The organism is Saccharothrix syringae, assembly GCF_009498035.1.
Lineage (GTDB): Bacteria > Actinomycetota > Actinomycetes > Mycobacteriales > Pseudonocardiaceae > Actinosynnema > Actinosynnema syringae.
In genome coordinates, this window is record NZ_CP034550.1 from 3080384 (window position 1) to 3311069 (window position 230686).

At 70.2% G+C, this 230686-nt stretch carries 176 protein-coding genes, 4 tRNA genes and 8 pseudogenes (2 of these 188 cut by a window edge); 104 read left to right on the plus strand and 84 right to left on the minus strand.

Annotated elements, in window-relative coordinates; translation table 11 throughout:
• Together ispH and EKG83_RS14125 are read left to right on the plus strand one after the other, a co-directional pair.
• A protein-coding gene (ispH, locus tag EKG83_RS14120) for a 4-hydroxy-3-methylbut-2-enyl diphosphate reductase (protein ID WP_051767075.1) crosses the window boundary here: on the plus strand, positions 1–995 show its 3' portion. It extends 268 nt beyond the left edge of the window; 995 of the gene's 1263 nt are visible here — the last part of the coding sequence; its start codon lies off the left edge, out of view; its stop codon occupies positions 993–995.
• Entirely contained in the window at positions 992–2842 is a 1851-nt protein-coding gene (locus EKG83_RS14125; RefSeq protein ID WP_084717211.1) for a 1-deoxy-D-xylulose-5-phosphate synthase, read from the plus strand. The genes ispH and EKG83_RS14125 overlap by 4 nt, the downstream gene beginning before the upstream one ends.
• A gap of 183 nt (positions 2843–3025) precedes the next feature.
• Here the strand turns inward: EKG83_RS14125 and EKG83_RS14130 are convergent, their stop codons facing one another.
• Positions 3026–4312 (minus strand): ABC1 kinase family protein, encoded by a 1287-nt coding sequence (locus EKG83_RS14130; protein WP_228122863.1) that lies wholly within the window; start codon positions 4310–4312, stop codon positions 3026–3028.
• A gap of 491 nt (positions 4313–4803) precedes the next feature.
• Positions 4804–6019: pseudogene (locus tag EKG83_RS14135) on the minus strand (IS256 family transposase).
• A 330-nt stretch (positions 6020–6349) separates the two neighbouring features.
• On the opposite strand from EKG83_RS14135, the gene EKG83_RS14140 reads away from it, so the two are divergent.
• Complete coding sequence (locus EKG83_RS14140; protein WP_033435907.1) at positions 6350–7207, plus strand: phosphotransferase family protein; 858 nt, start codon at positions 6350–6352, stop codon at positions 7205–7207.
• Positions 7208–7287: 80 nt separating this feature from the next.
• Here EKG83_RS14140 and EKG83_RS14145 read toward each other — a convergent pair whose 3' ends face one another.
• Positions 7288–8136 (minus strand): SDR family NAD(P)-dependent oxidoreductase, encoded by an 849-nt coding sequence (locus tag EKG83_RS14145; RefSeq protein WP_033435906.1) that lies wholly within the window; start codon positions 8134–8136, stop codon positions 7288–7290.
• Positions 8137–8223: 87 nt separating this feature from the next.
• On the opposite strand from EKG83_RS14145, the gene EKG83_RS14150 reads away from it, so the two are divergent.
• Positions 8224–8871: a TetR/AcrR family transcriptional regulator gene (locus tag EKG83_RS14150; protein ID WP_228122610.1), complete on the plus strand. Its 648-nt coding sequence runs from the start codon at positions 8224–8226 to the stop codon at positions 8869–8871.
• Between the two features lie 205 nt (positions 8872–9076).
• On the opposite strand, the gene EKG83_RS14155 is transcribed toward EKG83_RS14150, so the two are convergent.
• The 5 genes from EKG83_RS14155 to EKG83_RS14175 all read right to left on the minus strand — a co-directional run bounded on the left by EKG83_RS14155 (position 9077) and on the right by EKG83_RS14175 (position 12717).
• Positions 9077–9310, minus strand: a complete 234-nt coding sequence (locus EKG83_RS14155; RefSeq protein WP_033435904.1) for a hypothetical protein — start codon at positions 9308–9310, stop codon at positions 9077–9079.
• 179 nt (positions 9311–9489) lie between these two features.
• Positions 9490–10053, minus strand: a complete 564-nt coding sequence (locus tag EKG83_RS14160; RefSeq protein WP_051767076.1) for a sigma-70 family RNA polymerase sigma factor — start codon at positions 10051–10053, stop codon at positions 9490–9492.
• Between the two features lie 194 nt (positions 10054–10247).
• Positions 10248–10733: a sigma factor-like helix-turn-helix DNA-binding protein gene (locus tag EKG83_RS14165; RefSeq protein ID WP_194283016.1), complete on the minus strand. Its 486-nt coding sequence runs from the start codon at positions 10731–10733 to the stop codon at positions 10248–10250.
• A 697-nt stretch (positions 10734–11430) separates the two neighbouring features.
• Positions 11431–11583, minus strand: coding sequence for a hypothetical protein (locus EKG83_RS14170; protein ID WP_153278077.1), 153 nt, complete (start codon positions 11581–11583; stop codon positions 11431–11433).
• A 528-nt stretch (positions 11584–12111) separates the two neighbouring features.
• Complete coding sequence (locus EKG83_RS14175; protein ID WP_194283017.1) at positions 12112–12717, minus strand: TetR/AcrR family transcriptional regulator; 606 nt, start codon at positions 12715–12717, stop codon at positions 12112–12114.
• Between the two features lie 186 nt (positions 12718–12903).
• Between EKG83_RS14175 and EKG83_RS14180 the strand changes: the two genes are divergently transcribed.
• From EKG83_RS14180 to EKG83_RS46860, 3 genes are all read left to right on the plus strand, one after another.
• The gene (locus EKG83_RS14180) at positions 12904–13872 is read left to right on the plus strand and encodes an alpha/beta hydrolase family protein (protein ID WP_033435901.1); all 969 of its coding nucleotides are present in this window, start codon (positions 12904–12906) and stop codon (positions 13870–13872) included.
• 132 nt (positions 13873–14004) lie between these two features.
• A complete protein-coding gene (locus EKG83_RS14185) occupies positions 14005–14604 on the plus strand; it encodes an NADPH-dependent F420 reductase (protein WP_033435900.1) in 600 nt (199 codons plus the stop codon).
• Between the two features lie 649 nt (positions 14605–15253).
• A complete protein-coding gene (locus EKG83_RS46860; RefSeq protein ID WP_051767072.1) occupies positions 15254–18010 on the plus strand; it encodes a phage tail protein in 2757 nt (918 codons plus the stop codon).
• 518 nt (positions 18011–18528) lie between these two features.
• Here EKG83_RS46860 and EKG83_RS14195 read toward each other — a convergent pair.
• The 3 genes from EKG83_RS14195 to EKG83_RS14205 all read right to left on the minus strand — a co-directional run bounded on the left by EKG83_RS14195 (position 18529) and on the right by EKG83_RS14205 (position 24300).
• Positions 18529–18945, minus strand: coding sequence for a barstar family protein (locus EKG83_RS14195; protein ID WP_033435899.1), 417 nt, complete (start codon positions 18943–18945; stop codon positions 18529–18531).
• A 188-nt stretch (positions 18946–19133) separates the two neighbouring features.
• Complete coding sequence (locus EKG83_RS14200; RefSeq protein ID WP_153278078.1) at positions 19134–23762, minus strand: WD40 domain-containing protein; 4629 nt, start codon at positions 23760–23762, stop codon at positions 19134–19136.
• 7 nt (positions 23763–23769) lie between these two features.
• On the minus strand, positions 23770–24300 hold the full coding sequence (locus tag EKG83_RS14205) for a toll/interleukin-1 receptor domain-containing protein (protein ID WP_153278079.1): 531 nt from the start codon (positions 24298–24300) through the stop codon (positions 23770–23772).
• A gap of 235 nt (positions 24301–24535) precedes the next feature.
• On the opposite strand from EKG83_RS14205, the pseudogene EKG83_RS46865 reads away from it, so the two are divergent.
• Positions 24536–25260, plus strand: a pseudogene (locus EKG83_RS46865) (IS5 family transposase); the annotation flags it as partial.
• A gap of 8 nt (positions 25261–25268) precedes the next feature.
• On the opposite strand, the gene EKG83_RS14210 reads toward EKG83_RS46865, so the two are convergent.
• A complete protein-coding gene (locus tag EKG83_RS14210) occupies positions 25269–25829 on the minus strand; it encodes a hypothetical protein (protein ID WP_228122611.1) in 561 nt (186 codons plus the stop codon).
• Between the two features lie 753 nt (positions 25830–26582).
• Between EKG83_RS14210 and EKG83_RS14215 the strand changes: the two genes are divergently transcribed.
• Together EKG83_RS14215 and EKG83_RS14220 are read left to right on the plus strand one after the other, a co-directional pair.
• On the plus strand, positions 26583–27338 hold the full coding sequence (locus EKG83_RS14215) for a hypothetical protein (RefSeq protein ID WP_033435895.1): 756 nt from the start codon (positions 26583–26585) through the stop codon (positions 27336–27338).
• Between the two features lie 196 nt (positions 27339–27534).
• Entirely contained in the window at positions 27535–29070 is a 1536-nt protein-coding gene (locus EKG83_RS14220) for a sugar transferase (protein WP_153278902.1), read from the plus strand.
• Positions 29071–29362: 292 nt separating this feature from the next.
• Here the strand turns inward: EKG83_RS14220 and EKG83_RS14225 are convergent, their stop codons facing one another.
• The 7 genes from EKG83_RS14225 to EKG83_RS14250 all read right to left on the minus strand — a co-directional run bounded on the left by EKG83_RS14225 (position 29363) and on the right by EKG83_RS14250 (position 33781).
• The gene (locus EKG83_RS14225) at positions 29363–29566 is read right to left on the minus strand and encodes a hypothetical protein (protein ID WP_033435894.1); all 204 of its coding nucleotides are present in this window, start codon (positions 29564–29566) and stop codon (positions 29363–29365) included.
• Positions 29567–30262: 696 nt separating this feature from the next.
• Entirely contained in the window at positions 30263–30535 is a 273-nt protein-coding gene (locus EKG83_RS14230; protein ID WP_033435893.1) for a helix-turn-helix domain-containing protein, read from the minus strand.
• A gap of 73 nt (positions 30536–30608) precedes the next feature.
• Positions 30609–30884: a zinc finger protein gene (locus tag EKG83_RS14235; RefSeq protein WP_153278081.1), complete on the minus strand. Its 276-nt coding sequence runs from the start codon at positions 30882–30884 to the stop codon at positions 30609–30611.
• Entirely contained in the window at positions 30884–31759 is an 876-nt protein-coding gene (locus EKG83_RS14240) for a helix-turn-helix domain-containing protein (RefSeq protein WP_033435437.1), read from the minus strand. The genes EKG83_RS14235 and EKG83_RS14240 overlap by 1 nt, the downstream gene beginning before the upstream one ends.
• Positions 31760–31805: 46 nt before the next feature.
• On the minus strand, positions 31806–32591 hold the full coding sequence (locus tag EKG83_RS14245; RefSeq protein WP_153278082.1) for a tetratricopeptide repeat protein: 786 nt from the start codon (positions 32589–32591) through the stop codon (positions 31806–31808).
• On the minus strand, positions 32588–32719 hold the full coding sequence (locus tag EKG83_RS49010; protein WP_265590333.1) for a hypothetical protein: 132 nt from the start codon (positions 32717–32719) through the stop codon (positions 32588–32590). The genes EKG83_RS14245 and EKG83_RS49010 overlap by 4 nt, the downstream gene beginning before the upstream one ends.
• Before the next feature lie 582 nt (positions 32720–33301).
• Positions 33302–33781 carry a hypothetical protein gene (locus EKG83_RS14250; protein WP_051766964.1) on the minus strand — a complete coding sequence of 160 codons (480 nt, stop codon included), beginning with the start codon at positions 33779–33781 and terminating at the stop codon, positions 33302–33304.
• A 1184-nt stretch (positions 33782–34965) separates the two neighbouring features.
• Between EKG83_RS14250 and EKG83_RS14255 the strand changes: the two genes are divergently transcribed.
• From EKG83_RS14255 to EKG83_RS14280, 6 genes are all read left to right on the plus strand, one after another.
• On the plus strand, positions 34966–36177 hold the full coding sequence (locus EKG83_RS14255; protein ID WP_051766965.1) for a helix-turn-helix domain-containing protein: 1212 nt from the start codon (positions 34966–34968) through the stop codon (positions 36175–36177).
• Complete coding sequence (locus EKG83_RS14260; RefSeq protein WP_033435462.1) at positions 36174–36656, plus strand: NUDIX domain-containing protein; 483 nt, start codon at positions 36174–36176, stop codon at positions 36654–36656. The genes EKG83_RS14255 and EKG83_RS14260 overlap by 4 nt, the downstream gene beginning before the upstream one ends.
• A 242-nt stretch (positions 36657–36898) precedes the next feature.
• Positions 36899–37930, plus strand: a complete 1032-nt coding sequence (locus tag EKG83_RS14265; protein WP_033435440.1) for a GAF domain-containing protein — start codon at positions 36899–36901, stop codon at positions 37928–37930.
• A gap of 74 nt (positions 37931–38004) precedes the next feature.
• A complete protein-coding gene (locus EKG83_RS14270; protein WP_033435463.1) occupies positions 38005–38856 on the plus strand; it encodes an SDR family NAD(P)-dependent oxidoreductase in 852 nt (283 codons plus the stop codon).
• Between the two features lie 205 nt (positions 38857–39061).
• Positions 39062–39733 (plus strand): GGDEF domain-containing protein, encoded by a 672-nt coding sequence (locus EKG83_RS14275; RefSeq protein ID WP_051766967.1) that lies wholly within the window; start codon positions 39062–39064, stop codon positions 39731–39733.
• A 48-nt stretch (positions 39734–39781) separates the two neighbouring features.
• Positions 39782–40186, plus strand: coding sequence for a winged helix-turn-helix transcriptional regulator (locus EKG83_RS14280; protein ID WP_084717143.1), 405 nt, complete (start codon positions 39782–39784; stop codon positions 40184–40186).
• Here EKG83_RS14280 and EKG83_RS14285 read toward each other — a convergent pair.
• Positions 40183–40818 (minus strand): prepilin peptidase, encoded by a 636-nt coding sequence (locus EKG83_RS14285; protein WP_033435441.1) that lies wholly within the window; start codon positions 40816–40818, stop codon positions 40183–40185. The two genes, EKG83_RS14280 and EKG83_RS14285, sit on opposite strands and share 4 nt — an antisense overlap.
• Before the next feature lie 399 nt (positions 40819–41217).
• On the opposite strand from EKG83_RS14285, the gene EKG83_RS14290 reads away from it, so the two are divergent.
• The 11 genes from EKG83_RS14290 (at position 41218) to EKG83_RS14340 (ending at position 49356) form a co-directional block, all read left to right on the plus strand.
• A complete protein-coding gene (locus EKG83_RS14290) occupies positions 41218–41664 on the plus strand; it encodes a hypothetical protein (protein ID WP_228122614.1) in 447 nt (148 codons plus the stop codon).
• Complete coding sequence (locus EKG83_RS14295; protein WP_033435442.1) at positions 41658–42662, plus strand: hypothetical protein; 1005 nt, start codon at positions 41658–41660, stop codon at positions 42660–42662. The genes EKG83_RS14290 and EKG83_RS14295 overlap by 7 nt, the downstream gene beginning before the upstream one ends.
• Positions 42663–42769: 107 nt before the next feature.
• Positions 42770–43480 carry an SAF domain-containing protein gene (locus EKG83_RS14300; RefSeq protein WP_033435443.1) on the plus strand — a complete coding sequence of 237 codons (711 nt, stop codon included), beginning with the start codon at positions 42770–42772 and terminating at the stop codon, positions 43478–43480.
• Positions 43480–44385, plus strand: coding sequence for a hypothetical protein (locus EKG83_RS14305; RefSeq protein WP_033435444.1), 906 nt, complete (start codon positions 43480–43482; stop codon positions 44383–44385). The genes EKG83_RS14300 and EKG83_RS14305 overlap by 1 nt, the downstream gene beginning before the upstream one ends.
• Positions 44382–45836 carry a CpaF family protein gene (locus tag EKG83_RS14310; protein ID WP_033435445.1) on the plus strand — a complete coding sequence of 485 codons (1455 nt, stop codon included), beginning with the start codon at positions 44382–44384 and terminating at the stop codon, positions 45834–45836. The genes EKG83_RS14305 and EKG83_RS14310 overlap by 4 nt, the downstream gene beginning before the upstream one ends.
• Complete coding sequence (locus EKG83_RS14315; RefSeq protein WP_194283019.1) at positions 45833–46750, plus strand: type II secretion system F family protein; 918 nt, start codon at positions 45833–45835, stop codon at positions 46748–46750. The genes EKG83_RS14310 and EKG83_RS14315 overlap by 4 nt, the downstream gene beginning before the upstream one ends.
• 4 nt (positions 46751–46754) lie before the next feature.
• Positions 46755–47648 (plus strand): type II secretion system F family protein, encoded by an 894-nt coding sequence (locus EKG83_RS14320; RefSeq protein WP_033435446.1) that lies wholly within the window; start codon positions 46755–46757, stop codon positions 47646–47648.
• Between the two features lie 47 nt (positions 47649–47695).
• Positions 47696–47884, plus strand: a complete 189-nt coding sequence (locus EKG83_RS14325; RefSeq protein WP_033435447.1) for a hypothetical protein — start codon at positions 47696–47698, stop codon at positions 47882–47884.
• Positions 47885–47889: 5 nt separating this feature from the next.
• Positions 47890–48345, plus strand: coding sequence for a TadE/TadG family type IV pilus assembly protein (locus EKG83_RS14330; RefSeq protein WP_051766968.1), 456 nt, complete (start codon positions 47890–47892; stop codon positions 48343–48345).
• A gap of 103 nt (positions 48346–48448) precedes the next feature.
• Positions 48449–48856, plus strand: coding sequence for a pilus assembly protein TadE (locus tag EKG83_RS14335; protein ID WP_265590334.1), 408 nt, complete (start codon positions 48449–48451; stop codon positions 48854–48856).
• Positions 48853–49356, plus strand: a complete 504-nt coding sequence (locus EKG83_RS14340) for a hypothetical protein (RefSeq protein WP_051766969.1) — start codon at positions 48853–48855, stop codon at positions 49354–49356. The genes EKG83_RS14335 and EKG83_RS14340 overlap by 4 nt, the downstream gene beginning before the upstream one ends.
• A gap of 117 nt (positions 49357–49473) precedes the next feature.
• Here the strand turns inward: EKG83_RS14340 and EKG83_RS14345 are convergent, their stop codons facing one another.
• Together EKG83_RS14345 and EKG83_RS14350 are read right to left on the minus strand one after the other, a co-directional pair.
• Complete coding sequence (locus EKG83_RS14345) at positions 49474–50103, minus strand: histidine phosphatase family protein (RefSeq protein WP_170191972.1); 630 nt, start codon at positions 50101–50103, stop codon at positions 49474–49476.
• 159 nt (positions 50104–50262) lie between these two features.
• Complete coding sequence (locus EKG83_RS14350; RefSeq protein WP_033435450.1) at positions 50263–50628, minus strand: hypothetical protein; 366 nt, start codon at positions 50626–50628, stop codon at positions 50263–50265.
• A gap of 190 nt (positions 50629–50818) precedes the next feature.
• Here EKG83_RS14350 and EKG83_RS14355 point away from each other — a divergent pair, with 190 nt between their 5' ends.
• The 9 genes from EKG83_RS14355 (at position 50819) to EKG83_RS14390 (ending at position 60828) form a co-directional block, all read left to right on the plus strand.
• Positions 50819–51241 (plus strand): hypothetical protein, encoded by a 423-nt coding sequence (locus tag EKG83_RS14355; RefSeq protein WP_033435451.1) that lies wholly within the window; start codon positions 50819–50821, stop codon positions 51239–51241.
• 67 nt (positions 51242–51308) lie between these two features.
• A complete protein-coding gene (locus EKG83_RS14360; RefSeq protein ID WP_051766970.1) occupies positions 51309–54308 on the plus strand; it encodes a helix-turn-helix domain-containing protein in 3000 nt (999 codons plus the stop codon).
• Between the two features lie 1157 nt (positions 54309–55465).
• The gene (locus tag EKG83_RS46870; protein WP_170191973.1) at positions 55466–55621 is read left to right on the plus strand and encodes a hypothetical protein; all 156 of its coding nucleotides are present in this window, start codon (positions 55466–55468) and stop codon (positions 55619–55621) included.
• 41 nt (positions 55622–55662) lie between these two features.
• The gene (locus EKG83_RS14365; protein ID WP_153278083.1) at positions 55663–55920 is read left to right on the plus strand and encodes a hypothetical protein; all 258 of its coding nucleotides are present in this window, start codon (positions 55663–55665) and stop codon (positions 55918–55920) included.
• Positions 55917–57113, plus strand: a complete 1197-nt coding sequence (locus EKG83_RS14370) for an AAA family ATPase (RefSeq protein WP_033435453.1) — start codon at positions 55917–55919, stop codon at positions 57111–57113. The genes EKG83_RS14365 and EKG83_RS14370 overlap by 4 nt, the downstream gene beginning before the upstream one ends.
• 47 nt (positions 57114–57160) lie before the next feature.
• Complete coding sequence (locus tag EKG83_RS14375) at positions 57161–58912, plus strand: VWA domain-containing protein (RefSeq protein WP_033435454.1); 1752 nt, start codon at positions 57161–57163, stop codon at positions 58910–58912.
• A 76-nt stretch (positions 58913–58988) separates the two neighbouring features.
• On the plus strand, positions 58989–59336 hold the full coding sequence (locus EKG83_RS14380) for a hypothetical protein (protein WP_033435455.1): 348 nt from the start codon (positions 58989–58991) through the stop codon (positions 59334–59336).
• 40 nt (positions 59337–59376) lie between these two features.
• A complete protein-coding gene (locus EKG83_RS14385; protein ID WP_033435469.1) occupies positions 59377–59865 on the plus strand; it encodes a hypothetical protein in 489 nt (162 codons plus the stop codon).
• 54 nt (positions 59866–59919) lie between these two features.
• Entirely contained in the window at positions 59920–60828 is a 909-nt protein-coding gene (locus EKG83_RS14390) for a DUF4192 domain-containing protein (RefSeq protein ID WP_051766971.1), read from the plus strand.
• A 736-nt stretch (positions 60829–61564) separates the two neighbouring features.
• Here the strand turns inward: EKG83_RS14390 and EKG83_RS14395 are convergent.
• Positions 61565–62236, minus strand: coding sequence for a DUF6338 family protein (locus EKG83_RS14395; RefSeq protein WP_033435456.1), 672 nt, complete (start codon positions 62234–62236; stop codon positions 61565–61567).
• Positions 62237–62547: 311 nt separating this feature from the next.
• Between EKG83_RS14395 and EKG83_RS14400 the strand changes: the two genes are divergently transcribed.
• The gene (locus EKG83_RS14400; protein WP_033435458.1) at positions 62548–66384 is read left to right on the plus strand and encodes a CHAT domain-containing protein; all 3837 of its coding nucleotides are present in this window, start codon (positions 62548–62550) and stop codon (positions 66382–66384) included.
• 438 nt (positions 66385–66822) lie between these two features.
• Here the strand turns inward: EKG83_RS14400 and EKG83_RS14405 are convergent.
• Together EKG83_RS14405 and EKG83_RS14410 are read right to left on the minus strand one after the other, a co-directional pair.
• Positions 66823–67263, minus strand: a pseudogene (locus EKG83_RS14405) (serine/threonine-protein kinase); the annotation flags it as partial.
• Between the two features lie 312 nt (positions 67264–67575).
• Complete coding sequence (locus EKG83_RS14410; protein ID WP_051767055.1) at positions 67576–68277, minus strand: MarR family transcriptional regulator; 702 nt, start codon at positions 68275–68277, stop codon at positions 67576–67578.
• A 302-nt stretch (positions 68278–68579) separates the two neighbouring features.
• Between EKG83_RS14410 and EKG83_RS14415 the strand changes: the two genes are divergently transcribed.
• Positions 68580–69383: a restriction system modified-DNA reader domain-containing protein gene (locus EKG83_RS14415; protein WP_153278084.1), complete on the plus strand. Its 804-nt coding sequence runs from the start codon at positions 68580–68582 to the stop codon at positions 69381–69383.
• A gap of 87 nt (positions 69384–69470) precedes the next feature.
• On the opposite strand, the gene EKG83_RS14420 is transcribed toward EKG83_RS14415, so the two are convergent.
• Positions 69471–70391: a C40 family peptidase gene (locus EKG83_RS14420; protein WP_084717195.1), complete on the minus strand. Its 921-nt coding sequence runs from the start codon at positions 70389–70391 to the stop codon at positions 69471–69473.
• A 73-nt stretch (positions 70392–70464) separates the two neighbouring features.
• Positions 70465–71526: a replication-relaxation family protein gene (locus tag EKG83_RS14425; RefSeq protein WP_033435788.1), complete on the minus strand. Its 1062-nt coding sequence runs from the start codon at positions 71524–71526 to the stop codon at positions 70465–70467.
• 216 nt (positions 71527–71742) lie between these two features.
• Here EKG83_RS14425 and EKG83_RS14430 point away from each other — a divergent pair, with 216 nt between their 5' ends.
• A complete protein-coding gene (locus EKG83_RS14430; protein WP_033435787.1) occupies positions 71743–72744 on the plus strand; it encodes an outer membrane protein assembly factor BamB family protein in 1002 nt (333 codons plus the stop codon).
• 84 nt (positions 72745–72828) lie between these two features.
• Here the strand turns inward: EKG83_RS14430 and EKG83_RS14435 are convergent, their stop codons facing one another.
• The 6 genes from EKG83_RS14435 to EKG83_RS14460 form a co-directional block, all read right to left on the minus strand.
• Positions 72829–75441 carry a helicase HerA domain-containing protein gene (locus EKG83_RS14435; protein WP_084717194.1) on the minus strand — a complete coding sequence of 871 codons (2613 nt, stop codon included), beginning with the start codon at positions 75439–75441 and terminating at the stop codon, positions 72829–72831.
• A gap of 32 nt (positions 75442–75473) precedes the next feature.
• Positions 75474–77339: a VirB4 family type IV secretion system protein gene (locus EKG83_RS14440; protein WP_033435796.1), complete on the minus strand. Its 1866-nt coding sequence runs from the start codon at positions 77337–77339 to the stop codon at positions 75474–75476.
• A complete protein-coding gene (locus tag EKG83_RS14445) occupies positions 77339–78442 on the minus strand; it encodes a PrgI family protein (protein ID WP_084717191.1) in 1104 nt (367 codons plus the stop codon). Before EKG83_RS14445 ends, EKG83_RS14440 begins: the two co-directional genes overlap by 1 nt.
• Entirely contained in the window at positions 78439–80088 is a 1650-nt protein-coding gene (locus EKG83_RS14450) for a hypothetical protein (protein WP_051767054.1), read from the minus strand. Before EKG83_RS14450 ends, EKG83_RS14445 begins: the two co-directional genes overlap by 4 nt.
• A gap of 395 nt (positions 80089–80483) precedes the next feature.
• Positions 80484–80792: a pilin gene (locus EKG83_RS14455; RefSeq protein ID WP_033435793.1), complete on the minus strand. Its 309-nt coding sequence runs from the start codon at positions 80790–80792 to the stop codon at positions 80484–80486.
• Between the two features lie 98 nt (positions 80793–80890).
• Positions 80891–81913, minus strand: a complete 1023-nt coding sequence (locus tag EKG83_RS14460) for a hypothetical protein (RefSeq protein WP_033435786.1) — start codon at positions 81911–81913, stop codon at positions 80891–80893.
• A 785-nt stretch (positions 81914–82698) separates the two neighbouring features.
• Between EKG83_RS14460 and EKG83_RS14465 the strand changes: the two genes are divergently transcribed.
• A complete protein-coding gene (locus EKG83_RS14465) occupies positions 82699–83529 on the plus strand; it encodes a hypothetical protein (RefSeq protein ID WP_228122615.1) in 831 nt (276 codons plus the stop codon).
• Positions 83526–84749, plus strand: a complete 1224-nt coding sequence (locus EKG83_RS14470; protein ID WP_194283020.1) for a TRM11 family SAM-dependent methyltransferase — start codon at positions 83526–83528, stop codon at positions 84747–84749. The genes EKG83_RS14465 and EKG83_RS14470 overlap by 4 nt, the downstream gene beginning before the upstream one ends.
• 807 nt (positions 84750–85556) lie before the next feature.
• Here EKG83_RS14470 and EKG83_RS14475 read toward each other — a convergent pair.
• Positions 85557–86900, minus strand: a complete 1344-nt coding sequence (locus EKG83_RS14475; protein WP_153278085.1) for a hypothetical protein — start codon at positions 86898–86900, stop codon at positions 85557–85559.
• Between the two features lie 50 nt (positions 86901–86950).
• Positions 86951–87367, minus strand: a complete 417-nt coding sequence (locus EKG83_RS14480; RefSeq protein WP_033435784.1) for a hypothetical protein — start codon at positions 87365–87367, stop codon at positions 86951–86953.
• A 193-nt stretch (positions 87368–87560) separates the two neighbouring features.
• On the opposite strand from EKG83_RS14480, the gene EKG83_RS14485 reads away from it, so the two are divergent.
• Complete coding sequence (locus tag EKG83_RS14485) at positions 87561–89426, plus strand: ATP-dependent nuclease (RefSeq protein ID WP_033435783.1); 1866 nt, start codon at positions 87561–87563, stop codon at positions 89424–89426.
• 193 nt (positions 89427–89619) lie between these two features.
• Here EKG83_RS14485 and EKG83_RS14490 read toward each other — a convergent pair whose 3' ends face one another.
• The 8 genes from EKG83_RS14490 to EKG83_RS14520 form a co-directional block, all read right to left on the minus strand.
• Complete coding sequence (locus EKG83_RS14490) at positions 89620–90267, minus strand: hypothetical protein (RefSeq protein WP_033435782.1); 648 nt, start codon at positions 90265–90267, stop codon at positions 89620–89622.
• Positions 90268–90363: 96 nt separating this feature from the next.
• Positions 90364–91191, minus strand: coding sequence for a sigma-70 RNA polymerase sigma factor region 4 domain-containing protein (locus EKG83_RS14495; protein ID WP_033435781.1), 828 nt, complete (start codon positions 91189–91191; stop codon positions 90364–90366).
• A gap of 1 nt (position 91192) precedes the next feature.
• Positions 91193–91474 carry a hypothetical protein gene (locus EKG83_RS14500; RefSeq protein ID WP_153278086.1) on the minus strand — a complete coding sequence of 94 codons (282 nt, stop codon included), beginning with the start codon at positions 91472–91474 and terminating at the stop codon, positions 91193–91195.
• A gap of 441 nt (positions 91475–91915) precedes the next feature.
• The gene (locus EKG83_RS14505) at positions 91916–92332 is read right to left on the minus strand and encodes a DUF6262 family protein (RefSeq protein WP_033435779.1); all 417 of its coding nucleotides are present in this window, start codon (positions 92330–92332) and stop codon (positions 91916–91918) included.
• Complete coding sequence (locus EKG83_RS14510; RefSeq protein ID WP_228122867.1) at positions 92329–92913, minus strand: tyrosine-type recombinase/integrase; 585 nt, start codon at positions 92911–92913, stop codon at positions 92329–92331. Before EKG83_RS14510 ends, EKG83_RS14505 begins: the two co-directional genes overlap by 4 nt.
• Entirely contained in the window at positions 92826–94586 is a 1761-nt protein-coding gene (locus tag EKG83_RS47705; protein ID WP_033436059.1) for a tyrosine-type recombinase/integrase, read from the minus strand. Before EKG83_RS47705 ends, EKG83_RS14510 begins: the two co-directional genes overlap by 88 nt.
• Entirely contained in the window at positions 94583–95707 is a 1125-nt protein-coding gene (locus EKG83_RS14515; RefSeq protein ID WP_228122616.1) for a tyrosine-type recombinase/integrase, read from the minus strand. Before EKG83_RS14515 ends, EKG83_RS47705 begins: the two co-directional genes overlap by 4 nt.
• 37 nt (positions 95708–95744) lie before the next feature.
• Positions 95745–96023 carry a hypothetical protein gene (locus EKG83_RS14520; RefSeq protein ID WP_153278088.1) on the minus strand — a complete coding sequence of 93 codons (279 nt, stop codon included), beginning with the start codon at positions 96021–96023 and terminating at the stop codon, positions 95745–95747.
• Between the two features lie 55 nt (positions 96024–96078).
• Here EKG83_RS14520 and EKG83_RS14525 point away from each other — a divergent pair, with 55 nt between their 5' ends.
• The 3 genes and pseudogenes from EKG83_RS14525 to EKG83_RS14535 form a co-directional block, all read left to right on the plus strand.
• Positions 96079–96309, plus strand: coding sequence for a hypothetical protein (locus EKG83_RS14525; protein ID WP_153278089.1), 231 nt, complete (start codon positions 96079–96081; stop codon positions 96307–96309).
• A gap of 307 nt (positions 96310–96616) precedes the next feature.
• Positions 96617–97300: a transposase gene (locus EKG83_RS49565; RefSeq protein ID WP_153278090.1), complete on the plus strand. Its 684-nt coding sequence runs from the start codon at positions 96617–96619 to the stop codon at positions 97298–97300.
• Positions 97301–98185: 885 nt separating this feature from the next.
• Positions 98186–98267: pseudogene (locus EKG83_RS14535) on the plus strand (IS5/IS1182 family transposase); the annotation flags it as partial.
• Positions 98268–98616: 349 nt separating this feature from the next.
• Here the strand turns inward: EKG83_RS14535 and EKG83_RS14540 are convergent.
• Entirely contained in the window at positions 98617–99471 is an 855-nt protein-coding gene (locus EKG83_RS14540; protein WP_033435356.1) for a hypothetical protein, read from the minus strand.
• A 183-nt stretch (positions 99472–99654) separates the two neighbouring features.
• Between EKG83_RS14540 and EKG83_RS14545 the strand changes: the two genes are divergently transcribed.
• Entirely contained in the window at positions 99655–100986 is a 1332-nt protein-coding gene (locus tag EKG83_RS14545; protein WP_153278091.1) for a hypothetical protein, read from the plus strand.
• Positions 100987–101117: 131 nt separating this feature from the next.
• Here the strand turns inward: EKG83_RS14545 and EKG83_RS14550 are convergent, their stop codons facing one another.
• Positions 101118–101384 (minus strand): GlsB/YeaQ/YmgE family stress response membrane protein, encoded by a 267-nt coding sequence (locus EKG83_RS14550; RefSeq protein ID WP_033435354.1) that lies wholly within the window; start codon positions 101382–101384, stop codon positions 101118–101120.
• Positions 101385–101396: 12 nt separating this feature from the next.
• On the opposite strand from EKG83_RS14550, the gene EKG83_RS14555 reads away from it, so the two are divergent.
• From EKG83_RS14555 to EKG83_RS14580, 6 genes are all read left to right on the plus strand, one after another.
• A complete protein-coding gene (locus EKG83_RS14555) occupies positions 101397–101645 on the plus strand; it encodes a hypothetical protein (protein ID WP_153278092.1) in 249 nt (82 codons plus the stop codon).
• Positions 101646–101697: 52 nt separating this feature from the next.
• A complete protein-coding gene (locus EKG83_RS14560; protein WP_153278093.1) occupies positions 101698–103971 on the plus strand; it encodes an argonaute/piwi family protein in 2274 nt (757 codons plus the stop codon).
• A complete protein-coding gene (locus EKG83_RS14565; protein WP_033435352.1) occupies positions 103968–105245 on the plus strand; it encodes a PD-(D/E)XK nuclease domain-containing protein in 1278 nt (425 codons plus the stop codon). The genes EKG83_RS14560 and EKG83_RS14565 overlap by 4 nt, the downstream gene beginning before the upstream one ends.
• Before the next feature lie 188 nt (positions 105246–105433).
• The gene (locus tag EKG83_RS14570) at positions 105434–106186 is read left to right on the plus strand and encodes a class I SAM-dependent methyltransferase (RefSeq protein ID WP_051766949.1); all 753 of its coding nucleotides are present in this window, start codon (positions 105434–105436) and stop codon (positions 106184–106186) included.
• A gap of 73 nt (positions 106187–106259) precedes the next feature.
• The gene (locus EKG83_RS14575; protein WP_211269299.1) at positions 106260–107489 is read left to right on the plus strand and encodes a sensor histidine kinase; all 1230 of its coding nucleotides are present in this window, start codon (positions 106260–106262) and stop codon (positions 107487–107489) included.
• Positions 107486–108163, plus strand: coding sequence for a response regulator (locus tag EKG83_RS14580; RefSeq protein WP_033435351.1), 678 nt, complete (start codon positions 107486–107488; stop codon positions 108161–108163). Before EKG83_RS14575 ends, EKG83_RS14580 begins: the two co-directional genes overlap by 4 nt.
• Before the next feature lie 91 nt (positions 108164–108254).
• Here the strand turns inward: EKG83_RS14580 and EKG83_RS14585 are convergent, their stop codons facing one another.
• The 3 genes from EKG83_RS14585 to EKG83_RS49395 all read right to left on the minus strand — a co-directional run bounded on the left by EKG83_RS14585 (position 108255) and on the right by EKG83_RS49395 (position 109556).
• The gene (locus EKG83_RS14585) at positions 108255–108419 is read right to left on the minus strand and encodes a hypothetical protein (protein ID WP_153278094.1); all 165 of its coding nucleotides are present in this window, start codon (positions 108417–108419) and stop codon (positions 108255–108257) included.
• A 219-nt stretch (positions 108420–108638) separates the two neighbouring features.
• Complete coding sequence (locus tag EKG83_RS49390) at positions 108639–109214, minus strand: cation diffusion facilitator family transporter (protein WP_322746667.1); 576 nt, start codon at positions 109212–109214, stop codon at positions 108639–108641.
• A gap of 42 nt (positions 109215–109256) precedes the next feature.
• Positions 109257–109556 (minus strand): cation diffusion facilitator family transporter, encoded by a 300-nt coding sequence (locus tag EKG83_RS49395; protein WP_322746668.1) that lies wholly within the window; start codon positions 109554–109556, stop codon positions 109257–109259.
• Between the two features lie 131 nt (positions 109557–109687).
• Between EKG83_RS49395 and EKG83_RS14600 the strand changes: the two genes are divergently transcribed.
• Positions 109688–110605, plus strand: a complete 918-nt coding sequence (locus EKG83_RS14600; RefSeq protein ID WP_153278096.1) for a hypothetical protein — start codon at positions 109688–109690, stop codon at positions 110603–110605.
• Positions 110606–111009: 404 nt separating this feature from the next.
• On the opposite strand, the gene EKG83_RS14605 is transcribed toward EKG83_RS14600, so the two are convergent.
• Both EKG83_RS14605 and EKG83_RS49570 read right to left on the minus strand, forming a co-directional pair.
• On the minus strand, positions 111010–112491 hold the full coding sequence (locus EKG83_RS14605; RefSeq protein ID WP_228122869.1) for a chromate transporter: 1482 nt from the start codon (positions 112489–112491) through the stop codon (positions 111010–111012).
• Between the two features lie 55 nt (positions 112492–112546).
• A pseudogene (locus EKG83_RS49570) lies at positions 112547–112651 on the minus strand (hypothetical protein); the annotation flags it as partial.
• A gap of 406 nt (positions 112652–113057) precedes the next feature.
• Between EKG83_RS49570 and EKG83_RS49575 the strand changes: the two are divergent.
• Positions 113058–113417 (plus strand): helix-turn-helix domain-containing protein, encoded by a 360-nt coding sequence (locus tag EKG83_RS49575; RefSeq protein WP_153278097.1) that lies wholly within the window; start codon positions 113058–113060, stop codon positions 113415–113417.
• 91 nt (positions 113418–113508) lie between these two features.
• A complete protein-coding gene (locus EKG83_RS14615; protein WP_033435349.1) occupies positions 113509–114612 on the plus strand; it encodes a site-specific integrase in 1104 nt (367 codons plus the stop codon).
• A 116-nt stretch (positions 114613–114728) separates the two neighbouring features.
• Here the strand turns inward: EKG83_RS14615 and EKG83_RS14620 are convergent.
• The 4 genes from EKG83_RS14620 to EKG83_RS14635 form a co-directional block, all read right to left on the minus strand.
• Positions 114729–114800, minus strand: a tRNA-Val gene (locus tag EKG83_RS14620).
• A gap of 51 nt (positions 114801–114851) precedes the next feature.
• Positions 114852–115280, minus strand: coding sequence for a TIGR02611 family protein (locus EKG83_RS14625; RefSeq protein WP_051766947.1), 429 nt, complete (start codon positions 115278–115280; stop codon positions 114852–114854).
• 25 nt (positions 115281–115305) lie between these two features.
• Positions 115306–116082: an anti-sigma factor gene (locus tag EKG83_RS14630; RefSeq protein ID WP_051766946.1), complete on the minus strand. Its 777-nt coding sequence runs from the start codon at positions 116080–116082 to the stop codon at positions 115306–115308.
• Positions 116079–116726 carry an RNA polymerase sigma factor gene (locus EKG83_RS14635; protein WP_033435347.1) on the minus strand — a complete coding sequence of 216 codons (648 nt, stop codon included), beginning with the start codon at positions 116724–116726 and terminating at the stop codon, positions 116079–116081. Before EKG83_RS14635 ends, EKG83_RS14630 begins: the two co-directional genes overlap by 4 nt.
• Positions 116727–116971: 245 nt before the next feature.
• Here EKG83_RS14635 and EKG83_RS14640 point away from each other — a divergent pair, with 245 nt between their 5' ends.
• The 4 genes from EKG83_RS14640 to EKG83_RS14655 all read left to right on the plus strand — a co-directional run bounded on the left by EKG83_RS14640 (position 116972) and on the right by EKG83_RS14655 (position 117822).
• Positions 116972–117397, plus strand: a complete 426-nt coding sequence (locus tag EKG83_RS14640; protein WP_033435346.1) for an SsgA family sporulation/cell division regulator — start codon at positions 116972–116974, stop codon at positions 117395–117397.
• A 145-nt stretch (positions 117398–117542) separates the two neighbouring features.
• A tRNA-Gly gene (locus EKG83_RS14645) sits at positions 117543–117615 on the plus strand.
• A 59-nt stretch (positions 117616–117674) separates the two neighbouring features.
• Positions 117675–117746, plus strand: a tRNA-Cys gene (locus EKG83_RS14650).
• A 1-nt stretch (position 117747) separates the two neighbouring features.
• Positions 117748–117822: transfer RNA gene (locus EKG83_RS14655), tRNA-Val, on the plus strand.
• Positions 117823–117836: 14 nt separating this feature from the next.
• Here EKG83_RS14655 and EKG83_RS47720 read toward each other — a convergent pair.
• From EKG83_RS47720 to EKG83_RS14680, 6 genes are all read right to left on the minus strand, one after another.
• Positions 117837–118559 (minus strand): site-specific integrase, encoded by a 723-nt coding sequence (locus EKG83_RS47720; protein WP_063741536.1) that lies wholly within the window; start codon positions 118557–118559, stop codon positions 117837–117839.
• 21 nt (positions 118560–118580) lie between these two features.
• Complete coding sequence (locus EKG83_RS47725) at positions 118581–119060, minus strand: N-terminal phage integrase SAM-like domain-containing protein (protein WP_211269297.1); 480 nt, start codon at positions 119058–119060, stop codon at positions 118581–118583.
• A gap of 143 nt (positions 119061–119203) precedes the next feature.
• On the minus strand, positions 119204–120523 hold the full coding sequence (locus EKG83_RS14665; protein WP_228122619.1) for an integrase core domain-containing protein: 1320 nt from the start codon (positions 120521–120523) through the stop codon (positions 119204–119206).
• Between the two features lie 602 nt (positions 120524–121125).
• On the minus strand, positions 121126–121488 hold the full coding sequence (locus EKG83_RS14670) for a trehalase-like domain-containing protein (protein ID WP_265590335.1): 363 nt from the start codon (positions 121486–121488) through the stop codon (positions 121126–121128).
• Positions 121489–121830: 342 nt separating this feature from the next.
• On the minus strand, positions 121831–123042 hold the full coding sequence (locus EKG83_RS14675) for a hypothetical protein (protein ID WP_033435343.1): 1212 nt from the start codon (positions 123040–123042) through the stop codon (positions 121831–121833).
• Complete coding sequence (locus EKG83_RS14680) at positions 123039–123923, minus strand: sigma-70 family RNA polymerase sigma factor (protein ID WP_170191968.1); 885 nt, start codon at positions 123921–123923, stop codon at positions 123039–123041. The genes EKG83_RS14675 and EKG83_RS14680 overlap by 4 nt, the downstream gene beginning before the upstream one ends.
• A gap of 292 nt (positions 123924–124215) precedes the next feature.
• Between EKG83_RS14680 and EKG83_RS14685 the strand changes: the two genes are divergently transcribed.
• Positions 124216–124479 (plus strand): hypothetical protein, encoded by a 264-nt coding sequence (locus EKG83_RS14685; RefSeq protein ID WP_033435342.1) that lies wholly within the window; start codon positions 124216–124218, stop codon positions 124477–124479.
• Between the two features lie 442 nt (positions 124480–124921).
• Here EKG83_RS14685 and EKG83_RS14690 read toward each other — a convergent pair whose 3' ends face one another.
• Positions 124922–126334, minus strand: a complete 1413-nt coding sequence (locus EKG83_RS14690; protein ID WP_157591564.1) for a transposase — start codon at positions 126332–126334, stop codon at positions 124922–124924.
• A 500-nt stretch (positions 126335–126834) separates the two neighbouring features.
• Between EKG83_RS14690 and EKG83_RS14695 the strand changes: the two genes are divergently transcribed.
• From EKG83_RS14695 to EKG83_RS14705, 3 genes are read left to right on the plus strand one after another with little or no spacing between them, the layout of a single operon-like run.
• Entirely contained in the window at positions 126835–130194 is a 3360-nt protein-coding gene (locus tag EKG83_RS14695) for a LamG-like jellyroll fold domain-containing protein (protein WP_153278099.1), read from the plus strand.
• A 32-nt stretch (positions 130195–130226) separates the two neighbouring features.
• Positions 130227–137072 carry an RHS repeat-associated core domain-containing protein gene (locus EKG83_RS14700; RefSeq protein ID WP_153278100.1) on the plus strand — a complete coding sequence of 2282 codons (6846 nt, stop codon included), beginning with the start codon at positions 130227–130229 and terminating at the stop codon, positions 137070–137072.
• Positions 137069–137425 carry a hypothetical protein gene (locus EKG83_RS14705; protein ID WP_033435340.1) on the plus strand — a complete coding sequence of 119 codons (357 nt, stop codon included), beginning with the start codon at positions 137069–137071 and terminating at the stop codon, positions 137423–137425. The genes EKG83_RS14700 and EKG83_RS14705 overlap by 4 nt, the downstream gene beginning before the upstream one ends.
• Positions 137426–137556: 131 nt before the next feature.
• Here EKG83_RS14705 and EKG83_RS47730 read toward each other — a convergent pair whose 3' ends face one another.
• Positions 137557–137895, minus strand: a complete 339-nt coding sequence (locus tag EKG83_RS47730) for an inositol monophosphatase family protein (protein WP_322746670.1) — start codon at positions 137893–137895, stop codon at positions 137557–137559.
• 47 nt (positions 137896–137942) lie between these two features.
• Entirely contained in the window at positions 137943–138236 is a 294-nt protein-coding gene (locus EKG83_RS14715) for an integrase core domain-containing protein (RefSeq protein ID WP_211269296.1), read from the minus strand.
• Between the two features lie 743 nt (positions 138237–138979).
• Here EKG83_RS14715 and EKG83_RS14720 point away from each other — a divergent pair.
• Positions 138980–142297: a CHAT domain-containing protein gene (locus EKG83_RS14720; RefSeq protein ID WP_051766938.1), complete on the plus strand. Its 3318-nt coding sequence runs from the start codon at positions 138980–138982 to the stop codon at positions 142295–142297.
• Between the two features lie 243 nt (positions 142298–142540).
• Here EKG83_RS14720 and EKG83_RS14725 read toward each other — a convergent pair whose 3' ends face one another.
• On the minus strand, positions 142541–143020 hold the full coding sequence (locus tag EKG83_RS14725) for a hypothetical protein (protein ID WP_051766937.1): 480 nt from the start codon (positions 143018–143020) through the stop codon (positions 142541–142543).
• A 392-nt stretch (positions 143021–143412) separates the two neighbouring features.
• Between EKG83_RS14725 and EKG83_RS14735 the strand changes: the two genes are divergently transcribed.
• Entirely contained in the window at positions 143413–143820 is a 408-nt protein-coding gene (locus tag EKG83_RS14735) for a hypothetical protein (protein ID WP_033435339.1), read from the plus strand.
• 17 nt (positions 143821–143837) lie between these two features.
• Positions 143838–144305: an ArsR/SmtB family transcription factor gene (locus EKG83_RS14740; protein WP_170191966.1), complete on the plus strand. Its 468-nt coding sequence runs from the start codon at positions 143838–143840 to the stop codon at positions 144303–144305.
• 448 nt (positions 144306–144753) lie between these two features.
• On the opposite strand, the gene EKG83_RS14745 is transcribed toward EKG83_RS14740, so the two are convergent.
• Positions 144754–145569, minus strand: a complete 816-nt coding sequence (locus EKG83_RS14745) for a hypothetical protein (RefSeq protein ID WP_033435337.1) — start codon at positions 145567–145569, stop codon at positions 144754–144756.
• A gap of 1456 nt (positions 145570–147025) precedes the next feature.
• A complete protein-coding gene (locus EKG83_RS14750; protein WP_063741534.1) occupies positions 147026–147841 on the minus strand; it encodes an NYN domain-containing protein in 816 nt (271 codons plus the stop codon).
• Positions 147842–148179: 338 nt separating this feature from the next.
• On the opposite strand from EKG83_RS14750, the gene EKG83_RS14755 reads away from it, so the two are divergent.
• The 3 genes from EKG83_RS14755 to EKG83_RS14765 all read left to right on the plus strand — a co-directional run bounded on the left by EKG83_RS14755 (position 148180) and on the right by EKG83_RS14765 (position 152581).
• Positions 148180–149889: an ATP-dependent nuclease gene (locus EKG83_RS14755; protein ID WP_033435361.1), complete on the plus strand. Its 1710-nt coding sequence runs from the start codon at positions 148180–148182 to the stop codon at positions 149887–149889.
• Positions 149889–151649 (plus strand): ATP-dependent helicase, encoded by a 1761-nt coding sequence (locus tag EKG83_RS14760; RefSeq protein ID WP_033435360.1) that lies wholly within the window; start codon positions 149889–149891, stop codon positions 151647–151649. Before EKG83_RS14755 ends, EKG83_RS14760 begins: the two co-directional genes overlap by 1 nt.
• A gap of 137 nt (positions 151650–151786) precedes the next feature.
• Complete coding sequence (locus tag EKG83_RS14765) at positions 151787–152581, plus strand: hypothetical protein (RefSeq protein WP_153278103.1); 795 nt, start codon at positions 151787–151789, stop codon at positions 152579–152581.
• A gap of 891 nt (positions 152582–153472) precedes the next feature.
• Here the strand turns inward: EKG83_RS14765 and EKG83_RS47735 are convergent.
• A pseudogene (locus tag EKG83_RS47735) lies at positions 153473–153652 on the minus strand (IS3 family transposase); the annotation flags it as partial.
• A 16-nt stretch (positions 153653–153668) separates the two neighbouring features.
• Complete coding sequence (locus EKG83_RS14780; protein WP_153278104.1) at positions 153669–154751, minus strand: IS110 family transposase; 1083 nt, start codon at positions 154749–154751, stop codon at positions 153669–153671.
• Between the two features lie 332 nt (positions 154752–155083).
• Here EKG83_RS14780 and EKG83_RS47740 point away from each other — a divergent pair, with 332 nt between their 5' ends.
• Both EKG83_RS47740 and EKG83_RS47745 read left to right on the plus strand, forming a co-directional pair.
• Positions 155084–155524: an IS110 family transposase gene (locus tag EKG83_RS47740; protein WP_211269311.1), complete on the plus strand. Its 441-nt coding sequence runs from the start codon at positions 155084–155086 to the stop codon at positions 155522–155524.
• Positions 155525–155755: 231 nt separating this feature from the next.
• Positions 155756–156118 carry an IS110 family transposase gene (locus tag EKG83_RS47745; RefSeq protein WP_228122871.1) on the plus strand — a complete coding sequence of 121 codons (363 nt, stop codon included), beginning with the start codon at positions 155756–155758 and terminating at the stop codon, positions 156116–156118.
• Here the strand turns inward: EKG83_RS47745 and EKG83_RS14790 are convergent.
• The 3 genes and pseudogenes from EKG83_RS14790 to EKG83_RS49580 form a co-directional block, all read right to left on the minus strand.
• Entirely contained in the window at positions 156081–156557 is a 477-nt protein-coding gene (locus tag EKG83_RS14790) for a DDE-type integrase/transposase/recombinase (RefSeq protein WP_153278105.1), read from the minus strand. The genes EKG83_RS47745 and EKG83_RS14790 overlap by 38 nt on opposite strands.
• Before the next feature lie 118 nt (positions 156558–156675).
• On the minus strand, positions 156676–156945 hold the full coding sequence (locus tag EKG83_RS47750) for an IS3 family transposase (protein WP_170191974.1): 270 nt from the start codon (positions 156943–156945) through the stop codon (positions 156676–156678).
• 101 nt (positions 156946–157046) lie between these two features.
• A pseudogene (locus EKG83_RS49580) lies at positions 157047–157262 on the minus strand (transposase); the annotation flags it as partial.
• 399 nt (positions 157263–157661) lie between these two features.
• On the opposite strand from EKG83_RS49580, the gene EKG83_RS14805 reads away from it, so the two are divergent.
• The 7 genes from EKG83_RS14805 to EKG83_RS14835 all read left to right on the plus strand — a co-directional run bounded on the left by EKG83_RS14805 (position 157662) and on the right by EKG83_RS14835 (position 163547).
• Positions 157662–158390 carry a hypothetical protein gene (locus tag EKG83_RS14805; protein WP_211269309.1) on the plus strand — a complete coding sequence of 243 codons (729 nt, stop codon included), beginning with the start codon at positions 157662–157664 and terminating at the stop codon, positions 158388–158390.
• On the plus strand, positions 158387–160525 hold the full coding sequence (locus EKG83_RS14810; RefSeq protein ID WP_084717150.1) for an SAM-dependent methyltransferase: 2139 nt from the start codon (positions 158387–158389) through the stop codon (positions 160523–160525). Before EKG83_RS14805 ends, EKG83_RS14810 begins: the two co-directional genes overlap by 4 nt.
• 87 nt (positions 160526–160612) lie before the next feature.
• Positions 160613–160777, plus strand: a complete 165-nt coding sequence (locus tag EKG83_RS47755) for a hypothetical protein (RefSeq protein WP_211269308.1) — start codon at positions 160613–160615, stop codon at positions 160775–160777.
• A gap of 21 nt (positions 160778–160798) precedes the next feature.
• Entirely contained in the window at positions 160799–161170 is a 372-nt protein-coding gene (locus tag EKG83_RS49585; RefSeq protein WP_211269307.1) for a helix-turn-helix domain-containing protein, read from the plus strand.
• Positions 161095–161466, plus strand: coding sequence for a transposase (locus EKG83_RS14820; protein WP_033435525.1), 372 nt, complete (start codon positions 161095–161097; stop codon positions 161464–161466). Before EKG83_RS49585 ends, EKG83_RS14820 begins: the two co-directional genes overlap by 76 nt.
• A 575-nt stretch (positions 161467–162041) precedes the next feature.
• Positions 162042–162773 carry a reverse transcriptase family protein gene (locus EKG83_RS47760; RefSeq protein WP_211269306.1) on the plus strand — a complete coding sequence of 244 codons (732 nt, stop codon included), beginning with the start codon at positions 162042–162044 and terminating at the stop codon, positions 162771–162773.
• A 234-nt stretch (positions 162774–163007) separates the two neighbouring features.
• Positions 163008–163547 (plus strand): pyridoxamine 5'-phosphate oxidase family protein, encoded by a 540-nt coding sequence (locus EKG83_RS14835; protein ID WP_033435524.1) that lies wholly within the window; start codon positions 163008–163010, stop codon positions 163545–163547.
• A gap of 167 nt (positions 163548–163714) precedes the next feature.
• Here EKG83_RS14835 and EKG83_RS14840 read toward each other — a convergent pair whose 3' ends face one another.
• Positions 163715–164470 carry an SDR family NAD(P)-dependent oxidoreductase gene (locus EKG83_RS14840; RefSeq protein ID WP_033435523.1) on the minus strand — a complete coding sequence of 252 codons (756 nt, stop codon included), beginning with the start codon at positions 164468–164470 and terminating at the stop codon, positions 163715–163717.
• Between EKG83_RS14840 and EKG83_RS14845 the strand changes: the two genes are divergently transcribed.
• Positions 164445–164924, plus strand: coding sequence for a MerR family transcriptional regulator (locus EKG83_RS14845; RefSeq protein WP_228122620.1), 480 nt, complete (start codon positions 164445–164447; stop codon positions 164922–164924). The two genes, EKG83_RS14840 and EKG83_RS14845, sit on opposite strands and share 26 nt — an antisense overlap.
• Positions 164925–165137: 213 nt before the next feature.
• On the opposite strand, the pseudogene EKG83_RS14850 reads toward EKG83_RS14845, so the two are convergent.
• A pseudogene (locus EKG83_RS14850) lies at positions 165138–165407 on the minus strand (transposase); the annotation flags it as partial.
• Between the two features lie 307 nt (positions 165408–165714).
• On the opposite strand from EKG83_RS14850, the gene EKG83_RS14855 reads away from it, so the two are divergent.
• Positions 165715–168363: a coiled-coil domain-containing protein gene (locus tag EKG83_RS14855; protein WP_153278107.1), complete on the plus strand. Its 2649-nt coding sequence runs from the start codon at positions 165715–165717 to the stop codon at positions 168361–168363.
• Entirely contained in the window at positions 168360–168797 is a 438-nt protein-coding gene (locus EKG83_RS14860) for a hypothetical protein (protein ID WP_033435520.1), read from the plus strand. Before EKG83_RS14855 ends, EKG83_RS14860 begins: the two co-directional genes overlap by 4 nt.
• 161 nt (positions 168798–168958) lie before the next feature.
• On the opposite strand, the gene EKG83_RS14865 is transcribed toward EKG83_RS14860, so the two are convergent.
• From EKG83_RS14865 to EKG83_RS14880, 4 genes are all read right to left on the minus strand, one after another.
• Positions 168959–170164: an IS110 family RNA-guided transposase gene (locus EKG83_RS14865; protein ID WP_033435519.1), complete on the minus strand. Its 1206-nt coding sequence runs from the start codon at positions 170162–170164 to the stop codon at positions 168959–168961.
• Positions 170165–170226: 62 nt separating this feature from the next.
• Positions 170227–170625 (minus strand): hypothetical protein, encoded by a 399-nt coding sequence (locus EKG83_RS14870; RefSeq protein WP_051766989.1) that lies wholly within the window; start codon positions 170623–170625, stop codon positions 170227–170229.
• Positions 170626–171021: 396 nt separating this feature from the next.
• Positions 171022–171450 carry a hypothetical protein gene (locus tag EKG83_RS14875; protein WP_153278108.1) on the minus strand — a complete coding sequence of 143 codons (429 nt, stop codon included), beginning with the start codon at positions 171448–171450 and terminating at the stop codon, positions 171022–171024.
• A 107-nt stretch (positions 171451–171557) separates the two neighbouring features.
• The gene (locus EKG83_RS14880; RefSeq protein ID WP_153278109.1) at positions 171558–172244 is read right to left on the minus strand and encodes a hypothetical protein; all 687 of its coding nucleotides are present in this window, start codon (positions 172242–172244) and stop codon (positions 171558–171560) included.
• 294 nt (positions 172245–172538) lie between these two features.
• On the opposite strand from EKG83_RS14880, the gene EKG83_RS14885 reads away from it, so the two are divergent.
• Positions 172539–172949: an NUDIX hydrolase gene (locus EKG83_RS14885; protein WP_033435516.1), complete on the plus strand. Its 411-nt coding sequence runs from the start codon at positions 172539–172541 to the stop codon at positions 172947–172949.
• A 15-nt stretch (positions 172950–172964) separates the two neighbouring features.
• A complete protein-coding gene (locus EKG83_RS14890) occupies positions 172965–174323 on the plus strand; it encodes a coproporphyrinogen-III oxidase family protein (RefSeq protein ID WP_033435515.1) in 1359 nt (452 codons plus the stop codon).
• On the opposite strand, the gene EKG83_RS14895 is transcribed toward EKG83_RS14890, so the two are convergent.
• A complete protein-coding gene (locus tag EKG83_RS14895) occupies positions 174307–174954 on the minus strand; it encodes a dTMP kinase (RefSeq protein ID WP_153278110.1) in 648 nt (215 codons plus the stop codon). The genes EKG83_RS14890 and EKG83_RS14895 overlap by 17 nt on opposite strands.
• Before the next feature lie 131 nt (positions 174955–175085).
• Between EKG83_RS14895 and EKG83_RS14900 the strand changes: the two genes are divergently transcribed.
• Complete coding sequence (locus EKG83_RS14900) at positions 175086–175742, plus strand: DUF4406 domain-containing protein (RefSeq protein ID WP_228122621.1); 657 nt, start codon at positions 175086–175088, stop codon at positions 175740–175742.
• A gap of 49 nt (positions 175743–175791) precedes the next feature.
• Here EKG83_RS14900 and EKG83_RS14905 read toward each other — a convergent pair whose 3' ends face one another.
• Entirely contained in the window at positions 175792–178269 is a 2478-nt protein-coding gene (locus EKG83_RS14905) for an NACHT domain-containing protein (protein WP_153278111.1), read from the minus strand.
• Positions 178270–179318: 1049 nt separating this feature from the next.
• On the opposite strand from EKG83_RS14905, the gene EKG83_RS14910 reads away from it, so the two are divergent.
• Entirely contained in the window at positions 179319–179477 is a 159-nt protein-coding gene (locus EKG83_RS14910) for a hypothetical protein (protein ID WP_153278113.1), read from the plus strand.
• A 203-nt stretch (positions 179478–179680) separates the two neighbouring features.
• Here the strand turns inward: EKG83_RS14910 and EKG83_RS14915 are convergent, their stop codons facing one another.
• Together EKG83_RS14915 and EKG83_RS14920 are read right to left on the minus strand one after the other, a co-directional pair.
• The gene (locus EKG83_RS14915) at positions 179681–179920 is read right to left on the minus strand and encodes a hypothetical protein (RefSeq protein WP_033435511.1); all 240 of its coding nucleotides are present in this window, start codon (positions 179918–179920) and stop codon (positions 179681–179683) included.
• Between the two features lie 545 nt (positions 179921–180465).
• Positions 180466–181503 carry a ferric reductase-like transmembrane domain-containing protein gene (locus tag EKG83_RS14920; RefSeq protein WP_084717149.1) on the minus strand — a complete coding sequence of 346 codons (1038 nt, stop codon included), beginning with the start codon at positions 181501–181503 and terminating at the stop codon, positions 180466–180468.
• 990 nt (positions 181504–182493) lie between these two features.
• Between EKG83_RS14920 and EKG83_RS14925 the strand changes: the two genes are divergently transcribed.
• Both EKG83_RS14925 and EKG83_RS14930 read left to right on the plus strand, forming a co-directional pair.
• Positions 182494–182922 (plus strand): hypothetical protein, encoded by a 429-nt coding sequence (locus EKG83_RS14925; protein WP_051766987.1) that lies wholly within the window; start codon positions 182494–182496, stop codon positions 182920–182922.
• 388 nt (positions 182923–183310) lie between these two features.
• On the plus strand, positions 183311–184009 hold the full coding sequence (locus EKG83_RS14930) for a transposase (RefSeq protein WP_051766986.1): 699 nt from the start codon (positions 183311–183313) through the stop codon (positions 184007–184009).
• A 629-nt stretch (positions 184010–184638) separates the two neighbouring features.
• On the opposite strand, the gene EKG83_RS14935 is transcribed toward EKG83_RS14930, so the two are convergent.
• The gene (locus tag EKG83_RS14935; RefSeq protein WP_033435509.1) at positions 184639–185190 is read right to left on the minus strand and encodes a CGNR zinc finger domain-containing protein; all 552 of its coding nucleotides are present in this window, start codon (positions 185188–185190) and stop codon (positions 184639–184641) included.
• 194 nt (positions 185191–185384) lie between these two features.
• Between EKG83_RS14935 and EKG83_RS14940 the strand changes: the two genes are divergently transcribed.
• Positions 185385–188861: a BTAD domain-containing putative transcriptional regulator gene (locus EKG83_RS14940; RefSeq protein ID WP_153278114.1), complete on the plus strand. Its 3477-nt coding sequence runs from the start codon at positions 185385–185387 to the stop codon at positions 188859–188861.
• Positions 188862–189007: 146 nt separating this feature from the next.
• Here EKG83_RS14940 and EKG83_RS14945 read toward each other — a convergent pair whose 3' ends face one another.
• Entirely contained in the window at positions 189008–189619 is a 612-nt protein-coding gene (locus EKG83_RS14945) for a helix-turn-helix transcriptional regulator (RefSeq protein WP_322746672.1), read from the minus strand.
• Between the two features lie 676 nt (positions 189620–190295).
• Here EKG83_RS14945 and EKG83_RS14950 point away from each other — a divergent pair.
• The 3 genes from EKG83_RS14950 to EKG83_RS14960 all read left to right on the plus strand — a co-directional run bounded on the left by EKG83_RS14950 (position 190296) and on the right by EKG83_RS14960 (position 193218).
• Positions 190296–191408, plus strand: a complete 1113-nt coding sequence (locus tag EKG83_RS14950; RefSeq protein ID WP_084717131.1) for an NAD-dependent epimerase/dehydratase family protein — start codon at positions 190296–190298, stop codon at positions 191406–191408.
• Between the two features lie 3 nt (positions 191409–191411).
• Entirely contained in the window at positions 191412–192257 is an 846-nt protein-coding gene (locus EKG83_RS14955) for a sugar phosphate isomerase/epimerase family protein (protein WP_033435332.1), read from the plus strand.
• A 220-nt stretch (positions 192258–192477) separates the two neighbouring features.
• A complete protein-coding gene (locus tag EKG83_RS14960) occupies positions 192478–193218 on the plus strand; it encodes an SDR family NAD(P)-dependent oxidoreductase (protein ID WP_033435331.1) in 741 nt (246 codons plus the stop codon).
• A 358-nt stretch (positions 193219–193576) separates the two neighbouring features.
• On the opposite strand, the gene EKG83_RS14965 is transcribed toward EKG83_RS14960, so the two are convergent.
• Positions 193577–196990: a BTAD domain-containing putative transcriptional regulator gene (locus EKG83_RS14965; RefSeq protein WP_033435330.1), complete on the minus strand. Its 3414-nt coding sequence runs from the start codon at positions 196988–196990 to the stop codon at positions 193577–193579.
• 263 nt (positions 196991–197253) lie between these two features.
• On the opposite strand from EKG83_RS14965, the gene EKG83_RS14970 reads away from it, so the two are divergent.
• From EKG83_RS14970 to EKG83_RS15030, 13 genes are all read left to right on the plus strand, one after another.
• On the plus strand, positions 197254–197574 hold the full coding sequence (locus EKG83_RS14970; RefSeq protein ID WP_153278116.1) for a WXG100 family type VII secretion target: 321 nt from the start codon (positions 197254–197256) through the stop codon (positions 197572–197574).
• Positions 197575–197609: 35 nt separating this feature from the next.
• Positions 197610–197912, plus strand: a complete 303-nt coding sequence (locus EKG83_RS14975) for a WXG100 family type VII secretion target (protein WP_033435328.1) — start codon at positions 197610–197612, stop codon at positions 197910–197912.
• Positions 197913–197993: 81 nt separating this feature from the next.
• A complete protein-coding gene (locus EKG83_RS14980; RefSeq protein WP_033435327.1) occupies positions 197994–198641 on the plus strand; it encodes a hypothetical protein in 648 nt (215 codons plus the stop codon).
• Positions 198642–198675: 34 nt separating this feature from the next.
• Positions 198676–201657: a WXG100 family type VII secretion target gene (locus tag EKG83_RS14985; protein WP_153278117.1), complete on the plus strand. Its 2982-nt coding sequence runs from the start codon at positions 198676–198678 to the stop codon at positions 201655–201657.
• A complete protein-coding gene (locus tag EKG83_RS14990) occupies positions 201654–205655 on the plus strand; it encodes a type VII secretion protein EccC (protein ID WP_033435324.1) in 4002 nt (1333 codons plus the stop codon). The genes EKG83_RS14985 and EKG83_RS14990 overlap by 4 nt, the downstream gene beginning before the upstream one ends.
• Complete coding sequence (gene eccD, locus EKG83_RS14995) at positions 205652–207046, plus strand: type VII secretion integral membrane protein EccD (protein WP_033435323.1); 1395 nt, start codon at positions 205652–205654, stop codon at positions 207044–207046. Before EKG83_RS14990 ends, eccD begins: the two co-directional genes overlap by 4 nt.
• A gap of 4 nt (positions 207047–207050) precedes the next feature.
• Positions 207051–208406, plus strand: coding sequence for a type VII secretion protein EccB (gene eccB, locus EKG83_RS15000; RefSeq protein ID WP_033435322.1), 1356 nt, complete (start codon positions 207051–207053; stop codon positions 208404–208406).
• A gap of 1 nt (position 208407) precedes the next feature.
• Positions 208408–211035: a hypothetical protein gene (locus EKG83_RS15005; protein WP_033435321.1), complete on the plus strand. Its 2628-nt coding sequence runs from the start codon at positions 208408–208410 to the stop codon at positions 211033–211035.
• Positions 211036–211043: 8 nt separating this feature from the next.
• Positions 211044–214346 carry a right-handed parallel beta-helix repeat-containing protein gene (locus EKG83_RS15010; protein ID WP_033435320.1) on the plus strand — a complete coding sequence of 1101 codons (3303 nt, stop codon included), beginning with the start codon at positions 211044–211046 and terminating at the stop codon, positions 214344–214346.
• Positions 214347–214520: 174 nt separating this feature from the next.
• Positions 214521–215297 carry a type VII secretion system-associated protein gene (locus tag EKG83_RS15015; protein ID WP_063741530.1) on the plus strand — a complete coding sequence of 259 codons (777 nt, stop codon included), beginning with the start codon at positions 214521–214523 and terminating at the stop codon, positions 215295–215297.
• Positions 215298–215659: 362 nt separating this feature from the next.
• Positions 215660–216076 carry a YbaB/EbfC family nucleoid-associated protein gene (locus EKG83_RS15020; protein ID WP_153278118.1) on the plus strand — a complete coding sequence of 139 codons (417 nt, stop codon included), beginning with the start codon at positions 215660–215662 and terminating at the stop codon, positions 216074–216076.
• 10 nt (positions 216077–216086) lie between these two features.
• Entirely contained in the window at positions 216087–217025 is a 939-nt protein-coding gene (locus EKG83_RS15025) for a hypothetical protein (RefSeq protein ID WP_033435318.1), read from the plus strand.
• Positions 217026–217106: 81 nt separating this feature from the next.
• On the plus strand, positions 217107–230686 hold the start of the coding sequence (locus tag EKG83_RS15030; RefSeq protein WP_153278119.1) for a hypothetical protein. 19582 nt of this gene lie beyond the right edge of the window; 13580 of the gene's 33162 nt are visible here — the first part of the coding sequence; the start codon lies at positions 217107–217109; the stop codon falls past the right edge of the window.

The following is a 230686-nucleotide window of genomic DNA, read 5'->3' on the forward strand; positions in this document are numbered from 1 at the left end:
CGCACGACGCGCACGCGCTGGCCGTGGCGCGCGCGGAGTTGCGCGCCGCGACCGCGGCGTTCGGAGCGCGGCGGGTGCTGCTGGCCTCGCCCCGCTCGTTCTGCGCCGGGGTGGAACGGGCCATCGAGGTCGTCGAGAGGCTCCTGGAGAAGAACGGGCCGCCGGTGTACGTGCGCAAGCAGATCGTGCACAACACGCACGTGGTGCGGCAGCTGGAGCAGCGGGGCGCGGTGTTCGTCGAGGACGTCGAGGACGTCCCGGAGGGCGTGACGGTGGTGTTCTCGGCCCACGGGGTGTCGCCGGCGGTGCGCGAGGCCGCGACAGCCAGGGGGCTGGACGTCGTCGACGCCACCTGCCCGTTGGTGACCAAGGTCCACGCCGAGGCGCGGCGGTTCGCCCAGCGCGGGGACACGGTGGTGTTCATCGGGCACGCCGGGCACGAGGAGACCGAGGGCACGCTGGGCGAGGCGCCGGACCGCATGGTGCTGGTGCAGGACGCCGCCGACGTCGCCACCCTGGAGGTCGCCGACCCCCGGAGGGTGTCCTACCTGACGCAGACCACGCTGGCCGTCGACGAGGCCGAGGCGGTGGTGGACGCGTTGCGCGCGAAGTTCCCCGCCCTGCGCGGGCCGCGTTCGGAGGACATCTGCTACGCCACCACCAACCGGCAGGACGCGTTGCGCGCGGTCGTGGAAGAGTCCGACGTGGTGCTCGTCGTCGGGTCGGACAACTCGTCCAACTCCCGGCGCCTGGCGGAGTTGGCCCGCCGCGGCGGCACACCGGCCCACCTGGTCGACGACGCGGCGCAGATCGCGTGGACGTGGTTGGCCGGCGCGTCGACGGTGGGGCTGACCGCGGGGGCCTCGGCACCCTCGGCCCTGGTGGAGGAGGTGGTGGCCGCCTTGTCGGGGCTCGGTCCGGTGGAGGTGGAGGAACGCCGGGTCACCAGTGAGGACATCCGGTTCGCCCCACCGCGCAAGGTGGTCGCCCCGTGACCGCCACGCCCGTCCCCCGCCTTCCCCCGATCCTGCCCGGCATCACCGGCCCGGCCGACCTGCGCGAACTACCGCGCGAGCAGCTGGCGGGCTTGGCCGAGGAGATCCGCGGGTTCCTCGTCGACCGGGTCAGCCGCACCGGCGGGCACCTGGGGCCGAACCTCGGCGTGGTGGAGTTGACCATCGCGCTGCACCGGGTGTTCCGCTCCCCGGTGGACCGGATCGTGTTCGACACCGGCCACCAAGCCTACGTGCACAAGATCCTCACCGGCCGCCAGGCCGGGTTCGACGAGCTGCGCCAGGCCCACGGCCTGTCCGGCTACCCCAGCAGGGCCGAGTCCGATCACGACACCGCGGAGAACTCGCACGCCTCGACCGCGCTGTCCTACGCCGACGGCCTGGCCCGGGGCTTCGCGCTGCGCGGCCAGTCGCACCGCCGGGTCGTCGCGGTGGTCGGCGACGGCGCGCTGACCGGCGGCATGTGCTGGGAAGCGTTGAACAACCTGGGCGCCGACACCGCGGCCCCGGTGATCGTCGTGCTCAACGACAACGGGCGCTCCTACGGACCGACCGGCGGCGGACTGGCGCACCACCTCACCGAACTGCGGCACGCCGCGGGCCACCGACGCGGAAGGCCCAACCTGTTCCACGACCTCGGCCTGGCCTACCTGGGACCGGTGGACGGCCACGACGTCCCGGCGGTCGAGCAGGCCCTGCGCCAGGCCATCCGGTTGAACTGCCCGGTGGTGGTGCACTGCGTCACCCGCAAGGGCAAGGGGTACGGCCCCGCGGAGACCGACGAGGCGGACTGCCTGCACGCCGTCGGCGTCGTCGACCCCCGCACCGGAAGGCCCGCCGCGCCGTCGCCACCGACGTGGACGTCCGTCTTCGCCGAGGAGATGGTCGACATCGGCCGCCGGCGACCCGACGTGGTCGCCGTCACCGCGGCGATGCTGCGCCCCACCGGGCTGTGGGGTTTCTCCCGGGCCTTCCCCGATCGGGTCTTCGACGTCGGCATCGCCGAACAGCACGCGGTCACCAGCGCCGCCGGGCTGGCGATGACCGGTCTGCACCCGGTCGTCGCGGTGTACGCGTCGTTCCTCAACCGGGCGTTCGACCAGTTGCTGATGGACGTGGCACTGCACCGGCTGCCGGTGACGTTCGTGCTCGACCGCGCGGGCATCACCGGCCCCGACGGCCCCAGCCACCACGGCACGTGGGACCTGTCGCTGCTGGCCGCGGTCCCCGGCCTGCGGCTGGCCGTGCCCCGCGATCCCACCCGGCTCAAGGACCTGTTGAACATCGCCATCGCCACCGAGGGCGGTCCCACGGCACTGCGCTTCCCCAAAGCCTCGGCGGGACCGGACATCCCCGCCCTGCACCACGTCGAGGGCGTCGACGTCCTGCGGACCGCCCCGGACGCCCGGGTGCTGCTGATCGGCCTGGGCCCCTTGGCCGGGGCCTGCCTGGAAGCCGCCGACCTGTTGGCGCGTCGAGGGATCGAGGCGACGGTGGTGGACCCCCTCTGGGCCGCTCCGATCAACCCCCACCTGTCGCTGCTGGCCGCACAGCACGACCTGACCGTCACCGTGGAGGACAACATCGAAACCGGCGGGTTCGGCACCCGCTTCGCCCACCAGTCGACGAGCCTGCCGTCACGGAGCAGGGTGCGGACGGTGTCGCTGCCGCACGCCTTCGTGCCCCACGGTCCCCGCAAGGCGCTGCTGGCCCAGGCGGGACTGGACGCGGGCTCGATCGTCCGCACGGTGCTCACGTGCCCGGAGTCCCAGGGCGCCGCGCAGCGCACGGCGCACGGCAACGGCCGATCGCTGCGGTCGGTTCGCTGAACGGCACGTCCACTGCCACGGCCGGTGTCGGCGGCACGTTTCCGCTGTGGTGTCCGATCCCAGGCAGGTTCCACCCGGTGACCGCGTACCTGGTGGCCGGCAGCGCACGGCGGGACGCGCGGCACAAGGCCGGCGCGCCGTGGCCGACTCTCACGTCCGACCTCGGATCGTCCGCCTGAGGCGTCAAACGCGTTTGCGGATGGTGTAGATCCACGCGATCAGCACACCGAGGCCCAGGTGCAGCAGGTTGGTCATGTGGCCGATCTTCTGGTACCCGGGTCCCTTGAGCAGACCGAGCTGAACGGTGAGGTCGCGGTTGCTCAGGTCCCGCAGGAGCTTGCGCAGGTAGTCCAGGGCGGACGTGCCCCCGATGACGGCGTCCAGCGCGAACCGGGCAGCCTGGTTCTTGGACATGAACTCGCTGAACAGGTCACCCATGATCTCCACCATGGCGTCTTCGAAGACGTCCACCATGGACAGCTCGGGCGCCAGGTTGCGCACCGAGCCCTCGACGTTGGCGAAGGACTTGCCCAACAGCGAGATGTGCGGACTGGTGTGGACCCCACGCCTGGTGGCGTACATCAGGATCGTGCTGAGGGTCACGCCGAAGTTGAGTTCCTCCAACGAAGCCGAGGAGATCTTCGGGATCAGCATGGACATGTCGCCGGCGAACCCGTGCAGATCGGCGCGCGCTGTCGCGTGGCCCATCTCGACCCATCCCCGGGCGGTGGCCGCGGCATCGTTCTGGGCAATGCTCAACAGCACCAGGATCAGAATCCTGCCCAAGTTCCTGTCGATCTTCCCGACCATCCCCCAGTCGATGATGTTCGCCTTCTCCCCCGGGTGCACGAAGATGTTCCCGGGATGCGGGTCGGCGTGGAAGACGTGTTCGGAGAAGTAGCCCTGATACATGAACTTGAGCAGGTCACGACCGATCTTCTTGCGCTCCTTCCTGGTGAACGCGGCAGGGTCGGCATCCCCGATGGAGACACCGGGCGCCAGTGTCTGCACCAGGACCCTCGGCGTCGCGTCGATCACCTTGGGAACGGTGATGTGCTTGAACTCCTTGGCCACCCTGCGCGCGTCGACCATGTTCTGCGCCTCCAGGGTGAAGTCCAGCTCGGGCTCCATCCCGTTGAAGATGACCTGCAGCATCGCGTCGACGTCGATCAGCTCGTTGAACCGCGGCGCGAGTCGGCCGACCAGTCGGGCGACCCGACGCATCTTCTTCATGTCCTGCAACACCTGGGCCCGGATCCCGGGGCGCTGGACCTTCACCACGGCCGGGGTGCCGTCGTGGAGGGTGACCCGGTAGACCTGGGCGAGGGAGGCCGACCCGAGCGGCGTCACCACGTCGATGGTGCGGAAGCGCTGCCGCCACGCGGGCATGTCCTGATCCATGACCGCGGCGAACTCCCCGAACGGGCTGACGGTGACGCGGTCGTGCAACTTCTCCAGTTCCGCGATCATGGCGTCGGAGACGAGGTCGGGACGGGTGGACAGTATCTGACCCAATTTGATGTAGAACGGCCCCAGCCGCTCCAGTGCGGCACGAACCGCCCGAGCCCGCCTCTGGTCCTTGCCCTCACCCTGTTCGGGTGGCGGCGAATCGACGCCCAGAGAGGGGCGGGAGAGGGTGCTCGAAGCGATGTTGCCCACCGCCGTGGCCAACAACCTGGAGCGACTCCGACCATCCGCCGGTGACCCCTCCGCGGAGGGGTCACCGTTCGCGGTGATCGGTTTCTCGCCGAGTGTCGTCAAGAAACACCACTCCTCGGAACGCCTTCGGACCGGAACGACGATCCTTTGACCGCCGCCCGAACACCAGTGCCTCTTCCCATCGGAGCAGCAACGGGCATCGCTCCGCAATGCGCTCGTGCGGCGGGGTGTTGAACCTGTTGAAGCAGGTGGCACGCCAACGGGGTCTGTCAAACGAGCGGTGTAAGTCGGGTTGAAGGGGGTTACTTGCGTCCGGCGGCCAGGCGGCCGTCGAAGGCGATCTCGAAGGCGTTGAGTGCGGGCTTCCAGCGCATGGTCCAGCGTTTGCGTCCGGTGCCGGTCGGGTCCAGGCTCGTGATCGCGCGGTAGACGCATGTGAGTGCGGCCTGGTCGTTGGGGAAGTGGCCGCGGGCCTTGACCGCGCGGCGGATGCGGGCGTTGACGCTTTCGGTGGCGTTGGTCGAGCAGATCACCCGGCGGATCTCGGTGTCGAAGGCGAGGAAGGGTACGAACTGAAGCCCAGGCGTTGTACCAGAGCCGGACGATGGCCGGGTAGCGGGCGCTCCACTCCTGGGTGAACTCGGTGAACCGCTCTTCCGCGGCGGCCTCGGTCGGGGCGGTGTAGACGGGTTTGAGGGCCTTGGCGATGGCGGCCCAGTGCTGGCGGGCGGCGTAGCGGAAGCTGGTGCGCGGCAGGTGCACGATGCAGGTCTGCACGATCGTGCGTGGCCAGACGGTGGTGACGGCGTCGGGCAGGCCGGTCGGTCCGTCGCAGACCAGCATGAGCACGTCGGCGACGCCGCGGTTGCGCAGTTCGTTCAGGACGTGCAGCCAGTATTTGGCGCCCTCGCCGCCGTCGCCGGCCCAGAGCCCGAGGATGTCGCGGTGCCCTTCGGCGGTCACGGCCATCGCCATGTAGATCGGCCGGTTGGCGACCTGGCCGTCGCGGATCTTGACGTGCACGGCGTCGATGAACACCACCGGATAGACGGTGTCGAGGGGCCGGTTCTGCCACTCGACCATGCCCTCGACCACCTTGTCGGTGATGGTCGAGATCGTCTGCCGGGACACCTCGGCGCCGTAGACCTCGGCCAGGTGCGCGCTGATCTCGCCGGTGGTCAGGCCCTTGGCCGACAGCGAGATGACCATCTCGTCCACGCCGGTCAGGCGCTTCTGCCGCTTGGCCACGATCCGCGGCTCGAAGCTGGAGTCACGGTCGCGAGGCACGTCGATCTCCACCGGGCCCACGTCGGTGAGCACGGTCTTGGAACGGGTGCCGTTGCGCGAGTTGCCCGTCCCGCGACCAGCGGGATCGTGCTTGTCGTAGCCCAGGTGGTCGGTGATCTCGCCCTCCAGGGCCGACTCCAGCAGCCGCTTGGTCAACTGCTGCAGCACCCCACCCTCACCGGTCAACTTCAGCCCACCGGCCCGGGCCCGGCTGACCAACTGGTCGACCAGCTACTCGTCCAAGCCGTCCAGAACGGTCTCGGGCTCGGCGTCCTCAGCGTGCTCCACGCCGGACATCATCTCCGTCATCGGATGCTCATCCTTGATCAGGACTTACACCGACATTTGTGCAGTCCCTGGTCAAGGCTTCTACCTGTGGGAACAGAACCGCTGCAGGTGGAACGCGACTATTGGAGGCCGTTGGACGCGGTTCGATGCGGTTGAAAGCGTCCGGCGGCTCCCGTGCCCACCGCAACGATTCGCCGGCCATCGAACATGCCCTGCTGCCCTGGCGCACCCCGTGCTCATGCCGATGGGCGGGCGCGTGTGATGATCCACGGTGTGGAGGCGGCGATCGTTGCGCGTGCGACGGCGGCGGCGACGGCACTGGCCGGTGAGCTGCACCTGCCGGTCGACGACGCGATCCTGATCCAGGATTCGAACATGCTCGCCCTGCGTCTGCTGCCGTGCGACGTCTTCGCCCGGGTGGCACTGGCGGGTCAGGAGGTGGCCGCGCTGGAGGTCGAGGTCGCCGGGCGGCTCGCCGCGACCGCGAGCCCCGTCGCGGCGCTGGAGCCCCGGGTCGAGCCGCGGGTCTACGAACGCGACGGCTTCGCCGTGACGTTGTGGACCTACTACGACGTCGTGACTCCCGCCCCGGACCTCCCCGGCGCCTACGCGGACGCGCTCCAACGCCTGCACGCCGGCATGCGACGCGTCGAGATCGCCACCCCGCACTTCCTCGACCGGGTCGCGGAGGCCGAACGACTGGTCACGCACCGGGACGACACCCCCGCGCTCACCGAGACCGACCGGCAACTGCTCCTCGGCACGCTGCGAAGTGCCCGTGAACGGATCCGCGGCCACGGCGCCGCCGAACAGCTGCTGCACGGCGAACCGCATCCCGGCAACCTCCTCGGCACCCGTGACGGCCTGCTGTTCATCGACTTCGAGACCTGCTGCCGCGGACCCGTCGAGTTCGACGTGGCCCACGCGCCGGAAGACGTCGGTGCGCGTTATCCGGGCCTCGACCACGTCCTGCTCGCGGAATGTCGACGGCTCGTGCTCGCACTGGTCGCCGCCTGGCGCTGGGACGTCCGCGATGGATTCCCGGACGGGCGTCGGCACGGCCGGAACATCCTGTCCCTGCTCCGCGAAGGTCCACCGTGGCCCGCACTCGGTGCTCTCGTCACCGGGTAGCGGAACGCACTCGCACGCCGCGAGCGGTTGCGCGGCCGACAACAACGGCGTAACGGGCAGGACGAACACCAGGTTGTTCGTCAGCCGCTGTAGGCGCGGGCGGTTCCCTTCGGGGAGTGGCGGCGCAGGTTGGCGGCGATGACGCGGTCGAGCGTGCGGTCGGACAGCATCCGGGTCAGGCCGGTGACCAGGGCGGCGTCCCGGCCGATGGTGTAGCGGGTGCGCGGTCTGCGGGTCGTCACGGCCTTGGCGACGACCCGGGCGGCGGCGTCGGCGGTCAGGCCCGACGCGGTGCCCGAGGCCATCAGCGCGTTGGTCGCCTGGACCAGGCTGCCGTAGCGCTCGTGCTGCTCCGGCGTCATCCGGGCGGCCAGGTCGTTCGCCGTCGCGATCCCGCGGGTGGCCATCTCCGTGCGGACGCCGCCGGGCTCGACCACGACCACCTGCACGCCCAGCGGCGCGACCTCGCGGCGGAGCGAGTCGCTGACCGCCTCCAGGGCGAACTTCGCGCCGGCGTACGCGCCGTACGTGGCCATGGCGACCTTGCCGCCGACCGAGCTGATGTTGATCACGCGTCCCCCGCTGCGCAGCAGCGCGGGCAGGAGCGCCTGGGTGACGGCGACGTGGCCGAACAGGTTGACTTCGAACACCCACCGCCACTGCGTCATCGGCAGGGCTTCGACCGGGGCGTTCACCTGGATGCCGGCGTTGTTGACGAGCGCGTGCAGCCCGCGCGGGTCGCCGGCGACCCGCGCGGCGAGTGCTTCCACCTGCTCGGGCTTGGTGATGTCGAGGATGATCGGCTCGACGCCGGTCGACCGGATCGCGTCGGCGTCGCGGTCGCGTCGCACGCCGGCCAGGACGTGGAATCCCCGGCGGGCCAGTTCGCGGGCGGCGGACGCGCCCATGCCCGTGGAGGCTCCGGTCACGACGACCAGCTCCCGATTTTCAGATGACGTTGTCACCTCAACGACGCTACCAGCTCAGATGACAACGTCAACTGTATGATGGGCGTCATGGCCACCCGCGCGGAATCCGCCGCCGCCACCCGCCGCGCCCTGCTCGACGCGGCCGCCGAGCTCCTCGACCTCGGCGGCCCCGAAGCGGTCACCTTGCGCGAGGTGGGCGCGCGGGCAGGCGTGACGCGGGGAGCGCCGTACCGGCACTTCGCGGGCAAGGACAGCCTGCTGACCGCCGTCGCGACCGAGAGCTGGGAACGGATCGGCGACCGCGTGCACGCCCTGCGGACCGACCCGGCCCTGTCGGCCTCGGAAAAGCTGCGCGGCGCTCTCCGCGCCCTCATCGACGTCGGTCGGGACCAGCCGCACCTCTACCAGATGTTGTTCAGGCAGCGCGGAGACCGTCCCGGGGAACGCGGTGAGGGCATGGAGCGCGTCCGGCTTCGGCTGTGCGGACCGGAGGGCGACCCGGCCGCGGCCGTCCGCGCGGCCGGACGCTTCCAGGACGAGTTCCTGGCCATCGTCGCCACCCTCGTGGGGGAGCGGAGCGCACCGCACTACGGCGCCCTGCTGCTCAGCAGCGCCCACGGCATCGCGGGCATGGAGCTCAGCGGCCACCTCGGCCCGGACAAGTGGCGCACCACCGCCGACGAGCTCGTCGACACCCTCGTCCGCATGGTCGCGGACGCCGGTGGAACGACATAGCAACGCCCGGCCGCTGCACGCGAGGCAGCGCCCCTCCTGACCGGCACCGTGACATCCGTTGCGCTGATTGCCCACTCAGCGAACGTCCGCCATGCCGCCGATCTCATGGGCGGCGAGCTTGCGAAGTCGTCCGGCGCCGGGCTCCGAGCTTGTGATCCGCATGTCGGTCATCGCCCCTCGCGCCGGCTCGTCCGTCCTGAGTCGATCAGCGACGGGCGATGACCCAGTTGAACAAGGCGGCCGCGGCGCCCGTGGCGGCACCGCCCACCAGGACGGCTTCGGCGAGGTGGTACCCGGCCAGGGCGGCCAGCACACCGGCTCCGATGCCGGTCAGGATCGACAACGTCAGCACCAGGGCGGCGCGCAGGCCCAGCAGCGAGGTGGCGTCGTGGGGAGCGGCGCCACCGGGAGCGGGCGGGGTCGTGTCGGGGCTGCTCATCCTGGTTCTCCTTGGTCATGGTGCTCGGCGGTGACCGGGGCGGCCCCGGTCGTGCCGAGGCCATGGGTTCGTCGGTTCCCGTCACTGCCGTGGGAACCCGGTGTGGATGTCGTCCTGGAGTTCAAGGGTCGCGGGCTGCCGCGGACCAGCCCGACGGGCTTCACCGTGATCGACACGGCTCAGCCTTCGCCCAGTGCCTTGCGGAGCCGGGTCAACGCCCGGTGCTGGGCCACCCGGACCGCTCCCGGGGTCGACCCGACGGCGTCCGCGGTCTCCTCGGCCGACAAGCCGACCACGACGCGCAGCACCAGGATCTCCCGCTGCCTCTCGGGCAGGACCTGCAGCAGCCTGCCCATCCGCTGGGAGAGCTCCTCCTGCATCACGTGCTGCTCGGGGCCGGCCTCGGCGTCGGGTCCGTCCGGGACCTCCGGCACCGGTTCGGCCCGGTCCCGCGCGGCGGCGCGGTGGGCGTCGGCGACCTTGTGCGCCGCGATGCCGTAGACGAACGCGAGGAACGGTCGGCCCTGGTCCCGGTAGGAGGGGAGGGCCTTCAGCACGGCCAGGCACACCTCCTGGGCGACGTCGTCGGCCGAGGCGAACGAGCGCTCCTGCCGGCCGACCCGGGCACGGCAGTACCGCACCACCAGCGGTCGGATCGACGCCAGCAGCCGCTCGACGGCACCGCGATCACCGGCGACGGCACCGCCGAGCTGGGCGCCCAGGGCGTCCTGGTCGGCGGACAGCACGGAGACCGGTGGCGGATCGACGGGACCGGGTCGCCGGACCTGAGCCGTGCGGTCGACCAGCGCGGCGACCGCGCTCGGCGACACCCTCCGCGCGATCCCCTCCGCGACCGGCTCGCCGAGGGACGACAGCGCCAAGGAGGCGGGCTCCGCCCTCCGGTGAAGACCGTTCGAGAGATCAGTCGTGGACGACATCAGCGGCCTCCTTCCTCGATCGACGTGCGGGCTGTCCGACGGGCTCGGCGTAGTCGCCCCTCCACGGCGCGGGGAGTCAGCCGCAGGAGTGCGGCGATCTCGGCGTGGGAGAAGTTCTGGTCGGCCAGGAACAGCACGGCGCTCGCGTCCTCCCCGAGGTGCTCGAACAGCGCGTCCACGGCCGCGCGGGCGACCACGGCGTCCTCCGGCGACCTGCTGGTCATGGACCGCTCGACCCCGGACCAGGCGTCGAGCAGCTGGACGTCCTTCCAGCCGCGCCTGCCGCGCTGCCACTTCCGGTACACGTTGGGGAAGCACAGGACGCAGGCGTTCTCGAAATACCGCCGCAGCGTCAAGCCGCTCCCGGCCGACCACTGCCCGTCCACGATCCCGCGCTCGGTGAACAGCTCGAAACCGTCCACCACCACGTCCATGGCCAGCTCCTCGGCGTCCGCCGGCAGCACCACCTGCTGGTGCAGCCGCAACCCGCGGCGCCTGCACTTGGCGAAGATGGCGCCGGACTCGATCAGGGGTGTAACGAACCCGAGGCCGTACCCGACAAGCTGGTTGCGGAGCGCCTCCCAGACCGGGCCGGTGGGACCACGTTCGCGGATGTGCCCGACGAGCTGCTCGTCCGAGAGCGCGGAGTTGCCGGCGCCGTCGAGGCACTGCGAGACGTCGCTGGGTAAGACAGAGCCGCCCGGATCGGAGTCCGGGGGCTTGACGACCAAACCCTCCATGCGGTGCGTCCCCACGTCGGCGGCGGATACTGCCCTTCGACCACTCCCATGTCATCCTGCTCCGCCCACCCCACGCGGCGCTCGGCACAAATCGTGCGAGCCGTTCGACCGGATCGTCGACCCGGCCATGATGTGATCATCTCTCGCAATTCTGGGGGGTGGCTTGAACTACGAAGGCCGAGTGCCCTGCTTCAGCGCTGTGGGCGCCACCCTCGTCGATAGCGAAGGACGATACGTTCGCGGCCGTTGACCTGCGGCTTGTTGTTCCCACCGCCTGCTCCCGTGCGCTCCTCGGGCCGTTGGAAATTCCGCCGCAACAACGTCGGCAGAGGGGACCGTGTGGCTGGCGCCATGCCGGTGTAGTGCATTTCCTGCACGATCATGAAGGCGTTCTCCCATGCCGATGAGCGGACGGCGCTGCGCGTCAACAAGGGCCGATCGGTCAGAGCGGTTCCCACGGCACGCCGTCCTCGGGCTCCTCGCCCTCGGGGCCGTGGTCGCGGATGATGTCGACCCCCCACCACGTGTAGTGGCACAGCAGCCGTGAGAACTCGCGGGCGAAGCCGTCCAAGTCGGTGAAGCGCGCTCCGCGCACGACCGGCGCCGGAAGCTCACCGGCCCTCATGTCGCCGATCGAGCATGAAGACGAACGTCCGCTTCTGCCGATGAGCGGACGGTGCCGGTACGTCGTGGTCATAGCCGCGATCGGCGTAGAGCCGCCTCGGCCGGCGGCATGGTTTGCCGACCACGCCGCGGATCGGTGGGGTGGCGTCGGTCGACCGGGCTCGGCTCCGGGTGAGTCCCCCTGTGGGCGCACGCAGGTGGGTGGAGTCGACCAGGGCCGCGGGCAGGTCCGGTAAACCCGGCGGCGCGCAGTTCGGCGAGCAGCGGTTCATGCGGTTGCCGCCGGACTCCGGTCTCGTACCACTCGGCCAACCGCCGCCGGCAGGTCGCACCCGAGGCGCCGAAGGCGGCGGTAGGCAGCCCATTGCAGTCGATCCCGGCGCGCATCGCGTGCAGGATGCCCCTCCGGCGCGGCCCGAGCGTCGGCACGTCTGCGACCCGGATGGCGGAAACGCCTCGGACGTACCGGGGTCGACGGTTCCGGCCGAGCCCCTGATCGCTAAGGGTCCAGCTTGAGCGAGCCGTGGCCGACGTTGGTGCTGTCGGCGATGGCGCGGATCAGGTGCAGCAGGTCGTTGTGGAGTTCGTCGGTCATGCGGCCCTCGGCGACGCCGCGGAGGAACACGTGGTTGACGCCCCTGATCGCGGCTCGACCTGCGGCTCCGAACAGGTCGTCGCGATCGGGCCCGTCGAAGGGGAAGCCGGTTCCGGGGGTTCGCTGTGAGACCTCGGCCTCCGCCATGGCGACCACGCCGGGGTTGGCCAGGGCCATGGCGCGGGTGAGTGCGGCTTCCTCCTGGTCGACGTTGTCGCGCAGGTCGTGCCACCACCTGTCCACCAGGTCGATGAACTCCAGGGTGGGATCCTCCTGGTGCAGCGCGATGATCCGCTGCTCGATGGACGCCGGCCACTCGGTGATGAAGTCGAGCTTCGACGGGAAGTAGCCCGTCACGGTCCGCGGCGCGACTTCGGCCACCTCGGCGATGTCGGCGATCGTGGTCCGCTCGTACCCGTGTTCGGCGAACAGGCGCAGGGCCGTGTGCAGGATCAGCCGCCGTCGTCGCGCTTTGGACCGTTCCCGAAGCCCCGGACCGTCACTGGTCACCAGCACTCTCCCGCACTCCGTCGACCACCGTCTGCGTGCGCCCCAGCATACATGCACCCCATGGCTAAATTGCCATCTTGTGCAAACTTGCCGTCCATGGCAAAGTTTGGCGGGTGGTCGAAGTCGATCACCCGCCAAGTCCGTCGAGCAACGGGTTCACGGACGAACGGCCTGAGAGGAACAACCATGAGCACGTCCTACGCGGACGCCGCCGGCTTCCCGGTCAGCGACCCCACCCCCATCGTCAGCTACAGTCCCGTCACGCTCGAGGTGCCGGACAGGCCCGTGCCGCTGGAGATCAAGGTCTCGGCGCCCGTGACCGGGACCGACCTGCCGGTGATGCTGCTCTCGCACGGGCACGGCATGGCCAACTTCATCTCCTCGCTGCGCGGCTACGGCCCCGTCGCGGATTTCTGGGCCGCTCACGGGTTCGTCGTCGTCCAGCCGACACACCTGGACTCCACCGTGCTCGGGCTGCGCGACCAGGACCTGCCCGACGCGCCGCTGTTCTGGCGTGACCGCGCCGTCGACATGCACGTCGTCCTCGATCACCTGGAGGAGGTCCTCGCCGCGGTTCCGGGGCTGCCGGGCCGTGTCGACACCGAGAAGGTGGCCGCGGTCGGGCACTCGGCCGGCGGCCACACGGTCTCGCTGCTGCTGGGCTCGCGGGTGACCGACCCGAACGACCCCCGGGAGAAGGACCTCTCCGATCCCCGGGTCAAGGCCGGCGTCGTGATCGGAGGACCGGGCGTCGCCGACGAGCACTTCTCGCCGTGGGCCGCCGAGCACTACCCGATGATGAAGCACATCGACTTCGGGCAGATGACCGGCGCCGCGCTCGTCATCGCCGGCGACGAGGACCTGAACCCCCACTTCTCCTCCCGGCTCAGCTACCGCTGGGACGCCTACACCCACAGCCCCGGCGGGAACAAGACGCTGCTGACCTTCCTGGGCGCACAGCACCTGTTCGGCGGGATCTCCGGCTACGACGCCGCGGAGACCTCCGACGAGAACCCCGAACGGGTCGCCGCGCTGCGGGCTCTGGTGTGGGCCTACCTGCGCTCCCGGTTGTTCCCCGGCGACACGTCCTGGGACATCGCCGTGAAAGCCCTGGAAAGCCGGAAGACGCCCCTGGCGAAGGTCGAAACCAAGTAGCCCGCGACGTGCGGCTCCTCGTCGCTCGACAAAACGACGTGTGAGCCGCGATCGCCACCGCAAGCGGCCTGGCAGCGTCGTCGACACCGCATGCCCACATGTCGATCGTCCGAACCACCTCGGGAAGAACCCATGAAAATCGCGATCCTCGGCACGGGCAAGGTCGGCTCGGCACTGGGGGCAGGACTGGCGTCCACCGGTCACCACGTCGTCTACGGATCACGGACGCGCGCAGGTGAAGTGGGAACGCTCAGCCCGCGCGAGGCCGTCGCGTCCAGCGACGTGGTCGTCACCGCCATCCCGGGCACGGCCGTGGTCGGTGCCTTGGAGGACATCGGGGACGACGTGCTGGCCGAGAGAATCGTGCTCGACCCCTCGGCCGCCTTCACCCCGCGGATGACGATGGCCTACCCCGGCGACAGCGTGGCCCAGCGGGTGCAGGCGCGTTTCCCGCGGGCCCGTGTCGTGAAGACGCTCAACACGATGAACTTCACCGTCATGGTCGACCCACTGGCGTCACTGCCCCAGGCGACCGTTTTCGTCAGCGGCGACGACAGCGCAGCCAAGACCGTGGTCACGGGCTTGCTCGATGACCTGGGATGGCCCGAAAGCAGCGTTCTGGACCTGGGCGGCATCCACACCGCCCTGGCCACCGAGCACGCTGCCCCGTTGTTCTTCGCGACCGCCAGGGCCCTGGGAACCGCGAAGTTCAACATCTCCATCTCCCGGTAAGCGGACTGCTCGCGGGTCCTCGGCCCCGACCACCCCCGACACACCTACCACCCGCCGCAACCTCGCCCACTGGAACCGGACGTGCTGCGACCCGTCCGACTGACGTTCCCGACTTCCGGGCCCAGGCCGTCCGGTACTACAGGTGGTCGTGCTGTCGCCGCAGACGGGCGAAGGACACGGCGCTCACCGGCACGGGTGTATCGCGGCCTGCCTGTCGTGCGGGGTGTCGTGGTGTTGTCCGGTCGGGGTGTGCTCGCGGATCGGACGGGCCTGCGGGCGGGGGACCGGACCGGCGGCGGCCCCGGCCCGCTGCCTCCAGGACGGTCAACCGGCCCACGTGCACAACGATCGCGGCGGGTTCGACGCCGTGGTGTCGGTCAGCGACACCGTTCGACAACCCGCATCTGGGCACGCGGACCTGCATCCGCCGGCGCGACCGGTGGTACGACGACAAGGGCCACCCGTCGGCGAGGCTTGCCCTGCCCGGTGGTGGGGGAGTCGGACGGTGGTGGCCTGGTGACCATCGGACGGTGAACCGCGAGGGCGTGCCGGTCGGTCCGCTCGACCGCCCCTGCGGCTGGTGACGGGTGCCGCGGCAGCCGCCGACACTGGCGGCGACGTGCCCGCCGTGTTGCGAAGGACGGCGCTGATGACCGAGCCGGACCGGGGTGTCGAACACCGGTCCGAGGGCACGCGGGTGGGACGTGCCGCCGACCCGGAGCCCGCACTACGGCCGGACGGGCCGCCCGCGACCGTCCGCGCCCAACCGCGTCGGCTCACCGCGGCCGAGGCGCTGGCCGTGCAACGCCTCGCCGGGAACCGCGCGCTGTCCGGGGCGCTGGCGCCCGCTCGGCCGAAGACCGAGCCGCCGACCGTCGAGACCGCCCCTGCGGAGACCGATGGGCCTGCGCCGTCGGACGCGCCCACCACGCCGGACATCGCACCGGGCGGACCACCGCCCGGCACCGGCGGCTCGGCAGGTGCGGGTGGCTCGCCGCGCGGTGCCGGCGACCGAGTCGGCGCGGGGGGACCGGGGTGCGGGCCGTCCGTCGCCGAGCCCGCGTTGCTGCCCGTGCAGCGGGGACTGCCAGACAGCGTCGCGGGCCTCGCCGGGAACGCCCGGAACCGGGTGTTGAGCACCATCGGGGAGTGGGCGCGGCGGATGCCCGGTTACGGCGTGCTCTGCCTCGCGCTCGGCCGCGACGTCATCACGCGGCAGCCCGTCGCCCGGGACGCCACGGCGGTCGTCGGCGCGCTGGTCGGTCTGGTCCCGGGCGGCGCGGCGCTGTGGCAGAACCTCCAGCGGTCCGGCGCGGTTGCGCGGGCGGCGGAGTGGCTGTCCGGTGAGGTGGCGCGGCTGGGACTGACGTGGGAGTGGGTGCGCGGGCTGTTCAGCCGGGCGTGGGACGCGTTGGGCGTGACGGACCTGCTCAACCCGGGCGCCGCCTGGGCGCGGCTGTCCGGGGTCCTCGCCGAGCCGATCCAGCGGCTCCGCACGTTCGCGGGAGGCGCCGCGAGCAAGCTGATGGAGTTCGTCTTCGAAGGCGTGCTCACGTCGGCGGGCGGTGTCGGCGCTCAGGTCATGGGCGTCGTGCGCCGTGCCGGCGACGTGATCGGCACGATCGTCCGCGACCCCGTCGCGTTCGCGGGCAACCTGGTCGCGGCCGTGCGCGGCGGGCTCGGGCAGTTCGCGGGCAACATCCTCGGCCACCTGCGCACCGGCCTGTTCGGCTGGCTCACGGGAGCGCTGCGCGGCGCCGTCGCGCTGCCCGCCCGGTTCGACTTCGCGGGCATCCTGTCGCTGGTGCTGAACCTGCTCGGCCTGACGTGGGACTGGCTGCGCGGACGCCTCGTGCGGACGCTCGGCGAGCCGACCGTCCGTGCGGTGGAGACGGCCGTCGACTGGGTGCGCACGATGGTCGTCGGCGGCATCGCGGCCGTGGCGCACCGGTTGACCGACATGGCCTCCGGCCTGGTGGACACCGTCATCGGCGGCATTCGGGACTGGGTGGCGAACTCGGTGGTGGGCGCGGCGATCACGCGGCTGGTCTCCCTGTTCAACCCGGCGGGCGCGGTGATCCAGGCGATCATCGCCGTCTACAACACGATCCGGTTCTTCATCGAACGCGCTCAGCAGCTCGGCGCGCTGGCGGAGTCCGTGTTCGGCTCCCTCGCGGTGATCGCGGCGGGCAGTCTCGACGCCGCCCGCAACGCCGTCGAACAGGCCCTGGGCCGTGCGGTGCCCGTGGTCCTCGGTTTCCTCGCCCGCCTGCTCGGTCTGGGCGACGTGGCGACGCCGGTCCGCACCGTGGTCAACCGCGTCCGCTCCCTGGTGGACCGCGCGGTGGACCGGGTGGTCGGCTGGGTCGTGGGGGCGGCACGCCGCGTCGGAGGCGGCCTGCGGCAGGCCGGGCAGGCGGCGGCGCGGCGCGTCGTGGACTGGTTCACCCTCCGCAAGAGCTTCACCGGGTCGGACGGCGCGTCGCACTCGCTGTTCTGGCGGGGACGCGGCCGGGGCGCCACCCTGACGGTCGCGTCCACCCCGACACCCGTGGACACCGTCCTGCGGAACGTGGCTCCGGTGATCCGGACCTCGCACCCCAACCTGCTCGGGGCGCTGCAGGCGGCGGAGGCGAAACAGCGCCAGGTCGCCGCGCTGAAGACGACCGTGGAGCAGGCCGGCGCGGCCGGGAGGCAGCCCGCGGACGTCGACCGCCTCAACACGGCGATGCGGGAGTTGGCAACCTTGATGGTTCCGCTGGTGCCGGTGGCGTTCCCGGCCACGGCGGCAACCACCCCGGGCTCGTTCCCGTCGTGGGTGCAGCCGAACAAGCTGGTGAAGCTGACCCGCGAGAACCGCGTCGCCCAGGTCACCGGCTTCGACACCACGACCCCGGCGCTGCCGAAGGTCGGGTACGTGGTCCTGCGGCCCAGGCTGCGGGAGGACAGCCCGTGGCAGCCCAGGCAGGGCGGACGAGTCGCCGGCAGCACCGAGTGGGTCACACCCGGCCCCGTCAAAGACTTCTGGCAGGAGTACACCCAGAACCCGCGCAACTACTTCATGGGCCCGACACCGTCGAAGAACGGCCCGATCGGCGAGCTGGTCAAGGCCCGCATGACGCGCGAGGGCAAGCTGGTCAACGGCGTCGTGCGCTACGGCCGCGACGCGAACGGCGATCCCCTGCCGGCCGGCCAGTACACCTCGTACCCGCTGTCGGCGTGCGTGATGGGGCACGTCATCGACGCGGTGACGTGGTGGAACAGCAACGGGCGGTTCGTCGGCGCCCAGGCGGACGCGGTGCGGCGGTTCATGACCGACCCGATCAACTACGAACTCGAACCCGGGTCGGTCAACTCGCTGCGCGGAGCACGGCTCGGCACCCGGTACCTGCCGCCGACGGTGTAGCTGCGGATGGCTCGCCTCGTCCCGCCGTGGTCCCGGCCTCCACGCGGCGGCGAACATTCGGTTTGTGGTCACAGCGACACTCGGGAACTCGATCACAGGAGCGAGTGCACGACCAGCAGTTCCACCACCGAAGACAACCGAACCGACCGCAAATGTGACGGTTCCCCAAGGAGTTCTGCTCCCACCGTGCTCCCGCGAACGACCACGGGCCTGCGGACGATGATCTGTCCGCAGGCCCGTGACCTGGTGAAACACACTGTGGGCGATACTGGGATCGAACCAGTGACCTCTTCGGTGTGAATGAAGCCTGGTCAAAACTTCTATCTGCGGAAATAGAATCGCCCCAGGTGAAACGGGACTGTTGGGAGCCGTTGGACGTGGTTCAGTGCCGTTGGACGCGTCCGACGGCTCCCTTTTTGCTCCCACTGCCTGCTCCCGCGCGCTCCTCGGGCCGTTGGGAATTTCATCGCAACGACGTCAGCAGAGGGTGTCGTGTGGCATCAGCGAGGGTCCATCGGTCAGAGTAGTTCCAACAGCACGCCGTCTTCGGACTCTTCGCCATCGGGGCCGTGGTCGCAGATGATGTCGACGATCTCGTCGAACAGCGTCGGTCCCTCGCCACGCCGAGCGACGGCGATCCGCGCTCGGATGTCGGAACGGTGCGACGGGTGACAGGAGGCGGGCAGCCCTTGCAGGCGGCGGAATGTCGCCTCGTGACCGAGCGCGGCCCTGGACGTCTCGGAGTTGAGCCACCTCAGCACCCACCCGTTCTCGGGCGTGCCGAAGCCTCCTCGGAGCAGGTCGTTGAAGGCGTCCAGGTTTCCCCGCCACGTGTAGTGGCACAGCAGTCGTGAGAACTCGTGGGCGAAACCGTCCAAGTCGGTGAAGCGCGCCCCGTCCACAATCAGCACCGGAAGCTCGCCGATCCCGCCCATCACACACGGAGCATGACGCAGCCGCGAACGTCGCTCATGTCCTTGGTCGAGCATGGAGACGACCGTCCGCCTCTGCCGATGCCAGCATATTTGGTTCGAGCTCTGCACAGACGCGGTGCGTGCAAATTTTTCCGATGCCGCCCGATCGTTGACGCTCCTACAACCCGAGTCGAATCGGCATGTGGTCCCTAGGAGTCCACGGCTGAAGCTGACTCGCTGTAATAGAGTTCGTATGGCTGAAGGTCCACTAGGCGGTTATGGCTGTCGAGGCATGCTGCACGCAGAAATAGCCAGGCATCACCGGTTGCGGACAGCAACGTGTTCCTGACCTGTGACCATGACGCCGTTGAGGTTTTGGTGAAGGCTGCCATCAGCAATTCTGGCTGTCTTGCGTCCACGTTCCAGATCCGTGTGGTGCCGTCATCGCTGGCGGTGGCGAGTTGGGTTCCGTCCGGGCTGAACGCGACATCCCGGACCCAGTCGGTGTGCCCGGTGAGGGTGTGCAGGGTCTCGCCGGTGGTCGCGTTCCAGATCCGTGCGGTGCCGTCGCTGCCGGCGGTGGCGAGTTGGGTTCCGTCCGGGCTGAACGCGACACCCCAGACCGAGCCGGTGTGCCCGGTGAGGGTGTGCAGGGTCTCGCCGGTGGTCGCGTTCCAGATCCGTGCGGTGCCGTCATCGCTGGCGGTGGCGAGTTGGGTTCCGTCCGGGCTGAACGCGACATCCCAGACCGAGTCGCTGTGTGTGGTGAGGGTGTGCAGGGTCTCGCCGGTGGTCGCGTTCCAGATCCGTGCGGTGCCGTCGCTGCCGGCGGTGGCGAGTTGGGTTCCGTCCGGGCTGAACGCGACACCCCTGACCCAGTCGGTGTGCCCGGTGAGGGTGTGCAGGGTCTCGCCGGTGGTCGCGTTCCAGATCCGTGCGGTGCCGTCATCGCTGGCGGTGGCGAGTTGGGTTCCGTCCGGGCTGAACGCGACATCCCAGACCGAGTCGCTGTGTGTGGTGAGGGTGTGCAGGGTCTCGCCGGTGGTCGCGTTCCAGATCCGTGCGGTGCCGTCGCTGCCGGCGGTGGCGAGTTGGGTTCCGTCCGGGCTGAACGCGACATCCCGGAGCGAGCCGCTGTGCCCGGTGAGGGTGTGCAGGGTCTCGCCGGTGGTCGCGTTCCAGATCCGTGCGCCGTCATCGCTGGCGGTGGCGAGTTGGGTTCCGTCCGGGCTGAACGCGACACCCCAGACCCAGCCGATGTGTGTGGTGAGGGTGTGCAGGGTCTCGCCGGTGGTCGCGTTCCAGATCCGTGCGGTGCCGTCGCTGCTGGCGGTGGCGAGTTGGGTTCCGTCCGGGCTGAACGCGACACCCCTGACCCAGTCGGTGTGCCCGGTGAGGGTGTGCAGGGTCTCGCCGGTGGTCGCGTTCCAGATCCGTGCGGTGCCGTCGCTGCTGGCGGTGGCGAGTTGGGTTCCGTCCGGGCTGAACGCGACATCCCGGAGCGAGCCGCTGTGCCCGGTGAGGGTGTGCAGGGTCTCGCCGGTGGTCGCGTTCCAGATCCGTGCGCCGTCATCGCTGGCGGTGGCGAGTTGGGTTCCGTCCGGGCTGAACGCGACACCCCAGACCGAGTCGGTGTGCCCGGTGAGGGTGTGCAGGGTCTCGCCGGTGGTCGCGTTCCAGATCCGTGCGCCGTCATCGCTGGCGGTGGCGAATTGGGTTCCGTCCGGGCTGAACGCGACACCCCAGACCGAGCCGCTGTGTGTGGTGAGGGTGTGCAGGGTCTCGCCGGTGGTCGCGTTCCAGATCCGTGCGGTGCCGTCGCTGCTGCCGGCGGTGGCGAGTTGGGTTCCGTCCGGGCTGAACGCGACACCCCAGACCGAGCCGCTGTGTGTGGTGAGGGTGTGCAGGGTCTCGCCGGTGGTCGCGTTCCAGATCCGTGCGGTGCCGTCGCTGCTGCCGGCGGTGGCGAGTTGGGTTCCGTCCGGGCTGAACGCGACACCCCAGACCGAGCCGCTGTGTGTGGTGAGGGTGTGCAGGGTCTCGCCGGTGGTCGCGTTCCAGATCCGTGCGGTGCCGTCGCTGCTGCCGGCGGTGGCGAGTTGGGTTCCGTCCGGGCTGAACGCGACACCCCAGACCGAGCCGCTGTGTCCGGTGAGTGCCTGGAGGCGGGTCCGGGCGGGCGGCAGCGGGGTCGGTAGGTAGTCGCCGCTGTGAACGTGACGGAGTTGGTTGGTGTTCGCGCCGGTCAGGTCTGTGTTGTCCAGGCGGCAGTGGCGGAGGAACGCACCGGCGAGGTCGGCGTCGCGCAGGCTTGCATCGACGATTGTGGTCTTGTGCAGTACGGCTCGTTCGAGGCGGGCGGCCTGAAGGCTTGTGTGGGTGAGGTTGACGTGGTCCCAGCGGGTTTCGCGCAGATCTGCTCCGGCCAGCGTGGCGGCAGTGAACACGAGCGGGTTGGCCCTCGTACCGATGAACTGCCAGCCCCGTAGCCGGGCACCGCTGAGATCGCTGCCGACCAGCGTGGGATGCGGGCGGTTGTGTGCGCGGGCGTGGAGCGCGTACCGGAGCCACAGCTCGCTGGCTCCTTCCAAGTACGACGTACGCCACCGGTTCAGGGTGGCCCGGAGCGCCTCTTGATCGTCGTCGTCGGCGATCAACTGGCCCAGGAAGTCCAACGTCTCCGCCGACGGGATGGGAAGGCACCAGTCCTCACGGCGGTCATCGCGTATCGCGTCGCACAGGTACTGGGCGAGGAAGTACTCGTGGATGGAGCTGTGCGCGAATTGAAAGTCGGGGCGGTCAGGCCCGTTGTGGTCGTTGCGGACCACGAACGTGGCGGTGCGTAGGTCCTCCTCGAGTTGGTCGCGTGAGATGCTTCCGTAGCGTCTGCCGAGCACGGGGTCTGTGGCGAGTTGTTCATCGAGCCAGTCGTCCAGGTCGGCGCTGTCGACCCGCCGGTCACCACGCTTCCACGACCATGCTGCCAGTCGAGCCATCAAGGTGAGCTTGTGCTCGGGGCGCAGACGGTGCTTGCCGAGGTCTCGTGTGAGCCAGTCGCGCAAGACCTGCCGGTAGATCGTGGCCGCGTACACCGGGCGTTGCTGCGAGAGGCGGTCTTCGATGAACGGGATCTGCGCGGCGACCTTGGCCAGCGTGTAGGGGCGCGTGGCCAGGTCGGACAGGTCGTGTACCGCTCCCAGCATGTCCATCACCTGCGTGACGTCCTGGTCCGGCAGCGCCTTGTCCAGGTACCCGCGGATCTGCTCGTCGGTCAACGGCAACAACATCAGCGCGACGTAGTCCTCGGCGGCTGCGAGATCACGGTCGTGCTCGAGGAAGTGCCTGGACTGTTCCCGCAGCGACCGGAAGTAGTGGGTCCGGCAGGACAGCAGAACCTTGGTGTGCACCCCGGCGAACGGGGCGTGAACCGTGCCCTTGCCTTTCCCGCGGATCGGCCGGAGCTTGAGCAACTCATGGGTGAAGGCGATACCTTGCGCGGCGTCGAGCCTGACCAGGACCTCGTCCAAACCGTCGATGACGAACAGGGTGGGCACCGTCCTGGCCCGTGCGATGACCTCTTCCCCCGACGGTAGCCGCGTGTCACCCGGCGCCCAACCACGGTTGATGCACTCGGTCAGGATTTCGGGCAGGGTCGGCACCACGTTGCTCAGGTTCCCGAGACGCCGGAGGTCGAAGTACAGCGGCTCGGGCCGCAACGGGGCTGGCGGGGTTTGCAGCCGTTCGGTCAACTCCTGGCAGGTGATCGTCTTACCGGTGCCGTACTCGCCCAGCAACGCGGCGAGCGGCGCACTGTCCGGATCACGTGCCCAATCCATGAGGTACGCCACGACGTCCTCGACCCGCCGCTCCTGGTCGTGCGCGCCGATGGCCGTGTCCGGATCCATGCCGCCGGGACGGCCGTGCAGGTCGAAGAACTGGTCCCCGCACGTCTCCTTGAGCATGCGCCGGTCTTTCGTGCCCATGTCGAGCGGCTTCGCGCTCACGCGGTCGAGCTGGCGGTGGATGTGCTCGACAAGGCCATTCACCCACTTGTCCCGGGCAGACTGGCTCTTGAGGTCATTGAACGGGACGCCCTGAGGCGTGCCAGGGTAGACAGCTTTGGGTTCGAACGCACCCGCGCGGGAGCTCGTCGGCCGCAGCAGCACCGGCATCACCGTCGGGCCGGAGGACCCGCTGTAGGCACGCAGCGTCTCGTTGAGCGCAGGTTGCGCGTACCAGGCGTTGCTCACCGCGGCGACCACCAGTTCGCTACCCGCCACCTCCATGCGCAGTTGCTTTTCCCGGTCGTCACCGGCCAGCACGTCCTTATCGGACCGCCACACGGCGATTCCGTGCTGCTCACCGCCCAATGCCTCGAACAGCAGGTCCCACAGGCGTCCAGCTGTAACGTCGTCCGCCGTGGCGTTGCACAACACGATCCGTCTCGGCCCGAGCACAGTCGCCTGCCGGTCCTCGATGAGTACGTCACGAACCGCCTCGTGCTCACGCAGAGGTGCGCCGACCACGTCGACGCGCTCGGCCCAGAAGCTCAGCGTGCGGCCACGCGCGCCCGATCTCTTCGCGCCGTGGACCTGGACCTCGAGGTCCACACTCTCGTCTACTGCGGCGGTGTTCACCAGCTTGACCAAGCGCTCCAACGCCTTCGTCGCGGCCGCCGGGGTCCGCTGGGCGAACAATAGACGCTGCACCTGTTCCACGGACAACTCGTCTGCCGTCCCCATCGCGTCCAGCAGCACGCCCATTGCCTCGCGGTCGATCGAGCTCAAGGACACCCCGAGCAACCGGGCGCGAGCCGTGGCGGGAGGTATCCGTCGCATGGGGGGATCACCGCTGCCTGTCGTCGCGCATCGCGTACCGGGCGAGAACCCGGTGCACCTCGACCACAAGGCGGTTTACCCATGCGTCCTGCGCCGACGTCCCGCGCGCCTCGCTGAACGGTCGTCCATAGCCGTAGATCTGCTTGCTCTTCAAGCCACGCCAGTCCGCCTGCTTGCTGACCTGCCGAAGCAGCAACGGAACCACATGCTTGCCGGGGACGTCGACGAGCGCGGGCAGTTCGACGCCGGTTATGTACTTGCTGCCCAGGAAGGCGTTGCTCAACGCGACAATCCCGACCTCAGCCGTCGACAACGCGCCGCGGATCCGGACGTCCCAGTCCTCGCCGACAAGGATCGCGTCGTCTGATCGCCAGAGTTGGAACTCGTACTCCTGGTCGATGACCATCGCCTCGGTCAACAGGTCCCACAAGCGCAAAACCAGCGCCTCGTCCCGACCGACAAAACTGAGGAATACTCGCACCAGGGGTTTGCCCGAGCTTCCCACCTCTAGGCGCATTCCGGCTTTGTCCGTGCTCACGCTGGCCTCCTGCCGTGCGCCTGTCGGGATGTGTCGCAATAAGGTCGGATTGGTCGAGGGTACTGCACGGGGTGGCGGAGAGTTCGAGGGTGAGTGCTACTTGGAACTCCTAGTCCAATAAGATTGGAATACAACTGGTCGTCGACGTGTTGATCTTGCTTTGGAAAGGGGGCGGCAGCTTCCCGGGATCGTCTCCGACGAGCTGTGGGCAAGCATCGAGCCGCTGCTGTCGGTGATGCAACGCCCCGGTGACCATCCCGGGCTGGCGGTGGCTGGACGACCGAAGGTGCTCCGGGCATCCTGCTTGTGCTCTACCCCGAGATCCCGTGGGGGGCCTGCCGTAGAAGCTGGGGACTCGGGCATGACCGCCTGGCGGCGGCCGCGGGACTGGCGCGAGACCCGGGGGTGTGGCAGCGGTTGCATGAGAACCTGCTCGCCGAACTGCACGTCGCGGACGCGCTGGACCGGTCGCGGGCGGTGATCGACGGTTCGCACGTGCGGCCCCGCAGGAGCTGCCCAAAACGCGGTCCGAGTCCGGTCAGCAGTGCCGGAAGCGCCACCTGGTCACCGAAGCGCACGGCATCCTGTTGGCGGTGTCGTTGACCGGCGGCAACCGCAACGACCTCGTCCAGCTGATGTCGTTGATCGAAAAGGTAACCCCGATGCGGGGCGCGCGGCCGTCCCCGCCGACGCCCCGACGCGCTCTACGTCGACCGGGGGTATGACCACGACAAGTACCGCAAGCCGTTACGCGACAAGGGCATCGGACTCGTGACCACCCGTCGCGGGGCCGGGCACGGCTCCGGACCGAGCATGTACCGATGGACGGTCGAGCAGTCCTTCACACTGCCGCACTGGTTCCGCCGCCTGCGGGTCCGGTGGGAGATCCGCGACGACATCCACAAGGCATTCCTCAGCCTGGCCCGCGGCATCATCTGCTGGCGCCGCCTGCACAACCTCTCATCGAGTTACGAGTTCTTGGCCCGGACTTCACGAGGGCGGTTCACCGCAGCCAACAGACGCTGCTGCTCCTGCTTGAGGTGGAGGAAGGCCTCGCGCACGTACGTCACGAAGGGAGCGCCAGGGTGGCCGATGAGGGCTCGCTCGTGCACGCCGTCGGCCTCCGCCGCCAACACGATCTCCAGAGAGGTCACGTGAGCGCAGAAGTCGCGCAGTGCCTGCGGAAGCTCAGGCTCGATCAGCAGGTCGGCATGCTCCACGATCAGGTCACGCATCTGAAGGTTGGCCGGCCGCAACGCCTGGTTCCTCCACCGCTGCCAGTCGCTGTCGACACTCGAGGGACTCCGATCCGCCTTGCCGGGCAGGCCCGAATCGCGCAGGGCCTCCCAGATGCGCTCGTTGACCTCCACAAGTGCGTTGAGAGGCCCGTACAACTCCCGAAGCTGGCTGTTCACCCTGGCCAGCAGAGCCTGACGCCGCTCTTGCCGGATCTGAGCACGCTGGTTGAGAACAAACACGAGAACCGCGACCAGCACGCTGGCGCTCGCGGTGATCACTGCTGCCGACACAAGCACAGCTTGCCGCACTCGCCGATCGAATCACCAACGGCGTATCAGAGACTGACGAGGTCGGATCGCTTGCGAACGTCCGATCGTGCCGCTGAGGGCGATGGTCGGTGCGGTTCGAATGGTCGACTGGCCGGTCGTCGGCGTCACCCGGTTCGACGCGTCGTGCTCGCAGGTCGGTGACTTGAGGTGGCGGTAGCTCGAGCGTCGGAGGAAGGGATGCGGGTTCGCTCTCGGCCGCCAGCTCGTGTCGGGCCTCGGCCCGTCCACGGTGAGAAGGGCTCTACGACCGTGTGCGGGCGCCAGCTGTTGGCTCCAAAGGGAGGCCTGGCCGACTCGCTGGAGCGCAGGTCGGCTCTTCGGAGTTGCAGAAGCGCTCACCTCGGAGCAGGCTCCGGCTGCTGTGTTCTTCATAACCTTTGACCTGCGATTACGTGCTGTTGAGCGGTCGCGGTGCGGAGGCGGGGGTGGGGTCATGCGGTTGACCAGTCGGAGGGTGGTGACCGTGGCTGCGGTGGCCACGAGCACGGCGAGGGCGGCGATCCAACGGCGTCGTCGGTCAGGCAGCGGCTGTGGGCGATGCGGTGACCGAATTCGAAGCAGCCGGTTCCGCGTCTGATCGTGCCGACGAACCGCTTGGTCAGAAGACCGGCGGTGAACAGTGTGATCGTAACGGTGATGCCGGGGACGGCGATGGAACAGCAACACTCGCCGGAAGGTTGATAGGTTGGCAATGAATCGAACAGGTATCTGCAGATGCTCGGCGCTCGACTGATTCGGGTTCTCGTCATCGCGCCGGCGGTGCCCGTTGTCACGTTGGCGCAGCTCAACCTTCCTTCGGCGCAGTTCTGGCACGGACTTCGCCCCGTGCTGTACGTGGCGGTCGGGTTGTGCTTGTTGGCGACCGTGCACGAACTCGGCAGCTTCGTGTCCTACTTCGGTCACCTCGGCGCGTTACGCAGTTACGACCAGGATGTGCGTGCCTTGCTCAGTGCAACCCTCTCGCGGGTCGAAGCGGGTACCGGTATCGACTGGCGAAGTGTCGGCGTGTCGGCCTACTGCTTGCGGGGCGTGCCCTGGCGTCGCAGGTTGATAATGATCGATGAACTGCGGCTGGGTAGCGGGCCGATGCCGGGGCAGCCGCCATTGCGGCCGGGCAAAGGGGTCGTCGGGGTGGCGTGTAAACGTTCCGAGGGTGTGTGCTCCAACTGGGAGGACTACGTCAAAGTGTCCATCGCCATGGGGCGGCAGCGTTGGGAGCGGCAGGACAAAGAAGCGCGTTTTGGACTGACCTGGGGAGAATTGCTCAGGACTGAATCACTAACCTGGGTTTCGGCGTTCCCCGTCTATTCGCGGACGGCGAAGCTGGTGGGGGTGGTCGCCGTTGACGCGCCCACCGACTTGTCCGGTGCGGATGTCTCGCGAGTGATCCGCGACTTGGCGGCATCCATGGGTGATGTCGGATCGCCGCCTCGTTCCTGGTGGAGTTATGTCGGGAGACGCAATGGCTGAGGAGTACGTCCGCGACCCAGGTGCACACCGGCTGTCGGAGTCGTTCGTTGACGACGTCGAACGTTTCGGCGGGTCAAGCGGTCTGGTCGGCCGGTTGAGGATGCGGGCAGCGGTCATGTCGTCGCCGATACCGGCCGGAACCTCGGACAGCGTCGAGCCGTCGGCTTCTGCGCGGCACGCGCGGGCCCGCGGGCGCATGACGGTCCATGAGGCCGGTGGTGAGCATGCGGGGAAAGCCGGCCGCGTGGCTACCGCACACCCAGAGGTACGCACCACCTCCGCACCGCGCCGTCCACCAGTGCCGCCCACGCGGTCGGTCACACGGCCTACCGTTAGTGGCTGGGAACCCGCCTACCGCTACGGCGTGATCGCTGCCGATGTGCTGTGCACTGTCCTGGTCGTGGTGCTGGCGGGTGCCGTGCTACAAGCCCGACACATCTCCTTCGAAGCGCTGCCTCTGCTTGCCCTGGAGGCGGTGACCGCGTCGGTGATCCTCGGTTCGCTGCGGCTCAACCGTGCATGGGACAGCAGGGTTTTGGGCCAGGGCGCGGAAGAGTTCCGCCGCCTGGGCCGCAGTCTGTTCGGCTCCGTCGTGGCATTGGGGTTGGGTGCACTCGCGGCAGGGCTGCCCGATGCCCGCGCGTGGGCCTTCCTGGTCGGACCGGCGGTCGCGCTGCTGGCGTTCCCGGTCCGCTACGCCCTGCGTCGCCCGCTTCACCGGGCCCGCAGCGAGGGGCGCTGCCTGTTCTCGGTGCTGGCCGCAGGCAACCTCGGCACCGTGTCCGACCTGATTCGCCGTACCGGAAGAGCTCCGCACCTGGGGTGGCGCGTGGACGCGGTCTGCACTGTCGACGGCCGCGCTGGTACGAACGCGACATTGCACGGTGTTCCGGTCGTGGGTCGGTTCGACGAGGTGGCCGAGCAGGTGCGCCGCGGCGGCTACCGGATCGTCGCGGTCACCCCCGACGCCTACTGGACGCCCCGCCGCCTCCAGCAGCTGGCCTGGGACCTGGAGGGCACCGGCACCGAGATGGTCGTCGCGCCCGCGCTGATGGACTTCGCGGGTCCGCGCCTGCACGTCACCGGCGTGCTCGGGATGCCGCTGCTATGGGTGTCGGAGCCGTCGTTCACCGGCTTCCGCCGCGTGGTCAAGGCGACTGTGGACAAGGTCGGTGCGGCTTTGTTGTTGATCACATTATCTCCGGTGCTATTGGCTATAACCGTGGCCGTTGTGGCCGATACCCGCGGATCGGTGCTCTACCGACAGCGAAGGATTGGCAAGAACGGTGTGCCGTTCACCATGCTGAAGTTCCGCACCATGGTCACCAACGCCGACGCACTGGGTCTCAAACTGAAGCAGGTCAATGAGGGCCCGGGTGTGCTGTTCAAGATGAGGCGGGACCCGCGGGTCACCGCGGTCGGCCGGGCGCTGCGCCGCTACTCCCTGGACGAGCTGCCGCAGCTGTTCAACGTGCTCGGCGGCGCCATGTCGCTGGTGGGCCCGCGCCCGCCGCTGCCCGAGGAGAGCGCTGGTTATAACCCGGTCATGCACCGCCTGCTGGCAGTCAAGCCGGGCCTGACCGGTATGTGGCACGTCTCCGGCCGCGATGACCTGTCGTGGGAGGAGGCCATGCAACTTGACCTGCGCTACGTCGAGGACTGGTCACCAGCCCTCGACGCGTTCATTCTTTGGAAAACCCTGGTCGCTGTGATGCGGGGTAGCGGCAGCTGAACATCGACAAGTTCGATGCGCCATCTACCACGACTGCAACCTGTTCGTCGGGATGACGTTCACCGGGGTTACCTGGTTCTAGGAGGCGACATTCGCTGCGGTCCCACTTGGAGCACTCCGGGTGGGCGAGGCCACGCCGGTGGAGTGAACGTCTTGATCCAATAGCCGCATCGGGCGAGCGCCATACGTTTCTCGCCTTGGACCGGCGGGGTCGCCGCCGGTGCCCGGTTCGAGTTGACACTGGCTCGAACGGGTCGTCGGTGTTAGGTGTGCTCAGTGCGAGGGGGAGGTGTCATCGCCGCTCCGTGGCTTGTTGGGCGGGGCCTTCCGGGTCGGTGAGCCAGGACACGATGACGCGGGTGTGGTGGCGGTCCATGACGAAGTCAGAGGGCAGTGCCCGGTCCGGAGTGTCAGTGGAGAAGAAGCCGATGTGGAAGGCGTACTTCGGCATGCGCTGAATTGCTCGACTCGGCTTCTCGCGCACCGTGTCACCCATACGAGTGGTCCCTTCCTTGTGAAAAGGAAGGTTCAGGCGGGGTTTCGCCCTTTGAATACCTCCTGAGCGCCTCGATCGCGCTCTAGCTGAGACCCTGGTGTTACCGGTCTTAATCATCGCCGCCAACCAAGTTCGTGAAGTTCGAGCAAAGCAGGCGAGTCACTGGCCTTTGCCTGCCAGAGCCGGTCGGCGTGCACAGCCTGTCACGCCGCCTGCGAGTCGCTGCAGCTACAACTGATACCGCGCTGTAAGCGATCCTCGCGATGGACCGACGGTCTACTGTCGCGATGGGAATCACCGGTCTGGGGAGATGTCTTCCGGGTCGGGTGTCGGCATGATCTGCACGCCGTCTCACACCTCGTGATGATGTGGCGAACAGGAAGGGCTGTGATGATCGTGCAGGGGTTGTGCCCGGAACGAGTTCCGATACCGAAGGAGTCGTCCCCGTCCCGGGTGCGTCGGGTGGTGGCCGATGTCGACGAGGCGTCGAGGTACGACTTGGCGCGGGCGTCGGTGTTCCTCGCCGCCTGCGTTGAGCGCCTGGGGCCGGATGGGATGTGGTCGTCGGTGTCGCCGCTGGTCGACGCTGCGGGACGCCGGTTCACTGCCCGTCTGCTCGACGCTTCGAACGGATCCCGGCACGACGGGCCGCCTCGGTCGATGAACGCCGGTCCTCCGGATGCCGTCGTGCGCCGACTACCGGTTCGTTCGGGCCTGGCCGGTGAGGTCGGGGGCCTTCCCGGTGGGTTGCGTGACGACCTCGAACAGGTCGTCGAAGGAGAGCGGGGCCAAGGCGACCAGTGCGCCGGCGATGAAGGCGGTGCCGGGTTGCAGTGAGCCGGTGACGACTCTGGCTACGGTGGAGCGGTTGAGGCCCATTGCCCGGGCCAGGGCGTAGTGGGACGTAAAGCCTGCCACTTCGGTGATCTTGACGAAGGTGGTGGTCTTGAGTTTGACGGTGTGGGCCATGGTGTTCCCGTTTCTCGGGCGGCGGTGTCCGGGCTTGTTCCGTTCGGGAGTGGGCACCCGTGTCGATGTCTTCTCAGGCGTGTGCTGGTTTTCCGGTGTTGCCGCGCGTGGCCGGGTGTGGTGTGGTCGTGCGTTGGCGTGGGAACAGCGGGATGCCTTCGTGCTGTCGCCACGCGGTGTCGCAGGTGGTGCAGGTGGGCCAGCACCACTGCGTTTTGGTGGGGTGTGCGGCGGGGATGGTCAGTTCCTCGCCGCACAGGGTGGCGGTGTCCTCGAAGGCGACCGTGCCCTCTTTCACGGCGTGGCGTTGGCCGTCGTGGGGCAGCCAGCGGAACGGGCGTAGCGGCATCAGTGGCTCCCCCGGTCGTAGTGGTCGGCCCAGCGGGCCAACCGCTCGTGGGACTCATCCGGGCCGAGCGCCAAGACGCCCAATCGCCACATCTTGAGGTGGTAGTCGGCCACGACCTGGGGGTCGTCGTGGAAGACGGTGGCGGTGTCGGTCTCGGCGCAGGCGATCGGGCGGATCGGGTCGGGGAAGGTCATCAGGGTCGCCGGGTGCCGCAGCCGGGCGCGCGTTCCCGCGGTCATGGGGACCAGGCGCACGGTGACGCCGGGCCAGCCGCACATCAGCGTCAGGTGCAATGCCTGGTCGCGCATGACCACCGGGTCGTCCAGGCCCATGTGCAGCGCGACCTCGTGCACGTAGAGCAGCACGCGGGGGCCGGTGGGCGCGTGCAGCACCCGCTGCCGCTTCATCCGGGCACCGACCTGGTCCTGGTCGCCGGTCAGGGCGCGGGCGTAGTCCTCGGTCTGACCCAACGCCGGGACGGCGAAGGGCTCGTAGGCGGTGACCGTGGCCGCGTTGGCCTCGTGGAGGGTCAGCACCGTCAGGGCATCCGGGCAGGGGGTGTGCAGCCGCAGGAAGTTGTGGATGTCGATCCGATGGTCGACCAGGGCCAGCACGCGGTCCCGGACGGCCTTGTCCACGCCGTAGCGGCCGATCAGGATCCCGATCTCCCACAGACTGGTGCCCCGGCTGCCCAGTTCCAACTTGCTCAGCTTCCCCGCCGACCAACCCAGGTCTTTGGCCACCCTGGGTAGGGCCAGTCCGATGTGGCGGCGGATCCGGCGCAGTTCCTCGCCCAGCTCCCTGCTGCGGGCGGTGGTCAACCGCTCCCAGGTGTTCCCGGTGGTCTTCTCGGCGGCGTTGTCGGTGGTGTCCATCTGCGTTCCTGATGTGCTCGGATGCCGCAGGTGCGGCGACGGGTGGTCAGACGGTTCCGGCGGGGACCAGGTCGGGTGACGGCCACGCGGGTAACCCGAACTCGGCCAAGACCAGGCCGTCGACCACCGGCAGCTCGCCCACTACGGGGGTGACATCGGACAGCACGCGCACGGCCGCGGCGACTTCCGGCGCGTTCACCAGCGATGTCGCCAGGGCGCGGTTGAAGCTCTTGTCCGCTCGGGCGTGTTGCCCGAGGCTGCGGTGGGCCAGGCCAGCCAGCACCAGACACACCGCGTGCCGGCGTGGGTCTGTGGTTGCTTTGTCCAGCTGCCTGTAGCAGGCGTCGGCACGCGACAGGTGGTCCAGCGCGGCGTCGGGACGGCCCGCTTCGAGCATCACCGCGCCCAACTCGCGCAGCGTCCACGCCGAATGCGCATCCACCGACCGCCCGTGCCGGATCAGCAACTCCAGCAGTTCGTCCAGGCAGTCGGCTACCTCGTGCAGACAGCCCACCGCGCGATCGATGCGTGCCAGCGAGTCCAGCGCGTCCCGATATCCCCGAAACGTCTCCTCCCGCAGGGGCGTCTCGCTGTCCGCCCGTGCCCGCCACACCGCCAACTCGTGCACGCCCATCCGGTAGGCAAGTCCGTAACGGCCCTGCCGGGCGTAGGACACCCCGGCCTGTCGCAACATCGCGGCGACGTCACCGTCCTGTGGCAGGAACCGCCGCCGTCCGACCGCCAGCTCCGCAGCCTGCTCTGCGCTGCGGGCTTCGACCTGTTCGCGCATCGACCGTCTTCCGGCCCGGTGATGCCCGGTGTCCACCGTCATGAGTGGTCACCGTCCTGGCCGGCGAGCCTGTCGAGGACGAAGCCGAGTGCGTCCTCCAGCGCTTGGTCGTGCCCGTCGGCGGGCAGCAGGCGGTGCGGCAGCCCCAGGTCGCACAGCACCTGCCCCACAGCGGTCGGCCAAACGCCGAAACGCCACACCCGCATCACGCGGCTTGTCTTCTCCCAGCAGGATCTCGGAGGCCGGCGTGGTGCGCAGCAGCGAGCCGCAGTAGACGCTGTGATCGCGCACCAGCCGCTCCAGGCGGGCCAGCACGGCCGGACCGGCATTCTCGCCCCGGTCGGCCAGGGCGGTGCGGTAGTAGCCCAGCGCGTCGGGCACGGCACCGCGATGGTCTCCACCATCGTGGCGTGGTCGAGGTGCTCATCGGTCCACAGCCGCTGCCCAGTCTTCAGCGCGTCGAACTCCACCACGGTCACCTCGCGCATTTGCACCGGTCCAAGCTCACTGTTCGCTCTGACAGGCAGTCGGAATCGAGTACGCGGTCTGCGGTGGCCGGTCGGGGTTGACCACCGCAGAACCAAAGCCAGTGAACGGCATCGCCTACTGCGGTCACCAGAGCGGCCGTGTGGCGGTGGCAGGGCGTTTTTGAGGCGACGCCATGCTTGAGCAGGGCATTTTCTGCCGCCGGAGGCGATGACGACCGCGTGGTCGGGGTGGCGGTGCTCGGGGTGCTCGATCGTCATGACCGGTCACCACGTCCGCGTGAAGGTGCGCCGGACCGCGCCGACCACAGTTCCCCAGTCGGGGAGTTCCACGGCGGGCTCGGGGCGTTGCAACCAGCGCAGGCCGCCGTCGATTGCGTCGAAGGCGGGTAGCGCGATCGTGCTGCCCGCCTTGTACCACCCGACTTGGGCGGCCACGAGGTCGTCGACGGTTGCCCGACGCATCGGTGTCCGCGGCAGGGTCAGGAAGACCCAGTCGACCGCCTTCTCACCGGGCATGATGATGATCGGCACGCGCATCATCGCCCGAACGAGCTCGTGGTTGACCTCGCCGCCGAACCCGGCGCGCATCACCAGTGCGTCGATCCGCTCGCCCAGGTGCAGCCGGACCTCACCGGCATCGGGGTCGATCACCGTCGGCCAGCTCAGCAGTTCGGTGTAGTAGCGCGACAGCGCACTCGGTGTGGTGTCACGCTGCCGGGCGTCGGTCGCTGTTGCCGTGGTCATGGGACTGCGCCTCCGTGCAGAGGGTTGGTGCGGCGGAGCCGAGGCGCCTCAAGGGACAACCCCGGCCCCACCGTGATCGAGGACGCGGCACTCATCGCCGCGCGGAACGCGCCGGTTAGCGGTCGGCGCGAGTTCGTGAATTAGAGGACCTCGGGCATCGCCGTGATGACAGGAGCCAAGGAGGTCACGCGGCTCCACCTTGCAGAGCGGGGATCGCGGCGGAACCAGGTATCGGGGTCGTGGTTCCGCCGCGACATGGCGATGAGGCAGGGCGCGCTGCGACGGCTGGGGGATCACCGTCGTCGGACTGCCTCATCGTGCTCACCGTGCCGGTTCCCCTGGAGGGGCCAGATCCGCCTGGCGCGGGCATGGCGGCCACCTCGGTGGCGGTGGCGAAGACGGAGCGGAACTGCTCGGCCTCAGCGGCGTCGAGCGCGGCTGCCTCACCTGCGGGCGCCACCACTACGACCTCCGAGCCGCGCACGAAGACCGTCAGGCTCCGAAGGCGGCCGGCGACATCGCGGCACGTCACCGCCCACGGTCCGCGGTCGTTCATCGTGCGCCACCGCCTCGTGCGGTGGTCCGACTCCGTACCCACACCGGCTGCACAGGGAAACGCGGCACAGCGAGCTTGGTTCGTGGGTGTCGCGGAACCAGGGGTTCCGCGAATCGCTGGAAGAGTGTCATCATCTACTCCGGTGCTCAGCGAGTCCCGATTTACTGTTGTTCCGAACTTCTGCTACTCCCATAGCGTCGAGCATTCAGTTTTTCGCCGGTCTAACCGGCGGGGCGGGCGTCGGCGCTGATGAAATCGCTGCGAACCCGCCGACGCAGCTAAACGTCCACCGCGCGGCACGAACCAGAGCGGGAACGCAGCGACGATGGGGCGTCCACAGGGCGACAGGCGCCGTGACCTGCGAATTTCGCGATCGGTCCAACTTGCACCGAATGGGTGAAGCCGCGTAATACTCCGAGTGTTGACCGCAAAAATGCAAGACACGTCAGGGGTGCTCGTGATAGCCGCCTCCGATGTCGAACCGCGCGACCAGGAGGTCCTGCGGGTACGGCCGCTCTAATCGGTGAAGATCGGCTGAGGTTTCGGCGTCCAGTCGGCGTGTGTCAGGCTTGACCTGCGCAAACGACAACGGGACGATGCTGGGACCACCGGGGGCGAAGGGAGCGGTATGGCCGTGCGACGGGAGGGCTTCGCGAAACGTCGCGAAGCGCTCGGGTACACGCAGGAGACGCTCGCCCAGCGGATGGGGATCGACCGATCCACGGTCGCCCGCTGGGAACGTGGCGTTCAAAAACCCCTGCCGTGGATGCGCTCCAGCCTGGCCAAGGCCTTGCAGGTGACGCCCGATGGCCTCGTCGCGTTGCTGGACGAAACCGCTCCGCAGCGCGCGTCCGCACCAACGGTCGTGCCCGGAAAAACGGCAGCGCTGAGCGATCTCGACGGCCCGCAAGTCGTCAACAGCATCTTCGCTACAGCTCAGGAATGGCAGATCGCGGACCGCAAGGTTGGTGGTGGCGCGCTGTACCCGTCGGTCGTTCATTACCTGACCTGCGAGGTGGCACCACAGCTGGTGTCGCCGACCTTCGGCGTCCCCGTGCCCCGCTTGTTCGCCGCCGCCGCGTCGATCACCGAGATCGCCGGATGGATGGCACATGACAGCGGAGAAGATCGAAACGCACGAAGGTACTTCGATCGTGCCTTCCGCCTGGCGGTAGCCGGCGACGATCGGGCGCTGGCCGCGAACGCCTGTGCCTCGATGGCGCATCTGGCCATCGAGCTGCGGCAACCACACGACGCCTTGCGCATCACCACCGAAGGACTCGGTCACGCCACAGCGACCCACGGCACCTTGCGGCTCATCGCCCGACTCCACACCATGCGCGCCCGCGGTCTCGCCCTCATCGGTGACCGCACCGGGTGCTGCAACGCGCTGGAGGACGCCGAACGCGTGCTGGCCCAGGCGGACGGAGAACAACCCGCACAGTGGATCGCGGGGTTCGACGAGGCGTCGCTGGCGAGCGAGGCCGCGCTGTGCTTCCTGCAACTGACGGAACTCGGCGAAGCCGAGCGCCGGGCTCGGGAGGTCATCCGCCTGCGGTCGGGAGATCGGGTTCGGAGCCGAACCTTCGCCCAGCTCACACTGGCCAGCATCCTGGTGCACGCGGGCCGGGTCGACGAGGCGGCGGCGATCGGCCACGAAGCCTGCGACACGACCGCCTCGTTGAGCTCGGCCAGGGTGGTCCACCAACTTCGCGCCCTCGGCGGCATGATGAGCCTGGCGCCCAAGTCGAAGCAGGTCTCCTCGTTCTTCACCGCACTGGCGAGCCTCTCGGTCGCCTCCGGGGAGCACAACGACGCGGTGGCATCGTGGCCGGTATGACCGACGACGAGGCGCGCTTCGCCTACCTCGCAGAGGGCAACGCCAAGCAGGCCCGCAAGCGCGTGGCCGTCGACCTGTTAATCCGGGACGAAGCCGGGCGCATCCTGCTGGTGAACCCCACCTACAAGGACAACTGGGACCTACCCGGCGGCATGGTGGAGAGCAACGAACCGCCGCGTGCCGCAGGTGTCCGAGAGTTGGCCGAAGAACTCGGCCTCACCGTGACCGCCGGCCGTGTCCTGGTCCTGGACTGGGTGGGACCTCACGGGCCGTGGGACGACCAACTCGTGTTCATCTTCGACGGCGGGACGTTGTCACCTGCTCGGGTGAAGAGCATCGAGGTCCGCGATCCGGAGATCAGCGAGTTCAGGTTCGTCGAACTCGGCGAGGCGAAGAACCTACTGCGGCCCGACATGGCACAGCGCCTGGTCCGCGCCTGCAACGCCCTCACAACCGGCATCACGGACTATTCGGAGTGACTCGACATGCCTCGGTCCCCTTGGTGCACTCGTAGTCCCACCACGATCTCGTAGGTGAGGCGGCCACCCTGGCCCGCGACCACGGGCATCAGGACCAAGCCGGTGAATGCGCCTTCTGCGATGACGCGTCTGTCGCGAAGGGACGATTGGCGTCGTGCTCGTGCCCTCGTCGGTGGTCCAGCGCGGATGCGGCCACAGCGGTAGTCTCCCGCAACAGAGCCTACTTCGACCGGGACGGAAAGATGGCAGCCGACTGGTTGTTGATTGAGACGTTCGGGGGACACCGTCGCGAACCGACGGTGATCGCCGTGGGGCGTAGCCCGAGAAGCATGGTGCCGCTGCGAAAAATCCTCGACCGCAGTCCGTTCCTCAAGGACTACCTGACGCTTATTGCCCGAGTGGTCGAAACCGGAACATCTACGGAGACAGTGACGAATGTCGGGCAACGCCGCTTGATCGGACGCCCCCTGAAGACCTATGGTGGTCATATTCACGGGGTTTACGCGTGGATGGGCCGTGTGCACGAGGAGCCGCCTCCGCAAGATCCGGCGGGTGCATGGCACGTCAATATCACCAGACATGTCAGCAGTAGGTCTGACGACCTCCTCCGCTTGTACGGAACAAAAGCGGAGAACTGGAGGAACGAACACGACCTGGCGGAGCTGTTCGCTTACGGCCGCCTGCAGACCAACTCTGACGAATCGAAGGCCCTCGCCCTGATCGTCAATGCGACTCCCGGGACAGAGCACCAGGCCACATGGACCGTTAAGCGGGACGACGGCGTACGGCGAGCAGTGAATTTCGCCTGCCGATGCGTCGAGGCACCGAACGACCAGGGGCACATCGAGCTGGTAGTGCGGGGCATTACGCACGACATAGGTCCGGCCGAGAGCGTGATGGCGGCACCGCCGGCGGCACCAGTGCTCCTGGCTCAGCAGGTCGTGGCCGCCGAGGCGGTGCCCGGCCGGTGGCGTGCGATCGTGGACCTGCGGACCATGCGGCTACTGCGCTGGCTCGACGATCCGCCTCCGAGGGTCGCTTGGAAGCTCGACACGCCTCACAAACCGGCGATCCACCGACGTGACCTTCGCACTGCTGTTCAGATGTCCGACACCCTGGCTACAAGTGGTCACGTACGCGCCTTGCTGCGGCTTCGCACCGAGGACGGCGAATGGGTTCAGATGATGGTCACGGCGGCCCTCATGCTGCTCGACCAGCACACCACAGCCGCTCTGGTGACTCTCACCATGCCGGATGACGATCGGGTTGTGTGAGTCTGCGGGTAGAGCCGGAGAAGTAGGGCGACCTCTTCATCAAGGCAGCGTTTCGCTGAAAGGTGTGGGTGGGGATGGGTTACTTCGACGGCAAAGTCGCTGTGGTTACCGGCGCGGGCGCGGGGATCGGCCGAGCGCTGGCCATTGAGCTGTCACGACGCGGTGCGCGGGTGGCCGTGTCGGACCGAGATGGCGTTGCCGTACTGGACACCGCCCGTCGATGCGAATCGGTCGACGGACACGTGCGGGCCGAGACGGTGGATGTGACCGATTCGGGCAGAGTGCTGCGCTATGCCGACGCGGTCAAGGATGAGTTCGGCAGGGTTGACATGGTGTTCACGGTCGCCGGGATCATCCATCGCGGATCTCTGCTCGACTCGGAGATGTCGGACATCGCACGGATCATGGCGGTCAACTGGGGCGGCACGGTGCACACGACGAAGGCGTTCCTTCCTCACGTCATCGCCTCGCCCAGTGGTCACATCGTCACTTTCTCCAGTGCATTCGGCCTCATGGCAACTCCCAGATACAGCGCGTACAACTCGTCGAAGTTCGCCGTGCGCGGCTTCAGCGAGTCCTTGCGCCAGGAGATGATCCGTGCAGGGCATGGAGTTTCGGTTACGTGCGTTTACCCCGGTGGAGTCCGCACTTCGATCGTGCGCAACGGGCTCTTCGCGGCCACTGAGAACCGGGAAGCGGCTACCAGGAACTTCGAGTCGAGAGTCGCGCGGACCGAGCCGGAGCGGGCAGCGGCGATCATCCTGCGTGGGGTTGAACGCCGCCGTGCTCGTGTACTGGTCGGCACGGATGCCCGCGTGGTGTCGACGGTCGTGCATGCCTTGGGCGGCAGCTACCAGAACGTGATGCCGGTGACCGACTGGCTGCTAGGGCTGCCCCAAAGGATGAAGCGGCGTCGCGCCGAGTAACTCCCGGCGATCATTACTTTCCGTAAGCGCTTGACCTGGTCTACGCGTCTGCTTACCCTGTGTCAACCTGCGTGTGCAGGTTGGGTTGGCTCTGGTGCTATCGGGTCGATCCCTGAATTGCAGTGATCGGGTTGCCTGCGGGTGACCCTTGATGCGATCGGGGATCGGCGTGTCTCGACGAGCGGTAGCTGCCAATGATCATCGTGTGAGAACTCGCGACGCGACGCTGCGCGGACTGTTGTCCCGCCTGCGGCATCAGCTCGCGTTGACGGTCGGCTGGTACGGCGAGGCCGTTCCGCCCCCTGTGCGGTGCCAGGCATGCGGCGCCTCGGTGAACGGTCGATGGGTGTTCGATGATCACACCGGGCTGTTGACCTGGCGCAGTTGGCAGGATGCCGCCGCCGACGCGCTCGCGCGGATGGGTAGCCGTGGGCGAGGCGCGCTGTTGTTCATCGATCTCGACCGGTTCAAGGCGATCAACGACCGGTACGGGCACCTGGCCGGCGACGTGGTGCTCAGAGCGGTAGCCGATCTGCTGGGTTCGGTGACGCGCCGCGGTGATCTGGTCGGCAGGTACGGCGGCGATGAGTTCGTAGTCCTGCTCACCTCGTGCGGCGCTGCGGACGCTCGTGGGATCGTGCGGCGCATCGCCCGGGAGATCCAGGAACTGGTCGTGCCGGTAACCGCTGTCGATGGCACAGCGGTTCGGGTGACGCGGTTGTCGGCGTCGATCGGCCTGGCGTTCGCCGATGCGACGACGGCCATCGAAGGGCTTGTCCAAGCCGCTGACGCCGCAATGCTGCTATCCAAACGGACCGGCCGTCGATCGGGATGCTCGTGTTGTGCATCGCGCCAGGTTGCGGCTGGCGAAGGTTGATGTCGTGATGTCGACTATTGGGATGAACCTTTGCATGCGGGGGCTCTCATGATCAGCGAAACGACTTCTTTTGTCGCTCTGGATGGATTGTTTCGACTGCTTGGCAGAAAGTGGGACATGGCGATCCTTGCGGCTCTGACGGCAAGGTCGTTGCACTGGACCGAACTCCGTGCAGAGGTTCACCGCTACCACAAGAAGACCTGCGGAGGGGGTGACTCGACACTGCATGACAGCATCCTGTCGCGCGCACTGCGACGCATGCAACGAGACGGGCTGATCCTCCGGGTCGAGGAGGCGGCGGTTTTCCCGCGATCGGTAACCTACGCCCTCACCCCGGCCGCAGAATGTTTGATCGAAAAACTGGCCCCAGTGGCGGAATGGGCGATGATCCACATCGGGTCGAGCGAGCGAAGGGCTGTAACCGTCACTTCTACCCCTGACGGGACGACTTAGGTCGGAACGCTCACGGCCACAAGTGAGCCCAGCAGAAGAAAGGTTCCCAGTGGTATATCCGAATCACATGTCCAACGGCCTGTTGTCCGCAACAGAAGGAAGGCGAAGGTTGCAGTGAGCCAGCCCAGCAGGGTGCCCATGATCAGCGGGGTCCAACCGAGCCAGCCAAGTGCAAGTCCAAGCAGGCCGCCGAGTTTGACGTCACCCGCCCCAAGCCCTCCACTCGTCAGTAGCGCGAGACCGAGGTAGAGCAGGGAGAGAGTCGCCATGCCCGCCAATGCGCGAAACAAGCTCGACATCTCGGTACTGATCAGGGTCGAGCCGAGCAGCAGAGAGGTGAAGCCAATGGCGCTCGGCAACAGGAAGCGGTGTGGCAAGCGCCGTTGCATGACGTCGATGACGCCAAGCGCGGCCCCGCCGGAAGCGAGCACGCTGTAGGGAACCAGTTCAGGTGATGCGCCGAACCGCCATGCCAGCAGGGCGAAGGCAAGGGCGGTCAGCGCAGGAATGGACCACCTCACGGAAGAGCTTCTTGCAGGAGGTGTAGTGAGTAGCCGCAAGGTTGGTGCGACAAGGAGCAGGCCGACCATGAGTCCGACGCAGGCCCAGAGCGGCATGAAGACGTGAATCATCTTCGACCACCTTGCTTGAGTCCTTGCCTTAGGAGCGGTTCGCCCGGACCTGTTCCGCTCCGGCAAGCCTAGCTGCACCCGTCGGACATCCTGCAACTTTAACCCGGGCGAGTGAACCTTGTCCCTGAGTTCGCTTCCTGACTTCAAAGTCAGTGCATTGCACACGTTGAAGCTAGTAGGGGTTCATGGTGTAGATCTGATGACACAAGGGTTAGATGATCCACACGCGAAGCGGGGTGCGATGTGCAGCCGAATAAAATCACCATTGCCGCAGGCCGTCGAGTCCGGCGAACGCTGACCGCAGGAGCCGCCGTACTCGTACTCGCCTCCTGCGGCTCCAACAACACGAACGGTTCCGCAACCGACGCGTCCGAACCGGCCGCGAGGAACTCGTTCCCGTTGACCGTTCCCACCGCCTCCTTGACTCCGACGGACCAGGCCAAAAACTCCGCGCTCGCCGCATACCAGGGCATGTGGCAGGATTTCGCCGTGGCCGGGGTCACCTCGGACTGGCAATCAGCGACCCTCGGCAGACACGCCACGGGCACCGCTCTGACCAACCTGACCCGGGGACTCTACGGCGATCACTACAACGGGCTGGTGACGAAAGGCGAGGCGACACACGACGCCGAGGTCGTCTCCGCCGAACCCGAGGACAACCCGACGAAGATCGTCGTGGCCGACTGCAGCGATTCCACCAAGGCACTGAAGTACCGCGCTGACGATGGCCAACTCGCCGACAGCACCCCCGGGGGACGGCGATTGATCAACGGCCAGGTGGAGCAACAAGGTGACAAGTCCTGGAAGGTCACCGACTTCGCAGTGCACGAGGTGGGGACATGCTGAACACCAAGCGGGCCCTCGTCGCGGTAGGTGCGACCGCCGTCGGCCTCGTCCTCGGTACGACACCTGCGTTCGCGGGTGACAACTACGGCAACGTCACCTGTAGCCAGACTCCCTCTCCGTTGTGCGATTTGGACGCCGGCACGACCGGCGACCCCGGCAGGCCAGGAGGGAACCCGGGCTCCGGCAAGCCGGGCCGCCCCGGAGGTGACACCAGTACCGGGAGGCCCAACAACCCGGGCGACACGATCATCGGCGGTGACTCGAACCTGGCAAGTTGCTCCTACGTCGAGAGCGCCTACCAACCGCCGTCCGGTGGCGTGATCACCGCCGCGTACAAGCCGCCGACGACCAGCGGTGGAGTGGCCCACGCTGCGGTGTTCCGCGCGCAGGTGGCGCAGCCCGGTCAGGGTCCCGGCGCCTGGTACGTGTGGAAGTGCACCGGCGAGGGCGTCGTGGACGCCTTGTACCGGCCGCCGGTATGGATTCCCGACGGCCAACAGCCCGACGCGGCGTTGCTGCCCTCACCGGCTGAGCTGGCGCAGATGGCCCGCAAGCAGCTCCGGCTGCCCACGCCGACGATCGCCGCGAATCCGGCTCGCGACCAGCTGGTGAACCTACCGACCTGGATGTGGCTGTCGGGCGGCTTCGGGCCGGTCTCGGCCACGGCCTCGGTGCCCGGTGTCTCGGTAACCGCGACCGCCACACCGACGTCGGTGACCTGGTCGATGGGCGACGGATCCACCGTGACCTGCACCGGTGCTGGAACGCCGTACACGTCGGCCACCGACCCGAAAGCACCCTCGCCCGACTGCGGCCACGTCTACCGCCGCTCCTCGGCCGGCCAGGCGGGGCAGGCGTTCCCGGTGACGGCCACGGTGCACTGGACGGTCACCTGGTCCGGCGCGGGCCAGGGCGGCACGTTCCCGGAGATGACCACCACGGGCAACGCCGACTTCCGCGTCGCGGAGTCGCAGGCGCTCAACACCGGCCGCGGCTGACCAGCACCCCGTCCCCACAGGTCCACATCTCCACAACCACACCTGTTCCGCTCGCTGATCACTTCGGCGACGCGGCGCACTACCCCCATGCCTTTGGAGGTCCCAACGTGAGCACCAATACCACTACCAGGCCGGACACCAACCGCCCCGCGGCTACGGCCGACGGCCCTTGGATCAGCGACGGCAAGAAGCAGTTCGCCTCGCGGCTGCGCGCCACCAACCGCCGCCGAAGCGTGCCCTACCTGCTGCTCGGTGTGCTGCTCGTGCTCGCCTGTGCAGGCGGGTTCGTGCTGGTCTCGCTGAACTCCGGCGACCGCCGGGCGGTACTCGCGCTGGCCCGCGACGTGTCGGTCGGCCAGGTGCTGACCGCGCAGGACCTGCGGCAGGTCAACGTCGCGGTCGACCCCGGTGTGGCGGTGGTGGGCGCGGACCGGGCGACCACCGTGGTCGGCAGGCCACTGGCGACCAGCCTGTCAACCGGAGCCCTGCTGACGCCGAACTCGGTCGGTGACGCCGCGATTCCGACCAGTGGCCAGGCCATCGCCGCGCTCGCGCTCAAACCCGGTCAGTTCCCACCCGAGGTCACCGCGGGTGCGCGGGTATCGGTGGTGTTCGTGCCAGACCAGGCGGGCACCGCGACCAGTCCGCCCGCCGACGGCGGCACCGTGTGGCCCGCCGTGGTCACCAGCGTGACCACCTCACCTAACGAGCAGAGCGCCGTGGTCTCGATCCAGTTGACCGAGGTCGCCGCTCGTCAGGTCGCCGCGGTGCCAGCCGGGCAGTTGTCGATCGTGATGCTTCCGATAGGGGGCCGCTGATGTTGGTCTCGGTCCTGTCCTTGAAGGGCTCGCCGGGCGTGACGACCTTCGCCGTGGCCCTGGCCGCACGGTGGCCCGCTCCGGCCCGCGCCCTGGTCGTGGAGGCCGACCCCTCGGGCGGTGACCTGGGCCTGAGGTTCTCCCTGCCCTCGACGCCCGGCCTGGTGAGTCTGGCCGCCGCCGCCCGCCGCGGTGGCGACGCCGACCTGGTGTGGCGACACGCCCAGCAGCTTCCCGGCGGTCTGCCGGTCATCGCCGCACCGCCGGACGCCGAGCAGGCCCGGGCGGCGTTGTCCGCGCTCGTCCCCAACCCGACCAGCGGATTCGGGGTCGTGCGCGCGGCGGCCGACCAGCCCGGCACCGTGGTCGTCGTCGACTGCGGGCGGGTCGATCCCGGTTCTCCCACCTTGCCGATCGTGCGGTCCTCCGACGTGGTGGTGCTGCTGTCGCGGACGCACGCCGACGACCTCGCGCACCTGCCCCGCCGACTGCCCACGGTCGGCCGCTGGAGCCCCAAGCCGGTGCTGCTGCTGGTCGGAGAGGGCTACAGCAGCGCCGAGGTCGCCTGGGAACTCGGCGTGTTGCCGCTGGCACGGGTGCCGCACGACCCGAACGGCGCGGCTGTGCTGTGCGGGCGACCGAACAAGCTGCGCTGGGGACGCAGTGGCTCTTCCTGCTCCGCACTGGGCCGCTTCGCCCACAAGGTCGCCACCCAACTCGCCGCTCGCGAACGACCCGCCCCACCGTCCCCGCAACCGGCGGAACCCGCCGTGCTGCGAGCACCGGCTACCGCGCTGCACGCAATCCCCAGAGTCCCCACCAGCCCGGTATCGCCCGGTGGTGTCCGCCCCGCGCCCAGTCCGGGCATCGACCCACATCAGCAGCAAGGAGGCCAGGCGTCATGACCTATCCGACCGATCGCTGCTCGGCGCCCATGCCACTGCGCCCGTACCAGCAGATCGACAAGGCCCCTTCGGTCGGCGGCCGGGTACCGGCCTGGAGTGCCGACGAGAACGAGGGCGACCCCACCGCCGCCACCACGCGGCTGCGCCAGTACCTGCGCGAGCGGTTGAACGCGGAACTGCCGCAGCGGGTGGCCGACCAGCAGGACCGCACAGGCACCACCTCCAGCCGCGAAGCCCGACGCGAGCTGGCGAGGGGCATCCTGGACGAGGCATTGCGGGCGCACACCGAGCACGAGCTGGCCGCAGGCCGGCCGCTGCTGCCTAGTGAGGTCGAGCAGCGGGTCGTGGCCGAGGTGGTCAACGAGTTGTTCGGCATGGCCGGGTTGCAGCCGTTGCTGGACGACCCGACCGTGGAGACGATCAACGCCAACCGCTACGACCGGGTCTTCGTCCAGTACGGCGACGGTCGCCGCGTTCAGGTAGGCCCGATCGCGAGCTCCAACGAGGAGCTCACCGACCTGGTGCGGCTGCTCGCTGCTCGCGCCGGCAGCCAGGAGCGCCGGTTCGACCAGGGCTCTCCGGCGGTCAACCTCCAGCTCCCCGGCGGTGAGCGGTTGTTCGCGGTGATGGGCTTGACGGCGGGCGGGGTGACGGCGTTGTCGATCCGTCGCCACGGCTATCTCACCGTTACCCTGCCCGAGTTGCGTCGCCGCGGCACGCTGGACGTCGGTCTGGAGGCGTTTCTGCGGGCGCTGGTCAAGGCCCGCAGGAATGTGCTGATCACCGGCGGTACGGGGGCGGGCAAGACCACGTTGTTGCGCGGGCTGGCCTCGGAGATGGACCCGCTGGAGCGGGTTGTCACCGTCGAGGACGCGTTCGAGCTCGGCCTGGACCACGATCCGGAGATCCACGCGGACGTCACCGCCTTTCAGGCTCGTGAGCCCAACGTTGAGGGCGAGGGTGCGATCAGCCAGGCCGAACTCGTCCGGTGGGGGCTGCGCATGTCCCCCGACCGGGTGATCGTCGGCGAGATTCGCGGGCCCGAGGTCATCCCGATGTGCAACGCCATGAGCCAGGGCAACGACGGCTCGATGGCCACCCTGCACGCCAGCAGCTCGCGGATCGCGTTCACCAGGTTGGCCTCCTACGCCGCCCAGGGCGTCGAGCGGTTGCCGTTGGAGGCGACGAACCTGCTGGTCGCTTCGGCGGTGCACTTCGTGGTGCACCTGGCCCGCGCCGAGGACCGTCGCACCCGCGTGGTGTCCTCGATCCGCGAAGTCGTGGGCGCCGACGGCCCACAGGTGATCTCCAACGAGGTCTACCGCCCCGGTGCCGACCGGCGTGCCCGTCCCGTGGCCGGGGCGCTGCGCACCGACACCCTCGACGACCTGGTCGAGGTCGGCTTCGACCCCTGCGTGCTGGAAGACCCCGAGGGCTGGTGGGCCCCATGATCGTCGCAGCGAACATTGCCCTCAGCCCCACCACGGCCGCAGCGGCGATGCTCGGCGTGGGCACCGGGATCGGCCTGTTGCTTGTCGTCCTCGGCTGGCGCGGCACCGGCCCGAACCGTCCCCACCGCGTTCGCACTGTCGTCGACCGGCACTGCACGCTGCGCCTGGCGTTGGCGGTCGCCGCCGGGATGGTGGTCGACCTGCTCACCGGGTGGGTCGTCGGTGCCGTGCTGGCCGGACTCGCGGCCTGGGCGTTGCCGCGGGTGCTGGGCCGCGACCCCGAGCACACCCGCCGGGTGGCGCGCATCGAGGCCATCGCCACCTGGACGGAGATGCTGCGCGACACCCTCTCGGCCGCCGCCGGGCTGGAGCAGGCCATCCTCGCCACCGCCCCGCTCGCACCGGCCGCGATCCGCGACGAGGTCGGCGGCCTCGCCGCCGGAATCGAGAACGGCGAGCGCCTGGCTCCCGCGCTGCGCATGCTCAGCGAGCGCCTGGACGATCCCGTCGGCGACCTGGTCGTCGCCGCCCTGCTGCTGGCCGCCGACCAGCAGACCCGCCGGCTGGCCGACCTGCTCGGCTCACTGGCCGACGCCGCCCGCGGCCAAGCCGCGATGCGAATGCGGGTGGAAGCCAGACGCGCCCGCACCCGCACCTCGGTACGGGTCATCGTCGGCACCACGCTGGCCTTCGCCGTCGCGGTCGTGCTGCTCAACCGCGACTACATGAGCGCCTACGACAGCGCGGCCGGACAAATCGTGCTGCTGGGCATCGGGGCGCTGTTCACCCTCGGCTTCGCCTGGCTGGCCCGCATCGCCCGCGTCGCCCAACCCGACCGCTTCCTCTCCACTACCGCCGAGCCCGACCCGAGCGGCGTGCAGCGGGTGCCCGTGGTTACCGGAAGGCAGGAGTGACGCCGTGATCACCTACCTCGTCCTGGGCGTCGGGTTCGGGATCGGCCTGTGGGCCTTGGCGGTCTACCTGTTCCCCCCGCGCCCTGCCCTCGGCGCGCTCCTGGCCCGCGCCACCGCGCCCCCGGCTCCCGCACCGATCCTGGCCACCGATGACACCGGCTGGGCCATGAGGCTGGGGCGTCCCGCCGTCGCCCCGCTGCGCGCACTCGGTCTCCCCGGTCCGCGGCTGGCTCGCGACCTCGCGGTCATCGGCCGGTCGACCTCGACCCACTTGGCGCAGAAAGCCACCCTCGCCATCGCCGGCCTGCTGCTGCCGGTCCTACCGACCGTGCTGCTCACCGTGGCCGGGCTCGGTCCGGGCTTCCAGCTCCCCGTCGTCGCCGGGCTCCTGCTGGCCCCCGTGGGGTTCATCCTGCCCGACCTGCGAGCCCGCGCGGAGGCCGCCAAGCTGCGCGTCGGGTTCCGCCACGCCCTGTCGGCCTACCTGGACCTGGTGTGGATCACGCTGGCCGGTGGCGCCGGGGTGGACAGCGCCTTGGGCGACTCGGTGAACATCGGCCGCGGATGGGCCTTCGAGCAGATCCGCCGAGCCCTGGACACCGCCCGCCTGACCCGCACGACCCCGTGGGCCACGCTGCGCCGGCTCGGCGAGGAACTCGACATCACCGAGCTGGCCGAGCTCGCCGCCTCGGTCAGCCTGGCCGGCACCGAGGGCGCCAAGGTCCGCACCTCACTGGCCGCCAAAGCACACGCCCTGCGCACCCACCAGATCACCGAAGCCGAGGGCGACGCCCAAGCCGCGACCGAGCGCATGTCGCTGCCGGTCATGGCGCTGTTCCTCGGCTTCCTGGCATTCATCGCCTACCCCGCGCTCATCCAGGTCCTCAATGGCCTGTGACATCGAGCGTGAACACGACCAGCCCGTGAACAAGGAAGGAGAACGCGATGCGCTCGCAGATGGAAGCGCTGTGGACCGTAGTGCAAGCCCGGTGGGAGGAGCTGCGCCGGCACCCGGAGGCCGGGTACTCCACTGAAACCGTCCTGGTGACCGCATTGCTTGTGGTGGCCGCGCTCGCGGTGATCGCGATCGTGGTCGCCAAGGTCACCGAGAAGGCCAACGGCATCATCTTGTGATTCCCATGAACAAGAAGGAGTTCCTCGCTGCCCGGCCGGCACGGCACGGCGTGTGGGCCCGACGGCTTCGCCGGGCGTTGCGCGGTGAGCGAGGTTCGGTCAGCGCGGAGCTGGTGGTCGCCACGCCGCTGCTGTTGCTGATGCTGCTGGCCATCGTGCAGTTCGCGCTGTGGTCGCACGCCACCCACATCGCCCAGGCCGCCGCCTCGCAAGGGCTGGCCGCAGCGAGGGCGCAGAACGGGACGTCAGCTGCCGGGACGGCCAGTGCGCGGCAGATCCTCGACCAGCTCGCCGCAGGACCGCTGCGCGGCGCCGCCGTCACCGTCGACCGCGGGGCGGTCTCGGCGTCGGTGCGCATCAGCGGGACCGCGACCCCGGTGGTGCCGTTGCTGAGCCTGCCCGTGCACGCCGAGGCGGTTGGACCGGTCGAGCGCTTCGTACCCGACCCGGCAGGCGGGTGAGAAACCGATGACCGCATCGACAACGACGCCTCGGTGCGGCCTCGGCCGCCGACCGCACGGTTCCCAGGGGTGGTGGGCCTGGTGGCGGGCCGACGACGGCTCGGTGGCCGCCGAAGTCACCCTCGCCGCCCCGTTCCTGGTCATGCTGCTCGTGTTCGTGGGCGTGGTGGTCCACCGGGGTGTCGACGCGCGCATCCGCATCGACGACGCCGCTCACCAGGCCGCCCGCGCCGCCAGCATCGAACGCATCCCGGCCGCCGCTATCGTCGCTGCCCGGTTCACCGCCGCCAACGCGCTTTCGCAGGCTGGCGTGACCTGCGCGTCCCTGTCGGTGAACACCGCCACCGGCGGCCTGCGGCCCGGTGGCACGGTCAGCGTGACCGTGTCCTGCGCCGTGGACTTCGGCGACGCGCTCATCCTCGGCGTGCCTGGCGGCAAGACCCTGTCGGCCACCTCGGTCGAACCGGTCGACCTCTGGCGCTCGGCTCTCGATACCGGGAGCTGGACATGACCCGTCACGCCCAGCGCAGCCGAGGGCCAGCGGCGAACAGGTGGGCCCGGTGGTGGCGCGCCGACGAAGGTCGGGCCAGCGCGTTCGTCGTCGTGCTCACCACGGGCATCCCCGCCCTGGCCGGCCTCACCCTCGACGGCGGCAGTGCGCTGGCCGCGAAGATTCGGGCAGGTGGCCAGGCCGAGGCCGCCGCCCGCGCTGGAGCCCAGGCCGTCGACCTCGCCGCCTACCGCGCCGACGGCACCCTGCGACTCGTGCCCGCCCAGGCGATCGCGGACGCCGGAGCCCACTTGGCCGCCCAGGGGGTCACCGGCACGGTGACCGTTTCCGGTGACACCGTCACGGTCACCGTGACCGCCACCCGGAACACCCAGCTGCTCGGTCTGCTCGGCATCGGATCACTCCAGGTCCACGGCCGGGGCAGCGCCCACCCGCAGCACGGCGTGACGGCGGTTGCCCGCGGGTTCGCGGATACCCAAGCCAACCCGAGTGGGAACTGAAGCATGGGAGGCCGTTCCGTGCGGAGACGTCGGCAGCCGGGCCGGAACACCGGGAGGTGCTGCCCCGGGTGGACAGCGGAGTCCTGGCGCTGCTTGTGTCGCCCGGTCGGCGAGACGTCACGTGGTCTCGTACCGGAGGTGAGCGGTGTCGTTGAAGCGGATCAGGCGCCAGTTGTCGGTCGTGTCGTCGTGCTCCCATTCGGTGACGGACGCGAAGTCGGGATCGATCCGTGTCCCGGTTCCGGGGCGGGGAATCGCGAACAGGGTCATGAACCCGACCACGATGACACCGGCGTGGGTGACCGCTGCCACCGTCTTGCCCCGGTAGGTCGTGGCCAGCGTGTTGAGCGTGGTGTGGACGCGGTTGCGGAAGTCGTTCCAGCTCTCGCCGTCGGGGCAGACCGGCCGGTCCGGTGCGGCGACGAGGTCGAACGAGCCGTACCTCGCTTCGAAGTCCGCTCGGGGCAACCCGTCGCCTCGACCGAGCCGCAACTCGCACAGGTCGCGGTCGGTCACGACGGTGTCCGTGCCGAGTGCCGGGCGCAGGATTTCTGCGGTCTGACGAGCCCGGTCCGCGGTGCTGGAGAGCAGCACGTCGACCCGTCGCCGTTCACTCGCGAACCGGGTTCGCAGGGCGTCGGCCTGCCCGCGCCCGCGGTCGGTCAAACCAAGGCACCCCTGCTCGCTCGACGCGATGTCGCGGACGGTGTGGTGTGACTCGCCGTGGCGGATCAGGATCAGCTGCACGGTGGAGGAGGCTATCGGGCCCGGGTCGGTGACCCGGGACGCCAACGGCACGGTGCCCCGGTTCGGAGGGTCCGCGGATTCCGAAGCGGTCGGTGGCGGAACCCCACCTGTGGGTCCGCCGTGACGTACCTATTTGCCAGCCTGGGCTCGCGCAGTCGGCTACACGGGCCAGTCGAGTTGTTCTTCGGGGATGCCGAGGGTGCGGCCGTACGCCTGGGCTTCGGCTCGCCCGGCGCTGTCGCCCCGTGGATAGCGGAAGACCCGGCCGGGGAAGACCACGAAGGTCTCCTCGGGTGTGCGGAAGTCGGCGTACCAACCGGGCTGGTCCAGTGCGTCGGAGAAGGCGCGGGCCAGCTCGTTCGCGTCCGCTTCGTCGGCTTCGAAGTCGAGCAGGGTCCATACGGGCGGCTGGTCCGCGGTCGGGTTCTGCACGGCGACGCGCCTGACCTCCCGGACGACAAGACGCATGCCACGCAGCGTCGCGCCGGTACGCAGGCTTTCGGCGATCAACACGCCTGTGATCATCGTCCGTCCTTCACGGGTGCGGGCCGTTCGCTGCTGCGACATCCGGCAGGGGCGATCCTCGTGGGAGGCACGGTATCGCGCCGCACCGTCAGACCACCCAGGACACGGAGCCCGCAGCGCGGCGTGACAGCCCTCGCAGCGTGACACGTCGCTGTTCACCCCGAACACGCGCCCGAGACAAGGAGAAAGCATGGCCACGCCCGAGCAGATCCGGCAGCGCGTCGAGGACGCCGACACCGCCCGCAGCGTCCGCAGGGCCGCCGCCGCGCAGCAGATCGGTGTGCTGGCCCAGCGCCGGGCCGGCATCGTCGCACAACTCGAAGACGTCGAGCGGGAGCTGGGCGACGTCTTGGCCGAGGCGCAGGACGTCATCGGCATCGACGAGTTGGCCGGGTTCACCGACCTCAAGCCCGCCGACCTGTCCGGCTGGCTCGCCGGCCGCCGACCCACCCGCGGCAGGCGCAGGAAGTCCTCCACCGGCACACCGCGCGAGCCGAACTCACGGCCGGTCACGTCCAGAAACTCCACTGTCACCCGGACCCCTACGCCTCGTGAGCCCGCCCCCGCCGAGGACTCCGACAGCACCGGGCAGGGCGTGACCGCAGCGCCGTGACCGGCGAACCCGGCGCCACGACACCAGCCGGGCAACAGTCCTGAACCGTCATGGAATCGAGCACGCCGTGACCACAGCATCGCGCACGTCCCACCGACAGCCGCGGCGACGGCAGCCGCGGGGGAGTGTGCGGCGCGGTACTGGCCGCCTCCTCGGGTTCGTGGCCGGTCTGGTGCGCGGCCTGGCTGCGGCCGTGGTCCTGTTCGGTCTGTTGGCGGGGTTGCCGTGGGCGATGGTGTGCTTCGTCGGCTGGCCGCTGCCCGACCACCTGCCTTCGTGGTCCGAGGTCCAGGGTGTGCTGCTGAGTCCGATGACCACCGTGTTTCTGCTCGATGTCCTCGCCTGCGCCGGGTGGGTGGCCTGGGCGCGTTTCGCCTTCGACATCGTTCGCTGCACGATTCAGGTGGTCCGCGGCCTGCGGCTGCCGGATCCGGCCGCGGCGGGACCGGTGCGCCGGATCGGCGCGGTGCTCGTCGGCGCGGTCCTGATCTCCCTGCTGGGCCACCGCACCGGCTTCGCCTCGACCGGCCTGCCCACCTCCGGGATCGGCTCCGAGGTGGTGCTGACCGTACCGGCCTGGCACCACCCGGCGACCCGGGAGATCAGGCCGGCCGCCCGGCCCGTATCCGCCGGTGCCGCTGTCGACGCGGTGAAGCAGCCTGTCCGGGCGAAGTCGGCGGTGGTGCTGCCCTACGACCCTGTGACCGGTTTGTACGACTCGCTGTGGCGCATGGCCGAGCGCACGCTGGGCGATGGTGAGCGGTGGCCGGAGATCTTCGAGCTCAACAAGGGCAAACCGCAGGCCGGAGGCGGCACGTTCACCCGCCCGAGCCTGATCCACCCCGGTGAGGAGATGGCCCTGCCCGACGACGCCACCGTTCCCACGGCACCGACCACCGTGGTGGCACCGGCTCCTGTCCCGCAGCAGACACCCCACAGCACACCGGCACCTCGACAGAGCACACTGCCGCCCACCCGACCTGCGCCTCCGGACCCGCCCACATCCGGTGAGGTAGGGGTGGCCTGGGGTGAGGAGTTGTTCGTCGGGCTCGGCCTGGTCTCGGCGGTCAGCGCGGCGTTGGTCCTGGCCCGTCGGCGCCACCGTCGCCGTTATCGCCCCGGCAGTGGTGACCGCACCGACCTGCCCGTTGCTCCGGTGGTCTACCAGCTGCGTCTGGCGCACCTGCACGCCGAGGAACCCGACCTCGACGAGGTGGCCTCTGGTCACGCGGCCGCGTGGTCGCGGCGCGCGTCAACGACGCCCGTCGTGCTCGGTGCCGGCGCAAGCGCGTCGGATGAGCAGCGGTCGGTGCTGTCGGTGGGCGTGCGGGACGGTCGGGAGATCGCCTTGGACCTGGCCGCCGTGCACGGCCTGGGCCTGATCGGCGCGGGCGCCGCCGCCGCGGCCCGCGCGCTGCTGCTCACCACCTTGACCACGACGGCCGCGTACGGCCCTGCCCAGGTGATCGTCCCGGCCGAAGACCTCGCGGTGCTGCTCGGCCGCCGGGCCGCCCAGGCGTCGCTGCTGGCCGGTGTGCATGTGGTGGCCGACCTCGACGCCGCCCTGGACGTCCTCGAAGCCGACACCCTGGTGCGCACCGGCCGGTCGAAGCAGGCAGGGCGCGACCCGTGGCCATCCCTGGTGTTGCTGGCCCGAACCCCCGAGCGCCAACGCCGCCGTCTGCAAGGGGTCCTGGACAACGGCTCCGACCTCGGAATCACCGGCCTGCTGCTGGGCCAGTGGGCCCCTGGTGTGACCGCCTACGTCCGTGCTGACGGCACCATTTCCACCACCAGCCCCGGTCTCGGTGAACCCCTGCGCGGTACGCGCGTGTTCTGGCTCGGCGACGACCACACCGCGGACCTGCTGACCCTGCTGCACCACGCCGCCCCCAACGACGAACCCGGGACCGGCGGCAAACCCGACACGCACGAGGGCAGCGAACACACAGTCGCCACTTCATCGGCACCGAAGAGCGACACAACCCCGGAGCCGGAGCTTCCCGCCGGCGGCGAGACACCCCCGCAAGCCAGCACCGCCCTGGAAATCACCGGCACAGCACCCACCATCCCACCCGGCCTTTTCCGGCGCCCGACCCATCCAGGGACCACCCAGTCACAACCGGCCGACGCGCCCGCACACGCCACCACCGCCGCTGCCGCGCGCACCGTCGCCGAGCCGGTCGACTTGGTGAACTCCACGAACCTGCCCACGCGCCTCCAGACCGGTGGCATGTCCGGCGCTGCCGGGATGCCGTTGCGGATCAGGGTGCTCGGGCCGCCGCGGGTGTGGTGGCGAGGAGGGACAACAGGCGGCGAACGCGAGATCACCGCGGCGTTCCAACCTCGTGTGCGCGAGCTGCTGGTGTTCCTGGCGCTGCACCACGACGGCGCCAGCCGCGAGGCGCTCATCGCCGCCCTGTGGGCGGCCAGTCCACCGGAGAAGACCACCAGCGCGATGAACAGCGGCCTGACCCGGCTCCGTCGCGCCGTGGCCGCCGCCACCGAGGGCGCCTTGTCGGACGTGGTGCTCACCAGCGAGGGCCGCTACCGTTTGGACCCCGACCTGGTGGAGGTCGACTACTGGTGCTTCGCCGCCGCCGTGGCCGCCCGCCGTGCCGCCACCACCGAGCAGCAGCGGGTCGAGGCGTACCGGCGCGTCGTCGCCGGCTACAGCGGTCCGCTGGCCGACGGGTTGAGCACCGAGTGGATCGAGACCGCCCGCGAGGCCATCCGCCGTGACGCCATCGACGCCGTGGCCGCCCTGGCCCGCGCCCTGGTCGACCACGACCCGCGGCAGACGCTGGACCTGCTGGAGGTCGCGCGGGCGTTCGACCCGCACAACGAGCTGATCTACCGCGACATCATGCGCCTGCAGGACCGCCTCGGGCAGCTTGACGCCATCCCGCGCACAGTGGCCCTGCTGACCACCCGCCTGGCCGAGATCGACGACCGCCCCACCCCGCAAACGATCGAGTTGGCCGAACGGCTGCGCCGCCGCCACGACACCACCGACGCCTCCGACCGCCCGCCGTGGACCGACTGCGGACACTACAGAGCCGGATGACCGACACCCCGAGCCAAGCCGCCACCGGCCCGCCGCTCCAGACGGCGGCACCACACGCGCGAGGACCGCCTCGTGCGTGTGGGGGACAACGGCATCGTGTCGACCGGCGTCACCGAATCCGGCCACTGCCACGGTCAAGGCGCCGTCTCCGCCATGTCGGCGGCCATACGCCGAAATCCGCTCGAGTGAGGCAGATTGCACGAGTCGACCCGATCGAGGTCCCGGCAACACCTCGTCGACTTCCGGCCGAAAAGGCTTGGTGGAGTGCGATTGAATGCCGGAAGCGGGTCCGCGTGCCGTGTGCGACCTGCGTGTCGGAATGCTATCGTGCGGAACGGTGCATCTGTCCGCATATTTCTTGTACTCGGAATGAGAGTCGGCTGTGGAGAGAGTTTCACGCGGGTCGTGTTGTCTCGAAGTCTGCGGACAAGGCGGTCGGCAGTTCGTCCGCAAGACGGCCTTCGGGGGACGCGCATCGACATGATCTCATCCCGCTTCGCCTCCGCGTCTCCAGGCGCATCGGCCATCTCGGGCAGCCGCATCGGACGATGGCCGTCCGTGGTCGAAGTGAAGATCGTCCGCACGTACGGTGACTTCCGTTGGGGGCTCGTATGGGGGCTCAGATGGGGGCTCGTATTGGGGCTCGTGTTAGAACGGTGCCCCCTGTGGAGGGTGAACATGCCGGTCAGGGGGCCGTGGAGGGCTCCTCTGGTATCCCAGACTCGCTTGTCCACAAGCCGGTGAACACATCGGGGCGGCCTGCGGTCGGCTCCCTGTGCTCCTGTCACCGCGGCCCCCGCTTCCCCGCGGTGTCGCCCATGTCCCGACCTGCCTTCGTTCTCCACAATGCGCTTCCTGGTTCATCGTGTCTTGCCATTAATTGTTGGTCGCTTTCTCCTTTTTGGTTCTCCGGATTCCAGTGGGGCGTTGACCTGCGGTTATGTCGGACGCGGCGGTCGGAAGTGTGCGCGGGTTGGTCCGGCATTTCTCGGTGAAACCGATCGGGTGACATTCAAAAGAGTCTTGAAAATGGGCTGTCAAACTATTGCGCGGCGCGCGGCGTCGAGTCATAATTAAATTGTCGCCGGGGGAACCGGAAAGCCCAACCAATGCCACGCCCGGCGCGAGCCATGTCAAAAACGAACCGGGAGCCGATCATGTGCTACGCCGACACCACCGCCAACGACGACGGCACCGCCACCGCGTTCTGCTGCTGCGGGTGGTCGGAAGACCACGCCATCCCGGACACGGCGGATACCGCCGCCGAACGCCACCAGAACGCCGGCGACGCCGTCGAGTCCGTCGCCGCCTGACATCACCACCCGCCACCCCGCACAGCCCGAAAGGATTCGTGATGACCACACCCGACCTGCCCACCCGGCCACCCGTCGACGTGTGCACCTGGCTCGGTAGGCACGGTTTCATCAGCAGTGCGAGCGGACGTGTGCACCGTCATCCGACAACCGGTGCTCGCGTCGTGATCCACAACACCGATCAGGTGGACCTCACCGTCCACGCGCACGGCGGGGCGTGGCGCGCACGGTTGACCCGGGTTCCGTTCCCCGTGATCGCCGCGACGGTCGCCGCCCTTGACCGGAAGGACGCGCGATGACTGCGCTCCCGCCACCCGTCGGCATCCCGCCCGCCGCGCCGACGCCCCCGACGGGCGGGTCGGCATCGCGGTTGCGCAACGGGGAACTACGCGCCATGGTCGCCCGGATTCTCGCCGACGACCCGGCGAGCGCGTTGACCCCGCGTGCCATCGCCGCCCGGCTCGGTGGTCGGTCGTCGGGTGCGGTGGGCAACGCGTTGACAGTGCTCGCCGACCGGGGCGAGGCTGACATCGCGGCGACCACGCCGCTGGCCTACCGCGCCACCGCGACCACCGCCGCCGTCGCCGCCCCCACCATCGCACCCGCGCCCGCCCCGTCCGGCGCGTCCCGCCCGCGTCGCACGAACACACTCGCCCCCGCCGCCGCGCCCACCGCGCCGGCACCGGCGGTGGTGGTGACCGGTCCGGTCGCGCGCCCGAACGGGATGACCTACCACCCCCGGGTGTTGTCGGGGATGCCGGATGTGACCGCGTTGCGGCGGTTGCGCGACGCAGGTGTCGCCGCGCTGCTGTACGGACCGCCGGGTACGGGCAAGACCAGTGTGGTGGAGGCGGCCTTTCCCGATTTGGTGACGGTGCAGGGTGACGGGGACACCACGGTGGCGGATTTCGTGGGGGAGTACACCCAGACCGACGATGGCCGGTACGTGTTCGTGCACGGTCCGCTGGTACGTGCGATGCGCGAGGGTGTGCCGCTGTTCATCGACGACGCCACCCTGATCCCGCCCACCGTGCTCGCCGTGGTCTACCCGGCGATGGACGGCCGCCGCCGGATCGTGGTGAAGGCCAACGGCGGCGAGGTCGTCGACGCCGCGCCGGGGTTCTACGTCATCGCCGGGCACAACCCGGGCGTGCACGGCGCGATCCTCACCGACGCCCTCTCCAGCCGGTTCTCCGCGCAGATCCAGGTGTCCACCGATTACGACCTCGCGACCCAACTGCGGATCGACAAGCGGGCGGTGAAGGTCGCCCGCAACCTCGCCACCCGACAAGCCAGGGGCGAGATCGGGTGGGCACCGCAACTGCGGGAGTTGATCGCGTTCCAGAAGATCGCGGGCGTGCTGGGCGCGGACGCCGCCGCCGGGAACCTGGTCGGCATCGCCCCGGAAGAGGACCGCGACGTCGTCGCCGCCGCCGTCAAAGCCGCCTTCGGCACCACCGTCGAGCCACTCGCCCTCGGCACCCGCATCTAACCCACACGCCACCGCCCCACGCCCACCGTCCTGAAAGGCCACACGTCATGAGCATCCATTTGGTAGCCGATCCCAACGCCGTTGGTGTCGCCGTGTTCCCCGCCCGCCCCGAGTGGCTGACCCTGTCCGCCGCACTGGCCGACGAGGTCGACGTGATCGCCGACCGGGACGACCTGCTGGTCACCATCGCGCCCGGCGCGGGCGGGGGAGCCCCGGCGTGTTTCTACCCCGCCCGGGCGCTGATCGAGGTCGACGGCGAGCACCTCGGCGTGGACCCCGCCACCGCCGACCCCGCCGACCTGTCCGACCGCGCCCGCTACGCCACCGCGTGGGGGCTGCTCACCCACGAGTGCGGGCACGCCAAACACACCGCCTGGCACCCACCCGAGAACACGCCGCCCGGTGTGGTCGCCGCCGCCCTGCTGCTCGAAGAGCCCCGCATGGAAGCCGCGCACATCCGCCGCCGCCCCGACGACCGGCACTGGCTGCGTGCCTCGGCGACCAACCTGATCCTCGCCGACACCGACGCCACCGACCCCGCCCGCGCACCGCGCATGACCACGGCGCACGCCGCGCAGACCGCCGCGCTGGTGTTGGCACGGGTCGACGGCGGCATCCTCACCGCCACCGAGACCGCCTCGGTCGCCGCCGTGGTCGAGGCCATCCTCGGCGCGGACCTGCTGGCCGAGTTGCGCGGGCTGTGGCGCGAAGCGCTGCGCACCGCCGACGACGACGCCGAGACGATGATCGACCTCGGGCTGCGGTGGTGCCAGGCCATCGGCACCGACCCCGACCACCCCGATCCCGACGCGTCCGGCGACCCCGACTCGTCGGACGCCTCGGGTGTGCCCTCACCGCTGACCCAGGCCATCGGACAGGCGTTGGCCAACGTCGCCCAAGCGGTCGCCGACGAACCCCCGCCGCAGGACCCCGCCGCCGTCGCGGCGGCACGGCGAGCCTCCCAGGACGCCACCCGCCAAGCCAACGAGGCCACCGCGCGCACGGTGTTCTCCGGCGCGCACCACAACCCGAAGGGCTACGGATCCACCGCCACGGCCGGCACCCGCCCGCCCACCGCCGCCGAACACACCGCCGCCCGCGTGCTCGCCCGCGCGCTGTCCACCGCCGGCGTCCGCGACCGGGCAGCGGTCAAGTCCACCTCGCCGGTCCCGCCCGGTCGGTTGCGGATGCGCGGCGCGCTGGCCGCCGACGCCCAACGCGCCGCCGGGGCGACCGTGACCGCCGAACCGTTCACCCGCACCACCCGGCGCACCGTGCCCGCCCCGCCGCTGCGGCTGGGCATCGCCTGCGACGTGTCCGCCTCGATGGGCGACCTGCGCCGGCCGGTCGCCTCGACCGCGTGGATCCTCGCCCACGCCGGACACCGCGCCACCGTGCCCGTCACCACCGCCACCGTCATCTACGGCGCGCACGTCCGCCCGATCACCCACCCCGGCACCGTCCCCGACCAGGTGACCGAATTCGAGGCCGACGACGGCTCCCACGACATCGCCACCGCCGCCGCAGCCCTCGACGGCGCACTCGGACTGTCCCACCCCGGCGCGGCACGCCTGCTGGTCATCGTCTCTGACGGCAAGTACGACCAAGGCGAACGCGCCGCCGGATGCCACGAGGTCGACCGGCTGCGTGCGTCCGGGTGCGCCGTGCTGTGGCTGACCACCGACGAGCGCGACATGCCCTTCGACGGCGTGACCGTGCACCGGTTGACCGACCCCGCCGCCACCGCCCGGGCCGTCGGACACGCCGCCACCACCGCCCTGCGCGCCACCGCCCGCTAACCCACCCCGGTCCAGGGGGCGGAACCCCGCCCCTCGGACCGCCACCCGTACCACCACCGCCACGAGGAGACCAACGATGACGCCGCACGACACCCCCGAGATCGAGATCGTCGTACGCCGCTTCACCGACAACGGCTGCCAGGTGACCGCAGTCGTCGCCGATCCGGCCGACGCACAGCAGACCCTCTACGGCACCGTCACCCGCAACGGCACGCTCGTGGGCAGCTACTACTGCGCCGATCGCGTCCGCCAATCCGACTGGCGCATCGTCACTGCCCTCGGCCTCCCCCTCGAACTCGACCGCCGCCCCGTAACCCCGGTTTCCGAGAGCGCTGCCGTCCAGGTGCTGACCACCGTCCTCACGGCCCGCGACAGCGACGAGGTCGAACAACGCCTCCGAGCCGCGATCCGCCCTCTCCGGTGACCGGACCACCGCCGCCGGCCGACCTCGGTTGGAGAGCACCATGACGACCGCGTCCGACCTCGCCGAACGCGCGGTGCGTGCCGCACGGGCCCACCGCGCCGCCGACCCCGACGGGTTCCACCACCGCCACGACACCCCGCAGACGTGGGACCGGTGGGCACGCCGCGCCCGCGTCGCCCGCACCCTCGCCGCCGCGCTCGACGTGCCCGTGGACGCGGTGCTGGTCACCGACGACCCGCACCGCACCTACCCCACCCGCGCCGGAGACGTCCCCGGCGACCTGATCACCGTTACCGACCCCGCCACCGGGCACGCGTGGCGGTTCGTCCCCGACCACACCACCCCCGGCCAGGCCTGGCTCCTGCTCGACCGCTGTCCCAGCTGCGCCGCCACCGTGCCCGCTGCCCGCATCGCAACCCTCGCCGACTTGGGCGACCACCTCAACCCCGGCAGGCCGCGCACTCCACCAGCCCACGACCCGGCACAACACCGCCCCGGCTGTACCGCTCCCGTCGAGGACCGGCGCTGAAGAGCGCCTCGACCGACGAGTCCACGCAACACCCGCACACCCAGGAGGACACCGATGCACACCTTGATCACCCCGTCCGACACCGCCGCTGACCCCAGGCCCGTCGTGCTCGCCGACTTCTTCGACACCCACGACACCGACCGGCGGTGGCTGGGCACCCTGCAAGGCGCCACCGACCCCAACTCCCTGCGCGCCACCGCCACCGGACGACAGCTCACCGAGGCCACCGACCCGGAAACCTTCACCTCCGCCGTCAACCACCTGATGCACGCCTCGGCCGACCAGGACGACGGCTTGCGCTGCCACCCGGCCGACGGCTGGCCCTGGCCGTGGAACGACTCCCGCCACGCCGACTGGATCTACCTCTTCGACGGCACCCGCGTCTGGGTCGCCGCGCCGTCGTCGAACCACGTCATGACCCCGACCGCCCTGCTGGCCGACCCCGACGACGCCCTCGCCCGGCGCACCACCCTGCTCAACAAGCTGGCCGACCGCGTCTTCGCCACCCCGCCCGATCAACCGGCCGGTCCCGGTCGGCCGAGCCGACGACGCAGCCGGTTCGACCTCGTCCACGAGCACGTGCTGGCCACCGCGGACCGCACCCGGGCCCTGACCGACGACGAGATCGCCGCCTTGGCCTTCGCCCTGGCCGACCCGCTGGTGCGCGACGCCAGCCTCTCCTTCGCCCTCGGCGAGCACGCCCAAGCAGCGGAGAACCTGTGGGGCCAGCTGGTCAAGGCCAGCCCCGCCCCCGAGCGAGCCGAACCGGCCGCACTCCTCGCCGCGTTCGCCTACCTGCGTAACGACGTCGACCTGGCCACCGCCGCCCTCGCCCACGCCCGCAACGCCTGCCCCGGCCACCGACTTGGCGAACTCCTCCGCGAGACCATCGCCACCGGAGTGCCCGCCGAGCACCTGCTCCGCATGGCGCACCACAGCCAAAGCCTGATCGACCAACTCTGACCCGACACACGCGATGGCCACCCGCACCACCGCAGATCCCGGCGAACCTCCGACGCGGCGGAGTCGATCAGCAGGTGGTGCACGCGACGGGCTCGCCCCTCCCCACCGACCCCCGCGCCCCGTCATGCCAAGTCGTACCCATGTGCTCACTGGAAACCATCCTGGCGGGCGTGCACCGCCCGGAGGGTTCGGCGCCGAACAGGTCGTCCCCCGCGCCACACCAAGCGCACGTTGACGCTCGCGGCGGTGAGCAGCGCGGTGCGCTCCAGGTACTCGTCGCGCTGGCACAGCAGCCGGGTCAGCGGACCTCGTCCGCCCAGCAGTGCGCCGGCAGACCCGCCAATGCCGCCGGGCTCACGCAGCGCACCAGGAGCAGCAGGCGCACGGAGCCGTAGCCGAGGTCGGCAGGGCGTCCAATGCCAGCGCCACCGCGATCGCCGCGCCGGTGGGGATCAACAGCCGCCCGGGCGGGCGGAGCCGGCGACCGGCGGACGCGGCGGTGACCACCAGCCCGACCACCGTGCCCAGCGGTGGCGCGGCGTGGACCGGGGATGGGGAACGCGAGCGCCGGCAACGGCAACGACCAGGCGTCCCGACGTGATCACCACGGCGTGCGAGCCGACCAGCCATGATGATGGCGCGGTGATGCCGTGACCGAGTTGCATCGCGGGATGGTCGAGCACCACGTGCTCGCTTTGTCGGGGACGGGAGCTGTCCATGGCGGAGTTGGCGCTGGTCAGGGCGCCGGCTGGTCGTCCTCGCCGTCGGTGACGAGGTAGGTGACCGTGAGGAATTGGATTCGTCGGGCGCTGATGGCCACGGCGTTGACGTCCGGCAGCACAGCGGCGGTGGTCGAGCTGGCCGGACGGTGGGTGATGTCGCCGCGTAGGGTCAGCTCGCGGTCCGGGTGCTCCTTCGCGGTGCGGCTGTAGGAGTGGAGGAAGCCGGCGAGGTAGGAGCCGTCCTCCAGGGTGCACCCGACGAAGACCTGGGCATCGGGGTGCTCGCGGAACAGCAGCCACCAGGCGGACTGCTGGGTGTCGCTGAGCCGGCGCGCCGAGGGGTGCCGTGCGGCCCGGCAGGCGAGGACGACCGCCGAGAGGTGGGCGAGGACGCACGCGGTGGCGACGAACCCGACCGACCACAACACCACCTCCGCGAGGTGGTCGATCGGGTTCCGGAGGAACGAGCCGACATCCGGCGCGGCTCTCGGGACCGCCAGTCCCGCCCCCACCAGGCCGACGAGCAGGACCAGGTCGGAGCACAGGCCCGCCGCCACCACGGCGACGGTTTCCCGGAATGCCGAGAGTTCGCGTTCGGGCGAGTCGCGTTCCGTTCGCCGCACGAACACCAGACCGGGCAGCAGGAGCGTGGCGAAGATCAGCAGGCTGGTCAGCGTTGTGGGCACGGTTCGTCCTTTCGGGGGGCGCTCGTTCGGCGAGGGTGTCAGAGGTCGTGGCGGTCTGCGATAGTTCGTCCGAAGGGCCGTTGACGGAATGGTCGCATTCCACGGGGGAGGGGCGATGCGGTCGGAGGAATCGCGTTTCGAGGGGATCGAGGACCTCCCTCCGATCGAGGCCATGGAAAAGCGCGGTGGCCAGACCTTGAGTTCGCCGGACGTGAAGCCGCCCACGTCGCCCCGGCTACCGGGACCGCCGCCCCCGCCGCAGACGGAGAGCCGGACCGACTGACCGGGCCGGTCGGTCGGTCGGGGGGACGATGCACGAGTACCAGTGGCTGGTCGCCCGGTCGATCACCCGGACCACCTCCTTCTACGGCGACGACGACGTCGGCGCGCTCCTGACCCCGGAGGCGGCGGTCGAGGTGGCCCGCCTCGAACAGCTCGCCTCGTCCCCTTCGCCCTATGACCCGGTTGTCGTCCTGCGAATGCGGCAGGTGCTCGCCATGGAGTACTGGGCGCGCTTCCTGGGCGATCCGCAAAAATCGTGGAAAGCGAACCTCGGGCCGGCCCTGCGGCATTTCCACCACGTGCACGCCGTGATGCCCGGCAACGCTCCCAGGGCAGTCCTGCCGATCGTGTCCGCGCCGTTGCCGGCGCTGGAGGAGGCCGTCACGCGGGAACCGCCGCTGTTCCTCAACATGGTCGGCCTGGCAGCGCAGTCGTGGCACGCTGAAACCGGCTCGGGAATCGCGCTCGACCGGGCGATCGACCTGTTCCGCGAGGTGTTCGGGAAGACCCCGCACCCGCACGTGGACCGGGAGGGCTTCGGGGCGAACCTCGCGGTGGCCCTGCTCAAGCGCCACGGGGACCGTCAGGTCCGCCGCGACCTGGACGAGGGCATCGACATCCTGTCCGCGGTGTCGGCCGAACCCGGGCGGGACGCGGACCTCCGCCGGGGTGTCCTGCTCAACCTCGGCAGCGCGCTGCGCGAGCGGTACCGGCTCACCGGCGACGTGGGGGACATCCGCGCCGCCGCGGCGGCAGTGGACAGGGCCGACGGGGATCCGGCCGACTGGGGCCGGGCCAGGGCCGAGTACCTGGACATCGCCTTCGCGGTGCTGGACGACCTGCTGGCGGTCGACCGGGATCTCGCGCTGGCCGACCGCCTGGTGGACCTGGGGCGGCGGATCGTGGCGGTCGGCGCCGCGACCGACCCGGAGTTCCCGCTGCGCCTGACGCGGCTGGCCGCGGTGTTGCGGGACCGGCACGAGTACCGCGGCGACCCGGCGGACCTGACCGCCTCCGTCGCGCTGTCCGGCAGGGCCCTCGCCCTGTGCCGGGAGCCGGGGTCGAAGCCGGTGCCGCACGAGCGCATGTGGGCGATGTGCATGGCGCACCTCAAGGCACTGGTGACGAGGGCACAGACGAACTCCGACGCCCGCGACGTCGACACCGCGCTCACCGTGCTGCACGAGGTGGCGTCGGCGCTGCCGCCCTCGTTCGAGCGGGAGTTCCAAGTGGAGCGGGCCCAGCTGCTCCGCGTCCGGTTCCCGTTGAGCGGCGACCGCGCCGACCTGGCGCGAGCCGTGCACGACTGCGAGAGCGCCGTCGCCGCCGAAGAGGACCACGACAAACGCGACGCGTACGCCCGCGCCCTGTCCAGGGTGCTCGACACGCGCTTCACCGCGTTCGGCGCCCGTGCGGACGTCGACCGCTCGATCAGGATCCTCCGCGACCTGCTCGCGCGGGTCGGCGACCGGCCACCGGACCTGCTGCTCCTGGCCAGGCGGCTGGGGATCCGCTACGAGGCGTTCGGCGACCCGGCCGACCTGGAGGAGTCGATCCGGTACTGCCGGGCCGCCGCGCGGGCGTGGAGCGACCAGGGGAAGCGGCCGGACTCGGACCTGAACGTCCTGGCCGTCTGCCTGCTGCTCCGGTTCCAGCGGTTCGGGCGGTTGTCCGACCTCGACGAGTGCACGGCCCTGGGGGAACGGCTCCTGGCGGACATGCCCGACCACGACCCGGACCGCGCCGAGGTCGTCCAGAACCTGGGCAGCGCGCACTGGGAGCGCTACAAGCGCTCCCGTCACGAAGCGGACCTGCGGGCCACCCTCGCGCACTGCCGCGCCGTCCTGGCCGCCACCACCCCCGCCGACTCGGCCAGATCCGCCCGGGAAGCACGACTCGCCGCCGTCCTGATGGACTCGTTCCACCACGGGCACGCCCGCCCCGAAGACCTGCACGAGGCGATCGGGCTGCTCCGCCACGTGGTCGCCCGCACCGCGCCGAACCACCCCCACCTGCCGATGTACCTCAACGACCTCGGCACCGCCCTGCGGCTGCGCTACACCGCGATGAGCGACGAGACGGACCTGGACGAGGCGATCGACGCCCACCGCAGGGCTGTCGACGCGGTGTCGCCGGACCACTTCGACTACTCGCTCTACGCGTTGAGCCTCGCGTCCGCGCTCGGCGCCCGGCGGTCGGCACCGGGCGCCGACCCGGAGGGGCTCGCCGAGCTGTGGAAGCTCGTGGAGACCGCGGTGGACCTCCCCGCGGCGCCCACCGACATGAGGATCAAGGGAGCGGAGTTCCTCGCTTCCGCAGCCTGGTACGAGGGGGACCTCGCCCGCGCGGTGGCGGCCTACCGCAAGGCGATGAGGCTCCTGCCCCGCCTGGTGTGGCGCGGGTTGGACCGCGACAGCCAGGAGGACCACCTGCACCGGTGGAGCGGCCTCGCGTCCACCGCGGCCGTCTGCGCGATCGAGGCGGACGACCCCGTGGCGGCGGTGGAGATCCTGGAACAGGGGCGGGGCATCCTGTGGAACCAGCAACTGGCCATCCGCGGCGAACTCGACGAGCTCGACCAGGCCGACCCCGGCACGGCGGCCAGGTTGCGCGAGATCCGACGACTCCTGGACGACGACCCGGCCACCCGACAGGGGACGGGTGCGGTAGCGCTGCCCGGCCAGGCGTCCGACGTGCGGATGCGGCTGGCCCGGGAGTGGGACGAGCTGGTCGACCGGATCCGGCACATCCCGGGGTTCGAGCACGTCGACGCGCCCCTCGCGTTCAACCGGCTCCGCGCCGCCGCCGGAGGCGGTGTCGTGGTCATGATCAACGTGCACCCGACCCGGTGCGACGCCATCGCGTTCACCGCCGACTCCGAACGCCCGCAGGTGATCCCCCTTGAGCGGTTGACGGCCCAGGAGGTCCACGAGCGCGCGAACGCCTTCCTCGTCGCCTTCACCGCCGCGGACGACGACGTCGGGCCCCGGCTCGACGCGCTGAGGTCCGTGCTCGACTGGCTGTGGCGCACCGTGGTGGAGGAGGTGCTCGACGCGCTCGGCTTCCGCGACGAGGTGCCCGACGACGCCGACGGCCCGAGACTGTGGTGGTGCCCCACCGGCGCCCTGGCGGTCCTCCCGCTCCACGCCGCCGGGGTCTACCAGGACGGTGCGGCGGGACCGACCGCCCTCGACCGGGTGGTCTCCTCCTACGCGTCCACGCTAGGCGCGCTCCTGCGCTCCAGGCGGCCGGGCAAGCCCGTACCGGTCGCCGACCTGCTCACGGTTTCCGTGGCCGCGCCCGCGGGCGCGGCCGGAGGGCGGCGGCTCGTCCACGCGGAGGCGGAGCGGCAGCGGCTGGTCGAGGTGTGCGGCCCGCACGACCAGCTCGTGGACGGCGAGGCGACCGCGGCCCGGGTGGTTCGGGCGATCGGGGACTGCGGTTGGCTGCACCTCGCCTGCCACGCGACCGTGGACGTGGTCGAACCGGTCAACAGCGCCGTGCAGCTCCACGACGGTCCGCTCACCGTGCTCGACATCGCCCGGAACGAGCACACGCGCGGCGGCGAGGTCGCCTTCCTGTCCGCCTGCGACACGGCGATGACCGGCCGCAACGTCAACGAGGTGGTGCACCTCGCCGCCGCGTTCCAGGCCATCGGCTACCGGCACGTGGTGGCCACCCAATGGCACGTGCTGGACCCGTACACGCCGATCATCGCGCGGGACGTGTACCGCCAGGTCGAGGACCTGCGCCGGCTCGACCCGACCAGGCTGGCCTCCGCCGTGCGCAGCACGGTCCAGGGGCTCCGGCGGGTCCGGGGTGAAGACCTGCTCGCCTGGGCGGCCTACATCCACCTCGGGCCGTGACCTGGGGTGGCCACCGCGGTCGTCGGGACGTTGGGCAGCTCGACGTTCCGCCGGGTGGTCGTCCGCGTGGTCTACGAGCCCGAGTTGGTGTCGGGCGACTCCTACATGCCCAACATGTGGATCACACCAGCGCCGTGGTCGCCACGACCAGTGCCACCCCGATGGGCGAGAGCACCACGGCACCGCCCCGCTCGCGCGCCCCGGGCGGCGGGGTCGGCTAGGGCTGCTGGTAGGGGTGGAGGCGCGGGCCGCTGACCGGTGTCGGTGTGGGGGGCGGGATCGGACAGCCAGTGGGCGCACTGCGGCTGAGGGCCGCTTGGCGGCCTGGGGCGGGGAACCCTGCCGGCGTGGCGGGTTGGCGAACATCTGGTCCAGCACCTCGCCGCTGGGCCGTTCGGTCGGGTCGTTGCGCAGGGCCGCGTTGAGCGCGGGCGCGAGGGCGCCCGCGCGGCGCGGCGGGGGGACCGGCTCGGTCATCACCGCGGCGAGGGTCGCCATCGTGCTGGCGCGGCGCATCGGGTGGTACCCCTCGACCGCCACGTACAGCAGCATCGCCAGCGACCACAGGTCCGACGCGGCGTGCGTCTCGTCGCCGCGCAGCCGCTCCGGCGCGATGTACTCCGGGGACCCGATGACGTCGCCGGTCGCGGTGAGCTGGGTCGCGCCCTGGAGGGCGGCGATGCCGAAGTCGGTGAGCACGGCGCTGCCGTCGGTCCGCAGCAGCACGTTGCCGGGCTTGACGTCGCGGTGCATCACGCCCGCGGAGTGGGCCGAGCGCAGCGCCGCGAGCACGTCCCGCCCGACCCGCGCCGCCTCGGCCGGGGTGAGCACGCCCTCGTCCAGCCGCGCGTCCAGCGACGTGCCGCGGACCAGCTCCATGACGATCCACGGATACGGCGACGACTCTTATGTACCGGTGATCGCGAGAGGACCTGAACCGATCTCGCCGCGATCACTCCAGTGAAACGCGGCCTGGCAGTCGCCTACCGCAGCGATGTACCGGAACGCGCCTGGAGAAGGCGACTGGCGACTCATCGCCCCATCGACTCGGGAGAAGCGCCATCGCGCCGTCATCCGTGCACACCGACCACCGACGAAACACGCGACCGAAGCCACCTCCACCGGAAGCGGCAGTGCCCTCCACGGTTCACCGTGGAGGGCACTGCACCGTGCAGCCGCTCGTGCGCGGTGTTACTCCGCCGCTGCGGCTGCCGGGTCGGTGGCCAGGGAGTACTTCTTCGGCTTGTTGCTGGTGCGCACGGCGTAGCCGGTCTCGACCAGCTTCTCCAGCGCGTTGTGCACAGCCCCTGCGGAACGGGTCAGCGCCCGGCCGACCGCGTTCGGGCTGAACTCCTCGCCGGAGTGCTCCCGCAGGTAGTCCTCGATCATGCCGCGCAACGCACCCGACGCCAACCGCCCAGGCTTCGCTGGCTGATGGGCATCTCCCCCCGGCTGGTCATCGGTCGACCGGTCGCCGGTCGGCTCGTCGCCGGTCGGCTGCTCGTCCGCGGGCTGGTTGTCGGGCTCGTCGTCGGGGGTGATCGACCAGCGGTCGGCGGAGCGTGATCCGCCGTCGGCGATGCCGGCGGTGCGGGTGACGAGGCCGTCGTTGGCCCAGCGGGCGAGGATCTTCGGGGCGGTGGACTTCCCGATCCCGGCGGCGGTGGACAGGGCGGCGGCGGTGCTGCCGGCGTTGGCCAGCAGTGCCTGCCACAGCTTGTCCTCGGCGTCGGTGCGCGGCCTGGCCGGGTCGGGGACGGCGCGCAGCGTGGGGGTGGTGTCGGTGGGCATGACTACCTCGCAGGACGTGATGTGCTGGATGGGTGGTCTGCCCCGGCCGGAGCGGGCGCGGCCCCCGGTGCGCATCCGGTGGTTGTCGGGCCACACGACCATGGACGCTTCCTTGCCCCCACGAAGTCAAGTCGAATGGCAAGAAACTCTGTCTGTCTCCTATGGACGGTTGACAACTCCAGAATTATTTGCACCACATATGGGTCTACTTCGGCCATACCCTCCTGCTGGGTGTTGACATCTCGGCCGTCACGAAGCGTCCATACACGGTGGCCGTTCGGCCCGAATGAACCGAACCCGAAGGGAAGGCGAGACTGATGACCGCCAACGCCGCTGCGTCGATACCGCCTGAACCAGCACCCGCCACCGCCGTGGCCGTGGTGAACGGTGATGCCCCGACTGCCGTGCCCGAACCGGTCCCCGTCGCGTCACACGGCGACGACGAGGCGGGGATGTTGTGGCGGGAGGGGCTGCCGTCCGATGCCGTGATCCTCGCCCCGTCGGTCGCCGTCACGCCGATGCGGCCCCCGGACAACGCCTGGGCGATGCTGGTGTTGGCCGCGGACGTCCTGGACGACACCGACCCGGACCGGGAAGGCGAAGTCGCCCTGTTCGCCGGGTGCTGGCTGCTCGAACAGCCGTCGGCGGCGCTGCGCGAAGGCGACCTCGTCCTCCTGCTGACCGCACCCGATGACGAGCTGTTCCCGGATGACCGGGTCGACGTGGAGATGTTGCTCGCCCACCACGGCCGGTGGCTGCGGGTCGGGGAGTGGGGGAGTTTGGACCGGCGCTGGCCATGGACCGTCGCGGTCACCGCCGCCGCGATCATGGGCCTGCACACCGAGACGACCGAACCGGTCCCGCCTTCGGCGGATGCGCCGGTGGGTCGGCCGTTGCAGGGCTGGGGCGGCAACGGCGGCATCGTCGACCTGCTCGCCGCCGGTCTGGTGCGGGTAGGTGAGGAGTTCACCTGGAACCGCCCGGGACGCGGCGCACGCCACACCGCCCGTATCCACTCCGACGGCACCCTGGTCCTCGCCGACGGCCGCGCCTACGCCAACCCCTCCGGCGCCGCGATCGCACTCGGCGGCAGGAACCAGAACGGCTGGAAGGCGTGGAAACGAACCTCGGACGGACATGCTCTCGGTGACCTGCGCGCCCGACTGCGAACCAGCCACGGCTTGACCCTCGAACCGCGACGACGATGACCTTTTTCCCGGCCCCGGGCCGTCCGCACCCGGCGTGCGGGCGGCTCGTGAAAGTGGTAACAGTGCAGACTTGTCGACCCGGGGCGGTCAAGTGTGGAATCGGCGTGCAAGTGCGGCTGGGCGGGTCGCCCCGGCGTAGTCGTCGCCGTCGTACCGGTAGTTGTCGATCTGGACAGGTTGCCCGAACGTCGGTGCGTTGATCATGAGTCCGCCGCCGATGTAGAGGCCGACGTGGTGGATGTTGCCGGGGGTGCCGTAGAAGACGAGGTCGCCGGGCAGCAGTGGTTGTCCGGCCGGGACGTGGGGGCCTGCGTCGAATTGGGTTTGGGCGGTGCGGGGCAGGGTGATTCCGGCGGCGGCGTAGGCGGCTTTGGTCAGGCCGGAGCAGTCGAAGCCGGTGTGGCCGGCGTCGGGGCCGTTGCCGCCCCAGACGTAGGGCAGTCCGCGCATGCCGCAGGCGTAGTTGATCGCCGTGAGGGTGGCGGCGTTGGGGGCTTGGATGGCGTTGCAGTCGCCGTTGCCGACGCTGCTCGCGGCGGCCTGGGCGTACTTCGTGGCCTGGTCGAGGACCAGGTCGACGTACCAGTCGGCGGGGTTGTAGGCGTGGATCGCCGCGCGCAGGTCGCCTCGTTCCACCCCTTCGTCGCACAGCAGGAAGGCGGCGGCGTGGATGGCGTCGTGGGGGTTGTACCGCGAGGGTGGTGTGGCGCCGCCTGGCGGGATGGGGTGTGCGGCGATGACGTTGTCGAAGGTGGGGGTGAGGAACTGCATGGGTCCGGCGGCTCCGGCGGGGTTCTCGCCTTCGTGGACGCCGGGGGCTTGGAGTCGGCCGTGGTCGGTTTCGATCTTGCTGATCGCGGCGAGCACGGTCCAGGCCAGGTCGGGGCAGTGGGGTGCGGCGGCGCGGTAGAGCAGGCAGTAGTCGGGTGGGATGTCGGCGATCGGTGTGGTGCAGTCCACCGAGATGCTTGACGGGTTGCCGAACAGCGAGTCGACCATGGCCTTCATGCCTTGGGCGAGCAGGACGGGGACGATCAGTAGCGCCGCGGCGGCACCGAGGGCGCTCTTGGCGAGCACAGGCTCATTCCTTCCCTGGTTGGCTGGCTCCGAGCGGCGTGACCGCGGGAGGCATCGGCGGGGGTGGCGGGATCCTGGGGTGAGGTGAGTCCGGCCGGTGGGTGTCGTCGCCGCCGCTGGTGACCGGTGGTGGGAGGTGCGGCCAGGCGTCGGGCAGCGCGGCCAGCGTCCGCCGTTGGGCTCCGCCGGCCGGGGCGTCGAGGGGGAGCCAGACCTCGTCGGCGGGGCTGGGGTGGGCGCTGTCGGGGTTGAGCAGTTCGGCCGCCGCGGTGGCGACCGGCACCGTGCGCGGGTCCTCCAGTTCGTGCCAGATTCGCTGGAGCAGTCGGCGGGCGGTGGCTTCGCGTCGTGCGGTGGGCAGCCACACCAGCAGCGGGGTGGTGATGCCGGTGGCCTGGGCGAGGGCGGCGTAGCCGGTCAGCTTGGCGGCGAGCTTGGTCAGGACCTCGGTGCCGAAGTCGTACTCCAGAAACCACTCGACCTGTCGGTCGCCGTCGTGCCAGCGGCCGTAGCCGTCGGGGCGGACCAGGTCGCCGAAGTGGCGGGCGCAGCGGGTCTCGGACCACCACGCCGTCAACGCGACCTGCTTGCCCGGTCGGGGGTGGCGGGCGCGGTCGACCAGGGCGGTGAACCACTCGTTAACGCCGACGGTGTGGGCCAGGCGCAGGCTGTGGGCGATGCCGAAGACCCGGTCGTGCCGGTAGCCGAGTTCCTTGGCGTCCAGGCCGTCCTCGGCGGCGAGCGCGGCCGCGCCGGCGGGTGCCAGGACGTAGTGCATGGGGGCGGTGCCGACGGTGACGAAGGGCTGGAAGCGGTCGACGACGCCCCAGGTGTAGAGCTCGCGCAGCCGCAGTTGTGCCGTTCGGGCACCGGTGAAGGCCAGGGCGGTGATCTGGTGGGCGGTGAGCACCCGGTGCTCCCACAGCATCCGGGCGATCCAACGGTCGCGCGGGGTCAACCGCCAGGCCAGCACGGCTTGGTGCTCGGCGGTGTTGGCCACGCGCGGGTGGGGACGGGTGGGCTTGTGGCCCCGCAGCGCGCGCTGCCGGGTCGGATTGGTGATCATGTGCGTACCTCCTGGTTGAAAGAGGCGGAATGGCATTTGGTGCAACATTGGACAGATGGTCAGGGCTGCCGTCTTTCGACGTTGCGCCGCCAGGCCGCCGAGCAGCACACCTGCCCGAACTGGGGAAAGGGTCTCCTGTGGGCGTTCTGTTGGGGGTGTGGGTGGGAGTTCGAAAGCGGATTGCCTTGAACGGCAGGAGTTTGGTGCACTGTCGAGGTGATCGATGTCGAATGGGTCAGGCAGTCGCATCAGGCCGGTTCGGACGCGGGCCTCGTGGTCGCCGGGGGCGCACTGGTGGTGCATGAGCGACACACCAGGCTGGTCAGTGTCGATCCGGCGGACGGGTCCACGCGGTGGGACGTCCACGTCGGCACCTGGCCTCGGGCGGTCGCCATCGCCGACCGGCGCTGCCTGGTGCTGCCGCAGACCCCCGACCAGTTGCTGTGCCTGGACCTTGACACGGGTGAACGCGTCTGGAGCAGCGATCTGCACGGGTTCACCGGACACCTCGTAGTGGCCGGCGACACGGTCCTCGTCGGTGGCTGGCGCGGATACACGCCCCTTCGACTGTTGGACACGGCTACGGGACAGTTGCGTTGGGAAACGGATGACTGCGTGCACACCGTGTGCCCTGTCGCCGTTGAGGGCGGCTTCCTGGTAGGTGAGCCCAGAAGCCCGATGGTGAGGTTGATCGACCGACGGGAACTCCGGGAGACCGGTTCGTGGTGTTTGCCTGAGCCGCTCGTCAGTTACGACGATTGGCCGGTGTTCACGACTGTCGACGGTCACCGCTTCCTGGTGCGGTGCGGTCCACGTTCCGTAGTAGAAGTCGTGCCCTCGGAGGGGACGGTGCGCGAGGTCGTTCGCGCCGAGAGTGATCTCGGGTTCTCGGCGCCGGCGTACATCGACGGTCTGCTCTGGATGCACGACCGCAGGGGTGGTTTCACCGTGGCGGATCCCGGTGATGGTCGTGTGTTGCGCAGGGTCGATGTCGGGCAACCTCTGGTTGATCGGGTTGTCCCGGTGAGCAACGGGTTCGTGATCGCCGGCACGGCCGGAACCTTGTTCCACCTGGACGCGGACGGACAGGTCGTCACGCGGGCCACGGTGTCCCGCAGGACCCGTGCGCTGCGCAGTCTCGACCCCGAACGGGTGCTGGCGATGACGAAGGGGACGCTGCTCGCCGCTCAAGTCGGGAACAGTGCGAGTCACGAATAGCACTCTTTCGCCGGTTGGCAGGGCGAAGTCGTCCCGGCGAGGGCGGCTGCCAGGGCGGCGGGATGGGCCGGGATGTGGTCGGGGTCAGCCGTTGCGGCGGGGGTCGGCGCTGCGTGGGTGCATGACGGGCTCGGTCGGGTTCACGCGTCGGGTCGGATCCGATGATCCGGCCGTGGTGGCGGCCGCTTGGCTCACGTGGGTTCGCGCCGTGTGGCGTGCGGCGGTGCGGATCTGTCGGGCGCGGCCGGGTACGGCGGGTGGCAGCGGTCGGGTGCGCATGGTGAACGGCTGCGCTTGCTCGCCGTGCAGGACCAGGCGGACGGCGGCGTGGTAGGCGCCGAGGTGGGCGAGGTCGTGGTCGGACAGCCGCGGGGCGGTGTGGCGGGACAGTTCGTGGGCGTCTTCGGGGGAGGCGTTGAAGAAGATCTTGGAGCGGGCGTTGGTGGACAGGCCCTCGCGCAGTTCGCGGGGGAGTTGGCCGAGGTGCTGGTGGGCCAGGGTCATGGCGAGGCGGAAGCCGCGGGCTTCGGCGAGCATGTCCTCGATGGGGTAGGGCAGGTTGAGGAAGTTGTGGCATTCGTCGATGACCAGGCTGGCGTCGCGGCGTTCCCGTTGTGGGGTGCGGGCGCGGGCGGTGGTGGCCTGCCAGGTGCGGGCGACCACCAGTGATCCGACCAGTCGGGTGGTCTCCTCGCCGAGGGAGCCTTTGGGGATGCGGACCAGGCAGATGCCGCCGTCGAGGACCTCGCCCATGTCGATGGTGGAGTGCCCTCCGGCGATGGCGTCGCGGACGAAGGGGCGTAGCAGGAACGCGCGGAGTTTGTTCATCAGCGGGCTGATGACCTGGGAGCGGCTGGAGTCGGTGAGTTCGGCGTACCAGGACCAGAAGCCGCGCAGCACCGGGTCGGTGACGCCTGAGGTGACGCGGCTGCGGAATGCCTGGTCGGAGAGGAGTTTGGGCAGGTCGGCGAGGGTGGCGATGCCTTGTTGGGTGCGTAGGGTGAGGCAGGCGGCGCGCATGACGTCGTCGGTGCGCGGTCCCCAGAACGCCGAGTAGACCCGCCGGAACACCGAGACGAGGTTGTCCACGGTCAGGTCGGTCTCACCGCCGTCGAGCGGGTTCAGGCACGGCGGCCGGGAGCGGGTGTCGGCGTCGAAGAGCACCACCCGGTCGGCGGCGGAGCGGGGTAGGCGGGAGAGGATGTCGGTGACCAGGTCGCCTTTGGGGTCGATGAGCACGATTCCGCGTCCGGCTTCGGCGTCGGCCAGGATCATGGTGCCCAGCAGGGTGGACTTGCCCGAGCCGGTCGCGCCGATGACGTGCAGGTGGTGCCGGGCGTCCGGGACGCGCAGCGCGACGGGGCGCTGGTGCCCGGTGTCGGTGACGCCGATCGGCTTGGCCTGTGGGCCGGGGGTGGCGATGCCGGGTGGGGGTGCGATGGCGCGGGCTCCGGCGCGTTGGATGCCGGGGATGGTCGCGTCGGTGGGCAGGTGGGCGAGCGCGGCCAGCTCGGGCACCGACAGCAGGTCACCGCGCCCCAGCCGGCGCGAGTCGATCACCCGGTCGGGGTGGCGCAGGCGTCGGCGGGTGTAGTGGTTGTGCTCGGTGTAGGAGGCGAAGCTCGCGGCGAGGGAGTGGGCCCGGCCGCGGGCCACGTCTCGTGCCCTGCGGAGCTCGTCCTCGCCGCTGTTGGTGGGCAGCAGGGTGGCCACGGCGTAGCGCACGACGGTCTCGAATTGCGACCCGCGCTGCTTGGTCACGATGGCGCGGTTCTGCGCCGCGTACTCCAAGGAGGTCTGCGGATCGCTGTGCAGGGCACCGGTCTTCGTCCGTGACATTGCCGGAGGCTTCGACAGGGGCGGGCCGAGGGTGATCGCGTCGAGCACGCGCCCTATCAGCCGGGTCGAGCCGCCGCTGTGGACGTGCCGTGCGGTGCGGCGCGCGCGTTGCACGCGGCGGCCGGTGACCGGGCGGGCCAGGATTTGCACGCAGGCGTACTCGTCGCGGGCGAGTCCGACCGGTGCCCCGAGCAGGGCGCGGAGGGGGTCGGCGTCGAAGTCGCCGCGCAGGGGCAGCGCCTCGGGGCGGGCCAGCCGTAGCTCTCCGCCGACCACCAGCCGCCGTTGCCCCTCGTCTGGTGCGGGCAGGGGTGGTTCGGCGGGGGCGACGCGGGTGTGGGCGCCGGGCCAGGCGGCCTCGACGGCGCGTTCCACCAGGCCGGGCGGGATGAGGCCGGGTACCCATAGCCGGATCGCCACACCGGCCTCGGAGAACAGGTACTCGCACGCCATGTGCGGTTGACCGGTGACCGCTCGCCGCCATCCCGGACGCAGCAGCCCGACCAGGTTGGACCACAGCGCGGCACCGCCCGCGGGATCGACCTGGGGTGGGGCGAGCACGGTGATCTGGCGGGCGTCGGCGAGCAGCAGCTCGTGGCAGTGCCGGGCCCACCACCGCCGACCGGCCACGGTCGCGAGGGCCAGCCCGGCGAGGACCAGGACGGCGATCGGCCCCCACTCCAGCGCAAGGTCACGCAGCCGATGCAACAATGCCAGCAGGGTGCCGCCGGGGTCGCGCAGGTAGTCCTGCAACCATCCCGCCGCCACCGCGATCGAGGACGGCACGGTGGCATCGGAGCGGGAATGCGTGATCGGTTCCGGAGGCTGCAACAGGACAGCCGGTGTCCGCACGAGCATGGCGAAGTCCTCCATAGGCCGGACGTGGTTGGTCAGGCGGCGAGGTCGTCTTGGTGAAGGCCCAGGTCGACGAATGCGGTGTCGGCCTCCTCGTCCGGGCCGGTGGCGTAGGCGGCGAGTTCGGCCGGGTCGCTGGTGACCAGGTGGTGCTCGGTCGGTGAGGCGATGCCGTGGAAGGCCACCCGCTGCGTGCCTGCTGAGAGCAGGCCCTGGCCGCGGTCGGCGGAGAGCAGGAACTGCCGTTCGCCGGCGGAGAGGTCGAAGGTCCGGGTGATCTCGTCGATCGTCTGGGACGCCTGGCGCAGCAACACCTGGGTCGCGGCGTTGGCCACGACGGCCTTGCCCAGGTCGCTGCCCAGCACATCGGCGGTGTCCTGGGTGGCCACGGTCAGTCCGGCCCAGTGTTTGCGGGAGGCTTTGGCCATGCGGAACAGGAACTCCGCTCCGGAGGGTTGGCGCATCAGCAGCCACGCTTCGTCGACCACGACCAGGCGCGGGCGGCGGATCGCCGGGTTGGACACCCGCCGCCACACCGCGTCGAGTACGAGCAGGGTGCCGATGCCCTTGAGCTCGTCGGGTAGGTCCCGGAGGCTGAACACCACGAGGTGGCCTTCGGGATTGACGCTGCTGGGGCCGTCGAACAGCTGCTTGAACGCACCGTCGACGAATGGGTGCAGCCTTGCCGCCAACTCGCCTGCGGCGTGGTCACCGGCCTGCCCGGCGTTGGCGAGCTGGTCGCGCAGGACGCCCAGCGTCGGCGCCGGGCGGGTCCAGGTGCGGACATCGGCCGTAATTCCTACCGACTGGTAGGTCGCGGCGATCGCCCGGTCCAGCGCCGCCCGCTCGGCCCCCTCCAGCTCACCGCCGAGGAGCACGGCGATGACGGTGTGCAGGAACAGCGACCGGCGCACCACCGCGTCCTTCGGCGCCGTGCGGCGGCCGTCGGGACGGGTGTGGACGGGCAGGTCGAACGGGTTGAGGCGGACATCGCGCGCGCCGAGGTGGACGTAGGTGCCGCCCACCGCGGCGGCCAGGCGGGCGTACTCGTCCTCGGGGTCGATCACGGCGATTTCGACGCCGCAGTAGAGGCTGCGCAGCAGTTCCAGTTTGACCAGGTAGGACTTGCCGGCGCCGGAGCGGCCGAGGATGACGCTGTTGTGGTTGTGCATGCCCTCGCCGAACCGGTCCCAGTGCACCAGCCCCTGGGAGCCGAGGTTGTAGCCGTAGAGCACCCCGGACGGCGCGGCCACGGAGGTGGGATCGGGGGCGGGCAGGTCGGGGCTGGTGAACGGGAACGCCGCGGCGAGCGCGGAGGTGTCGAAGGTGCGGCGCATGCCGATCAGGTCCAGGCCCATGGGCAGGGTGGACACCCAGCCCTGCAGCGACCGGTAGGTGGTGTGCTTGGCGTCGAGCAGCAGCGACGCGCACAGTCCCCGCAGGGCGGCCACCTCGTCCGCGAGGGCCTTCTCCGTGGCGGCGTGGACGGTCAGGTACAGCCCGACCCGGAACAGCTTGCCCTCGCCGCGTGCGACGCGGTTGGACAGCTCGTAGGCGTCCTCGGTGGCCGCCTCGACCTGCGGGTCGAACAACCGGCCGTGCTCGGCGGTGTGGCGCCGCCCGGCCTCCAACTTCGCCAACTGGCGGCGCAGCCGCGAGGCGGCGGTGACCGGGTCGATCGGCTCGACGTGCAGCGAGACGTCCAGGCGACCGGGGTAGGTCAGCAGCGGCGCCAGCCAGCCGGGATGGACCTCACGGGGGAACCCGACGACGGCAAAGCTGGACACCCACTCGCCACCGACCTCCAGATGGCGCGCGGCGACGGACAGGGCGTCAGGGGTGAACGCAGCGGCCGCCGGGGACGCGGCCGCGCGGCGGTGGCATCGTGTGCGGGAGCCCATCAGGACCGCCACCTCTCGTCGTCGAAGGCGTCCTCGGTCGGGTCCGGGCCCGCGGTGGTGATGACCTCCTTGGCGCCGGCCAGTCCCGCGGACGGGGGCAGCAGGCTGTCGGGGTTGCACGCCGCGGCCAGCACCGCCGTGGCCTGCCCGGCATCCAGCGGGGTGACCAGGATCCCGGCTGGGGCCAGCAGCTCGATCGCCTCACCGAGGTGGCGCACCAGACGCGACTCCGCCGCCCTCCGAGCGCCGGCATCGACGTGTGCCGGTCTGCGGCGTGCGTCCGCCATCGCGGTGAGCACCGCCAGCGCACCGGGTCCGCCCAGTCCGTCGGTCGGGACCGTTGTGTCGAGCGGTTCGCGTAGCACGAGTAGGACCTGGCGGCGTAGCAGGTTGGACTGCCGGGCGAGCTGGGCGAGGTAGTCGGCGTGTTCGAGCGCGGCGGCTTCCAGGGCGGGGTGTGGCAGTCCGCCCGCGTGGTCGCGCAGCTCGGCGATTGGGGTGGACAGGTCCAGGTGTTCGGTGCGCACGAGCACCTGGACCGGGGCGGTGAGGCTGTGCAGGTAGCGGCCGAACACCGCGACCAGCGCCTCCTGCTCGGTGAGGGTGCGCAGGGCGAAGTTCACCGTGCTCGCGACCGCGACGACCGCTAGGCCGTCGGCGCCCAGGTCGATCACCCCGGTGTCGGTGACGGCCTCGGCCGGCAGCCGCAACGCCGACGGCGAGACCCGCCCGGACCGCGCCGTCCCGTTGTCGCCCGCGGCGGACTGGTCGGCGGCGTCGGCGAGCCAGACCGGGACCGGGCGCACGCCCTCGGGCGCGGTGACCCGGTGGCGCGGGGACAGGCGCTGACGGATTGCGGCGAGCAGCAGTGTGTCCATCGGGACGCCGTCGCGTCGGCCCAGGGCCAGCACCGCCGAGGCCGCGCCGAGCGGAACCGCGACCACGGCGAACACCGGCATCGGCACCAGCGTGCGGGTGACCGCCCAGAGCAGGTAAAGCACCGCTCCGGCGACGGCGAGGATCGCCAGCTGACGCGCGGTCAACGGTCCGAGGACACGGTCGTGCATGTCGACATCGGCCGGGATGCGCACAGGGTTGCTCACCGGTGCTCACCTGCCGGTCGCGCGGGACGGACACGGGGGAGCGCAGCGCCGCCTCGGGCCGGTGACCCCTCGGGCGGTGGTGGCTGTGCCGTGCCGGGTGGGTTGGGTGGTCGGAACAGTACGGGTGCCGGTGTGTGACTCCTGGCGCGGCGGCCGTGCGCGCCGGGCTGCGGCGCTGCGGCGGAGCGGAACACCGCTGCCCGGGCAGGGGCGCTCGCGCGGACCGGGGAAGCCGCAGCCTCGCCGACGGGCGGTCGGAACCGCAGCTCCGGCGGCACGGGCGCGGTGCGCAGCGGCGTGGTGGAGCTTGACGGTGGCGTGGAGCGAGGACGGCCGTCCTGTCCCGCTGCACGGAACACGGGTGCTGCGGCGGTGCCGATCGGGTGTGGTGCGGGAGTCGACTCGTCCTCGGCAGGAGACGCGGAGTGGAACCGCGCCGTGGTGGTGCTGCCTGCGGGGTTCCAGCCGGCGAGGTCGTGCGTGGGTGTCTGGGGTGTGGGTTGGAGGAACCGCAGGTGCTGCTGTCCGGAGACGGTGTGTCGTCGTGCGGACTCCTGGGCGCGTTGGGAGGTGAGGCGGCGTCCGATCGCCTCGGGGCTGAACACCCCGCCGATACCACCCCACTCCCGCACCGGCGCGGGCCACAGCGGGTCCTGCCGACCAGGCGCTCGGGCACCGCGGTCCGCACCGCCCACCACGGACATCGCGTGGGCACTCCTGGTGCGGCCGCCGAGCAGGCCCATGGTCTTGCCGAGCACGAACGCGCGCGCCAAGCCGCCGACGAACGAGCGTTGCCCGCCGCCGATGCGGACTTGCCGCATCACCCAGCCGGGGATCTTGACCAGGATCCACACCAGGGCGATCAGGACGACGAGGTTGACCAGCCCGTCCGGGGTCGGCGCGCCGAAGAAGCGGAAACCGCCGGGGTGTAGGAACACCTTCACTGCGCAGATCAGCGCCAGGCTCTGGCCGACCTGGATGCCCAGTACCCTGGCCCCGGCGCGCCAGAACCAGTGCGCCAGGCCCTCGGTCTGCGGCAGGCCGTGCCACATCACCGCCAGCGGCGCCCCGGCCAGCAGGATCACCGTGAGCGCGACCCGCACGACGTAGCCGACCAACAGCGCGACCAGCAGCACGGTGAGCACCACCGACAACACCCCGGCGAACAACCCGCCCGACACCAGCGCACCCGACACCAGGCTCACGAACAGCTCGGTGACCGCCTGCCCGGAGCCCTGCGGGTCCGGCCCGTCGCCGAGCACCGCCAGCGTCGCGGCGTTGGCCAGACGGATGGCGTGGTCGCCGACGAGCAGGCTGAGGTTGGCGGCCAGGAACCCGACCACCACCCGCGGTGCGATCTCGCGGACCGAGTGGCGGGCCTGCACGCTCTCGTGCCCCATCAGCACGACGCCGGCCAGCACCACCAGCAGCGAGTAGAGCGCCACCGCGAACAGCCGCGACTGCTCCCAGATCTCACCGACCCGGGGCAGGTCGGCCGGCGTCGGCGTGGACAGCAGGGTGCCGCCCAACCACCCCAACAGCACGTTCAACGACTCGCCGACCAGCAGGTGCAGGAACCCGGCGATGCCCTCGCCGATGCACGCACCCGGATTGAGGATCCCGCACTTCGCTCCGGCCGGAGGCACCGGTGTGGTGCCCGTCGGGCTGGCGGGTTGGGACGAGGTCGGGGTTGGTCGTGGCAGACACCCGAGCGGGGGAGGCTGTCCGGGCTGCGGGGTCAGGCACGGGTTCGACGGCGCCGAAGGCGACGGCGCTGTCGTCGGCGAACCCGTCGGGCACGGCACGGGATACGGTCCCGGACCGGCACAGGGATCCGTCGGTGGGGCAGGACGTGGCGTACTCGGCTGCGCGGACGCGGACACCACCAGCACGCAGGCCAGCAACGTGACCACCCCGACGAGCACCACCCACACGATGCGGCGTCGCCGTGCCTGCCGCGGAGGCGACACGGCCCGCACGCTGATCGAAGCCTCGACCCGCAGTTGCTGCTGCGGGTGCACGGGGGATGCGGTGGCCATGGCTAGGCTCCGACGATCCCTTTGAGCACGGTGACGACCAGCGGTGCCAGCGCGGCCAGGCCGTAGCCGATACCGGCCGACTTGAACGCCTGCTTGGCCTTCTCCTGCTCGCCCGGGTCGCCGCCGCCAAACACCCGACGCACGCCCCCCACGGTCAGGGACACCGTCGCCAGCCCGGCGAGGATGCCCATCAACCAGTTGCGGATGTTGTTCAGCACCTCGTCCACACTCCCGGCGACCGCCAGCACCACCGTGTCCGCATGGGCCGCCACCCCGGACGCCAGCAGCACCGGCACGACCAGACCGACCACCGACACCACCCATCGACACGCCCTCCGGCGATGGTCGCGTTGCGGTGCGGAGGTTGTTGCAGGTGTGGTGGTCTTCGGGCGTGGACAGTTGGAGAGGGTCAGGCGCATCGTGGCACTCCCGGAGTAGAGCCCGACAGCCGTTGCGGCGACTCGGGCGAGGACGTGGTGTGCGCGGGGGAGACCGGTGTCCTCCCGCATCCCTGAACTCCGGAAAATCGGCCCCGCGGGGACATCCGCACTGCGGATTTCCGAGCGGCACGCCCGGACGAACCCGTGACCGTGGGTGACGGCGTGGCGTGTTCGGCGGCGTTGGTGATGGTCACCGTGTCGACCGCCCTGCTCGCCGGGTCGTCCTCGCCGGGGCCGGTGTGCGCGGTGTCGGGAGCGTCGTCTCGCAGGTAGGCGAGCAGGCGGTGCTCGGCACGCCGACGGGCCTTCTTCACCGCCTCGCGGGACAGGCCACGCGCTGCTGCGGCGGCGGCCAGCGACACGCTTTCCAGGCGGGTGGAGCCGATCAGTTCGGCCTCGGCGGCGGTGATGGCGCGCTCGGCCACGGCACGGGCGAGCACGAAGTCCGGGTGCCCCCATGGAGGCGGCGGCAGCATCGAGTGGAACCCGTGTCCCGAGGGCACCGGCGCGTCCAACGCCTCCCGCACGCACGCGTGCCCGGCCCGGTAGGCGGCCCACCGCAGACGCAACATGATGCGCGGCCGACGCAGGTCCACCGCGCCGAGTTCGGCGACGAACCCGGCCAACACCGCGGCGTGAATGTCGGTCGGATTGTCCGCGAAGCGCGCCGAGAGCGTGGCGGCGATGGAGGTCAGCGCGGGCAGGGCGACACCGACCGCGCCGACGGTCCAGGCACCGCCCTCGGTACGGGTGAGCAGTACCAGGTGCGCCCACACCGCGTCCCGCACCGCCTGCGGACAGCGCCGGCGCAGCAGCCGGTCGCGCACCTCGTCCAACGGCACCCGCCGCAGCGGGAAACCGGGGAAGAGCCGACCGTCGACCGACACCGGGCGCGGTCCGGTGACCAGCCACTCGAACGCCGACCGGGCGGCGTCCAGCGGCATGTCGTCACGCTCGAAACCCGAGCGCGGAACAGCCTTGCGTGAACTCATGGGACAACTCCTGCGAGCAGGTCGGAAACAACGACCAGCCCAGGACGCCACAAGGGGTAGCACCAACCACTGACCGAACTGGCACCGCGGAGGCACCGACGATCTTGGCGATGTGCTTCAAAGTCGCTGGAAGATCCATCACGAGCGTGAACATGATCGCCTGGTCGGTGTTGTCAAGATCCGGTCCGCCCAGATGGTAATACCAGGCCACCTGCGGTTACGAGGTCGCGGTGCTAGTTCGGTACCAGTTTGGTCATAGCTGTGTCCGTCCGATGACGGCGCGCGGCCACCATGCCCGGAGAGGTCGCGGTGTCGGACCGGAGAAACCGCGAACCTTTTCCGGCGAGCATGGGTTCTCACGCTCCGCGTGAACGCGCCTGGGCCTCTGTCGCCTTCGAGTCGACCGTGAAGTTATTCAAAAAATTGGCCGATCGCGTGTCCCCGAAGAGGTCGTATTCCGGAGTTCAGGGGTGTCATCAGCGCCTCGTACCGACGGGCGCACCCAACCCCGGCGAAAGGGGTCACCCATGACTCGGCCCGACCACTCCGCGCGCCGCCCCTCCCGAGTACGCGCCGACGCCATCCACCCCGGTCCCACCCGGCCCGGCGGGCGGCGGTCGGTGGAGCGCCGCCCGTGGCCAACCGCCCCGACCACCACCCGCGTCAGCCCCGCCAAACCCACCGCATCGCGGTCGCGCGATGCGTCCTCCACACCCACTCCGGCCACCGTCTGGACCGCCGGCTCACACCCGATCGCCCTCGACGCCACCTGGCCCGCAGCACTCGTGGAGCGGATCGTCACCGCGTTCAGCCAACCCGCCGCGCAGATCGTGCTACTGCCCTGGCCGACCCCGAACCAGGACCGGCCGAAGCCGGTGTCACCGCAAGTCGACAGCGTCATCAAGCACGCGCCGGGCACCGAACCGAACCCCGAGCTGGCCGACGCCGTACACACTGTCGAACGCCTCAGCCGCCACGCTCGCGTGGAGCACGTGCCGGCCGATCCGACCGCGACCAACCCGACCTCCCCGCCTCTTCGGACCGGCCATGTCGGCGGCTGCGATCCGGGTTTCGCGACCATCCCGGCGACACCGGCAGCGGCCGTCGAGAAGGGCGCGCACCACGACAAGCCGGTAACGTTCGGCGGCGCGGACCTGGTCATCACCAGCCTCCACCCACGCGACCGCGGCGACCGCGGCGCAGACCTCGTCGCCCTGTTCGCGGCCCGCCTGCTGCGGGTCGGCGGCATCCTCATCGTGCTCACGCACTGTGACTGGACATCAGGTGAGCTGACCGATCCGACCGGTGCCGTGGTGACCGCCGGACAGAACGCCGACCTGCTCTACCTCCAGCACATCGTCGCCGTCCACGCACCCCTCCGCGACGGCCGCTTCCACCTCACCGACACACACCCTGACCACCACTGCGAGGACACACCGGACGACGAAGACACCAGCGACGCGCGGGCCCGCGCCCGGCATCACGCGCCGGTGCGCGGCCTGCCCACGCCGCACCGGCGCATCCACTCCGACGTCCTGATCTTCGCCCAACCGCACGACCACCAGCCGCCGCCCCCGTCGACCGGCGCACCGTCCCACGACGGGGACCTCCGATGAGCGCCACGCGCATTCCCGACCCCGCCCGCTCCGGACCGCGCCACCAGGAAGGCCTGCCCGTGACACACCACCACGCCGTCCAGCCGGTTGTCGACATCACCGCGAACACCCCGGCCGACAGCACCAGCGCAACCGGTGACGGCCCGACCGTGCGCATTCCGCGCGCGCTCATCGCCGCACTCGACGCCTCACCCGACTCCGCGGACGGCCCTGTGGACGCCACACCGGGCAGCGACCCGTGCGACGACCGGTCCGAGCCGTCCGCGGTGTCGGTGTGGACCACCGCGCAGGCCTCCCCGGCCGCCCAGCGCAAGCACACCTACGTCCCGGAGTCGACCGCGCATCCGGCCAAGATGCTGCCCGAGATCGTGCGTCACGCGGTCACCCACTACACCCGGCCGGGCGAGTTGGTGCTCGACCCGATGTGCGGCATCGGCACCACCCTCGTCGAAGCCGTCCGCCTCGGCCGCCGCGCCGTCGGCGTGGAGCATGAACCCCACTGGGTCGACATCGCCCGAGCCAACCTCGACCTCGCCCGCGCACAGGGCGTCGACCACGACGCGCGGGTCTTCCGCGACGACGCCCGCCAACTCATCACCCTGCTGCGCGACGAATACGTCGGACAGGTCGCGCTGGTGGTGACCTCCCCGCCCTACGGCCCCTCCACCCACGGACAGGTCTCCGTCGCCCCCGGACAAGGGGTCCAGAAGTACCACCACCTCTACGGCAACACCCTCGACCGCGGCAACCTCGCCAACATCGGCCACCACCGCCTGCTCGCCGGCTTCACCCGCATCCTCGCCGCCCTGCGCACCTTCCTCAAACCCGGCGGACACGTCGTCATCACCCTCCGCCCCTGGCGCGAACACACCGAACTGATCGACCTGCCCTCCCAGATCGCGGCCTGCGGCCGCGCGGCCGGACTGGTCCCCGTGGAGCGCAACGTCGCGCTGCTCGCCCGCGTCACCGACACCGACCTGATCGCCCGCGGCAGCTTCTTCCAACGCGACTTCATCCGCAAACAACGCGAAGCCGGACTGCCACTGCACCTGATCGCGCACGAGGACGTGCTCGTCTTCCGCAGGGCGCTGCACAACACCGTCGGGCACCAAGCCGTGCACGTACCCGAAGCGCATGTGGTCGACCTCCGGCAGAGCCACCCGCGGCAGTCCACAGCCGACCGGCACGGCGACCCGGACTCGGGAAGCAGGGCGGCGTGACCGGTCATTCACTCCATTCAGCCCACGTGCGAATGGCACGCCGACCGTTCTCGCTTCGGCCCGGCTAGGTCGACACGCCGGACCGGTTCGACCTCGCCGGGCGCAGTTGTCGTCGACAGCGACAGCCCCGGACACGAGGAACTGCGCGCACCGTGAGCGGACTGGTGATCCGTCGATGCCGAAGCAGGTACCGCTACTGCCCATACCGTGCGCCTCGAATGTCGGGGATCGTCTGGCACGAAAGCCGAGCCGGATTCGCGAATCGCTGACAGCCGGTGCTCGTCTTCGTGGACGGCCCGGACGTGAATGCTGTAGGGCTGTCGTTGCCGATGCCGCGTGCCACGAAGGGCTGCCCGGTGCTGCGGGATCGCGAGAGCGAGTTGACAACTGACCTTCGCGTTCATCCGACTACGTCCCCAGGGCAGGGCGGCCGGCGCCATCCGTAGCGGTACCTCGCTCCAGGAGTCGTACCGGGGAATCGATCCTCAGGAGGCCGACCTCGGTGGTGAGCCGGGGCGTCTACGAGTTCCCAATCCACCGCCGGGAGGTGCTGTTCGGCGTCCGGTCATACCTCCGGCATAGCCTGGCAACTGTGGCCGCTCCCTGCTTCTCCTGCTTTCAACGAGCACCTTGGGCCTGCTATCCAGGGGTTCAGCACGCTGCTCGCCACCACGACGCTGCCGACCACGGCGAGCTTCGCTCGCCGTGGTCACCGCGACATCGCGTGGCCGCCTCCGTGGTCCGACAAGCCGGTGTGCAACGGGCAGGGCGAGCAATGTAATAACTTCAGTGTCAACCGAAATCTTCTCACTTGGACGCAACCACCCAGGGCACGGGACGGGTGTCGCCCGCCCAACCGCCCGGGGCGAGAACGGTTTGATAGGAGCCGCCGTAGTTCAACCACTTGAGGATCAGCATGTTGAGGTAGTGGCGGGTCAGCAGCCAGATGTCGGTGAGCAGTCCTTTGATGTCGTGCACCTCGTCCCTGGGCATTTTCGGGTGCACCAGGCGGTTGCGAATCCTGCTCACCGCAGTGGGGCCGTCGACACCGTCCGGTGCCTGGGCTCGGGCGAATCGCGCGAGAGCGGGTTGGAGGCTGCTGTCGACTTCCAGCGGTACGCGGGCGGTCGCCAGCAGCCTCCGCAGCCTGCCCTCGGCGCGGAGGTTGTCGTACCGGCTCTTGCTCATGCCTTCGTCCAGCACGAGGGTGACCCAGGTGAGCAGTTCGATCGCCGAGAACGCGGTCATGATCCGTTGCTCGACGCGGCCGGTGTGGTTGCTCTCGATGGCCATCGACAGCAGCAGCCTGGTGGTGTGCTCCCGGTCCGGATCGGCGAATGCCGCGTAGGCGCGCGTCAGCAGGTCGTGCAGGTCGTGTGAACGGGATTCGAACAGCCAGGCCAAGGCGCCCTTGCGGGCGGGATCGCAGAAGGCCGGTACCCAGCGCTGCCAGACGATGGCGTCCCCGGAGTCGAAACCGACGGGGATCGCGGGTGCCACCCAGCGGCCGAAGCCGAAGGACGCGCCGAAGTGGAGGGCCTGCAGGAGTGGCTCGACATCGCCCGGGGTGAAGTCGGCCCCGTCGACGCGGGTGATCTCCATGACGTGGGTCATGACGAAGTTGTTCTCCTCCCGTAGCACGGCCCACACGTCGGAGTGGTCGGGACGGCAGTCCATCGTCAGTTGCCACAGGTCCACGGTGACCTGCCAGCGGCCGGTCCAACGTCGCCGTCCGCCGGCCTCGGGCTGCTCGATGACCCCCGGGCTACGGATTGCCGGGAAGTTCATCCAGTGGAGCACGACGCGGCGCAGTCGGGCTTCGCCGTTGCCGAGAGTGGGTGCGTTGAACCGGCCGGTGTCGAGGGTGCGGCGTGGACCGTCGACCGGGTGCACACCGCTCGGCAGGTGGACCTGCAGGCGGAGGTCCGGCTCGTCGAAGCTGTTCAGCGCCCAGGGCATGGGCGGGATGTCGTCCAGTCGCCAGACGATGTCCAGTTCGGAGCCGCACCGCACCCGGACCGAGCCGTTGAACTCACCGCCGTCGACCTCCAGCAGCGGACCGTCGTACAGGACGATGTCCTGGCCGGGCCGGTTGAAGGGATAGACGGGAACCAGTGCGGTGGCGTCGCGAGGACTCTCCTGACCGGGCATCACACCTCGACCTCTTCTCCGGAGTGCATCGGGCCTCGAGGTGGCCCACATCAACAGCGGCGGACCTGGTCTTCGTCCAGGTGTCCAGCGAAGCGCTCCGCGAGCTCCGTCCAGTCGGCCGACGGGAGTCCGGTGTTCTCCTCCAGCATCTCTCCCGGGTCGTAGAGGTCGGCGTCGAAGCGCCACGTGGGGATCCACCACGGACCGTCGGGCTGCCATTCGGCCACGACCGCACCCCGTCGCCGCGGACTGGCGTGCATGATGCGGACCAACACCTTGTTCGTCATGTCGGGGCGCACAGCGGGGAACCGGACCGCCGGTGGCCATGACTGCCAGGCGCGCCGAAAGGCCGACTCGAGGTCACCGACGGCCGAGGTGACCGCTGAAATGCCCAGGTTGATGCACCCCGCGGCCAAACCGGCGGCCACGGCGGTCTCCTGGTCCGCTTTGCTCGGCTTCCCGTCCACTCGTTACTCCTCGTCACAGCTGGTCGACAGGCTCGAATGATGGCAGTCATCATTATTTCAGTGGACACCGAATAATGCACGGTGAAACACCGTGCGATCTCGAAACAGGACGAGGACTGTCGGACCCTCGACGTACTGTGGAGCCGCTGTCGGGGCAGCCGCCGTAACCGTCTTGACCGGGAAGAGAACGTCCATGCGTTTGCTGTCCGCCCACATCGCCAAGTTCAAGAGCATCAGCGACTCCACCGAGTTCACCCTGGCCGACGACGTCACGGCGTTGGTGGGCAAGAACGAGTCGGGCAAGACCGCGGCCCTGGAGGCCCTGTACCGGGTGAACCCGCTGCCCAGCGGGCACCCGACCGGCTTCGAGGACCTGCGGGACTACCCCCGGCGCTACCGGGCCCGGGACAGGGCTGCGATCTCCGAGGCCGTGCCGGTGAGGGTGGCCTTCCGGCTCGAACAGGCCGACGTCGATGCGGTGACCGGGCAGTTCGGGCCCGGCGCGCTCACGGGCGACACGCTTGTCGTCAGCCGCAGGTACAACAGCGACAAGACGTGGTACGAGGGACAGCGGACCATCGACGGCCTGGCTGCGGCACGTCATCTGGTGGCCAAAGCGGGTCTGGAGGTCGGGCGGTACGCCGATGCCAAGACCATTGAGGACTTGATCGCCGCTCTGCGCGCCGACGAGGACGCCGACGCGGCGGTCCGGCTGGCCGAGGAGCTCGCCGGACGGGATCTGGACGCCGAGATCGGAAGGGTCCTGCACCGGCGGCTGCCGAAGTTCCAGTACTTCGACGAGTACAACGTGCTGCCCGGCAGCGTGTCGATCCGCAGGCTCCAGGAGGTCGCCGAGGACGACCTCAAGCCGGAGGAGCGGACCGCGTTGTCGCTGCTGCGGCTGGCCGGGGTGGAGTCGGAGGAGTTCACCGAGGACTCCTACGAGAGCCGTAAGGCCGCGCTGGAGGCCGCGGCGAACGAGTTGACCGACCAACTGTTCGACTACTGGACGCAGAACCAGGACCTGTCGGTCGAACTCGACATCGAGTTCAAGGCCGTGCCCACCCCGCAGGCGCCGCACCGCACGGAGCCGTGGCTGCACATCCGTATCCGCAACCAGCGGCACCGGGTCACGCTGGACGTGTCGGGTCGTTCGAAGGGCTTCATCTGGTTCTTCTCGTTCCTGGCCGCGTTCTCGGAGTACACCGACGCCGAGCGGCGGATCGTCCTGCTCGACGAGCCGGGGCTGAACCTGCACGCCAAGGCCCAGGCCGACCTGCTGCGCTACGTCGAGGAACGCCTCGCCCCGCACCACCAGGTCGTCTACACCACCCACTCGCTGTTCATGATCCAACCGACCAGGCTGGAACGCTGCCGCACCGTCGAGGACGTCGACGACAAAGGCACCACGATCAGCCAGGACATCTGGAAGGCACGGGCGGACACGGTGTTCCCGCTGCTGGGCGCCCTCGGGGTCGACATGACCCAAACCCTGGTCATCGGCCCGCACCAGTTGCTGGTCGAAGGGCCCTCCGACGTCGTGTACCTGACCGTCATGAGCGAGGTGGTCCGCCAGGCCGGTGGCACCCCGCTCGACCCGCGCTGGACCATCACCCCCGTCGGCGGCCTGGACAAGGTGCCCTCGTTCGTCTCCCTGCTCGGCGGCAGCGACCTGAACATCGCCGTGCTGATGGACGTCGCCGCGGGCGGCAACCAGCGCATCGCCCAGCTGGCCACCCGCGGCCTGCTCGACAACGGTCGCCTGATCTACCTCACCGAGATCACCGGCACCACCGAAGCCGACATCGAGGACCTGTTCGACACCGACTGGTACCTCGAACTGCTCGCCGACTCCGAAGTGGGCAGGTTCGCCAAGTCCGAGCTCAACGGCGGTGGTCGCGTCGTCAAGCAGGTCGAAGCCCTCCACGGTGGCCGTTTCGACCACTACCAGCCCGCCAACCACCTCATGCGCTCTCCCGGCAGCCTGCTCGAACGGATCGACGCCGACACCCGAAACCGCTTCCAGAACCTGTTCACCAGGCTCAACGCACTGCTCTAGGTGTACTGCGCCCCACATGCTCGTGATCGACTTGGGTGTCGACCAGACAGAGGGACGCCCACCTTGTGAGCTCGTCAGTGGACAAACGTGTCGTGCTGAGCCGGCTCACACGAGGAACGACCAAGCACCCGTTCGACGGGCGCACCGATCGCAGCGCGACTTGTGCCGAACCCCCGCGCAGAGGGGTTCGGCCCTAGTGGCGCGCGTAGCCGTACCGCCTGATCACCTCCTTGCGTCGTCGTACGGCGTCGGCGCGGTTGTCGCACGGCCACGCCGTCCACACATGTCCTTGCCGGTGGAGGCGTTTCGCCTGGACTCGGAACTGGTTGGTCATGCCCACGTAGACCGGTCTGTCGTGCTCGTCGAACAAGGCGTAGACGACGTCCTTCCACCGCGGGGGTACCACCGTTCCGTCCAGCCCTTCCCACCCCGTGCTCCCCTTCCAGACGCCGTCCGCGCTCTTCGGCGACGCGTGGGCGAACCGGCGGATCGCCGGGCGGTCGAAGCCGACGCGTTCTTTCCAGCGGTCGAGGTAACCCTTGACCGCCCATGCTCTGACCTGGTCGTACGCGTCGAGCAGGCCCCACCAGTCGGGCTTGTCGCCGTCGAGGAGCAGTGCTGCCCGGCGAATGAACTCGCGCTCGGCGGACAGTTGTTCCTCGAGGAGCGCGGCCCGCTGCTCGTGCAGGCGCTGGGCCACCTCGACGGCCTCTTCGAGTCCGAGGCCGTCGAAGTGGGCCGGCTTCGTCTCGTCGGCCCGGGCCTTCTGCCAGAGGTCGTCGAAGCGGTCCAACCAGTGGTCGGAATTCCCGTCACGGGTGGAAGCGGCCATCACCTGCACGACCGCGATTATCTGCAGTTCGATGCAGGGGGACGATGCTGATCAGGGGCTTTGCGTCACAGACATGTCCGTGACGCAAAGCCCCTGAGGTGTGTGTCAGCTGGCGAGTTGTGCCTCGGTGCGCCAGGCGATCATGCGCACCTCGGCCAGGATCTCTTCGGTTTCGACCGCTCCGACGTGTGCCCGGATGGTCTTGAGGCTGATGGACTTGTTCACCCGGGCAGCGTTTTGGGTGATCCCGAGGAGCTCTGCGATCTCGCGGGGCTTGCGCCCTTCGGCCGACAGCCTGAGCACCTCGGCTTGACGCCTGCCGAGCGACTTGAAGACGCTGACGATCGTGTTGTCCTCGTCCTCCTCAGTGGTCCCCTGGGCAGGAGCGGTGGGGCGGGTGTTGCCGTCGAGCCGGAGCGCGACTTCCCGGAACACGTCGTAGATGCGCTCACGGGGGTGGCCGGTGATCTCCGCGATCTCGGTGATGGTGTAGCCCTCCAGGAAGTGAGCCATCGCCTCGATCATGTCCGGTGCGGTCTTCGCGACCACTTCCATCAGGTCGGTCCGCTGCTCGTGCGCCAAGGACGGCTGGTGGAAGAGGGGTGTTCGCCCGAGGCGGTTCAGTTCCGTCGACGATCCAATGGGAACCACTACGGAACGCGAGCGCGCCTCGTAGTGGTCGATCACCATGTGCTTGGCGACCTTCACCGCGTAGCCGACAGGCGACTCGACCACGTCGAGCATCTGGTTGCCGAAGCGCCTGACGACCCGGCTCGTCACGTCCTGGACGAGGTCGTCGACGCAGTCGGCCGGCACCCTCACGCTCAGAAAGGCGGCGACAGCGGCGCGAAGGCCCGTCCAGTCGAGCTGCCCGTAGCGTTCGTCGGGCAACGCGGCCTTGAAGGCCACTTCAGCGTGGTAGTTGGACGTCATGTCAGACGCCCCTCGGGGCGCGACCAGGCAGGTAGAGGATCGACGCGACGACGGCGGCCAGGGACTGGACGTCGCCCGGATTCCACTTGGCCAGCACGACGAGGCCGATGATCGCGACCAGCGGCAGGCTGCGGAGAAGGTCGTCGGTGACCCGGGTCGCGCCAGCAACCTGCCAGCGAGCTCCGAGGGTCGGCGTGTTCGCCGACGTCGGCGCCGACCTCTTCTGAGACGAGCGCGTGGACTTCTTGGCGGGGTCGTTCGACCCCGTGGCGGTATCCGCCATGGGCATCCCTCGTCTAACAGGGATCCGCCGCCCAGCCTCGGGCCAGGAGATCGAGGCGGCGGATCCGTGACGCGCTCGGCGGTCGCCGAGCGGTTGACAAAGCATGCCCGAGACCGGCATCGCGACGAAAGTCAAGAGAAGCACCCCAGAAGTGATCATCCTCTCACCGGGGGCGTTTAATGTTTTTGGACGACGGGCCCGTCTTCATTGACGAGCCGAGCTAACGCGGCTCACCAAGTGCGAAGCTGCGCTTCGTTCTTGCAGGAGGGTCCTCCGCCCAGCCTCGGGCCATGAGATCGGGGTGGCGGGTCCTCGACGCGCTCGACGGTCGCCGGGCCTCAGATAGAACAGGGGTGACCGGTGATGTCGAAGCGGATCAAGGCGGTGGTCGGGCTCCTGCAGGGAGCCCGACCACCGTCGCTTTGTCGTGCGCCGATCGGCTTAGTCGCCTTCCCGTCGCGGTGTCGTCGTCTGCAGGCGGCGCAGCTCGGCGTAGACCTGTTCGAGCTGCCGTTGCTGCGCGGCGTTCTGCTCGGTGAGGACCTGGACGCGGGCGCGGAGCTTCTCGTTCGCGCTCAGTGACGCCGCCAGGCGGACCTTGAGAGAGCGTTCAGTCGTGGCGGCGGATCGTGGTGCCGGTGGCCGTCGTCCTGTGAGCTCACGGAGCCCGGAGAGCAGGTCGGGCTGGGTGTAGAGCCATGACCTGGAGACCTCCGCGGCCGTGGCCAGCGCCGCGACCGTGACCGGTCGCCCTGATATGCGCAGCTCCAGCAGGGCCTTCTCGGCCCGTTGACGGGCGTCGGCGCTGCGTTTGGCGGTGGCGGCGGCGAGGTGGTGGGTGTTGTCAGCTCGGGTCATCGAGTTGGATGATCTTTCCGCCGAAGACGACTTCGCCGTCGTCGCAGCTCTCGCAGGTGGTTGTCGAGGTTGTCCAGGATCTTGGTGTTCTTCTCGGCGATGCGGATGTGTCCGGCGGCCTTGGCGGTTTCGATGATCTTCAGGGTGCGGCCTCGCTGTTCCCGGTGGTGTGGCAGGAACTCGGGGGCGGTGAGGAACATCGGGCAGGTCAGGCAAGGGTTGGCGTGCTCGCAGTTGCGGATCAGCGGCAGACCGCAGTAGCCGTTGGGCAGGGTCTGCTTGGCCCGGCCGAGGCTGATGCGGGTCCAGGCGGCGTTGCTGAGCGGGTCGCTCTCGGTGACCCGGACGATCTCGCCCTGGGAGTTGACGGTGACGGCCTTCTCCCACTTCTCCCGGACGGTCTTGTCGTGCAGGCGGGCGTAGACGGCGGTCATGGCCGGTGACATGTGGTCGAGCAGCTTCTGGACGACGTGTTGCGGGACGTCGTTGTTGATCAGGCGGGTGCCCAGGGTGTGCCTGAACTGGTGCGGGGTGATGTGGACGCGGTCGCCGAGTTCGTCGACCAGCTCGATGGTCGCCAGCCAGGTGTTGAGGTGCTCGACCCAGGTGCCGCGGGGCATCGGTTTGCGGCCGTGGGGGTTGTCGGTCCGGCGGGGAACAGCAGCTCGCAGCCTGCGGGGAAGCGTGCGCGGACCCGGTCCTGCTGGGCGTGGATCAGCGTGACGAGCTTGTCGACGATGGGGAAGAACGCGACGCGCCCCTGCCCTTTGTGGTTGACCCAGGCCAGGTAGGGGGCTCGCGCGTCGTCGCGGACGACGCAGTCGAACGGGAGCCGGATCGCGTCCTTGGACCGCAGCCCGCAGGCCATGACAATGCGCAGGACGAGCTCGTCCTGCGGGTCGGGGAACCTGGTCAGGTTGGCGTCGTCCTCGCACTGACTCATGATCACTTCGCTGAGGAAGCGGGGCTTGGACGGCGGCGCCGGCGGACCGTCGCCGGGGACGATGACCGCAGTGCGGGGCAGTCGTTCCTCCCAGCCCAGGCGGTGGACGGTGGAAAGGAACACGCTGACCGCGCTGATCCGGTGTTTGCGGGTGGCGACGTGGACCTGTTCCTCGTCCATCGAGGCGAACCACGCCTCCAGCAACTGTCGGGTCAACCGCTCGGGTTCGGTGCAGTCGTCGGGCCCGCCCGCGGCGAACTCGGCGAACTTGCCCAAGTAGCGCACTTGCGCGACCAGGCTGCCGGTGGCGCTCTTGGTGGTGATCATCCGCCGGGCCCAGCGCTTGGCCAGCGCCCGTAGCCAGGGCTGCGTAATCGAGGTGAATCGCAGGTAGCGGGGCGTGTTCTCCGGAAGGCGTCCCAGTCTGCGCAGGTCCCAGGTGTCGCGGTCGTATTCGCGTTCCCAGGCGCCGCCGGCGAGCAGGGCTTCGAGGTGGTAGCGGATGTCGGTGACGAAGGTCAGCGCGCTGTTGGTGCCCCGCTTGCCCGACGGGCCCTTGGCCTGCTTGCGCCAGGCGTCGTCGTCGAGGTCGAGCATGCTGGCGACCTGGCTTTCCCGGATCCAGGTCACAGCCTGCTGGATCGCCCGCAGGCAGGTGCGGCGGTCACCGGCATCGGCGCGGCGTTGCAGCCCCAGGCCCAGCTCCAGCCGGATCTGCTGGGACAGGCCGCGCATGTCCAGCATCGGCTCGCCGCGGCCGGTGGCGCAGGTGACGTAGGTCTGCAGGTCGTCGGGCTTGCCCGCCGTCTTCCAGCGGGCGTGGTGGCCCGCGCAGAACCCGGCCTTGAAGTCGGCGTTGCGCTCGCAGCCGACGAACCGGCAGGGCGCCTCCCCGCGAATCGACGGCGTGTAGGTGATCCCGGCCGCCCACGCGGCCGCGTCCGGTCGTCCCGCCTTGGCCCAGAAGCCGCGGTGCCGGGCGCAGAGGCCGATGTGCCCCCGTGCCCGGTTGCAGCCCTCGACCAGGCAAGCCGGGAAGCTCACGGTGTTGCGTTGCCCCGGCCCCTGCAGCGGCGCCCACTGCTCGATGTCGGGGCTGCCCGCCCTGGTCCAGGCCGTCTGGTGGATCGGGCAGAGCCCGACACGGCCGTAGTTCAGCGGGCGGCGGCAGGCCGGCACTCGGCATCGACCTGCGGTGAACACGGGGTCGTCGGGGTCCGGTCGGAACACCTCGACGCGGAACTCCATGCGGACGGTCTGCAGCAGCAGCGCCAGCAGACCGGACCGGTGCGCGGGAACGGGGACCGTCATGCCACCGGTCCTCCGTCCAGGACGCCGCTCTCGGTCAAAATCCGGCGGTAGTCGCCCAGGGTCAGGTGCGAGTAGATCGACTTCGTCGTCTCGGTCGACTCGTGCCCCAGCAGCTCGGCGACCACCTCGATCGGGGTGCCGGAGCGCAGCAGCCGGGTGGCGTAGGTGTGCCGCAGGGCGTGCCAGGTCAGGTCGTCGACGCCGGTGCGCTTGCGCAGCCGCAGCTCCAGGTCGGCGACCGCGCTGTAGGTCATCGCCGCCCCGCGGTGCCCGCGCCAGAGGTTGACGAACACGAAGTCGCTGTCCAGCTCGCCGAACTCGACGTCGAGGTAGTCGGCGTAGCGCTGGAACAGATAGCCACGGACCGGCACCGACCTGGCCTTCATCTCCTTCACCCGTGCCAGGTTCGGGTTGTCCTCCCGCGGCACGACGTGCACGGCCTCCTCGGCCGGGTCCAGGTCGGCGTGCCGCAACCCGAGCGCCTCGCCGATGCGCAGCCCGGACTCATAAAGCAGGGTCACCAGGAACCGGTCCCTCAACCGCAGGCAGGCGTCCTGCAGCAACGTGACCTCGTCGTCGGACAGCTCCCTCGGCCGTTTCCTCCCGCCCGCGGGCAGGCGCAGCGGACTGTGCTCGACCGGTCCGCGCATCGTGTGCGCGAGCACCGGCAGGTAATCACCCGTCGCATGCCGCACTCCCGGTGTCGCTCCTCCCAGCACCGCCTTGGCCGAACCACGCACGGCGTGGAACCGGTAGAACCCGGCCAACGTCGCCCGCTTGCGCAGCAACGTCGCCGCGTCCAACGCCGACGGGCTGCCGGGCAGCACGAACACGCCCGGCTGCCGCAACTCCACCGGCCGCCGCAACCACGCGACGAACTGCGCCAAGTCCTCCAACTCGACCTCGGCGAAGTCCTGCCCGCGCTGACCAAGCCAGACGAACAAGTCCTTCAGGTCCTGCGCATACGCCTTCACCGTCGCAGGCGCCTTGCCCGCAGCCACCAGATGCACCAAATACGCCTCGATCGGCGCCACCGGCAGAGCATCCTCACCGACCACCGTGTACGACACCGACATCTCGCCGGCCAACCGCTGTACCCGCACCGCCACCGCTCTCGTCAACGACAGACCGTCACAGCGTCCAAGACGAACTGTCTACCTAGGACTGGAACACGTGGACTACACCACAGACACCATCGAATGAACTGCAGATAACCGCCATGACATGGCTGAGCCTGGGCAAGCCCGGGTCGGTGAGCGTCTTGCGGACGGTCGTGTGCGATATCGGGCGGAGACCCGGTCTTTCGGCGATCCGCTCGGCGATGTTCCTGCTGCTCAGGTAGCCGGATCGGGCATGCAGGGCGTGCAGTTCCTCGTTGAGCGTCCGTAACGGTCCTTCGGGTAACAGCGGCTGTGCCCAGCCTCGCGCAACCGGCATGCCTTGAGTGTAATTTTCTGTAAAGATGCAGGTCAGCCGGGTGCAGACTGGCGCCATGACGACTCTGCTGGACCTGCTGCTGGGCAAGTACTTCTGGCGCCTCTACCTGACCGTCACGACGTTGCTGGTCGCAGTGATCGCCTTGGCGGTGGCGGCGGGTTCGCACGCCCCTCTGTGGATCGGTGCGGCCGCGGGGTGGACCGCCTTACCCTCGGCCCGGAGGCGCTGGAGCCGAATCGGGCGGAGCACGCGCTCCCAACGTCGTCCGTCTCCCGACCAGTCGTGAAGGTGATCGCCCGGAGCCGTTGGCACGGTCCGCATCGCGCCCTCAGCCGTTGGGCTCACCCATTCGGTCGGACGTGACGTGGAGGTCCGGGTGCAGACACGGCTGGTGCGGGCCGGCAAGGCGAAGGAGCGCGGGTAGTGGTCGCTGACCACCGGTCACACCGGTGGTGGTTCGGCGGTGTGACCGACATGGGTGACGCCACCACCCGTGACGCGGTGCTGGTCGCCGCGGCTACGACGCCGCCAAGAAGATCAACGGCCGCAAGCGCGGAGTGGTGGTCGACCTGGGCGACTGACCGCTGGCCGTGATGTTCGTGCCCGCCGAGGTGCCCGACCGGGAGCTGGCCCGCGACCTGCTGTGGCGGCTGCGGCTGACCAACCCGCAGGTCACCCCAGTCTGGGCGGACTCCGCCTACGCCGGAGCGCTGATGCAGTGGGCCAGGACGTTCCCGAACATCACGATCAAGGTCGTGACCCGGCCGCCCGGCGCACGCGGGTTCATCGTGTTGCCCCGCCATTGGGTGGTGGAGAGGTCGTTGACTTGGCTGTTGCGCGCCCGCCGCAATGTCAGGGACTGCGAAAGGCTCCCGGCCCACAGCGAGGCCGCTCTGACCTGGGCCGCGATCACCCTGCTCGCACGCCGCCTCACCCGCCCGACCCGCGCCCGCCGCACCACCACTGCCCGGCGGGCCGCCTGCCCCCGGCCAGGACACGACGTTCCCCGTACCTCCCGTTCGGTACCGTGCTGGCCCTTGCGTGCGCCGCAGGACCGGCGGTGCCGATGTGGGTCGATGTATCCAGGTGCTTCCTTGCGAAGACGTGGCAGGTCTGATCGCGGAGCGTGGTCGAGGCGGTCGGCTCCGCTCCGGAGCCTGCTCACGGCAGCTACGCATCGACACGCCCGGTACCACTCACCCGGTGGACAGCGGACGTCGGTGATCGCCACGTCGTCGAGCGAGCCGTGCCGTGGGGTTGACGGGAGCCGAGCCTGACCGCTGCGTTGCGAGACCTGGGCGCGAGATCGTCGAGCCCGCACCGGGCGTGATCACCGTCCTCGCCAGGTGGACCGGCGGGGCATCCGCTGGTAGCTGGGCCGGTAGTCTGTCCGGATGTGACAAAGTGTGCTGGTCACATCCGCTTGTCCACGGTCAGGTCGAGGCTTGGCGCGGTGTCGCGTGTGTCCGTCGCTCGGTCGGCGGTGACCTCGCAAAGGGTCGGACTCAGGGGTTCCTTGAGTGGGGAGCAGCCGTGACCGCACCGGATGGCGCCGACCTGACCGGCCTCGTCGCCGACATGGGGCTCGTGGCGTGGGAAGTCGACGTGGCGTCCCGGCGTTTCATGTTCGTCTCCGGGCATGCCGAGGTGTTGCTCGGGTACCCGCCTGACCCGTGTGCCGCGCAGCGGTGCTGGGCGGCTTCGTCGAAGCACAACAGGGTCGCGGTCAGGGCGGGCCGGCCGGGTTCGCCTCGTGCGGTCAGCTCGCCGATGAGCGGCAACAGTTCGGGGGCGGCTCTCATCGGCGGCTTGTCGGCAGGGGTGGTGCGGATGCCGAGCCGGTGGAGGTACAAGGCGTCGAGGGGGTCGGTGCGGCTGGTGAGCAGTTCCAGGTGTTGCTCGCGGTGGCGGCGTCGGTTCTCGGTGCGGGGCGTGCCGAGCTGGGGCAGGGCGGAGTGGACTTCGTCCAGGTCGGGCTCGACGTGGAGTCGGGCGTTGGAGAAGTGCAGGAAGAAGTCGAGTTCGTCGGCGGTGTGGGATCGACGGCGCATCGAGTGGGCATGGAGACGATGGGGATCACCGTGCGGATCGTCCGGCATTCCCGCGGTGACCGGGCCCGGGGTCGGATCGACAGGCCGCCGTCGTCGGTTCCTCGCTTCGAGCTCGTACCGCGCAGGTGGGTGGCTGAGCGGTTGTTCGCCTGGCTGGGTAAGTATCGCCGACTGTCCAAGGACTACGAGTATGACGTTGACGCCTTGAATAACACGATCCATTCGGTGATGATCATGGTTTTGCTCCACCGCCTCTGTGAACCCTTCGTATAAAATTTCTGGACACCTCTGACTGGAGCGACGGGAGTGATCGGCAAGGAGCGTTCGCTTATGGGGCGCACTCAACGGTGTTGCCACCGTTGACGGAGCTTCAAGGTGGCCCGTCGAGGCCGGTGGGGACAGAGTGCGCCTGGAAGGGTGCCGGCAGAGCTTCGCCGGTACACGGCGGGTGGCATGGTTGCGCATCCGCTGAAGACACCGGACGACATGGATGAGACGTTGCTTGAGTTCGCGGCACCCTGCTCTGTCCTCGGTGCCTCTGCTCATTCTGGCAGGCGTTTCTGCTGTTCCTTCGCGTTCAGTGCCGGGAACGAAAGGCGTTCCCAGTTGTCGGAGGCATTCCAGCGCAGGTAGGTTTTCCCGGAGGTCGGGGTCATCCACAGGTGCGTGACGGCTCCGAGTTGCGGCGCGGTCGTTGGTAGTTCCTCGTCGTCGGCGACCAGCCATGCCACGCCGAAGGTCGCGCCGGTGAAGTCGACCACGAGGAAGAGGTGCTGCTCGCCAAGGCCGGTTCGTGCAAGTTTGTCGATCTTGCTGCGGAGTTGCCCGTGTTCGGTTGCGGCTTCGGCGTTCAGCCACTCCGGGATGGCGTCGGCGTGCGGTACGGCCCCGCCTCGTCCGCGAGGTGTGACGGTGACGGCGCCGGCGTGTCGTCCTGGTCGATCGGGGTCGGTGGTGACATCGTTCGCGTGTCCCCAGATCTCAATGTCTTGGTCGCTCAGCCAGCGAAGTGCCGGAGAACTTTCCCGTACCGAATGGGGGAGCCACTGATCGGCTCTGGTGACGCCGTGGGCCTCGTGTACCTGGATGATTTCTTGGATGTGCTGGTCGAACTCCTTGATCCTGACTCGTTCGCCAACGCTCACGTGCCACCAGAGGCTTGAGCCGGAAACTTTCCACCGGTAATTGCGCTTTTTGAGCAGCTTCCACAACTGTTGCTCGTCTTTGTCGACCAGCATGGTGACTTCCATCGCTGCTTGCCGCCCGTCGGGGTAGTTCAGGATGGCGTCGACATGACCCGGCTCGATCTGCTCTCCTGTCGGGTCCACGTCGACCCCCAGTTCGGCCTTGACGAGCGCAAAGGCGAATTTCTCGTCGTCAGTCGGCTCTGCGCGCACGTCTCCTCCTTCTTGTTTCTGCTTGTTCCTGTCTAGATCATAGATGGAGAACCCGGCTTATCGGAGACTGAGGTGAACACCTCTCGAGTCGTTCCATGGTATGGGGCACCGTGGCTCATCTATCGGCGGGTCGGCTGTAACGGAACGCAGCCTCCTTGCGACAACGGCCGTGAGGAGGTCTTCATGCGCGGGAAGCCACGATTATCGACCCCGTACTCGGCACTGCTGTGGCCGGCGGTCGGTGCGCTCGGACTCGGTGGCCTCGGCGTCGTCTGTTACGGACTCGCGCAGGCCGACGTGTTGCAGGCCGTGGCGGTGGGGTTGTTGGTCAGCTTGGCGGCGGCGTCGGTGGGGGCGCTGGTGGGGTTCGTGTTCGGCATCCCGCGTCGAGTGGAGAACTCGCCGGTCGCGGCGCAGCGGGTGTACGCGGGCAACACCAACCTGGAGCAGGTCTCCGACTGGATCGTCAAGATCATCATCGCGCTGGGTCTGATCGAGTTGAACAGCCTGGCCACCTGGTTCGGTCGGCTGAGTCGAACGCTGGGCGCGGCGCTGGGACCGGCCCCCGGCAGTACGGCGGTCGCCGCGGGGGCGATGGCGTTCTTCGCCCCCGCGGGTTTCCTGGTCGGCTACCTGTGGACGCGGACGGCGTTCACCGAGGCGCTGGACGCCGGTGAGCGGGTGGTGCCGGTGGCCGCTTCGCTGACCAACGTGCAGGAGATCGTCACCCGCACGGTGCGGCAGGCCAGCTCCGACGTGGGGATGAGCGCGTTCGAGGACGGGTTGGACCACCGGGAGCCCGTGCACACCGCGCCACCGCACGAGGTGGCCAGCACCTCGGACCTGGTGGTGCTGTGGAGGGAGATCGAGGACGTCCTGGCCGGGCTGCTGTACCCGCTCGACGGTGCCGACCTGGCGCCGGAAGAGATCATGGAACTGCTTCAGCGACGAGGGGTGCTGGAGCCGCGGTTGGCCCAGGAGTTGTCCCACATCGCCGAGGCGGCGCGCCAAGCCGCGGCCGGGGGGCGGCCGGCCGAGGAGGACCGGACCGCCGTCCGCGTGCGGGGTGCGGCGGTCGTGGCCGAACTGGCCAAGCTGCGCCGGGTCGCCCCCCGGCTGTTCGAACGGCATGTCCTGCACACCTTGAGGGAGACCGCCAGAGCGGGCTGGCGAGTGCTCGCGGACCCGAGCTTCGACGGTGTGGGCGCGGACGCGATGGTCGCCGCGGGTGACAGGACCGTCGTGGTCGAGGTGAAGGTGCTGACGGGCCGGGTCGGTGGGCGGACGCGCGACCTGTTCGCCTGGTTGAACCGCCTTCCCCCGGACAAGCCCGTCCTGCTCGTACTGGCAGGCGACCGGTCGACCGCGCCCGACGTGCCGTCGAGGTACCGCCGGGGGGCGGTTCGCGTGCTCATGTGGGACGCGGAGGCGGACCACCTGGCCGACGCCGTCGCCGAACTGCTGGCAGACCAGGACCCGGCCACTCTCCCGGCGTCCGGTCCTGCCGCTCCATGAGACGTGGACTTCGGGTCGACGTCCTTGCGGCCATGTCCCGGATCTGCCCTCAACAGCAGTGGCACGAGTGCCAAGTGCAGAAGGCCCCGCCACCTGGAGGTGGCGGGGCCGTTGGACGTTGTGGTCGGTGGTTACCTCACGCTGGTGCGGTGACGGCCCCCGGCGATGGCCTCCGCCACGCCGATGAGCAGCACCGAGGCGATCACGGCGATGATGAAGCCCAGCACGTTCAGCTCGAAGATGTCGCCCGTGCCGAGCAGGTTCGCGATGGTGCCGCCGATCACGGACCCGACCAGCCCCAGCAGCAGCGTCGCCACGATACCGAGGTTCTGCTTGCCGGGCTTGATCAGTCGGGCGAGCGCGCCGATGATCAACCCCGCGACGATGAACCCGATCACGTCACCCTCCTGGTGGTCGATGACCTTGCGCTGCTCGGCTACCCCACCGGATCACCGCTCAACCGCTCCTTCGTGGACCTCGCCGGTCATCAGCGTCCGCTTCGAGCGAAAAGTACCTTTCATGATTATGTGGTCTCGGTCCATTCCGGAACCGGCGACGCCGACAGGATGTCTCTGTCGCCGATGACATCGCTGCTGGACACGGGGCGTGTAGCGCGTGCGGATTCGCCGAGCGTCGTCGTAACCTCGGTTGATGCGTAGCTCGGGTGATCGTCCACCCTCGGCGGCGAGTGCCGGCCGAGGGCCTGAGTTGGTGTTCAACTACCTCCCGATCCGCTTCGACGGCGAGGCGTTCGAGGCCGGTGTCCTCCCTTACGAGTCGTCCGAGCAGTTGTCCGGGCTCAGGGATCGGCTCAAGTCCACGCACGTGGTCGTGCGCGACGGCGGGCGGATCGTCTGCGTCCCGCTCCTGCCGGGAGCCGAGTCGGTCGGAGAACGTTCGGTGATCGGCACGGCGGGGCCCGACCTGCGGGTCGCGACCCGTCTGGTCCACGCCCGGCTGGTGCGGGTGCTGACCGAGAAGTGGGACTACTTGCTGCGCGGGGAGGACCCCGTGCAGCTCATCTCCCGTCTCCCCGGACGCGACCTCCTGGAAGGAGCGCCGGGCGGGGGTGGTGCCGACGGGCTGCACGTCTACCCCGTGTACGAATTGGACGTCCGTCGTTGTGGACCGAACAGGTCGCCGGGGATCGTGGTCGGGTTGAAGGCCCGGCGCGAAATCGACTGGTCGGTCCGCGACCTCGTCGGCCTCGGTGTCGAGGTGAAGGGGCGCTACGTCCTGGCCGAGTCGCCCACGTTCCGGTGCTGGCCGTCGCAGGACCCGACCGCGCGGCGGAAGCTGCTGGGGCAGGTGTCCGCGGTTTCCGGTGATCGCCTCGTGGTGCGCACGCGCGACGGCGTGGTGGAGGTCGACTCGGCGGAGACGTGGATCGAGCCGGACCAGGCGAACTTCGACCTGGTGCTGCGGACGCTCACCGGGCAGGCGTACCCGCGAGTCGCCACGGTCCTGGAAGAGAAGATGTCCACCCTGATCAGTGCCGAGAACCGCCTGACCGACACCGCGCGCGTCGCCGAAGCGTTGGTCAAGCTGGGACCGTTGGACATCGCCCAAGGGGTGCGAGCCGTGATCGGCAGGCCTCTTCGGATAACGAACGGCGGGGGGAGGAAGATCCTCCGGCTGTCCGAACCGACGTTCGCGTTCGACCAGGGCGGCGACAAGACGCACCAGTGGCCGGATCACGGTCTGACCAGGTTCGGCCCCCTGGACTCGGTGTCCTTCAAGCCCAAGTCGCCGCACATCGCCGTGGTCGTGCCCAGCCGGTTCCGCAAGGTCGTCGAAAGCTTCACGGACAGCTTCCGCGACGGTGTCCGCGGTTCCAGCGCCTACCCCCAGGGCTTCGTGCGGAAGTTCCGGCTCACCGGCTGCACCTTCAGCTTCACCACCTTCGACGGGGACGTGCGAGACGCCACCGCGTACCGCCGGGCCTGCCGCCAAGCCCTCGAAGAGAACCGGCGGATCGACCTGGCGATGGTGGTCACCAGTGCCACGCAGGAGCACTTGACCGGCAATCACAGTCCTTACCTGGTGTCGAAGTCGACGTTCATGGGGCAGGGAGTGCCGGTCCAGGAGTTCCAGGTGGAGAACATCACGAGCGGGAACATCGCCCACTTGCTCAGCACCATGGCGTTGGCCTGCTACGCGAAGTTGGGCGGAACACCGTTCGCCATCAACGTGCCGGGGCATTCCACGGTGCAGGAGCTGGTGTTCGGCATCGGCAGCGCACACCTCGTCGAGGACCGAATGGGAGACCGCGAACGCTTCGTCGGCATCACCACGGTCTTCAGCTCCGACGGGCGCTACCTGGTGTCCAACGCGTCCAGGGAGGCGACCTACGAGCAGTACCCGCGGGAACTGCTGGAGGCGTTGCGTGTCTGCATCACCGAGGTCGGGGAACGCAACGGCTGGCGCGCGGACGACGTCATCAGGCTGATCTTCCACGTCTTCAAGCCCTTGAAGAACAGGGAGGTGCAGTCGATCAAGGAGTCGGTCGAGCGACTGGTCGAGGGCATGGCCGCGGATTACGCGCGCGTCGAGTTCGCCTTCGTGACCGTGAGCGAGCAGCACTCCTGGCTCGTCCTCGACCGGAACTCGGCGGGCATCGGGGAGGGGCCGCGCGGCAAGGGCAAGTTCGTGCCGGCACGCGGGTACGCAGTGCCCATCAGCCGTTATGAGCTGCTGGTGACGGTCAAGGGGCCCAGGGAGATGAAGAGCAATCTCCAAGGAGCGCCGAGGCCGCTCCTGCTCAAGCTGCACCCGGAGTCGACTTTCGCCAACTTCGAGTACCTGGCCGAACAGGTCTTCCGGTTCACGGCCATGTCGTGGCGCCGCCCCTTCCCGAACACCAGCCCGGTCACCATCCTCTACTCCAGCCTCATCGCCGAACTGCTCGGCAGGCTGCGCCAGGTGACGAACTGGAACTCCGACATCATCTTCACCAAGCTGAAGTGGAGCAGGTGGTTCCTGTGAGCGCACCGGAACCCGACGCGGTGTCGGTGGCGATCGGCGGGCAGCTCGCCGCACTCCGCGCCCACGTGCAGCCTGCCAACCGCCCCGGGAACCTCGACGGGCTCTTCGCGCACCACGTCCTGCGCGGTGGAGCCGGGATCGAGTGGCGCGTCACCTCGGGAATCGACGAGTGGACGGGCGAAAACCCCCACCTGCTCGGCACGCCGGCTGGTCTGGCGGTGCTCGGCTACGCCGTGACGGACGACCCGTCCGCGGCCGGCCCGCACCGCACCACCATGGCGGAGGGGTTGCACAGGTTGACGGCCCGCAACCCGTTCCCCGGTGATCGCCTGAGCTTCATCTACGACGTCCGCGTCCTGCTCGGCGTCCGCCTGGCCGCGGAAGCAGTCCGGGAGGAAGCCCCCGACTTCCCGGCGTGGCTGAGGCGGATGTTGGAGGACCCCCGTCTCGACCCGGTCGACGCGAGCCAGGACCTGCTGCTGCGACACGTGCTCGCCGACCTGACGGACACCCCGGTGGTCCTCGGTGACCCGAGCGCCGCCGAGGACCACGAACTGGCCGTGCGGGTGTGGATGACCGACTCCGGCACCGCCGTGCTCGCGCACCCGGCCGAGCACGCCCACCTGCTGCGGGAACGCGCGGCGGGAGCACTGCTCCGAGCCGACCCCGGGGAACTCGACGCGCCGCGGGCGGCCTTGCTGCTGCACGTGGCGGAAACGGTGATCGGGGCCACCGCCTCGCGGTTGGTGCCCCGTCCGTCGCACGTCGGCGCGGTGCTCTCCCGCTTCGAAGCCGCGCTGCTCCGCTGGAGGTGGGACCGGGAGGGCGTGAAACACCCGATCCGGTGGAAGATCACCGCCGAACGAGAGGTCCAGGACATCCTCTGGATCATGCTGCGGCCCGTCTTCGACGACCTGGTCGACGAGGAAACCCTGCCCAAGATCGGTCACAGCAGCTACCGGGCGGACTTCGGGATCCCCGGCCTCGGGGTCCTGATCGAGGTGAAGTACGTCCGCCGCGCCGGTGAGTTCAAGGAAGTCGAGCAGCAGGTGATGGTCGACTCCGTGGCTTACCTCAAGGAGGTCGACCGGTACCGCGAACTCGTCGTGTTCATCTACGACGAATCGGCTTCCGTGGAGCACCACGACCGGACGCGACGCGCCCTCCTGGAACTCCCCGGTGTCTCCGAGGTGATCATCGTTTCGCGGCCAGGCATGCTTCCGCTCCCGGAACGGGGAACCCGTCGCGGACGAGCGCGGTCCGCCTCTGGGTGATCCGGCCAGGACAGTCGGTTCGCTCGTTGGACGTACCGGTCGCGACGAGCACGAGAACCTCGCGCTCCCGGTGCTGGGGAAGGGGTACGGGGGAGCTACGTCGAAGTGAGCACCGCGGTGGGACGCCGGTTACCCCGGAGGGCCCATAGCTTTCGCTCGTCCTGATCACCGAACGGGCGGAGGACCTGATGACCACGGCACGCAACCCGGGCTCACCGGTGACCGACATCGAAGGTGTCGTCCAGCTGTACACCCGGTACGAGCAGGCATTGCGGGTGGTGCGAGAGGAGCAGCGGGTCCTGCACGGACGCGGTGCGCGCGCCCAGCTCGACGACGTGGAGGCCGAGTTGACCTACCTGCTGATCCGGTCCAGGCGCCCGGCGTTCGTGGTGGAGATCGGTGCGCTGGACGGGTGGTCGACCAGTTGGATCCTCCGGGCCCTGCGGGACAACGGCACCGGTCGGCTGCTCACCCTGGACCGCGTCGCGAACGCCGCCTCCCTGGTGCCGCCGGACCTCGCAGGTGACCGCTGGGAGTTCCGGGCCGGGGACGCGCGGGCGCTGCCGGCGGACTGGGTGGCGGAAGCCGGGTACCTGTTCATCGACGCCGAGCACAGCGCCCGTTTCGCCCGCTGGTACCTGGCGGAGGTGCTGCCCCGGCTGGCGCCGGGTACGGCGGTGAGCGTGCACGACGTGTTCCGCCGCTCCGCGTTCGGCCGCCCGCGTCCGTCGCGGGAGGGGAAGGTGGTGCTCGACTGGCTCGCCGCACGGGGGCTCGGCTGCTTCACCGCGGCGCCGTCGGCCGCGCCGGACGTGCACCAGAGGATCATGCAGTTGCGGGGCCGGTTCGGGTTGACCGATCCGATCCACCGCGGTGACCGCAACCCGATGATCTTCTTCCGGCTACCGGGCGGTGAAGGGCGGTTGCCTGCGGCAGGATGACCTGGTCACGGCGAGCACGGGAGGGATCGGGGTGGGGGGCTCGGCGGAACACCTGCGCAGGGGTGTGGCACGGGTGACCAGGGCCCCGCTGGTGTTGGCGCGGGACCTGGGCCGGTGGCCCGTGGTCCGGTTGTCGCACCCGCCGGGTGCCTGGCCGTGGTGGTCACCGCACGTCGTGGTGTTTCTGGGGGCGGCGGTGTCCGGGGTCGCCGGCGGCGTGGCCGTGGGACAGGTGAGCTCGCTGGTCCTCGCGGTGTTCGTCGGTGTGCTGCAAGGTCTGCCGCTGGTGCTGTGCCTGTACCGACCGATGGCCGGGTTGTGGCTGTCGCTGGTGGTGTCCGTGCTGGTCAGCGAGCTGGTTCGGGATGGTGGGACGGCCCCGGTGTGGGCCGACTCGGCGGTACCGGCCCACTTGGGCGTACTCGGCCTGGCGGGGTGGCGCGCCGGTCCCCGGGTGCTGGTGGAGATGTGGGGGCTGACCCTCCTGGCCGGTGCGGTCCTGGCGCAGCGCACACCACCGGGCTACGACCAGCAGGACCTGGTCGAGATGGCCGTGCTGTCGGCCGCGGTGCTGATCGCGGTCGGCGCGTTGCGCGGTCTCGGGCAGGCCCGGCGGCGGCTGGTCGAGCAGGAGCGCCTGACCGCACGCGAGCAGGACCGGCGGGCCGTGCTGGAGGAACGCAGCCGCATCGCCCGTGAACTGCACGACGTGCTCGCCCACCACATGTCCGTGATCGCGATCCAGGCCGAGGCCGCACCGCACCGGGTCGCCGACCCGCCCGAACCGCTCACCGCCGGCTTCGCCCTCATCGGGGCCCACGCCCGGGACGCGCTGACCGAGTTGCGCCGCGTGCTTGGCGTGCTGCGGGCGGACGACGCCGAGGCGGAGCTGGCGCCGCAGCCGACCCTGCGTGACCTCCCGGGCCTCGCCGCGACCGCCCGCGACACCGGCTTGGACGTGACCACCGAGGTGACCGGCCGACCGCGGCCGCTGCCGCCGGGGGTGGAGGTGTCCGCGTACCGGATCGTCCAGGAGGCGCTCAACAACGCGATGCGGCACGCCCCCGGTTCACGGGTGCGGATCGAGGTGGACTACCGGCCCGGCGAACTGCGGCTGGCGGTGCGCAACGGACCGGCGTCGACGGGGACCACGGTCTCCTCGATCGGCCGCGGTGGCAGTGGTCACGGGCTCCGCGGGATGCGCGAGCGGGTCGAGGTGCTGGGCGGTGAGCTGGAGGTCGGCGCGACCGGGGACGGCGGTCACCGGGTGACCGCGGTGCTCCCGCTGGAGGAGGAACGATGACGACCATCCGGGTGCTGGTCGCCGACGACCAGGCACTGGTGCGCGAAGGACTGGTGGTCCTGCTGGCCATCGACCCCGACATCGAGGTCATCGGCGAGGCGGCCGACGGCCACGACGCCGTCCGCCTCGCGGCCGAACTGCGCCCGGACGTGGTGCTCATGGACGTGCGGATGCCCGTCCTCGACGGGCTCGAAGCCACCCGGCGGATCATGGAGGCCCCGGCGAACGAGGGCACCGTACCCGCGAAGGTGCTGGTGCTGACCACCTATGACCTGGACGAGTACGTCTACCGGGCGTTGCGAGCCGGCGCCAGCGGCTTCCTGCTCAAGGACTCCCCGGCCACGACCCTGCGCCACGCCGTACGCGTGATCGCGGCCGGTGACGCCCTGCTCGCGCCCTCGGTCACCAGGCGCCTCATCACCGAGTTCGCCCAGCTCGGCACCCATCGGGTCCCGATCGGTGCCGCGCCGAACGGGCTGACCGAACGCGAGACCGAGGTGCTGGTCCTGATCGCCACCGGCCGGTCCAACACCGAGATCGCCGAAACCCTGGTGCTCGCGGAACAGACCGTCAAGACGCACGTCAGCCGCATCCTGACCAAGCTCGGTCTCCGCGACCGCGCCCAGGCGGTCGTCTACGCCTACGAGACCGGGCTGGTCCGCCCGGCGCTGTGAGAAGCGGTCGGGTCCCGGTGGTGGGGAGCGCCTGCGGTGGAGACCGGTGTCCGGACGGGGCGTACGCGGACGGCGCTGGTTGGTCGGCTGCTCAGCGTCGTCGGTCGCGCCAGGCACGCGTCGCCACCGCGATGGGGAAGGCGGCGGTGACGAGGGCGCCGAGCACGATCAGGGTCACCGAGGAGGCGGTCACCCCGGCGATGAGCGCCAGCAGGCCCAGCACGTAGGTGGCGAGCAGGGCCAAGGCGAGCAGCACCGGGCGCGGGATGCGGAGCCACGAGCGCGCGCGGCCGAGTCGGGCGACGAAGCGGGATCGTCGTGGGCCAGCTGCCGCTCGATCCGTGCCAGTTCGCGTTCTTCGTGATCGCGCAGTCCCATCCCGAGCACCTCCGCGTCAGGTTCGGGTGGAGCTCTCGTCCCCGGTATTGCCCTCGGGACGACTGGTGCACCAATAGGGCGATCCCGCCGTGCCCGGTCACCCCGCGGGACGGCGCAGGTCCTGTTCGAGGTAGATGAGGTGGGCGATGGGGACGGCGGCGCGGACGCGCCGCTCGGCGGCGTCGATGGTCCGGGCGACGTCGGCGGCGCTGTCGGTGGCGCCAACGGCGATCTTGGCCGCAACGAGCAGTTCCTCGGGGCCCAGGTGCAAGGTGCGCAGGTGGATGACCGAGTCGACGCCCTCACCGGTCAGCGCCGCGATGATCGCGGCCTGCTGGTCGCGGCCGGCGCTCTCGCCGATGAGCAGGGACTTCGTCTCCACGGCCAGGACTGCGGCGATGACGACCAGAGCAGGCCGATCATGGCGGTGCTGGCGGCGTCCCAGCGGCCCTGCCCGGTGATCTGGGGTCATCACGACGCCCACCAGGGCGAAACTCAGCCCGAGCAGCGCGCCCAGATCCTCCAGCAGGATGACCGGCAGTTCGGGGGCCTTGGCGGTGCGGACGAACTTCGCCCACGAGCGGCTGCCGCGGATGCGGTTGGACTCGGCGACGGCGGTGCGCAGCGCGTAGCCCTCCATGGTCGTGGCCACGAGCAGGACCGCGATCGGCACCCACTGCCAGGAGGCGATCGGGTGCGGGTCGTGCCACTTGTGCTACGCCTCGTAGAGGGCGAACAGACCGCCGACGCTGAACAGCACGATGGACACGATGAAGGCGTGGACGTAGCGCTCGCGACCGTAGCCGAACTGGTGCTCCGGCGTGGGCGCCCGCTTCGCCCGCTTGCCGCCCAGCAGCAACAGGGCCTGGTTGCTGGTGTCGGCCAGGGAGTGGACCGATTCCGCCAGCATCGACGACGAGGCGGTGAGCAGGAACGCGACGAACTTCGTCGCCGTGATGCCGAGGTTGGCGAACATCGCGGTGACGACAGCCCTGGTGCTTCCTTCGGTGGCCACGCCGGGACTTTAACCGCCGAGGTCGGGACGTGTTGACGGGCCGTACCGAGGTGGTGACTGAGAGCAACGCGGATCACCCCGTCGGGTGAGCAGCACGGCCTCGGACGGGTTCAAGGGAGTAGGTTCCGCAGATGACCAGGTCTGCGCGCAAGCCCCGGACCGGGATCGACCGGCCTCGTGAGGCGGCCGGGGACGAAGTCGCGGTGGTCGTCGACTCACCGGAACGGCTGTGGAGCAGGAGTCGTTCCGGTCCCCGGGCGGTGCGGGGGTTCCACTTCCAGGATCTGGTCGGGGCGTGGCTGTGCGGTCGGGTGTTGACCGGGCAGTTGGCGGTGGACCGGATCGTGCCCGAGGAGTTCGAGGACCTCTCCTGCGAGGGCGCGCGGAAGTGGCAGGTGAAGTCCCGGCAGGAGAAGGTCGGCGACTTCACGGTCGCGAAGGTGGCCTCGTTCCTGCTGCACATGTTCCGGGCGCACGCGGCGCGGCGGGACGTGGCCGCCGAGGAGCACCGCCTGGCGCTCGTGCTGGAACGGCCGGTCGACGGCCACCGGTCCGCGGACTGGGGTATGACGTTGGGGGAGTGGCCCGACACCGACCCGTTGCGCCGGTCCCTGCTGGCCGAGCTGCACGTCCTCAAGGTGTCCGAGGCCGACATCGGGTCGATCTGCGACATCGTCTGCTTCTACGTGTTGCCGTGGCGGCAGGCGGCGGACGAGGTGCGCCGTGCTGTTGCCGACCGCTACCGGCTGCCGACGGCTGCGGCCGAATCGGTGGTGCTGGCGTTGCGCGATGTGATCGCCGGGTGCGTCGACACCAACGCCGCAGTCGACTGGTCGGACCGCGTCGGCGTGGACCGCACCGGAATCGAGTCGGTCGTCACCGATGCGGTTGCGCTGATCGATCTCGACGCGCTGGAGCAGGCGTTGACGTCGGGCGCCTGCGAGCCGGTCGACTTCGCCACTCCCTGTCCGGTCCGGGCTTCTACGAGGGGCTGGACGTGCAGCCCGGGCACATCGTCGCGGGCCTGCCCGCGCCCCGTCCCCTGCTGACAGGCGATGTGGTGGACGCGATCGACCGAGGCGAGGCCGTGTTGGTTACCGGGCCGTCTGGGGTGGGCAAGTCCACGGTGATGTGGGCGGCGGCGTACGCGACCCGACATGCCGTGTGGTACCGCGTCCGGCGCCTCGGTGAGGCCGATGTGGAGGCGTTGGCCAGGCTGATCCTGGCAGCCCGGCCGTCGACCAGGACGCCGGTGGGGCTGGTCGTGGATGCCGTGGGGCAAGGGGCGGCGCAGGCGTGGGATTCGCTGCAACGCCGGTTGGCGGGCAAGCCGGGGACGGTGTTGCTCGGGTCGGTGCGCAGTGAAGACCTCGTGTCGCTGGAGACGTTGCCCGGTTGCACCGCCGTGGCCGTCTCCCTGGACGAAGAGGTCGCCGCGGAGATCCACAAAGGACTATTGGACGCCGGTAAGACCACCGCGGTGCACTGGCGCGACGCCTACGAGCACGCGCACTGCCTCACGCTGGAGTTCACGCACCTGCTCACCCGCGGGCGCAGGCTGACCGACGTGGTGGCCGAGCAGGTCCGCGCCCGTGCTCGCCACGGTCGAGAGACCGAGCTGCGCGTCCTGGCCTTGGCCTCCACTGCGCACCGTTGGGGGGCCACGCCGGAGCTGCGCGACGTGCAGCGTGCGTTGGAGCTCGCCGACGGCGACTACCGGATAGCGTTGACGCGACTGACCGACGAACACCTCCTGCGCACCACCGCCGGGCGCCTGGACGGCCTGCACCAACTGCGTTCCCGGGAGCGGTCGCAGGCGGTGCACGATCAGCCGCCGCCCGCGCTCGCGGAAACCGTCGGCGCGGTCCTTCCCCTGCTGGCGACATCGGACGTCCTGCCGTTCGTCACGGGCGCGGCGACGGCGGTGCCGGAACTCGACGTAGAGGGCCAGGTTGGCGATCACGCCGACGACGGCGGCGGTGATGCCGGTCAGGGTGGTGGAGACGGCCAGGTTGTGCCGCAGGCGCTCGATGTAGGAGGCGCCGAGCAGGATGAACAGGAAGCAGGGCACGAAGGTCACCCAGGTGGTCAGCAGTGCCCCGAGTACGCCGGCGCCCCATGGGTCGAGGGTGCCGGGGTGGTGGTAGGCGCCCAGGAACGCGACGAACTGCACCACCATGATCAGCGGTCCGGGGGTGGACTCGGCCAGCGCGAGGCCGCGCACCATGTCCCGGGCGGAGAGCCAGCCGTAGACCTCGACCGCGCGTTGGGCGACGTAGGCGAGCACGGCGTAGGCGCCGCCGAAGGTGACCACGGCGGTGCCGGAGAAGAACAGGCCCTGCTGGGTGAGCGTGCTGCCCGCACCGGTGGACAACGCCACCACGACCACCGGGGCGGCCCGGACGAGCAGGCCGACGCCGAGCACGGCCAGGGCGCGTCGTGCGGAGGGCTGCTCATGGTGCAGGGTGTCGTCGGGGATCAGCGGTGCCCGCTCGTCGGTGCCGGCCCTGCCGTGGCCGCCACCGGAGCCGGTGGTGGCCGGGGCGAAGCGCCCCAGCGCCCACCCGATCAGGGCCGCGGCGGCGATGACGACGGGGAAGGGGATCGCGAACAGCGCCAGGGCGGCGAACGCGGCGGCGGCGATTGCGACGAGCGCGGGGTGGTGCAGGGCCCGCTTGCCGACCCGGACCACGGCCTGGGCGACGATGGCGACCACCGCCGGCGCGAGTCCGGCGAAGACCGCGAGCACGGCGGTGGTGTCGCCGAAGGCCACGTAGATCGCCGAGAGCGCGAGCAGCGCCAGCATGCCGGGCAGCACGAACAGGCTGCCCGCGATCAGCCCGCCGCGCCGGCCGTTGAGCAGCCAGCCGACGTAGATGGCCAGTTGCTGGGCCTCCGGGCCGGGTAGCAGCATGCAGTAGTTCAGGGCGTGCAGGAACCCGCTGCTGGCCGATCCAGCGCTTCTCCTCGACCAGGGTGCGCTGCATGACCGCGATCTGGCCGACCGGGCCGCCGAAGGTCTGCAACGAGATCAGGAACCACGTCCAGGTCGCGGTGCGCAACGGGATGACGTCCCGGTTCCTAATATCCGGCATCGACGAACCTCCCCGACCGATGAACACGGCACGACGTGGTGAACGTAACCGTGGTTTCAACGAAAGGGGAGGGCTTCCACATCCTGGACCGGTCGCGACGGCCGGAGAGGCGTCATCGAGGTGTGCCGGCAGTCCGGCGCGCCGGAGGTTCCAGACTTGTGGTGACGAGACTTCGGTGGAATTCGTTCGAGATGAAACAAATGTCGGCTTAAATGTTGACGGACGACTGATGCGCGACTTCGACGCCCGCTCCGTTCGTCAGTCGCCGCATTCACGGTGCAGTGACCCTGGATCGGTAAAGCTCAACGATCTTGCGGTCGTCTGTCCCCGGAGGGGCCTTTTCTCGGAGTTCAGAAGTGTAGACGGTGTCGCGCACCGGCGACGCCCGCCACCGGTGGAGGCGCGGATGCACCACGATCCCAACCCGCAGCGGAACGACCTGAACCTGCGACGGAAGACCGAGCTCACCGGCAGGATCGACGACTCGGCGGTGGTGTTGCCCGATGGCGCTGGCTCCGTCGAGGAGCAGGAGGATGATGTTGATCGTCTGCTCCACACCCCTGCTCAGGCGGCGCGGATCCTGGCCGTCCGGGAGTCGTGGTTGCGCCGAATGGCCAGCCGGCAGAACATCCCGTGCACTTTCGTCGGGAAGCATCTGCGCTTTTCGGGGGCCGACCTCCGTGCGATTGTGCAACGTGGCAGCCGTCCCGCACGGCAGCCTTCGGGGCATGCGCACGTGCGCTCGTTCAGGCGCCAGTGCCGCTGAACACATATCCGTTGCGCTCCTGCGGACATGGAGCGTCAATGTGTCCGTTCGCCCGCTTAGGGGCCGACATTCGAGAAAAGGAGCGGTTGCCATGGCATGGGTCGAGAAACGCGGGGACGGTTTCCGGGTGCGGTACCGGCTGCCGGACGGGTCGCTGTTCACCGAGACGGGCTTCGCCACGCGCGAGCAGGCGGTCAACCGGGCCGCGGACGTGGAGTCGGACAAGCGCCGGGGGCAGTTCGTCGACCCCCGGCTGGCGCAGACCACGCTGGGGGAGTGGGTGCGCCAGTGGCTCGACGCGCACCACGTCAGCAGCGTCACCTGGAACACCTACAACTCACACCTGCGCAACCACATCCTGCCGCGCTTCGCGGAAACCGAGCTGGGCGACCTGTCCAGAATGGTGATCAAGACCTGGGCGAAGACGCTGCGCCGGTCACTGGGTGAGCGCAGCGTGGCCGATGTGGTCGGGTTGCTGTCGATGATCCTGGGCGAGGCGGTCGACGAGGGTCTGATCGGGGCGAACCCGTGCCGGAAGCTCAGGCTCAACACCGGTGATCAACCCGAGCGGCCGCACGCCGACGCCGACGAAGTGGCCGCGCTGGCCGGCCGCGTCGCGGCCGACAACGCCGTCCTGATCGTCACAGCGGCGTACACGGGCCTGCGCTGGGGTGAACTGGCCGGGCTGCAGTGGGAACGGGTCGACACGGACAAGGGGGAGATCCGCGTCGACGCCAAGGACGGGGCCCTGCACGAGAACCGCGGCCGGCTGGAACTCGGGCCGCCCAAGACACCGGCCAGCGTCCGCACGGTGCACCTGCCCAAGTTCCTCGTCGAACTACTTACCGAGCTGCGCCGCCGCAAGCCGGGCGCCCGGTTCGTCTTCACCGGGATCGACGGCGGCCTGCACCGCCGCTCCAACTTCCGCCGCCGCGTCTGGGTACCGGCGCTGACAGGTGACGAGCAGCTGGATTGGCCGCCGATCAAGCCGGACATGCACTTCCATGACCTACGTCACACGCACAAGACGTGGTTGATCGAGGACGGCGTGCCCGAGGTGTTGCAGCACAAGCGCATCGGCCACAAGTTCCGCGGCGTCATGGGCGTCTACTCCCATGTCACGCAGCCGATGATCGACATCATGCTGTCCCGGCTCCAGGAGCGTTGGGAGCAGAACGGCCATGAGATCTGGTGACCTCTTCGGAGTCACGAAGGAGGTCAAGATCTTTTGCTCCCCAGTTGCTCCCCGGAACGGAAAACGGCCCGCAGACGATGATCGTCTACGAGCCGCTGACCTGGTAAAACATCCTGTGGGCGATACTGGGATCGAACCAGTGACCTCTTCGGTGTGAACGAAGCGCTCTCCCGCTGAGCTAATCGCCCGTATTCGGTTTTCCGTCCCCCGCTCTCGCGGTGTGGTCATACCCTACAACATCATCCGCGAGAACCAAAAATCGGGCTCCCCAACCAGGCCCAGTCGAGCCCGAACCAGCCGCCGACCAGCGAGAACGCGCCGAGCAGCCAGCAGGTCACCGCGACCACCAGGCCGGTGGCGACGAGCACCAGCGCCTTCACCGCGACGTGCTGCCGCTTCAGCCACGCCACCCACGCGTCGTAGTAGCGCTTGGCGAACCGCAGCAGCCGGCCGGCCCAGGCGAACTCGGTCGCCAGGATCGCCAGCCCCGCGAACACCACCAGCCACCCCGGACCGGGGTAGGGGATCATCACCACGCCCGCGACGAGCACCAGCCCGCCGACGACGCCGACCCCGACGCGGTAGGTCAGGTTCAGCGCGGGGTTGCGGCGGAACCGGTGCCGGAACCCGGTCGCCTCGACCTCGTCTTCGCGCTGCTGAGTGCTCATGCGCACATCATGAACCATCGCGCTCTCACGCGGAGGCGACTTGGCCGGCTGCGAGCACGTCGCTCGGCTTGGCGGGCATCGTGCGGCCGGGTTCGACGGACAGGGCGAACAGCGTGTGCTTGTGCGCGTCGGCCGTCCACCCCTCCAACGGCACGACCACGCCGTTGCCGGTCACGTCGAACGCGGCCAGCGGCACCGGTTCCGGCGTGCTGGCGCCCCACACCACGTAGGTCTGGCCGGCCCGGTCGTTGTTCTGCAGGTGCGTGGGCACCACCGTCGCGCCGTCCCGGGCCGACAGCAGCACGGCCACCGCCTCGCCGGAGGGGGTGCGCAGCACCACCCGGTCCGTCGCCGGGTCGACCGCCCGCCCCAGCGCGCCCTCCAGCCGGTTCGCCCGCTCGGTCTGGGCCGCGACCTCGTCACCGAGCCGGTTCAGCCGCACACCCACCGCGCCGACCGCCACCAACCCCACGACCACGGCCGCCGCCACGAGCGCGCGTCGCCACCGGCGGTCGGCGCGTCGTGGCGCCAGCGGCACCACCTCGGCGACCCTCTCCTGCGGCACGTCCTCGATGGCGGCCATCAACCGGGCCCGCAGCCGCGGCGGCGGGTCGTACTGGGGCACGGTGGCGCCCACGGCCGCGGTCACCTCTTCGGTCGCCCGAACCATCTCGCGGCACCGCTCGCACCCGGGCAGGTGGTCGCGCAGCCGCGCCTCCTCGTCCGGTTCGAGCGCGTGCACCGCGAACCCGACCGCGAGCTCTTCGTGGGGGCACCGGTCGTCCCTCCGTTCCCCGGTCACCGCTGTGCTCCCGTCGTCCGACCAGGCGCCTCGCCGCCGGTCTCCCCAACCCATGCCGACCGCAGCGCCGTGCGCAGCCTGCGGATCGCGGCGAACGTGCGCGACTTGACCGTGCCCAGGGGGATGCCGGTCAGCGCCGCGACCTCGGCCTGCGTGTAGCCGCCGAGGTAGGCCAGGGCGATCACCTGGCGCTGGTCCTCGGGCAGCCCGCGCAGCGCGGCGCGCACCTCCGCGCCCACCACCCCGGTCAACGCCTCCTCGTCCGCGCCCGAGGCGGGCGGCACGTCCCGCTCGGAGAACTCGTCGGTCAGCGGCACGTTCCTCTTGCGCTGCGTGTTCTCCCGCCGCACCGCGTCGACCGCGCGGTGGTGCACCACGGTCATCAGCCAGGTGCCGAAGGAGCCGCGCGCCCGGTCGTAGCCGCGGGGGTTGCGCCAGAGGGAGAGGAATGCCTCCTGGACCACGTCCTCGGCCAGGTCGGCGTCCACGCAGACACGCCGGGCCAGCGAGTACGCCGGTCGCGCGTACCGGTCGTAGAGTTCACCGAACGCGACCCGGTCGCCGGTCGAGACCCGTTCGACGAGGTCGCCGTCGGACGGCCGGTCGGGGGCGCCGGGTGGTGCCGGTGCGGGTGAGTCAGCCACCAGAGAGGTCCTCACGTCCAACATTCGCGCAACAGCCGGTACCGGGTTCAGGTTAAACCCAGCAAGATGTGGAGCGGACCCATCGACCCGGACACGCAGCGCAACAACTTGGTCGCCCACAGGAGCGAAAAGGCCCCGATCGGGTGATAAACCGGCTAGAGTCGAGCGTTCCTCGCCACATAGCCGTCACAACGGGACACCTCGGTCGTTCCATTGAACCGGGAAGGGAGAAGAGGTTAACGACGATGCGCAATGACCACGTGACACTCCGCTCAACAGCGGTCTTCGACCTGCTGGCACCGCGGACTCCGGCCGTTCCGGTCCAGGTGGAGCTTCGGTACGACACGAAAGACCCCTACGCGGTGGTGGCCGCGTTCCGCACCGGCCGCGCCGGCTGGGTCGAGTGGGTCTTCGCCCGCGACCTCCTCGCCGACGGCCTGATCGCCGACGCGGGCGACGGGGACGTCAGGATCCGCCCGGCCGCCGACGACCCCGAGGTCGTCGTGATCGAACTCAGCTCGCCCTCCGGCCACGCCATGTTCGAGGCGTCCGCCCAGGAGCTCGCCGACTTCCTCGACCGCACCTACGACGTGGTCGTGCCCGGCAACGAGCACCTGTGGGTCGACGTCGACGAGGCCCTGACCCACCTGATCTCCACCGACCTGACGTAAAAGTGCAGGTAGAAGCCCTGCGGAGGGTCAAGGGGACCCCCGATTTGATTCCGCGGCGGGGCATGTAATAAAGTTCCTCTCGCACCGGGGAAGACAGGAACGACAAGCCCCAAAAGGGAAAAGTTCCCTGAAATCCACGGAGCATGCGGATGTAGCGCAGTTGGTAGCGCATCACCTTGCCAAGGTGAGGGTCGCGAGTTCGAGTCTCGTCATCCGCTCGGCAGAGGCCCCTTGGGCTCAGGCCCAGGCTCCTGAGTGCTAGCCTTCAGGGGATCTTGGCGGAGTGGCCGAGTGGCTTAGGCAAGGGCCTGCAAAGCCCTGTACACGGGTTCGATTCCCGTCTCCGCCTCGGACGATTAGCTCAGCGGGAGAGCACTACCTTGACACGGTAGGGGTCACTGGTTCAATCCCAGTATCGTCCACCAGGAATACATGCAGGTCAGACGGCCCGCCGGTGATCTTCACCAGCGGGCCGTTCCGCTGTCGTGGGAGCAAATTGGGAGCAAACGATCTTGGTGTGATCAACACCACCGTATGTGGTCACCCCCTGCTCCGGGGTGGAGGTAACCACTGATTGCTCCCACCGGCGCTGGAGACCGTCCAGCATGGCATCGACCATGATGTGGGTCACATGGGAGTAGGTTCCCCGGATGCCCGGCATCCGGTGGCCCAGTCGCTTGTGCTGGAGAACCTCCGGAACGCCGTCTTCGATGAGCCAAGTTTTGTGAGTGTGACGTAGGTCATGGAAGTGCAGGCCCGGTAGGACCGGTGCCCAGCCACGGCGCGGGTCGCCGCCGACGGCGGGCAGCCAGACGCGGCGTCGGAAGTTGGTGCGGCGCAGCAGGCCGCCCTCAACACCGGTGAAGACGTGTTCGTGGAAGTGGTCGTTCTGGTCCGACCGGTGGGTGGTGAGGAGTTCGGTTAGGAACGGCGGCAGGTGGACGGTGCGGGCGCTGGCCTTGGTCTTGGGCGGGCCGAGCCGTAGGTGACCGCCGATCTCGTGCAAGGCCCCGTCGCCGGGGGCGATGGTGATGACGCCGCGGGTCAGGTCGACGCGGTTCCAGCGCAGCCCGGCCAGCTCGCCCCAACGCAGGCCGGTGTATGCCGCTGTGACGACCAACACGGCCATGGCGGGGTGGCAGCGCTGGACGATGGTGCGCACCTGCCACGGTGAAGCGTGAGGTTACTCCTCGTGGTCGCCGGTGTCCAGGCGTAGTCGTCGGCAGGGATTGGCGCCGATCAGGCCCTCGTCCACGGCGTCGCCGAGCAGCATCGACAACAACGTCACCACGTCGCCCACGGTCCGCTCGGCCAGCGACCGCCGCAGGGTCTTGACCCAGCCCTTGACGGTCATGCGGCTGATCTCCTTGAGCGGGGTGTCGCCGAACTTCGGGAGCACGTGGTTGCGCAGGTGCGAGTCGTACTTCGCGCGCGTGGTCGGGCTCACGTCGTGGGCTTCGTTCCAGGTCTCCACCCACTCCCGCAGCGCGATCCCGCCCAACGACGGGGCGACGAAAGTCCCGCGCCGTAGATCGGACTCGACGTCGCGGGCCCGGTCGTCGGCGGCGGTGCGGTCGGTGAAGCCGGTCTCGGAGGCCAATGCCCCGTCGGGTGTGCGGTAGCGGACGCGCCATCCGGGGCCGTGCTTTTCCACCCATGCCATGTCGAACTCCTCTGCCGGTCATCGTTGCTGTGTTTACTGCTTGGGACAGTGGATATGGACGCTCCACACAGGACGGATGTCAACCCGTATGTGGTCAGCCCCGGCGAGAGCTATCCGGAGACGACCGGCTCCCGCTGGGTACTTCAGGCGCCCGGTGTGTTCTCGGGCTTGGTCGGCCGGTCATCGAGCCGGGCGATGGCGCGGTGTGCGAACGGCACGGGCGCCTTGGGCGGCGATGACGCGCAGATCGGCTGCGGAGAACCGCAGGTGCTTGCCCAGGAACGTGCACGGCACCTGCCGCCTGCCCGCCCTGCGGCGCAGCCACGACTCCCGCACCGCCAACAGCTCCGCCGCCTGCGCCGGGGTGTACAACTGCAACTCCGACTCCACGTCACCTGTCGCGGTGACCGAGGGCTGAGGATGCCGCGGAGTCGTTGTCGTCGATGGATGTCGAGTCGGGTGACAGCTGCCCGGTCGGTGGCTGGCGGTGGCAGCGGTTGTAGTGGTCGGGCGTTGTCGATGCCTTGGTGGGGTCGGTGGGCGTTGTAGAACTGCTCGTACTCGCGCAGGGCGTACAGCAGGTGCTGTTGGTTCCAGATGAGGGTGCGGTCGAGTAGTTCGCGGCGGCACGCCTGGATCCAGCGTTCCATGATCGCGTTCATGCGCGGTATCTGGACGCCGCTGAGGACGACCTGGATGCCGATATCGGCGAGGATGTCGTCGAATAGGGTGGGGAACTTGCCGTCGCGGTCGCGGATCAGGAACCGCATGTGTCGGCCCTCGCCTTCGAGATCCATAGCGAGGTTCCTGGCGGCTTGAGTGACCCAGGCTGCGGTGGGGTGTGCGGTGGCGCCGAGGACGCGGATCCGGCGGTTGACGTGCTCGATGACCGCGAGCACGTAGAGGCGGGTGCCGTTTAGGGTGGTGGTCTCGAAGAAGTCGCAGGCCAGGAGTGTGTCGGCCTGGGAGCGGAGGAAGGCCGGCCATGTTGTCGTGGTGCGTTCGGGTGCCGGGTCGACCCCGGCTTCTTTGAGGATCTGCCAGACGGTGGATGCGGCGACCTTGACGCCGAGTACGAGCAGTTCGCCGTGGATGCGACGGTAGCCCCAGATGGGGTTCTCCCGTGCCAGGCGCAGCACCAGGAGGCGGATCGAGCGGATGGTCCGTGGTCGGCCGGGCCGCTTGGGGCGGGATCTGGCTGCGTGGCGGCGGGCGAGAAGGTCTCGGTGCCAGCGCAGCACCGTGTCCGGACGTACCGGCAGTCGGAGTCGACGAAGCGCTAGCATCGGGAGTCGGTGCAGCAGGGCGGCGAGGAATGCCCGGTCGGCGGGGGAGGACCGTGGACGGGCGTCTCCGAGTTGGCGTTGCAGGACCATGATCTGGTGGCGCAGCGCCAGGATTTCCGTGTCCTTGTCCCGGTCGCTCATGGGCAGCAGGCGCAGCGACACGAAGGCGTTGGTCACGCCGAGGTAGGCCAGTCGGAGCAGCGCAGCCGGTCATCATGCCGTGTTGGTCGATGCCGCAGCGGACGGGAGTCATGCCCAGTGAGCGCTTCGAGGACCGGGGCTTCATGGGCCCTCTGCCTGCGTGGATGAGGTTATCGGCAGGCACAGGGTTGCGCAGCGCGTACGCCGATGCCGTGGGCCCAGGAAAGTGTGGTCATGCCATCTGTGAGCGACGCGACGGGTATGGCAGTACCGCCGAAGTATTCAATCCCGGTGAAGTCTGATCATGTGACGAGCGCACATGTGTTCGACGGCTGTTGCGGTCGACATCGGCCTGCGGTGGGAGGAAGATGGGAGGCGATTAGGAGGATTCAAGGAGGATGAACTGGAGTGGACTGCGATGAAGTGCGTTCAACTGCATCGTCACCACCTGCCGATTTAGTGTTTCCGCAGCTCAGAGCATTATTTGGGCAATTCTGGGGGTTGAGTCTGCAACATATCGGTTGGTCAAGTGGTCGCATCTTCGGGCTTGACTGAAGGCGACTTGCGGTGTGCTGTATGACTCTACCGCTCTGCTTGGGAGTTGCCGTTCGAGGTGCTTCTTGGAGTCAGTCGAGGTTTCACGGCGCGGCGTCGCGCAGCCAGCAGTACCGGTAGTCCCCGTTGCAGATGCCGCCCACTTCCTCGGGCGGGGAGATGGTGGCGGCGGCCATGATCGCGCCGTTGTCGTGGTGGACCAGGCCCTTGAGGGTCAGGGCCGAGCGCGGCACCAGGTCGGGTTCGATGGTGGGCAGTTTGAGTGTGGCGGTCCAGTCCGACCGGTGCGAGCTGGCGCGGGTCCGCCGCTCGGGCCCGCCGAGGGCGGCCTCGGACAGGTTGTCGGTGCCGCAGTGCAGTTTCAGCAGAATCGGCGCGCCCTCATATGGCCGGACGACCGCAGTGGCGGTCTCCTGCTGACTGGCGGAGGTGATCTGCCAGTCCACGGCCAGCGAGCGCAGCACCATCGGCTCTGACGCGTCTACGACGCAGGCCCTCGCGCTCGCACAGCAACCGCACCAGTTCTCTGGTGGTCACCCGGAACGCTGCCATGGCCGAGTGACCTGCGACGATGATTTTTCGAGCGGCACACCTGCCCGTCGCCGTCTCGACCGCGCGCCTACGCCACCGTGTTTACCGCGGCTGCCCTGGTGGTCGACGTCGTAGCGGTTGGGGGTGTTCTCGGCGGCCATGGTGCTCGGTCGCACCCAGGTGTCGACCCGCGGCTGGCGGTCGAGGAGGTGCTGCTTGCCGCGGTGTCGGTGGGCGCGGTGTCGGTGCCGGAGTGGTCACCCTGTCGTGCCCGACCGCCGTGTTTCATTTGCTCGCCGTGGTGGGCGGGGCCTGGCGGCGGCCGGTTCGGTGTCCGGTTTGTCGGGCAGGGTGGTCTGCGGGTACGGGAGGAGTAGCTCGGCCGCGAGGCGGGCGGCCCTGTCCCAGCGGCGCAGGATGAGGCGTCGGTTGACGCCGGATAGCTTGGCGAGCAGGTCGATCCGCTGCGGCATGGTCTCGTGGCCCAGGTCGGTGCGCAGGTTCACGATGGTGGCGAATGTGGTGGCGAGGTTGTGGGGGAGGTGGTCGAGCACGCTGGTGAGCAGGTGGGCGAGCTTTCTGGTGTCGGAGGCTGTGTTGTCGCCGGGGCGTAGCCCGGCCAGCCTGGACAGCATCGGCCCGACCTGGCGGTGGGGGTCTTGTAGTCCGCGGCCTCTCGCGAGGTGCTTGAGCTCCGCCACGAGTGCGAGGTCGTCGGCGAGGCGGCTGGTGGGGCGGTCAGTGTCGGCTGTGTCGGTCTTGCCCTGGCTGCGAGCCAGGATCCGCCCGACGGTGGCGGGTGGGGTGCGTCGTCGGGCGGTGCGGGCAAGGGGGGTGCCCAGTGAGGACAGCTCGAAGTCCACGAGCAGGTCGACTAGGGCGGTCATGGCGGTGGTGTCCGTCTCAGTGGCGGGTGCCCAGTCGTCGGCGGCGTGCCGGGAGGGCTGCTTCAGCAGGGCCGCGGTCAGTTCCGCACGAGCCTGGTCCAGGGCTGCCTCGGCCTTCCGCCGGTATGCGTCGGCCGTGTCGTCGTCCTGCGGAACCAAAGCGGAAAGGAACCAGGTGGGGGGCACGTTGGACGTGCGGTCCGCTCCTTCGAGAATGGCCGCGCCCCGAGCCGCCGCGCTGGCCACCGGGTCGAAAACGGCAAGGGCCGCAGCAGCGGCCTCGCGGCCGCTGGGAGGCACGGCCGGGTCGGTGATGATCGTCGAGAGCAGGTCCACAATGAGGCGGTGCTCCGTGCGGTCGTGGTCCGTGGCGCGGACCGCGGCCAGGCGGTGGCGCGGGTCCGCAGCGCTGTCGGAGGCGATCTTTTCGAGCAGACTCGCAACACGGTCGGCGCTCTGCGTGGAGGTGAGGTGGGCGAACGCGTCGGCCAGCCAGGCGGCGTGTTCGAGGGTGCGACGGGCGTCGTTCTCCTCGAACAGCTTCTTGACGCGGCCGGTGTCGGGGGTCGGTGTGGTGCTCATCTGTCCCCGCTTCCGATTATGGCGCGGGAAGTCGGGAAGCTGCCCGCGGCGTCCTGTCCGAGTTTTCTGGCCAGTTGCCTGCGGTAGCGGCGCAGGCGCTGCTCGACGGCCCCGGGGCTGGTGCCCAGGTAGGCGGCGACCTCGGGGAGTTTCCAACCGTGCAGGATCAGCAGTTCGGCGACCTCGCGGACGGGGCCGGGCATGGCGTCCAGAGCGGTGCGGACGACGTCCCGGGAGGCGGCGATCTCGGCCGGGTCGGTATGGGTGTCCAGGTGCCGGTCGGTGGTGTCCATCAGTGTGCCCAGGTCGTCCATCAGCAGGTCGGCGCCCTGCTCCTCGGTCCAGCCCTGCTCCTTGATCCAGTGGCGCCACACGTTGGGGAAGACCTGCACACACGTGCCGACGAAGTAGGTGGTCAGCGCGGTGCCGCCATCGGCCGACCAGCCGCGGCCGGCCACCGCCAACTTGCGGAAGAGGTTCAGCGCCTTGGCGATCGTCTCGCCGGCCAGTTCCAGGCGGTCGTCGCGGGAGCGGGCCAGCCGTTCGCGCCCCCGGTCCCCGTACGGCAGGCCGCGCCCTTTGGCTGCGCACTCGGCGAAGATCCGGCCGCGGCGTAACCACGCCAGCATCACCGGCAGGGCGTAGGCGGTGAGGTTGAACGCGAGCGCGTCGTAGGCGAACCCGGTGAACCCCTGCGCGGCGATCCGCGCGTAGAGCCGGCCGTCGGCGAGGTGCCGGGCCGCCCGCTCCAGCGCCTCGACCAGTTCGGCCCGTTCGGAGCCGGTGAGGTGCGGGTCGTCGAGCAAGGCCCGCGACGGGTCGTGGACCTGCCAGCGGACAGCGGGCGTGACCGGGGCGTCGCCACGCGGCGGGCTACCCACTTCGGGTTGTAAGTGCGCAGGTCGAGGCGCCTCGCACGCTTCGCTCCGCTCGCCGCCCATCCTCGCCACCCGTCAGCTCTTCCGCGCCCCGTCACGACGACCCGTCTCCTTCAATGACCAGGACACGGCTTCTCGTATGTCGGCCCGGGGCGACGACCCTACGGGCGCGGCGGAACTTTTTTGCCGATCTTCGTCACGCGTGCCGCGGCGTAGGCGCGGCCGGGCCCGGCGACCTACACCCCCGGTGTCAGCCGGGGCGGCCCCGGACCACCACGACCGACGGGACGAGCGCATGGCCACCCCGACTCCCGATCCGACCTGGGACGACGAACCCCGCCGCGGCGACCGCGACGGGCGTCGGGAACCCGGCAACCACCATGGCGGCCCGCTGCTGTCCCAGCGCGCCGCGGTAATCCTGCTGCTGGCCGTGCTGTGCGGGGTCGGCGCGGTGTTGCTGCTGACCTGGGCGGGGCAGCACCCGGGCCTGGCGATCGTGACCGGCTCGGCCGGGACGGCCGGCGCTGCGGCGCTGTTTAATACCCTGATCGGCGGGTGACCGACCACGGCGTCCCGGTGGGCTCCTCGGCCACCGCGCCCCTGGCCCTGTCGGCGGCCTGGCCGTGGTAGCCGCTGACAGGGTTACCGCGCACCGTGTGCGTCTGAGGCGTGTCGGCTGCTGGTGCTCGAGGAGGTGCTTGAGGCTGGCGGTGTTCGGCATGGCCACCTCGGCGGACGGCGGGTGCGTGCGGGAGCGTGATCGGGCCGTTCGGTCCGGTCACCGCAGAGCTTCGTCGGCGTGGTGACCGGGCCGCCGCGAGCCTGCGTGCCGGTTACGTCCGTGCACGCGTGCCGGTCGGCCGGCTGGGTCGTGTCGTGGTGGGCGTCGTCGTGGGGGTGGTGGCGATTGTTACCGGCTCGGCCGATGTGGCCAGCGCCGCGTGGAGGGGGTCTATCCAGTTGTCGGCTCTGGCCCGTAGTCGGGATGCTGCTGGTGATCTTTAGGCCGCGGTTGCCGCCAGGGTCTGGCAGAGTTGCTGGAAGTGCTCCGGTGGTCGAGGTGGTCGATCGGTTGTCGACTGCTGGCTGAGTCGGATGATGTTGGTTCCGGCGGCGGTGAGGACGTGCTGCATGTGGGTCGTGGCCAGGCCGCGGTAGCGGCAGTGCCGTAGCCCGTGGGCGCGGACGGTCTCGGAGACGGTGGCCTCGCATCCGGCCCGCATCGCGTACTTCGCTTTCCACTCCGGGGTCTTCTGCTCTGCTCTGGCGCGGGTCTGGATCTCCTGCAGAGGTCGGGGCAGCAGGAGAAGGTGTCGTCCTCTGTCGTCGGCGTTGCCGGTGCAGCGCTTGCGCACAGCGCACTTCCGACAGGCCGATCGTCTGAACAGGACGGATATGGTGGGATGCCGATCGGCGAGAGTCGGCTTCCAGGGCGGACTCACGATCCCCTGTGGACACGTGGCCGTCATGGCCTCCCAGTCGATGCTGAAGTCGTCCTTGGCGAAGCCGGGCCGTTCACCGGCCCGGGAGTCCTCACGGACCGGACCGACCATCGTGACCCCGTGGACGGTCGTGGCCCGGTGGATGCCCCGTGGGGTCAGGTAACCGGTGTCGACCAGGTGCTCCGCGGGCAGCATGCCCTGTCCTTTCAGCGCGGTGTGCACGCGGTCCAGGGCGTCGACGTCCTGCTCTGGGGCGGGGGTGGTCAGCACGTGCACGATGACACGCGGCATGAGATCGTCGCAGGTTTCGGTCTGATGATCCTTGTAGCCGATCCACTTCGCCTTGCCCGGCTTGTGGCTGAAATGCGCCTCGGGATCATAGGGGGACACGATCTCCATTCCCGACCATGGTACCTGCGCCGACTCCGGGTCGGGGCTTCCCGAGGCCGAGGGTGTGGAGGTCGACCGGCGCGGCACACCGCATCTGCTGTTGCGGTCCTTGGTCTGTTTCGGCTCCCTCCACCGCAATTCGCCGGTGCTGTCGTACCAGTACTGCCGGACCCAGACCCGCCGCAGGATGTCGACCTGTCCACCCCGGCGTAACCGTTGCGGGGTGGCCGGGTCGGCCAGGGCCCGCAGCACGCTCATCCCGTCCGCGCCCACCGTCAGGGCGTAGGCCTGCCGGGCATCGGCGCCCTGGGGCAGCCGGTCGTAGCGGACCGGACGACCGTAGCGCCGGGCCCACTCCGGGGCCACGATGCCGCCCAGCCAGTCCGGGTCGACGGCCGCCAGTTCCTCCAGTGCCGCCCGCAGCGTCTCCCCGACCAGCTCCAACCGTGACAACGCCCGCACCGCGGCCAGCACGTGCGTGGAATCGGTACGCTGCCGCCCCCTGGCCTTGACCAGACCGGCCGCGGCCAGCCTGTCCACCATCACCGCCAACAAGCGGCCCGCCCGGTCCCCCTCGGCCATCCGCCCCCGGAACCCACAAAGCACCGGTATCGCTGTGCTCGTGTGGATGCCGTTCGGGCCTTGGGGGCTGCGTGGTGGTGGCCGTGATGGCGCCCTGTGTCGAGGTGGACGAGGCCCTTGAGCGTGAGCACGGAGCGTGGCACCGGGTCCGGGTCGGCGGTGGGCAGCTTGAGTTTGGTGGCCCAGTCCGACCGGGACGCGCCCGCTCGGGCTCGCCCAGGGTGGGTTTGGACAGGTCATCGGTGTCGCGATGTGACCTGTGATGATGATCGTCGAGCGATACAGGTTGTGAGGCTCTGATCACAGAGCCTCCCTAACGGTGTTAGGCCGTTTGGCTGCTGCGCCGGGGTGGTTGAACCATCATGCTTCCTCCTTGGGTCGGGGGACCAGGCACAAAGCCGCGCTGGGCGCGGTGACGGGGGGATTTCTCTTTCATGGGACGCGCGCGTGCGCGCGCGGGGTCACCCCTGCGCGCTTTCGCCCTGGGGCTGGTGGCCTCCGTGGCGCTTGGTGTGGTGGTGCCGCAGCAGGCGGTGGCCGAGACGCCGGGGGTGGAGGCGGACGAGGCGACGGCGTCGCGGTATGCACAGGCGCGTGGTGAGTCGGTGGTGGTGGAGTCGGCGACCACGGAGACCGATGAGCTGAGGGCCAATCCGGATGGTTCGTTCACCTTCACGCAGCACCTGCAGCCGGTGCGGGTGCGGCGTGATGGCGGGTGGGTGCCGGTGGATTTGGCGTTGGAGCGTCGGGCGGACGGGATGTTCGGGCCGAAGGCGGCTCCGGTGGACGTGGTGTTCTCGCCGGGTGGCGTGGGGTCGGCCGACGACGCGGTGGCGCGGGTGGCGCGTGATGGGCACGCGGTGGGTCTGGGCTGGGGCGAGGATCTGCCTCCGGCGGTGGTGGACGGGGCGTCGTTGACCTACCCGGAGGTGCTGCCGGGCGTGGACCTGAAGGTCGAGGCCACGCTCGGCGGGTTCAGCGAGGTGTTGGTGGTCAAGACGCCGCAGGCGGGGCAGAGCGAGGAGTTGGAGCGGATCGCGTTCCGCACGCACGCCGAGGGGGTGCGGGTGGAGGAGCGGTCGGACGAGAGCGGCGCTTTGGTGGTCAAGGACGCGGCGGGGACGCCGGTGCTGTCCGGTGACGCCTCGTCGATGTGGGACTCCTCCGGCGGCAGCCCGGACAACCACACCGAGGGCCCGGCCGAGGGGGACCGCCGGGCGGAGATGGACGTGGAGGTCGGCGCGGACACGGTGGCGGTGCTGCCGGACCGGGAGTTCCTGGCCGCGCGGGACACCACCTACCCGGTGCTGATCGACCCCGGGTACTACTGCCCCAACTGCGGCAAGGTGCACCACGTGGTGGTGCAGGAGCCGTGGCCCGACGCCCGCAACTTCGACCGCACCGATGGCGCGTTGGGTGACCTGAAGGCGGGTTTCCTCAACGCGGCGTCGCTGAACGCCGGCCGCAACGGCCGGTCCAGGACCTATCTGCAGATGCACACCGCGCCGATCGTGGGCAAGTACATCGATCAGGCGACGCTGCGCACCACGGTGGTCGGCACCTACTCGTGTTCGCCGTCGGCGACGCAGCTGTACCTGAGCCCGAACATCGACGGCAACACCACGTGGGCCAACCAGCCGGGCTGGTACTACCTGCTCTCGGAGAGCAACGTGGCCAACAACCCGACCTACTGCCCGGGGCCCAGTGGGGCGGACTTCGACGCGACCCGCGCGGTGCGGCAGGCGTCCAACGAGGGCTGGAACTGGACGACGTTTCTGTTGCAGGCCAAGAACGAGGGGGAGCTGGACACCTCGTGGCGGCGGTTCGACTTGAACCCGTACCTGGAGGTCGTCTACAACAGTTGGCCGTTCATGCCCACCGCATTGGGCATGGAGGGCTGGGGTCCGGGTGGGTCGGATGCGATCCCGTGTGTGACGGGTGTGGGGCGGTCGGCGGTGTTCACGCGGACGCCGCGGTTGCGGGCGCGGATGAACGATCCGGACGGCGGGATCATGGATGCGATGTTCCGGGTGTTCGACGGGGTGGCGCCGAACCTGTCGGCTGGCTACACCGACCACTACACCAACGGGATTCCGGCGGGGTCGTTCGCCGAGGTGACGGTGCCGTCGGGCCGGATCACCCATGACGGGTTGTTCACGTGGCGGGTGTGGGGCAGTGACCACGGGTTGTTCACCGGCACGGTGGACTGCGAGTTCGAGGTGGACAGCGTCGCCCCGAGTGCGCCGGTGGTGTCCTCGTCAGACTATCTGGCTGTTGATGGTCCGCACGGCAGTGTGGGGCGGACCGGCACGTTCACGTTCAACCCCGGCGTGCTGACCGGGTTGGGCGGGACGATGGACGTGCGTCGTTACGGGTGGTCGCTCAACGACGACACCGCCATCACCCACTCGGCGGCGGTGCAGTCGGCCGATGGCACGGTGACGGTGCCGATCACGCCGACGAAGGTCGGGACGAACGTGTTGTACGTGACGGCGTTCGACCGGGCGGGCAACCGGCCGGCGGCCAACGCGGTGTACGTGTTCGACGTCGCCGGGCCGGCCGATGTGAAGGCCGGGTGGACCTTTGACGAGACCGGGGGCTCGGTCGCGCAGGACAGCGCGGGCAACAAGCCCCTGACGGTGACGGGTGGCTCGTTCGCCGCGGGGTACTCGGGTAACGGTCTGTCGTTCTCCAGTGGCGCGGCGGTCTCGTCGGGTCCGGTGGTGGACACTTCTCGGGCGTTCTCGGTGTCGACGTGGGTGAAGTTGGATCGCGTGGACGGCTACTTCACTGCGGTGAGTCAGGATGGTGGCAGCGCCAGTTCGTTCTTCCTGGGGTACAGCCAGGACGTCAATCGCTGGACGATGGCCGCGCCGGGTGCGGATTCGAATACCGCCGGGACCGCGCGGGCGTCGTCGACGAGTGTGCCGCAGACGGGGGTGTGGACCAACCTGGTGGGGACTTACGACCCGGACAGCGACAGTCTGAAGCTCTATGTCGATGGCAGGTACCAGGGTGCTGCGACGGTGGCGACGTGGAATGCGACGGGTGCGTTCGTCGTGGGTGCGGCGAAGTGGGGCGGGGCGCGGGTCAACCGGTTTCCGGGCTCGGTCGACCACACCCTGGTCTGGGACCGGGTGCTGGCAGCCGAGGAGGTCGCGACGCAGGCCAACCTGGCGGTGCTGCGGGCCCGGTACACACTCGACGAGCGGACCGGCACGACGACCGTTGACCGGGTATCGGGCCAGAACGCCTCGTTGACCGGCGAACTGCTGTGGGGTGGGTACCCGAGCGCGGCGGCTCCGACCGAGGAGAAGTGGCTGAACTTCGGTTCGGCGGGCACCGGGGAGGTCGCCGCGCCGCAGCCAGTGTTGTTCTCCTCGGCCCGCTCGTACACGGTCAGCGCGTGGGTGCAGCTCAGTGGGGACACCGGTGTGCGGCGCGTGGCGGTCAGTGGCCAGGATGGCGCGTACTCCCCGTTCACGCTGGGCTACAACGGAACGCGGTGGGAGTTCTCGGTGTCCCAGTCGGCGTCCGGTCCGGTGGCGGCGGTCGCGTTGTCCGACTTCGAGGCGATGCCGGGCCAGTGGGTCCACCTGGTGGCGACCTTCGACGCGACCACCGGGCGCATCGCCCTCTTCGCGAACGGTTTCCGCCAGAGCACGTTCTCCGGCACGACGGCGGACGGCAGCGGTGTTACGAGCCGGTCGACGACGGGCGGTCTGCGGTTCGGGCGGGCCACGGTCGCCGGTGCTGCTACCGACCGGTGGACCGGTGACCTCGACGACGTCCACGTCTACTCGGGTCTGCTGGCGGACGACGACATCCTCGATCTCTGCAACACCACCTTCCACTTCTGACCGTCACCACGAGAATGTCGAGAGGTCGCGCTGTGAGCGTTTCCCCGCGTGAGTGGGCCAGGAAGGCCGTCGCGTTCGGTGTGGTGGTGGTGCTGACCACGTCGATCACGCAAGCCGTGGCCGTTGCCGCCGAGTCTGATTGGCGGGTGGGGCTGCAGGAGGAGGTGTCCTCCCCGGCCTATCCGGTGGAAGTCAGGCAGCTCCCGCGGGACCCGGCGGCTGGTGCGGTGGTCACGGCACCGGCGGCGGGTGTGGTGTGGCCTCGGGCGATGGTCGGCGAGGTGGACTTCGCGGCGGCCGGTGGTACGCCCGCGCAGGCGGCGGCGCGTGCGACGGGTCGTCCGGTGCGGGCTGCCGGGACGCCGGTCGCGGTGGGGTTGAGGGGCCAGGCGGGGGCGCGGCTGGCGAAGTCGGGCAAGGTGCGCGTCCGGGTGCACGAGCGGAAGTTCGACGCGGTGGTGTTCAGCGTGTCCGACGCCGGGGGCGTCAAGGACAAGCCGTTGGATGTGGTGTTCGATTACTCGTCGTTCGGGTCGGCGTTCGGTGGTGACTACGCGTCCCGACTGCGCCTGGTGCGGTTGCCGTCGTGTGCGACGACCGCGCCGGAGAAGGCTGAGTGCCAGGCCGCCACGTCGGTGGAGGGTGCGGCGAACGACACGACTGCGGGTGTGCTGTCGGCTTCGGTGACGGTGAGTTCGGAGCCGGTGGTGTTCGCGGCGACGGCTGCAGCGTCGGGTCCGGCTGGTTCCTATTCGGCGACGTCGCTGGCCCCGGCCGGCTCGTGGAACGCCGGCGGCTCGTCGGGTGACTTCACCTACAGCTACCCGATGCGGGTGCCGCCTGCTGTGGGTGGTGGGGCGCCGTCGGTGTCGTTGGGGTACTCGGCGCAGAGTTTGGACGGGCGGACGTCGTCGACGAACAACCAGGCGTCGTGGGCCGGTGACGGGTGGGACCTGTCGCCCGCAGGGTTTATCGAGCGGCAGTACAAGCCGTGCTCGTTGGACCTGGGCGGCAACAACGGTCAGACCAAGACCGGTGACCAGTGCTGGGCCATCGACAACGCCACGATCAGCCTGGTCGGGGTGTCGGGCAAGTTGGTGCGCGTCGGCACGAGCAACCAGTGGCGGACCGAGTCCGATGACGGTGCGCGGATCGAGCGGTTGTTCAACGCCGCCAACGGTGACAACAACGGTGAGCACTGGAAGGTCACCACGCCGGATGGCACGCAGTACTTCCTGGGGCTCAACCGGTTGCCGGGGTGGTCGGAGGGCAGGCCGGAGACGCAGTCGGCGTGGACCGTGCCGGTATACGGCAACCACGCCGGTGAGGAGTGCCACCAGGCCGCGTTCGACGCCTCGTGGTGCCAGCAGGCGTACCGGTGGAACCTGGACTACTCGGTCGATCCGCACGGCAACGTCACCACGTACTACTACCAGCGCGAGTTCAACCGCTACGGCCGCAACGCCGACCCGGCCAAGGGCACCGACTACGTGCGCGGCGGCTGGCTGGACCGGATCGACTACGGCCTGCGCAGTGACAACGTCTTCGGCCACCCCGGTGCCCGGGTCGGTTTCGAGACCGCCGAACGCTGCCTGCCCTCCGGCACGGTCACCTGCGACCCGTCGCAGCTCAACGCTTCGACGGCGGCGTCGTGGCCGGATGTGCCGTTCGACCAGATCTGCGGCGCGGGTGAGTCGTGCACCAACCGGCTGACCCCGTCGTTCTTCACCCGCAAGAAGCTGACCAAGGTGGTCACGCGGGTCTCGGACGGTGGCAGCGGGTTCCGGGACGTGGACTCCTGGGCATTGGAGCACCAGTTCCTGGGCACCGGTGACGGGTTGGCGCCGGCGCTGAACCTGCACAAGGTGACCCACACGGGTCTGGTGGGTGGCAGTGTGGCGTTGCCGGCGACGGTGTTCGCGCACAAGGCGTTGCCCAACCGGGTGGACACCGGCAGTGACAACCGGCCGCCGATCACTCGGTACCGGGTCGTGGGGATCACCGGTGAGGCGGGTTCTCACACGCAGGTCGAGTACAGCGGCGCGGACTGCGTGGCGGGTTCGCGGATGCCCGCGGCGGCGGAGTCGAACGCGCTGCGGTGCTATCCGTCGTGGTGGACTCCGGACGGTGGTCGGGAGCCCGAGCTGCACTGGTTCCACAAGTACGTGGTCACGACTGTGGTCGACGACGACCGCACCGGCGCGTCGAGCCTGGTCAAGACCAACTACACCTATCTGGGCGACCCGGCGTGGCATTTCGACGAGGCCGAGTTCGCCGAGCCCGACCGTCGTACCTGGTCCCAGTGGCGCGGCTACGGCACGGTGCGCATGACCAAGGGAGATCCGTCGGGTCCGCAGTCGGTCACCGAGACGGTCTTCGGCCGGGGCATGGACGGCGACCGGCTCCCGTCGGGCACGCGTGAGGCGTGGATCACCACGTCCGAGGGCGAGCCGGTCCGGGATGTGGAGCGGTTGCGCGGGTTCGTGCGCGAGACGCGGCAGTACAACGCCGGCCGGCTGGTGTCGGCGTCGGTCAACGACCCGTACCTGCCCGACACCCCGACCGCGACGGACGCGGCGGGTAACAAGGCGTACGTGACCGGGAACGCCTCGGTGCGCGGCCGGACCCTGCTGGAGAGCGGTGCGTGGCGGCGTACGCGGGTGGACAAGGGCGACTTCACGCCCGAGGGGGTGGCCCGGCGTACCGAGGATCACGGCGATCTCGCGGTGACCGGGGACGAGACCTGCACCCGTTCGACGTTCGCCCGCAACGAGACCGCCTGGCTGCTCACGTTGGCCTCACAGGTGGAGACGGTGGTGGGTACCTGTGCGGTGACGGCGTCGCCGACCACGATCCAGTCGTTGGCCCGCTCGTACTACGACGACCAGGCATTCGGTGTCGCACCGACGCGCGGTCTGATCACCAAGGCCGAGGTGCTCGACAAGTGGGACGCCTCCGGCCAGACCTGGGTGACCGCCTCGCGCGCCACCTACGACGCGATCGGCCGTCCCCTGGACGTGTGGGATGCGCGGGGTGAGAAGACCACCACCGACTACACCCCCGACACCGGCCCGCTGACCGAGATCTCCAGCACCAACCCGCTCGGGCACGTCACCCGCGAATACCTCGACCCGGCGTGGGGCCTGTCGACCGCGTCGGTGGACGCCAACAACCGCCGCGCCGACCTCACCTACGACCCACTCGGCCGGCTGACCGCCGCGTGGACGCCGGGGCGGAGCAAGGCCGAGGGACACACCGCCAACGCGGCATTCGAGTACCAGTACAACAACGACAAGCCCAGCGTCGTCGTCACCAAGCAGCTCCAAGACAACAACCGCTACCTGGCGGCGTACACGCTCTACGACGGCCTGCTGCGCGAACGCCAGACCCAGACCCCCTCACCGGGCGCCAGCGGCGGCCGACTGGTCACCGACACCTTCTACGACTCCCGCGGCCTGCCCTACAAGACCAACAGCCTGCGGTGGAACGCCGAGGCTCCCAACGGCACGCTGGCGGGCAGCCTGGACAACGAGGTGCACAGCCAGACCGTCACCGAGTACGACGGCATGGGGCGACCGACCGCGGCGATCTTCAAGAAGCTCGGGATCGAGCAGTGGCGCACCACCACCTCCTACGGCGGCGACCGCGTCAAGACCACCCCGCCCCAGGGCGCCGCGGCCACCACGATCATCAGCGACGCCCAGGGCCGCACGGTCGAGAAGCGCCAGCACACCGCCGGCGTGGACAGCCCGTTCGACGCGACCAGGTACGCCTACAACGCCGCCGGCCTGCTCACCACCCTGACCGACCCGGTGGGCAACCAGTGGCGCTACACCTACGACCTGCGCGGCCGCGTGATCGCCACCGACGACCCGGACACCGGCCACAGCAGCGTCACCTACAACGCCGCAGGTCAGGTTCTGTCCAGCACCGACGCCCAGGGCCGCACGGTCGCCAACGCCTACGACAAGCTCGGCCGCCTGACCGCCAAGCACCAGGACTCCCTCACCGGCACCACGCTCTCCTCCTGGGAGTACGACACCCTGCCCGGCGGCACCGGCCTGCTGACCTCCTCCACCCGCTTCACGGACGGGCAGGCATACAAGCGTCAGGTCCACGGCTACGACATCGCCGGACGCCCGACCGGCGAACTGGTCACAATCCCCTCCACCGAGGGCGTGCTCGGCACCACGTACCAGGTGCGGCAGACCTACCACCCGCTCACCGGCAAACCGGCCACCACTGGCTACATGTCCGTCTTCTCCGGAGATCGGGAGATCGTCTCCAAAGAAGCCGTCACCTCGGCGTACAACACGACGAACGGTGTGCTGGAGAAGACGGTCGGAAACCAGGTTTACGTCGACAGCACCATCTACTCCAGCTTCGGGGAAGTCCTGGAGCTCACCTACGACAACGCCGCCCCGAACGCGGCCAAGAACCTCCAAGTCACCAACTTCTACGAACTCGGCACCCGCCGGCTGGAACGCACCATCGCCAGCCGCGAGACCACGACCGACAACCGCCTGGCCGACCGCACCTACACCTACGACCCGGCCGGCAACATCACCAAGGTCGCCGACACCCCCGGGAGCCGGGTGCCAGACACCCAGTGCTTCGCCTACGACCACCTGCAGCGCATGACCGAGGCATGGACCCCGGGTTCCGGTGACTGCACCGCCACCCGGTCGGCCACCGCCCTGGGCGGCCCGGCCCCGTACTGGCACTCGTGGACCTTCGACAAGACCGGCAACCGCCTGACCGAGACCCAGCACGCGGCGGCCGGCGACACGGTGCGGACGACCACCTACCCGGCCGCCGGGGCGGCACAACCGCACACCGCCCGCTCGGTGACCACCACGAGCCCCAACGGGACGTCACTGGACACGTTCGACTACGACAGCACCGGCCGCACCAAGACGCGCAAGATCGGTGGCGACACCCAAACCTTGGAGTACGACGCCGAGGGCCGGGTGTCCCGGATCGTCAACGCGGACGGCAAGGAGTCGAAGTACCTCTACGACGCCGACGGCTCGCGGCTGATCAGTCGTGAGCCGTCCGCGACCACGTTGTACGTGTTCGGCCAGGAGATCCGCCTGGAAACCGGCACCAGCATCCCGTCGTGGACCCGCTGGTACTCCCACGGCGGCCAGACCGTGGCGGTGCGCAACAGCGTGACGGGCCTGAAGTGGCTGATCCCGGACCACCAGGGCACCAACCAGATCACCGTCGCCAAGGACGCCAACCTCACCGTCACCCAACGTCGTCAGACGCCCTATGGCGCCCAGCGCGGTCCGACGCCTGGTGCGTGGCCGGATCGCCTGGGCTTCGTGGGTGGTCGCAACGACGAGTCGGGTCTGACCAGTGTCGGTGCGCGGTTGTACGACAACGCCTCGGGCCGGTTCCTCTCCGCCGACCCGGTGATCGACAACAATGATCCGCAGCAGCTCAACGGTTACGCCTACGCCAACAACAGCCCGGTGACGTTCAGCGACCCGACCGGCCTGATCCGCGACTGCGGTCCCGACGGCGTGTTCTGCGGGATCGACAAGCGGCTGCACGCAACCGGCACTACCGACAAGTCGCCGCAGTTCAGGGCCGAGAGGCAGGCCGCCCAGAACTACAAGCGCGCGGTCCAGCAGTACACCAAGGCCGTTGCGGACGAGACCGCCAAGGCGATGGCCAGTCAGGGCATCAGCAAGGAGGACTACGAGCGGGCCCTGGCCGATGCCCACAAGACCAAGTGGGATGTGATCAAGGAAGTCGCCTGGGACGTCCTGAAGGAGATCTCGGGCTGGAACGACATTGTCGACTGCTTCACCAAGGGGGACATCTGGGGTTGCGCCGGCATGGTCGCGGGCCTGGTGCCGTGGGGCAAGGTCGGCAAGATCCTCGAAGCCGGCTGGAACGCCATCAAGGCCGTTGATCGCCTGGCCTCGATCGTCAGCAAGGCCCAGGGCGTGCTGCGCCGCGTGCAGGGTATCGCCGAGCAGGCGACCCGGGCCGTCACCGAGAAGTTCCAGAAGCTCATCTCCGGAGGCGGTGGGAGCTGCCCGGTTAAGCACAGCTTCGTCGGCACGACCTTGGTGCTGATGGCCGACGGCTCGACCAAGCCGATCTCCGAGGTTGGGATCGGCGACAGGGTCAAGGCCACCGACCCGGCCACGGGTGAGACCACCGACCGCGAGGTCGTCGCCACCATCGTCCACGACGACGAAGGCGACATGACCCGCCTAACCGTGGCCGGCCAGGACGGCACCACGGGCAGTGTGGAGGCGACCTCCTGGCACCCGGTCTGGGTGAACGCCGAAGGCCGCTTCGTCAAGATCAGTGATCTCAGGCCGGGGCAGGTCCTCACCTCCGCCGACGGCACCTCGCCCCAGGTCACCGATGTCGACCGGTACACGCACTACGAACCGGTCTACGACCTGACCGTCGAAGGTGTCCACACCTACTATGTGGTGGCAGGTGCGGACGATCTCCTGGTCCACAACAACAACGGGTGCGGAGTCACCCCGCACGATGGTGGAACGCATGACGAGCACGACAACTTCATCTCGGGCTCGGCTGAGGGGCAGAAGCTCGCGGACCAGTTGCGGGAGGAGTCGGCCAACTCCCTCTTCGCCGGCGACGGCACCCTGGTGCCCGAAGTCCTCGGGGATTCGCCTCAGGTCATGGCCGGGGAACAAATGGGGAACACGGCGCTGCAGGTGAGGTTCGCGCAAAGTGGGGGTGCGGCGGAGTGGGGCAAGTACTCCACGCCCACGCACCAGAGCCCGTACGGCCCGTTCCAGGTGCACTTCTACCACAATCCCGGGTCCGGGGAAGTGATGTACGATTTCGACTACAAGGTGGTCATGAACCGGAGGAAGTCGGGATGAAGGTCAGGTTCACGGGCTCCGACGGCTTCGAACGGCGGGTTTCGCAGGGGGCGGCCTCCCTTCGGGAGGGAGCGGAGTACGTGGTGCTTGAGATCTTCGCGCAGGCCGACGGTGCCAACAAGTTCCGCATCGAGTACTCGGATTCGGAACTTCCGGCCCTTTTCGACTCAAGGCTCTTCGAGGTGTCGTCGGATGAGATCCCGAAGGGGTGGACCATCACCCGTAACTGGAACGGGTCCCTGACCCTGGGGCCGAAGGAGTGGGCTCGGCCGGAATTCTGGGAGGCGTTCATCGATCATCAGAGCTGGGCTGTCGAGCTGTACGCGGTAGGTCGCTCGAAGGCTCTGGGGTGATTCCCGCGCGCTTCGTCGACCACTCCTGAAGGTTCCTGACTTGGAAACCCGATGAACGATCACGGCGGCCCCACCGGAAATCCATCCGGTGGGGCCGCCGTGGTATGTCGTGGGGAGGAATGTGCACGGCATCACGCCGGAACGCCGCGTGCCCGCAGCTCCGCCAGCGCCCCCAGCAGCCGGTCCCGCAACTCCGGTCGGCAGATCACCAGATCCGGGATCAGAGGATCGCGGTTGCCGTACACCATCGGCCCACCGTCCACTCGGGACGCCTGCGCCCCGGCCGCCAAAGCCACCGCAACCGGTGCCGCGCTGTCCCACTCGTACTGCCCACCGGCGTGCACGTAGGCATCAACCTCCCCGGCGTACACCGCCATCGCCTTGACCCCGGCCGACCCCATGGGCACCAGCTCCACGTCCGCCACCTCGGCCAACCCGTCCACCAACGCCGGCCGGTGGCTGCGGCTCACCGCCACCTGTGGGGTGCCAGAAGTCGGCCGTATGGTCTGACCTGCGGTTAAGCGGCTGTGGGTTCGTACTCGTTGATCAGGCCACCGAGAACCGGCTGGCGGCGTATCGAGGTACAGCCCGGCTCTGCGATCGGCTGGTCTGGTCGTGGTGGTGTGAGTTGTAGAGCTTGGTGTGGTCTGCGGTGGTTGTAGTGGGTCGCGTAGCGGTCCAGGACCGCACGTAGGTGGTGTTCGTTGAGGATGAGCAGTCGGTCGGTGGCTTCGCGTCGGACGGTGCTGACGAACCGCTCGACGTAGGCGTTGGCTCGCGGACACCGTGTGGGGTGCCAATAGTCGGCCACATGGTCTGACCTGCGGTTAGGCGGCAGTGGGTTCGTACTCGTTGATCAGGCCGCCAAGGACTGCCGGTGCCTCGGGCCCAGGGCGGCGTAGTTACGCGGTCTGCGAGCGGCGCGACGGGTATGGCCGTACCGCCGAAGTGCCCAGCTCCAGTGAAGGCCAACTACTTGACGAGTGCACATGTGTTCGACGGCCGTAGCGGTCGACATAAGACCGTGGTGGGAGGAAGATGGGAGGCGATTGGGAGGATTCAAGGAGAATGAACCGGAGTGAATCGTGATGAAGTGCATTCAACTGCACCGTCGCCACCTGCCAATTTAGTGTTTTCGCAGGTCAGGCCATGATTTGGGCAACTCTGGGGGTTGAGTCTGCAACATATGGGTTGGTCAAGGGGTCGTCTCTTCAAGCTGGACTGAAGGCGACTCGTGATGTGCGACAACACTGTATCGCGTTGCCTGTAGCCGCGTCGGGTGCGGTGCTTGCTTTCTTCAGTGATAGTCCTTGTCTATCCGTACTGACGGTGTCTTGAGCTGTACAGGTCCGGATCGGTCCTGTTCGGTTGCCTCGAGGTTGCGGGTTCTGTGCTCTGGACAAGGTTGGCGCCGTTCTGCCGGTTGACCGCGGGGCGCCCTCGTGCTGTCGCGTCACCTGGTGCTTCGACCTGCTCTCCGTCCTTCGCGACCGGTAGGCGCTTGCACTACCGTCGTCGGATGACGGACTGTGGCGCCGGGCTTCGGGAGGCTGCTTGACCGGGGAGGTCGCGGAGCACCGGAACGTGGTCACGGGCGACGGCGGTAAGTGCGTTGTGGTGCAGGGCCGCGACATCAGGGGCGGTGTCGCGGTCACGGTCGAGTCGCCCGGTTCCTCGTGGCGGGCGCCTCGGCAGTTGCCCCTGCCCGTAGCCGGATTCGTCGGACGCATCCAGGAACAGGAAGCCCTGGACGGGATGCTCGAGGACGGGAGCGGTGCCGCGGTCATCTCCGCCTTGGCAGGAACGGCGGGGGTCGGCAAGACGGCGCTCGCCGTCCGCTGGGCCCACGACGTGCGGGACCGGTTCCCCGATGGGCAGCTGTACGTGGACCTGCGGGGGTACGACGCGCAGCCGCCCGTGTCGGCTGGCGAGGCCCTTGCCGGGTTCCTCCGCGCGTTGGGCGTCACCGCGGTGCCGGCCGACCTCGACGAACGAGCCGCGCTGTACCGGTCGTCGTTGGCCGGACGTCGCGTGCTGGTGCTGCTGGACAACGCCCGCGACGCCGCCCAGGTGCTGCCGCTGCTGCCGGCGAGCCCAAGCTGCTTCGTCCTTGTGACCAGTCGGGACAGCCTGCCCGAACTGCGCGTCCGCTACCGCGCCCGCAAGGTCGACCTGGGGGTCCTGACCTTGGAGGAGTCGCTGACCATGCTGAGCGACTCGCTCGGGGACCGGGTGCGGCAGCACCCCGCGGACGCCGTCGAACTCGTCAACCGGTGCGCCAACCTGCCGCTCGCCCTGCGGGTGGTCGCGGAGACGGCCGTTGCCCGCCCGCGCAGCACGCTGCGCCAGTTGGCGGGGGAGCTGGGGGACGGGGGCGAGAGCGACGTGGCGGCGGTCATCTCCTGGTCCGTCCGCCAGTTGGACGAGCACCGCGCCGCCGCGTTCCGATTGCTGGGCCTGCACCCCGGGCGGGACTTCGACGCGACCGCGCTGGCCGCGCTCGCCGGGGTGACCGTCGGGGAAGCCGAGGACCTGGTGGACGGCTTGGCGCGGGTGCACCTGATCGAAGAGGTACACGACCAGCGCTTCCGCATGCACGACCTGCTGCGCAACCACGCGCGGCGACTGGCCGCCGACATGGACCCGAGCGCCGCGCACATCGCGTTCTCCCGGCTGTTCGACCACTACCTGCACCTCAGCGGCCTGGCGGTGGAGGCCATGGTCGGACCGGAGGTGACCTGGTCGTCGCTCGACTGGCTGCCGGCGACCGCCACGCGGCCGCATGAACCCGACGTGGCACGCGAGTGGATTGAGGACGAGATCGTCAACCTCGCCACCGTCGCGGCCGAGGGGATGAGGAGAGGTGAGTACGACCTCACCCTGGGGCGCATGCTGCGCAACCTCGGCACCGCGTATCGGCTCGTCGGCGACCTGCCCTCGGCGCTGCGCCAGTTCGGGCACGCCGCGGACCTTCTGGGACGGCGGCTGCCCGGCACCACCAACGGGATAGCGCTGGATCGCGCCGCGACCTTGCTCGCCGCAGGGCTGGCCTCCCAGGCGGAAGCCGTGCTCGCCCTCCACCGCCCCGACTTCACGCACCTGGAGGCCGCGGAGGCCGATCACCAGCTCGCGATCGCCGCCCTGGTCAAAAGCAATCACAACCAGGCCCTCCGGCTCGCCGGTCGGGCACGACACGTGTTCTCGACCCACGGCCGCGGCGAACCCGCCGCCGTCAGCGCACTGGTTCGGCTGACGGCTGCCGCGGCTGCCGCGGCTGCCGCGGCAGCCGCGGCAGGGCACCGGTGGATCCCGGGGAGCGAGGAGCTGTCGGTCGCCGCCGAACTGGACCGCTGCGGGTTCCACGACGCCGCGGTCGTGGCCCGCCTGCTCGTCGTGCGGTTGCGGATCGCGGGAGGCGATCTGCGCGCGGCGACCGAAGCCCTCGACGAGCACGAGCGCGAGGAGGGCGCGCCGATCGACATCGTGATACTCCGCGCGCTGTGTCGCATCGAACTCTTCGTAGCCCGGGGAGAGCCGTCACGGGCGCTGGCCGAGGCGCGGGCGGCTCTGGAGGGGATCGACCGGTCTGCGGGGCCGGTGCTCTGCCGTCCCCTGCTGGACGTGCACGACCGCCGCTTGACAGCTCTCACCTCGCGATTGGTGTCCAGCGCCCTCGATCCCTGGCAGGTCCTGGACGTCACCGAGCGGACCCGCGCCGGCGTGGCGCGCCAAGTGCCGACGCGTGCCGCGCTGCACCCCGCGCTCACCGACAGGCTCACCCAAATCCGTTTCCTGACCCGTGCCATCGGCACGACATCGCGCGCCGACCCGACATGGGACGCCCTGCATCGGCGATTGGCGCGGATGCGGCGCGAAGCCGCTCTCCTCGGCTGGGTGGAGCAGGCCCACGACCCGGTCGCACCGCAGCACCTCGCGACGCGTCTCGGCGCACGAGCGCTGGTCGCCTTCACCGAGGCGTGGGACGGTCTGCTCGCCGTCGTCCTTGTCGACCACACCGCGACCGTCATACGCCTCGGCGACGCCGCCCGGTCGTTCGAAGACGTCCGGGGGCTGCACGCCGACCTCGACGCCATCGCACCCGATGACCTGCCCGGATACCTGGTCGACGTCATCGCCGCCTCGGCCCGTCGCCGGGCGGCCCGGTTGGACGAGGTGCTGCTCGAACCCCTGGCGGACCGGATCGCCGACCGGGACCTCGTCGTTCTGCCCACCGGCGTGCTCCACGTCCTGCCCTGGTCGACGCTGCCTTCACTACAAGGGCGGGCGGTGGTGGTGGCGCCCTCCGCGACGGCCTGGGTGGAGCGGCACGACGACGGTCGACGCGGGGGCGGCCGGGTGGTCGTCGTCGCTGGCCCGAAGTCGACACCGGACGTGACACGACCACTGCGACACCACCACCGGGTCGACCTGCTCGCGAACGAACGCGCCATCGCGGACGACGTGCTCTCCGCGATGGACAACGCGGCGCTGGTCCACCTCGCCGCGTCCAGCGAGCACCAGCCCGAGAACACGGCCTTCTCCACCGTGCGGCTCCACGACCGCGCGGTCCACGCCCACGAGATCGGCGACCTCAAACAACCGCCGGACATCGTCCTGTTGGACGGTGCCGACCTCCAGGGCGGACAAGCCGGGACCGGCGCCGAGATGCTCGGCTTCGCCGGCGGCTTGATCAAGGCCGGCGTGCGCACCGTCGTGGTCGCGGCGGCACGCACCGGCATCGACACCGGCGCCGACGCGGTGCGCGAGTTCCACGTGGCCATCGCCAGGGGCGAGTCCCCGGCCCGAGCGGTCGCCACCATCAATGCTGGAAACCCGCTACGCCGGACCTTCCTCTGCATCGGGCACGGATGACACAGCGACTGCTCCCCGCCGAATCCGGCACCGTATGCAGGCTGCGAATCAAATCCACCTGTCGGGAGGTTCGAGCGATACGGGTCAGGTGATCAGGTGGCACGGCCAACTGCCGCACGAGGCATCGCCCGCGGCCTACATACGCGTCAAGAGCATTGGATGCCGCTCGTAGTGGCTGAACGACAGGTGTGGTTCCCGGTGCACAACCGGGAACCACACCTGGTTTCTCAGATCACCGTGGTGCTACGGGTACCACTGGGAGCAACGGATGAGAGTGCCCGCCGAGGCGTCGTAGACGCATGCGGACCAGCGCAGACCGCTGTCCTCGTAGTAGTTCTTGTTGCACACGCCCCACTTGCCGTTGCCGAGGCTGTTGCGGCAGACACCGGTGCGGTAGAGGGAACCACCGCGGTAGTTCTCCCAGAACGCTTCCGCCGACGCGCTGTCCGCCGCTGTGTCACGCACCCACCACTTGTCGCCGTTCGCTTCGAAGCAGGCCGTGGCGCCGGTCGTGGAGACGCACGGCAGGCCGGACGGGGGCGTGCCCGCCACCGCCTGGTTGAACTCGGCGTCGACTGCGGTGGTGGCCGGCCCGCCCGCATAGCGGTCGGCCGGCGCGTCCGACGCGGAACTGCTGGCGGACGCGGGTGCGGACAGCGTCATCGTCAACAGCGCCGCGACTGCAGCAGCCGATGCGAACAGCGCGAATTTCCTCTTCGCCATTTTTCCCCTTTATGTCGGCACAAGAACACGTTGTGGATACGGCTATCGTGCTCGCCAGGTGATCCTGACAGTCGGAACGGCTCACGGTGGCGTGATTCGAACATGGTCAAATATCGTCCTCCGGCTGCGCTGATCGGGTGATCCACAATCGTGTTGTGTATCTCCGGCGCAGGTTTTATGTCGATAGGAGAGGGGGCGTTGATCCGGGCGCCGCGAGGACGGGCGACGATCCGGGGGACGCTGTGCCTGTTTTACGCATCCACTTCACCGGCACCGACCTCGGGCGTACGAGGGTGGAGACGGAGACGAACCTGATGTGGGAGGTGGTGAGCAGCGTCCAGTTGCTCCGGCACGACGAGGGCGCAGTGCACTTCAGCTGGTAGCGCGGGTACGTGCGCGATTTGGTGGCGATGGACAGGAAGGTGTTCGAGGCTGTTCGGGCGTTGACGGCGATGGCCCCGTTCGCGGCCCGCTTGCCCGACTTGCTCACGCCGGGGCTCGACCTGCCGGATCCCGACACCGGCGCGGACGTCGTCCCGTTCACCTCGCCGGCACGACTGCTGGATGAGATCGACCGGTTGTGGGAGACGACCGGAGCGACGGCCTGGCTCGACGACCTGGCACGCGGGGATCGCCGGGCGCTGAGGTGGCTGCGGACGGCGCTGCACACCTACGTCACGGAGGTCGTCGAGCCGCATCGGCGGACCATCGAGCAGGCTCTCGGTGACGAACGCGCCGATCGCCTGCACACCTACTTGAGGTACGGAGCGGATGGCCTGCTGGCGGGTTCGAGCCACTGATGCGATGGCGTCCACCGGTGCTCACCGTCGACCGCGAAGTGCACCTGGACGGCCGCGGCCTGCTGGTCGTCCCCTGCTACTTCGGCTCCCACCACCCGGTCGCCTCGACGGACTCGGCGATGCGCCTGGTCCTCGTCTTCCCCGTCCGCCCCGAGTTCCGCTTCGCCGCCCACCACAACACCAGCGGCGACCTGGGTGCCCTGCTGGGCCCCACCAGGGCCGCCATCCTGCGCTCCACGCTGGCCGCCAACACCACGGCAGGGCTGGCGAAGCTCAACGACATCTCACCGGCTACGGTCAGCCACCACACCAGCGTGCTCCGCAACGCCGGCTTGACCACCACGCACCGCCGCGCCAATGCTGCGAGCCACCTCATCACTCCGTTGGGTCTGCGCCTGCTCGACAGGTGCCGCGCAGTACCCGCACGTCCTGCAGGGCGCAGAAGCGGATGGTCGCCGCAGTGCGGTTCGACGGGACGATCATGAGCATCGGATCACCGGTGCTCCGTTGTTGCGGCCCTGGGGACACCGAAAGTCGGCATTACGGCTCTGACCTGCGAATTCACCGTACAGTCCGGCCTTGGCGATCAAACTGTGCCGGTGCGGGAGTTGTCGCGACCACAGAACTCTTGCTGCCGGTGAGAACTCTGGTCACTTGACGCAGGTTCGAATCCTGATGTTCTGACGACCACAAGGGTTTTCGCAGGTCAGATACTGCGAAAACCCTTTGGTCTCGGGACGTTCTTCGAGGTCGACCACGCCGCTCAAAGACACCTTGACTCGTCGTTTCATGGATCCTCTGGCCGGTGTTCGGATCCATCCACCTGGCCAAACACGGGGTTGATCAACGTGAGGACGGTGGAGTGACCCCTGGACCGAGTGCTGGTTCGAGCAAAGCGGTCGGTTGGTCGAGCCGCAGCCGGAGCTGCAGCGCCTACTCACCCTTGGTGAACCGATCGTTGATCCGCGCGGCCAGGTCGCGGGTCAGGCCCGTTGCTGGCAGGGGGGCGCCGAGGGAGGTGGTGAGTACGTCAAGGTGAGTGTCGACGGTTGCTTCGATCAGTTCGGTGAGCGCGGCAGCTCCGGCACGGGACCGGCGCCAGCCGACCACGGCCACGGCGAAACCGATGACCGCCGCTGGGTACCAGCTCGGACCCAGCGCCCCGTAGAGCACCCCCCAGCCGGTGAGTGTTGTGGACGAGTGGAACCTGATCTCGGCGGTCTGCACCGGCAGTCGGGCCGATTCTGGCACCAGCAGCCACAGTCGCGGCCACAGCGGGCCCAGGCGCAGGCCCTGGTACTGCGCCGCAACGCGGGTGTCGAGCAGGCGGAACCGCTCGCCGATCCAGGTGGCTCGCTGCGGGCGGTATGCGGGTACCGGGTCCACTCCTGCCTTGGCGGCGGCTCGGTCGAACCGCCACCCGCGTACCGCGACCACCAGGCGGGCCAGCCAGGCCGCTGGTCCCCGCCACGGCTTCACCCACACCGCCTGCACGAGCGTACCCAGCGCCTGCGCTGTGAACGCCGCGGCCGCCGCGCCGAGCAGCATGCCGACGGCGGCGACCGCGAGAGGCAGTCGGGGGAACGCCGAGACGATGTCGTTGCCGACTCGTACGACGTCCAGTGCGTTGTGGTGGCCGAGCCGGATCGCACACACGACCGCGACGACGAACAGCGCGCCAGGCAGGACGAGTGCGGTGACCCACCGTTCGGCGAGCTTTCCGCCCAGTCCCTGCAGGAACGGGTTCACCGCGGTGAACCCGTGGGCAGCATCGGCGAGTTGTCGAACAGGGCGCAGACCGGTGGGTGGCCCTCGTCGTCACGGCGGTCGTGGCGACCGCAGACGCTGGCCCTCCGGGGCCAGCGAGGATCGCAACCCGGTCCCACACCGCGTCGCGGCCGGCGGCCAGCTCGCAGCGCTGGCCCTCCGGGGCCAGCGAGGATCGCAACGCTTCCAACTTGGCGTGGACGCTCGCCGCGGTACTGCAGCGCTGGCCCTCCGGGGCCAGCGAGGATCGCAACGATGCAGCTTGACAAGCAGTTACACGCAGTTGTATGCGCAGCGCTGGCCCTCCGGGGCCAGCGAGGATCGCAACTTCCTGCGTGTGCGATAGTAAATCGGGGCGGCGCCGCAGCGCTGGCCCTCCGGGGCCAGCGAGGATCGCAACCCGCGAGACCCGTGGCTTCGGGCCCTCGCCCGTGCAGCACCGGCCCTCCGGAACCGGTGAGGATCGCAATCCGCGAGACCCGTGGCTTCGGGCCCTCGCCCGTGCAGCACTGGCCCTCCGGGACCGGTGAGGATCGCAACTGGACCAGCGTCAGCGCCGTCTCGACCTGCGCCATGCAGCACCGGCCCTCCGGGACCGGTGAGGATCGCAACCACCGACCCGGCCGGGCACTGGGTGCCCCTGGGGCCGCAGCACCGGCCCTCCGGGACCGGGTGAGGATCGCAACGTGTTGACGCTGGCGACGCCGGAGCGGACACCGACGTGCAGCACCGGCCTTCCGGAACCGGTGAGGATCGCAACTACCGGGACGTCGCGCTGTCGGACGACATCGCCGAAGCAGCACCGGCCCTGCGGGACCGGTGAGGATCGCGCAACCCCGCCTTTCGACGACCGCCATGATGACGGCCAGCGTGGCACCGCCTCTCCTGGACCGGTGGGGATCGGAAGGTCAGGGGCGGTGTGGTGCTCGTCGAAGAACTTTTGAGGAGGACCTGTCTGTTGGTCACTTTGTGGTGCAGCACCGATATCGGGGCCGGTGCTGCTCGTGGTGGTCGGGTTGTGGGCGAGGTATTGCGTACCGGGTGTGGTGTACGTCGTGGGAGCACTGCTGTGGGAGCAGTTTGGGAGCCACTGGCGGCATCCAATGGCGCTGGACTGCTCCAAACTGCGTTCAACTGCACCCATGGCATGTGGTGGAGTCTTGTTTCCGCAGGTCAGAGTAGTTGTTGATCTACGTTGACGCAGTAGGGCTCTTCCGAACGTTCTCCAACTGCGCTCAATGGCACGAAACCGCAGGTAGCGGCGGTAAACGGCGCTGCTGACGGCTGGTGGAACGTGGTGACCGCATACGTAGCTTGGGTGCAGGCGAGGTGGTCACCACAGGCAGTGCTCGGTTGTCGAGGCTTCGCTAGCTGCGGAATAACTGAGGAAAAAGTCTTCGATCGCTTCTTTTCGCGGTAGGCATGCTGCTCAATTTTCCTAGCTTATGGTGCGGTGTTCGGCGTTTGTGGGTTCATCTGTATCGCTCGGGTTGGAGTTGGTGTGGGTGCTGAGTGATGGTGTGCGTCGGCGGATGTAGACGACGGGGGGTTTGGTTTGGTCTGGTTGGCGGCGGTCGACGTCGAAGTGGGTGGTGGCTTCGACGAGGTTGGCGAGTTTGGTGTGGCCGTGGGTGCGGGGGTCGAAGTCGGGGTGTTGGGTGGTGATGATGTGGCCGACGCGGGCCAGGGGTGCCCAGCCGTCCTCGTCGGAGATGGCGTCGACTGCTTGGTTGAGCAGTGTGTGCAGGGTGGTGTCGTGCTGGGGTGACGGCGCGGTCGGCGTTGCGGTGGGGAGAGCCGGCCCTTCGGGGGTGGTGTCGGTGGTGAGGTTGTCGAGGTGGATGAACTTGTCGCAGGCGGCGACGAAGGGGGCGGGTGTGCGGCGTTCGCCGAAGCCGTAGACGGTCAGTCCTGATTCTCGTAGGCGGGCGGCGAGGCGGGTGAAGTCGCTGTCGCTGGAGACCACGCAGAAGCCGTCGAGGCGGTCGGTGTAGAGCAGGTCCATGGCATCGATGATCATGGCGGCGTCGGTGGCGTTCTTGCCGGCGGTGTAGGCGAACTGCTGCACCGGCTGGATCGACCGGGCCAGCAGCTGCTCCTTCCATCCTTTGAGGTTGGGGCCGGTCCAGTCGCCGTAGGCGCGCTTGACGTGCGCGGTGCCGTACTTGGCGACCTCGGCCAGTAGCGCCTGTGCCACGCCGGGGCGGGTGTTGTCCGCGTCGATCAACACCGCCAGCTTCGCGTTAGCGGTCATGCTGGACGCGGTGAGAAAGTGTCGCCCTCGGCGACTGTGGTGTGGATGCTCATCGGTCCTTCCGCGGCCATGTCAGCTGTGAATCATGTGGAACAACCTGGCAATCATAACGCTGATGAGCGAGCGTTGTGTCAATGGTTGGAAAACTGACTGGTCAGCACCCGTGTCGCGGAAGGTAGTCGAGTGGTACTGATTGTTTGGTGAGTGGCTGCATCCGGCGGTGTGTCGTGCTTGGTGCCGCCGGGCGGGTCTGGTTTGATGACGCGTCAGACGGAGGGAGTCGATCCGCATAATTGCGGTTCGCCGTGACGTCCCCACTACATACGCGGAGCGAGTCGTTGCGCATTGATCATGTCCGGGTCAAGAACTTCCGGAATCTCGCTGATGTCGATCTTGTGATTCAGCCTGGTGCAGTCATCGTCGGCGAGAATCGCGCCGGCAAGAGCAACCTGCTTCATGCCGTGCGGTTGGTGCTGGACCCGACACTGTCGGGCTCGGATCGCCACCTCAGGCGCGAGGACTTCTGGGACGGGCTGTCCGACGGCGCGGACGACTGGGACCCGATGGCCGCTCGCGAGGTCATCGAGATCTCCGTGGACCTGGTCGACTTCGATCACGAGATCGCGGTGCTGACGGCGTTGAGCGACGCGCTGGTGCAGCAGCAACCCATGAGGGCCCGTCTGACCTACCGGTTCGCGCCCGTCGACACCGGGACGGACGAAGCGGACGGGAAGGTGAAGTACCGCGCGATCGTCTTCGGCGGCGACAACGACGACCTCCAGTTGGCCAGTGACCTACGCGGCTATCTCTACCTGGTGTTCCTGCACGCCCTGCGTGACGTCGAGACCGACCTCAACAGTTGGCGCCGGTCCCCACTGCGCGTACTACTGGAAGCAGCGGCCGACACTGTCAGCGAGGACGACCTCGGTGTCGTGCGTGAAGCCATGAAGGAGGCCAACGACAAGGTCAACCAGTTGGAGGAGGTCAAGCAGGTCGGCAGCAGCATCAGCGAGCGCATCACCGACATCGTCGGCGTCAACCAGGCACTCCAGACCGAACTCGCCGTCGCCCCGGACGACCCACTACGTCTGATCCGCAACATGCGGCTGTTCGTCGACGGCACGGCCCACCGACACCTGAGCACCACCAGCGTCGGAACCCTCAACGTGCTGTACTTCGCGCTGCTGGAACTCGGCATGGAACAGCGCCTGCGCGATTTGGACATCGCGCACGTGGTGATGGCCGTCGAAGAGCCCGAAGCACACTTACACCCCCACATGCAGCGCCTGCTCTTCCGACGGTTACTCACCGACGACCGCACCGCCCGATCGGTACTGGTCACCACCCAGTCCCCGCACATCGCCAGCGTCGCCTCACCACGTAGCCTGGTGGTGTTGCGCAACGTCGACGGACGTACCGAGGCAGCCGCCGCCCACACCGCCGAGCTCGGCGATGCCGAGTGGGACGACATCTCCCGCTACCTCGACGCCACACGCGCCGAACTGGTCTTCGCGCGCCGCGTCCTGCTCGTGGAGGGATACGCCGAACAGGTCCTGGTGCCACAGCTCGCCGAAGCCGCCGGGATGGACCTGGACAAGCTGGGCATCACGATCTGCGCCATCCACGGTACGCACTTCAAGACCTACGTGCGCTTCTGCCAGGCGCTGGGCATCCCATGGGCGGTCATCACCGACGGTGACGCCGAGGACGCCGGGATCACACGCGCCCAACGACTCGTCACCGCCCTGGGGGAGTCGGGTGCCCCAGAGACACACGGCATCTTCGTCGGCACCACGACGTTCGAGTACGACCTGCTCGCCGCTCATCCGACAAACCGTGAACCCTGCTTCGCTGTCCTGCGTGCACTGGGCACCCGCAACACCGGGGCCGCGATCGACGCCTGGGGGGCGACCCCGCCCACGCAGGACTCGTTCATCGACATGATCGACAAAGTGGGGGGTAAGGGACGCTACGCCCACCGCCTGTCACAGCACAGGCTGCACGCGCCGGATTACGTGCTGCGCGCGCTGTCCTACCTGGCACAGTGATGGGCACGCTGACGCGGTCGATCCGCGAACTGCGCGAGAATCCCCAACAGTGGCAGGCATTCCAGCAGCAGGGGCACTGCGTGGTGCTCGCGCCACCCGGCAGCGGCAAAACCAAGCTGCTCACCACACGCCTCGCCTACGACCTGTTCAACAAAATCCCACCACCACACGGCGCGGCCTGCATCACGCTGACCAACGCCGCCGCGGCCGAACTGCGACGACGCCTCGACGGGCTCGGCGTGCCCAACCGCTCCACGCTGGTCGTCGGCACGGTCCACAGCTTCGCCCTGCGTCGCGTCATCGCCCCCTTCGCCGCCCTCACCGACCGCCCCGAACTGGCCCACGCCTCCATCGCCGGCGACCGGCAACAGACCGCGGCCTACGCCCAGGCCATCGACACGGTCTTCGGCGGACGAGAAGACCAACGCAACATCCGGTCCACCATCGAATTCCACCGCCGCCGACTCTCCCCCGAAGAGGCGTGGCTCCGCAGCGGCGAAGGAATCCTAGAAGCAGGACGCCTCTACGGGTCCCTCCTGCGCGAGCAAGGTCTCATCGACTTCGACGACGTGGTACGCATCGCCGTGGAACTCGTCGAAGACCATGAGGTTGTACGCCGGGTGCTCGCCGCCCGCTACCCCTACCTCTACGTCGACGAGTACCAGGACCTCGCGCCGGGACTCGACCGGCTTGTCCGTGCTCTGTGCTTTGACGACACCCACGAGGCCCAGCTGTTCGCAGTGGGGGACCCCGAACAAGCGGTCTTCGGCTGGACCGGCAGCCGACCGGAACTCCTGACCGAACTGGCCGCCCTGCCAGGGGTGCACCCCGTCCACCTCGAACACAACTACCGTTGCGGCGCCGAGATCATCCGCATCGCCAACCTCATCCAACGCGGCGAGCGAGAGGTGATCCCCAGCCGCGAGGGCGGAGAAGTGTCAGCGACCCGCTGCCCAGGCGGATTCGCCGACCAATGCCGCCGCGCCGTCACAACGGTCAGGACAGCGATCGGCCGAGGTGTGCCACTGCACGAGATCGTGGTCATCTGCCCACACAACAGCCAGTGCCGTGACGTCACCGACGCCCTCCGCAACGCCGGGGTGCCCGCCTTCGTCCGCGGCAGCGAGTACCGGCTGACACAAGCCACGTCGTTCGTCGAGGCATGCGCGGCATGGGCGGCTCTCGGTCGCGAGCTGAGCAACTACCGCCTCGGCGCCATCCACCAGCGATGGCGTCAACTGCTCGGCCTGTCCTGGACCCGCGAGAAGGACGTCGCACTGACCGAACTGCTGCTCGACTACGAGTACAAGACGCACGATGGCGCCCATCAACTCCTGGCGGACCTGCTTGACTTGGGGCTCGCCCAAGGGCTGTCCCGACCGTCACAATCTGACGAGGCGGCCGAGGTCGGCAAGATGCGTCAGGAGCTCATATCCGGGGCTCTCAAAGACCTGACGATCACCGGACTGGCCGAACGAGCGAGGAAAGTCGACCGGGTCGAGGTCACCACCATGACCTCCAGCAAAGGGCTCGAGTTCGACGTGGTGCTCATCCTGGGAGCAGATGAAAAGCGGATGCCCGACTTCAGGTCGTTCAACGCCCCAACGCAACTCAATGAAGACCGACGCAAGTTCTACGTATCGGTCACACGAGCGAGAGACGAGGTGCGGATCTTCTACTCAGGATTTGTGGAATGGGCAAGTGGGCGTCCCGATCCCGCCGGGCCGAGTCGATTTCTCCGGGAAATCGGCCTTGTTTAGAGTCTATCTGGCCGCATGGCCAGGACATGCCCCTCAGACTGCGCTTCTCGATCCGAGAACAATCGTAGGCATCGAAGTGGCTGCTAGGGTATCCACGTGTTGCGTGCAGGTAGACGGTCTCCTTGGCGGAGGTGGCAATGAGCAGGACAGAGCCAGTATTCAACATAGTTCCTGCGGCGGGGTTGTACTCCCAGTTTGCTGGCGTCTTGGCTGGCTTCGCGTTTACTGCGTTGATCTTGTTGCTGACGGCCCGCCTCACCATCCCAGGGTCGGCCGGTCCAGCGGACTTTTCCTCTGCCGCGCGAGTCCTCGTCATGACACTGCTTGGTTTGATCCTCACGAGCTTCAATTACGCCGTTATCGCCGGCCTTGCCGCATCCCTGGCTAGGCTGGCAATACTAGAGAATTTCGCTGGCATAGTGTTCGCTATATCGGCAATGCTGCTGTTCTACTCGGTAGCGTTGACGATCGATGCGGTAAACAGCGCGTCTGTCACCCCAGATCCAGACATGGTGTCCGTGGCCAGGAATCTTCGATGGCTGATCGCAGTCATCATCGTTCCTGTCGTCGCGTTCTTCATCTCCAATGCCATTCACGACATCGTCAAGTCGGTACCAGAAGTGAAGCACGCAGAACTCTATGCATGGGGGACGGTTGTTGCCCAAATTGTCGCCGGATCGATCAGCTACTTGTACTTAACGCGGTTCAGGATGGCCGTCATGAGCAAGGTGGATCGCGAGCGAGCCGTCGAACGTCTTTCCAAATGGGCATTCGGGTTGATAATTGCATTCACTATGGCATTCGCTACCTACAATCAGTTTGGGGATATGAATGGTGTATTCGCCGCCGTTGTCACATACGTTTTGGCTACATTCGTGCTAGTTGTCGGCATGATATTTGTTGTCCATCTGGCACGCACGAGACCTCACTAACCCAGTCATCACGCCATGGCTCGCCGCACACTGCGTCGAGAGCCACTGCCAAGTTACCTACACGGGACACACTCACATCGGGACACGACCAGTGTCGCGACAACCGCCGCCACCACACCACCAAGGTCGAACAGATCGTCCGCTCACTGGCAGCACGCACCTACAAGCTGCACGCCTTCGGCACCAAAATCCTCGGCCTGGCCCGATACGCCGACACGATCACCTCCAGCGACTCGGCATCATGGAGCCTGCGCGGCCGCCATCTGCCCGGCTGCACTCCACCCACCGCAGCGAAGCCAACTGCCTACGCTTCGCCCTCGAGTGGCACAACCGACTACTGGCCACACTGGATCCGCACACGGTCACCCCGTGCCATGTCGACGCCGCGCGGCTCGGCGACCACACGGTCATCCGGGCTATGGAGGACGAACAGCCAATCTGTCACCCTCGCCGTACCGCCCTGCCGCTCCGTTCGCTGCTTGATTACCCTGAAGCAAGGCGACTGATTTCCTGGGCCTCCGCGAAGATCGCGACATTAGGGGCCGCGGAGTGGCGGTACCGACACCGTGCCAAAATGCCGATCGATAGCACGCCACCGCCGACCGGGAACGGACCGTTTCCTCGCGGACTGGCACTGCGGCGAACTCCGCGGTCATGTGAAGGCGTCATAACGTCATACAAGCCAGGACCGCCTTCGCGGTCACCTGACGACTGAACCCTGAACCAGAGGATCTTTGATCGTTACTTCGGAATCCGTAGCGTGTTACGACACCCCGGGAGGTTCCGAACCTGGCAGCCGCATGTCGTCTCAAGGCATGGGACCTGGAGTTGACCCGTTTTGACGAACAAGGTCGATGAGTGTGGTCAGGCTACCTGGTCCGCCGGGCGGTGTCAGGTGGCTTCGTAGGTGGTGGGGCTGAGGTAGCCGAGGCTGGAGTGCAGGCGGCGGGTGTTGTACCAGCCCTCGATGTATTCGAAGATCGCCTTGTGCGCACTGGTCCTGGTGGGCCAGGGCCGCCGGTCGAGCAGTTCGGTCTTGATGGTGGCGAAGAACGACTGGGCGACGGCGTTGACGCTCCTATAGTTGTCAAGCGGCCTGTGCCACGTTGGTGGCGGTGCTGCGCAGCGGTCGTAGTAATGCCCAGATTTCCCTGGCCAGTAGGTGTTTGAGGCAGCGGATGATCTCAGGCTTGGTCTTGCCCTCGGTGGTTCGTCGGGCGACGTAGGTGATGGTGGGTTGGTGGAGGCGCATGCGGACGATGACGGCGCGGTAGAGGGCTGCGTTGGCCTGGCGGTGTCCGCCGCGGTTGAGTCGGTGGCGGTGGGCCATGTCGGAGGACGCCGGGATCGGGGCGACGCCGCACAGCCGTGCCCGGGCCGGTTCGGAGCGGACGCGGTCGATGTTGTCGCCGGCGACGATGAGCATCTCGGAGGCGGTGTCGGCGCCGATGCCGAACGCGTCGACCGGCTGTGGCACCAGCCGGGTGGTGAGTTCGCCCGGCAACGCCTCGTGGGCCTTGATCTCCTCGTCGAGGTGCTGCCACCGGCGGGCGATGGCGCGCAGGGTGTGTTTGGTCGCTGAGGTGACGCTGTCGACCGTGCCGGGACGCAGGCCGGCGCGGCGGTGGATCAGCGCCGTCTTCGTCAGTGGTTGGAGTTGTTCGCGCAGTTCGGGGTCGGCGGTGACGAGCACGGCTTTGAGGGTGATCATGGCGGAGGTGCGGGCCTTGACCGCGACGTCCTTGGCGACCTTGATCTGACGCAGCATCTCGACCGTGCCGTCGTTGGTCTTGGGTACTGCGGTGGCGGTGTTGTTGAGCACGGCGCGGGCGGCGTTCTCGGCGTCGATGGTGTCGCTCTTGCCGCGCAATCTGCGGTCGCGGCGGTCGGTGCGCAGCACCTCGACCGCGCCCAGGCCGCGGCGCCGCACGGCGGAGGCCAGGCCGGCGCCGTAGGAGCCGGTGCCCTCGATGCCGAACACGAGCCGCTTCGCGCCGAAGCCGGCGGCCCTGTCCAACAGCTGCCGGTAGCCGTCCTGGTCGGCGGCGAAGGAACGGGCGTCCAGGCGTCCGCCGATGTCGTCCAGGGCGACGGCGACGTGGACGTGCTTGTGGGTGTCGACGCCGATGACGGCTCGACGCAACCGGGGATCGCGCTTCACACTGGGCATTGCGGGCTCCACCTCGAAGGCCGGGGACACGGGGTTCGTGACGCCGGCCGGTCGGGTGGACGGGACTGTGACGGGACCTGCTGCGATCAGGCTCCTGACTTGTTGAATCACCCACAGACGCGCGGGATTCGCGATCTCGTAGCGTCCAGGGCGTCGGCCGGCACAGGTTCGCAGGCTCCTCGCCACCCGATCGGGTTGGCTCACTCATAGCGTGCCGCGCCGGCCGACGCCCGTCGTGGTGTGGCTCGACAGAGGCGTGACGTGACTGCAAGTCAGGATGCCCACCACGACGCAACCCCCCTGCCGCACTGGACATCCGGAGCTTGCCCGTCGTGATCGTCATCGGAATCGACCCGCACAAATCCTCCCTGACCGCCGTCGCCGTCGACGCCGCCGGCACGTGCCTGGCCACGCGCCGGTTCGTGGTCAACGCCGGCACCTTCCGGCAACTCACCGCCTGGACGGCCACCTGGCCGCAGCGGCGCTTCGCCGTCGAGGGAGCCCACGGCCTGGGCCGCGGCATCGCCCAACAACTGGCCACCGCCGGCGAACACGTCGTGGACGTCCCGGCCACCCTGGCCATGCGCGCCCGGCTGCTGAACACCGGCGGAGGACGCAAGACCGACCCCGCCGACGCCGCATCGGTCGCCCACGCAGCCCTGCACCACCCCGCCCTGCGGCAGATCGTCCCCGAGGACCAGACCACGATCCCGCGGCTGCTGTCCGAACGCCGCGACGAGCTGGCCCACGAACGCACCCGCGTACTCAACTGACTGCACCAACTGCTGCGCGAGCTCGTCCCCGGCGGCGCTGACACCGACCTGTCCGCCGACAAGGCCGCGGCCCTGCTGCGCCGGGTCCGGCCCGCCACCGCCACCGACGCCTGCCGACGCGACCTGGCCCGCGAGCTGCTCGCCGACCTGCGTCGCCTCGACACACAGATCAAGACCAACGAGGCCCACACCCGCGACGCCCTGGCCTCCGCCGGCAGCACCCTGCCCACCCTGCACGGCATCGGCGTTGTGCTGGCCGCGAAACTGCTCGGCCACATCGGCGACGCCACCCGCTTCCCCACCGCCGGGCACTTCGCCAGCTACACCGGCACCGCACCCCTGGACGCCTCCAGCGGCAACCGCGTCCGCCACCGCCTCAACACCGGCGGCAACCGCCAACTCAACTCCGTCCTGCACACCATGGCCGTGGTCCAAGCCCGCGACCCCGGCCCCGGCCGCATCTACCACCAGCGGAAACTCAGCGAGGATAAGACACCCGCAGAAGCCCGCCGGGCACTCAAACGCCGCCTGGCCAACGTCGTCTGCCGACAGATCCTCAAAGATCAACAAGCCTCCATGGGCACCACCACTTGACATACAGAGGCGCTATGAGGTCACTGCCCGTCCGGCCAGCACCACTGGGTGGTGCACCACCAGGCGGACGACAGATCAACAGCAAGGACAGCCAACCTGCGGGGTCAGTCATAAGCAGAAGGCAGGCCGCCTGGTAGCGACTACCAGTCTCACAGTCGTACGAGTCGCCGCCCGAACCCATCGACGGCAGAATTCCGTTGTCCTGCAACCGTTCCGTAAACCGGAAGGCCGTGTAGGTCGACCCGCGGCCGCTGTGGTGGATCAACTGCCCGTCGCGCACGTCGCGAGACCAGATCGCGTATTCCAGGGCGCCGAGCACGAGGTCGGTGTCGCAGCGGTCGGAGGTCTTCCAGCCCACGATCCGGTTGGAGAAGGCGTCGCGCACGGCCGCGAGCCAGAAGGCGCCCTCGCCGGTGCGGATCCGGGTCGCATCGGTCATCCAACAACCGGTCCGGCGCCAGCGCGGTGAAGTCCTGGTTCACCCGATCAGGGGCCGGTGCGGACCGCGGATCCCGCCCGGTCGACGGCGTTCGCCACTGTTTGCGCAGGAAGGCGCCCTACAGGCCGGCCTGGCGCATCAGCCGCCCCACCCGCTTGCGCGACACGCGGACACCCCGACGCCGCAGGATCTGGTGGACCCGCGGGCTGCCGTAGGTCCTGCCGGAGGCGATGTGGATGTCGGCGATCTCCGCGGTGATCGCCCGGTCCTCGCGTTCGCGGCGGGACGGGGCGGCCTGGCGGGCCACCCAGCCGTGGTAGGTGGAGGAGGCGACACCGAGGACCCGGAGGACGAACTCGACCCCGAAGCGGCCGCGAAGCTGCTCCACCAGCTTCGCGACCGTCGCCGGGTCGGGTCGAGTTCCGCCGCGAAAAACGCGGACGCGGCCTTGAGGATCTCGTTGGCCCGCTTCAGTTCCGCGTTCTCCTTGCGCAGCCGGCGCAGCTCCTCCGACTCGGCCGCGGTGGGCCGGTCGTCCCGCTCGCCGCGGTCGGCCTCGTCCTGCCGGATCCAGTTCCACAACGCCTCCGGGTGCACGCCCAACTGCTCAGCCAGGCGCCGGATCACCGGCTTGGGGTCCGACTCCCGGTACAACCGGACAGCACGAGCCCTCAACTCGTCGGGGTACTTCTTCGGTGGTGCCACGGACGCTTCCTTCAGACCCTATCGGATCATGCCTGGAAAGCCACCGGGCTACCGGGGGAAGCTCAACCAGGAGTTCCCCCGTCTGCGCACCAAAGGGCCCTCACCAGCTCAAGCTCGGAAACGGCCACTCACGATGGCGTAGACGTCAACAACCCGGCGCGTGCGCGACGCGTAAGAGGGTGAGGTGGCCTGTGCGTCCAGCCGGTGGCGTCATCCATCTGACTCGACTGAGGCAGCCCAGTGCCTGGGTGTTGCCGTCGGCGAGCGAGAGCCGGCAGGTAACCTACTCGGGTTGACTGTCCAAGAGCGGCCTGCTGGGTGGGAATGACGAACTCGGAGATCTCGACACGTTCCGTAGACCTATTCGTTGCATGCTGTGACGCTCGGCAACGAGGGGTCTTGATCAAACGTGAAAGTCGAAGAGACAAGGAGTTCCATTTTCAGAACTGGGTTGGAGACCGTCTGAAGGACGCCGAAATCCCATGCGTGCCTTCGGGGCGCAACACCTACCCTGACTTCAACCTTGTCGATGCGACCGAAGGATTCGAGGTCAAGGGGCTTGAAACGCCGGGCCGTGTGAAGGACTTTGACAGTAATAGTCGTATGCCAAGTGGGTGGCACGACGGTAAAACCGTCTACTACGTCTTCGGTCGCTATCCGAAGAGCCCGTCGGAGTTGACGTTCCCTGTGCTCGATCTCGTTGTGTGCCACGGGGACCTTCTCAATGCTGATCATGAATACGAGCATCTGAACGACAGCTTCCGGGGAAATGGCGCATACGGTGACCTCCTCATACGGGATCGCAAGATGTATGTTGTTCCCACGCCCTATGCATTGGCTGATGGTCTGACTGGCCAGTTCACGCTGATCGTGCCCGCCAGTGTGCGAGTGGATGACGACAGACTTGTGCAGGTGGGAGAGCTGGAGCGCACTGAGGCTAGCCATGTCGTTGCGAGCTATACATTCGACCTCGAGCGCAACAAACTCACGACAACACTTCGCCCCAACCCGACGGCCGGTACTCGTCACACATTCTCCGCATATCGCATGCGCGGAGCGGATTCCGGGCGTGTTACCATGTCCGGAAAGTTTTTGAACGATCAACTGACGATCGGCGAGATCGAATGACCTTGTTTGACATCGCGCCCGAAATTGCGGATCAGGACGAGATCGTCGTCCGATCCGTTCCGGTGGTTACGGCGCTTGAAACGGACTTCCCCGCGGTGGAGTTCAGCAAGCTTGGTGAGCACGAGTCGTGGCGCAAAGAGGTCTTTCGTCCCGCCACCAGTACCCACAAATGGTGGGCCAAGCGTCTGGGCAGCGTCTTTCGCGGCATCCTGGCGTCTGCCGTTACGGAGACTTCCGAGGAAGCGCTGAATTTGTACGGCTCGGCAGCACGCCTTAAGCTGTCTGTCTTCGATCCCTTTTCGGGTTCTGGGACGACAATCGTCGAAGCTGTCAAGATGGGAGCCTCTGCGGTTGGCTCGGACATCAACCCTGTAGCAACATTGGTGCAGCGCCAAGCCGTGCTGCGCTGGGATAGCGGAAAACTCGAGCAGCTTTACAAAACCGTGGAGGAAGCTTGCCGGGAAGAGGTGGACAGGGTCCATCGCGCGGAATCAGGCGAGACGGTTCTGTACTATTTCTGGGTGGCGACGGCGCCGTGTGTGAATCCTGCGTGTGGTCGTAGTATCCGCCTGTTCTCGAGCCATGTCTTTTCGCAGAACGCGTACCCGAAGCGCGTCCCGGCTGCTCAGATCGTCTGTCCTGTCTGCCTCGACGTTATTCCGGGCAGGTACGACTTCAAGTCTGTTGAGTGTCGCAACGGTCACACGGTTGAACGGGCAGGAGCAGTGAGCCGTTCGACCGCCACCTGTCCTCATTGCCAAAGCGTCACAAAACCGCTGGCGGCGTTGCAAGGCCAACGTCCAGGCTACGAGATGTACGCCAAAATGGTATTGGACAAAGACGGAGGCAAGCGCTACGAGCCGGTCACCGATTGGGATCGAGCTTTGTACTCCGAGTGCACTGGTCTTCTCGACGCTCAAAGGGACACTTTGGTAGTGCCCGCTGGCGGTCTGGAGACTGGTGTCAACACTCGGCAGGCGATGTCTTGGGGCTTCACGAATTGGGTTGACTTCTTCAACGATCGCCAGCTCTATTCGCTTGGCCTTCTGGCCTCGGCCATACGGGATGTCGCCGAAGACGGATTCGAGAGAGAAGCGCTGGTCGCGTTGTTCTCTGGCGTACTCGAGTTCAACAACATGTTCTGTTCCTTCAAAGGAGAAGGGACGGGCGCTGTGCGGCATATGTTTAGCCATCACATCTTGAAGCCTGAGCGCACGCCTCTTGAGGCACATCCTTGGGGGACGCCGGCGTCATCTGGTTCGTTCTCGACCCTCTATAAGAGCCGGTTGCAACGCGCGCATGCGTACAAAACATCTCCGACTGATCAGGTTCTTCTAGGGGAAAAGATTCAGCGGCTGGGTGGACTGTCTCGCCCGTTCGCCGTGACGTCGACCGACCAGTTGCCGACTGGAGATCAATCGCCGACTGTCTTCTTGATGACCGGCGATGCGTCGGAGACCAAGTTGCGAGATGGCAGTATTGATCTAGTAATCACAGATCCTCCATATATGGACAACGTCCACTACTCTGAACTTGCTGACTTCTTCCACAGTTGGCTGCGGAAGATTCAACCATACGCAGGTTATCCGGTTGATCAGTCTTCTACTCGTAGTAAGAACGAGGTTCAGAGTCCGTCTCCGGAGGGCTTTGGCGCCGCCATCACCAGGGTGTGGCGTGAATGCTTTCGTGTTCTGCGGCCGACTGGCCTGATGGCGTTTACCTTTCATCAGGCGCGGATGAGTGGTTGGAAGGCTCTCGTCGAATCGCTGGCTGATGCCGGCTTTGTCGTGACTGCCGTGCAGCCGATACAGGGGGAGATGTCCACAAGCGTCACGAAGTATGGGGCCGAAGCTTCAAACCTCGATTCTGTGGTGGTCTGCCGTAAGAGTTCACAGGTAAGTCGTAAGAGAGATGCTGAGTCAGAAGCCGCCACTGGGTATGAACGTATTGTCCTGCTTCGTAAGGCGGGCATCAAAGTCGGGGCTGGTGACGTCCGCTCTGTCATCCGGGGTCGAGTGCTGTCCGTGTACACACATGACCCGAGTGCCTTTGACCTTGAGGAGCTTGCCCGGCAAGCGGATGCCCTGGCGCAGGTCTACGTTGATCGGCACTTGGCCGAGATCAAGAAGAAGTGAGAGCGGCAAGGCTTGCCCGGTAACCCACCGAGGTTCTCTGCTGATCTTCAATTCGTGTTGTCGCCGGCTGCTGACATGTCTTGATCGTTGCGGTGTACCGGTGGGACGCGGTACGCGCAGGGTGGTGGGCTGACCGCCGAGCGGCGGGAGTTCCGGGAACGGCTGCGCCTGCAGGCGGCCGAGCGGTTCGCCGACGGTGAGGAGAACGCGGTGATCGCCAAGGACTTGAGGGTCAGTGTGCGGTCGGTGTAGCGGTGGCGACGGTCCTGGAGCGTGGATGGTCTCCGGGCTTTGGCCTCGCAGGGGCCGGCCTCGACGCCCCGTCTGGACGAGGCGAAGTTCGCGCGGCTGGAACAGGAGCTGCGCAAAGGACCCACGGCGCACGGGTGGCCGGACCAGGTCTGGCCGCTGTCGCGGATCAAGACCTTGATCGGCCGTCGGTTCCACCTGTCCTACAGGGTGCAGGGTGTGCACCTGCTGCTGCGGCGGCACGGCTCGACGCGCCAGGCCCCGGCGCGGCGGGCGGTGGAACGCGACGACCGGGCGGTGGCCGGCTGGGTGAAGGACACGTGGCCGCGGGTGGAAGCACCGCGGCGGCGCTCGACGCCTGGATCGTCTTCGAGGACGAGGCAGGAATGTCGATGACGCCGCCGACCTCCCGCACCTGGGCATCTCGCGGTCACACCCCGGTGATCCGGGTGCGCGCCGGGGCACGGCGCCAACTGTCGGTCGCCGCCCCGACCTGCTACAAGCCCGGCGAGCGCTCACGCCTGATCCACCGGCCCCGACTGGACACCGGACGCGGCGGGCGCCGCGGCTTCGCCTGGACCGACTACCGCGACCTGCTCATCCCCGCCCACCACCGACTCGGCGGGCCAATCGTGCTGGCGTGGGACAACCTGCCGTGCGCCACGAGGCGCTGTGGAATCGAGTGGAGGTGAAAGGACTCCACCGCTGGCCGGTCGCAGCTGGCTGGTGAAGCTGAGGGCAGTCGTTGCGTGGGAACGCATGTGATGGCGGGAGCAGCCCTGACAAAGTACGGGACGGGTCGGCACTGGCAGACGGCCCGGGTCCGGCGAGCACTGAGGAGAAGGTGTACGCGAGGAACCGCTCTCTGACGCCCCGTATGTGTCCCGCTCGGCTCAAATTTGACGGATACGGGCCGGGTTGCAGCGTGTGATCGTCACTGGTTCGGGTGGCGTTCAACTCCGAAGCCGGTTGCGTAGGTCCGGTGGGGAGGCCATGCCGAATGTCTGCGGCGCAGGTGTGGCGAGGCTGTCGGGGTAGAGGCGGGCACCTTCCTCTTCGATCGATTCCGTGGTGAACGTGGGAACCGCCCGCGGTCGCCCTTTCCGCCGGGCAGCCGGTCCGGTGGCGGGCAGGTCCGTTGCCGACCGAAGGCCGTCGGGCGGGGCGGAGGTCTCGTAGTAGTCCGAGCGCGCGAGAGGCGCGTACACGGCGAAGGAGACCAGCAAGTCGGCAGTCGACGTACTGGAAGGTCAAGAGGCCGTCGCCGGTGAATACCGACGATCTTGACTCCGCCTTGCTCGGGGCGGAGCGCAGGGTACTGAGAATCCAGACCAGGCTGCACTGTCGAGCCCGTGATGATTGTCGTCGCCGGTTCGATGATCTGTTCAACCTCGTCGCCGATCCCGCGTTTCTGCTGGTCGCGTGGGATCGGTTGCGGGGCAACAAGGGGGCACGCACGGCCGGGGTGGACCGGCGCACGGTCCGGTCCATCGAGGCCGAGCAGCGTGTCGAGGACTTCCTCGACACGCTGCGGTCGCAGATCAAGGACCGTGGTTTCCGCCCGATGCCGGTGGGGGAACGGATGATCCCCAAGACTGGCGGAAGGCTGCGCCGTCTGGGGATCGCCACCATCACCGACCGCGTGGTCCAGGCTTGCTTGAAGCTGGTGCTGGAGCCGATCTTCGAGGCGGATTTCCTCCCGTTGGTGGCCGGTCTCGGAGGAAAGACCACTGTTCAACCCGGCAAAGGTAACCACCACGCGCTACCGCTACCGGGGAGCAGCGATCCCGACACCGTGGCCGACCGCGAGTTGAGGACCACACGCGGGTTCCGGACAGGGCTTGTGGAGCGCCCGGTGCCCGGAAGCGGGCACGCCGGGTGCGGGAAGCGGTCCGGGGAAACGAACCGGTCGACGAGACCGGAACCGCGCCCCGGATCGACTTCACCACCCACCGCTCCGACGACATGCTCGCCTTCATCGACAGCACACGGTGGCTGAGCGTTTACCGGCTTCCGGCCTATGCACCCGACCTCAGCCGATAACACGAATTGAAGATCAGTACATGTTTCCTCTCAAGGTGTCTGCGCTGGTCGCCCAGGGCAGCGCTGCCCCTCTGGGGACGGCGAGGATCGCAACGTCTGCACGACCGGCACACCCCAGATGCGCTCCGGGCGGCACCGACCCCCCTGGCACTGAGCCGACACTGTCGGTGGGAGCTGATTGACTGGCCGAATGTTCGAAACCCCCGACGAGCTCCACGGCCTCCAAGTCCTGCTCGACACGTCTCTGGCCGGCTCCGGCAGCCACCTCAAATCGATCATCCGGCCAGGTGAGAGCACCTTGGACGCCGAGCAGGTCGTCCGGGTCTGCCAAGGCATGTGCACCCTGGCCATCGCCACGGTCACCCGGCGCGGTGAGCCGCGCATCAGCGGCGCCGACGGGCACTTCCTGCACGGCCGCTGGATCTTCGGCACCCACCGCCAGGCCGCCAAAGCCCGTCATCTCGCGGCGCGGCCCGGCATCAGCGCGACCTTCATGCGCGGCGAGCAGCTCGGCATCTTCACGCACGGACACGCCGTTCCGCTCAACCCCGAGGGGACGAGCAGCGACCTGACCTGGCCGGCGATCCGCGACCACCTCGTCAACCACTACGACGGCGACAGCGACGACCCGTTCTGGGACGACAACGTCTGGTATCGCATCGACCCCAGCTGGATGGTCGCCTACAGCACCGACCCCGTCGGGCTGCTCGACCAACAACCACCGGTCTGAAGAGAGCTCGCGCGGGGTCCACCTCGGGCCGTCACCGTCTACGAGGAGCGATCACGTGGTTGAAGACCCTGACCTCAACCACGTGATCCGAACCCCGAACAGCTCCTAGCAGGCGACCGATTCCGTTCGACGTTGGTCGCGCCACGTCGGCGCGGACGCCGGTCCGTTCAGACATCACTTCTGGCCATTACCCGTCGCGCGACGGAGAGGGTGAGGCGCGTCGGCAGCAGCCTGCCGAACAGGAGAGCGGTCAGCGCGTTGGTTCTGCCGTCGATGAACGCCGGTCCGTTGCCTGACAGGGCACGCAACACGGTGGTGGCGACAGCCTCGGCGCTGCGCGTGCCGCGGGCGTTCATCGGCGTCTTCGTGGGTCCGGGACTGACCGTCACCACCCGGACCCCGGTGCCTCGGGTTTCGGCCCACAGCGCCTGGGTGAACGAGATGACGTACGCCTTCGTCGCCGCGTACACCGCCAGGTAAGGGGCCGGTATGTACCCCCCGGTGCTGGCGATGTTGACGACGGCCCCGTGGCCGCGGGCGACCATCGCGGGCACCAAAAGGGTGGTGAGCTCGGTCAACGCGCTGACGTTGACGTCGATCAGGGACCGGAACCGGGCCGGATCGCCGTCGAGCACCGGGCCTCGCGCGCTGACACCGGCGTTGTTGATCAGCACCTCCACCTCGATGCCCTCGTCGGCCAACGTCTTGGCCAGCCGCGTCGGCGCGTCGGCGGCAGCGAGATCGAGCGGAACGGTGCGCACGGTCACTCCGTGACGACGGCTCAGCAGTGCCGCCGACTCGTCGAGCTTGTCGGCGCTGCGGGCGACCAGGACGAGGTGCGCACCGGAGGCGGCCAGCCGCTCGGCGATGGCCGCCCCGATGCCGGTGGAGGCGCCGGTGACGACGGTGAACTTGTCGCGCATCCGCGCTGTTGTGGTCATGATCTCGACGCTAAACCTTGACGTCAGCGTCAAGGTCAAGCTGAACTGGGGCATGCGCATCGGCGAGTTGAGCAAGGCGACCGGCGTCAGCAGCCGGGCACTGCGCTACTACGAGCAGCAGGGCCTGCTGCGCAGCGAGCGCCGGCCCAACGGGTACCGCGAGTACGCCCCCGAGTCGGCCGAGGTCGTCGCGTTCGTCCAGGACATGTTCCACGCCGGTCTGTCGTCCGACGTCATCCGGGACATCCTGCCCTGCGCCGGAGATGAGCACCCGCGTGGCGACTGCGCCGAGCTCCTGACGCGCGTCCGGCAGATCCGTGACGAACTCGTGCGGCAGGAACACCGCATCGCCGAGCGTCGTCGGCGACTGGACGCCTATCTCGCCTACGGCTATGGGGCGCGTCAGCTGCCGGCCCACGCCGGAGCTGTTCGGTAGGCAGGTCCAAGCCGGCCGACGACGGGTGTCATCGTTCGGCGTGGCTCCCCGGTAGTCGTCGATCCGAACGGGACAGGTTGTGCTTGCGGGGCCGGCCGTGGTTGCTCGACGGGCTGGTTGATCCAGGCCGCCTCGGGCAGTCGGGGTGGCCGGGGTCGGTGTGCGAAGTGTTGCGGGTGTCGGGTGTGGGCGGGGGGTGTCCCTATGGAGTTGTCAAGCCGCAACCGGGGCGGGAGCTGTCTCGGGGCGCCGGTAGTGGGTCTTGGTGCGGAGCATGGCGAACAGGACGTCGCAGCGGCGCCGGGCCAGGCAGATCAGCGCGGCGTTGTGCTTCTTCCCCTGGTCGCGTTTGCGCTGGTGGTAAGCCCTGCTGGTCGGGTCGGAGAGGGCGGCGAACGCGGCGAGGAAGAACGCCCGTTTGAGTTTGCGGTTGCCGGTGCGGGCGGGGTGTTCGCCCTTGATGGAGGAGCCCGAGCTGCGGCTGGGCGGGCCGCTCTTCTGGTAGCCGTACTCGTCGATCAGCGCCTCGACCCGGGCGCGCGTGCCCGCCGACACCCCGGCCGTCTCCGCGATGTAGGAGATCGTGACCGGCCTGGACGAACTCTCCGACGCGTCCACGCAGCCACCTTCCCCCACCGCCCCCGCGGACCCGGGACCACTCCAGTCTGCTTTTCGGGGGACCGAGTCGAAGGTTTCCGACCGGCGCCGACCGTGCCCTCAGGCGACTGTGCCCTCAGGTCTGTCCTTTCGGTCTGGCGTCCGCGCCCGGGTGCGGGCACATACTCCGGCTGTGGCCGAGGAACGGGAGCAGGCGCGACGCGAGCAGGCGCAACGCGTGCCGCCGCGTGCCCCGGCGCGGCCCAAGCCCCAGGGCCGGACGGGTGAGCGGGGCGAGTCCGGCGCGGCGCGGGTGATCTCGTTGCAGCAGAGCGCGGGCAACCGGGCCGTGGCGGCCCGCCTCGCGCCGCACCCCGTGCCGATGCCCGAACCCCCGCGCGTGGACGTCGTGCCGCCGCCGGCCCGGGAGGAGTCGCCGGACCTCCTCGCGACCTACGGCGGCGGGGACGCCGGGGGTGGTGTTTCCGCGGCGGCCCACGGCGCGCTCGATCGCGGGTTGGTCGAGCTGTCGGCCACCGCGCGGGCCACCGCCGAGGAGATCCGGGCGCACGCCCGCGAGGAAGCGGAGGCGGTGGCGGCGAGCGCGTCCGAGGCGGTGCAGGGCGTGACGGCGGCCGTCGAGGCGGGCGGGGAGGCCATCGGCGCGCGGCGGGTGGCCGTGGCGGGTGAGATCGGGGCCGCCGCCGGGCAGGAGCGGGCGGCGGTCGAGTCCTGGCACGCGGGGGCCGCGGACGGCGCGCGGGAACGGCTGGGCGGTGCGGAGGAGCGGGCCCGCGGGTTGGGCGCGGAGTACGGCGCGCGGGCCGAGCAGGTCGGGCGGGAGACCGGCGAGCGGGTGCGGGGCGGGACCGAGAGCGCGGCCGAGCGCAGCGCGACGGCCGGTGGTGGCGGCGGCAACGCGGCCGTGGCCAACGCCAAGCACGAGGTGCGCGACAAGGTGGGTGGGCAGGCCGCCGGCCGGTTGCGTGGTGAGGGGCAGCAGGCGGCGGCGGCGGTCGAGGGCGAGATGGCGCAGGCCGCGGCGGCGTTCGAGGGTCGGGCGCAGGAGGCCGGTGGTGCGATCGCGGCGATGGGCGCGCCCGTCGCGTCGGCGTTGGGGCAGGCAGCGTCCGGCGCGGCCGGGGTGTTGGCGCGGGCCGAGGCCGAGAGCGCGGCCGGGCTCGGGGAGGGCGAGCGCAAGGCCCGGACCGCGTTGGCGCAACGGGGTGGTGAGCTGCGGGCCAAGCTGGCCGCGGACGCGCGGCGCAAGCAGGTGGAGCTCCTGGACGCGGCCGAGCGGGCGGCGGTGGCGGTCGAGCAGCAGGCCCGGTCGGTGGCCGAGGCGGCGGCGGCCGAGGTGGGTCGACTGGACGAGGAGGTCGGCCGGGCACCGGTCGACGACGAGGTGGCAGAGCAGGTCGATGCCCAGATCACCGGGGCGCTGACCGGGGCCGGGCAGGAGATCCGGGCGGCGGGGCCGCAGGCCGCGCAGGCCGTCGGCGCGGCGGCGCAGCGGACGCGGGAGGCGATCACCGGGGTCGTCGCCGGCGCGCGGGACGACGCCGGGCGGGCGGTCGAGCAGGTCGGTGGTGCGATGGGCGCGGCCGGTGGCCGGGCGCGGGCGGCGCTGGGCCAGGTGCCGGGCCGGGCGCGGGCGGCCGGTGACCGGGTGGTCGAGGAGGTCGCGGCCAAGGCCGGGGAGACCGCCGACCAGACCGCGGCGGCGTTCGGCGGCGGGCTGGGAGAGATGACCGGCCGGGCCGGGGAACGCGCGGACGAGGTGCAGCGGCGCGGGCAGGACGTCGCTGGTCAGGTGGACACCAACGTGGCGGCCGGTGAGCGGCGGGTCGACTCGCGGGCGCAGGAGCAGTCGAGCTGGCTCGGTGCGGTGGCCGACTGGTTCGCCCGGCAGTGGGACGACCTGGTCGAGATGGTGAGCAACCCCGGGTTCTGGGTGGGTCTGCTGATCACGGTGGTGCTGGGCGGCCTGGCGGTGTTCTTCCTCGGCCCGTACGCGTTGCTGCTGCTGCCGTTCATCGCCGCGTTGGCCGGTGCGGCGTCGCAGCTGACCAACAACGTGTGGCGTGGTGAGGCCGACCCGTGGAAGGGCGTGTGGGACGCCGCGGTGGAGGGGTTCGTCGTCGGCGCGGTGTTCTCGGCGGCGATTGCGGTCGGGCTGTGGGCCGGGCTGGGCGCGGCGGGCATCCTGGCGGTGGTCGAGGTCGTCACCGTGGTGGTGACGGTGGTGACGAACCTGGTCCACGGGGAGCGGCCGACCAAGAACCTGCTGGCCAACATGATGTTCGCCTGGTTGCTCGACCGGGTGTTCCGCAACATCCCGGTGCGCGGTGGCGGCCGTGGCGTGGGCGGCGGGCGGGGTTCCGGTCGGCAGCCACCGCCCCGCCAGGAACCACCGCGCCTGGAGCCGCGTCAGGAACCGCCGCGCCAGGAGCCGCCGGTCAAGGGCGGCGGGATGCGGACGCGCGGCGTCACCGAGCCGGTGCCGGGGCCCAAGACGCTCACCCCGGGCGAGGTCGCCGAGCTCCAGGCCATCGCGGACCGGTACCAGACCCAGGTCGACGTGGTGGGCAGCCGGGCGCGCGGCGAGGGGCGCAACATCGACAAGCCCCAGCTGCCGACCGAGGGCAAGGGCGAGGGCACTCGCAGCGATATCGACGTGCGGGTCGACGGCGACGTGGACATCAGGTCGCGCGGCGGGCTGTCCAACGACATCGCGAACGCCTCCAACGGCGCGGGTAAGGTCATCAGCTCCGGCCTGCCCGACTCGCCGTCCACCCCGCCGGTGATCGAGTTCCACCCGAACCCGGGAGGCCCCAGGTGATCACGGACGACGCGTTCTGGGCGCTGCCGGGTGAGGACCCGCTCACCGTCGCGCGGACGGCCGGTCCCACCGAGGCGCTGCTCACGGTGTCCACGACGATCCCCTCCCTGTCGGCGCTGCGGCTGACCGGGTCCGAGGAGGACGCCCTGCTGCGCCGCGCCTGGGACCTCGCCGCCGGAACCGGGGCGTTCACCAGCGGCAAGCGCCTGAGCTGGCGCGGCTTCCTGTTCACGCTCGCCGGCGACGGCCCCGCCACGGCCCGCGCGGTGCTGGCCGCGTTGCGCGGTGACGCGTCGCTGCGGCGCATGGTGTGGCGCGTGGTCGGCGCGGAGATCGGGTCCGACTGGCGGGTGGCGTTCGACGCGGTGCAGGCGCGACTGCCGGAGCGGACGGCCGCGATGTGGGTGCGCGACCAGCAGCTGGTCGAGCTGTGAGGCGCGTCGGGCCGGCCCACGGAGCTGTCCTGGTCTGAAGGCGGGGGGCGCGCTGGTCCTCTTGCGCCACTGTCGGGTGGTGTCGGGGCCGGTGGCGTCGTGGGTGGGCATTCCGGTGGTGACGGGGTGCATCGGGGTCGGGGGGTGTCCCTATGGGGTTGTCAAGCGGCTGTTTCTGTGGGGATGCGGTCGGGATGCCGGTAGTGGGTCTTGGTGCGGAGCATGGCGAACAGGACGTCGCAGCGGCGTCGGGCCAGGCAGATCAGGGCGGCGTTGTATTTCTTGCCCTGGTCGCGTTTGCGCTGGTAGTAGGCGCGGCTGGTCGGGTCGGCCAGGGCGGCGAACGCGGCGAGGAAGAACGCGCGTTTGAGTTTGCGGTTGCCGGTGCGGGCCGGGTGTTCGCCCTTGATGCTGCTGCCGGAGCTGCGGGTGACCGGGGCGATGCCGGCGTAGGCGGCCAGGTGCCCGGAGGTCTTGAAGCCCGTGGCGTCGCCGATTTCGAGCAGGATGCGGGCTGCGGTCCTGACGCCGATGCCGGGCATCGAGGTCAGGACCCCGGCGAGAGGGTGCGCATCGAGTATCCCCTCGACCTCGGCGGCGACCTGTTTGCGTTGCAGCAGAACGGTTTTCAGGCTATCGGCCAACCGGGGCAGCACCGTGTCCGCCGCGGTGGTGCCCGGGACGGTGACGGTCTGCTCCTCCAGCGCGGCCAGGATCGCGGCGACCAGCTTTTCGCCCATGCGGGGCGCGTGGGCGGCGGCGATCGCGCTGAGCTTGCGGCGTCCGGCGGCGCGGATGCCGGTGGGGCCGCCGCAGCGGGACAGGATCTCCAGCACCGCCGGATGGCTGATCCTGGACCCGATGGCGCGTTCGAGGGCGGGGTGGACGCCGGTGAGCAGGCCGCGGATGCGGTTGGCGATCCGGGTGGCCTCGCCGGCCAGGTCGTCGTCAAAGCCGACCAGCACGTCCAGCTCGGCCAGGGCGTCGTCGCCGACGTCGACCGACCGCAGCGTGTGCGGCAGCGAGCGGGCCGCGTCGGCGATGACGAAGGCGTCGCGGGCGTCGGTCTTGGCCCGGCCGGGGTAGAGGTCGGCGATGCGGCGCATGGCCAGACCGGGCAGGTAGGCCACCGTGTGGCCGGCCGCGCGGGCCACCGCGACCGGCAGCGCCCCGATCGTGGCCGGCTGGTCGACCACCACCAGCAGCGGCCCGTGCGCGGCGAGCTTGTCGAACAACGCCCGCAGCCGCGGCTCGCTGTTGGGCAACGGCCCGTCGTGCAGCCGCTTCCCGGCGGGGTCCAGGCCCACGGCGTGGTGCTCGCCCTTGCCCACGTCCAGGCCGAGGAACACCCCGAAACCACTGGTCATTCGTCGTGCCGTTCGTTCGTCGCGAGTGGCCGCCGGGTGGGCATCGCAGGCCGGCACCCACGTTACGACGAGACCTGCCCGGCGGGCGGCCGTGTCCCTATCAGCGGTCCGGCGATGCCACCGGGTCCGGTGACACCACCCCCCGGATCATGCCTTCGACTGGGGGCGCAAGTCATGCCGGACCCGGCGACCACAGCTCCTTGATCAGGAACCACGAAAAAGGTAACGGGGGAGTCGAACCGGTCGGGGAAGTCGGGCATGTGCTTCATCGTCTTGGACGGGGCTTCGGGGGAGGGGTTGTCGTTAAAGACGCAGGGACTGGAGTGCGAGCGGAGCACGCCGAGGTCGACCAGGAGCCCGGAGACCGGGTCGGAGACCATCGCGCCGCCGCGGTCGGCGTGGACCGTGTGCGGCGCGGCGCCGTTTCGGGCGACGGCGTCGGCGAGGAAGTCCCTGGCCACGACCGCGTCCTCCGCGGCGGCGACCAGCCACCCGGGTGACGCACCGGGAGAAGATGTCCAGCACGACGTAGCAGCGGTACCAGATGCCTTTCACCGGGCCTTTCAACGCGGTGCTGTCCCAGGACCACACCTGGTTCGGGCCGTGGGCGAGCCGGTACATCGTGGAGACCGAGCACCGGTAGCGGCCCTCGTCCAGCTCCCGCGCCCACACCTGCGGAATCGCCAGGTCCCGGTAGGCAGGGCTGGTCAACACCTCCGGCACCCCGGCGCGGTCGGGGGCCGTGCACCGGGCCCGTCGCCCCGAGGTGGCGGTAGTGCGTTGCCCGGGACCTACCGGTCAACGCGCACGACGTAGTCACCGGGACCAGGCGGCACGCAGCTCGCCGAAGGCGGTCGTCAAGACCTCGTCGGCGGCCTGTCCTCGTCCGTGCTCCCGGAGGGTTCCTCCACGAGCGCGTGTGCTTTTCCCGTGATGTCCAGTGCCATTCGGGTCTTGGCCAGGTCGGAGGTCGGTTTCGCGTTCTGCCGGCGCGATCTGTCCAACTCGATCTGCTCGGCCGGCTTCCTCGTCGGTTCCGTCGGCTCGGCCGGTCCGTCTCCCAGCCGGCTCGCGTCACGGGCCCGGGTCCACTCGATGACGTGCGAGGAGTACAGACCCTCGCGACGCAGGATCGCGCCCTTCTCCCCGTTCGGGGCGTTCTCGTACTCGGCGACCAGGGCGAGCTCGTACTCGGCGGTGGACCTCCGCCGGGACGGACGCGCGGCCGGATCGGCCGGCGTCCCGCCGGAGGAATGCCGAGGAGGCTTGTCGGATGGGGTGGACACGAGCACAAGGATCTCCGGTCTCGCCCTTGATCAGGAACCCCGCTCACACGAGGTGTCTCACAGCAGTCTGACCAAGAGTGGCTTTGTCCACACGCGTGACCCCGCCCTCACTGCAACCAGGTGACGACAACCGTCGGGTCCCGCGATTCGGTCGTTGTCGTCCGGTCGCCGGATGTGGGCAGGAGATCTGTGTCGTACCGGTCCGCCAGTGCCGTGATGACCGCTTGGTAGGTCCTTCTCGCTCCGATGTCGGCTTGCTCGATGGTCGCCACCGGGATCAGCGCGGAGCAGTCGACGACCATGTCGAACGGCTCCCGGTCGGTGAAGATGTCGAACCCCCAGTTCATCAGGAACACCGTTCTGCTCTTCGCGTCTTTGGCATCCATGATCGATGCGCACTCCGCGAAGGTCTTGGGTGTTCCCCGTTGGAGGTACGACACGTAGCACTTGCGCAGACGGCTCTCCCGGTTCGACTCCAGCCAGATGCGGATCGCGGTCTCGTTCGAGTACCACGGCAGTCCCCAGGAGTCGAACACTCCGGCATCGTGCTCGTGCAACGCACTTGTCATCGCGGCGTCGACGGCGTGTTCCAGTGACTGTTCCGTTCGTTGTCGATCGAGTTCCGGCGACCAGGCGTCGCCGGTGTCCAGGAGTAGCTTCCTGAGTGTTTCGGAGGCGCTGAAGCGCGGTATCAGCAATCCTTTCTCCAGTTTGAGGCAGAGTGTCGTCTTTCCTGCTGCGGTCAAGCCGGAAACGATTATCCTCATCGATCCGCAGCCTCTTTTCGTCGACATCGGAAAGAGTTTCGAAGGGGGTGGGGTGTGCTACCGGCTCGAGGCTCGACCATACCGGGCGCGACCTTCCGCGGAGCAGGTAAAACCTCGGTCCGGTGTCGGTCGGGGGAAGGGTGCCGTCCGGACGGTCATGTGCGTGCCACTGTACCCGCAATAATGCGGTTAATCCCGTCGTGACATTTCTGAACTGTGTGGTGGATTCACTCGAACTTGTGGTTCACTGGCCCTTCCGTCCTTGGTGACCTGCAGCTCCGCTAGCCTCTGCCGCCGAAGGGATGAACGGGAGAGTGTTCGATGCAAGAAGTGCGACTGGCCGGATGTGTGATCAAAGACGGCCGCGGCCGTGTGCTGTTGCTCCACCGCAACACTCCCGAGCTGCAACAATGGGAGATCCCCGGTGGCAAGCTGGACCCGGGGGAGGATCCCCGGAGCACCGCGCGGCGCGAACTGATGGAGGAGATGGGCGTCGAAGTCGCCGTCGGGCAGAATCTCGGCACGCGGTCGTTCGTCGAGAACGGGCGCACCATGGTCTACACGTGGTTTCTCGCGCGAATCACCGCGGGCGAACCGCAGGTGCTTGAGCGGCACATCCACGACTCGTGCCGGTACCACCACGTCGAAGAACTGTCCACCATGGTCGAGCAACTGTCGCCGAACACGCGGAACTTCCTGCACGAGATCATCGAGGGCAACATCCGGATCTGACTCGACGAGGAATCCATGCGAATAGTCGTGGACCGGTCCTCCGTTCGTTCCCGCCTGGCCGGGCTGGTCGCCGCGAACGCGCGAGCTGATTACGTCTACTCCTACCCGCCCCGGCAGTCGTACCGGGTGTTCGGCGAATCGACTGCCGCGGCCGTCCCCGAGCTGGTCGCCCGTTCGCTGCGGCGGTTCGAGGACCTGAACCTCTACGTCCACGTGCCGTTCTGCCGTCAGATCTGCCGGTTCTGCAACCTCTACGCGGTCGCGGGCGCGAACAACGACCTGGACGGCTACGTCGACACCGTGCTCGAAGAAGCCGCGGGACTGGCGCGGTTGACCGATCGCAAGACCGTCACGACCCTCTACATCGGTGGCGGCACGCCGTCCGTGCTGGCGGCCGGCCAGCTGGAACGGCTCATCCGGTTCCTGCTCGACCGGTTTTCCGACCGGCCGGACCGGTTGCCGCCCGAGACCGCTCTGGAGGTGGACCCCGCAACGGTCGACCTGGGCAAGCTCCGTGATCTGCGCGCGGTGGGGATCAACCGGATCAACCTCGGCTACCAGTCACTGGTCGACGGCGAAGTGCGGGGTTTGGGGCGGCGACGCCCCGACAGCGCTGGACTGGCCCTGTTGGAGCAGGCGCTGGGGGTCGGGTTCGGCAACGTGTGCGTCGACTTGATCTACGGCCTGGCCGGTCAGACGGACGAGGGGTGGGAGCAGTCACTGCTGCGGGTGATCGCACTGGCACCGCCGACGGTGTGCGCTTACGCGTTGACGCTCCGACCGTTCACCGGCTACAGCAGACTGGGGTACTCGGCCGTGGACGGCGCCACCCTGTACCGGCGCTACGAGATGGCCAACCGCTTGCTGCAGGACGCCGGGTATCGCCAGGAAACCCACGTCAGGTGGGTTCGCGACGGTGGTGGTTACCGGCAGAAGGCGAATCACTGGGGGCTGCGCAACGTCTTGGGGGTGGGTGCGGGCGCACGCAGCTACCTGTGGGAGGCGGACCTGCGCAACGGTTACTCGGTCCGCTCGCGGTCCGCGACGCTGCGTTCCTACGTGGATCGCGTGCGCTCTGGTGACATCGCGGTCACCGACGGTTTCCTCATGACCGACGACGAGAGGCGGCGCAAGGCCACGGCGCTCAACCTCATGGCACTCGACCGGACCTGGACGCGGGAAACGCTCGCCTTCGACCCCGTGGAGCGGTTCGCCGAGGAGTTCGCCGCGTTCACGGAGTCGGGGCTGTGCGAGACGGGTCCGCGACACGTCACCCTCACCGACAAAGGGGTGAAGTACAGGGACTTGTTGTCGCAGACGTTGTTCAGCCGCGAGGTGCGCACCAGGGTCGCGGAGTTCAACTACGACGAGTAGACCGGTCCAACCCGGTCGTGGCGTGCACGGCCTCGGCCGTCACGACATCGAGCGAACGGTCGGCGTCGATGGTCGTCACCCGCAGGTCGGGTGCTCGGACCAGGCGGCGCAACGCCGCCCGGTGGGCCTGTGCCATGAACGCCAGGCGCGCGTCGTCGCACTCGCCGTCACGGGCCACGAGCCGCTCGCGGAGCACGTTTCGGGAAGCGACCAGGTGCAAGGTCAGGTCCGGTGTCGGAAGGTGACCGAAGATCGCGTCCAGGAGTCCGCGGGCGGCGGTATCGCCCAGCGCCCCGGTCAGCACGACCTCCTGGTAGGCGTACTTGCTCAGGTACCCGCGATCGCTGATGACGGTGGTGCCCCCGGCGAGCAGGGGTGCCACTTCAGAGGCGTACACCTCGTAGAAGTCGCCGAGAAAAACCAGTGACTGCCCGACTTCGCTGGAGGCGATGAAATGGGGAGCTGTGCGTACGGCACCCTCAAGCGCCCGACCGAAGGGCGCCGAGGAGAACTCGGTCGCGAGGTGTGCGGCCGATCCGCTCGCCAACGCGCGGGCGACAGTGCTCTTGCCGACGCCTTCGACGCCGTCGACGCAAATCCACAGGCCGCGTGTGAGGTAATCATCGGCCATCAATGCACCAATCTCTCCTGGGTGGCTTCTGCGGGTCTGCCCCCCGACCGGGTCGCGTCATCCGGCATGGGTAACCTGCTGGGCATCCGCAAGGTTGCATCAAGAGTTCCGCCGCACGCAAGGTTACATTGGTGGGTCGCATCAGCGTGTCTCGCCACCTGGTGGGCGCGTCGTGCGATCATGACCGGCGCGCCGTCGACGAGGAGGGACAACGCATGCACAGGCCAGCGCTCTCGGCTGCACTACAGGCGTTTGCGTCCATAGAGCTGAAAAACGCGATCTATGTCGCCTGTCCTATCAGTTCCGGTCGCCGCGAACTCGATCTGATGCTTGCGGCATCGCAGTTCGACCGCTCGGTGCTGCGTGCGGACCTCGTCCACCGGTGGGAGCGGGAGGTGCTCGAGCCCAATCGCTCCGACGCCAGGGCCGCGGCGACGCGCACGAGAGCGCGATACCCCGGCCACAACGTCATCAACCCGTCGGAGTTCAACATCGACGGGTTGGACCAACCCGGGTACGACGTGCTGTGTGAGCGGATCATCCGAGGTCATGTCGCCAGGATCGTGCTGGCCGACGGCTGGGAGTTCAGCCGCGGTGCACGGGTCGAGGCCCTTCTCGGGGCGGAACTCGGGCTGGCCTTCGAAGACGGCGCCGGTCGCTCGATGGGCGAGCACGACATCTGGGCCGCGTGTGAGAAGTCCGAAGCCGCGCTCCTCGACGCCGGGTTCCCCGAGGATCGGATGCGCGATCTGTTGCCGCCCACCTCCGGAGTCGCCGCCGTGGGCTGACCCGATCCGCCGGGCGAGTCCACCGGACGGGGAATCGGGAGCGAGTCGATCAATGCTCGGGCGGAGTCACCTGTTCACGCATGACTTTCAGCTCCTGCACCAAGGCGGGGGCGATCTCATTGCTGCACAACAATGCTGCCTCCGTGGCGCGCAGGACGCGACTGTCCTGTTCCGACAACACCTCCTTGCGCCAGACCGCGTAATCGTAGAATGAGTACAAGTCGAGATAGCGCCGCTCAACGGCGATGCGCTCCAGGTAGTCCGGGGCGGTCATCAGGGCGATGGTGCGCTCACGCGTGCGACTCCATCCGCGAAGTTTGTCCGAGTCGACGTGCGGTGGTTCATCCCGGTGGTCGATGTCGCCGTAGTAGTACATCAGGTAGCCACGGTTCCACGCCCGCCACTCGGCCGACTCGCGGCCTTTGTCGATGAAAATTTGCAGCGCTGCCGGGTCTCCCAAGTGGCACAACCCCCACAACGCGGCCTGCTGCAGGAAGATGTCCCCCTCGTCGCGGAACAGGCGCCACAGCCACACCCGGCCGTCCGGCACCGCCCTGGACAGCAGGTACGCCACGAGGTTGCCGGTAACGCGGATCTCGGACACCTCGTCACTGGACGAACGGACGTGCCGGAAGGCCACCTCGAGCACATCGCCGAGGCCGGCCACGGGGGTGATGCGGAGTTCGTCGACGAGGAAGTGGCGGATCTCCGGGGTGGGATCCGTGCGCAGGCAGGTCGCGAGCCGGTCGATCGCGCCGGAGGTCAGCGCCGCTTCGATCTCGCACACGTAGTGCCGGCTCACCAGGTACTCGAAGAACGAGTAGTGCACGAAGCTTCCCCACACCCGCCCGGACGAACGCCACCGGTCGCACAGTTGGCTGAGCGCACGCTGCGCGCACCGCAACGCCTTGGCCGGACCGGATGCCAGCAACGAACTGACAGCGCCGAAGTCGAACCGGTCCTCGTGGATCGCGGCCCGCTGGAAGACCAACCAGGCGGCGTCGATCCACACCTGGACGGAGGACCCCGGTCGGGGGCAGTCGGCCCGGACCAACGCGGCGTCGCTGACCGCGGCGAGCCGGTCGATGTACTCCGCGTACAGGGCCGACACGTTGCCGACCCCCGACAAACCCCCGCTGCCGAGGAAAGTGATCATCCGCGCGTACAGCGGTCTGGCGACCATCCGGGACAGGTTCGCCGACCCGCGGACCTGTTCGATCAAGTCGTCGGATTCGAGCAGTTCCGCCACGACCAAGCGACGGACGAAGTCGGAGAAGTGACCCTCCAGGGTCCACCCGCCGATGGTGTAGATCGAGTCGAACGTATCGCCATCCATCGACGACGCCAGGTTGTCCTCGAACTCCCTGTGGCGGCACGTGACCACGATGGAGAACCGGTCGCCCGCTTGGCGCAGCAGTTCGGACAGGTCCGCCGGCGAGTCGAATTCCCCCAGGCTCTCGTCCAACCCGTCCAGCAGCAGGACAGGACGTGGTGACGGCGGCCTCTGCCCGGTGTCGACGGACGACCGCGCCGCGTCCCCGATCATCCTGCGCAGTTCGGCGACCCGGACCGCCAACGCCGGCGTGGAATCGCGAAGGCGCCGCAGGACCGCGTAAGCCGCGACGCTCTTCCCGCTGCCCGGTTCTCCCAGGATCAGCGCAGACCTGTGGCCGGCGACCTCGGCCGCGATGTCGTCCACCGAGAACCGCCGACCGCCGTGCCCTGTCTTGGTGAACGCGGTGGGAACGTACAGCCCGCGATCGTGCAGCTCGGCGATGCTCAGATCCAGCGGATACGCGGTGCGCCGACTGCCCAGGCGTCGCAGGCAGTCGTCAGACGCCTTCCACAGGTCCTCGACCAGGTGCCCACCGGGTCGAACCGGGTGCTCCACCGGTTCCGCGCGCCGCTGCTCCGGAACCTCCGGCCGGGTGTAGATCCACGCCGTCGTGTCGGTCTCCTTCATGACGACCTTGACGCTGTGGAACATGCGCGCGTCCAGCACCAGCGAGTGCCGCACTACCTCTTCGAAGAACCAGTCCGAGACCATCAGCACAACCGTGCCGGGGACGTCCGCGAGCGCTCGCCGAAGCGGGTCCGAATCGACCAGCCGACACACGTGGTTGACCGCGTGGCCCACGACTCCGTCACCGTCGGGGTAGACCTCGCCGGCGTGGACGGCGACGCGCAACCTGACGGCTTCGGATGGTTCGTGCGTGCTGTTGTGCTCGTCCAGGTAAGTGGCCAGCGCCACCGGCAGTCGCTCGACGAGGAGGCTCTTCGCCACCTCGGGCGGGACGAGCACCAGGATCCCGTCCCCGCGATCCTGGCGTTGCCAGGAGGTCCAGTCCGCGCCGACATCGATGAATGCGGCTTCCATCGCCTGATACAGCGCTTGGCGGACGACCAGCCGATTGGGATTCGTCCGTCGGAGATCACCGAATCGCTCGATGTCGACAACCACCATGGTCCGGTGCACCGCGACCCGTACCGGATCACCGGCCGAGCCGTGAACAGCCTCGCCGCCCATCCGCCCTCCCGTGCAGGCCCATTTGCCGTCAGCGTAGGGCAGTTCGCCGATCGAGTGGTGTTTTTGCCCGCTCCCGCTGCTCCGACGCCGGAGCACAAGGTCAGATGACGCAGTTCTGCCGACTGAGTCGGTTCTTCTCCGACATTGAGCCGCAGAATTGCGGAGGAAACGTGGCCCGGCTCGTCGGGAGGGGGAGCACCGCACCGGTCCGGACCTGTCGCGCGGAGGCGCTCCGCTCGTGCGGAGAAGGCGAGCGCCTCCGTCGCCCGTCCCCAGGCGGCCGGCACACCCCTGTGCGGGGAGGGCGCCGCAGCTCCGGATGATGTTGCAGTCGCGACGACTCGACCACTGGGATGCTTTCCAGACGTGGTCCGATGGGGCCTGAAGGGAATCTTCCGCGGCTCTATCGAAGAAGCACCCGGACGAGCTGAGGACATGTGCGTCCGGCTCTGTCGGAAGTCGGACCTGAAATCGGTGATCCGGCGCCTCGCCGAACAGTTGGGCGTGCATCCGGAGGCGCTGTGGGACTGGATCCGACGAGGCCAATTGTGGTGAGCAAGACGACCCGCTCGCCGCGGCCGAGCCCGACGAGCTGCGGCACCTCCGTGAAGGAAGCGCGGAGCTCAATCGGACCACCAAGATCCTCAAGGCCGCGTCCGCTTCGCTCACGGCGGAACTCGACTCGACCCGGGTGACGGTAGTGAAGTTCGGGCCGCTTCGGGGTTAAGCCCGTCCTCCGAGTCCCGGGCATCGCCTCCTCCACCCACCACAGCAGGCCGGCCCAGCCCGGCGTGAACGCGAGGACCGGTGATCACTGCTGCGCGCCCGTGATACCGGCTACGCCGAAGAGGCTGGGGACGCTGATGCGGACGAAGAGGGCCGTGGCTGCTTTCCGGCGACGGCGAGCGGACGACCCCGGTGCGACGCGTGGAGCCGGCGCTCTGGAGCCGCGCTGGACGCGTCGGTCCGGGCCTGCGGTGTGCGCGCTGGATTCGCAAGCTGCGCCAACCGATCGGGACGAGGTCGGCAACCTGCACCAGGCCCTGCGGATGGCGACCGCCGACCCCGACCGCACCACCACGTGCGAGCTGGCCGGGGGAGTACTGCTGCTGACCCTGCCAGATGAGGCCGACATCGCGGTGCCGGGCAGGCTGGTGCGCGGCCAGAGCACCGATCTGGCGCTGACCGCGGCACAGCAGGCCCGCTAGCGGTTGTGCGCGCGCTGGTCCCGCGTGTTCGCCGATCCCGACCCGGTGGCCTACTGCACCGCCTGGCCACGGGGTCGACCGGCAGACCCCTGCGACTGGTGGCGCTCAGCGGTGGTGTGTGCCGGTGTCGGGGGCGACGTCGGCGAAGCCGGGCAGGGCGGTGCTCCCGTGCTCGGCCCCGGCGGGACGGTGGCCGGCCTCGATCAGGTGCAGGGTGAGGAAGACGTGGTCGATCCAGGGGGCGCCACCAGCCCCGGGAGGGCGGCGAACCAGAACCGGGCTGAGGGCTCGTAGCGGACCGGGCCCGCGAGTTGCCGACGAAGGGTCGCGTTCTCGTGCCGCAACACGAGCAGTTCGGCGTCCTTCGTCGCCTCGCTGCGCAGCAGCACCGACGGGAGGACCAGCAGCGTCCGGATCACCTCATGCAGCAGCACCGCGATCATCTGGACGTGCTCACAACACGGTGACCACTCGCGCTCCCCCGGCGGCGATGGCTTTCCGGGCGGCACAAGCCAACACGCACCGCTGTGCTTGTGCCGACTGTTACCCATACGAGCAGGACGCGAGGTTGGCAGATCGGTCACTGCAGTTTCAGAGTAGGAAAAAAATGACTACTGCCGAGTGTTGGCTATGTCGGAGGTGAGGCGCCGCATGACTGCATGGATGAAAACCATGCCTCGGCGGAGAAGGTGTCGGGTCGAGCCCGGAGCATGTTATGACACGCTGGAAGATCCCGACCTGTCGGTAGTGCGTCGTCCCGGCCTTCGGGAATCTCGCTGTATTACGTGCTTCCTCTCAAGGCGTTTACGCCGGTTGCGCAGGGCAGCGCCGGCCCTTCAGGGCCGGTGAGAACCGTATCGGGCATGAACACGGTGCTAACGGTGACCTGGTGGGAGCGTGACATTCGCGGCATCGGCCCACGCGTCGTTCTCGCGCCGGCACAGGGGACTGCGCTTGTTCGCCGTGGTGTTGCACGCGGCGGTCGAGGTCAGGGGGTCGTCAGGCCCCGGTCGGCGCGTTCGGCGCGCCGGGCGAGGCCGACCGCCACGGGCACCGCCAGTGCGAGGACCGCTGCCCCGACCCACACCATCCAGGGCTGCACCGACATGGGCGCGCTGTAGTGCGCGCCGGGTGTGCGGCCGCCGTCGCGACCGCTGACCACGACGGCGATCAGCACCCCGATCGTGGTCAGGACCGCCAGCAGTGCCACCACTCGTCGGCCGGTCACCAGGGCACCCCGGGTGCGTCCGAGCCGCTCGTTGGGGCGTGCCGGGGCGAGCAGTCGCGTCAGGAGCAGCACGGCGACCGGTACCTGCAACAGCCACAGGGTGGTGCGGGGCCAGCCGTCGAACCAGACGTTGGTGCCGTAGAGCAGGGTGTGCCAGGCGCTGAGGACGTAGACGACGATCACGAACCGGTGCAGTGCCCGCCAGGCCCGGGCGCCGGTGCGGTTGCGCAGGTAGTAGGCCAGGCCCAGCGGGATGGCCAGGTAGAAGGCCAGCAGTCCGAGCAGGACCGCGACGCGGCCGGTGCCGGAGGGGTACCCGCCGGGCACGAACACCTCGACGAACGCGCTGCCGATCCGACCGGCCCAGTCCAGGCCGTACTCGTTGACCCGCACCAGCTCGGCGAAGAACCAGAACGCGTGGCCGAACATCAGCCCGATCGTGGTCAGGCTCGTGGCCCGGTGCCACCGCTCCACCGCGACCGGCGAGATGCGCGGCCCGCGGGGGCGGGCGCTGGAGCGGACGAGGCCGAGCATGGTGGTCAACCACGCCCACAGCAGTGCCGTCCAGCCGAACGCCTGGCACAGCCAGTACATCAGGTAGGCGTCGGCATCGGCGAGGAACGGCATCACCGCGACGGTCGCCGACGTCCCGGACCGCACCCGCGAGTACAGCCATGCGAAGATCGCGGCGGTGACCACCAACGCGACCGTGGCGTCGACCACGGCCGTTCTCAGGTCCGCCCGCAGCCCTGGCCAGCGCCGAGTACCGTCGACCGTCGACTCCGCAGAGACCACCACGCCCCCAACCTCCGTGAGCGGATGACGCACCGGTGCGCCTTCCTTACTTGATCCAGTCGGATGCGGGACGTCGGAAGTTCCCGTCGTCGGTCTGCCGGTCGCCCGGCGGTGTGAGCCGGATCGGCTCCGGTCGCCGCAGCGGACGTCCGGCCCACGTCGGCTGCCTCGGCGTGGGACAAGCCCGGCAGCCGGGGGAGAACCAGCGCTTCACGACGGTTCGAAGTCGGGTTCCGGGTGCGAAGTGTGTCCTGCCAGTCCACGGCCGGCGAGCGCAGCACCATCGGCTCTGACGCGCCCGCGACGAAGGTCCTCGCGCTCGCACGGCAACCGCACCAGTTCTCTGGTGGTCACCCGGAACGCTGCTATCGCCGAGTGGCCTTCGAGCGGCACGGGGTTTGTCGCGCTCGTCGCGGACCTCGACCGGGTGATCACCGAGAGCCGGTCCGGCAGCTTCTACGCGCGCCTCGTTCAGCAGGTGGACATGGCCGTGAAGATGCGTTGCGGTCCGTGTGGAAGCAGCGGGCACTCGGATGGCGGACATCCGGAAGAGTGGTTGCGTTCGCAGTTCGCGCCGATGGTTGTCGCTGAGCCGATCGGATCTGTCACGCACCGTCTTATCGGAGGCGCAAGGGGGACTTCCGGCTGGCTCTGTGGGCCTTTCGGCCTCTGTCGATGCGTCTGGTCCGGGGAAAGCATGGAGGGTCCGGTCGGCGCTGCGGCCCAGCGCCCGGCCGTACTGCAAGCAGGTGTACCCGGTGTCTGATCCGGTTCCACTTCGACTCGAGTTACCTCGTGCCCATCGACACAGACAGACCGCACACCAGGGACACACGACTGTGCAACACGGCCTTTCGTCCACTATTTCGCAGGGCCTTTCGCGTTGACAGTCGAGTTGTCAACCGCTTCGTCCGCCCGGGACGCCCTGGAGCGTCCCTGACCAATGGAGGAACACTCATGTTACCGACGAGATCTCGTGTCCGTAAGCTGCACGTGGCGATTGCGCTGGGGATCGGTGCGCTGGCGGCGACCGGCGCACCGTTGCTGACCGCTTCGGCCGCTCCGGCGCCGTCGTGCAGCAACGCCACCTTGCGCGGCACCTACACCTTCTCCGAGGACGGCTGGACGGTCTCCGGGACGGGCACCACCCCGTTCGCCTTCGCCGGGGTGCAGACCTACAACGGCAATGGCACGGGTGCGGGCATCGTCAGCAGCAGCTTCAACGGCGTCATCACGCCGGCCACCGCCAACACCGCGACCTATCAGGTCGACGCCGACTGCACGGGGACCGTGGCCTACACCAACTCCGGGGTCACCTCCCACTTCGACATCTACCTGGACCCCAAGGGCGACTCCTTCACCTTCATCGAGACCGACCCTGGAAGCGTCTCCGCCGGCGTCGAAACCCGCGTGTCCAAGTAGGCATCAGTCCCACACCCCGGGGAAGCGGCCGGGCCGAACACTGCGGGCCGAATGGACCTCCACTACTGCGCTGAAGTTTCTCCACGAAATGACGTGAGCCTCTGGTTGACGGAACGGACGGAGCTGCCAAGGTCACACTCGTCGTCCACCGCCACCTGATGGAGTTCCGGTCTGCCAGTGGGCCCTCGACCACCAGTAGCTCGGAAACGTCTACTAAACAGCGCACAGGGTTCGCTGAGTAATGGGCGACCGAGTTTGCGCCGAAGAGCGGATGCGGGGTTGTTGTGATTCCCGGCCATGGTTGGCGGTTCCCGGACCTGCCAGGCGGTGGTCGAGCTGATCCGGCTGGTCGTCGGAGTGGACATGACCGAGCAGGGCTTCGGCTTGTGTGCGCGGCCACGGCTTCACCCCGCAGCGCCCGGTTCGCCGGATCGACCAGTGCGGACTGCGCTCGGACGCCGCGCCGCCTGGTCGGTCCCGGGCGCCGAAGGGCAGGACCCCGATCGTGCGGGTGACCGGCCAGCGGCCGCGGGTCGACGTCATGTCCGCGGTCGCCTCGCGCGGCGCGCTGTGGTTCACCGTGTTCACCGAACGCTTCACGGCGCCGGTGCTCACCACGTTCCTCGACCGCGTCGCCGGTCAGGCGGGCAGGAAGGTGCATGTCGTCGCCCGGCACCCTGTGCACAACGGACTGCTCGCCTTGGCCGATGTCGGCTACACCGGAGCAGGCGCCAGTCCGTTACACGTCGACAGCCGCGCCCACAACAGGCTCCTGCGCGGTATCCGCGTCTGCGGCGAACCGCGCAACAACGCCTGGCACAGCATGGCCGGGGTGGTCGTCGACGCGGAACCGCGGGTCGGCGCCCAGCTCTCCCGGGAACGGTGGCGCCCCGCGCTGCCGGAGATCTGCGAGAGCACCGGCCGACTGCTCGACGTCCTCGGCGTCGCCGGGCAGTGGTCGCGGTTCGACCCCGAGCGGTACCCGTTCGTGCACAAGGTCGCGGCACGCCTGCGCGAGCACGATGACCGCGAGCAGTTCCTCGCCGGCGTCGACGTCTTCCGGGCCGGTATCGCGACCCTCCGGTAGCCGGCCGCCTCTGGTCCACAACGGACTGATCACTTCGCGCGGGTTGCCTGTACGGGCAGGGATGGTGTTCGAACGCGTACGGCCCTGCGGCACGGGCCGCCCCGTCGCCGAAGTGCGGTTTCCGTGGAGTGCGCCGGGGCTCGTCGACGTCCTGCGGGAAACACCGCGCTCGGCCGCCGCCGCGGGTGAGTTGCGCAGGCAGCCGTTCGCGGTCAAGCGGGTGCTGGACGTGCGGGACGACCGGCTGCTGGTCGTGGTGGGACCGGAATCGGGGCTCGGCGGGGTCTTCCGGGGCGTCGGGGCGGGACGCGGTCGCGGCCTGCCGGGCGCGCCTGCTGGACGTCGCCCGCGCGGGGCTGTTCCCGGCCGTCCGGTTCACCGGGCCGCGCCGGGTGCTCGACGCCTGGGCGGCCGGCCCGGGCTGCTGCTGCGCCGGGCCGGGCTGCCGGACTGGGTGGTGGTCGAGGCGGGCGGCGCGGACCGGGTCGACGGCGTGGCGCGGGTGGTCGCGGCCGGGGGAGAGGATGTCGTCGGGCGGTGTCGACGGGCTGCCGCGCACCCTGACGGACGCTGTGCGGCGCGGCCGCCTCCGGAGATGAGCCCACCCCGGGGTCGAGTCGACCCCGGTCCTACGGGGTGCCCGGTGCGCGCGAGGACGCCAGGCGCCGCCTGCGCCGGTACTCGGCGGCCTTCATCCGGTTGCCGCACTCGGTCATGCCGCACCACCGGCGGGGCTTGCCGCGCGTGTCGTCCACGAACAGGCGCGTGCACTCCGGCCGGCCGCACTCGCGCACCCGGGCCAGGTCCGGCGAGCCGATCAGCTCGATCGCGTCCCTGGCCACCGTCGACAGCACGGCCGTGACGTCGCCGTGCCGCTCCACGGCGCCGTCGGCGGTGAACACCGGCCGCACCGGTGGCGGATCGGCGAATGCCTGCAACGCGGCGTGCGCCACCTCCCGCGGCGGCTCCACGCGCAGCGCGGCGTACACCAGCTCGCGCAGCTCGCGAACGCGCAGCACGTCGTCCCCGGACACCTCGGGCCGACGGGTCAGCAGCTTGGCCTCGACCACCCAGTCCGCGACCGCCCCCTCGTCCGGCAGCAGCTCCTCCCGCTCGCCGCGCCGCCACTTCAGCGTCCCCGCCAGGTCCAACGACACCCGGCCGCTCACGAACACGTGCACATCACCATTCTGACGGTGACGTCAACCGGTCGATCGGCGGGCCGGTGCTCGGAGCACGGGACCGGTCACCCGTCGTGCTCATGCCCTTACCGCACTGCCGTCGCGGCCCCGCACGGCTCTCCGCCGATCTCGCCGGGCCGGTGCGCGGCTACCGTGGTGGCGCTCGTGTCGAGACGGGGGAAGGTCGGCTGCGGATGTCCGGTGCGGAGAACGGGTTGCGCGTCCAACTGCTCGGCCCGGTGCGGGCCTGGGCGGGGGAGCGGGTCGTCGACCTGGGGTCGGCCCGGCCGCGCACGGTGTTCGCCGTCCTCGCGTCGCGCGCCGACTCGGTGGTCCTGCGCGATGAGCTGGTCGCGGCCGTGTGGGGTGCGGACGCCCCGGCCCACGCGGTCGGCAACCTGCACACCCACGTGTCCGCGCTGCGCCGGGCCCTGGAGCCCGAGCACCGCCGTGGCGAGCCCTGGCGGCTGCTGACCTCCACCGGCTCCGGCTACCGCCTGCACCTCGCGCCCGCCGGGGTGGACGCCGCCGAGTTCGCGCGGCTGCACGAGGTGGCGCGACGGCGGTTCGCGGAGGCGGACCCGAGCGGTGCGCTGGAGGCCGCGGACGCGGCGCTGGGGCTGTGGCGCGGCGAGGCCATGGCCGACTCGTCCGGTCCGTTCGTCGAGGCGCAGCGGCTCCTGCTGGACGAACTGCGGATCGTGACCACCGAGCTGCGGGCGGAGGCGGCGCTCGCGGTGGGCCGCCACGCCGGGCTGGTGGACGAGCTGGCGGCCACGGTCGCAGCGCACCCGGCGCGCGAGCACCCGCGCGGGCTGCTGATGCGGGCCCTGCACGCCTGCGGGCGCGCGGCCGAGGCCCTGGAGACCTACGACGACCTGCGGCGCGTCCTGGTCGACGGCCTCGGGATCGAGCCGAGCGCCGAGCTGCGCCGGCTGCGGGACCGCATCGCCGACGGGCTGGCGCCCAGCCCGACCCCGCCCCGCACCGCCGTCCCGGTCCGGCCGCCTGCCCGCACCACCCCGGTCACGCCGCCGACCCGCACCGCACCTCCGCCGGCACTGCCCGTGCTCGCGGGCCGCGAGGCGGAGCTGGAGGCGGTCGAGGAGCTGGTGCGCGGCGTCGCCGGTGGGCGCGGCGGCCGGCTGTGGGTCGAGGGCGAGCTGGGCATCGGCAAGTCGAGCCTGGTCACCGCGGTCCTGGCACGGGCCGGGCGGCTCGGGGTCCGGTTCGCCCACGCCGTGGCCGAGGAGCTGGGGCGCCGGTTCCCGCTCGGGACGGCCCTGGAGTGCCTGGACGTCACCGCGCGCTCGGCCGACCCGCGCGGTGCCGAGATCTGGCGGGCGCTGCGGGGCGACCAGGCCGCCCGGGGCCTGCTGGGCGGCGGCGACCCGGTCGGCTCCGCCCTGGACGACCTGGTGGCGCTGATCGGCGCGTGGTGCGAGGAGGGGCCGGTGGTCCTGGCCGTGGACGACCTCCAGTGGGCCGACGAGGCGAGCGTCGTGTTCTGGCACCGCCTGCTGCGGCTGACCGAGCGCCTGCCGCTGCTGCTGGTGGGCGCGGCCCGGCCGCTGCCGCACCGCGCGGACGTGCGGCGGCTGCGCCGCGAGGTCGAGTCCTCGGCGGGGCGGCTGCTCGACCTCGCGCCCCTGGACGACCGCGCCGTGGCGGGCATGATCGGCGGGCTGGTCGGCGCCCCGGCCGGACCGGGCCTGCGCCGGATCGCCGAACGCGCCGCCGGCAACCCCCTCTACGTGCGGGAGATCGCCGACGCCCTGGTCCGCGACGGGGTGGTGCGGCTGGAGGCCGACACCGCGGACGTGTCGGCCGGTGCGTTCGACCGGGCGCCGCGGTCGCTGGTGTCGGCGGTCACCGGCCGCCTGCGCTACCTGGGCGAGGCGACCCGCGAGGTGCTGCGCTGGGCGGCCCTGCTCGGCGGTGAGTTCACCGCGGACGACCTGGCCGCCGTGCTGGGCAGACCGGTCACGGGCGTGGTCGGCGCGGTCGACGAGGCCGTCGCGGCGGGCGTGCTGCGCGACGCGGGGGTGCGGTTGGCCTTCCGCCACCCGGTGATCCGGCAGGCGCTCTACGAGGACACGCCCCTGGCGCTGCGGGTCGCGCTGCACCAGCAGGCCGCCCAGGCGCTGGCGCGGTCCGGCGCGCCGGTCGAGCACGTCGCCGGGCAGCTCCTCGCCGGCCGCGGCTCCGCGCCCTGGGTGGGGGACTGGCTGGTCGGCGCGGCGCCGCTGCTGACCTACCGCGCGCCGCTGGTCGCGGTGGAACTGCTGCGCCGCGAGGTCGACCCGGACGTGGACTTCGGCGACCGGGCCCGCAGCGCGGTGCTGATCGCGCACCTGGCCAACGCCCTGTTCCGCATCGGCCGCGACGCCGAGGCCGAGTCCTGCGCGCGGCGCGCCCTGCCGCTGCTGGCCGACCCGGACCTGGCCGCGCAGACCCGGTGGATCCTCGCCTACGTGCCCTACCGGGCCTCGCGCGCCGAGGAGGCGCTGGCGATCCTGGACGACGCGCTGGCGGACCCGGCCCTGCCGGAGGCGTGGCGGGCGCGGCTGGTGTCGCTGGTGGCGCTGGTGCAGCGGGCGGGCGTCGGCGAGGTCGAGCGCTCCGCCGAGACCGCCCGCGAGGCCGTCCGGCTGGGCGAGGCGGCCGGTGACCCGTTCGCGATCGGCCAGGGGCTGGAGGTGCTGTGGCAGGTCGACGCGGTGCGCCGCGACTACGCCGCGGCCGTCGTGCACCTGGACCGGGCGATGGAGGTCGTCGGCACCGAACCCGGCCTGTCCGACCTGCGGCTGGTGCTGCTGGACAACCGGGCGTTCACGCTCCAGTGCCTCGACCGGCTCGACGACGCGACCGCCGACCTGCGCCTGGCCGCCGAGATCGCGGGCCAGGGCGCGCCCGCGGCCGGGGTGCAGGTGGCCGGCGCGGTGCACGACTTCTGGTTGGGGCGCTGGGACGACGCCACCGCGCGGCTGTCCGCCGTGCTCGACGACGACCCCGCGTTCACCGGCTTCGGCCTGCGCGAGGGCGGCCCCGTCCTGCTGTTGCACGGCGTGGGCGCCCTCATCGCCGCGCACCGCGACGACCAGGCCGGGCTGGACCGGCACCTGGAGGCGGGCACGACCCTGCCGGTGGCCACGGCCGCCGACCGGGAGAACTGCGACTTCCTGGTGGCCGCGCGGGCGGTGGCCCACGCCCGGCGCGGTGAGGTCGCCGAGGCCATCGCGGTCCTGCGGGCCATCCTGGACGCGAGGTACGCGCAGATGATGCTGCGCCACCAGTGGCTGCCCGACCTGGTCCGGCTGGCCCTGGACCACGGCGACCGGACCACCGCCCGCGCGGCCGTCGAGGCGTGCGAGGAGGAGGCCGCGCGGGAGACCCGCCCGGCACGGGCGGCGACCGCGGCCCTGCGCTGCCGGGCCCTGCTCGACGGCGACCCGGACGGCATGGCCGAGGTCGTGCGCCGCTACCGCGCCGTCGGCCGGGCCTTTGAACTGGCGCAGGCCGCCGAGGACCACGCCGTCCTGCTGGCCCGCGCGGGGTGGGCCGACCAGGCGGCGACGGCGTTGCGCGAGGCGACGGACCTGCACCTGCGGTTGGGCGCCCACTGGGACGTCCGCCGCGCGGCGGCCCGCGCCGGGCGGGTGGCCGGCTGAGGTGGTGGTCCGGCGTGGCGACCGACCGGGCGTGGACGAGGCCGCGGGTGCCGGTCGCGGTGAGGTGTGCCGGCGCAGGCAGGGCCCGGACGCCGACGGCGCGCGGGTCTGCTCGTGCGCATGGTTGTCTCCTCGGGTGGTGGGGGTCAGATCAGGCCGGCGCGGACGGCGTAGGCCACCGCGTGCGGCCGGTTGCGCAGGTTGAACCGCGTGGTCACCCCGTAGATCACGTTCTTCACCGTCCGCTCCGAGTACGACAGCCTCACCGCGATCTCCGCCGTGTCCAACCCCTCGGCCATCATCCGCAGCACCTGCTCCTCACGCGGGGTCAACCGGTCCCGCGACCCCACACCGTCCAGGGCCAGCAACTGCCGCTGCAACCGCTCCACGTCCCTGATCAACGCCCCCACCAGATGCGGCGGCATCACCCCGTCACCCGCCGCGGCCGTCACCACACCGTGCACCAACCGCTCCGCGGTGGCCACCGCCCTGGGCAACACCGCCACCACCCGGCACTCCACCGCCGTGGGCAACTCCGACTCCTCCAACTCACCCACCACCAACACCACCGGCGTCCCCACCTCGGTCGCCGCCCGCCGCATCCCCGCCACCACCTCCGCCGACAACCGGTCCACCGCCACCACGGCCACCTCCGCCAGATGACGCTGCTCCGCCGGCAACACCACCAAACCCGGGTTCTGCCGGAGGTGCTCCAGCAAACCGGCCATGCTCAACGGGTCCCCTGCCTGGACCGTCACCTTCACCCTGTCCACTACCGCCTCCCGCCACCGTCGAACGATCCCGCGACAGACTGTGGTGCCGATGCGCCACAGTCGGTCTGAAGCCGTTCTTCCTGCGCTCAGAGGATCTCCGGAGAAGCGGCCCGACCTGGGGGAACGGGGGAATTCCAAGCTGCTTCCCCGCATTTTTTGATCTTTTCTTGAGCTTCCCGGACGAGGGTCTTGATCTTTCTTTGAGGTTACCGGCGGGTTGGCGGTCCCGGCCCGGGGTGCGGCGGTGCCCGGGGGGAGAACGGGCGCCGGGCCCGCTGGTGCCCGGTGCCCGCCGCGTACGGACCGGTGGTCGATCGGCCTGCTCGCGCAACTCCCGCCGGAATTCACGACAATGAACGAAATGTGAAGACGGGGTTTCGGAGTGGTTGACCGGTTTGTGGCCCCGGCGCGTTCGCCTCGCTCGTCGCCGGCGTTCGGGCGTTCGTCCGTCGAATTGTCGCCCGCACTCGGCGGGAAGGTCCGCAACCGTGGTCGCGAGACGATCTTGAAGCGGCTTCGGGCGGGTTGACGTGTGGGGATGCGACTTTGCCCGAACGGGCAGCGTAGGCGGGATGCCGGGCAAAACCGCCCCGTCCGGTCGTTGTCACCGGGGCGGTCGGAGCGCATCGTTTGGCCACCTCGGAAAGGGGATGACGAAGAGATGAAAATCGCTGTCGTGACGGGTGCCGCGGGTCTTGTCGGCACGGAAGCCGTGCGTTTCTTTCGCGAGCGTTTCGATCTCGTAATCGGCTTGGACAACGGGATGCGCGGGGCGTTGTTCGGCGAGGGTGGGGACGTCAGCGGGAACGTCGCCGAGATGTCCTTCATCCCCAACTACCGCCACCACGACGTGGACATCCGCGACTACTCGCTCGTGGCCCAGGTGCTGGCCACGTACGGGACCGACGTCGAGCTGATCGTGCACACCGCCGGCCAACCCAGCCACGACTGGGCCACCGAGCGGACCCTGGACGACTTCTGGATCAACGCCGTCGGCACGCTCAACATGCTGGAGGGCGCACGCCGGCACTGCCCCGACGCCACCTTCGTCGTGACCTCCACGAACAAGGTCTACGGCGACAAGCCCAACACCCTGCCCCTGGTCGAGTTGGACACCCGCTGGGACATCCACCCCGACCACCCGTACCACCACTCCGGCATCGACGAGTCGATGGAACTGGACAACACCGACCGGACGTTCTTCGGCGTCTCCAAGCTCTCCGCGGACCTCGCCGCGCAGGAGTACGGCCGGCACCTGGGCATGAAGGTCGGCGTGTTCCGGTGCAGCAACATCACCGGACCCCGGCACGCCGGCGTCCCGCTGCACGGCTTCCTGTCGCACCTGGTGCGCACCGCCGTCGCCGGCAACGAGTACACGATCCTCGGCCACGGCGGCAAGCAGGTCCGGGACAACATCGACGCCCGCGACCTGGTCCGCATGTTCTGGCACTACCACCTGGAGCCCAGGCCGGGCGCGGTCTACCACGCCGGCGGCGGGCGGGAGCGCAGTACCTCGATCCTGGAGGCCATCGCCAGGTGCGAGCAGCTCACCGGCCGCCCCATGGCGGTCCGCTACGAGCCGCACGCCCGCTTCACCGACGCGAAGTGCTGGATCACCGACACCCGCAAGTTCCGCCGCCACTACCCGGGCTGGGAGCCGCGGCACGGCCTGGACGACACGCTCGCGTCCATGCACGCCCACTGGTCCTCGTTCGCCGCCGCGCCCGCCTCCGCCGCGCCCACCTCCACCGAGATCGAGCAGGAAAGGGTTTGAGCCATGGCCCGCTACCGCGCCACCCTGAACATGGAGTACATCAAGGACGCCGCCCAGGGTTTCCGCTGGGGCGTCGAGAAGGCCGCCGAGTTGGGCTACCGGTACGTGGAGCCCATGGTCCACACCGGGTGGGACCTGCTCAGCGAGGTCGACTTCTTCCACTCCTTCTCCATGGAGGAGGACCCGCTGCTGATGAAGGAGATCTGCGACCGGGCGGGCGTGCGCGTCTCCGGCATCAGCGGCCACAGCCCGCTGATGAAGCCCGAGGCCGCCGTGCCCAGGCTCACCAGGGCCATCGTGTTCGCCGCCGCGTGCGGGGCGGAGTTCGTCAACACCGACGACATGATCAAGCCGGAGTGGATGGACGACGAGTTCGCCTGGCAGATGATGCGCTACACCTTGACCAAGGCCGCCATGGTCGCCGAGCGCCACCGGGTCAACGTGTGCATCGAGCCGCACGGCACGTTCAGCTGCACCTCCAAGGGCCTGTTGGCCATCGCCGACCTGGCGCCCTCGCCGTGGATCAACGTGAACTTCGACACCGGCAACTTCCACCTGGCCGCCCTGGAGGACCTCTACGAGGGCCTGGACCGGGTCAAGGACCGGGTGGTCCACATGCACGCCAAGGACATCAGCACCCAGCACAGCGCGCGGGAGCGCGGCCTGGTGACGGGCACGCCGGTGGGGTGCGCCCTCGGTGAGGGCGAGGTCGACTGGGAGCGGGTCTTCGAGGTGCTGGAACCGCTGGACCGGGAGATCTTCCTCAGCGTCGAGTGCGGCCGGGTGGACGAGGCGGAGCGGAGCCTGGCGTTCCTCCGCGAGGTCCTGGGGGACAGGTTGATCGAGTGAACCGGTACCCGGGCGTCGACCCGCCGCGGCGGTGTGATCGGGCCGGACGGGGTTCCCGGCGCCCGCCGCGGCGGTCGAGCGCGGGGGCCGGGATGAAGTGGTGGGCGGGGTGGAAGTGGTGGGCCGGTTCGCCGGGAGCCGTTGGCCGGGCGGCGCTTGCCCGGACGGCCCCGCACCGGTGAGCATCCGCTCCGAGGGAGCGCTGAGGAGGAAGACCCCGATGGGAAGCAACGAGTACCCGGGCAAGGTCGCGCTGGTCACGGGCGCGGCGAACGGCATCGGTGCGGCGATCGCGCGGCGGCTGGCCGACGGTGGCGCGCGGATCGTGGTGGCCGATGTCGTCGCGGAGCGCGGTGAGGCGGTCGCCGAGGAGGTCGACGGCGTGTTCATCCAGTGCGACGTGCGCGTGCCGGCCGACAGCCGGGCCGCCGCCGAGACCGCGGTGGCCCGGTTCGGCGGCCTCGACATCGCCGTCCTGAACGCGGGCGTGGTGACCGGTGGCGACGGGTTCGACGCCGAGCGGTACCGCAGGGTCGTGGCCACCAACCTCGACGGCGTGGTCTACGGCATCGAGGCGGTGCTGCCCGCGCTGAGGGCCCGCGGCGGCGGCAGCGTCGTCGCCATGGCCAGCTTGGCGGGTCTGGTGCCCGTGCCGTTCGACCCGGTCTACGGGGCGACCAAGGCGGCCGTCGTCAACTACGTGCGGTCCTACGCGCCGCTGGTCGCCCACGAGGGCATCCGGATCAACGTGATGTGCCCGGGCTTCGCGGAGACCCCGATCATCGACGGGTTCCGCGGTGTCATCCACGAGTTGGGCATGTCGATCCTGGAGGTGTCCGACGTGGTCGACGCCTTCGAGACGGTCCTCGCCTCGCCGGGCAGCGGCGAGTGCTGGCACCTGGAGGTCGGTGCGCCGACCAGGCCGATGGTCTTCGCCACGCCGCCGGGCCCGCAGGGCTGACGTGCGGTGGTGCGGCACGCCGTGCTCGCGTCGCACCCCGGCCCGGTGGTGCCGCGCGACGGCCCGGTCGCGGTGGTGCGGGCCGCCCCGACGCGGACCCGGTGGAGTCCACGCGGCCGGCGGGGCGGGCGCGCGGCACCACCGGGCCGGGCGAGGCCGATGTCGGCGCGCGTTCCCGGGTCGGGCGCGCGGCGGAGCCCGCGGTCGTCGGGGAACCGGTCCGCCACCCCGGGACGCGGCTGCGGGCCGCGGGCGGGGCCACCGCGCCCGTCCGCCGTGCCCGGCGCCGACCCGACCCCCACCCGCCTCGGCCCCGGGCGAGGGTGGTCGTGCCCGACCGGGGCCGCGCGCCCGGGGCTCAACGCGTGGGCCGGTCCACCGCGATGGCCTGGTCCAGCCGCTGCCGGGACCGCGCCAGGTCCCAGCGGGCGTCCAACCGCCGGTAGCCGGCCGCCGCCTCCGCGTACACCTCCTCGGCGGCCCGGTGGTCGCCGAGGACCGCGTGCGCGACCGCCGCGTCCTCCAACGCCTCGGCCAGCTCCACCACGCGCCCGACCGACCGGTGTTGCGCGGCCACCTCCAGCAGCGCCCGCGGGTCACCCGCCACCAGCGCCCGGCAGTGCGCCGCCGCCCGGACCGCCCGCGCCGGGACCACCTCGCGGGCCGCCTCGTCCTCGCACGCCTCGACCGCCTGCCGCGCCACGGGCCGGCGTCCCGCCTCCAGGGCCAGCCGCACCAGGTGGGGCAGCCACTGGTGGCGCAGCAGCATCGGCGCCTCCTCCGGTCGCAGCAGCGACGACAGCAGCCGCACCGCCTCGTCGAGCCTGCCCCGCCGCCGTGCCGCGAGCGCGGTCGCGAACAGCAGGAAGTCGCCGCTCTCCCGTTCCGCGCCGACCAGGCCGACGGGCGCGGGGGCCGCGTCCAGGTGCACCAGCGCGTTCGCCCACTGGTCCCGGCGCAGCGCGATGAGCGCGGACACCCCGTGCAGCAGGACCGTGCCCGGCCCGTCCTCCCGGATGCCGTAGAACGTCAGTCCGGGCGCGTCGCAGTTCACCCCGCCCAGCTCCACCAGCGCGCCGTCCCACGCACCGGTCCAGTAGCGCTGGACGGCCAGCGGCACCTCCACTCCGGACGGCAACCCGTACCGGCCGATCACCTGCCGCGCCTCCGCCAGCGCACCCTCGGCCTCGGCCAGGCGGTCCAGGTTCTGGAGCGTGAACGCCCGGTGGTCCAACAGGTCGCAGCGCGCTTCGGCGGTCCCGCGGTCGTGCCCGACCAGCGCCAGCGCGTCGTCCACGTGCCGCAGCGCCCGTTCGTGGTCCCGGCGGACCGACGCGACGAACCACCGGTTCCGCAGCGCGTACGCCGCGGCCCTGATCTCGCCCGCCGCGACGGCACGGGCGTGCGCCCGCTCCGACACCACGTCGGCCTCGTCCAGGTCGGCCAGGGCACCGCGCCGCACGTCCGCGATCAGCGCCTCGTGCCGGGTGCGCCACACGTCCGGCGTGCCCGGTGCCCGCACCGCGTCCTCCAGCACGGCGACGGCGCCCGGCACGTCGCCCCTCCGGTGCCGGTCCCGGGCCAGCACGTGCCGCGCCTCCGCGGCGTCCTCGGGACCGATGCCACCGCTCAGCGCCTCGGCGGCCGGTGCCTCCACGTCGAGGCCCAGCCGGAACGCGGTCCGCAGCAGCACCATCACCAGCGCCGTCCGCTCCGCGCCCTCGACCAGCCCGGTGTCCAGCACCCTGCGCAGCAGCACCGAGCCCTGGTGCGGCACCCGCTCCACCAACTGCTCGTGGTGCCCCGCCGCCCAGCGCACCACCCAGGCGTCCAGCGCCGAGTTCTCCAACTGCTCCACGACCCGCTCCACGGGGGCGTTCGCGGAGGCCAGCGCCTCCGCGGCCTGTCGGTGCAGCGCGACCTTCATGGGCTGCGGCACCTGTCCGTAGAGCACCCACCGCACGTACGGGTGGCGGAATGCCAGGTCATCGCCGGATTCGACGACGAGTTGCGCCACCGCCGCCTCGTCCAGGGCGCGCAGCAGCCGCACGGGCGACCGCCCGCTCACCGCGGCCAAGCCCGCGACGTCGAACCGCATGCCGAGCAGCGCCGCCGACCGCAGCACCTCCCGGGTGTCCTCCGCCAGGTCCGCCACCACGTCGTGCACCCCGCCGCGCATCGCGCCCAGGGAATCGGCCAGCGCGCCGTCGTCCACGTCGGCGGACCCGTTCACCACTCGCACGCGCCCGTCGCGCGCCATCAGCTCGGCGATCTCCACCGCGTAGGCGGGGTTGCCGGCCGCGACCGACGCCAGCGAGCGCAGCCCGGGGCCCCGCGAGGCGCCCACCACCGCGCCGACCACGCGTTCGACCTCCACCGCGGGCAGGGGCGCCAGCGGCAGCAGCAGGCCGTCGGCGTCGACCACCCCGCGCCGGGGCGTGACCAGCCGGTCGCGACCGCCGGGCGGTCGGGTCGCGCAGACCAGGAGCAGCGGCAGGGTGTCGGTCGCGGCGATCAGCCGGTCCCAGAACAGCAGGGTGGCGTCGTCGGCCCACTGGAAGTCGTCGACCACCAGGACCAGCGGTGCGGTGGCGCACAGCCCGGCCACGTGCGCCAGCAGCCGGTTCACCGGCGCGGTCCGGTTCCACTCGTTGCGCGCCGCCGGTTCCCGCAGCCGCGCGGCCAGCGCGGCCCGCTCCCGGTCGGCCGAGGTGGAGGTCACGTCCAGCGCGTCCAGCACCACCTGGAGCGGGAAGCGCCCGTTCATCTCGTCGGCCACCGCCCACGCCAGGTGGCAGGACCGGGCTTCCGCGCCCGCCAGCGCCGCGGTCAGCAGCGCGGTCTTGCCGATGCCCGCCTCGCCCTCGACCCACACCGCCCGCCCCTGCCCCGAGAGCACCCCCTCCAACGCGCCGGTCAGCACGGCGACCTCGGAGGCCCGGCCGAGCGGCACACCGGTCGGCGGTGGGGAGGCGCGTGGCGGCGGAACCCGCAGCAGCGGGTGCGACTGCCGCCGCTCGGCCGGACCCGCCAGCACCAGGTGGTGCAGGTCGGTCAGCGTTCGGCCGGGCTTCGCGCCCTCGCCCGCCAGCAGCCGGCGGGCCGCGTGGAACACCTCCAGGGCCTCCGCCCGCCGCCCGCCGCGGTGCAGCGCGAGCATCAGCAGCTCGTGGGCGGACTCGTCCAAGGGGTGCTGCCGCACCAGGTCGGTCAGCTCCGCGACCAGCTCGGCGTGCTCGCCCAGTTCGAGCCGGGCGCGGGCGCGCAACCGCACGGCGTCCAGGCGCAGCGCCTCCAGCCGGCGGCGGGTCCGGTCGGTGAACGGGCTGCGCAGCCCGGCGTACACCTCCCCGGACCACAGCGCCAGGCCCTCGTCCAGCAGCGTCACCGCGCCGCGCCGGTCGCCCGCCGCGTACCGCTGCTCGGCCTCCAGCCGGAGCTGGTCGAACAGGGCGCTGTCCAGCGCACCCTGGTCCAGGCGCAGCGAGTAGCCGGCCGATCCGGACACCAGCAGGTCCCGAGCCGGTCCGAACGCCCGTCGCAGCCCCGACAGGTAGGTGTGCAGGTTGCCCGACGCGCTCGCCGGCGCCTCGCCACCCCACACGCCCGTGATCAGCGCGCGCTGCGACACCAGCCGGTTGGGGTGCGCCGCCAGGACCGCGAGCACGGTCTGCTGCCGGTTCGACCCCAGCGCGAGTTCGCGTTCGCCCAGCCACGCGCGCAGCGGACCCAGGACCTTGACGCGCAGGGAGCAGGTCCTGGCCTCGGCCACGGTTCCCTCCGATCGGTGGTGTCCTGTCCATGGCCACCGCAAGTCCCGGGCCTGGTGTCCGGTTCAAACGGTGACGCAACCATCTTGTCATCCGCGTGCGGGGCGGTGCCCCGGCCCCCTCGCCTGTCCGGGCATTCCGCGCTCGACTTTGGGGCACCGCCGCGCCGCGTCCCCTGCCCCGGCGACGGTCCCCTGCTGAGACTGGGCCACGCGCCGGAGCGCCGCTCGGCGCCCATCAGTGGCACGCCGTCCAAGGGGAATTCGTGAACCAACCCATCTCCACCACAACGCCGGGCATGCTGCGCGCTGCCGGGTACTTCGAGAACACGATGTCCAAGGCCGAGCAGGGCGTGCAGCACGTCGAGGACACCCTCAACGTGCTGCGGACCGTGTGGAGCGGCGACGCGTTCAACGCCTACCGCACCTCCATGAACGCCTGGTTCGAGGACTGCAAGACCATCACCACCGCCCTCAACGAGATGATCAACCTGGTGCACGGGCACGCGGCGACGACCACCCGCGGTGAAGAGAGCAACACGGCGATCGCCAACTCCATCCCGACCGGCCCCGGCCTGGGCATCTGACCGGGACCGCGACAACCACCGGAGGTAGCACCACCATGACCACCTACACCTTCGACCAGCGGATCGCGGACCAGGCCCGTGACCAGATGGCCGACGTCACCAAGATGCTGAAGACCGAGCTGGAGAGCATGCACCAGCAGGTCCTCACCACGCTCCGCGACTGGGACGGCCCGTCCAAGGACCAGTACACGATCGCGAAGGCCAAGTGGGACGCCGCCGCGGACCGGATGCCCCACAGCCTGAACTCGGCCGAGGTCGCCTTGGCGAACATCACCAACGGCTACCTCAAGGTCGAGCACACCGGTGTGAACGCCTTCGGCGGCTACCACGTCAGGTGACCGCGCGACCGCGCCGGGTGGGCGGATCACCCGGCGCGGTCGCGGGTCCCGGACCTTCGATCGCGAGAGGACCACGGCCAGATGCCGAAGACCAGCCACATCGACTACGACCGGGTAGAGGACGCCAACCAGTTCGGGTCCGCGCAGGACCCGGACAACAGCGAGCACAACCTCACCACCGGACCGGACAAGGTGGACTACCTCACCTCGCCCGACGTGGAGAGCAGCATCCCCCCGCCGCCGCGCCACGGCGGCACGGGCGGCGGCAAGACCTCGGTCAGCACCGAGGCGCTGAAGACGGTTGCGACGAACCTGCGCACGCTCCAGGAGCTGTTGCGGGAAGCACGGCACAAGCTGGCCCACGTCACCATCGCGCCGGGGCTGTTCTACGACGCCGAACGGCTGATCGGCGACCTGCCGAAGCTCGTCAACCCCACATCGGACTTCCTGGGGCAGGCCGACGAAGCGCTCGAACTGGTCTCGCGGAACCTGGAGAGGCTGGCGCACAGCTACGAGACCACCGAGGAGCTGAACAAGATCGACGCGGGGAAGCTGGGGGAGGGCATCAAGGACACCATCGCCTCCATCAGGGAGGCGACCGGCGCGGACGGCTCCACCCTGTTCAACCCCGACAACCCGCTCGACATCAAGGTCGACGGGAAGGACGGCGGCGACACCGCGAGCGGGAAGGGCGACGAAGGCGGGGAGCCCGAGGACCAGAAGGACTGACGACGCGGTTCGGACGAGTTGAGGGCACGGGGCGATGGGCGACGAGGACAAGCAGGACAACCAGCCGGGCAAGCGGGAGGACTACGACCACTGGGATTGGAAGCGGGTCCACCAGGCGGTCACCGGGAACCACCCCGACGCCAACACCGCGGACGCGGACGCGAAGAGGCTGGCGGACCCCGAGTCGCTGTGGCGGAGCGCGCAGGACCTGCGCTGGGTGCAGGAGGTGCTGGCCCAGGTCGGCACCGGCATCGCCAGGCAGGTCGACGCGCTCACCGGCGACGACGGTCCCTGGCGCGGTGACGCGGCGACCGCGTTCCGCGACCTGATGAAGATCCTGGTGGACGGCTTCCACAACGTCGCCGAACAGATCGCCGGCGGTGCCACCGGCTTCCACGACGCGCCCGTCCAGCTGTGGAACGCCGGCACCTACCTCGACTGGGCCCGCCGGATGATCTGGGAGATCAACCACTACTACGCCTCGGAGATCGTCCGGATCGCCCGGGCCTACAACGGGGAGCAGTACACGGCCGACGGCAGCGAGGAGCTGTGGGACACCGGCGACATCGAGTACCGGACCAACGAGGGCAAGATCTGGGTCAGCTGGAACCAGCAGGTCGTGGACATGATGACCAACGACATGCGCCAGGTGCTCAAGTCGCTCGCCGGGCACTACGAGGTCATCGAGTTCGAGGCCAAGCCGCAGTCGGTGGACGTGCCCCAGCCGAAGTGGGACCTGGGCGGCGACTCGAAGCCCGACCTCGACCTCGACCTCGACGACGAGAACGGCAAGAAGGACGACAAGGACAAGTTCGACTTCGACCTCGACAAGGACGGGGACGGCAAGATCGACACCGGTGGTCGTGACGACGGCCCCGGCGGTGGGGAGGACAAGAACGGTCCGAAGATCCCGCCCTTCAACCTCGACGACAAGGGCGGGCCGAACCTCACCGGCGACGGGGACGAGAAGAGCGGCTCCGACATCCCGCGCTTCAACCTGGACGACAAGGGCGGACCGAACCTCACCGGAGACGGGGACGGGGACGGGGACGGCTCCAGAGTGCCGAACATCGACCTGGGCGGCGAGGACGGTCCCCGGCTCCCCGGCCCGACGGAGTTCAACGGCGGTCCGCGCGTCCCCGACCTGTCGACGCCCGACGCGTCCTCGCCCGACCGGCTCCCCCCGCTGCCCGAGGGCCTGGACCTGGAGATCCCGCCGGGCCAGGGCTCGTCCGGCTCCGGCGGTTCCACCCCGCCGAACCTCGGCACCGGTGACCCGCTCGCGCCGTCGCCGTGGCAACCCGGCACCGAATCGCCCGGCCCCACAACGTTGCCCAACCTCGTCGGCCTGCCGACGCCCACGCCATTCCGGCCCGTTGACCAGAAGGGCGGCCAGAACCCGCCGTCGCTGCCCGGCCCCGGCGACCTGACGCCGCCGAAGCCGGGCGCCCCGGACCTCGGCACCCCGGACCTCGGCACCCCGTCGATCCCGCCGACGCCGGAGTCACCGGACATCCCGACACCGCTGCCGCAGGATGTGAAGCCCCCCGCCAACTGGACCGTCGACGCGCCGCAGGGCCTCGAACTCCCGCAGCACGACCGCGGTGCCGCCGGCGCACCGCCGATGATGCCGCCGATGTCGCCGGTGTCGCCGTCGGGTGGTGGTGTTCCGGATCGTTCGGATGCGTCGGGTTTGCTCGGTGGTGAGGTCGAGCCGTGGGCTGGTGGGGAGTCGCCTGGGCTCAGTGCTCCGCAGTCGTTGGTGGAGATGCCGTCGGTGGAGCCGGAGGAGTGGGCGGCTGCGGAGGGTCGGCAGGTCGTGTCCGGTGCGGCGGGGGCACCGCCGATGATGCCGCCGATGATGCCTCCGGTGTCGCCGTCGGGTGGCGGTGTTCCGGATCGTTCGGATGCGTCGGGCCTGCTCGGTGGTGAAGTCGAGCCCTGGCAGGGGGTCGAGTCGTCGGACGTGGGTGAGCCGCAGTCGTTGGTGGAGATGCCGTCGGTGGAATCGGAGGAGTGGGCGGCTGCGGAGGGTCGGCAGGTCGTGTCCGGTGCGGCGGGGGCACCGCCGATGATGCCGCCGATGATGCCTCCGGTGTCGCCGTCGGGTGGTGGTGCTCCGGATCGTTCGGACGCGTCGGGCCTGCTCGGTGGTGAGGTCGAGCCCTGGCGGACCGGCGACAAGCCCGGGGTGGCCGAGCCGGAGAACCTGGTGCAGGCCCCGCCGGTCGCGCCCGAGCAGTGGGCGGCACCCGTGCCGCCGGCCCCGACCGCCAAGACCGGCCCGCAGGAGCGCCCCGAGGCGTTCGGGTCGGTCGACCACCGGTCCGAGCCGTGGCCGGAGACCGCTCCGGCCGCTGCCGGCGACCCCGGTGAGCCGGTCGAGCCGGTCACCGGCACCCCGGCGACCGGGCACGGCGGAGTGCTGCCGTCGGTGCCCGCCCCCGTTCCCGTGGTGGCACCGCCGACCGCGCCGGTGACGCCGCCGCACGGCCCGCGCGCCGCGGGTGGCGAGGGCGCACCCGGCAAGCCGCGCGAGGAACGCCCCCTGGTCGCCGCGGGACCGCCCCCGGTGCCCCGCGCGGACGACGACGTCGTGCCCGTGGTCACCGTCGACGACGAGGTGGACACCAGCGCGTGGGGCTCGGCCGGCGCCCTCGGCCTGCTGTGGCCGGGAGGTGGCCGCGACCGGGTCGCCGACGAGGACGACGAGGAGGAGATCGCGCCCGACTACGCCCTGCGCGAGAGCACGCCCTGGCAGCACACCTCCAGCACCGCCGTCCACCTCCTGCCCCAGCCCACCCGCACCGGGACCACCGGGTCCATCCCCCGCGCCTTCCGCCCCTCGGAGGACATGCTGACCCTGAGCGGCCAGGAGGTCTCCGAGGAGGCCGAGGACGAAGAGGTCGAGCCCGTGGCGGACGAGGAGCAGGAGCGCACCGCGCTCGACCTGCTCAAGCAGGACGAGCGGGCCTGGGGCGCGCCGGCGCCGCGCGCGACGGGGGTCATCGAATGAGCACCACCACCGTCAAGCGCCGCCCCCGCGCGGCGGGTCCGGACCTGCCCGAGGGCCAGGAGGAGCTCCAGGAGCCCCCGATCATGCCGGAACCCGCCGCGCGGGACTTCAGCCAGGTGCTGATGTTCATCCCCATGGCCATCGGGCCCATCGCGATGATCCTGGTGTTCTCCTCCGCCGGCACCGGTGCGGCCGCGTCGCCGCTGATCTACGTCATGGGCGGCGCGATGGGCATCGGCATGATCACCATGGGGTTGGGCCAGCTCGGCCGCGCCGGGTCCGAGCGCAAGCGCAAGCTCAACTCCGAGCGCCGCGACTACCTGCGCTACATCGGCCAGTTGCGCACCCGCGCGCGCAAGACCGCCGACGAGCAGCGCGCCGCCGTGGCGTGGAACAACCCCGACCCCTCCTGGCTGTGGGCCATCGCGAGCGGGCCGCGGCTGTGGGAGCGCCGCGGCAACCACGACGACTTCGCCCGCGTGCGGATCGGCCTGGGCGCCCAGCAGGCGGCGATGGAGTTCACGCCGCCCTCGACCAAGCCGATCGAGGACCTGGAGCCGCTGTCGGCGATCTCGCTGCGCCGGTTCGGCGAAACCTACCGCACGGTCGGCGGCATCCCGATCTCGTTGGGGCTGCGCAGCTTCACCAGCGTGGAGTTCGCGGGCGACCCGGACGTGGCCGTCGACCTCGTGCGGGCCCTGGTCGGGCAGCTCACCACGTTCCACGCGCCCGACGAGCTGCGGGTGGCCGTCCTCACCGGCGAGGCCACCCGCGCCACGTGGGACTGGGTGAAGTGGCTGCCGCACAACAACCACCCCACCGCGCGCGACGCCGCCGGACCGCTGCCCGTGCTCGCCTGCGACCACGACGACCTGATGACCGTCCTCGGCCCCGAGGTCACCGGGCGCGGTGAGCACGACAAGTCCGCGTTCCCCAGCGTCACCGAGCCGTTCGTGGTCGTAATCGCCCACCTCGCGCACATACCGCCGTCCTCGCCGCTGCTGGGCGGCGGGCTGCGCAACGTGGTGCTGCTCGACGTCACGGGCCTGCTGCCGGGCGGGGCGAAGGTGTTGCGCCTGACCTGCCGCGACGACCGCGTCGAGTACCCGGCCGGCGACGGCACCGGTTCGGCCGTGCCCGACCGGCTGAGCACCACCCGCGCCGAGGCCCTGGCCCGGCTGCTGGCGCCCAAGCGCACCAGCGGCACCGTCGACGTGGTCGAGCGGCCCTTCGAGTCCGACTTCGAGCTGACCGCGCTGCTGGGCATCCGCGACCCGCACACCTTCGACGTGGCCAACCAGTGGCGGCTCAAGACGCCGCAGCGCGCCCGGCTCCAGGTGCCGATCGGGGTCACCGAGGACGGCGAGGTGGTGGAGCTGGACCTGAAGGAGTCGGCGCAGGGCGGCATGGGCCCGCACGGGATGCTGATCGGCGCGACCGGCTCGGGCAAGTCGGAGCTGCTGCGCACCCTGGTGTGCGCGCTGGTGGCCACGCACTCCTCCGAAGTGCTCAACCTGGTGCTGGTGGACTTCAAGGGTGGCGCGACGTTCCTGGGCATGGACCGCCTGCCGCACACCTCGGCCATGATCACCAACCTGGCCGACGAGCTGCCGCTGGTCGACCGGATGCAGGACTCGCTCAACGGCGAGATGACGCGCCGCCAGGAACTGCTGCGCGAGAGCGGCCACTCCTCGCTGTTCGAGTACGAGAAGGCGCGCCTGGCGGGCAGCCCGCTGTCGCCGCTGCCCACGCTGCTGGTCGTGGTGGACGAGTTCAGCGAACTGCTGGGCAGCAAGCCGGAGTTCATGGAGCTGTTCGTCTCCATCGGGCGCCTGGGCCGCAGCCTCGGGGTGCACCTGCTGCTGGCCTCCCAGCGCCTGGACGAGGGCCGCATCCACCGCGTGGAGGGCCACCTGTCCTACCGCATCGCACTGCGCACGTTCTCCTCCATGGAGTCCCGCAGCGTCATCGGCGTGGGTGACGCCTACGAGCTGCCCTCCGCGCCGGGCAACGGCTACCTCAAGATCGACACCACGACGCTGGTGCGGTTCAAGGGCGCCTACGTCTCCGGGCCCACCGCCGTCGCGGCGCCGGTCGGCGCCGACCCGGAGCGACCCCGGGTCGAGCACGGCGCCGTCGTGCCGTTCCACACCCACGCCGACCCCGTGGCGCACCTGCCCGTCGAACCGGACCCGGTCGAGGCCGAGGCCGAGGCCGGGCAGCAGCGCGCCGAGCCCGCCGAGGACGCGCCGAGCCTGGCGGAGGTGCTGATCGGCAGGCTGGCGGGCGCGGGCCCGGCGGCCCGCCAGGTGTGGCTGCCGCCGCTGGCGCAGGCACCCAGCCTGGACACCCTGCTGCCCAGCGTGCTGCCCGACCCCGACCTGGGCATGACCGTGCTCGACCGGGCCGTGCGCGGGCGCCTGCGCATCCCGGTCGGCGTGGTGGACCGGCCCTACGAGCAGGTGCGCGAACTGCTCGGCGCCGACCTGTCCGGCTCCGACGGCCACGTCGGCGTGGTCGGCGCGCCGCAGACCGGCAAGTCCACGCTGCTGCGCACCCTCGTCCTGGCGCTCGCGGTCACCCACACACCGGACGAGGTGCAGTTCTACGGCCTGGACTTCGGCGGCGGCGGCCTGATGTCGATCGGTGGCCTGCCGCACGTCGGCTCCATCGCCACCCGCATGGAGCGCGACCGGGTCAACCGCACCGTGCAGGAGGTGATCCAGGTCATGGAGCGGCGCGAGGCGCTGTTCACCGAGCGCGGCTTCGAGTCGATGAACGCCTACCGCAAGGCCCGCGGGGAAGGTTCGGTCAACGACCCGCACGGCGACGTGTTCCTGGTCATCGACGGCTGGTTCACCCTGCGGCAGGACTACGGCGACCTGGAGAGCAGCCTGATCGAGATCGCCGCGCGCGGCCTGTCGTTCGGCATCCACCTGGTGGTGTCGTCCACCCGCTGGTCGGAGATCCGCCCGTGGCTGCGGGACGTCCTGGGCACGCGCTTCGAGCTGCGCCTGGGCGACGCCATGGAGTCGGAGGTGCAGGGGCGCAAGGCCGCCACCGTGCCCAACCAGCCCGGCCGCGGCCTGACCAGCTCCGGGTTCCACTTCCTGGCCGCCCTGCCCCGGTTGGACGGCAACTCCGCCACCGACGACCTCACCGAGGTCACCAAGGCCACCGCCGAGGAGATCCGCACGTTCTGGCCGGGACGCAGCGCACCGGGCGTGCGGCTGCTGCCCACGAAGCTGCCCGTGGTCGACCTGCCCGCGCCAGAGGGCGACCTGCGCATCTGCCTCGGGCAGGACGAGCAGCGCCTGGCCCCGGTGTGGCACGACTTCAACGCCGTGCCGCACCTGATCGCCATGGGCGACGCCGAGACCGGCAAGACCAACGCGCTGCGGCTCGTGCTCGACGCGGTCGTGCGGGGCTACACCCCGGACCAGGCCAAGGTCGTGCTCGGCGACTCGCGGCGCGACCTGGACGGCACCCTGCCCCCGGACTACCTGATCGGCCACGCCGTCGGCACCGACGCGCTGACCGACCTGGCCAACAAGGCCGCCGTTTCGCTGCACAAGCGCGTCCCGGGCGCGGACATCTCCTCCGAGCGGCTGCGCCGCCGCGACTGGTGGGAGGGACCGCAGCTGTTCGTCGTCGTGGACGACTACGAGCTGATGAGCGCCGGCGGCGGCCTCGGCACGCCGCTCGACGCCCTGCTGCCGGTGCTGGCCCAGGGCGTGCACATCGGCTTCCACCTGATCATCGCGCGCAGCAGCGCCAACGCCATGAGAGGGATGATGGACCCCGTCCTGCGCCGGCTCTGGGAGCTGGGCACCCCCGCCCTGCTGTTCTCCTACCCCAAGGAAGAGGGCAAGTTCCTCGGCGAGGCCGCGCCCCGCACCCTGCCGGCCGGCCGCGCCCAACTGGTCACCCGGCGCGGGGTCAAGCTCGTGCAGACCGGGTTCGTGCCCGCGCCGCAGCTCGCGGGGGACCGGTCGTGACCGCCGCCGCCGAGCTGTGCCGCATCACCGTCGTGGGCCCCGGCGGCAGGGCCGACCTGGCCGTGCCGGTGGCCACCACCCTGGCGGACCTCATCCCGACGCTCGTCGAGCACGTCGTGCCGGAGGAGCAGCGGACCGCCAACGCCGAGTACGGCGCCTGGGTGCTCCAGCGGCTGGGGGAGGCCCCGCTCGACCCCGACGGCACGCCCGAGACGCTGGACTGGCTGGACGGCGACCGGTTCCACCTGGTGCCCGCCCGCGACCCGCTGCCCGAGCTGGACTTCGACGACGTCGCCGAGGGCATGGCCACGGCGATCAGCCGGCAGGGCGACCGGTGGAGCGACACCGCGAACCGGCGGCTGTTCCTGGGCCTGGCCGCGGTCGCCCTCGCCACCATCGGGGCCGCCTTGGCCACCGCCCCGGACACCACGGCGCTCGCGGCCACCGCCGCCGCCCTCGCCCTCGTCCTGCTCACCGCGACGGTCGTGGTGGCGCGCACCAGCGGGGACCGGGCGCTGGCCGCCGTCGCCGGGACGTCCGGGTGCGGGTTCGCCTGGTTGAGCGGTGTGATCGGCCTGGCGGGCGCCGACCGCGCGTTCACCCCCCTCGGCGCGCTGGTCGGCGCGGTCGCGGCCCTGGCCTGCGGGGTGCTGCCGCTGGTGCTGCAACGGCTGGTGGTGCGCGACCTGCCGGTGGTGCCGTTCGGCGTGGTGGTCGTCGCCGCCGCGGGCGCGGTGCTGGCCGGCTGGCTGCACCTCGGCCTCGACCTGGACGGGGCGCGGACCGCGGCCGTCACCGGGACCGCGCTGTTCCTGCTGACCCTGTTCACGCCCAAGCTCGCCACCCGAGCCGCCCGGCTGCGCGGTCCCCAGCTGCCGCGCACCGCCGAAGAGCTCCAGATCGACGTGGAGCCCGAGCCGGCCGCCGACCTGGTCTCGCGCACCGGGCAGGCCGACCGGTACCTGACGATGCTGGCCGTCGGCGCGGCACTGGTGTTCGCCGCCGTCGTGCCCGGCCTGCTCGCCGACGCCGGGTGGGCCCAGCACGTCACCCTGGGCCTGCTGACCGCCCTGGTGCTGCTGCGGTCGCGCGAGTTCCGCAACGTCGTGCAGCGCACCGCGCTGGTGCTGACCGGCGCCTGGGGCGTGGTGGCCCAGGCGCTGGTGCTGGCCGCGGCGCTGGACCCGGTGTGGCGGATCACCGGCCTCGCCGGCCTGCTCGGCGTGGCCGCGCTCCTGGTCACGGCGGCACTGCGCCCGCTGCACCGCCGCCCCCTGCCGCTGTGGGGCCACCTGGCCAACGTGCTGGAGCTGTGCGCCGGTGTCGCGGTGCTGCCGGTGCTGCTCCAGATCCTGGGCGTCTACGCCTGGGCCCGCGGATTGGCCGGGTGAGGTCGTGCAGACCCAGCGGGACCACCTGCACGCCTACCAGACCATGGTCGGGCGGATGAGCTCCGCCCTGCTGCTCGGCGACACCAGCCACGGCGAGCCGCCCGCGCGGCGCGCGTTGTTCGGCCTGGTCATGGGCGTCGTCCTGGCACTGCTGATCGCCGTCGGCTTCGGCGTGTACGGGCTGATCAAGCCCGGTGGCTCGCAAGCGTGGAAGAAACCCGGCGCGATCCTGGTGGAGGAGGAGACCGGCGCGACCTACGTCCACCGCGGTGGCGTGCTGGTGCCCGTGCTCAACCAGGCGTCGGCGTTGCTGCTGGTCGGCGGTGGTGCGCACGTCGAGACGATCAAGCGCGCCTCGCTGGCGGGTCTGGACCGGGGGCCGGAGGTGGGCATCGTCGGCGCGCCCGAGGCCGTGCCCGACAGGGGCTCGCTGGTCACCGGGCCGTGGCTGCTGTGCCTGGCGGCCTCCGGCGGCGGCATGGGCGTGGACCTGGTGCCCGGTGCGGGGACGGTGCGCGCCGGCGCCGACCGGCACCTGTGGGTGGCCGCCGCGGACGGCACGCAGTACGTCGTGTGGGACGACCGCAAGCACCGGTTGGCCGACGAGACGGTCCCGGTCGCGCTCGGCCTGGGAGCCGGACCACCGGTCACCGCGCCGACCGCGTGGCTGGACGCCCTGCCCGACGGCCCGGAGGTCGGGGCCGCGCGGGTCGACGGCGACGGGAAGGCCGGGCCGCGGGTCGCGGACGCCCCCCACCGGGTCGGCGACCTGTTCGAGCACGACACGTCCAGCGGCCCCCAGCACTTCGTGCTCCGCGCCGACGGCCTGGCGCCGCTGTCGCGCACCGAGTCGGCGCTGGTCCAGGCGAAGCTCGGGCGCGCCGCGACCCGGCTGGACACCGCCGCGCTCGCCGCCGCGCCGCGGTCGGCGGACGACTCGCTGGTCTCGCGCCTGCCCGACCTGGCGACCACCAAGGCGCTCGTGGAGGCCGGGGGTCCCGACCGCGCGCTGTGCCTGGAGCAGCGGCCCAGCGGTGCGCGGGTGCTCAGCGAGTTGGTGACCGCGGACCCCGGGCACCGGCCGGCGGAGGCCACCGCGGACCGCGCCGCGACCCGGCTGGGTCCCGCGTCCGGGGTGCTGGCCGCCGCCGTGCCGGTGGCGGACGGGCGCAAACCCCTCCGCTACCTGATCACCGATCAGGGCGTGAAGTACCCGCTGGCCGACGACGAGTCGGTGGCCGCCCTCGGCTACGGCGGGGTGACGCCGGTACCGGTGGGCACCGCCGTGCTCGCCGCGGTGCCCACCGGACCGGTCCTCGCGCGCAGCGCCGTGGCCGTCGTGCAGAAGGGAGGCAGTTGACATGAGCCAGGTGACCGAACGCCGCGGCGGCGTGGAGATGACCAGCCGGATGATCGGGAACGCGCTGGTCGTCCACCCCCGGGACCAGTTGACCGCCGAAGCGCGCAACCTCGCCCTCGTGGTGGCCCTGGACCCCCACCACGACCTCGTCGTGGTGGACCTGCCCACCGGCAGCCCCTTTTCCGCGTGGGAGTCGGTCGCCGACCTGATGCCGCGGCCCCGGCGCGGCGTGCGGATCGTCATCGGCGGCCGGTCGCGGGAGACCACCGCACTGGCCGGGCAGTGGCTGGCCGAACGCCTCAACCGGCCGGTGATCGCGCCCGACGGCGCCGTGCTGCCGGGCGTGGGCGGGTCGCTGTTCGTGGACGCCGGGCGGCGCAGCGGCTGGATCAGGTTCCAGCCGGGCAAGCCGCCGCGCTGGGAGGCCAAGCGCTTCCCCAAGCCGGTGTGGGAGTCCGAGGCGCTGGCCGAGGCGGTGCCGACCAGCGCGACGGGCATCGCCGAACCGGTTGGCGGCGGTATCTGGATCCGCCCGGCGGTCGACGACGGTCGGCTGCGCGTGCACCGGGCCCGGTTGCAGGAGAACCTGCCGTGCCAGCCCGACGTGCTCACCGTGGTGCTGGGCTGCCCCGACGCGCCGCCGATCTCGTTCGACGACGTGGCCCGGTTCTGGGCCGGGCTGCCGGAGCCGCTGCGCGGCCGGGCCCGGCTGCTGCGCTACGGCCGGCTGTCCGGTTCGGACGGCGGTTCGCCGGAGCAGGCGCTGGCCGACTTCATGGGGCAGGAGCTGGTCTGGTACACCGGGTTGCCCGTCGGCTCCGTGGTCGACCCGGACGTCTACACCATCCGGCCGGGCGGTGTGCCGGGCTGGCGCAGCGCGGTTCGCGAGCTGGCGTACCGCCCGCAACCCGCCGGGGCGAACCCGCCGCCGCGCATCGTCAGCCACCGCCCGCCGGTGTCCGGGGTGTCCGAGGTCGGTCCCGCCACCTACTGGTACGCACCGGACGCGGTCGTGGAGGTCGTGCCCGCCGGGCTGTGGGTCCGGCCGCCCGCCGAGCCCGCGCACGCCGAGTCGGTGCGCGCGACGCCGCTGGACGCCGAGCGGCACCTGATGCTGTTCGAGGCGGGCACCGAGGCCGTCGCGGCGCGCATGAGGGGCTTGGCGGAGGACCTGGTGGCCCGGCTGGACCCGACCACCCGGTGGATGAGCGACCTGGTGGCCGCCGGGGCGCGGACCCCGGTGGCCGTCGCCGGTCAGGCGCTGGCCGAACTGGAGCACGAGCGGCCGCGGCGCGCGGTCGAGGCGTCCACGGAGGCGGCGACCGAGTTCGTGGCACGGCCGGTGCCGGTGGTGGACCTCGTGGGTGCGGGGGAGGAGCTGGACACCGGGACCCGCGGGCAGGTCGGCATCTCCCAGCGCCTGAGCCCGAACACCCCGCCGCACGGTACGCCGCCACACGGTACGCCGCCCGTGCCGCCGGTCGCGGTCGCGCCGCCCGTGCCGCGGCTCGCACCGCCGTCCGCGCCGCCGGTCGTGGACGAGCCCTCGGCCGCGCCGCCGCTCGTGGCCGAGCCGCCGATCGCACCGCCGTCCGCGCCGCCGGTCGCGACCGCACCGCCGTCCACACAACCGACCGCGCCGCCGCTCGTGGCCGAGCCGCCGGCCACGGCCGTGCCGCCCGCCGTCGCCCCGCCGGTGGTCGAGCCCGCCCTCCCGGCTCCCGCCGAGCCCGCGTCCGAGGCCCCCCTGGCCGCCGCGTCGCCCACCGCCCCGGGCGACGCGGCACCCGATCCCCGGCCCACCCCCGTCACCGCCTTCCAACCCGTGCCCGCCGCCTCGGCGGCCGCGGTGCTCCCCAAGCGCGGCCTGGAGGAGGAGCGGACCTGGCTGCGCAAGACGCTCAACCACCAGTTCGCCTCGGTGGCGAACTCGGTGGCCCGCGTGCTGTCCGAGCACCCCAGCTTCCAGGGCACGAGCGGTCGGTCCGCCGACCTGCTCACCGACGCGGTGGCCGTCCGCCTCTACCTCTCCGCCGAGGGCGACGGGCTCGACACCGCCCTGCGCGGCGCCACCGCGGGCCCGCACGTCCCGTTCGCCCGCTGCGCGGTCGCGGGGCTGAGCCGGCTGCCCTCGCACCGCGGCATCGCCGTCTACTCCACCTCCCTGTCCGACGAGGAGTGGGCGCTCTACCGGGACCGCAGGCTGGTCACCGAGTGGGGCTTCCTCAACGCCCTCACCGCACCCTGCGCCCGCCAGGAGGGCGACGTGGACGTGCTGCTGTGGTCCATGACCGGCCGCCGCACCAAGCTCCTCGAACCCGAGGCGGGCGGCCTGGCCGACCGCGTGCTGTTCGTGCCGGGCACCAGCTTCAAGGTGCTCGGCCTGACCGAGCCGACCGCCGGGGCGCGCGGCCGGGTCCTGCTGCGCGAGCTGGCGGCCGGGGAGATCGACGCCAACGGCCGGGTCGACCGCAACCGCGTCTCGCTGGACGAGCTGGCCACGACCGCGCTGCGCGCCGGCGCGGACAAGTGGGCGTCGGCCGAGCGGGTCGCGCGCACCCCCGAGGGCGCGACGGCCCGGTTCCAGACGTTGCCGGGCCTGGTCCGCCTCGCCCGAGCGGAGAGGTGACAGGCGAGATGAACCGACAGCTGCTCGTGGTGGACCGCAACCGCCCCGACGCCTACCCGACGATCACCGCGGCCCTGGGCAACGCCCGCGACGGCGCGATGATCAGCGTGTTCCCCGGCCGGTACGACGAGAACCTGGTGCTCACCCGCGTGGTGACGCTCACCGCGGAGCAGGGCCCCGGCACGGTCGAGGTGCGCGCCGCGTCCGGCAGCGCGGTCGTGGTCGACGCCGAGGCGGTGCGGCTGACCGGCCTGGTCATCACCGGCGCGGCCACCGACGTGGCGGCGCTGGACGCCCGGCGCGGCGAGGTCGCGCTGGACGCCTGCCACGTGGCCGGCGCGTCGTGGGCGGCCGTGCTGGCGCGGGGCCGCGGCCGGGTGTCGCTGCGCGGCTGCACGCTCACCGCGTCCGGCGGCGCGGGCCTGGTCGTCACCTCGCCCGACCAGAGCAGCGCCGAGGACACCGAGGTCGTGGACGCCTCGTCGTCCGGGGTGGTGGTGACCGAGCGCGGCGCGCTGGTGCTGCGCCGGGTGAAGGTGCGCCGCGCCGGCGGCAACGGCATCTGCGTCAACGGCAACGCCCGCGCGCTGGTCGAGGACTGCGAGGTCGTCGACACCAGCAAGCCCGCCGTCGTGGTGGAGGGCGACGCCGACGCCGACATCCGCGACCTGGTGGTGACCGGCAGCGACAGCCTGGACCTGTACCTGACCAGCCGGGGCGAGGTCACCGTCACCGGGTCCCGGTTCACCGGCGCGGGCGTGCAGGCCGCGCACCTGGCCGGCGAGACCAGGCCCGTGCTGCGCGGGTGCCGGTTCGCCGAGGCCGGCCGCAACGCCGTGCACGTCACCGGCACCGCCACACCCCACTTCGACGACTGCCGCGTCGAGGGCAGCCCGATCGGCGTGGTCGTGGACGGCGAGGCCAAGCCGCGCTTCACCAAGCTGTGGGTGGGCGGTTCCACGCACGGCGCGGTGCTGCTGCGCGGCGACGCCCGCGCCGAGGTGCGCGGTGCGCGGGCCGAGCCCTCCGCCGGGCCCGTGCTGGTCCTCAAGGGGCGGTCCACGCTGGTGCTCGCCGACGCCGAGGTCACCGCGGGCGACGCCCTGGGCCTCGACCTGGCCGAGGCGGTCAGCGCCGAGGTCACCGACCTGCGGCTGGCGGGCCGCGCGGAACAGCTCGTCGCGCTCAGCGGCGGTGCCCGCGCCACCTTCGCCTCGACGCTGCTGCGCGGCGGCGGCCTGCGCGTCGGCGCGGACAGCCAGGCCGTGCTGCGGGACTGCGAGGTCGTCGCCGCCGCCGGGGACGGCCTGGAGGCGGCCGGCGGCGCGCTGAGCGCCACCCGGTGCCGCGTCCGCGACGCGCGTCGCCACGGCGTCCACGTGCACGGCGGCGGGCGCGTCGAGCTGCACGACAGCGAGGTCGCCGGCAGCGCGGGCGACGGCGTGCTGCTCGACACCGAGGAGGAGTCCTCGGTCGTCGGCTGCACCGTCACCGGCAGCGGCGGCACGCCCGTGCACCGGCGCGTCGACCACGAACGCCTCACCGTCACCGGCCTGGTCACCGACGAGCAGCAGGTCTCCATCGGCATCGGGCCCGCGCGGACCGGGCGGTCCGACCAGGACGGCGCGCCGTCCCCGGGCGGGGGCGGCGACCGGCTCGGCGCGGTCGCGCTGGACGGGCCACTGGCCGACCTCGACGCGCTGATCGGCCTGCACGGCGTCAAGCAGGAGGTGCTGGGCCTGATCAACCTGATCAGGATGAGCCAGCGCCGCAAGGAGCTGGGCCTGCCCATGCCGCCGATGAGCCGCCACCTGGTGTTCGCGGGCCCGCCCGGCACCGGCAAGACCACCGTCGCGCGCCTCTACGGCTCGGTGCTGGCGGAGCTGGGCATCCTGGCCAAGGGACACATGGTGGAGGTCGCGCGGGCCGACCTGGTCGCCCAGTACATCGGCGCCACCGCCATCAAGACCGCCGAGGTGGTCAACAACGCGATGGGCGGCGTGCTGTTCATCGACGAGGCGTACACGCTGTCGAGCCAGTCCGGCGGCAACGGCCCCGACTTCGGGCAGGAGGCCATCGACACGCTGATGAAGATGATGGAGGACCACCGCGACGAGATCGTGGTCATCGTGGCCGGGTACTCGGAGCTGATGGAGAAGTTCCTGGCCTCCAACCCCGGCATGGCCTCCCGCTTCACCCGCACCATCGAGTTCCCGAACTACAGCGTCGACGAACTGGTCACCATCACCGCCAACCTGTGCCGCAAGCACTACTACGAGCTGTCCGACGACGCGGTCACCGCGCTGGGCGAGTACTTCGACCGCGTGCCGAAGAACGACACCTTCGGCAACGGCCGCGTGGCGCGCAAGCTGTTCGAGGCCATGGTGAACAACCAGGCGTCGCGCCTGGCGAACGAGCCGCCCGCCAAGGACGCCGACCTCAACCGCCTCACCGCCGCCGACCTCGCGCCCGAGATCGCCGCGCTCGGCCAGGCGCCCCCTTCCTCGGGCGGGCCCGACGCCGGCACCGATCCCGCCGCCGCGCTGGCCGCGAGCCGGGCCTGGCGCCGCCTCGCCGACCTGCACGGCCTGGACGAGGTGCGGGAGGCGCTGGGGCGCAACACCCTGCGGCTGTGCGGCCTCAAGCAGCGCCGCAGGCCCCTGGCGAGGCAGGCGGGCGCGGTCCTGGCCGGCCCGCGCGGCACCGGCCGCAGCGAGGTTGCCCGGCTCTACGCCCAGGTCCTGTCCGAACTGGACCTGGTCGGCACCGGGCACGTGGTCCGCGCCCGCGTCGGCCTGGACCTGTGCCCCCGCTGGCCCGGTCAGGCGACCAGCCTGGTCACCAGGGTCTTCGAGGACGCCGCGGGCGGCGTGCTCGTGCTCGACGCCGACGCGGGGTGGCTGACCGACTCCGCCGAGCGCCGCGCCGAGACCGCCGAGGCCCTGGCCGCGGCCATCCGCCGCGACGCGGACTCCGTGGTCGTGCTGCTGCTGGGCGAGCGGTACGCCGTCCGCGAGCTGATCGGCCTGGACCGGACCCTGGCCGAGTGCTTCGCCGAGGCGTGGGAGTTCGCCGAGCACGACGTGGACGACCTGGTCGGCATGGCGGTGCGCCACCTGGTCCGGCGCGGCCACGAGGTGCCCGACGACGCCGTGGCGGCCCTGCGCGCCCGCGTGGAGGTCTCCGCGGACCGCACGGCGCACGGCGCCCACCAGCTCGCCGACCGACTGGCCGCCACTGCGGCGTCCCGCACCCTCACCGCGGCGGATTTGCGCTCGCCGATGTCCGGCGGCCTGGCGGCCGTGGGCTGATCCGACCGGCGCGCGGCGGGCCGCGGCGGCCGGGCGCTGGGGAAGACCTCGGTGCCCGATCGGGTGGGAGAGGGGATGCCCCCATCCCGCAACGACGTCCGATTCGCTGGACTGGCGACCGGAAGTCATCGGAGCGCACGGCCGGTCGCCGGTTCGTGGTGGAGGAGGAGTGCGATGGTCGCCGCGGACGCGGACACCGAGAACTGGTTCCTGTTGATGGACCCGTCCTGGCAACCGGAGAGCGAGGACGACCCGCCGCCCCTGGAGGCGGTCGTGGGGCTGTGGCCGGTCGAGCCGGAGGGCGGGGTGGGGCGCTTCCGGGCCAACCCGTCGTACGTGCCGTCCGACCCGCAGTCGCCGACCGACCCGCTGGACGCGGTGATCCGGCTGTTGATGAAGGGGGAGGCGGAGGCGGACCAGCTCCAACTGCTGCTCCGCGACTCGCTGTTCGACATCGCCATGAACGGTGACGGCCGCCCGCTGGTGATGCGGTCCCCGGACGACGTGCCGTGCGTGGCGGTCACCACCTCGGAGGTGCACCGCAGGCGGGTCGCGTCGCCGGAGTGGCAGCGGATCGACCTGGACGACCTGGTGGTGTTCCTGGGCGACGAGGTGGACGTGCTGTTCAACCCGGGTGGTCCGGCTTCGGTGCGGCTGCTCGGCGACTTCATGCGGCGCACGCACGCCATGTCGGAGGAAGAAGTGGCTGCCGCCTACGAGCGGTTCCGGGACGGTCGGACCCTGGAGGTCGTGCCCTGGGACGTTCCGCCGGTCAGCGGCGGGGGAACCGCGGACGAGGAAGCTCCGGGCGCACTCGCGGAGGTCGTGGTCGACGGGCCTGCCGGCGCGGTTCCGGTTGACGTCCCCACCGGCGCGGTTCCGGTCGAGGGGCCCACCGGTGCGGTTCCGGTCGAGGGTGCCGACGAGCAGGACCGCACCGCGCGGTCCTGAGCACCGCGCGGTCCTGAGCACCGCGCGGTCCTGAGCACCGCGCACGACACGCCCCGGGGCGAGGTGGTGAGGCCCCGGCGGCATTACGGCGACCTGATCCCGCGGCCACGCGGGATCCTCGCCACCTCGCACAGCGGGGACCCGCCCTTGACGGCGGTCGTTCCCCTCGGGACACCCGGCGCCGTGAAGGGTGGGCCTCGCGGCCGGGGGCCCGCGAACCCGACCGGTGCGGCCCCCGCGAGCCGCGGGGCACACGTCCCGCGAGCTGATCGGGCAGAGCCCCCTGCGCCATCGGGACGTCCCGGCCCCCAAGCGTGGTGGCGCGGGTTCCCGCACCGCACCGTTGGATCAAGGAGGTCTTCGTGTCCAACCCGTACAGCGAGCAGCTCAGCCGCCTGATGGCCGAGTACCGGGAAACGCAACGCGCGATGGTGGAGGCGCAGCAGCGGCTGCGGAGCCTGAGCGTCACCGAGACCGCGCCGCGCCGCGTCGTGTCGGTGACCGTTGGCCACGGCGGTCGCGTCGAGGACATCAAGTTCCCCACCGCGGCCTACAAGCGGATGCCGCCGACGGAGCTGGCGAGCGCACTGCTCGACGCCATCGCCGCGGCCCAGCGCCGGGCGGTGGACGAGGCCGCCGAGGTGATGGCGCCGCACATGCCGGCGGGGGTCGACGCGAGGGCGCTGCTCTCCGGTGACGTCGAGGCGTCGTCGTTCGAGGTGCCGCAGTCGGGCGTGTCCGACATCCTGCGCGACCTGATGTCCGACCCCGGAAAGTGAGAAGAGGACCATGGCGATCAAATCCCCTCCGGGCAGCGGTGAGGATTCCGACTCCGACCTGCCGAGCACCGGAACCGGCGGCGACAAGCCGTCGACCGGTGTCGGGTGGCGGCTCGGGGCCGACACGCAGGCGTTGCGCAGGCGAGCGTTCGACCTGGACCGCGCGGGCGAGCGCATTCGCAAGTTCACCGACGCCTGGTGCCCGGTCCTCTCCGCGAAGCCGCTCAAGGACGGCGGTCAGGGAGGACTGGAGGACGAGGGCTGGCAGCAGGCGGAACCGGTCCTGGACGGGATGGTCACGGGTTTCTTCACCGCGCTCTACACGGCCGGTAGCGCACTGGCCACGGTCGGGACCGGGCTGAACATGCTCGCGGACGCACACGAGAAGACCGAGGAGAACAACACCGAGGTCGGCAGGGCCGCGCTCCACCAGCTCCCGCCGCCGAAGCGGAAGCAGCCGCAGGAGTTCCCCTCGTCGGGGGGTTCGTCGGGCGGTTCGTCGGGTGGTGATCGGTGGTTGGTGGCGTTGGAGTCGGATGATTCGGTGGAGCCGGAATACCTGGCCGAGCCGGTGACGCCGAGGTCCGGTGGCGCCGGGTCGTCCAGCGAGCCGCGGTCGTTCGAGGCCCAGCTGGACGCGCCGGTCAGCCGGAGGCCCGACCACGAGGCGTATCACCGGGTGGAACCCTTGGTGCCGGAAGCGGATTCGGGTTCCGATGCGACCGGGCAGGTCCTGGTCGATTCGCGCGTGGAGGAGCCCGTCGCCAGGATGCCCCGTGTCGACGTGGCACCGGAGGACACCGGTGCGGACGCGGATCGGCGCGACGGGACGGACCCGACCTCCGAGCCGCGGACCTCCGAGCCGCGGTTGCGGCTCGCCATCGGGAAGACCGGCGTCGTCGCCGAACCCCAGTGGTTGGCCGAACCGCTGAAACCGATGGTCGAGTAGCCGTCCGGCGTCACGCCGCCTCACCGCAAGCCACTTCCCGTCGATCGTCAACAGGTCCGCACGCCGGACAGGAGCGACACCGTGCCCGCTGAATTCGAGTCCTCCCTCGCCGGCAGCATCTTCACGATCCTGTTCGCGGGACAGCCCATCCCCCGGGTGAGCGTCAACAAGGCGCTCGCCCAGGCGGAGGCGTGGCGGCAAGCGGGTGGGCAGGTCGACCAGCTGTGGACGGGCGTCGAGAGCCTGACGGTGTCGCTGGGTGACGCGGTGAGCGACGAGATCGCCACCGGGTTCGCGAACATGATGAGGCCCTTCAACGGGATCGGCTCGCGGTTGGCGGGCTCGGTCGAACAGCCGGCGGCCCTGCTGCGGCAGATCGCCGAGGGGGCGAACTCCGCCGAGTACGGGATGATGGTCGAGTTCGCGCACACCGCGACGCTGATCTTCACCGTGCTGCCGACGCCGTGGGCGGCGGCGCTGGTGCCGCAGATCATCATGGCCGGCCGCATGGCGATCGCCAGGCTGCTGGAGCGCTTCGCCCTGTGGTCGAGGACTGCGGCGGTGGCGGCCTCGGAGGCGATGGAGGAGGTTCTCCAGGACGCCTTCGTGCAGTTGATCCAGTTCGCCGAGGGCGTGCGGCAGGCGTGGGACACGCTGAGCACGGGCTTGTCCGCCCTCGGTGGTGCCGCCGCGGGCGGCCTGATCAGCGGCATGAAGACGCTGGGGGACAAGTACTTCCCCGACTTCGCCGACACGCCGTTGTTCGGCGGCGTGGCCGAGGGCGTGGCCGAGGTGGTGGTGGACACCAACATCTCGCTGATGATGAACCAGGGGCTCGGCGACGTCTGGATGAGCGGCGTCAACGGGGTCTTCAGCGGCACTCTCGAAGGCAGCGTGGAGAAGTACTTCGGCGAGGACGGGCAGGACCTGCCGGAGATCGACCTGGACGACTTCGACGACCTCGCCGACGTCGTCGGGGACGAGGGGACACCCCACGGTGGCGGGGACGAAGGCGGGGACGAAGGCGGCGACCCGGGTCAGGAGGCGGAGCCCGAGGAGCAGGGGCCCGCGCCCGAGGAGCAGCCGAACGCCGGGACCGACCAACCGCAGACCCTCCTCGTCGGTGATCCCGAGCAGCCTCCTGCGGACGACCGGACGTGGCACGAACTCGGACCGCGGCCGGAGCAGGAGCCCGGTGGCGTCGAGGACGGACAGGAACCCGACGGGCAGCCGGGCGGGACGGCGCAGGAAGAACCGGCGGCGCAGGGGGAGAGCGGTCACGAGGAGGCCGGCGTCGGTGGTCCGGGCCGGGGATCGGGCTCCGGGCTGGGGGCGTTGAACGGCGCGGTGATCGGCGGGGCGGCCGCGATCGCCGCCGGCGCGTTGGTCGGCAGCGGCATGGCGCTGTCCGGATCGGGCAGCAGCGGCACGACCACCCCACCCGGTGGCAACCGGCAGGGTGGAGCCGACCAGGCCGTGGACAACCCGTCCGGTGGCGCGGACCAGCCGGGCGCGGGCCGGTCGGACGACGTCCAGCCGCGGCGGCCCGGACCGGGCGACACCCCGACGGACGGTCCGACGACCGGGACCGGTCCGCGGTCGTCGGCCGGCGAGGCGCTGCTCCTGTCGGACCCGAGCCCGGTCCAGCCCTCGACGCGGATCGACGTGCCCGGCCTGCTCGACAGGTGGGAGCAGATCGTCGCCTCGCAGGACACCGCCGTCCCGCACGACACCACCACCTCGCAGGACACCGCCACCGGTGAGCACGACCCGGGTGCCCGGGAGGGCGCGGCCGAGCGGAACGGGCTGCCTTCGGGGCAGCCGGGCGCCACGCCCCCGGAACACGGGCTGCCGCTGCCCGTCGACGCGGCGTCCGACGACCCGCTGGAGCTGTCGTCCCGGCCGCCGTCGCCGGTGCCGGGTTCGCCGGACGCGGCGGTGCCGGTCCCCCAGGAGGGGGCGGTTCAGCCGCCGGTCGTTTCGTCTCCGCAGTCCGGTGGTGGGCGATCGGAGGTGTCGGGTGAGCGGGTGCCGTTGTTGCCGGTGCCGTCGCCGCGCCCGTTGTCGTCTTTGCCTCCGTTGGCGGTGCCGGATTCGCCGAACGTGGCGTTGCCGTTGCCGGTCAACCGGGAGGGGCAGGCCCAGCCGCCGGTCGTTTCGTCTCCGCAGCAGGGTGGCGGGCGATCGGAGGTGTCGGGTGAGCGGGTGCCGTTGTTGCCGGTGCCGTCGCCACGCCTGTTGTCGTCTTTGCCTCCGTTGGCGGTGCCGGATTCGCCGAATGTGGCGTTGCCGTTGCCGGTCAACCGGGAGGGGCAGGCCCAGCCGCAGGTCGCTCCGGGGCAGCAGTCCGGTGGTGGGCGGCCGGGGGGACCGGCCACCGCGGGACCCGAGCCGGAACGCGGTGGCGCGACGGTCGAGGCGACGCCCGGTGTTCCGGTGGGGGATGCCGGCACCCGGTTCGAACGGGAGTCCCCCGTGGACCCCTCCGACCCGGTGCTCACCGCGACGACGGCCCCGGGCACCGAACCGGTGGACCTGGCGGGCGGGACGCCCTGGACGCGCGAGCTCCTGCGCGGCGAGGCCCGGGAGGCGCGGAAGGGGCTGCCGAACCCCGACCACGAGGTGGTCGAGCGGGCACGCGGGATCGTCGACGCCCACGCGGTGACCGACCCCGAAGTGCGCGAGGACCTGGTCGCCGTCGTGGCCGAGGACCTCCTCGACGTCGAGCCCGACCCCGACCGCATCGGGCGGATCCTGCGCGACCTCGCGGCGGAGGCGCGGCCCGGCGCCGACCGCGCGCACCCGCACCCGCGGGCAGGTGACGTCGTCACCTCGGGGCCGCACCCGGTGCTGGACGACGAGAGCTGGCGGCACCGCACCGACCGCACCGCGCCGTGGTTCGACCCCGACAGCGACCCCGACAACGACCTCGACGAGCGGGACATCACCGAGGTCCGGGCCTCCACCGCGGTCACCGGCTGGGTGCGCGGCGAGGACTCCGGGGTCGGCAAGGGCTCGACGGTCGCACCCGGTCGCGTCCACCTCGAACCGCGACGCGGCCGGATCGCCTACGACATCCGCCGGTTCGAGGTCGGGGGCACCCCCGTGGTCGACTTGACGGTGCGCCTGCACCTGCCGGGCGACCGGGAACTCCGCGACCGCGTGCGCCAGGGTGTGTCGGACCTCTACAACCGCGGCAACCGCCTGCCCGGGGGCGAGCGGTTCCACGTCACCGTCGAGTTCACCGACCGGGTCGACCAGGCCCACGCGTCGATCGACGTGCTCCCGGCAGGGGAGTGGAGCGACCAGACCCGCTGGGCGGCCGACGCCACCTCGCGGGAGCTGGCGCACGAGGTGGGCCACTTCCTGGGCCTGGTCGACCGGTACTTCGACAAGTCCGCGAACGCACCGGTCTTCCAGGACGCGGACGGGCGCGGGCGGGTGGTCGAACGCGACCACCACGCCCTGCTGCCGCAGGACCTGTGGCTGGTGCAGACGCGGATGCGGGCGCTGGAGAGCCGGGTACGGCCACAGGCCGAGCCGTTCGTGCGCGACGCGCCCATGCCCCACGCACCGCCCCGTCATGGCGGCTCTGTTCACCTCGTGGACTTTTCCCCGTATGGCAATGCCGTGGGGGGTCTGGTGGTCCGCAGCGCCCCGGACGACGCCACCGATTGGTGGGGCGTCTACGGCAACATCGCGTTGCCCAGGGAGAGCGAGGCTTATTACGTCTTCGCCCGGACCGCACCCGAGGGGCGGTTCCTGGTGAACGGCGCTGCCGTTGCCGGTTCCCGGCTCGCCGAGGAGGTTCGCTGGGCCGCGTCGTTCCGGAGTACGGGCGAGGACGTGACGGTGCTGCTGGTCACCGACGCGACCGGGGACGCGCACGTCCCCGAGGCCAGGGCGTTCGCCGCCGCGCTGCGGGGGCCGGGCGGTTCGCGCCGCGCGGTCGTCACCAACAACGCGGCCGACCTGTCGAAGACCGGGTCGTTCGAACTGGTCTCCGAGGTGACCCCGGACGAGGTCGTGGCCCAGCAACTGGTCGACGCGCAGGGCAGCCACTACGCCGTGGCCTTCCCCTCGAGCGACAACTGGGCGAGCACCTGGCGTCGCACGGCCCTGACCGCGAACGACCAGTCGCACCGGATCACCGTGACGCGCGACTCGGGCAGACCGGCCGAGCGGGGCCCCTTCCGGCAGGACCCGGCACCGTGGGCGCGCAGCCTCCAACCGGGGCGCGTGCCCCCGGTGCAGTTGTTCCTGGTCGCCTCGGACGGCCGGGTCGCCACGATGACGCGGGCCGGCTGGCTCGCGCGCCACAGCCCCGAGAGCTTCGCCGGGATCCTCTTCGCGCACGAGGTCTTCCAGCGGTTGGCAGGCGGGCCGGTCCGGGCGCCGCTCGCGGTCATGAGCAGCACGCCGGTGAACGACGACACCACCAACCAGCGGCTGCTGGCCGAGCTGAACCGCCTGACCGGCCCGCGTCCGACCTTCGAGTACGCCGGACCGTTCGCCTACAACCGCGACCGCAACATGATGGTCCTCCCCGAGGGGGCGCGCTTCCGCGAGGGACCGCCCCTGGCCCCGGGTGACCTGCGGCAGTTCGTCCACGGCGACGTGTTCGGCTTCCCGATCAGCGAGTTCGCCGCCGACGCCCAGCGCTCCTTCGCCGAGGCGCTGGACCGCGGCGAGGTGCCCGACGGCCCCTGGCGGGGTGGACCGCGCCCCGTGTTCGTGGTCGTCACCGGCAACGCCGTCGGTGCCACCGTGGTCGCCCGGGACGGCGGCCTGCTGAACCTCGGCGGCCAGGAGTTGATGGACTACCTGCTGCGCGACGAGCGGTTCACCGCGGCGCTCCGGGCGGAGGGGCCGCGCCCGGCCGGGGGTGGGTCGCACCCGCGGCGACCGGTCGTGCTGATCGGCGACCACGGCGCGCAGCGGGTGGGCATCGGCGGGTTCGGCTTCGACTTCGCCGGACCGCTCCAGGCCGCGAACGACTTCCGCGACGTCTACGCGTCCACGGAGCTGTCCGCGATCGGGCTGACCGGGTTGACCGCCTCGCCCGACTCGCGGTTCGTCCCGGTGTCGGTCCCCCGTGCGGGACGCCTGCTCAAGACCGCGCTGACCACGGCCGACGGCCGGGTGGTCGCGTTCCTGATGCGCACACCGGGAGACGAGCAGGTCCTCGAGCGGTTGCGCGTGTGGGCGCTCAACACCGGTCCCGCGGCCCTGCACCAGGTGCTCCGGACCGATGGCGGCAGCTTCCCCCCGATGTGGTCCGAGAAGGTCATGCCGGTCGTGCTCGTGCTGTCCCGCAGCAGGGACGGCTACCGCGGCCTGCGCGGCGACGGGCTCGTCGGTGCCGCCGACTCGGCTCGGCTCGCGCAGATCCTCCGGGACGACCTCGAACTGCGCGCCGCGGCGGACGTCGAGATCGCCGTGCCGATCGTGCTCGCGACCCTCGACGGACCGGTCGTCGACCTGCGGCGATTCGCCGAGGGCATGGTGCCCGGCGGCTACTCGCGCAACTTCTTCGGCTTCAACGGCGCGACGGACTTCCTGCCCGATGGCCGGATCATCACCGAGGCCACGGAGATGCAGCAGGTCAGGCCGATTCCGCCCCGGCCGGACACCGTGGTCGGCCTCCCGCACGTGCACCCCTCCACGGGAGAGGTGTACGGCCAGATGTTCCCCAGCGAGGACCTCGACACCGCGATGCTCACCGCGGTGGGCATCAACGAGGCCCGCGCAGGCCGGGACCACTACTACCGGAAGTTCCGGGAGCCCGGTGGTCGGGGGTTCCTCAAGGCGGCTCGCAACCCGTGGCACGGCACGCTGCCCTGGTACGTCGACGGTCACGGCTACGAAGGGGGGCTGGGCTTCCGGTTGCGGACCGGGGACCCGGACCGCTGGGGTGATCGCGTCCCGACCAGGGGGCCCCGGGCGGCGAGGCTGATCCACGGCAGCGCGATCTTCAGGTCCGCCGGTGTGGACCCGAGCAGGCCGATCGTCTTCGGGCACTGCGACATCAACCACGTGGACCCCGAGCGGGGAATCCTCGTCGCCGAGGTCTACGGCCTGCGCGCCCAGTGGGAGCAGGACCTCGGCCCGGTGACGATGTACGCGGTCGACGAAGGGCTGATGCGCCCGGTCGTGAGCGGCCGGAGGATCGTGCAGGGTGGCGGCACCTACGGGCCGGCACTGCCCGCCGGGGCCTCGCGGCCACCGGTCGAGTACCTGCCCGAGCACGACACGTACGACGTGGACGACGTGGACGACGTGGCGATCACCATGGCGCTCCCCGAAGGGGCGCCAACCCGCGACGCGACGCGACCGCCGGTCGAGCAGCCACCCCTGCACGACGACCGCGCCCCGCACGACGCGGCCACCACCGCGCCCCGGGACGGGGAGCCGGCTTCCGAGCGGGACTCCGCGCCGGTGGTCCTGTCCTCCCGGTCCATGCCCGACTACTTCCAGCGCAACGAGGCCCTGGGACCGATCACGGCCACCGACCCGACCGGGGTCGAGCAGGTCACCGACACCCTGCGCAGGCTGGTCTCCGAGGTCCCGGCCCCCCAGCCGCGGGGCATCGGGCGGATCAAGGCGGCCGCGGCCGGGCTGTGGTCGCGGGGACCCGCCCCGGTGCGCGGCCTCGACCGGGTCGAGCGCGCCATCCGCACCGAGTTCGGGTCGCTGATGGGCGACGGTCGCGCGTTCCAGCTGGAACTCGGCGGCAGGTGGTTCGACGCGCACGTCACGGCCACCCTACTGGCGCCGCTCGACGAACTCGGGGCGCTGGTCACCCCGCCGGCACCGCTGCACGCGGACAGCCGGTTCGAGAACGCGGTGACCTCGACGACCGTCACCGCCGAGCACCACTCCGCCGACATCGGGGTCGCCGCGCTGGTGAGCCAGGGCGTGGGCGCGTACGGCATCGTCGCGCTCCGGGCGCCCCACGCCGCCCCGCACACCTCCTCCGTCGTCACCGCCGGCGTCCTCCACCAGCACATCCTGCGCTCCGGTCCCACCACCACCGCCGTCCTGCCGGTGCGCTACGAGATCGTGCTCACCGACGCCGCGGGCGAGGTCGTCGGTCGCGGCGTGCTGCCCGCGGAGGACACCGCCGAGGAGAGGGCGGAGCACGCCACGCCGCAGGCGAAGGCACCCGACGTCGTCCTCCAGCTGCCCGACGAACTCACGAGTGCCCTCGACTCCGGCACGCGGTCGGACCCGGTGAGGCCCGACGACCCGAACTGGGCCGACAAGCTCGAACACCCCTTCCCCGAAGCCGTCGTCGGCTACCGGGTCGACGAGGTGTTCAAGGCCGCCGCGGGCGGGATGCACCCGTCGATCACCAAACCGGGCGCCGACGGCCGCACCGCGCTGCGCGACTTCCTCAACCGGGACAGCGTCCGGAACCGGCTGGTCGACATGCTCGGCGCCGGCGTCGTCTCGCCGCTGCTGAGCAGCCCCCACGGTGCTCACGCCGACGTGGTGGAGGCGAGGCTGGAGCCGGGGGAGGTCCAGCTCCTCGGAACGGACGCCGCCGGGAAGCTGCGCAGCCGCGAACAGGTGCTCGGCGGCACCGGCACCAGCGCGGCGATCGAGGCGGGCTTCGACGTCCGGGTGTCCGCGGGTGGCGGCGTGGGGCTGCCCCACCCGGCGGCCTTCGGCGGTGGTGGCCTCACCGGTGGCTTTTCGGCGCGCACCCAGGACGGCTCGTCGGCGGGCAGCACGACCACCACCCGCACCGGTGTCGAGATGAGCGGGGGTATCGGCCTGTACCGGGTCTCCGCCGACCTCAGGGTGTCCCCGCCCGCAGCCGCCGACGTGGTGGTCCCGGTGTCGGTCTACCTGCGACTCGGGCTCGGCGAAGCGGCCCGGCTCGGCCTGCCCGTGCCACCCGGCACGGCCCCCCTGTTCAGCGATCCCGGCACGCGCCACCAGCTACCCCACGTCGCGGCCAACCTCGCTGCGGGCAGCGGCAAGGCCGGTCGGTTCGAGGCGGCGAAGCAGGTGCTCCCGCAGGTCAAGGAGGCCCTGCGAGCACTGCCCGGCTTCGAGGACTTCCTGCCCGTCCCGAACCGGTCGGACGTGCGGCCCGAGCTGAGCGGCCGGAAGTCCGTCGACGCGGTCGAGCAGCTGAACAACCTGCGCAAGCTGACCGCGAAGCTGTCGCCGACCGCGCTGCGGACGAGCCTGGAGGACCTCCAGAACGGCGGGGTGTCGGTCCGGCTCAAGCGGCGGGGCCGGTTCTCGAACGACTACCTCGACGTCGTCGTCAAGGCCCGCCTCGGCAGCGGTGAGCACCTGGGCTCGGTCTCCGACCGGATGGTCCGCCACTACACCGCGGTCAGCCCGAAGCTGGGCAGTTCGACCACCACGAAGAAGCTGTGGAGCATCGGTGGCGAGGGGCGGGTCGGGCGCAGGCAGCGCTCCGAGACCAGCGCCGGCGCCGCCCTCGTCCAGACCGCGCTCAGGTTCTTCAGGGTCAGGACGACGCGGACCGGGGCCGGTTCGGTCGTGGAGAGCTCGTCGCTGAACATCGGCCACCCCACCGCACAGGTGTTCCGGCACGACATCGAGTTCGACATCGAGATCACCTCCTTCCGGCGCCGCCCCCACTGGTTCCACGGTGCGCCCAGGCCGGCGGTCGTGGCGCGCACGGCGTCCACCGCGCCGGTCGCGCCCGTCGGCCCGGTCGCGCCCGTCGACCCGGTCGCCCCCGCCGGCCCGGTCGCGCCCGCCGACGTGACCGCACAGGCCGGCCCGGACGCCGGAACGGGGGTGTCGGCCCCCGCCGGTCCGGGCGCGCCCGTCGAACTGACCCCGATCCGGGGCGTGGTGCACCTGTGGATGGAGGACGGCGCGACGACCGCGGCCGACCCGGCGGAGTTCACGCCGGGCGAGCCGCGGGTCGAACGCCTCCCGGCGGGCGCGACCATCGCCTCGCTCCTCAATCCCCGCACGCGGCGCGCGGCGCCCTTCCCGTGGCTGCACGTGGAGGCCGTGGCGCACACCGCCACCCTCCAGGCCGAAGCCCGTCGGGTGCTCGACGAGGCCGCGGGCGGCGACACCTCGCTGACGGCGCGCGGCACGACCGCGCGCGAACAGCTCGACCGGATGCTCAGCCCGTCGAACATCAAGGCGAACCTGCACCGCATGGCCGAACGCGCCGTGCTGGAGAACCACCTCCACTACAACCGGGGTCCGGTCAAGCGCGTCGGTGCGCTCGGCATGTCGGTGGACCTGTCCAACCCGCGCCTGGTGTCCGTCTCGGACGGCACCGCCTCGGAGAACTCGCTGACCGGCGGCTCCTACGCCGCCTCCCTCCGGGGCATCACCAAGGCGGTCGACTGGATCTTCAGCATCGGCGGCTCCGGTCGTCGCAACGCCCTGGCGCCCCGCGGGGTGGGCGGTGTCGGCGTGATCACCAGGTGGGTGCCCTGGCTGCGCTCGAAGGCGAGGGCCAAGCAGAACGTCGGCCTGGTGGAGCGCAACCGGCTGACCCCGAAGGGTGCTCGCACGGTCCTGGCCCAGGTGGACGCGCGGTTCACGGTGGTGGGGGAGAGCCGTGACACGAGGTCCTTCCGGGACGGCGCCGGCGCCGGCGCGACCGTCGACCTGCCCGGCGGCGTGTTCCTGCGGATCAGCGAGCAGACCGCCGTCGAACTCGGACTGCTGCCCGACGTCGAGGCGGGGCTCGCCGACGCCGGGGGGACCGGACCCGGTGCCGCGACGGGCACCGCGACGGGCACCGCGCCGGCACCGGGGACCGCGGGCGAACCCGCCGCCGACCACGTGCTCCAGCCGCCGGCGCTGCTGAACCCCGGCGGGCCGAGCACGTTGGCGCTCGCCCTGCTGGAACCCGACGGGACCCCCGACCTGGCCGGTGTGGTCTGGGACCTCGTCGAGAAGACCAACCAGCGGCTCGACGGCTTCATGCTGCCCACCGTCATCCCGGACTCGATGCTGGACGACCTCATGGGCAACCTCCAGCGCCTGGTCGACTTCTCCTCACCCACCAGCGTCAAGGCCCTCGTGAACGCGGCGCTGGACGGCGGTGTGCCACTGCTGCTGCACCGGCCCGGACGCCTCGTGGGCAAGGACGTCTACCAGGTCACCCTGAAAGCGGAGGTGACCGACAAGACCCGCTTCGTCGACGTGGTCAACGACGGGGTGGGCCTGGAGCACCTGGTCATGGGTGTGCGCGACTCCGTCGAGCGCTTCACCCGGGGCAACGGGTGGAACGTGCTGCTGCGCGGCCTGGGCGGCCACGCCCTCGCCACCGACGACACCCACCAGCCGATCAACTCGGTCGGCGCCGTGCCGTCGGCGGGGGTCGGGGCCACCGAGTTCGAGACCACCGTGCACACCACCACCGACACCTTCGCGCACCTGCGCGGTACCGGTGGGCCGATGGCGCGCTACCAGTTGCCGCTCCGCTTCACGCTGGTCGTGGAGAAGGGCGCCCGCACCCTCGCGGAGACCGGCGGCGACCGGCAGGACTTCCTGCTGCGCAGGCAGGCCGACGCGGTCAGCACCGCGGGCCGCGGCCGCGCCCCCTACCGGGCCGAGGTCCACCCCAGGTCGACGCTCGTCGGCCTGGCCGGCCTGGAGCTGTGGCGCTCGGAGGGCGTCACCCCGCCGCTCAAGGCGTCGACGGAGGGCCTGGTCGGCGTGACGGACCTGCGGCAGGTGGCGATCACGGCGTTGCGCGCCGCGGTGTCCCGGGACCTGCCCGAGCAGGCGACCGAGGGCCTGCCGGAACTGACGGGCAAGGGCACCGGACCGCTCAACGCCCTGTTGTCGGCACTGAGCCAGGAGCAGTTGGAGGCCGCCCTGCCGGGCATGGCCCGGGGTGCGGTGCTGGAGCTCCCGGACCTGCACGAGTCGTCCGCCGGCCGATCGGCCAGGGCGGGCCTCGAAGTGCACGCCAGGCTGCGCGCGCCGCGGTTGAACAGCCTGAGCGACCAGGTGTACGACTTCGACATCACCACCGGCGGGGTCACCACCGCCAACACCGCCGGCCGGGTGACGACGGGACAGGTCTCGCTCGCCCTCGGCCGCGGCAACTACTACCACGTCGACCAGGACGCCGCCGGTGACACCGACCTGGAGAACTCGTTCCACCTGCTCAGCGGTGGGGTCGACGCCCAGCGGATCGCCGCGGGCATCGGCCTGGCCGCGGGCGAGGCGTTCGACCGCAGGCAACCGGACCTGATCGACTTCAGCCGCAGCGCCGTGGTCGACTTCGACGTGGACTACCGGGTCGTCGCCGACCTCGGCGACGGCCGGATCGCCGTCTACGACCTGGTCACCACCCGCTCGGCCGACCTGAGGATGCCCGCTCGGGAAGCCGAGGCCCTGCTGGGCAAGCCGATCGACGGCGCCCTGGCCGAGGCGCAGGACGCCGTGCGCGACGCGGACCACGCGTGGCGGGAGGCGGAACTGGCCGTCGACGCGGCGCGCCACCGGACCCAGGACCTCGTCCTCGAACTGGAGCGGGCCGAGCAGGACCTGCGGGCGGTCGAGCGCGCGTCCGGCACGGCCGACGCGCACCACGCCGCGCGCGAAGGCGAGCTGTCGTCGTTGCGCGCGTCGCTGGCCGAGTGGCGGGAGAAGCACCGGGCCGCGGAGGCGGACGCCGACGGCAGTCGTGACTCCCTCGACGACGCCTGGGCGGCTGAACGCCGCGCCTGGGACGTCTTCGGCGACGCCGAGGTGGACCTGTCCGCGGCCCGGAGTTCCCTCACCGCGGCCGAACGGCTGGTCGAGCAGCGGCGACGCCTGGTCGACGCGGTGGACCGGGAGGTGGCCGAGACCGGTCGGGCGCTGGCGGAGCAGCGGGAGGAAGCCTTCCGCAACGTGCTGCTCGTGGAGCTGAGCCACCTGGAGCGGAACGCCGACGAGGCGAGGGCTGGGCTGCGTGCCTCGCAGGACGGGCTGAACGCCGCCCGGGAAGCCGTCCAGGAGGCCGAGCACGCCCTCGACGCGGCCCGCGGGGGCATCACGGCCGCGGAGGAGCGCGTCACCGCCGCGGAGGAGGCCGTGGACGCGGCCGAGCGGCTGGTCGCGGAAGTCGCGCGGACGGCCGGGAGCGTCGAGCGGGTCGTGCGCCGGTCGAGCGACGCGGCGGAGCGGACGCGCGCCGACCGGGATGCCGCCCGCGAGGCGCACGAGGCGGTCGTGCGGCGCGTGGCCGACCTGCGCGACCGGGCCGACGCGGCCAAGGCGGAGCTCAAGCGCGCCCGTGCGGTGGCGGAGGACCGCAAGGGCGCCTGGTGGCGGGCGAAGGCGGCGGTGGACCGCGAGATCGCCGCGTACAACGACCGGCCCGCGCCGGTGCCCGCACCGGCCACCGCGCCGGCCGGGGTCGCCGACGACCGGCCGGTCGAGCTGCCCGGCGTGGGCGGCGGACCCGCCGGGGTGGGCTTCCCGCCCGCCGCCCCGGAGCCGCGGGTGGACGACACCCCCGTCGATCCCCGGGACGTGGTGTCGGTCGACCTGGTGGATGGGACGGGGAACCGGGTCGGTGTCGGTTTCCTGCGCGACGGCGAGGCCGACGTCGTGCGGTCCTCGTTCACCCGGGGCGTCGCCGACCGGCTCCCGGGGTCGACCGGGGCCGGCGCGTCGCGCTTCCACGTCGCGGTGCACCACGACGAGCGCGGTTTCCACGTCCCGTTGAAGTCGGGGCGCGCGGTGGAGCTGGACGATGCCGCCTTCCTCGGCCTGCTGCCCGCGATGGGCCTGCACCGGGACGCGTCGCTGACCGTGCTCAGCTGCTCGGTGCGCGACGGCGAGGCGCTGCGCGCCCTGGCCGCGGACCGGGGGCACCGGGGTGGGGTCGAGTCGTTCCCGACGAGGGTGGAGCTGACCGCCGCCGGCGGGTTCCGCGAACTGGGCGAGGGCGACGTGCCGTCGGGGGCACCCGGCACCGTGCTCCTCGGCGGTCCCGAGCCGACCGCCGACGGCGCGGCGCGGCGGTGGACCCGGGACTCGGTACCGCCGGCCGCGGACCGGGCGCGCGAGTTCGTCGCCGCCTTCCCGCGCACCGAGCGGACCGGGGTGTCCAGGCAGGCCGACCTGGTCGTGGCGGACAGCTTCGACCCGACCGCCCTGGCCGACGAGGCCCTGCGCGGCGACCTCGTCGCCATCGTCACCGGCTCGTTGCTCGGCCGCTCCGGGGTCACCGCGACCCGTGCCCTGGCCCGGGACATCGCGGCGGGGCTGGGCATCGCGCCACCGGCCGGCCACGTGGCGGACCCCGCGCCGCCCCCCGCCGCGGCGCGCCTGCGGACCAGGACGGCGCCCGCCGTCCCGGCGTCCGCCCAGTGGACCGGCGAAGCCCTCCGCGAGGCCCGCGAAGAGGCCGCGGCGCTGTTCGCCGACCTGCCCGCCACCCTGCGCGACCGCGCGTACCGCCAGGCCAGGGGCATCGTGGCCATCGCGGTCGACGTGGACCGGCTCACCGGCCCGCTGCACGACGACATCGTCCACACCGCCGCCATCGCGATCGCGCTCGCCGACCGGGGACCGGCCGCCCGGCAGGGCACCGGCACGCCGGGGGACCGGGCGACCGGCGGCCGGCTGGAGGCCCTGAGGGTCGTCCGGCGGATCGCCCGCGACCTGGGCGTGCCGGACCTGCCGACCGGCGGGGA

Coding starts and splice junctions, on each gene's coding strand:
- EKG83_RS14910 (WP_153278113.1), top strand. CDS start 179,319: ATGGCGACCGCCGACCCCGACCGCACCACCACGTGCGAGCTGGCCGGG.
- EKG83_RS14390 (WP_051766971.1), top strand. CDS start 59,920: ATGCACACCTTGATCACCCCGTCCGACACCGCCGCTGACCCCAGGCCC.
- EKG83_RS14495 (WP_033435781.1), bottom strand. CDS start 91,191: ATGACGTCCAACTACCACGCTGAAGTGGCCTTCAAGGCCGCGTTGCCC.
- EKG83_RS14310 (WP_033435445.1), top strand. CDS start 44,382: ATGACCTATCCGACCGATCGCTGCTCGGCGCCCATGCCACTGCGCCCG.
- EKG83_RS47725 (WP_211269297.1), bottom strand. CDS start 119,060: ATGGCATGGGTGGAAAAGCACGGCCCCGGATGGCGCGTCCGCTACCGC.
- EKG83_RS14625 (WP_051766947.1), bottom strand. CDS start 115,280: ATGAGCACTCAGCAGCGCGAAGACGAGGTCGAGGCGACCGGGTTCCGG.
- EKG83_RS14130 (WP_228122863.1), bottom strand. CDS start 4,312: ATGATCGCGGAACTGGAGAAGTTGCACGACCGCGTCACCGTCAGCCCG.
- EKG83_RS14940 (WP_153278114.1), top strand. CDS start 185,385: ATGTCCGGTGCGGAGAACGGGTTGCGCGTCCAACTGCTCGGCCCGGTG.
- EKG83_RS14885 (WP_033435516.1), top strand. CDS start 172,539: ATGCAAGAAGTGCGACTGGCCGGATGTGTGATCAAAGACGGCCGCGGC.
- EKG83_RS14185 (WP_033435900.1), top strand. CDS start 14,005: ATGAAAATCGCGATCCTCGGCACGGGCAAGGTCGGCTCGGCACTGGGG.
- EKG83_RS14460 (WP_033435786.1), bottom strand. CDS start 81,913: ATGAGTTCACGCAAGGCTGTTCCGCGCTCGGGTTTCGAGCGTGACGAC.
- EKG83_RS14260 (WP_033435462.1), top strand. CDS start 36,174: ATGACCGACGACGAGGCGCGCTTCGCCTACCTCGCAGAGGGCAACGCC.
- EKG83_RS15015 (WP_063741530.1), top strand. CDS start 214,521: ATGGTCGCCGCGGACGCGGACACCGAGAACTGGTTCCTGTTGATGGAC.
- EKG83_RS14880 (WP_153278109.1), bottom strand. CDS start 172,244: ATGTCGACGAAAAGAGGCTGCGGATCGATGAGGATAATCGTTTCCGGC.
- EKG83_RS14615 (WP_033435349.1), top strand. CDS start 113,509: ATGGCATGGGTCGAGAAACGCGGGGACGGTTTCCGGGTGCGGTACCGG.
- EKG83_RS14765 (WP_153278103.1), top strand. CDS start 151,787: ATGAGCAGGACAGAGCCAGTATTCAACATAGTTCCTGCGGCGGGGTTG.
- EKG83_RS14235 (WP_153278081.1), bottom strand. CDS start 30,884: ATGCCGCTACGCCCGTTCCGCTGGCTGCCCCACGACGGCCAACGCCAC.
- EKG83_RS14985 (WP_153278117.1), top strand. CDS start 198,676: ATGGGCGACGAGGACAAGCAGGACAACCAGCCGGGCAAGCGGGAGGAC.
- EKG83_RS14790 (WP_153278105.1), bottom strand. CDS start 156,557: ATGACCGATGCGACCCGGATCCGCACCGGCGAGGGCGCCTTCTGGCTC.
- EKG83_RS14725 (WP_051766937.1), bottom strand. CDS start 143,020: ATGGCGAAGAGGAAATTCGCGCTGTTCGCATCGGCTGCTGCAGTCGCG.
- EKG83_RS14410 (WP_051767055.1), bottom strand. CDS start 68,277: ATGGTCGTGTGGCCCGACAACCACCGGATGCGCACCGGGGGCCGCGCC.
- EKG83_RS14780 (WP_153278104.1), bottom strand. CDS start 154,751: ATGCCCAGTGTGAAGCGCGATCCCCGGTTGCGTCGAGCCGTCATCGGC.
- EKG83_RS14330 (WP_051766968.1), top strand. CDS start 47,890: ATGAACAAGAAGGAGTTCCTCGCTGCCCGGCCGGCACGGCACGGCGTG.
- EKG83_RS14370 (WP_033435453.1), top strand. CDS start 55,917: ATGACTGCGCTCCCGCCACCCGTCGGCATCCCGCCCGCCGCGCCGACG.
- EKG83_RS14305 (WP_033435444.1), top strand. CDS start 43,480: ATGTTGGTCTCGGTCCTGTCCTTGAAGGGCTCGCCGGGCGTGACGACC.
- EKG83_RS14150 (WP_228122610.1), top strand. CDS start 8,224: ATGGCCACCCGCGCGGAATCCGCCGCCGCCACCCGCCGCGCCCTGCTC.
- EKG83_RS14245 (WP_153278082.1), bottom strand. CDS start 32,591: ATGACGGTGGACACCGGGCATCACCGGGCCGGAAGACGGTCGATGCGC.
- EKG83_RS14435 (WP_084717194.1), bottom strand. CDS start 75,441: ATGCTCGTGCGGACACCGGCTGTCCTGTTGCAGCCTCCGGAACCGATC.
- EKG83_RS14350 (WP_033435450.1), bottom strand. CDS start 50,628: ATGATCACAGGCGTGTTGATCGCCGAAAGCCTGCGTACCGGCGCGACG.
- EKG83_RS14505 (WP_033435779.1), bottom strand. CDS start 92,332: ATGACCCGAGCTGACAACACCCACCACCTCGCCGCCGCCACCGCCAAA.
- EKG83_RS14865 (WP_033435519.1), bottom strand. CDS start 170,164: ATGACCAGTGGTTTCGGGGTGTTCCTCGGCCTGGACGTGGGCAAGGGC.
- EKG83_RS14760 (WP_033435360.1), top strand. CDS start 149,889: ATGGGCACGCTGACGCGGTCGATCCGCGAACTGCGCGAGAATCCCCAA.
- EKG83_RS14155 (WP_033435904.1), bottom strand. CDS start 9,310: ATGAGCAGCCCCGACACGACCCCGCCCGCTCCCGGTGGCGCCGCTCCC.
- EKG83_RS15005 (WP_033435321.1), top strand. CDS start 208,408: ATGAGCCAGGTGACCGAACGCCGCGGCGGCGTGGAGATGACCAGCCGG.
- EKG83_RS14955 (WP_033435332.1), top strand. CDS start 191,412: ATGGCCCGCTACCGCGCCACCCTGAACATGGAGTACATCAAGGACGCC.
- EKG83_RS14180 (WP_033435901.1), top strand. CDS start 12,904: ATGAGCACGTCCTACGCGGACGCCGCCGGCTTCCCGGTCAGCGACCCC.
- EKG83_RS14255 (WP_051766965.1), top strand. CDS start 34,966: ATGGCCGTGCGACGGGAGGGCTTCGCGAAACGTCGCGAAGCGCTCGGG.
- EKG83_RS14240 (WP_033435437.1), bottom strand. CDS start 31,759: ATGGACACCACCGACAACGCCGCCGAGAAGACCACCGGGAACACCTGG.
- EKG83_RS14285 (WP_033435441.1), bottom strand. CDS start 40,818: ATGATTCACGTCTTCATGCCGCTCTGGGCCTGCGTCGGACTCATGGTC.
- EKG83_RS14895 (WP_153278110.1), bottom strand. CDS start 174,954: ATGGCCGATGATTACCTCACACGCGGCCTGTGGATTTGCGTCGACGGC.
- EKG83_RS14365 (WP_153278083.1), top strand. CDS start 55,663: ATGACCACACCCGACCTGCCCACCCGGCCACCCGTCGACGTGTGCACC.
- EKG83_RS14685 (WP_033435342.1), top strand. CDS start 124,216: ATGGCCACCCCGACTCCCGATCCGACCTGGGACGACGAACCCCGCCGC.
- EKG83_RS14675 (WP_033435343.1), bottom strand. CDS start 123,042: ATGAGCACCACACCGACCCCCGACACCGGCCGCGTCAAGAAGCTGTTC.
- EKG83_RS14915 (WP_033435511.1), bottom strand. CDS start 179,920: ATGATCGCGGTGCTGCTGCATGAGGTGATCCGGACGCTGCTGGTCCTC.
- EKG83_RS14270 (WP_033435463.1), top strand. CDS start 38,005: ATGGGTTACTTCGACGGCAAAGTCGCTGTGGTTACCGGCGCGGGCGCG.
- EKG83_RS14990 (WP_033435324.1), top strand. CDS start 201,654: ATGAGCACCACCACCGTCAAGCGCCGCCCCCGCGCGGCGGGTCCGGAC.
- EKG83_RS14500 (WP_153278086.1), bottom strand. CDS start 91,474: ATGGCGGATACCGCCACGGGGTCGAACGACCCCGCCAAGAAGTCCACG.
- EKG83_RS14265 (WP_033435440.1), top strand. CDS start 36,899: ATGGCAGCCGACTGGTTGTTGATTGAGACGTTCGGGGGACACCGTCGC.
- EKG83_RS15010 (WP_033435320.1), top strand. CDS start 211,044: ATGAACCGACAGCTGCTCGTGGTGGACCGCAACCGCCCCGACGCCTAC.
- EKG83_RS14580 (WP_033435351.1), top strand. CDS start 107,486: ATGACGACCATCCGGGTGCTGGTCGCCGACGACCAGGCACTGGTGCGC.
- EKG83_RS14230 (WP_033435893.1), bottom strand. CDS start 30,535: ATGGCCCACACCGTCAAACTCAAGACCACCACCTTCGTCAAGATCACC.
- EKG83_RS14325 (WP_033435447.1), top strand. CDS start 47,696: ATGCGCTCGCAGATGGAAGCGCTGTGGACCGTAGTGCAAGCCCGGTGG.
- EKG83_RS47705 (WP_033436059.1), bottom strand. CDS start 94,586: ATGACGGTCCCCGTTCCCGCGCACCGGTCCGGTCTGCTGGCGCTGCTG.
- EKG83_RS14950 (WP_084717131.1), top strand. CDS start 190,296: ATGAAAATCGCTGTCGTGACGGGTGCCGCGGGTCTTGTCGGCACGGAA.
- EKG83_RS14640 (WP_033435346.1), top strand. CDS start 116,972: ATGCGCAATGACCACGTGACACTCCGCTCAACAGCGGTCTTCGACCTG.
- EKG83_RS46870 (WP_170191973.1), top strand. CDS start 55,466: ATGTGCTACGCCGACACCACCGCCAACGACGACGGCACCGCCACCGCG.
- EKG83_RS14420 (WP_084717195.1), bottom strand. CDS start 70,391: ATGAAGGCCATGGTCGACTCGCTGTTCGGCAACCCGTCAAGCATCTCG.
- EKG83_RS14485 (WP_033435783.1), top strand. CDS start 87,561: ATGCGTTTGCTGTCCGCCCACATCGCCAAGTTCAAGAGCATCAGCGAC.
- EKG83_RS15025 (WP_033435318.1), top strand. CDS start 216,087: ATGGCGATCAAATCCCCTCCGGGCAGCGGTGAGGATTCCGACTCCGAC.
- EKG83_RS14690 (WP_157591564.1), bottom strand. CDS start 126,334: ATGGCCGAGGGGGACCGGGCGGGCCGCTTGTTGGCGGTGATGGTGGAC.
- EKG83_RS14355 (WP_033435451.1), top strand. CDS start 50,819: ATGGCCACGCCCGAGCAGATCCGGCAGCGCGTCGAGGACGCCGACACC.
- EKG83_RS14705 (WP_033435340.1), top strand. CDS start 137,069: ATGAAGGTCAGGTTCACGGGCTCCGACGGCTTCGAACGGCGGGTTTCG.
- EKG83_RS14385 (WP_033435469.1), top strand. CDS start 59,377: ATGACGACCGCGTCCGACCTCGCCGAACGCGCGGTGCGTGCCGCACGG.
- EKG83_RS14570 (WP_051766949.1), top strand. CDS start 105,434: ATGACCACGGCACGCAACCCGGGCTCACCGGTGACCGACATCGAAGGT.
- EKG83_RS14750 (WP_063741534.1), bottom strand. CDS start 147,841: ATGACCGCTAACGCGAAGCTGGCGGTGTTGATCGACGCGGACAACACC.
- EKG83_RS14600 (WP_153278096.1), top strand. CDS start 109,688: ATGACCAGGTCTGCGCGCAAGCCCCGGACCGGGATCGACCGGCCTCGT.
- EKG83_RS14400 (WP_033435458.1), top strand. CDS start 62,548: ATGCACGAGTACCAGTGGCTGGTCGCCCGGTCGATCACCCGGACCACC.
- EKG83_RS14975 (WP_033435328.1), top strand. CDS start 197,610: ATGACCACCTACACCTTCGACCAGCGGATCGCGGACCAGGCCCGTGAC.
- EKG83_RS14810 (WP_084717150.1), top strand. CDS start 158,387: ATGACCTTGTTTGACATCGCGCCCGAAATTGCGGATCAGGACGAGATC.
- EKG83_RS14545 (WP_153278091.1), top strand. CDS start 99,655: ATGCGCGGGAAGCCACGATTATCGACCCCGTACTCGGCACTGCTGTGG.
- EKG83_RS14440 (WP_033435796.1), bottom strand. CDS start 77,339: ATGGGCTCCCGCACACGATGCCACCGCCGCGCGGCCGCGTCCCCGGCG.
- EKG83_RS14425 (WP_033435788.1), bottom strand. CDS start 71,526: ATGATCACCAATCCGACCCGGCAGCGCGCGCTGCGGGGCCACAAGCCC.
- EKG83_RS14980 (WP_033435327.1), top strand. CDS start 197,994: ATGCCGAAGACCAGCCACATCGACTACGACCGGGTAGAGGACGCCAAC.
- EKG83_RS14215 (WP_033435895.1), top strand. CDS start 26,583: ATGCTCGGCGCTCGACTGATTCGGGTTCTCGTCATCGCGCCGGCGGTG.
- EKG83_RS14200 (WP_153278078.1), bottom strand. CDS start 23,762: ATGCGACGGATACCTCCCGCCACGGCTCGCGCCCGGTTGCTCGGGGTG.
- EKG83_RS14905 (WP_153278111.1), bottom strand. CDS start 178,269: ATGGGCGGCGAGGCTGTTCACGGCTCGGCCGGTGATCCGGTACGGGTC.
- EKG83_RS14195 (WP_033435899.1), bottom strand. CDS start 18,945: ATGGGCGGGATCGGCGAGCTTCCGGTGCTGATTGTGGACGGGGCGCGC.
- EKG83_RS14220 (WP_153278902.1), top strand. CDS start 27,535: ATGACGGTCCATGAGGCCGGTGGTGAGCATGCGGGGAAAGCCGGCCGC.
- EKG83_RS14225 (WP_033435894.1), bottom strand. CDS start 29,566: ATGGGTGACACGGTGCGCGAGAAGCCGAGTCGAGCAATTCAGCGCATG.
- EKG83_RS14520 (WP_153278088.1), bottom strand. CDS start 96,023: ATGCCGGTTGCGCGAGGCTGGGCACAGCCGCTGTTACCCGAAGGACCG.
- EKG83_RS14375 (WP_033435454.1), top strand. CDS start 57,161: ATGAGCATCCATTTGGTAGCCGATCCCAACGCCGTTGGTGTCGCCGTG.
- EKG83_RS46860 (WP_051767072.1), top strand. CDS start 15,254: ATGACCGAGCCGGACCGGGGTGTCGAACACCGGTCCGAGGGCACGCGG.
- EKG83_RS14525 (WP_153278089.1), top strand. CDS start 96,079: ATGACGACTCTGCTGGACCTGCTGCTGGGCAAGTACTTCTGGCGCCTC.
- EKG83_RS14835 (WP_033435524.1), top strand. CDS start 163,008: ATGTTCGAAACCCCCGACGAGCTCCACGGCCTCCAAGTCCTGCTCGAC.
- EKG83_RS14840 (WP_033435523.1), bottom strand. CDS start 164,470: ATGCGCGACAAGTTCACCGTCGTCACCGGCGCCTCCACCGGCATCGGG.
- EKG83_RS14470 (WP_194283020.1), top strand. CDS start 83,526: ATGAGCGCCACGCGCATTCCCGACCCCGCCCGCTCCGGACCGCGCCAC.
- EKG83_RS14475 (WP_153278085.1), bottom strand. CDS start 86,900: ATGCCCGGTCAGGAGAGTCCTCGCGACGCCACCGCACTGGTTCCCGTC.
- EKG83_RS14960 (WP_033435331.1), top strand. CDS start 192,478: ATGGGAAGCAACGAGTACCCGGGCAAGGTCGCGCTGGTCACGGGCGCG.
- EKG83_RS14250 (WP_051766964.1), bottom strand. CDS start 33,781: ATGACCACGGCAACAGCGACCGACGCCCGGCAGCGTGACACCACACCG.
- EKG83_RS49575 (WP_153278097.1), top strand. CDS start 113,058: ATGCACCACGATCCCAACCCGCAGCGGAACGACCTGAACCTGCGACGG.
- EKG83_RS14890 (WP_033435515.1), top strand. CDS start 172,965: ATGCGAATAGTCGTGGACCGGTCCTCCGTTCGTTCCCGCCTGGCCGGG.
- EKG83_RS14315 (WP_194283019.1), top strand. CDS start 45,833: ATGATCGTCGCAGCGAACATTGCCCTCAGCCCCACCACGGCCGCAGCG.
- EKG83_RS14380 (WP_033435455.1), top strand. CDS start 58,989: ATGACGCCGCACGACACCCCCGAGATCGAGATCGTCGTACGCCGCTTC.
- EKG83_RS14280 (WP_084717143.1), top strand. CDS start 39,782: ATGATCAGCGAAACGACTTCTTTTGTCGCTCTGGATGGATTGTTTCGA.
- EKG83_RS14340 (WP_051766969.1), top strand. CDS start 48,853: ATGACCCGTCACGCCCAGCGCAGCCGAGGGCCAGCGGCGAACAGGTGG.
- EKG83_RS14295 (WP_033435442.1), top strand. CDS start 41,658: ATGCTGAACACCAAGCGGGCCCTCGTCGCGGTAGGTGCGACCGCCGTC.
- EKG83_RS49565 (WP_153278090.1), top strand. CDS start 96,617: ATGTTCGTGCCCGCCGAGGTGCCCGACCGGGAGCTGGCCCGCGACCTG.